General features: G+C 50.2%; 197 protein-coding genes and 1 other RNA gene (2 of these 198 running past the window's edge). 99 read left to right on the forward strand and 99 right to left on the reverse strand.

All coding sequences use genetic code 11. The features are described from left to right. The 3 genes in view from ACJJH9_RS00535 to ACJJH9_RS00545 are tightly spaced (at most 29 nt apart) and all read right to left on the reverse strand, a layout consistent with a single transcriptional unit that may run on beyond the window. Positions 1–35: the start of a stage II sporulation protein M gene (locus tag ACJJH9_RS00535; protein WP_444910737.1), read on the reverse strand. Its footprint begins 937 nt before the window's first position; the window shows 35 of its 972 coding nt (coding positions 1–35); its start codon is at positions 33–35; its stop codon lies beyond the left edge, outside the window. Between the two features lie 6 nt (positions 36–41). Beyond that, entirely contained in the window at positions 42–725 is a 684-nt protein-coding gene (locus tag ACJJH9_RS00540; protein WP_444903369.1) for an RDD family protein, read from the reverse strand. 29 nt (positions 726–754) lie between these two features. Then, positions 755–1,498, reverse strand: a complete 744-nt coding sequence (locus ACJJH9_RS00545) for a hypothetical protein (protein ID WP_444889146.1) — start codon at positions 1,496–1,498, stop codon at positions 755–757. 170 nt (positions 1,499–1,668) lie between these two features. On the opposite strand from ACJJH9_RS00545, the gene ACJJH9_RS00550 reads away from it, so the two are divergent. Together ACJJH9_RS00550 and ACJJH9_RS00555 are read left to right on the forward strand one after the other, a co-directional pair. Next, a complete protein-coding gene (locus tag ACJJH9_RS00550; protein ID WP_444923949.1) occupies positions 1,669–2,286 on the forward strand; it encodes a DUF2939 domain-containing protein in 618 nt (205 codons plus the stop codon). Between the two features lie 2 nt (positions 2,287–2,288). Beyond that, on the forward strand, positions 2,289–2,666 hold the full coding sequence (locus tag ACJJH9_RS00555) for a DUF2237 family protein (protein WP_252083689.1): 378 nt from the start codon (positions 2,289–2,291) through the stop codon (positions 2,664–2,666). Positions 2,667–2,749: 83 nt separating this feature from the next. Here ACJJH9_RS00555 and ACJJH9_RS00560 read toward each other — a convergent pair whose 3' ends face one another. The 13 genes from ACJJH9_RS00560 to ACJJH9_RS00620 all read right to left on the reverse strand — a co-directional run bounded on the left by ACJJH9_RS00560 (position 2,750) and on the right by ACJJH9_RS00620 (position 18,697). Beyond that, a complete protein-coding gene (locus ACJJH9_RS00560; protein WP_444923950.1) occupies positions 2,750–3,754 on the reverse strand; it encodes an AgmX/PglI C-terminal domain-containing protein in 1,005 nt (334 codons plus the stop codon). A 1-nt stretch (position 3,755) separates the two neighbouring features. Further along, positions 3,756–4,277 (reverse strand): ExbD/TolR family protein, encoded by a 522-nt coding sequence (locus ACJJH9_RS00565; RefSeq protein WP_444887456.1) that lies wholly within the window; start codon positions 4,275–4,277, stop codon positions 3,756–3,758. A 1-nt stretch (position 4,278) separates the two neighbouring features. Beyond that, the gene (locus tag ACJJH9_RS00570; RefSeq protein ID WP_252083687.1) at positions 4,279–4,806 is read right to left on the reverse strand and encodes an ExbD/TolR family protein; all 528 of its coding nucleotides are present in this window, start codon (positions 4,804–4,806) and stop codon (positions 4,279–4,281) included. An 11-nt stretch (positions 4,807–4,817) separates the two neighbouring features. After that, a complete protein-coding gene (locus ACJJH9_RS00575) occupies positions 4,818–5,486 on the reverse strand; it encodes a MotA/TolQ/ExbB proton channel family protein (RefSeq protein WP_252083686.1) in 669 nt (222 codons plus the stop codon). 236 nt (positions 5,487–5,722) lie between these two features. Continuing rightward, entirely contained in the window at positions 5,723–6,001 is a 279-nt protein-coding gene (locus tag ACJJH9_RS00580; protein WP_444923951.1) for a hypothetical protein, read from the reverse strand. Further along, on the reverse strand, positions 6,001–6,651 hold the full coding sequence (locus ACJJH9_RS00585) for a tetratricopeptide repeat protein (protein WP_444923952.1): 651 nt from the start codon (positions 6,649–6,651) through the stop codon (positions 6,001–6,003). The genes ACJJH9_RS00580 and ACJJH9_RS00585 overlap by 1 nt, the downstream gene beginning before the upstream one ends. Then, positions 6,638–9,505 (reverse strand): tetratricopeptide repeat protein, encoded by a 2,868-nt coding sequence (locus ACJJH9_RS00590; protein ID WP_444923953.1) that lies wholly within the window; start codon positions 9,503–9,505, stop codon positions 6,638–6,640. Before ACJJH9_RS00590 ends, ACJJH9_RS00585 begins: the two co-directional genes overlap by 14 nt. Then, positions 9,498–11,594: a hypothetical protein gene (locus tag ACJJH9_RS00595; protein ID WP_444923954.1), complete on the reverse strand. Its 2,097-nt coding sequence runs from the start codon at positions 11,592–11,594 to the stop codon at positions 9,498–9,500. The genes ACJJH9_RS00590 and ACJJH9_RS00595 overlap by 8 nt, the downstream gene beginning before the upstream one ends. Positions 11,595–11,600: 6 nt before the next feature. Then, positions 11,601–12,125 (reverse strand): AraC family transcriptional regulator, encoded by a 525-nt coding sequence (locus tag ACJJH9_RS00600; RefSeq protein ID WP_444923955.1) that lies wholly within the window; start codon positions 12,123–12,125, stop codon positions 11,601–11,603. 111 nt (positions 12,126–12,236) lie between these two features. Next, on the reverse strand, positions 12,237–13,238 hold the full coding sequence (locus tag ACJJH9_RS00605) for an FAD:protein FMN transferase (protein ID WP_444923956.1): 1,002 nt from the start codon (positions 13,236–13,238) through the stop codon (positions 12,237–12,239). Between the two features lie 12 nt (positions 13,239–13,250). Beyond that, positions 13,251–14,822 carry a general secretion pathway protein GspF gene (locus ACJJH9_RS00610; protein ID WP_252083679.1) on the reverse strand — a complete coding sequence of 524 codons (1,572 nt, stop codon included), beginning with the start codon at positions 14,820–14,822 and terminating at the stop codon, positions 13,251–13,253. Between the two features lie 159 nt (positions 14,823–14,981). After that, positions 14,982–17,465 carry a LamG domain-containing protein gene (locus ACJJH9_RS00615; RefSeq protein WP_444923957.1) on the reverse strand — a complete coding sequence of 828 codons (2,484 nt, stop codon included), beginning with the start codon at positions 17,463–17,465 and terminating at the stop codon, positions 14,982–14,984. A gap of 5 nt (positions 17,466–17,470) precedes the next feature. After that, on the reverse strand, positions 17,471–18,697 hold the full coding sequence (locus tag ACJJH9_RS00620; RefSeq protein WP_252083677.1) for a hypothetical protein: 1,227 nt from the start codon (positions 18,695–18,697) through the stop codon (positions 17,471–17,473). A 225-nt stretch (positions 18,698–18,922) separates the two neighbouring features. Between ACJJH9_RS00620 and ACJJH9_RS00625 the strand changes: the two genes are divergently transcribed. Genes ACJJH9_RS00625 through ACJJH9_RS00650 form a run of 6 tightly spaced genes read left to right on the forward strand, consistent with a single transcriptional unit; the run spans position 18,923 to position 24,937 of the window. Then, positions 18,923–21,538, forward strand: coding sequence for an HzsA-related protein (locus ACJJH9_RS00625; RefSeq protein WP_444923958.1), 2,616 nt, complete (start codon positions 18,923–18,925; stop codon positions 21,536–21,538). A 3-nt stretch (positions 21,539–21,541) separates the two neighbouring features. Continuing rightward, positions 21,542–22,432: an SH3 domain-containing protein gene (locus ACJJH9_RS00630; protein ID WP_444923959.1), complete on the forward strand. Its 891-nt coding sequence runs from the start codon at positions 21,542–21,544 to the stop codon at positions 22,430–22,432. Further along, positions 22,402–23,055, forward strand: coding sequence for an outer membrane beta-barrel domain-containing protein (locus ACJJH9_RS00635; RefSeq protein WP_252083674.1), 654 nt, complete (start codon positions 22,402–22,404; stop codon positions 23,053–23,055). Before ACJJH9_RS00630 ends, ACJJH9_RS00635 begins: the two co-directional genes overlap by 31 nt. 35 nt (positions 23,056–23,090) lie before the next feature. Next, positions 23,091–23,567, forward strand: coding sequence for a TlpA disulfide reductase family protein (locus ACJJH9_RS00640; RefSeq protein ID WP_444923960.1), 477 nt, complete (start codon positions 23,091–23,093; stop codon positions 23,565–23,567). Between the two features lie 4 nt (positions 23,568–23,571). Next, positions 23,572–23,790, forward strand: a complete 219-nt coding sequence (locus tag ACJJH9_RS00645) for a DUF4266 domain-containing protein (protein ID WP_020414172.1) — start codon at positions 23,572–23,574, stop codon at positions 23,788–23,790. Further along, positions 23,777–24,937 carry a DUF3570 domain-containing protein gene (locus ACJJH9_RS00650; protein ID WP_444923961.1) on the forward strand — a complete coding sequence of 387 codons (1,161 nt, stop codon included), beginning with the start codon at positions 23,777–23,779 and terminating at the stop codon, positions 24,935–24,937. Before ACJJH9_RS00645 ends, ACJJH9_RS00650 begins: the two co-directional genes overlap by 14 nt. A 76-nt stretch (positions 24,938–25,013) precedes the next feature. Here the strand turns inward: ACJJH9_RS00650 and ACJJH9_RS00655 are convergent, their stop codons facing one another. Together ACJJH9_RS00655 and ACJJH9_RS00660 are read right to left on the reverse strand one after the other, a co-directional pair. Further along, on the reverse strand, positions 25,014–25,331 hold the full coding sequence (locus ACJJH9_RS00655; RefSeq protein ID WP_444923962.1) for an antibiotic biosynthesis monooxygenase family protein: 318 nt from the start codon (positions 25,329–25,331) through the stop codon (positions 25,014–25,016). A gap of 4 nt (positions 25,332–25,335) precedes the next feature. Next, the gene (locus ACJJH9_RS00660; RefSeq protein WP_444910719.1) at positions 25,336–25,668 is read right to left on the reverse strand and encodes an NIPSNAP family protein; all 333 of its coding nucleotides are present in this window, start codon (positions 25,666–25,668) and stop codon (positions 25,336–25,338) included. An 86-nt stretch (positions 25,669–25,754) separates the two neighbouring features. Between ACJJH9_RS00660 and ACJJH9_RS00665 the strand changes: the two genes are divergently transcribed. The 6 genes from ACJJH9_RS00665 to ACJJH9_RS00690 all read left to right on the forward strand — a co-directional run bounded on the left by ACJJH9_RS00665 (position 25,755) and on the right by ACJJH9_RS00690 (position 32,501). After that, positions 25,755–26,441 (forward strand): ArsR/SmtB family transcription factor, encoded by a 687-nt coding sequence (locus ACJJH9_RS00665; RefSeq protein WP_444923963.1) that lies wholly within the window; start codon positions 25,755–25,757, stop codon positions 26,439–26,441. A 174-nt stretch (positions 26,442–26,615) separates the two neighbouring features. Next, the gene (locus ACJJH9_RS00670) at positions 26,616–27,239 is read left to right on the forward strand and encodes a GDSL-type esterase/lipase family protein (RefSeq protein WP_444923964.1); all 624 of its coding nucleotides are present in this window, start codon (positions 26,616–26,618) and stop codon (positions 27,237–27,239) included. Positions 27,240–27,380: 141 nt separating this feature from the next. Continuing rightward, complete coding sequence (locus ACJJH9_RS00675) at positions 27,381–28,772, forward strand: pyridoxal phosphate-dependent decarboxylase family protein (RefSeq protein WP_444923965.1); 1,392 nt, start codon at positions 27,381–27,383, stop codon at positions 28,770–28,772. Positions 28,773–28,956: 184 nt separating this feature from the next. Next, a complete protein-coding gene (locus tag ACJJH9_RS00680) occupies positions 28,957–29,298 on the forward strand; it encodes a hypothetical protein (RefSeq protein ID WP_444923966.1) in 342 nt (113 codons plus the stop codon). A 65-nt stretch (positions 29,299–29,363) separates the two neighbouring features. Continuing rightward, complete coding sequence (locus ACJJH9_RS00685) at positions 29,364–30,299, forward strand: alpha/beta fold hydrolase (RefSeq protein ID WP_444925196.1); 936 nt, start codon at positions 29,364–29,366, stop codon at positions 30,297–30,299. 306 nt (positions 30,300–30,605) lie between these two features. Then, positions 30,606–32,501: a VCBS domain-containing protein gene (locus ACJJH9_RS00690; protein WP_444923967.1), complete on the forward strand. Its 1,896-nt coding sequence runs from the start codon at positions 30,606–30,608 to the stop codon at positions 32,499–32,501. Between the two features lie 375 nt (positions 32,502–32,876). Here ACJJH9_RS00690 and ACJJH9_RS00695 read toward each other — a convergent pair whose 3' ends face one another. Then, complete coding sequence (locus tag ACJJH9_RS00695; RefSeq protein ID WP_444887439.1) at positions 32,877–33,653, reverse strand: DUF2884 family protein; 777 nt, start codon at positions 33,651–33,653, stop codon at positions 32,877–32,879. A gap of 197 nt (positions 33,654–33,850) precedes the next feature. Between ACJJH9_RS00695 and ACJJH9_RS00700 the strand changes: the two genes are divergently transcribed. Further along, positions 33,851–36,244 carry a zinc-dependent metalloprotease gene (locus ACJJH9_RS00700; protein WP_444923968.1) on the forward strand — a complete coding sequence of 798 codons (2,394 nt, stop codon included), beginning with the start codon at positions 33,851–33,853 and terminating at the stop codon, positions 36,242–36,244. A 66-nt stretch (positions 36,245–36,310) separates the two neighbouring features. Here ACJJH9_RS00700 and ACJJH9_RS00705 read toward each other — a convergent pair whose 3' ends face one another. Beyond that, complete coding sequence (locus tag ACJJH9_RS00705) at positions 36,311–37,114, reverse strand: transglutaminase domain-containing protein (RefSeq protein WP_444923969.1); 804 nt, start codon at positions 37,112–37,114, stop codon at positions 36,311–36,313. Positions 37,115–37,139: 25 nt separating this feature from the next. Continuing rightward, positions 37,140–37,370 carry a DUF350 domain-containing protein gene (locus tag ACJJH9_RS00710; RefSeq protein WP_252083660.1) on the reverse strand — a complete coding sequence of 77 codons (231 nt, stop codon included), beginning with the start codon at positions 37,368–37,370 and terminating at the stop codon, positions 37,140–37,142. Positions 37,371–37,494: 124 nt separating this feature from the next. On the opposite strand from ACJJH9_RS00710, the gene ACJJH9_RS00715 reads away from it, so the two are divergent. Beyond that, a complete protein-coding gene (locus ACJJH9_RS00715) occupies positions 37,495–38,382 on the forward strand; it encodes an SPFH domain-containing protein (protein WP_252083659.1) in 888 nt (295 codons plus the stop codon). A gap of 273 nt (positions 38,383–38,655) precedes the next feature. Here ACJJH9_RS00715 and ACJJH9_RS00720 read toward each other — a convergent pair whose 3' ends face one another. The 3 genes from ACJJH9_RS00720 to ACJJH9_RS00730 all read right to left on the reverse strand — a co-directional run bounded on the left by ACJJH9_RS00720 (position 38,656) and on the right by ACJJH9_RS00730 (position 44,029). Next, positions 38,656–40,158 (reverse strand): S8 family serine peptidase, encoded by a 1,503-nt coding sequence (locus tag ACJJH9_RS00720; RefSeq protein ID WP_444923970.1) that lies wholly within the window; start codon positions 40,156–40,158, stop codon positions 38,656–38,658. A gap of 320 nt (positions 40,159–40,478) precedes the next feature. Then, on the reverse strand, positions 40,479–43,298 hold the full coding sequence (locus ACJJH9_RS00725) for a M16 family metallopeptidase (RefSeq protein ID WP_444923971.1): 2,820 nt from the start codon (positions 43,296–43,298) through the stop codon (positions 40,479–40,481). 332 nt (positions 43,299–43,630) lie between these two features. Next, a complete protein-coding gene (locus tag ACJJH9_RS00730; RefSeq protein ID WP_252083656.1) occupies positions 43,631–44,029 on the reverse strand; it encodes a globin in 399 nt (132 codons plus the stop codon). A gap of 464 nt (positions 44,030–44,493) precedes the next feature. On the opposite strand from ACJJH9_RS00730, the gene ACJJH9_RS00735 reads away from it, so the two are divergent. The 3 genes from ACJJH9_RS00735 to ACJJH9_RS00745 all read left to right on the forward strand — a co-directional run bounded on the left by ACJJH9_RS00735 (position 44,494) and on the right by ACJJH9_RS00745 (position 47,910). Further along, a complete protein-coding gene (locus tag ACJJH9_RS00735) occupies positions 44,494–45,657 on the forward strand; it encodes a phosphoglycerate kinase (protein ID WP_444923972.1) in 1,164 nt (387 codons plus the stop codon). Positions 45,658–45,745: 88 nt separating this feature from the next. Next, complete coding sequence (gene fba, locus ACJJH9_RS00740) at positions 45,746–46,810, forward strand: class II fructose-bisphosphate aldolase (protein WP_252083654.1); 1,065 nt, start codon at positions 45,746–45,748, stop codon at positions 46,808–46,810. Positions 46,811–46,929: 119 nt separating this feature from the next. Next, positions 46,930–47,910, forward strand: coding sequence for an alpha/beta hydrolase (locus tag ACJJH9_RS00745; protein WP_252083653.1), 981 nt, complete (start codon positions 46,930–46,932; stop codon positions 47,908–47,910). 716 nt (positions 47,911–48,626) lie between these two features. Here ACJJH9_RS00745 and ACJJH9_RS00750 read toward each other — a convergent pair. Further along, positions 48,627–49,067: a DUF6326 family protein gene (locus tag ACJJH9_RS00750; protein ID WP_444923973.1), complete on the reverse strand. Its 441-nt coding sequence runs from the start codon at positions 49,065–49,067 to the stop codon at positions 48,627–48,629. Between the two features lie 545 nt (positions 49,068–49,612). Here ACJJH9_RS00750 and ACJJH9_RS00755 point away from each other — a divergent pair. Next, positions 49,613–49,993 carry a VOC family protein gene (locus ACJJH9_RS00755; RefSeq protein WP_444923974.1) on the forward strand — a complete coding sequence of 127 codons (381 nt, stop codon included), beginning with the start codon at positions 49,613–49,615 and terminating at the stop codon, positions 49,991–49,993. A gap of 108 nt (positions 49,994–50,101) precedes the next feature. Here ACJJH9_RS00755 and ACJJH9_RS00760 read toward each other — a convergent pair whose 3' ends face one another. From ACJJH9_RS00760 to serA, 6 genes are all read right to left on the reverse strand, one after another. After that, positions 50,102–50,551 (reverse strand): cupin domain-containing protein, encoded by a 450-nt coding sequence (locus ACJJH9_RS00760; RefSeq protein ID WP_252083650.1) that lies wholly within the window; start codon positions 50,549–50,551, stop codon positions 50,102–50,104. Positions 50,552–50,576: 25 nt separating this feature from the next. Continuing rightward, positions 50,577–51,728 carry an MBL fold metallo-hydrolase gene (locus ACJJH9_RS00765; RefSeq protein WP_444923975.1) on the reverse strand — a complete coding sequence of 384 codons (1,152 nt, stop codon included), beginning with the start codon at positions 51,726–51,728 and terminating at the stop codon, positions 50,577–50,579. 143 nt (positions 51,729–51,871) lie between these two features. After that, positions 51,872–52,654 carry a LytR/AlgR family response regulator transcription factor gene (locus tag ACJJH9_RS00770; RefSeq protein WP_444923976.1) on the reverse strand — a complete coding sequence of 261 codons (783 nt, stop codon included), beginning with the start codon at positions 52,652–52,654 and terminating at the stop codon, positions 51,872–51,874. Further along, a complete protein-coding gene (locus tag ACJJH9_RS00775; RefSeq protein ID WP_444923977.1) occupies positions 52,651–53,730 on the reverse strand; it encodes a sensor histidine kinase in 1,080 nt (359 codons plus the stop codon). Before ACJJH9_RS00775 ends, ACJJH9_RS00770 begins: the two co-directional genes overlap by 4 nt. A gap of 62 nt (positions 53,731–53,792) precedes the next feature. After that, positions 53,793–54,701, reverse strand: a complete 909-nt coding sequence (gene rarD, locus ACJJH9_RS00780; protein ID WP_444883034.1) for an EamA family transporter RarD — start codon at positions 54,699–54,701, stop codon at positions 53,793–53,795. A gap of 204 nt (positions 54,702–54,905) precedes the next feature. Beyond that, positions 54,906–56,153, reverse strand: a complete 1,248-nt coding sequence (gene serA, locus ACJJH9_RS00785; protein WP_444923978.1) for a phosphoglycerate dehydrogenase — start codon at positions 56,151–56,153, stop codon at positions 54,906–54,908. 150 nt (positions 56,154–56,303) lie between these two features. Here serA and ACJJH9_RS00790 point away from each other — a divergent pair, with 150 nt between their 5' ends. The 6 genes from ACJJH9_RS00790 to ACJJH9_RS00815 all read left to right on the forward strand — a co-directional run bounded on the left by ACJJH9_RS00790 (position 56,304) and on the right by ACJJH9_RS00815 (position 61,113). After that, positions 56,304–56,966, forward strand: coding sequence for a fumarylacetoacetate hydrolase family protein (locus tag ACJJH9_RS00790; protein WP_444923979.1), 663 nt, complete (start codon positions 56,304–56,306; stop codon positions 56,964–56,966). Positions 56,967–57,106: 140 nt separating this feature from the next. Continuing rightward, a complete protein-coding gene (locus ACJJH9_RS00795; RefSeq protein ID WP_444903336.1) occupies positions 57,107–58,615 on the forward strand; it encodes an aldehyde dehydrogenase in 1,509 nt (502 codons plus the stop codon). Positions 58,616–58,854: 239 nt separating this feature from the next. Beyond that, positions 58,855–59,253: a biotin/lipoyl attachment domain-containing protein gene (locus ACJJH9_RS00800; RefSeq protein ID WP_252083642.1), complete on the forward strand. Its 399-nt coding sequence runs from the start codon at positions 58,855–58,857 to the stop codon at positions 59,251–59,253. Between the two features lie 69 nt (positions 59,254–59,322). Beyond that, the gene (locus ACJJH9_RS00805) at positions 59,323–59,637 is read left to right on the forward strand and encodes a putative signal transducing protein (protein ID WP_252083641.1); all 315 of its coding nucleotides are present in this window, start codon (positions 59,323–59,325) and stop codon (positions 59,635–59,637) included. A 164-nt stretch (positions 59,638–59,801) separates the two neighbouring features. Next, positions 59,802–60,188, forward strand: a complete 387-nt coding sequence (locus ACJJH9_RS00810; protein WP_444899614.1) for a SpoIIAA family protein — start codon at positions 59,802–59,804, stop codon at positions 60,186–60,188. A 163-nt stretch (positions 60,189–60,351) separates the two neighbouring features. Next, a complete protein-coding gene (locus ACJJH9_RS00815) occupies positions 60,352–61,113 on the forward strand; it encodes a TerC family protein (protein ID WP_444889182.1) in 762 nt (253 codons plus the stop codon). Positions 61,114–61,191: 78 nt separating this feature from the next. Here ACJJH9_RS00815 and ACJJH9_RS00820 read toward each other — a convergent pair whose 3' ends face one another. Further along, on the reverse strand, positions 61,192–61,647 hold the full coding sequence (locus tag ACJJH9_RS00820; protein ID WP_444883029.1) for a phosphate-starvation-inducible PsiE family protein: 456 nt from the start codon (positions 61,645–61,647) through the stop codon (positions 61,192–61,194). A 76-nt stretch (positions 61,648–61,723) separates the two neighbouring features. Next, entirely contained in the window at positions 61,724–62,320 is a 597-nt protein-coding gene (locus tag ACJJH9_RS00825) for an esterase/lipase family protein (protein ID WP_252083637.1), read from the reverse strand. 267 nt (positions 62,321–62,587) lie between these two features. Here ACJJH9_RS00825 and ACJJH9_RS00830 point away from each other — a divergent pair, with 267 nt between their 5' ends. Next, on the forward strand, positions 62,588–63,535 hold the full coding sequence (locus tag ACJJH9_RS00830) for a DUF5996 family protein (protein ID WP_444899615.1): 948 nt from the start codon (positions 62,588–62,590) through the stop codon (positions 63,533–63,535). A gap of 250 nt (positions 63,536–63,785) precedes the next feature. Here the strand turns inward: ACJJH9_RS00830 and ACJJH9_RS00835 are convergent, their stop codons facing one another. The 7 genes from ACJJH9_RS00835 to ACJJH9_RS00865 form a co-directional block, all read right to left on the reverse strand. Then, the gene (locus ACJJH9_RS00835; RefSeq protein WP_444923980.1) at positions 63,786–64,610 is read right to left on the reverse strand and encodes a DUF5694 domain-containing protein; all 825 of its coding nucleotides are present in this window, start codon (positions 64,608–64,610) and stop codon (positions 63,786–63,788) included. 38 nt (positions 64,611–64,648) lie between these two features. After that, positions 64,649–65,476 (reverse strand): DUF5694 domain-containing protein, encoded by an 828-nt coding sequence (locus tag ACJJH9_RS00840; protein ID WP_444899617.1) that lies wholly within the window; start codon positions 65,474–65,476, stop codon positions 64,649–64,651. A 204-nt stretch (positions 65,477–65,680) separates the two neighbouring features. Continuing rightward, positions 65,681–66,142, reverse strand: a complete 462-nt coding sequence (locus ACJJH9_RS00845; protein ID WP_252083634.1) for a YccF domain-containing protein — start codon at positions 66,140–66,142, stop codon at positions 65,681–65,683. Positions 66,143–66,430: 288 nt separating this feature from the next. After that, positions 66,431–66,949 carry a nuclear transport factor 2 family protein gene (locus tag ACJJH9_RS00850; RefSeq protein ID WP_252083633.1) on the reverse strand — a complete coding sequence of 173 codons (519 nt, stop codon included), beginning with the start codon at positions 66,947–66,949 and terminating at the stop codon, positions 66,431–66,433. A 333-nt stretch (positions 66,950–67,282) separates the two neighbouring features. After that, a complete protein-coding gene (locus ACJJH9_RS00855) occupies positions 67,283–67,513 on the reverse strand; it encodes a hexameric tyrosine-coordinated heme protein (protein WP_152455425.1) in 231 nt (76 codons plus the stop codon). Positions 67,514–67,609: 96 nt separating this feature from the next. After that, the gene (locus ACJJH9_RS00860) at positions 67,610–67,987 is read right to left on the reverse strand and encodes a PH domain-containing protein (protein WP_444899619.1); all 378 of its coding nucleotides are present in this window, start codon (positions 67,985–67,987) and stop codon (positions 67,610–67,612) included. A gap of 165 nt (positions 67,988–68,152) precedes the next feature. Continuing rightward, positions 68,153–69,073: a LysR family transcriptional regulator gene (locus ACJJH9_RS00865; protein WP_252083631.1), complete on the reverse strand. Its 921-nt coding sequence runs from the start codon at positions 69,071–69,073 to the stop codon at positions 68,153–68,155. Between the two features lie 206 nt (positions 69,074–69,279). Here ACJJH9_RS00865 and ACJJH9_RS00870 point away from each other — a divergent pair, with 206 nt between their 5' ends. The 3 genes from ACJJH9_RS00870 (at position 69,280) to ACJJH9_RS00880 (ending at position 73,091) form a co-directional block, all read left to right on the forward strand. Beyond that, a complete protein-coding gene (locus ACJJH9_RS00870) occupies positions 69,280–70,725 on the forward strand; it encodes an NAD-dependent succinate-semialdehyde dehydrogenase (RefSeq protein WP_444899620.1) in 1,446 nt (481 codons plus the stop codon). A gap of 130 nt (positions 70,726–70,855) precedes the next feature. Next, positions 70,856–72,169 (forward strand): omega-aminotransferase AptA, encoded by a 1,314-nt coding sequence (aptA, locus tag ACJJH9_RS00875; RefSeq protein ID WP_252083630.1) that lies wholly within the window; start codon positions 70,856–70,858, stop codon positions 72,167–72,169. Positions 72,170–72,509: 340 nt separating this feature from the next. Then, on the forward strand, positions 72,510–73,091 hold the full coding sequence (locus tag ACJJH9_RS00880) for an HdeD family acid-resistance protein (protein ID WP_444899621.1): 582 nt from the start codon (positions 72,510–72,512) through the stop codon (positions 73,089–73,091). Between the two features lie 128 nt (positions 73,092–73,219). Here the strand turns inward: ACJJH9_RS00880 and ACJJH9_RS00885 are convergent, their stop codons facing one another. Together ACJJH9_RS00885 and ACJJH9_RS00890 are read right to left on the reverse strand one after the other, a co-directional pair. Next, complete coding sequence (locus ACJJH9_RS00885; RefSeq protein ID WP_444899622.1) at positions 73,220–75,955, reverse strand: M1 family metallopeptidase; 2,736 nt, start codon at positions 75,953–75,955, stop codon at positions 73,220–73,222. A 142-nt stretch (positions 75,956–76,097) separates the two neighbouring features. After that, entirely contained in the window at positions 76,098–77,648 is a 1,551-nt protein-coding gene (locus ACJJH9_RS00890) for a CocE/NonD family hydrolase (protein WP_444923981.1), read from the reverse strand. A 327-nt stretch (positions 77,649–77,975) separates the two neighbouring features. Here ACJJH9_RS00890 and ACJJH9_RS00895 point away from each other — a divergent pair, with 327 nt between their 5' ends. Together ACJJH9_RS00895 and ACJJH9_RS00900 are read left to right on the forward strand one after the other, a co-directional pair. Further along, entirely contained in the window at positions 77,976–79,478 is a 1,503-nt protein-coding gene (locus tag ACJJH9_RS00895) for a hypothetical protein (RefSeq protein WP_444883016.1), read from the forward strand. A 394-nt stretch (positions 79,479–79,872) separates the two neighbouring features. Continuing rightward, on the forward strand, positions 79,873–82,038 hold the full coding sequence (locus tag ACJJH9_RS00900; protein WP_444899623.1) for an MltF family protein: 2,166 nt from the start codon (positions 79,873–79,875) through the stop codon (positions 82,036–82,038). A 17-nt stretch (positions 82,039–82,055) separates the two neighbouring features. Here ACJJH9_RS00900 and ACJJH9_RS00905 read toward each other — a convergent pair whose 3' ends face one another. The 8 genes from ACJJH9_RS00905 to ACJJH9_RS00940 form a co-directional block, all read right to left on the reverse strand. Beyond that, a complete protein-coding gene (locus ACJJH9_RS00905) occupies positions 82,056–82,430 on the reverse strand; it encodes a RidA family protein (protein WP_444923982.1) in 375 nt (124 codons plus the stop codon). Between the two features lie 40 nt (positions 82,431–82,470). Continuing rightward, positions 82,471–83,523, reverse strand: a complete 1,053-nt coding sequence (locus tag ACJJH9_RS00910; RefSeq protein ID WP_444923983.1) for a Kelch repeat-containing protein — start codon at positions 83,521–83,523, stop codon at positions 82,471–82,473. Positions 83,524–83,562: 39 nt separating this feature from the next. After that, the gene (locus ACJJH9_RS00915; RefSeq protein ID WP_444923984.1) at positions 83,563–84,030 is read right to left on the reverse strand and encodes a GNAT family N-acetyltransferase; all 468 of its coding nucleotides are present in this window, start codon (positions 84,028–84,030) and stop codon (positions 83,563–83,565) included. 222 nt (positions 84,031–84,252) lie between these two features. After that, on the reverse strand, positions 84,253–86,946 hold the full coding sequence (gene pepN / locus ACJJH9_RS00920; RefSeq protein WP_444923985.1) for an aminopeptidase N: 2,694 nt from the start codon (positions 86,944–86,946) through the stop codon (positions 84,253–84,255). Between the two features lie 264 nt (positions 86,947–87,210). Continuing rightward, positions 87,211–88,551: an omega-aminotransferase AptA gene (gene aptA / locus ACJJH9_RS00925; protein WP_444923986.1), complete on the reverse strand. Its 1,341-nt coding sequence runs from the start codon at positions 88,549–88,551 to the stop codon at positions 87,211–87,213. Positions 88,552–88,886: 335 nt separating this feature from the next. After that, positions 88,887–89,450, reverse strand: coding sequence for a phosphoribosyltransferase (locus ACJJH9_RS00930; protein ID WP_252083610.1), 564 nt, complete (start codon positions 89,448–89,450; stop codon positions 88,887–88,889). An 11-nt stretch (positions 89,451–89,461) separates the two neighbouring features. Continuing rightward, positions 89,462–90,823: an NCS2 family permease gene (locus ACJJH9_RS00935; RefSeq protein WP_252083609.1), complete on the reverse strand. Its 1,362-nt coding sequence runs from the start codon at positions 90,821–90,823 to the stop codon at positions 89,462–89,464. A 1-nt stretch (position 90,824) separates the two neighbouring features. Further along, positions 90,825–91,610 carry an outer membrane protein OmpK gene (locus ACJJH9_RS00940; RefSeq protein WP_444887412.1) on the reverse strand — a complete coding sequence of 262 codons (786 nt, stop codon included), beginning with the start codon at positions 91,608–91,610 and terminating at the stop codon, positions 90,825–90,827. A gap of 937 nt (positions 91,611–92,547) precedes the next feature. On the opposite strand from ACJJH9_RS00940, the gene ACJJH9_RS00945 reads away from it, so the two are divergent. Then, positions 92,548–92,964: a VOC family protein gene (locus ACJJH9_RS00945; protein ID WP_444883008.1), complete on the forward strand. Its 417-nt coding sequence runs from the start codon at positions 92,548–92,550 to the stop codon at positions 92,962–92,964. A 241-nt stretch (positions 92,965–93,205) separates the two neighbouring features. Here ACJJH9_RS00945 and ACJJH9_RS00950 read toward each other — a convergent pair whose 3' ends face one another. From ACJJH9_RS00950 to ACJJH9_RS00970, 5 genes are all read right to left on the reverse strand, one after another. Next, on the reverse strand, positions 93,206–94,741 hold the full coding sequence (locus ACJJH9_RS00950) for a cryptochrome/photolyase family protein (protein WP_444923987.1): 1,536 nt from the start codon (positions 94,739–94,741) through the stop codon (positions 93,206–93,208). 481 nt (positions 94,742–95,222) lie between these two features. Next, the gene (locus ACJJH9_RS00955) at positions 95,223–96,416 is read right to left on the reverse strand and encodes a CaiB/BaiF CoA transferase family protein (RefSeq protein ID WP_444923988.1); all 1,194 of its coding nucleotides are present in this window, start codon (positions 96,414–96,416) and stop codon (positions 95,223–95,225) included. A gap of 242 nt (positions 96,417–96,658) precedes the next feature. After that, positions 96,659–97,807 carry an acyl-CoA dehydrogenase family protein gene (locus ACJJH9_RS00960; protein ID WP_444883005.1) on the reverse strand — a complete coding sequence of 383 codons (1,149 nt, stop codon included), beginning with the start codon at positions 97,805–97,807 and terminating at the stop codon, positions 96,659–96,661. A gap of 141 nt (positions 97,808–97,948) precedes the next feature. Beyond that, the gene (locus tag ACJJH9_RS00965) at positions 97,949–100,105 is read right to left on the reverse strand and encodes a 3-hydroxyacyl-CoA dehydrogenase NAD-binding domain-containing protein (RefSeq protein WP_444923989.1); all 2,157 of its coding nucleotides are present in this window, start codon (positions 100,103–100,105) and stop codon (positions 97,949–97,951) included. A 9-nt stretch (positions 100,106–100,114) separates the two neighbouring features. After that, positions 100,115–101,323 carry an acetyl-CoA C-acetyltransferase gene (locus ACJJH9_RS00970; RefSeq protein ID WP_444889201.1) on the reverse strand — a complete coding sequence of 403 codons (1,209 nt, stop codon included), beginning with the start codon at positions 101,321–101,323 and terminating at the stop codon, positions 100,115–100,117. A gap of 377 nt (positions 101,324–101,700) precedes the next feature. Between ACJJH9_RS00970 and ACJJH9_RS00975 the strand changes: the two genes are divergently transcribed. Then, entirely contained in the window at positions 101,701–102,942 is a 1,242-nt protein-coding gene (locus ACJJH9_RS00975; RefSeq protein ID WP_444883002.1) for an OmpA family protein, read from the forward strand. Positions 102,943–103,049: 107 nt separating this feature from the next. Here the strand turns inward: ACJJH9_RS00975 and ACJJH9_RS00980 are convergent, their stop codons facing one another. After that, positions 103,050–104,084, reverse strand: a complete 1,035-nt coding sequence (locus tag ACJJH9_RS00980) for an AraC family transcriptional regulator (protein ID WP_444887405.1) — start codon at positions 104,082–104,084, stop codon at positions 103,050–103,052. Between the two features lie 452 nt (positions 104,085–104,536). Here ACJJH9_RS00980 and ACJJH9_RS00985 point away from each other — a divergent pair, with 452 nt between their 5' ends. Next, positions 104,537–104,851 (forward strand): helix-turn-helix domain-containing protein, encoded by a 315-nt coding sequence (locus ACJJH9_RS00985; RefSeq protein WP_444883000.1) that lies wholly within the window; start codon positions 104,537–104,539, stop codon positions 104,849–104,851. A gap of 178 nt (positions 104,852–105,029) precedes the next feature. Here ACJJH9_RS00985 and ACJJH9_RS00990 read toward each other — a convergent pair whose 3' ends face one another. From ACJJH9_RS00990 to rpiA, 3 genes are all read right to left on the reverse strand, one after another. Beyond that, positions 105,030–105,410 (reverse strand): DUF4168 domain-containing protein, encoded by a 381-nt coding sequence (locus ACJJH9_RS00990; protein WP_252083599.1) that lies wholly within the window; start codon positions 105,408–105,410, stop codon positions 105,030–105,032. Positions 105,411–105,622: 212 nt separating this feature from the next. Next, positions 105,623–106,246: a transglycosylase SLT domain-containing protein gene (locus ACJJH9_RS00995; protein WP_444882999.1), complete on the reverse strand. Its 624-nt coding sequence runs from the start codon at positions 106,244–106,246 to the stop codon at positions 105,623–105,625. Between the two features lie 12 nt (positions 106,247–106,258). Continuing rightward, positions 106,259–106,933, reverse strand: a complete 675-nt coding sequence (gene rpiA, locus ACJJH9_RS01000) for a ribose-5-phosphate isomerase RpiA (RefSeq protein WP_444923990.1) — start codon at positions 106,931–106,933, stop codon at positions 106,259–106,261. Positions 106,934–107,149: 216 nt separating this feature from the next. Here rpiA and ilvA point away from each other — a divergent pair, with 216 nt between their 5' ends. Beyond that, the gene (gene ilvA, locus ACJJH9_RS01005) at positions 107,150–108,664 is read left to right on the forward strand and encodes a threonine ammonia-lyase, biosynthetic (protein WP_444923991.1); all 1,515 of its coding nucleotides are present in this window, start codon (positions 107,150–107,152) and stop codon (positions 108,662–108,664) included. Positions 108,665–108,909: 245 nt separating this feature from the next. After that, complete coding sequence (locus tag ACJJH9_RS01010) at positions 108,910–109,047, forward strand: hypothetical protein (RefSeq protein WP_252083595.1); 138 nt, start codon at positions 108,910–108,912, stop codon at positions 109,045–109,047. A gap of 171 nt (positions 109,048–109,218) precedes the next feature. Here the strand turns inward: ACJJH9_RS01010 and ACJJH9_RS01015 are convergent, their stop codons facing one another. The 4 genes from ACJJH9_RS01015 to ACJJH9_RS01030 form a co-directional block, all read right to left on the reverse strand. Continuing rightward, positions 109,219–109,797: a 5-formyltetrahydrofolate cyclo-ligase gene (locus tag ACJJH9_RS01015; protein WP_444923992.1), complete on the reverse strand. Its 579-nt coding sequence runs from the start codon at positions 109,795–109,797 to the stop codon at positions 109,219–109,221. 27 nt (positions 109,798–109,824) lie between these two features. Further along, positions 109,825–110,005, reverse strand: a non-coding RNA gene (gene ssrS, locus ACJJH9_RS01020) — 6S RNA. A gap of 72 nt (positions 110,006–110,077) precedes the next feature. Further along, positions 110,078–110,407, reverse strand: coding sequence for a cell division protein ZapA (locus ACJJH9_RS01025; protein ID WP_252083593.1), 330 nt, complete (start codon positions 110,405–110,407; stop codon positions 110,078–110,080). Further along, positions 110,407–110,610, reverse strand: coding sequence for a TIGR02449 family protein (locus tag ACJJH9_RS01030; protein WP_152455364.1), 204 nt, complete (start codon positions 110,608–110,610; stop codon positions 110,407–110,409). The genes ACJJH9_RS01025 and ACJJH9_RS01030 overlap by 1 nt, the downstream gene beginning before the upstream one ends. A 120-nt stretch (positions 110,611–110,730) precedes the next feature. Between ACJJH9_RS01030 and ACJJH9_RS01035 the strand changes: the two genes are divergently transcribed. The 9 genes from ACJJH9_RS01035 (at position 110,731) to gcvH (ending at position 122,059) form a co-directional block, all read left to right on the forward strand. After that, complete coding sequence (locus tag ACJJH9_RS01035; protein WP_444882995.1) at positions 110,731–111,372, forward strand: UPF0149 family protein; 642 nt, start codon at positions 110,731–110,733, stop codon at positions 111,370–111,372. Then, complete coding sequence (locus tag ACJJH9_RS01040; RefSeq protein ID WP_444923993.1) at positions 111,372–112,727, forward strand: aminopeptidase P N-terminal domain-containing protein; 1,356 nt, start codon at positions 111,372–111,374, stop codon at positions 112,725–112,727. The genes ACJJH9_RS01035 and ACJJH9_RS01040 overlap by 1 nt, the downstream gene beginning before the upstream one ends. Before the next feature lie 66 nt (positions 112,728–112,793). Further along, positions 112,794–114,035 carry an FAD-dependent monooxygenase gene (locus ACJJH9_RS01045; RefSeq protein ID WP_444923994.1) on the forward strand — a complete coding sequence of 414 codons (1,242 nt, stop codon included), beginning with the start codon at positions 112,794–112,796 and terminating at the stop codon, positions 114,033–114,035. A gap of 80 nt (positions 114,036–114,115) precedes the next feature. After that, entirely contained in the window at positions 114,116–115,354 is a 1,239-nt protein-coding gene (locus ACJJH9_RS01050; RefSeq protein WP_444899635.1) for a UbiH/UbiF/VisC/COQ6 family ubiquinone biosynthesis hydroxylase, read from the forward strand. A 136-nt stretch (positions 115,355–115,490) separates the two neighbouring features. Continuing rightward, on the forward strand, positions 115,491–116,456 hold the full coding sequence (locus tag ACJJH9_RS01055; protein WP_444923995.1) for a rhomboid family intramembrane serine protease: 966 nt from the start codon (positions 115,491–115,493) through the stop codon (positions 116,454–116,456). Positions 116,457–116,884: 428 nt separating this feature from the next. Further along, a complete protein-coding gene (locus ACJJH9_RS01060) occupies positions 116,885–118,936 on the forward strand; it encodes an alpha/beta hydrolase family protein (protein ID WP_444923996.1) in 2,052 nt (683 codons plus the stop codon). A 253-nt stretch (positions 118,937–119,189) separates the two neighbouring features. Further along, the gene (locus ACJJH9_RS01065; protein WP_252083587.1) at positions 119,190–120,314 is read left to right on the forward strand and encodes a CNNM domain-containing protein; all 1,125 of its coding nucleotides are present in this window, start codon (positions 119,190–119,192) and stop codon (positions 120,312–120,314) included. 202 nt (positions 120,315–120,516) lie between these two features. Further along, on the forward strand, positions 120,517–121,605 hold the full coding sequence (gene gcvT, locus ACJJH9_RS01070; protein WP_252083586.1) for a glycine cleavage system aminomethyltransferase GcvT: 1,089 nt from the start codon (positions 120,517–120,519) through the stop codon (positions 121,603–121,605). 67 nt (positions 121,606–121,672) lie between these two features. Continuing rightward, positions 121,673–122,059 carry a glycine cleavage system protein GcvH gene (gene gcvH, locus ACJJH9_RS01075; protein WP_252083585.1) on the forward strand — a complete coding sequence of 129 codons (387 nt, stop codon included), beginning with the start codon at positions 121,673–121,675 and terminating at the stop codon, positions 122,057–122,059. Between the two features lie 67 nt (positions 122,060–122,126). Here the strand turns inward: gcvH and ptsP are convergent, their stop codons facing one another. Together ptsP and ACJJH9_RS01085 are read right to left on the reverse strand one after the other, a co-directional pair. Next, positions 122,127–124,391 (reverse strand): phosphoenolpyruvate--protein phosphotransferase, encoded by a 2,265-nt coding sequence (gene ptsP / locus ACJJH9_RS01080; protein WP_444882988.1) that lies wholly within the window; start codon positions 124,389–124,391, stop codon positions 122,127–122,129. A gap of 88 nt (positions 124,392–124,479) precedes the next feature. Beyond that, complete coding sequence (locus ACJJH9_RS01085) at positions 124,480–124,986, reverse strand: RNA pyrophosphohydrolase (protein ID WP_252086035.1); 507 nt, start codon at positions 124,984–124,986, stop codon at positions 124,480–124,482. Positions 124,987–125,325: 339 nt separating this feature from the next. Here ACJJH9_RS01085 and ACJJH9_RS01090 point away from each other — a divergent pair, with 339 nt between their 5' ends. Then, complete coding sequence (locus ACJJH9_RS01090) at positions 125,326–125,991, forward strand: histidinol-phosphatase (protein ID WP_444882987.1); 666 nt, start codon at positions 125,326–125,328, stop codon at positions 125,989–125,991. A gap of 58 nt (positions 125,992–126,049) precedes the next feature. Further along, a complete protein-coding gene (locus ACJJH9_RS01095) occupies positions 126,050–127,231 on the forward strand; it encodes an imelysin family protein (RefSeq protein ID WP_444923997.1) in 1,182 nt (393 codons plus the stop codon). 54 nt (positions 127,232–127,285) lie between these two features. Here ACJJH9_RS01095 and mepK read toward each other — a convergent pair whose 3' ends face one another. From mepK to ACJJH9_RS01120, 5 genes are all read right to left on the reverse strand, one after another. After that, positions 127,286–127,819 (reverse strand): peptidoglycan L,D-endopeptidase MepK, encoded by a 534-nt coding sequence (gene mepK, locus ACJJH9_RS01100; RefSeq protein WP_252083581.1) that lies wholly within the window; start codon positions 127,817–127,819, stop codon positions 127,286–127,288. 319 nt (positions 127,820–128,138) lie between these two features. Then, a complete protein-coding gene (locus ACJJH9_RS01105; RefSeq protein ID WP_444923998.1) occupies positions 128,139–129,299 on the reverse strand; it encodes a L,D-transpeptidase family protein in 1,161 nt (386 codons plus the stop codon). 27 nt (positions 129,300–129,326) lie between these two features. Continuing rightward, complete coding sequence (locus tag ACJJH9_RS01110) at positions 129,327–130,565, reverse strand: L,D-transpeptidase family protein (RefSeq protein WP_444923999.1); 1,239 nt, start codon at positions 130,563–130,565, stop codon at positions 129,327–129,329. Between the two features lie 183 nt (positions 130,566–130,748). Continuing rightward, a complete protein-coding gene (locus ACJJH9_RS01115) occupies positions 130,749–132,704 on the reverse strand; it encodes a L,D-transpeptidase family protein (protein ID WP_444924000.1) in 1,956 nt (651 codons plus the stop codon). Positions 132,705–133,151: 447 nt separating this feature from the next. Beyond that, entirely contained in the window at positions 133,152–133,988 is an 837-nt protein-coding gene (locus ACJJH9_RS01120) for an NRDE family protein (RefSeq protein WP_444924001.1), read from the reverse strand. 95 nt (positions 133,989–134,083) lie between these two features. Here ACJJH9_RS01120 and lgt point away from each other — a divergent pair, with 95 nt between their 5' ends. The 10 genes from lgt (at position 134,084) to ACJJH9_RS01170 (ending at position 142,655) form a co-directional block, all read left to right on the forward strand. Further along, positions 134,084–134,932 carry a prolipoprotein diacylglyceryl transferase gene (lgt, locus tag ACJJH9_RS01125; RefSeq protein WP_444924002.1) on the forward strand — a complete coding sequence of 283 codons (849 nt, stop codon included), beginning with the start codon at positions 134,084–134,086 and terminating at the stop codon, positions 134,930–134,932. A 6-nt stretch (positions 134,933–134,938) separates the two neighbouring features. Beyond that, a complete protein-coding gene (locus ACJJH9_RS01130; RefSeq protein ID WP_444924003.1) occupies positions 134,939–135,772 on the forward strand; it encodes a thymidylate synthase in 834 nt (277 codons plus the stop codon). Between the two features lie 14 nt (positions 135,773–135,786). Next, positions 135,787–136,296, forward strand: coding sequence for a dihydrofolate reductase (locus tag ACJJH9_RS01135; protein ID WP_444924004.1), 510 nt, complete (start codon positions 135,787–135,789; stop codon positions 136,294–136,296). A gap of 287 nt (positions 136,297–136,583) precedes the next feature. Next, a complete protein-coding gene (locus ACJJH9_RS01140) occupies positions 136,584–137,366 on the forward strand; it encodes a DUF3450 domain-containing protein (protein ID WP_252083573.1) in 783 nt (260 codons plus the stop codon). Beyond that, the gene (locus tag ACJJH9_RS01145; protein ID WP_252083572.1) at positions 137,363–138,733 is read left to right on the forward strand and encodes a MotA/TolQ/ExbB proton channel family protein; all 1,371 of its coding nucleotides are present in this window, start codon (positions 137,363–137,365) and stop codon (positions 138,731–138,733) included. The genes ACJJH9_RS01140 and ACJJH9_RS01145 overlap by 4 nt, the downstream gene beginning before the upstream one ends. Positions 138,734–138,747: 14 nt before the next feature. After that, positions 138,748–139,275, forward strand: a complete 528-nt coding sequence (locus ACJJH9_RS01150) for a MotA/TolQ/ExbB proton channel family protein (RefSeq protein ID WP_152455321.1) — start codon at positions 138,748–138,750, stop codon at positions 139,273–139,275. A 115-nt stretch (positions 139,276–139,390) separates the two neighbouring features. Next, positions 139,391–139,792 carry an ExbD/TolR family protein gene (locus ACJJH9_RS01155; RefSeq protein ID WP_252083571.1) on the forward strand — a complete coding sequence of 134 codons (402 nt, stop codon included), beginning with the start codon at positions 139,391–139,393 and terminating at the stop codon, positions 139,790–139,792. A 5-nt stretch (positions 139,793–139,797) separates the two neighbouring features. Continuing rightward, a complete protein-coding gene (locus ACJJH9_RS01160; RefSeq protein ID WP_444924005.1) occupies positions 139,798–140,415 on the forward strand; it encodes an energy transducer TonB in 618 nt (205 codons plus the stop codon). A 12-nt stretch (positions 140,416–140,427) separates the two neighbouring features. Continuing rightward, a complete protein-coding gene (locus tag ACJJH9_RS01165) occupies positions 140,428–141,780 on the forward strand; it encodes a tetratricopeptide repeat protein (RefSeq protein ID WP_444924006.1) in 1,353 nt (450 codons plus the stop codon). Between the two features lie 224 nt (positions 141,781–142,004). Then, on the forward strand, positions 142,005–142,655 hold the full coding sequence (locus ACJJH9_RS01170) for an energy transducer TonB (protein WP_444924007.1): 651 nt from the start codon (positions 142,005–142,007) through the stop codon (positions 142,653–142,655). Between the two features lie 44 nt (positions 142,656–142,699). Here the strand turns inward: ACJJH9_RS01170 and ilvD are convergent, their stop codons facing one another. The 8 genes from ilvD to ACJJH9_RS01210 all read right to left on the reverse strand — a co-directional run bounded on the left by ilvD (position 142,700) and on the right by ACJJH9_RS01210 (position 153,382). Further along, positions 142,700–144,535: a dihydroxy-acid dehydratase gene (gene ilvD, locus ACJJH9_RS01175; RefSeq protein WP_444924008.1), complete on the reverse strand. Its 1,836-nt coding sequence runs from the start codon at positions 144,533–144,535 to the stop codon at positions 142,700–142,702. 126 nt (positions 144,536–144,661) lie between these two features. Next, on the reverse strand, positions 144,662–145,984 hold the full coding sequence (argA, locus tag ACJJH9_RS01180) for an amino-acid N-acetyltransferase (protein ID WP_444924009.1): 1,323 nt from the start codon (positions 145,982–145,984) through the stop codon (positions 144,662–144,664). Between the two features lie 82 nt (positions 145,985–146,066). Continuing rightward, positions 146,067–147,230 (reverse strand): acetylornithine deacetylase, encoded by a 1,164-nt coding sequence (gene argE / locus ACJJH9_RS01185; RefSeq protein WP_444924010.1) that lies wholly within the window; start codon positions 147,228–147,230, stop codon positions 146,067–146,069. Continuing rightward, positions 147,208–148,086 carry a carboxylate/amino acid/amine transporter gene (locus ACJJH9_RS01190; protein ID WP_444924011.1) on the reverse strand — a complete coding sequence of 293 codons (879 nt, stop codon included), beginning with the start codon at positions 148,084–148,086 and terminating at the stop codon, positions 147,208–147,210. The genes argE and ACJJH9_RS01190 overlap by 23 nt, the downstream gene beginning before the upstream one ends. Positions 148,087–148,388: 302 nt before the next feature. Further along, positions 148,389–149,390 carry an isocitrate lyase/PEP mutase family protein gene (locus ACJJH9_RS01195; RefSeq protein WP_444924012.1) on the reverse strand — a complete coding sequence of 334 codons (1,002 nt, stop codon included), beginning with the start codon at positions 149,388–149,390 and terminating at the stop codon, positions 148,389–148,391. Between the two features lie 129 nt (positions 149,391–149,519). Then, the gene (locus ACJJH9_RS01200; RefSeq protein WP_444924013.1) at positions 149,520–151,220 is read right to left on the reverse strand and encodes a thiamine pyrophosphate-binding protein; all 1,701 of its coding nucleotides are present in this window, start codon (positions 151,218–151,220) and stop codon (positions 149,520–149,522) included. 199 nt (positions 151,221–151,419) lie between these two features. Then, entirely contained in the window at positions 151,420–152,694 is a 1,275-nt protein-coding gene (locus tag ACJJH9_RS01205) for an inorganic phosphate transporter (protein ID WP_444924014.1), read from the reverse strand. Positions 152,695–152,704: 10 nt separating this feature from the next. Next, the gene (locus tag ACJJH9_RS01210; RefSeq protein WP_444887384.1) at positions 152,705–153,382 is read right to left on the reverse strand and encodes a TIGR00153 family protein; all 678 of its coding nucleotides are present in this window, start codon (positions 153,380–153,382) and stop codon (positions 152,705–152,707) included. A gap of 144 nt (positions 153,383–153,526) precedes the next feature. On the opposite strand from ACJJH9_RS01210, the gene tfpB reads away from it, so the two are divergent. The 4 genes from tfpB to ACJJH9_RS01230 all read left to right on the forward strand — a co-directional run bounded on the left by tfpB (position 153,527) and on the right by ACJJH9_RS01230 (position 160,907). After that, complete coding sequence (gene tfpB / locus ACJJH9_RS01215) at positions 153,527–155,302, forward strand: type IV pilus assembly ATPase TfpB (RefSeq protein ID WP_444924015.1); 1,776 nt, start codon at positions 153,527–153,529, stop codon at positions 155,300–155,302. A gap of 99 nt (positions 155,303–155,401) precedes the next feature. Further along, positions 155,402–158,245, forward strand: a complete 2,844-nt coding sequence (gene glnE / locus ACJJH9_RS01220) for a bifunctional [glutamate--ammonia ligase]-adenylyl-L-tyrosine phosphorylase/[glutamate--ammonia-ligase] adenylyltransferase (RefSeq protein ID WP_444924016.1) — start codon at positions 155,402–155,404, stop codon at positions 158,243–158,245. 59 nt (positions 158,246–158,304) lie between these two features. Next, the gene (locus tag ACJJH9_RS01225; protein WP_444899651.1) at positions 158,305–159,267 is read left to right on the forward strand and encodes a branched-chain amino acid transaminase; all 963 of its coding nucleotides are present in this window, start codon (positions 158,305–158,307) and stop codon (positions 159,265–159,267) included. Positions 159,268–159,533: 266 nt separating this feature from the next. Then, a complete protein-coding gene (locus tag ACJJH9_RS01230; RefSeq protein WP_444924017.1) occupies positions 159,534–160,907 on the forward strand; it encodes an O-antigen ligase family protein in 1,374 nt (457 codons plus the stop codon). 44 nt (positions 160,908–160,951) lie between these two features. On the opposite strand, the gene ACJJH9_RS01235 is transcribed toward ACJJH9_RS01230, so the two are convergent. After that, positions 160,952–162,283, reverse strand: coding sequence for a UDP-glucose dehydrogenase family protein (locus ACJJH9_RS01235; protein WP_444924018.1), 1,332 nt, complete (start codon positions 162,281–162,283; stop codon positions 160,952–160,954). 177 nt (positions 162,284–162,460) lie between these two features. Here ACJJH9_RS01235 and ACJJH9_RS01240 point away from each other — a divergent pair, with 177 nt between their 5' ends. After that, a complete protein-coding gene (locus ACJJH9_RS01240; RefSeq protein ID WP_444924019.1) occupies positions 162,461–163,351 on the forward strand; it encodes an ELM1/GtrOC1 family putative glycosyltransferase in 891 nt (296 codons plus the stop codon). Here ACJJH9_RS01240 and ACJJH9_RS01245 read toward each other — a convergent pair. Then, positions 163,348–164,013 carry a YrbL family protein gene (locus tag ACJJH9_RS01245; protein WP_444924020.1) on the reverse strand — a complete coding sequence of 222 codons (666 nt, stop codon included), beginning with the start codon at positions 164,011–164,013 and terminating at the stop codon, positions 163,348–163,350. The two genes, ACJJH9_RS01240 and ACJJH9_RS01245, sit on opposite strands and share 4 nt — an antisense overlap. Further along, positions 164,010–165,128, reverse strand: a complete 1,119-nt coding sequence (locus ACJJH9_RS01250; RefSeq protein WP_444925197.1) for a glycosyltransferase family 4 protein — start codon at positions 165,126–165,128, stop codon at positions 164,010–164,012. The genes ACJJH9_RS01245 and ACJJH9_RS01250 overlap by 4 nt, the downstream gene beginning before the upstream one ends. A gap of 174 nt (positions 165,129–165,302) precedes the next feature. Here ACJJH9_RS01250 and waaA point away from each other — a divergent pair, with 174 nt between their 5' ends. Continuing rightward, positions 165,303–166,601: a lipid IV(A) 3-deoxy-D-manno-octulosonic acid transferase gene (waaA, locus tag ACJJH9_RS01255; protein ID WP_444924021.1), complete on the forward strand. Its 1,299-nt coding sequence runs from the start codon at positions 165,303–165,305 to the stop codon at positions 166,599–166,601. 49 nt (positions 166,602–166,650) lie between these two features. Here the strand turns inward: waaA and ACJJH9_RS01260 are convergent, their stop codons facing one another. Next, complete coding sequence (locus ACJJH9_RS01260; protein WP_444924022.1) at positions 166,651–168,177, reverse strand: TolC family outer membrane protein; 1,527 nt, start codon at positions 168,175–168,177, stop codon at positions 166,651–166,653. A gap of 355 nt (positions 168,178–168,532) precedes the next feature. On the opposite strand from ACJJH9_RS01260, the gene ACJJH9_RS01265 reads away from it, so the two are divergent. From ACJJH9_RS01265 to ACJJH9_RS01280, 4 genes are read left to right on the forward strand one after another with little or no spacing between them, the layout of a single operon-like run. Then, positions 168,533–169,183 (forward strand): paraquat-inducible protein A, encoded by a 651-nt coding sequence (locus ACJJH9_RS01265; RefSeq protein ID WP_444924023.1) that lies wholly within the window; start codon positions 168,533–168,535, stop codon positions 169,181–169,183. Then, complete coding sequence (locus ACJJH9_RS01270; protein ID WP_444924024.1) at positions 169,180–169,860, forward strand: paraquat-inducible protein A; 681 nt, start codon at positions 169,180–169,182, stop codon at positions 169,858–169,860. The genes ACJJH9_RS01265 and ACJJH9_RS01270 overlap by 4 nt, the downstream gene beginning before the upstream one ends. After that, positions 169,853–172,237, forward strand: coding sequence for a PqiB family protein (locus ACJJH9_RS01275; protein ID WP_444882965.1), 2,385 nt, complete (start codon positions 169,853–169,855; stop codon positions 172,235–172,237). Before ACJJH9_RS01270 ends, ACJJH9_RS01275 begins: the two co-directional genes overlap by 8 nt. Before the next feature lie 21 nt (positions 172,238–172,258). Continuing rightward, positions 172,259–172,807, forward strand: a complete 549-nt coding sequence (locus ACJJH9_RS01280; protein WP_444924025.1) for a DUF4136 domain-containing protein — start codon at positions 172,259–172,261, stop codon at positions 172,805–172,807. A gap of 170 nt (positions 172,808–172,977) precedes the next feature. On the opposite strand, the gene ACJJH9_RS01285 is transcribed toward ACJJH9_RS01280, so the two are convergent. Both ACJJH9_RS01285 and ACJJH9_RS01290 read right to left on the reverse strand, forming a co-directional pair. Further along, on the reverse strand, positions 172,978–174,033 hold the full coding sequence (locus ACJJH9_RS01285) for a glycosyltransferase (RefSeq protein ID WP_444924026.1): 1,056 nt from the start codon (positions 174,031–174,033) through the stop codon (positions 172,978–172,980). Between the two features lie 38 nt (positions 174,034–174,071). After that, positions 174,072–175,112, reverse strand: coding sequence for a glycosyltransferase family protein (locus ACJJH9_RS01290; RefSeq protein WP_444887373.1), 1,041 nt, complete (start codon positions 175,110–175,112; stop codon positions 174,072–174,074). 116 nt (positions 175,113–175,228) lie between these two features. On the opposite strand from ACJJH9_RS01290, the gene ACJJH9_RS01295 reads away from it, so the two are divergent. The 9 genes from ACJJH9_RS01295 (at position 175,229) to ACJJH9_RS01335 (ending at position 183,013) form a co-directional block, all read left to right on the forward strand. After that, positions 175,229–175,927: an NUDIX domain-containing protein gene (locus tag ACJJH9_RS01295; protein WP_444882961.1), complete on the forward strand. Its 699-nt coding sequence runs from the start codon at positions 175,229–175,231 to the stop codon at positions 175,925–175,927. A gap of 85 nt (positions 175,928–176,012) precedes the next feature. Then, positions 176,013–176,534, forward strand: a complete 522-nt coding sequence (locus tag ACJJH9_RS01300) for a DUF1249 domain-containing protein (RefSeq protein WP_444924027.1) — start codon at positions 176,013–176,015, stop codon at positions 176,532–176,534. 41 nt (positions 176,535–176,575) lie between these two features. After that, positions 176,576–177,400: a phosphodiesterase gene (locus tag ACJJH9_RS01305; RefSeq protein ID WP_252083544.1), complete on the forward strand. Its 825-nt coding sequence runs from the start codon at positions 176,576–176,578 to the stop codon at positions 177,398–177,400. Between the two features lie 376 nt (positions 177,401–177,776). After that, entirely contained in the window at positions 177,777–178,427 is a 651-nt protein-coding gene (locus tag ACJJH9_RS01310; RefSeq protein WP_444924028.1) for a hypothetical protein, read from the forward strand. 74 nt (positions 178,428–178,501) lie between these two features. After that, positions 178,502–179,125, forward strand: coding sequence for a YqiA/YcfP family alpha/beta fold hydrolase (locus ACJJH9_RS01315; protein ID WP_444924029.1), 624 nt, complete (start codon positions 178,502–178,504; stop codon positions 179,123–179,125). Between the two features lie 12 nt (positions 179,126–179,137). Beyond that, positions 179,138–181,024 (forward strand): DNA topoisomerase IV subunit B, encoded by a 1,887-nt coding sequence (gene parE, locus ACJJH9_RS01320; protein WP_286036993.1) that lies wholly within the window; start codon positions 179,138–179,140, stop codon positions 181,022–181,024. 380 nt (positions 181,025–181,404) lie between these two features. Continuing rightward, positions 181,405–181,761: a hypothetical protein gene (locus tag ACJJH9_RS01325; protein ID WP_444924030.1), complete on the forward strand. Its 357-nt coding sequence runs from the start codon at positions 181,405–181,407 to the stop codon at positions 181,759–181,761. Positions 181,762–182,006: 245 nt separating this feature from the next. Next, positions 182,007–182,414, forward strand: coding sequence for an FAD-binding oxidoreductase (locus ACJJH9_RS01330; protein ID WP_444924031.1), 408 nt, complete (start codon positions 182,007–182,009; stop codon positions 182,412–182,414). Between the two features lie 125 nt (positions 182,415–182,539). Beyond that, positions 182,540–183,013, forward strand: a complete 474-nt coding sequence (locus ACJJH9_RS01335; RefSeq protein WP_444924032.1) for a hypothetical protein — start codon at positions 182,540–182,542, stop codon at positions 183,011–183,013. Between the two features lie 46 nt (positions 183,014–183,059). Here ACJJH9_RS01335 and ACJJH9_RS01340 read toward each other — a convergent pair whose 3' ends face one another. After that, a complete protein-coding gene (locus tag ACJJH9_RS01340; RefSeq protein WP_444924033.1) occupies positions 183,060–183,977 on the reverse strand; it encodes a LysR family transcriptional regulator in 918 nt (305 codons plus the stop codon). Between the two features lie 121 nt (positions 183,978–184,098). Here ACJJH9_RS01340 and ACJJH9_RS01345 point away from each other — a divergent pair, with 121 nt between their 5' ends. Then, positions 184,099–184,821 carry an SDR family oxidoreductase gene (locus ACJJH9_RS01345; RefSeq protein ID WP_444924034.1) on the forward strand — a complete coding sequence of 241 codons (723 nt, stop codon included), beginning with the start codon at positions 184,099–184,101 and terminating at the stop codon, positions 184,819–184,821. Between the two features lie 35 nt (positions 184,822–184,856). Here ACJJH9_RS01345 and mmsB read toward each other — a convergent pair whose 3' ends face one another. Together mmsB and ACJJH9_RS01355 are read right to left on the reverse strand one after the other, a co-directional pair. Beyond that, on the reverse strand, positions 184,857–185,756 hold the full coding sequence (gene mmsB / locus ACJJH9_RS01350) for a 3-hydroxyisobutyrate dehydrogenase (RefSeq protein WP_444924035.1): 900 nt from the start codon (positions 185,754–185,756) through the stop codon (positions 184,857–184,859). Positions 185,757–185,795: 39 nt separating this feature from the next. After that, the gene (locus ACJJH9_RS01355) at positions 185,796–187,307 is read right to left on the reverse strand and encodes a CoA-acylating methylmalonate-semialdehyde dehydrogenase (protein ID WP_444924036.1); all 1,512 of its coding nucleotides are present in this window, start codon (positions 187,305–187,307) and stop codon (positions 185,796–185,798) included. Positions 187,308–187,641: 334 nt separating this feature from the next. Between ACJJH9_RS01355 and ACJJH9_RS01360 the strand changes: the two genes are divergently transcribed. After that, positions 187,642–188,697 carry a hypothetical protein gene (locus ACJJH9_RS01360; protein ID WP_444882949.1) on the forward strand — a complete coding sequence of 352 codons (1,056 nt, stop codon included), beginning with the start codon at positions 187,642–187,644 and terminating at the stop codon, positions 188,695–188,697. A 95-nt stretch (positions 188,698–188,792) separates the two neighbouring features. Here the strand turns inward: ACJJH9_RS01360 and ACJJH9_RS01365 are convergent, their stop codons facing one another. Together ACJJH9_RS01365 and ACJJH9_RS01370 are read right to left on the reverse strand one after the other, a co-directional pair. Continuing rightward, the gene (locus ACJJH9_RS01365) at positions 188,793–189,797 is read right to left on the reverse strand and encodes an alpha/beta hydrolase (RefSeq protein ID WP_444924037.1); all 1,005 of its coding nucleotides are present in this window, start codon (positions 189,795–189,797) and stop codon (positions 188,793–188,795) included. A 384-nt stretch (positions 189,798–190,181) separates the two neighbouring features. Beyond that, positions 190,182–190,784: a GNAT family N-acetyltransferase gene (locus ACJJH9_RS01370; RefSeq protein WP_444882947.1), complete on the reverse strand. Its 603-nt coding sequence runs from the start codon at positions 190,782–190,784 to the stop codon at positions 190,182–190,184. A 446-nt stretch (positions 190,785–191,230) separates the two neighbouring features. Here ACJJH9_RS01370 and ACJJH9_RS01375 point away from each other — a divergent pair, with 446 nt between their 5' ends. Then, the gene (locus tag ACJJH9_RS01375; RefSeq protein ID WP_444924038.1) at positions 191,231–192,697 is read left to right on the forward strand and encodes a DEAD/DEAH box helicase; all 1,467 of its coding nucleotides are present in this window, start codon (positions 191,231–191,233) and stop codon (positions 192,695–192,697) included. A gap of 326 nt (positions 192,698–193,023) precedes the next feature. Further along, on the forward strand, positions 193,024–195,903 hold the full coding sequence (locus ACJJH9_RS01380; protein ID WP_444924039.1) for an FG-GAP repeat domain-containing protein: 2,880 nt from the start codon (positions 193,024–193,026) through the stop codon (positions 195,901–195,903). Between the two features lie 61 nt (positions 195,904–195,964). Here ACJJH9_RS01380 and ACJJH9_RS01385 read toward each other — a convergent pair whose 3' ends face one another. After that, the gene (locus tag ACJJH9_RS01385) at positions 195,965–197,266 is read right to left on the reverse strand and encodes an amidohydrolase (protein ID WP_444924040.1); all 1,302 of its coding nucleotides are present in this window, start codon (positions 197,264–197,266) and stop codon (positions 195,965–195,967) included. Between the two features lie 714 nt (positions 197,267–197,980). Between ACJJH9_RS01385 and ACJJH9_RS01390 the strand changes: the two genes are divergently transcribed. The 3 genes from ACJJH9_RS01390 to ACJJH9_RS01400 are packed head-to-tail and all read left to right on the forward strand — an operon-like array spanning position 197,981 to position 202,330. Next, positions 197,981–200,338 carry an efflux RND transporter permease subunit gene (locus ACJJH9_RS01390; RefSeq protein WP_444889240.1) on the forward strand — a complete coding sequence of 786 codons (2,358 nt, stop codon included), beginning with the start codon at positions 197,981–197,983 and terminating at the stop codon, positions 200,336–200,338. Continuing rightward, positions 200,319–201,134, forward strand: coding sequence for an outer membrane lipoprotein-sorting protein (locus tag ACJJH9_RS01395; protein ID WP_444924041.1), 816 nt, complete (start codon positions 200,319–200,321; stop codon positions 201,132–201,134). The genes ACJJH9_RS01390 and ACJJH9_RS01395 overlap by 20 nt, the downstream gene beginning before the upstream one ends. An 11-nt stretch (positions 201,135–201,145) precedes the next feature. Further along, entirely contained in the window at positions 201,146–202,330 is a 1,185-nt protein-coding gene (locus tag ACJJH9_RS01400) for a hypothetical protein (RefSeq protein ID WP_444924042.1), read from the forward strand. 69 nt (positions 202,331–202,399) lie between these two features. Here the strand turns inward: ACJJH9_RS01400 and ACJJH9_RS01405 are convergent, their stop codons facing one another. Further along, positions 202,400–202,993: a TetR/AcrR family transcriptional regulator gene (locus tag ACJJH9_RS01405; RefSeq protein ID WP_444924043.1), complete on the reverse strand. Its 594-nt coding sequence runs from the start codon at positions 202,991–202,993 to the stop codon at positions 202,400–202,402. Between the two features lie 352 nt (positions 202,994–203,345). Between ACJJH9_RS01405 and ACJJH9_RS01410 the strand changes: the two genes are divergently transcribed. The 6 genes from ACJJH9_RS01410 (at position 203,346) to ACJJH9_RS01435 (ending at position 210,780) form a co-directional block, all read left to right on the forward strand. Then, positions 203,346–203,642: a hypothetical protein gene (locus ACJJH9_RS01410; protein WP_413663518.1), complete on the forward strand. Its 297-nt coding sequence runs from the start codon at positions 203,346–203,348 to the stop codon at positions 203,640–203,642. A gap of 60 nt (positions 203,643–203,702) precedes the next feature. Then, positions 203,703–204,014 carry a cupin domain-containing protein gene (locus tag ACJJH9_RS01415; RefSeq protein WP_444911629.1) on the forward strand — a complete coding sequence of 104 codons (312 nt, stop codon included), beginning with the start codon at positions 203,703–203,705 and terminating at the stop codon, positions 204,012–204,014. A 410-nt stretch (positions 204,015–204,424) separates the two neighbouring features. After that, on the forward strand, positions 204,425–204,733 hold the full coding sequence (locus ACJJH9_RS01420; protein ID WP_444882937.1) for a DUF1272 domain-containing protein: 309 nt from the start codon (positions 204,425–204,427) through the stop codon (positions 204,731–204,733). A gap of 227 nt (positions 204,734–204,960) precedes the next feature. Next, complete coding sequence (gene glk, locus ACJJH9_RS01425; protein WP_444924044.1) at positions 204,961–205,923, forward strand: glucokinase; 963 nt, start codon at positions 204,961–204,963, stop codon at positions 205,921–205,923. A 314-nt stretch (positions 205,924–206,237) separates the two neighbouring features. Then, a complete protein-coding gene (locus tag ACJJH9_RS01430) occupies positions 206,238–209,102 on the forward strand; it encodes a TonB-dependent receptor (protein WP_444924045.1) in 2,865 nt (954 codons plus the stop codon). Between the two features lie 133 nt (positions 209,103–209,235). Beyond that, on the forward strand, positions 209,236–210,780 hold the full coding sequence (locus ACJJH9_RS01435; protein ID WP_444924046.1) for a tryptophan halogenase family protein: 1,545 nt from the start codon (positions 209,236–209,238) through the stop codon (positions 210,778–210,780). A 66-nt stretch (positions 210,781–210,846) separates the two neighbouring features. Here the strand turns inward: ACJJH9_RS01435 and ACJJH9_RS01440 are convergent, their stop codons facing one another. The 5 genes from ACJJH9_RS01440 to ACJJH9_RS01460 all read right to left on the reverse strand — a co-directional run bounded on the left by ACJJH9_RS01440 (position 210,847) and on the right by ACJJH9_RS01460 (position 218,712). Further along, positions 210,847–211,146, reverse strand: coding sequence for a hypothetical protein (locus ACJJH9_RS01440; protein ID WP_444924047.1), 300 nt, complete (start codon positions 211,144–211,146; stop codon positions 210,847–210,849). A 64-nt stretch (positions 211,147–211,210) separates the two neighbouring features. Next, the gene (locus ACJJH9_RS01445; protein WP_444924048.1) at positions 211,211–213,037 is read right to left on the reverse strand and encodes a VCBS domain-containing protein; all 1,827 of its coding nucleotides are present in this window, start codon (positions 213,035–213,037) and stop codon (positions 211,211–211,213) included. 312 nt (positions 213,038–213,349) lie between these two features. Further along, the gene (locus ACJJH9_RS01450; RefSeq protein WP_444924049.1) at positions 213,350–215,533 is read right to left on the reverse strand and encodes a hypothetical protein; all 2,184 of its coding nucleotides are present in this window, start codon (positions 215,531–215,533) and stop codon (positions 213,350–213,352) included. 3 nt (positions 215,534–215,536) lie between these two features. Further along, complete coding sequence (locus ACJJH9_RS01455; RefSeq protein WP_444924050.1) at positions 215,537–217,534, reverse strand: DUF3857 domain-containing transglutaminase family protein; 1,998 nt, start codon at positions 217,532–217,534, stop codon at positions 215,537–215,539. A 323-nt stretch (positions 217,535–217,857) separates the two neighbouring features. Further along, positions 217,858–218,712: a DUF3014 domain-containing protein gene (locus tag ACJJH9_RS01460; protein WP_444924051.1), complete on the reverse strand. Its 855-nt coding sequence runs from the start codon at positions 218,710–218,712 to the stop codon at positions 217,858–217,860. Between the two features lie 280 nt (positions 218,713–218,992). Here ACJJH9_RS01460 and ACJJH9_RS01465 point away from each other — a divergent pair, with 280 nt between their 5' ends. Next, positions 218,993–220,639 carry an alpha-amylase family glycosyl hydrolase gene (locus ACJJH9_RS01465; RefSeq protein ID WP_444924052.1) on the forward strand — a complete coding sequence of 549 codons (1,647 nt, stop codon included), beginning with the start codon at positions 218,993–218,995 and terminating at the stop codon, positions 220,637–220,639. Between the two features lie 79 nt (positions 220,640–220,718). On the opposite strand, the gene ACJJH9_RS01470 is transcribed toward ACJJH9_RS01465, so the two are convergent. Next, on the reverse strand, positions 220,719–221,561 hold the full coding sequence (locus ACJJH9_RS01470; protein ID WP_252083498.1) for a universal stress protein: 843 nt from the start codon (positions 221,559–221,561) through the stop codon (positions 220,719–220,721). Between the two features lie 315 nt (positions 221,562–221,876). On the opposite strand from ACJJH9_RS01470, the gene ACJJH9_RS01475 reads away from it, so the two are divergent. From ACJJH9_RS01475 to ACJJH9_RS01510, 8 genes are all read left to right on the forward strand, one after another. Then, positions 221,877–222,599 carry a thermostable hemolysin gene (locus ACJJH9_RS01475; RefSeq protein ID WP_444882927.1) on the forward strand — a complete coding sequence of 241 codons (723 nt, stop codon included), beginning with the start codon at positions 221,877–221,879 and terminating at the stop codon, positions 222,597–222,599. Next, positions 222,590–224,068, forward strand: a complete 1,479-nt coding sequence (locus tag ACJJH9_RS01480; protein ID WP_444924053.1) for an AMP-binding protein — start codon at positions 222,590–222,592, stop codon at positions 224,066–224,068. Before ACJJH9_RS01475 ends, ACJJH9_RS01480 begins: the two co-directional genes overlap by 10 nt. Next, positions 224,065–224,736, forward strand: coding sequence for an iron-containing redox enzyme family protein (locus tag ACJJH9_RS01485; protein WP_444924054.1), 672 nt, complete (start codon positions 224,065–224,067; stop codon positions 224,734–224,736). Before ACJJH9_RS01480 ends, ACJJH9_RS01485 begins: the two co-directional genes overlap by 4 nt. 1 nt (position 224,737) lies before the next feature. After that, on the forward strand, positions 224,738–225,583 hold the full coding sequence (locus ACJJH9_RS01490) for an SDR family oxidoreductase (RefSeq protein WP_444924055.1): 846 nt from the start codon (positions 224,738–224,740) through the stop codon (positions 225,581–225,583). A gap of 147 nt (positions 225,584–225,730) precedes the next feature. After that, on the forward strand, positions 225,731–226,399 hold the full coding sequence (locus tag ACJJH9_RS01495; RefSeq protein WP_444910642.1) for a response regulator: 669 nt from the start codon (positions 225,731–225,733) through the stop codon (positions 226,397–226,399). Next, complete coding sequence (locus tag ACJJH9_RS01500) at positions 226,396–227,739, forward strand: ATP-binding protein (protein WP_444924056.1); 1,344 nt, start codon at positions 226,396–226,398, stop codon at positions 227,737–227,739. Before ACJJH9_RS01495 ends, ACJJH9_RS01500 begins: the two co-directional genes overlap by 4 nt. Continuing rightward, positions 227,732–228,118, forward strand: coding sequence for a cupredoxin domain-containing protein (locus tag ACJJH9_RS01505; RefSeq protein ID WP_444882921.1), 387 nt, complete (start codon positions 227,732–227,734; stop codon positions 228,116–228,118). Before ACJJH9_RS01500 ends, ACJJH9_RS01505 begins: the two co-directional genes overlap by 8 nt. A 10-nt stretch (positions 228,119–228,128) precedes the next feature. Continuing rightward, positions 228,129–228,911 (forward strand): FTR1 family protein, encoded by a 783-nt coding sequence (locus tag ACJJH9_RS01510; RefSeq protein ID WP_444924057.1) that lies wholly within the window; start codon positions 228,129–228,131, stop codon positions 228,909–228,911. A 718-nt stretch (positions 228,912–229,629) separates the two neighbouring features. On the opposite strand, the gene ACJJH9_RS01515 is transcribed toward ACJJH9_RS01510, so the two are convergent. Beyond that, entirely contained in the window at positions 229,630–230,079 is a 450-nt protein-coding gene (locus ACJJH9_RS01515) for a GNAT family N-acetyltransferase (protein WP_444910638.1), read from the reverse strand. Between the two features lie 444 nt (positions 230,080–230,523). Continuing rightward, positions 230,524–230,686 carry the end of a hypothetical protein gene (locus ACJJH9_RS01520; RefSeq protein ID WP_444924058.1) on the reverse strand. It continues 347 nt past the right edge of the window, so the window shows 163 of its 510 coding nt (coding positions 348–510); the start codon falls outside the window, past its right edge; the stop codon is at positions 230,524–230,526.

Below are 230,686 nucleotides of genomic sequence, written 5' to 3' on the forward strand. Positions count from 1 at the left end.
TCGCGGTAGCGATTCTCAAAATCTCTCTGTCTCATAACCCCTCAGCCCCTGCCGCCCAATAACCAACTACCTACAGAGCGCAGGTATTCCAGTGCAGCGCTATCTCTCTTCTCGGTAACGGGTTCGAGCAAATTGGCCAGCTCTTGTTGGCGCGCTTCGCTCAGGTCTTCGTGGCGTTCCAGTAAACTGATCAGGGCCAGCTGGTCCTGTTGTTTGAAATTGCGCGGTGGTGGAAGAGGCGTTGTATCCGGCAGGGCTACAGGCACCTTGTCCTCGTCCTTGTAGATCACCAGGGTACCGGCGGCCAAGTCACCGAGACGCTGGAAGTGTCGCCCGAGGGTCATGGCAATAACGCCGGTGGCGTAAGCGAAAGGGAGAAAGTCGGCAAAGCGCAAAAGGTTGCGCACTATGGAAGCACCCCAGGAGATGGGGGTGAGATTGTCGTTGACTACCATCAGGCCGAAGGCCTTCTTACCCGGTGTCTGGCCGCCGCGCAGCACTTCGAAAAACACCGGGTAGAACCACTCCAGCAGGAAGGAGCAGACCAGCCAGATTCCTATACCGGCGGTTTCGGCAAAGGCCAAACCTATACCCAGAGCGGTCAGAATTAGGGTGCGGTAAAACACATCCACGGCAAAGGCGAGGATGCGCGGCACAGGCCCTGCAGCCCGTGCACGCAGATCGATACCCTCAGGGGTTTCGACGTTGTAGGTGGTATCCAGCAAGCTACCAATCCTGTTGAGTAATCAATAAATCAAGCTTTGCTAGAGCCGCCGAACACTTGGCGATAAGCGATACCGTAGGCCACGGACATCAATGGCAGAGCAAAAATCAAGCCGATTAAGAAAGCAAAGCTTCCTACCAAGTAAATAGCGATGAGTAGAATCAAGAAACCGAAGAAGGTGAACCAGTTGTGAGTAATTGCCTTGCGCGAGGCTTCCATAGCCTGCCAAGCCCCCATATTTTGATCGACAATTAGTGGCAGAGCCATAATGTAGGCAACCATTAGGTAAACGCCTGGAATGATAAAGAGGGTGTAGCCTATAGAGATCAGTATGTAGGTCAGAATAGATACGAGTCCCAGGGGGATGATTTTATCGAAGTAGGCAAACACTTCGGTCCCGGTCGCTTTTTCTCCTCGTGCAATCTTAATTCCCGTCATGGCCATACCTGCCATTAGAGGAGCACACAGCGCCACTAATGCAATAGGGCCTACAAGAGTCAAAAGTAGGAATGATCCAATATCAAAGGCGCCTAATAATGAGAGGCCAAAGAGCGAGAACAGTATGAACGCTAATGCAAAAACACCCACAAAATAGAGTATCAGGCCAATCCAGATGGTGCCGAGGTTGTTTAGTGAGAGTTTCCAGCCCTCGCTGATGGCATCGCCAATTGAAAAGGAATAATCTCCGGCAAGCCCCTTTTCAACAGAACCAAAGTCATTACTCTCTTCCCTGCCGGCCAATTCTGCCTGGGGGGCCTGATAAATATCACTCATCCTGTTTGATTTCCTTATTAAAAGTTAACGGATTGGGATGTGCAGAGCCTTGAAGACGAATATCGCACAGGCGCGTTGTGGGAACAATGCCACGCCAGTACAGCGGCAAATTAGGTGATGAATCTTTCTCAGCATAAAATTCCCCTTAGACGTAAAGAGGAAAGGTAATAATGAAGAAATTTCTATGGGCGGGGGCTGTGATAATAATGGTTATCACAGCTGGATATGTGGCACTGCCCTTTTATGCAATGGAACAGTTGCAGCGTGCGGCGCAAATGGCGGGTGCGCAAGAGCCAGAAAAAAGGCGAGAGAGTATCGATACGCTGGAACGCTACGTAGACTTTCCGGTATTACGTGACAATTTAAGAGTTCGTTTACAGGAACAGCTGCGCTCTTCTATAGGCAATTCAATTCCACAGGAATTTGATGAGCTACTAACCGCCGGTGCGAATTTTGTCATAGGGCCATTAATGCAACAGTTTGTAACCCCAGAGGGGGTCGCAGCCCTGTTGCGTGGCGGTGAGGACTTACAGGGGATGGAACGAAAGTTGTTTGGCCAGGACACAGCACCCCAGGCAGATTCCTATCCGCAGACCCGGCAAGATTCTGAAGAAAAGCCTGAGAGCAGTTGGAGACGTCTCAAATGGCGTTTTACCGATATTAACCACCTGAGTGCGGATTACGGGGAGGCCAACCGGGCAGAACTGCGGTTGATTATGCAGCGCAATGGGCTGCATTGGCAGCTGGTGGATATCGAATTACTCAATGGCACCGAGGGGGAAGGTTGATAATGGAGATGGATAGTTCGGTTAATGTGTTTGGCGATGCACTTATTCCCTGCAGCCTGGCACCAATGACCGGTTTTTTTCGCGACGGCTGCTGCAACACCTGCAAAGAGGATCAAGGCTCCCACACGGTTTGTGTGGAAGTAAATGATGAGTTCTTGGCATTTTCCCGCAGCCGTGGCAACGACCTGAGTACGCCGATTGAGGAGTACGGGTTTCCGGGGTTGGCTCCGGGAGATCGCTGGTGCCTGTGCGCCGCCCGCTGGTTGGAGGCCCAGCAGCAGGATAGGGCACCGAGAGTTTTTTTACAGCGTACCCATGTGAAAGCTCTGGAGATAGTACCTCTACAGCTACTGCGACAATACGCTGCAGATTTGAATTAATCAGTGCGGAAAAGAAATTGGCACAGCGAGCAAGCTGTAAAGGGTTGCTCCGCTATGCCAATGTCATTTATCCAAAACCCCAATCAGGATGGCAGGAAGTCGATGGAGTAATTGCGGGTTGTGGCTTTAACATCCGCAGAACCAAAGTTAATCATGCGGATCCTCGCCAGCAGCTTGCGCTCCAGGGCGGGGTTGTTCAGCTCACTCTCAATCAACTTGATGGACGAAATAGTGCCGTTTGCTTCAATCACCAGCTGCACGGTAATTTTACCCTGCAGGGTGGGATCACGGCGTAAGGCACGGTCATAGATCGCATTGATTGCCGCCTTGTTGGCCTCCATTATGCCGCGAATGGCATTGTCAGTTCGCGCCAACTTCTCACCTCTGACTCTCCTGGCCGCCTGCTTGGCGGAGCCTTTTGCCTGAGCCTGCTCAACCCGGGTGGTTTGTCGGCCCGCCAGTGATACGCCTCCGGTGTCAGTGCTGATACTTTCGGCCCGGACTCCACCGCTTGAAGTTTTGGATTTGTCGCTGATCATATTGCGCTGTGTTTGTGCGGCAGTGGCGTTACCGGCACTGAGCTGACCGCGGGTAACTTCACCCGTATCAAAACTCTCACGCATATCCAATAAATCGTCGGCCAGGGCATTGATGCCGCTGCTCGCCGCTTTTTCCCGCGCTTTTTGTATAGTGGCAACAGGGAGTGTCTCTACTTTACTGGGCTCGGGTTTCGGAGCCGGTTTCGGCTTTTCCTTCTCGACTTTTTTAGGTTCTGGTTTTTCTTTGGGTTTCTCTGCGTCAGGTTTTTTTTCCTCAGGCTTTGGTTTGGCCTTGGGTTTGGGCTTCGGCTTGGGGAGCTCCTTTTTCTCCAGGATAACCTTGGCCAGTTGTGGTGGCACTCGCTCTGCCTGTTCCCGGGTCAGCTCCGGCACTGGAGCAAAGGTAACGATGGAACCGCAAACGGCGAAGACAATAAGCCCTGCACGCAGGAACTTTATAAAGCGCTGGTCTTCCTGGTTGGAAGCAGACCAGGGCAACAGGGTTTCCTGTAGTTGCCAGGGGGCATAGCGGCTGGTTGCAGTGCTCATATCAGCTTTCCACCCCCGCGGGATCTATTGGTGCTGTCTGCTCAACAGCAAAAGAGATATCGCGGTAATCTGCCTGGGCGCAGGTCTGCATAATCTGTTTGAGCAACTCATAGGGAACCTGCTCGTCACCCATAATGGTGACCGAGCGTCCCCTTTGTTTTTGCTCGTCGCTGAGTTCACCGGCGCGTTCGGCGCGGTACTCCAGTTCCTTCAAGAGGGGCTCGATATTTTCCTTACCAGCGTCAATATCGTTAATGCCCACGATCATGCGATCACCAACGAATAATTGCTGATTATTGACCCTCACGACCGTAGTAACTTCCGGCTTTTGCTGAGAAGTGGACTTGGGTAGCTTGATAGTTTTGTCTGTTTGCAAAACCTGTACATCGCTAGTGGAGTTCACCAACAGGAAAAATACCAGAATGGTGAAAATGTCCATTAGAGAAACCAGATTGAGCTTCGATTGCTGTCGTTTCTGTCGCTGACGCCGCTCCTGTAATTTGGCGGCTGCGTTAAGCATCATTTTATTTCCCCACTACGGTTGTTTGCTGGGGGGCATCGCCCAGGGAAATCTGTGGGAACAACTCGGCATCGACGACTGATGCGGCAACTACTGCTCGATAGCTGCGTGCGGTATCCATAGCTGCCACCAGGGTTTTATAGGATGTACCTTTTTCCGAGAGAATGACCAAGTCGTCTTTCTCGATGGATTTTTCCCTTAAGTTACGCTTTATCTGCTGCAATATCAGGGAAACCGTTTCCATATCTGGTTCACCATCGGTATTCTCCACTCGCCTGACTAGTTGCCCGGCCGGGTAATTGATATCAACATGTGCGGTGCGTAATACCAGTTCCAACTGTCGATTTTCCTGTTCAGTTGCACTACTGCTTCCATCACTGATGCCAGGAAGATTGAGTTTTAAAACTGAAATATGGGAAAACACCATATTGAGCAGCAGTACAGGAACCAGGATAGTCATCAGGCTCATAAAAGAGGTGATGTCCAGCTCTGCTTCCTCATGTCCACGGCGACGAATATTTAATTTCAACATGGCGAGAGCCCTCAGGCATTCACTGCGCGCTGCTGTTCCGTTTTTTGTGGGCGGCCCATAGTCAACAGGTTTAGGAACTTTACTCCGGCCATCTGCAGGCTATCTACAATTTCATTGGTCTTGTTTTGTAGCATGGAATTAAATAGCAGAAGGGGAATTGCTGAGATAAGCCCGAATGCGGTGGTATTCATTGCTACGGAGATACTGGTAGACAACATAGTGGCTTTTTCCGCAGGGTCGGCAGCGGCTACAGCGGTGAACGCTGCGATAAGGCCCATAATGGTGCCTAACAAACCGAGTAGGGTAGCAATATTGGCCAGGGTAGCCAGGTAGTTGGTGCGCTTTTCCAGGCGCGGTACTGCTTCGAGGATGCCCTCTTCGATTGCCAATGCAATATTTTCCTCGCGCTTGGCGAATTGCAGAGTATTAATACCGGCGGCGGCAATGCGACCCATCGCAGCATCGTTGTCCCGGGCCAGTTGTAGTACATTTTGATAACTGCGTTTTTGCAGTAGCGGTAATACCTGCAGATAAGCGCGGCGATTGGCGCTCTTAGCGCGGGAAAGAAAAATCCAGCGTTCCACTACCATGGCGAGGCCGATAACCAGCACCAGGGCAATAGGGTACATAAAAGGGCCGCCAGTCTGGAAAAAGCGCAATAACGCCTGAGTAAATTCCATGATGAGTGTCTCCACAGAAGTAAGTGTTTAATTAGCGATATTTTTTTGCCAAACGGCCATTCCATGGTCATTGGGCATGATGATGAATATTGTGGAGTCGGATGAGGGCTCTACAATAAACTCCTGATAAGTGAAATACCTGCGGTGGCTTATCCCTGCTCCACTGGAGTACTGAGTTTCAGCAAAAAAGCACGATTACATTAGTTTGTGGTGCTTGATGAGTATTATTATTTTTTCTATTCATTTTTTTCTTCAACAACCGGCTTGGCACTGAGCAGTTGAATTTCCCGTTTGAATTCTGAGAGCTCCTGGTGCTTGAAAACGGTATTAAAATTTTGGGCCAGAGAACTATCAAGGCGCTGCAGGCTGTCGGCTTGCTTCCAAGGGATGATATACAGCACTTTGGGCTGTTCCTGACTACCGATTACCGTGGATTCCAGTGTGGTAATTTCATCCGCACGGGCGGTGAAGCAGGCGCATATTACGGACATTAGAATGATTAATTTATCTCGCATCAGAGTCTACGCTCCAGTTCCAATATCCAAGCGTCGAGTAATTTGTCTCCTTGTTCTCGACTGCTCTGGGCCAAACGGTATTGCTGTAATGCCTCTTCCGGCCTGTTTAGATAGAGGTCATAGAGAATACCCAGATTGCGGTGCGCATCGCTAAAGTCCGGCCAAAGGTTCAGCGCCTGCAGGTAGCACTGTTCGGCCTCTTCGAAACGGCCAGCGTCGCGTAGTAGTGCAGCCAACTGATTCCAGGCAAATACATTACCGTCATTGACCTCAATCGCCTTGCGAAAGCTATTTTCCGCATGCTCGGCCTGTTCACTTTTCTTCTGTACTATCCCGAGGTTTAGCCAGGGGCCAGAGAGTTCTGGCCAGCGTTCAATGACCTGCTTTAGCTGCTGCATTGCGGTTGAGCTATCTCCGTTGTTAAAGCTCTCGTGTGCCTGAGCCATAGCGACGCTGGCCTCTTTGGGAACCCGCTTGGCATCCGCCAAATAGGGGTTTTCGGTAATTACATGCTCAATTGAGGCGTCCTTCTGTTGAGCATTTTTACCAAGTGGAAGGCTGCCACAGGCGCTGAGTGTCGCCAGAATCAGTAGTGTTGCTGTGAAGCGAAAAATACCACTGGGGCAATTGCGCAAATCAATGCAGTGCATGGCTCCACTCCAGGGTTGCTTCCGGTTTTTTATAGCGTGCGGGTAACAATTCGCCGAGTGAGGCAAAACTACGTTTGACCCAGTCGTCGTAAATTCCATCACTGGTGCGCTGAATATTGGCCTGATGCAGCTCTATAGCCTTTTCCTCGAAGGGGAAGGCCTGTTCTTCCAGTAGGATTTCGTACTGCTCCAACTCAAGGTCATTCAGGTTATTGGGGCGTTGAGATTCCATCAGGTCACGGCTGAGCTGTCGATAAACTTCAGCTAAACGGAAATTGGCCTGGGTGGTGAATTCCGCAATTTCCAGCTCGAGAACCTTGCGATAATCGGCCACGGTGGTTTTCATCGCGCGCTTTTTATTGGCGAGACTGGTTTTTAGCGGCAAGTGCAATTTTAATGAAGCGAATTTTTCATAGCTCTGCTCTGCCAATGCGCTTTGGGAATAGGCGGATAGGTAGCGGCCCCGAGGGGATTTTTCTGAATTTTTTGCTAATTGCTGTAGCCAATAATTCTGTTTATTACGTTGATTGGTTTGCCCGTAGAGTTGCACTAACTGATATTGCGCTTCCAGACGTTGTTCAGCAGGCTTTGGCCAGAGCTTGTTGTAGTTACGGTAACTCTCAATGGCACCTTGATGCTCACCTGCTTTTTGCAAGCTTTCCGCCGCGAGGAATAAGGATTGGCGACGTACTTCTCGGTCGGGATCATTTTGTGCAAGTTGCAGTAATTCGCCGGCTGCAGCGGCAGGCATTTTCAAGGCTTCAAAAATAACTACCGCCTTGGCGGCGAGGGTAGGTGCCAGCTGATGTGCAGGATAGAAACTCCGGAAGTCTGCAAGTTCAGCACTGGCACGCTGCCACTGCTGTAATTCCATCAGGTAATTGATCGCGTCATACTGGGCGGTGGCTGCAATTTCGCTGCGTCCACTCTTCCTGATTCGCAGCAGGTGGTGCAACGCCTCCTCACTGGGAATCTCTCTGCCATCCTCGGTGAGTGCTGGTTGCGCAAGTGCCAACTCTGCCTGCCTATAGATGGAAAGTTGAAGTTGCTTGCGTGTGTCCTCGCGCAAATGGCTGTCCTTAGGCTGTATATTCAGCGCACGGGTATAGGCTTCTTCCGCAGCCATATAATCTTTCAATGAAAAGTGACTGTGAGCCAGGATCATCGCGATATTTAATTGCTGAGCCTTATTCGCTGGTGGCTGCCACTGATCTGCAGCTTGTGCGGCGGCAATAGCCTCGGCAAAACGTGACTGTTGTAGCAGCTTATCTGCGGCAGATAGTTGTACTGGTAAGGCCCTTTTATCCTGCGGCCAGCTCTGGGCAAATTTAAGGCTGGCCTCAATGTTGCGATCCAGCCACAGGATTTTTTGCTCGGCATCCTGCCCCGGTGTTTCTTTATGCACTTGTGCCGAGCTAAGAATGGCTGCATAACCAGCCTCCGCACCATGCTTCTTGTCTTGATATTCCCAGGCTACCTGGCTGTATGCGCGCCAGGCTCCAGCGTAGTCGCCAGCCTGCTCGAGACATTCGGCCATCAGGAAGACCATTGGTGGAGTGCGGGGGTCCTGTGGAAAAGTCTGTGAAAACTGCCGGTAGAGTTCCGCTGCCGCTAGGTAAGCTTTGCGAGACTGAGCTTTGAGCTGCTGTTTTTGTTTACTTTTATTAGCCGGTGCCTTGGTCGCTAACTGAGCAAGTTCCTGCGCGCGCGCGTGGTCAAATTGGGCTAACTCCTCAAGCCAGGGGCGCAGTGACTGTGCCAGGGCTTCGCGCTGACTTGTCTCTGCCTGCTGCCAATACTCACTGTGAATACCATAGCGCTGTACAAATTCCCGCTTGGTTGGAAGCACCTCATCGTGTAAGCCGCCATTTTGCAGTGTTTCAATAGCTTGCAAATGTAATGATGGCGCTTCAGTGCTATTGGGGTAGTGCTTAACAAAAGCCAGATAGGTATCCGCGCTGTTGCGGAATAACTCTTTTTCTCGATACCAATTGCCCAGAGCGCTGTACAGCAGGTGCTGATAACCTCGTGGTTTGCCATCGGGATTAAAGGACTCGATAGCTTCGGCACCGCCCAGGTAACTAAAATTCAGGGCCAGGCCACGAAGGCTATCCTCGCGCAGGCGCTTCTGGCCCAGAGGTAACTCTGCTTCGCTGGCACGCTGCTGCAGAATATCCAGAGACTCGAGAAATATCTCCGTGGAACGGCGATAATCGCTGGATTTAAACTCTGACCAGGCGAGCATATAGCGGGCATTATCGGAAAATGGACTTTCGCCCTTCTCCAGCAATGCGCGGAAGTCCCGTGCCGCTGCCGAATACTCCTTGCGATTGAAAGCCGCTTCGCCTCGGCGGAATAAAACCTCCCCCATAAACGGTGAGTCAGGCGCGCCCTGGGCGATGCGCTCCAGTGCTTGCAGCGCGCCTGGCATTTCGCCATCCATAGCACGAGCTCGCGCCAAACGATAGAGAATATAGTCGTCTCGAGGGCTCTCTTTGGCGAGTGTCTGGTAGTGCTGCACCGCACTGGCAAAACCGACTGAAACTTCCGGGTTATCCGCCTGATGTTGCTCCAGTCGCTCCATTTCCAGATCGGCCAGGCGCAAACGAATCTGTGCGCGAATCTGCGGGTCTGGCTGGCTGGCCAGTGCTTGTTGATAGCTCTGCACGAGAGTGGCGAGATCAACCGATATCAACTCAGGGTGAGCTGATACAGGTTCTTCAGTGGAAGCAGCCGTGGCCGTGGGCAGATCTGCAAGTGTCAGTGCGGACTGATTGCTGCAGGCGGTACTGATACAGCAGATAGCGGCAGTGAGCAGACGCAGGGAAAAGCTTCTGGAACCAAACCTATTCACTCTGCCCCCCTTCATTATCGGGCAATAGGGCTTCTGCGGTCTTTTCCTCAGTTATTTTCTCTACTGTGGCATTGCCTTTTTCGTGAGTATTTTTGCCATCTTGCGTTTCCACCTGAGTATTTTTCTCAGGGTTTTTTGGCGGAGGCTGGCTGGCGGCCTCTAGCATGGAGGCATCCTGTAAGCGCGCGATAGCGAGGCGGGTGTGGGCCTGGTAACTGTGAATCCGCGACTGCTCTCGCTCCAGCTCAGCAATAATATCCCGGCGTAGGGCAGCCTCAACCTTTGAAGCCGTTTTGGCTATGGCTGCTCGTTGGCCGGATAATTGCGCCGCAGTGCTAGCCAGTCGCTCTGTTAGCTGGGTCAATTGCGGTGCGCGGCCCACTTCTACAGAGGTTTTACCTAGTTGCTTCTCACCATCGCGTAAGCTGGATTCGAGTAGTTGCAGAGTTTTGCGCTGTTGCCACAAGCGGTGATGATACTGTTCGCTGGCTTGCCATAATAAAATGCCACGGGCTTTAGCCAGGGTCTCGCCCTGGTAGTCGGACCCCTTACCGTTACTGCGCATTAGTTGATAGCGTTGCTCAGCGCCCTGGAGTATCTCCAGCATCTCGAATATCTCACTGTTATTTCCACCCTCCCCGTTGCTGGTAGCTTCGAGCAGAGTCAGTGCGTCACGCTCCCCTTCTATTTGGGCCAGGGCATCGTTGAGATTGCGGTAGTGTTGCTTGGCGATTTGCAGTTGCTGGTCAAACTCTGCGCTCTGGTACTGCCCGATGATGCCGGAGCGCCTTTGGTGACGCTCTTCGATCAATGAATGCAATTGTGGAATTTTTTGTGACCAGTCATTGAGTACCCTATCCATCTGCTGCAGGTCGCGGAGCTCCGACAGGCGCAGTTGGAATTGATCGCTCTGTAAAATGGGTAAGAGAAAATGCTGGTTGTCCCGCAGTAAGGGTGCGGCTTGAGCCAGTTGTAGCCAGCCGTAGCGTTGTGACTGACTAAATTGGCTGGCATCCGCCAGCGGTTCTGAAGACAGCTTCCGCTGTAAGTGCTGCAGCTGCTGCAATGTGCTCTCGAAATATGTGGCTGCATCACTATAGGCGCTTAGGGCTTTATTGCGTTCAGCCTGCTTTTCATAGGCATAGGGCAGGGCGACCCTTGCCTCCCGTGCGGCGGGACTGTGTTGGTGTTCTGCCAATAAAAAACGCAGGGCATCTACCCCCTCCTGGTATTGCTCGCTGTTGATCGAAGACCAAGCGAGCCCGAGCAGAGCTTTGGTTGCCCAGGGAGTGTGCAGGCGCACTTGGGAAAATTCAGCTTGGGCCTGGGAAAACTGCTCTGACAATGCCATAGCGTAGCCAGCGCCGATATGCGCTTTGTCCGCGAGTATCAGGATATCCTCTGAGGGTTCATCCTGCTCAGTCGCCAGTGTGCTTGCGAAGCGATATTCCTCGGCGGCGGCAACTAACTCTCCTCTTCGGGCTAAGGCTGCGCCTAGATTGATATGCCCGAGTAGGCGCTCTGACAGCGACAGATCGGCTCTTTTAAGGAATTCCTGGGCTGTGGAGATTTCTTCACTGCGCAAGGCCAGGTTAAGGGGGAGGGTAGAGGAATCTATGGCTCCAGACTTTTCCAGATTTTTTGCCGCTAAGGAAAAGTCACCCTGCAAATAGTTCAGCTCTGCCAGTTTCAGCCAGGCTGCCTGGTGCAGTTTGGAATCTGTATCTTGGTTGCCGGTTTGAAGCTGTAGTTCGAAAAGTTCGGCAGCGCGCCGATGCAGACCAAAACTGAGGCTGATTCCCCCTTCGATCAATGCGGCACTGTCGCGGTGAACTTTAATTGAATCACGTTGCTTGGCGACAAGCAGGGTACTGAGGGCATCGAAATTATTGCCTTGAAAGTACTCATACAGGGTTGCCCCGTAGGACATATCCTGAGCTTGGCGATACTTTTTGTCTTCGGATTGCGTCTTTTCCTGAGGCGCTGTTCCTTCCGAGGTAACTTCGGTCTCGGTGCCATAAGCAGGCAAACTGGCACCTAGCAAAGCGACACTGAGGGATATTATGCGGGAGAGGGGCCGGTAGCTCATGGGTAATCAGGGCGTGGGCCATTGAATGAGTTCAAAGTCCGGCTGTTGTTTGCCGGTTTTATCTGAGATGCGTAATTCGATAACAACGGGCTCATCGGTCTTTTCCAACTCTAGAGTAGCGCCCCGCTTATACTCGCGTCCCTCTGGTCCAAGACCGGTAAAGAAAGCGGAAATGGTGTAGTTACCAGATTTCAGGTTGCTTTTGTGCAGGGGTTGGATACCACCGCGTACAAGGGCACTGCGTTGGTGATCGGTATACAGATGGCTGGCTGTGAGTTTATTGTCGATATGTAATTTCACAGCGTCCAACTGAAAATAGTGACCGATATCCACAGAAACATAAAAAGCCACTTGGCTTTGTGCCGGGTAGAGCAGGTCTTCTTCCAGGATTAATAAATCCCGGTTTAACTTAATAACATCACGCTTTAGATTTTCCAGCTTTTCAGCAGAAAAAGACTCTTGCTGAGCCTGAGACGCTGCGCCTGTGAAGAGGGCGAGTGAGAAAATAAACAACTGGAGAACGCGTCCCATGGAAGGCCTTTCGCTTGCTTTTGGCTTTATTGTGTAATGGGCGCAAATTATGTCAGGGGCGCAGCTATCTGGTGTGATCCCGTTGGCAAATTTTTTACGACGTTGTAACGATTATTGTAGATTTGCCAGTCCCTGACTGAAGAACAGACGTTTGTTACTGTCGATAACCACTGCTTCAAATTGGGGCAGGTGATCAATGAGTGCCAATCCTTTTTTCTTACCCAGCACAAATACACTGGTGGAAAGTGGATCGGTATCAAAACCCCTTGGGCCGATAATACTGACACTGATTAATTTATCGCTGTCTCCAACAGCTGTGTCTGCGGGCTTTCCGGTATTTGGATTGAAAATATGATGTATACGCTCTTGCTGTTCATCGATAAAAAAGCGCTCGTAGTCACCGGAAGTTGAAATGGCAATGTCGCTCAGGGGGATTACTGCGGCACTTTTGCTTTTTTCTCGCGGGTGACGAATGCCTACCAGCCAAGGTTCACCGCGTTTATCGCCTAGCATACGTGCATCGCCACCGGCGCTGACACTGGCACAGCAGACTTCAGCCTGTTCGAGAATTTGAATGGCTTTATCCACAGCATACCCTTTGGCAATTCCACCCAGGTCAATTTTTGTTTCGCTGTGACCAAAACGCAGGGTCTTGGACTTTTTATTCAAATGTAAGTGACGGTAGTTCAGCGCCTCAATTAGAGAGTCAGTAAGGGCGGAGTCTGCCTGTTTTCTGTTGCGGAAATCATAGTGTTTGCCGAGAGTAGCGTAGCTGATATCAAAGGCTCCATCGGTCAGGTGGCTGAACCAGAGGGACTTATCCACCAGAGAAAGCAGCTCATCGGAGATATTGACTGCGGTTTTGCCTGCTTCGCGATTAACGAGGGATAGCTCGCTTTCTGGTTTGTAAGGTGACAACTGGTTATCTAAGCGATGGAATTCCTTCATTACCTTTTCGATCAGGTATTCAGCCTCACTGGCATTCTCGTGCCAGAGCTGAAGATGGACTTCAGTGCCCATGATTGCACGCTCGGCGTAGTGCCACTCGGCCAATACTGGTGCCGCACAGAGGGCGGCACCACCTAACAGGAGAGATCGAATAAAACGCAACATCTCGGTATCACATTATCTTATAGGGGCAAAAGCGGTCATGCTGTCCCTGAGGGTAACGCTACCGAGACCGTGGTTGGGAAAGATTTTTTCAAAGTTATCTTGTTCACCATGCAAAGCCAGGTAATTCATGACTACCGTTTCTACCAGTAGATTAACGTTGTTGGCGGCGGGACTTGAAGACGTTTCCACGTCCCCGGAGGAACGCATATAACCCAGCTGCTGATGCCTTGCCTGCTCGTCGGCGCTGCCACCGAGTAATTGCGGACGCCCGGCAGGGTTGTATACCAGGAAGAAAGAAGCAGCGGTTTGCTGATTGTCTCCGGTCCACACACCCTTGCCACGACCTTCGACAGAGTCGTCGATCATTCCGTTGGAGAAAACCGAACCATCGCTGAAGACATAAATCATCAGTGGCTGGTTACGACGTGCAGCATACTCCAGGCAGGCGCCAATACAGCGACCAGCACGCAGGTCGCGCATCTCGCCGGTGGCGCGGTCGCCAGTATGGTAGTCGTAGCCGCCCATGGTGATAGTGCCGGCACCGGCATAGCCATTCACCACTAGTTTCATCGTTGAAGCGGTTTTGCGGAATTCTCCATCCCCACTCAGTTCAGCACTGGTAAAAATACCGGAGGGACCGACAATATCCGGGTCGGCTTCGGGGTTTAGATCGGCGGGATTACCGAAGCGGTCCGCCAGGTCGGCGCTCTTCATATAACCGCAGCGCACCATATCCTTGATAATCGCATCGGCTCCCACGCGAGTGTTTACCTTGCCGAGCTTGGCATCAGAAATACGGTACATGGATTCCATCACTGCAACCGTGTCTTCCTGGCTGAGCAGGCCCACCAGGTCGCCCACATCTACGAGGCCGGTAACATCAGAAGGCCTGTCCACTTTGGTTGGGCGAACTTCAGGGTTGATCATTGCCGACGGAGCCATGGAGTTACCACCGGAATCACTGGAGCGAGAGCCGATCAGGGCCAGTAGGGAACCATTGGCCCCGGCCTTGTTGATTCCGTACATGGGGTTGTGAGGATTGTTGCCGGTATCGTTTTCCGAGCGTGCCGGGATCACCGCACCGTTGGTAGCGGTAGCAGTGCCGGAGCTCACTTTTTCCAAGATACCGCGCAACATGCCGCTGTCGCTATGGAAAGCAAGGCCCAGGTCGGTGTTAACAAATCCTTCTCCGGCTGAGGGGATCATATCGCCCGGCAGCCCCTGTTTGTTGTAGCCGGCCGTACCGAGAAAATCCATCTGACCACCCTGTTTGCCTACCAATACATTGGAGCCAGCGATATTGGCTCCACCGGCGAGGTCGAAACAGATAAATGGAATTTTACCGGCGCCAAAAGCGCTAACATCACAGGGGCCGCCGTTACTCTTGCGCAGGTCTTCCAGGTCGGCAGACAGAGCTGCGTGGGCATTATGTGGGTTGGCAAACATACTGAATACAGAGCCACCTAATACTGTCGCCATGCCCGCGCGGAAGCCCTGGGCGAGAAAATCACGACGGGTTACCGGGCGGTGGTGATCCGGGTGGCGTAGGGGCTGGTCCAGCTCAAAATGTTTTTTCTTGCTCATAGTTTTTTGCGGATTTTTTATCCGATGTGCCGGTAAATTATTTTTTAAATTTTTAGCAGATTGTTGAAAATTTTCTTTCGACAATCTGGTCTAGGCTGTGATTAATCTTCCCAGGTACGGTGTTTAAAATCGTACCTGGGCGGCAGCCCGTTTTTTTATTCAGTGAATCAGGATCATAGCGCTGCCCATGGCGGCGGCGCATACGGCTTTGACCGTGGTCTCGGTGCGATCTGCTTCACAACCATTGCCACAGGCAGTCATGGTGTTGATCAGGCTGTTTAATTCTGCTTCTACGGTGCCCAGGTCTGGTGCACTAGACAGCTGCGAGTGGCTGCCGTCATGCCAGTTCATTTCGTGGCCCAATAGGCTTTCCATTAATGGATCAATCACCAGTGCTCGTTTACTAGCGCTGTCAAAAGCTGTATTGGCAGGAGCATTAAAATCAAAACCTGGGAAATAACTTCCGCGCGCATTGGAATCCACCAGGGTGCTGCAGTATTTCACGGCAAGTTGGGTGATACCCATTTGTTGTGCAGCCAGGAATCCGCTGATATCACTGGAGACAGGTAGCTGGCGCTTCACGGCTTCCCAGGTTTCCATCACATCCGGGTGGGCGCTGGAAATGCCGGTGGCGCGAGAGAGGCTGGCGTTAATCTGCTCGAAGCGGCGCAGGCCAATACGCGGTTGGGCCTCCAGGTCTGCTGGCTCCGGTGGTGCGGCAGGTGTGGGCTCTACACGAGTAAAGCTAGCGTTGCCGATACGCTCGAAAGTAAGGAAAAATTCATCTTCCAGGGGGCCTTTATCGAGGGTAATGATAGTGCCAAGCCTTGACAGCTGCTGGCCTTGCAGGGGCACATAACTATCATCGATTTCGGCGGATAATTTAGCCCAAGACTGGCCCACTTCCGCTTCGCGACCATTAATACCGATACGCATGCCTTCGATAGCGATACCTTTCGGATCGACACTTTCATCCAGGCTGATAAAGGTAGGTTCACTGAACAGGTAGGCATAGTTGTCGAACTGTTGAACGGTAAACATTACGTAGCTTTCGGCAATGCCGGTGTGTTCTTCAACTTTAAACAGCAGGAAGTATTTTTCTCCGACACCTACTTCATAGTTGGTGGCAACATCCTCGGCAGAGAGTGCGCGAGAGTGAATCGCCAGCATGCGGATAGAACCCTGCCAGCTATTTCCGTTACTTACTTCACTACCAACCGCTAGGGCAAAGGTGTCGTCCCATGTGCTCAAAAGCCCCGCTTCGCTGGGGTCCATTTCCCCAGTATCTGCGCCGTTTACAAAGAGTTTACGGCCGTTGATCGGGTCAAAGGTCGCGACCACGTGCTGCAAACTCGCCTGTACCAGCTGGTCTGCATCATCAGTCATCAGAGCTGGCATTCCATCCGCATCGGTACTGTCACTGCGGTTCTGGAATATGTAGCTGTACTGCGCCTGGCCTAGGGTGAGGTTGCGAATATCGTCACCGCCGGAATAGGTAACCAAACGTGCGGGACCTTCCTGGGTGACATTGGCTGGTGCAGCCCAAACCTCAATAGAGTATTCGCCGGTGGCAGTGAGAGTTTCGTATAACTTACGGCTGGTTGCCGTAGCGCCCTGGGCTTTACCACCTTTAAGCTGCAAACCCCAGGACTCAATCCACTCCACATCGCCTGAAAGCGCCAAATCAATAGCTGGATTTACCCCGGAAGTGTCATAAGCCGTAGTGCCACTACCGGTTTTAAATTCATATAGGGCGATTGCATTATTTTCTATACGGCCACCACTGCTGGCGACAATACCATCGGTGAGAAGCAGAGCCTTACTAAGGATCCAATTCGGATTGACTTCAGTAGGGGCAATGCTGTCGGCAAAGGCTTGGATAGCCGCCGTCATTTCCGCTGCGTTGCTGGAGCAGTTATCCCAGCAATTGTGAAATTCACTACCCAGGCGTACAGAGAAGCGTGAATCCGCAGGGGTATCCAGGTTCATTTTGCTTTTCGCCGCCTCGTAGGCGAGATCCACATCAGAGCTAGCAAAGTAGGGTTTTTGTGTGAGCGCGGCATCTTCGCTGTGGCAACTGGCACAGTAGTTACGCAATACTGGGTAAACGGTAGTGCCGAAGTTACTACTGGAGACAGGGAAGCTCTTGCTCGCGCCCACATCGCGTTCAATTGGGGCAGTTAGTGTGACTGTATTACTGAGACCGCCGCTGGCTCGAGCCCATTCTTCAATATAATTGGTAATAATTTCAGCGCAGGCATCGTCGCTGGAGAGCCAACAGTTGTGCCCGCCGCCCACCTTGGTTACCAGGCGTGACTCTTCCGGGAGGCTTAGGTTTACCAGTTCACGACCTTCATCGTAAGCTGCATTAATATCGTCACCGCGTACGAAATGGGGGCTCTGCGCGCCCTCTACGTGGCAACTACCACAGCGATTCTGTTCGGCCAGGTTATCCCAGATATAGCGCTTGTACTGTTTGACATCTTCAGTTTCCGGTGCTGGGCCTGAATAGCTGGTGCCGTTATTGGATTGGTTCGTATTTGGCTGCTCTTCTGTATCTTTGCCACTGCCGCCACTACAGGCGGCAAGGAATGCTGCTGTACATAAAAGGGTAGATATTTGCAGGTTCTTAAAAATTTTCATTGTTATTAATCTCCCGCGCAATAAACCGCAGTATCGGCGTATACCTGCTTCAGTTTGTAACCGGAGCTGCTGAAGTTGTTAGTGATGGCTTCTATACGTGCACGATCATTGGCATCTTCAGGATCACGCAAACACACCTGGCGAAATACTTTAGTGACTTGGCAGCTGGCGAAAGCACGACTGTTGGCCAACTCCTCACCGAGAGACTTTGCCCCATTACCGCTACCGGATAGGGCACTATTCCATCCAAGATGCAGGTTGGGGCCCTCACGCCAATAGTTGTCCCAGCGATCGTCGGGAAGCTGGTATCCGTGGGGAAAGTTTGCCGCATTAATGTGGTTTTTAGCTTTCACGCGACTGCCGGTTTCCGGATCTGTATCTCCTGCACCGTTATAGTCGAGTGCCCCGTTGTTGCCCTCTGGGTCATTGTCTGCATCGTAGACATAATCGTAATAGGCGAAGGCTTGGGCCATAGGGTCCATACCGCTGTGACAGCTGACGCAGTTGTTTTGAAATACCCGGCTATCCCCCCCTGGACTGCGACTGACATCCTGGCGAATTCGATCCGGTGAACGTGTGCTGTCTTGCACCTGCTCCATATCCCGGCACATATGGTTGAGCATGGTAAAACGGAACATGGCGCGGTTGGTGCCAGCACTAAAAAAGGCCTTTGCTGCGGCACGACTGGTAATCACACCGGCAGTAGCATCGGCCGGAAGCCCATTAAGGGAAGACTGACTTTGTCTGGTGAGATTTTCTTTCAGGGAATAACCACCAGCTTCCAGAGCTTCGTAGTGATTATTGTTGCTGGTACTGTAACTTGGCAGCCCGGAGACATTTCCGGTATACAGAATATTTGCTGACAGTAATTGGCGAAAATCCATATCGTCCCGGACCATACCAATAACGGTTGCGCTGTAATCATTTAACGGCGCAAACACATCCTGTTCCTCGTTAGTCCAAGGTGTGGCCAGGTTTTTCAGGGTCACATTGTAAAAGTCATCGTGTTGCATTGCCGTATAGGCAGCACTGGCAGGATCGCCATTGGCGATGTCCTCGGCCATATCCAGCAATACACTTTCAGAGGGAATTGTGCCGGTGATACGGCTGTGAATTTGCAGAGCCTGATCCTGAGGGGCCGCAAGGGCTGGGGCACTCCAAAGGCCGGCCCCGATTATTGCGCCTACCACTGTGAGCTGGATCACACGCGCTCGAGACGAATTATTTTTCATTGGTTTATTTTGTCGATGGGGTCAGTGGGGTATGTCAAGGCATACTAAAAGCGAATTTCAGGACTGTCAGAATGACTTTTAATATTTGCGTCCCAGTTGGCAAACTTTTTGTGCGCAACTTGCGAGAATTACCCTCGGCGGTAAAAACCGCACACAGAAATAATGAAGGGCCTTCTGCAAATATTACCGGCATGTTGCTGGTGCCTATGCTGGGTAGAAAAAATAATGAAATCTTTGCGTGCAGTGCCACTACTACTGTTGGTGGCTGCTTGTAGTGGTGGTGGCGGTTCCTCTAGTAGTGGGGAGCAGGCGGAAGATCCTGTAGTGGTGGATTACCCTATTGCCTTCGTGCGTCGCCAGCTTAATAAGGATGATGAAGGAGCCCTAGAGCAAGATAACCAATACCAGCCCCAGGATTTTTTCCCCGGTGCTGAACTGATTCTGAAAGATCGTGCTACAGCAAGTGCTGCAGAGACAGTAATTACCGCAGAAATTTTTACCGGTGATTACGATGTTAAAGATCTCAATACCTCCGCAGATGGACAGCGTTTGGTATTTGCGATGCGCGCACCAGAATTAGAAAATGTTGATGACGATGAACAGCCTACCTGGAATATTTGGTTATATGATCTTGAAACCAAAGAGCTGAAAAGAGTCATACAGTCCGATCTGATTGCGGAGGAAGGGCAGGATGTTGCCCCGGCATTTTTGCCAGATGGACGTATTGTATTTTCCTCTAGTCGCCAGCGTCGTGCCCGCGCTTTGTTATTGGATGATAATAAGCCACAGTTTTCTGCTCTGACAGATGATCAGGATGAGCCCGCTTTTGTTTTACATGTGATGGAGGCGGATGGCAGTGACATTCGTCAGATCTCCTTCAATCAGAGCCACGATCTCAATCCCACAGTATTGAATAATGGACGTATTCTGTTTAATCGTTGGGATAATGCCGCCGGTGTAGACCGTTTAAGCCTATATACCATTAAACCGGATGGTAGTGACTTGTCTTTTCATTATGGTTATCACAGTCAAGAGACCGGCACTGAAAATTCTACTGCCACTTTCTCCAGGCCGCGTGAGATGCCTGATGGCCGTTTACTGGTCAACCTACGTTCGCCTTCGGGAATAAGTTATGGCGGCGATCTGGTGGCCATTGATGGAATCAATTACAGCGAAGCCTATAGTGAAGCCGGCGGTGAGGGGGATCTGGTTGGTCAGGCCTCTATCGCCTTTGCTGAGGTCACAACTGATGGAACCCTCTCTCCCCATGGCACATTCTCCACAGCTTGGCCTTTCTACGATGGTACCAGCAGGTTGTTGGTATCTTGGAGTGAATGCCGCATTGTGGAGGAAGAGACGGAACTGCTACGTCCCTGCCCAGAAAATTTAGGGGAAGAAGAGGAACCGGTATTAGCTGATCCTCTTTACGGCCTGTGGATTTATGACTACGTGGCAGGTACTCAACTACCCATTATCGTCGCGGAAGAGGGTGAAATGATTTCCGAGGGGGTGACACTGGAGCCCCGCGCGGAGCCGGCTTATATTCCCGACCCAATTCCTGGAATAGACGTAGATGGCGATCTAGTGCAGGAATCTGTGGGCATTTTGGATATTCGTAGCGTCTACGATTTTGATGGTGAGGATATAGCGGGAATAGAAACTCTCGCTGATCCTGCTATGACTACTGCCGATGAGCGTCCCGCACGTTTTCTCCGTATTGTAAAAGCTGTAGCGATCCCAGATGACGACACCCTGGACTTTGACGGTTCGGCTTTTGGTCGCAATCGCAGTCAGGGTATGCGTGAAATCCTGGGCTATACGCCTATTCAACCGGATGGTTCGGTACGGGTCAAAATACCTGCCGATACTCCCTTTGCAATATCAGTGATAGATGCCGAGGGTAAGAGAATTTTTGAACAACACAATAACTGGTTACAGTTACGACCCGGTGAGGTACGCAGCTGTGTGGGCTGCCATACCAGTGAGAGTGAAGTGGCTCATGGTCGCGTTGATATGGAGCTGGAATCTGCCTGGAGTGGGTCTCCTACTTCAGCGGCGCCATTTGTAAATACCGAGCCTGCATTACTGGCGGAAATGGGTGAAACCATGGCGCAGTTATTGGCTCGGATTGTTGGAGAAGCTGGATTAAAAGGGGATATACACTTTTCTGATGTCTGGACCGATCCAGCAGTTCGCGTTAAAGACACTGATATTTCTCTGGCTTACGCTGATTTATTGACTGAAATCCCCGCTCCATTAGCCTGCCTGGATAATTGGGGGAGCAGTTGCCGCAGTGTTATTCATTACGAGCAGCATATTCAGCCAATCTGGGAACTGCCACGTCAAGTTGTGGATAATGCCGGTACGGTAATTAGTGATAATACCTGTACTGCCTGTCATTCACCAGTAGATGCCGCTGGTGCTACACGAGTTCCCGCCGCGCAGCTGGATCTGACCGCAAGCGCGTCTTCTGTGAACGATGCTTGGTTTACCTCCTATGCTGAACTACTAGTTGATAGCCCGATATTGGATCTTGTCGGTGGAATTTTAACTCCACGGCTGAGGCAGGAGACGGATAACCAGGGCAACCCGGTATTTGAAACTGATGAAGATGGTAACTTGATTCTCGATGCCAATGGAAATCCTATACCGGTGATGATCGTTGTAACTACTTCTTCTGTCATGGCTGAAACTGCTGCAGAAAGTGCTTTTTTTCCTATCTTTTCGACCGGTGGTGCGCATGCGGGACTCTTAAATCCGGCTGAACTACGTTTAATTGCAGAGTGGCTGGATATCGGTGCTCAGTACTATAACGATCCTTTTGCGGCACCGGCTGACTGATCCATGTCTATTTTAAAGAAATATCTTTTTATTTTCCTGCTGTTAGGAGCCAACTTCCTTTCTTCCTTTGTATTTGCAGAGGAAGTTGGCGAAACACAATCGATCGAGAGTCTGAAAGTCGGTGAATCTTCGGGAGATATCTCTGAGGAATTCCTCTCGGTAGAGGAAAAATCAAAAGCGGTAATTCCCACTGCGATTAATTTGGTCAGCAAGATACCGGATGACGCAGAGCAAGTTACCGTTGGTAATGCATTTATTAACATGTATCGAGGCCCTGGCCGCGGTTATCCGATTTTTCATGTGGCTGAATATGGTGAAAAAATTTGGCTGCTTAAACGCCGTACTGATTGGGTAAAGGTATTGACTGCGCACAATAAGACTGGCTGGGTACGAGTTGCGGATTTGCAAGACATTTATGGTGAGGAGGGTGAGCTGGTGCGGGTTTCCCTTCCCGATTTTAGAAATGTGCAGGCGGGTTTCTTTTATCTGGGCTTATCCTATGGCGATTTTGCCGGAGCTAATTCCTTGGCGACAAGAATCGGTTACCAATTTACCGCTAATTTAGCTACCGAATTGCGTGCTACTCAGGCTGTTGGTGAATTTTCAGATAGCCAGGTTTATCAAATGGCAATACTGCATCAGCCGTTCCCGCGTTGGCGATTATCCCCCTATTTTCTACTTGGTGCTGGTCTAAATATCACATCACCTAACGCAACCATTATTGCTACGGAAGATCGTCAGGACACAGTAATGCTGGCAGGCATAGGCATAAAAACGTATCTATCGCGCCGCTTTGCCATAAAAGCGGAATACACAAACCACTACCTGCTCACCTCGCGGGAAAATAATCAGGAGATAGTCGAGTGGAAACTTGGTTTCGACGTATATCTGTAGGCACTGCAACCCTATCCGCGCTGTTCAGTGCTCAGGCCTGTGTCGCCCAGCAAGGTGAAGACGTTATTGCAGATATTGTCGTTTCAGACTTGGAGCGTCGAGAGGTACGTGATGCACTGATCGACAGTGAAAATATTGAATTGGGCATCTTTGCCGGAGTGATCAATGTAGAAGACTTTGGATCTAATGCCCTCTATGGCACCTCTGTTTCCTACCATATTACTGAAGATATCTTTATGGAAGGCACCTATGCGCAAACTGAGTTGGGTGAATCCAGCTTTGAGCGTTTAAGTGGTGCTGCTCCTCTGTTGACCGATGAGCAAAGGGAACTTAGCTATTACAATTTCTCTCTGGGTTGGAATATTTTTCAAGGAGAGTACTTCATTTCAGATGATTGGGCATTCAATACAGATTTTTATCTGGTGAGCGGTGCCGGCAATACCTCTTTTGCAGATGAAGAGCATTTTACCTACAACTTTGGTGCTGGAGTGCGCTTGTTGGCTAATGATTGGTTGGCATTACGCTTCGATGTACGTGATCACGTATTTGAACATGAATTATTTGGTGAGGCACAATCCACTCATAATTTGTCTACCCAATTAGGTTTTACTGTATTTTTCTAGTTTTTTTAAAAGAATAGTTAATAAGGATTTTTAATATGTTACGACTCGTTGCTGCTTTTATATTACTAATATCGTCGATAGGTATTAGTGCCGCAGAACCCTCCCGAGATTTTACGCTGGCTTCTAACCAAGGCACCAACCTGCGCCTGGCGGAGCAGCGCGGTGAAGTAATTATGCTGAATTTCTGGGCATCTTGGTGTGGGCCATGCCGTCAGGAAATGCCTTTACTAGATCAGTTGCACGAGCGTTATTCCGCCGCTGGATTCCAGGTTTGGGGCGTAAACGTAGATGCACATCGATCTGATGCAGAGAAATTACTGGGAAAAATACCGGTGGACTTCCCCATCTTATTCGATAGCACCAGTGAGGTGAGCAAAATGTACGGTATTGATGCTATGCCGAGTACTGTTTTTATCGACAGAGATGGCAATGTTCGCCATATCCATAAAGGCTATCGCGATGGCGATGAGGCAGCTTATAAGAAAATCATTAAGGAATTAATCCGGGAGTAATAGAATGTTGCGCTACTTGTTGCCGCTGTTGGCGGTATCGCTATTCAGTGGCTGCACAGTAACGCCCTGGGTGGCTCCTTATGAGCGTCAATATCTGGCGGACCCGATTATGGGTTTTGAGAGAGATCCAGTCGCCGCCAGTTATATGAACCATGTTTATGAAGCCCGCGAAGCGGCCAGGGGAGCCGAAGGTGGTAGTGGAGGCGGATGTGGTTGTAACTAAGTTGTTACGTTATTTCTTTATAGTAGGGTTATTTTTGCCTACTTACGCTTTTGCTGCCGTGTTACCTGAGGAGCGAGCTGATAATCTGTACCATGCCTATAGTGGTGGAGGGGTGACCATTGATGGCCCTTCAGTGTTAATTCGTAAGAATATCGGCAACAATGTTTCCTTTTCCGCAAATTACTATGTAGATATGATTTCCGGGGCCTCTATTGATGTTGAGGCAACTGCAAGTGAATATACTGAACGGCGCGATCAGTACTCTCTCGGGGTGGATTATTTGGTGGATAAAACCACCATCAATTTAGGCTATACCAATAGCTCGGAGAGTGATTATGAGGCCCAAACAGTTGGCTTTGGCATTAGTCAAGGATTCTTTGGCGACCTAAGTACTATTGATCTGCGTGTCAGCTATGGTAGTGATGAAGTTTTTCGCAATGATGATGAGTATTTTTCTGATGAAGCCCAACATCGTCGCTATGGGGTGAGCTGGAATCAGATTCTTACACAAAAATTAATTGCTGAATTAAGCATAGAGACAGTTACCGATGAAGGTTATCTGAATAATCCTTATAGGACTGTACGTTTTCTTGATCCAACAGTTCCGCAGGGATTTAGTTATCAACCTGAGGACTATCCAAGGACCAGAAATAGTGATGCGGCAGCTATTAGATTAAAATATCGATTGCCTTACCGTGCATCAATAAAAGGTGAGTATCGCCGCTATGCGGATAGCTGGGGAATAACGGCGGATAATATCGAGTTTCGTTACACTCACCCGCTAGAAGAGCAGGATGAATGGATCTTTGAAGGTAAGATACGCTATTACCAGCAAACCAGTGCCGATTTTTATAGCGACTTGTTTCCCTATTCGAAAGCTACCAGTTTTCGAGCACGTGACAAAGAGTTGAGTAACTATACCACGCTAGCACTTGGTATAGGTGTATCTTATGAATTGCCACAACGCTGGTCCCTGCTTAATCGCAGGAATACTATAAACCTATATTGGGATCATATCCTGTTTGACTACGAGGATTTCCTCGATGTTACGGTGCATGGTGATAGTACGGCTATTACTCCGGGAAGTGAACCTGCCTATAGTTTCTCTGCGAATGTTATTCGTCTCTTCTGGACTGTGCGCATTTGATATTTTAAAACCCCCTCAATGGGAGAGTATGCTCCCCCATTGAGGATAGTGGTTGAATTTGGAAGAAAAGAGCCAATTACTGATCATCGGCTCGATGAATATCGTAATCCTTTATTACTGTGGCAATCCGTATCCGGTAGTGATCAAAGAAACTGACTCTACCCAATTTCTGAGCTTCCCGATGTTGGTTCTGGCGCTTCCAGGATTGTACGGCTTGCTCGTCCCGCCAAAAAGAAAGTGAGAGAAAGTTGTCTGGGTTGTTGAGGCTCTGGAATCTCTCCACCGAGATAAATCCATTTATATTTTTGAGATACTTTCTCAGTTCCCGGGCCTTGGAAAAGTAGACTTCTTTGCTGTCATTTTTAGGTTTAACTTCAAAAATTACCGCGATCACCAGTTTATCCTCCCCTCAAGCGTATATAAGTAGATGGAACTGCTGTAAGGAATGAGCGCTTTTCCTCCAGGATAAATTGTTGATTTTGAGCAAATAGAAAATTGTCATGGCCACCTTCCGATGATTTCAGTCGTATTCTATATTTCTCATAGCTCGCCAGACTATCGAAACTAATCAGGCCAAATGCACGGTTATTGGTGCCTTCATAGGGTAGAAAATAGCCTATTAGCTCTCCTCCACATTCAGGGATAATTTTGCCCCAGTTCTCCGCATACTGTCTAAATTCATCGAGCTGATAGGGATTAATACGATACTCGATAAAACAGGTGATCGTCATAGGTTTTGCCTCTGTTTGGAATTCATTGCATTCTATGACACTAATTTTTTTATGCTTCGATCTACAACGAACTATCTGGTGTGTCTATGGAGCCTGATATATCTCTGGTGGCGGGTTTGATTGGTGATAAGACTCGCTCGAAAATGCTAATGGCACTGATGGGTGGCAAAGCCCTGACGGCAACTGAGTTGGCCTGTGAAGCTGATATCAGTGCTCAGACAGCGAGTACGCATTTATCCAAACTCACCGAAGGGGGTTTACTGGTGGTGCGTAAACAAGGGCGTCATAAGTATTTTCAATTGCGCGATTATGAGGTAGCAGAGTTACTAGAGAAACTACTTAATATCGGTAGTGCTCCGGTGCAAGGAAGTATTGATACTGGTCCTAAAGACCCCGATGTTAGGAAAGCTCGAATTTGTTACGATCACCTGGCAGGAAGTCTCGGCGTAGCCCTATACGACTCTCTAATGGCAGAAAGTGTCATCATCGAAGAGTTTCAGAGTACGAAATTGACTGAAAGCGGCAAGAAATTTTTCCGTAATCTAGGTGTTGATATTGGTGGATTGAAAAATACTCGGCGTCCATTATGCAAGTCTTGTCTAGACTGGAGTGAGAGACGCAATCATCTGGCTGGCACCCTGGGTCAATGGATATTAGAGGATGCATTTCGAAAAAAATGGGCACGAAGGAGGGTGGATTCTCGTGTGATCGATTTCTCGAGCCTTGGGCTTAAGAAATTCTTGCATAACTATCGAATATCATTTGATTGTTGAATCTTGGTGCAGGCGGTAAGTGGGTATATTAACCGCCTGTTAAATGATAAATTTAATGCTATTTTGAATGGCGGCTCTTTAAGACCTTGTTTCATATATTGTCGGAGCTCTATTTTTTTATTGGTGATGACCTCTAGCGAATATATAAGTTTATTTACCTTATAGGTTATTCCTATGAATAGAAGAGTACCCAAAAAAATCGCTTTTATTGGTTCCAGTTCTATCTATGGTCGAGGTGATACCGAGTTGGGCGGTTTCGTGCAAAGGATTCGTTTCCGCTTCGAACCTTTGAATCCCAAAAACCTAGTCTACGCCCTGGGAATATTTGGTGAAAATGTTGTATCGCTTACTCAGCGGGTATCATTGGAACTTTCTGTGAGAAGGCCACATTTAATAGGGCTTTACCCCGGTTTTAATGATATTTGTCGCATTGGTGGAGCAGAAGCACAGAATACGGTAACTCTAGATTTTTTTCGTCAAGCGATGTTAGAGCTACTGCAAGCATCTAATTCGATTGCCCCCAGCTTTGTAATGACAGGTATTCCTTTCGATGAGCAGAGAACAACGCCTTACCGTAACAGTGATAGTTATTTCTTTCGTAAAGATGCACAGCTTTATAGTCAGGTGGTTAGAGAAGTTGCCTTTAATGAGGAGGTCCCTGTGCTGGATTTTGAAAGTTTATGGTGCGCACTTGAGATTATTCCACTGCTTTCTGAGGATGGTCTCCATGCTAACCCGGCTGGGCATCAGTTACTTTGTGAGCAAACCTGGGATTTTATTTCGAGAAATTATTTATAGAGCGTCTACTTTGATTAGATATGCGTTGAGGTTCTTTCAACGGTTTATATCTGATCGATATTTTTAATTTTTGTTGCGAAATTTCCATTGTCGCCTAAGAATGTTGAAGAAATTTGATAAAAGGAAGTATGAGGTGGATAGATGGGAAACAATAAAGTCACCAGTAATTTAGAATCGTTGAAAGCTCTATCTGAGGCAGCGCGGTGTGCTGAGGAGTATATTTCTGGTATTCGAGAACAAAGAGTCAGCCCATCATCTTTGGAGTTGGCTGAGTTGGAAAGATTAAACTCCTCCCTGCCTAACAAGGGACAGGATGCTCAGCAAGTGATTGCAGATCTCCATCATTACGCCTCCCCCGCCACTGTGGCGAGTACCGGGGGTCGCTTTTTTGGTTTGGTGGTTGGAGGTTCCACACCAGCGGCAATGGGGGCCTCTATTTTGAATGCGGCCTGGGATCAGGTAGCGGTACTCGAATCATCGGCACCATCGGCCATTTACTTGGAGCGAATAGCCGCCCAGTGGCTGCTGCAATTATTAGCGTTGCCAGAAGAAAGTAGTGTTGGATTTACCACTGGTTCCTCTATGGCAAACATGGTGTGTTTGGCTGCAGCGCGCAACCGTCAATATGAGAGAATGGATATTGATTTGGCGAGAACGGGGCTCGCCGGAGCCCCACCGCTGAGGATTGTCGTCTCTGCAGAATCACATGTCACAGTGCATAAAGCCCTTTCGATTCTCGGTATTGGCAAGAATCAATTGGTGGAGGCTCCTTGTGACAATCAGGGCCGTGTGCGGGTGGACACTTTTCCCGAGCTGGATGAAACCACCATCGTGTGCTTGCAGGCAGGTAACGTGAACTCTGGTCATTTCGACCCCTTTAAAGAAATTATCCCGATGGCCAGGGCGGCTGGGGCTTGGGTACATGTAGATGGCGCCTTTGGCTTGTGGGCGGCGGCATCACCCAAGCAGCGGCACCTGACTGCGGGAGTGGCGTTAGCGGACTCCTGGGCGGTGGATGGGCACAAATGGCTAAATACACCCTACGACTGTGGTGTTGCTATCTGTAGTGAAGCCCAGATGGTACATCGTGTTATGACTACTCAGGCGCCATATTTACAGGCTGGGGTTCAGGTGCCACCGAAGGATATGGTTCCCGAATTTTCCCGCCGTGCCCGAGGTGTTGAGGTCTGGGCGGCAATTCAGGAGATGGGCAGCGAGGGGGTGGCCGCTCTGGTGGAGCGGTGCTGTGGATTTGCCCGTCAGTTTGCTGATGGACTGGCCAAATTAGGCTTTGAAATTCTCAATGAGGTCGTGCTGAATCAGGTAGTGGCCAGTATCAATGATGAATCCGCTTTGCAACAGATTGTGCGTATAGTGCAGGAGGAGGGTGTGTGCTGGTTTGGTACAACTGTGTGGCAGGGTAGAGTGGCGTTACGTCTCAGTGTCTCGTCCTGGGCAACTTCGGCAGAGGATATTGCTTTGTCACTGGATTCTATTCGCCGAGCAATGGAGCAGGTGCTTGAGGCCAAGTGATTCTAATTCCCGCTTGGAGATCAACTTTTGGGCGTTGCCACTCTGTGCGGTGGCAATACTGACTAAGCGCTGTGCTCGTTTTCCCTAGAGGATTCAGAACTCCACTGCTGAATGCAGTCTATCCTTCTGGTTGGCCCATGAATTTTAAAGTGGGCTGAACTGAGAACATTGGCGCATGGAGCAGATGAGCGATTACCCAAGAGCACTGGAAATCACCTTCGATTCGGTGCGCAATGTTGGCTTGGCTGCAGCCTTGCTGGGGGCTGCAGCGGTGATTATTCAGGCTCCCTCTCTTGCATTTAATCTCAATTGGTTGGCCTATACCGAAGCGGCACTGCTGGCTGGCTTATCTGCAGTATTGCAGTTATTAAATCTTGGCGCCTGGTTTCTGTCTATGCGTCGTCTGGGCTATAACCGGTTTTGGCTTACCCTGGCCGGCGTCCTATTTATGATTTTATTGATGCACTTTTATGTGGCTGTTGCTTCGACCAGTCTTAAAGGGCTGACTTTCACTTCGATGAATTGATGCTTTATCAGATCACACCGATTTTATAGACAAGCAGCACGGGCCAGGGAGACCCTGTCGTGAGTATGACATTCTGGATTGTTTTAATACTTTTACTGATTTTTGTCTGGTTACTGGGGATCGCTTTTTTTAGCCCAAATCTGAACCGTAATGAATTGTCCAATTTTTCCTACAACCAGTTGGCTTTTGCCGATGGTTTCTCGGTGAATTATCGGGAAGTTGGCAGGGAGGGGCGTCCGTTGCTGTTGTGCTTTCACGGTGGTGGTGATTCCTTAGGGGGTTGGGGAGAGTGGGCAAAAGTTTTGGCTAGGGATTACCACCTGATATTGGTGGATCTCCCTGGCCATGGGCTCACAGATCCCTTGCCGGGGGGCACTTATACCCCCAAACACCTGGCGGATTTTATTGGGCGCTTCATTGAGGCAATGGGCTTAGAAAAGTTTGTGTTGGTTGGCCATTCCTTTGGAGGCAACGCAGTATTGCGATACCTGATTGAACATCCCGATGCTGCAGAGGCCGCCATCTTGATTGCACCGGGTGGTTACCAATGTGGCAAGGGGTTGGAAATGCCTCCAGCTATGGCACGATTTGTACTTAGTCACTGGGGGCGACGCCTTGTCTCTCATCTGGGTAGCCGTGGGTTGCTTAGAAGAATGTTAAAAGCACGGTTTTTCTACAACCCAGCAGCGCTGCCTGAAAAAATGGTGGAACGTATCTACCTCCTCTCCCGTTATAAAAAAAACCGGGGAACAGTTCTTAATTTGGTGGCTAATGCCACTGTAAATTTTCAACCACTTAACGGTCTTGAAAATATCAAGACTCCCACTCTGTTTATTTGGGGTGCGGATGACCACATTATTCCCTTGGAGGTGGGTCGCTACTTTTCAGGTAAAATATCTGGCAGTCAATTGATAACTTATGAAAATATTGGACATATGGTTCATGTTGAAAATGCAAAAGTCAGTGCCGATGATGCAATTAAATTTATCAAAAAATCGTAGGTATTTTTATAAGTTAAAGCCAACTAAAAAGTTCGGTGAATGCCTGATCCTTCGAATATAAATTTCCTTCAGTGCTTGCGGTTAATATTAAGGTGAGAAGTTTCCTTTTTTAATTGAAGTCAAGTCTTTATAAAGGTAAATGAATAAAAAATAATATTTTCGTTAATTATGCAGCTCTCAGCGTGATCAGATAATTGCTTGTTAGGCTGCTACAAAATATATGTCATGCTTCACAGAATGACGAAAATGCCCCTCTATAATTCGCCCCAATTTATTAAAAATTACAACTTGTTACTTGGGGCTAAAATGAATGATTCCTTCAAGCTAATAACGGCTATCTGTTTATCCGTTCTGTTGACTGCCTGCGGGGGCGGCGGAGGTGGTTCTGATAGCGAGAAAGATAATAATCCTGGGGCTATTGATAATAATGGCGGTGGCACCCCTGATCCTGATCCTGATCCTGATCCTGATCCTGATCCTGATCCTGATCCTGATCCTGATCCTGATCCTGATCCTGATCCTGATCCTGATCCTGATCCCGATCCCGATCCCGATCCCGATCCCGATACCATTAGTGGTGGTGAAGGTAGCGTTAGCGAGGATAATGAGACCTCTACCTCTGGTAAGTTGATTGACAGTGTTGATGCCGAGCAAACTTTTGAAAAGCTTACTGAATGGGGAAAGTACGGTCTGCTTGATGTTTCTCTTGATGGTACCTGGAGCTATACCCTGGATGCGGGCCTGGCTGACCCCTTGAGCGCTGATGAATTGGTAATTGATGAATTTATGATTGGTGTCGGAACAGGTGATGACATCACATTAATTACTATCCAGGTGACAGGTGCGGATGATGCTTACACTTTTAGCCCTGAAACCCCTCTAGCTACTTTGCTCGTGGGGAGCGGCGAAGATGCCAAGGGTACTTTGACAATCATAGATGTTGACGGCAATACCCCAGGGTTTAATGAGAGTATTATTGCTGGGAATTATGGTGATTTTAGGATTACCAATGTTGGTAATTGGGAATATATCCTTAATGACAAAGCACACAGTCTTAATGCTGGGGATGCGGACACTGATACCATCACTTTCACATTAACTGATGGTGCGGAACAATCCGTTGTTTTTTCTGTTGTTACAGTTGACCCTAGTGGCAATGGATCCTTTGAGTTCTCAGTGGAGCAGAAACGTGTAATGCTGGATACCCACAATGAATATCGTGAGAGATGTGCTAAAGGTGAGGCCGGTGAGGGGGATAATGCCCCCAAAAGCGCCGGTAATATGCAGACTCTTTTCTGGGATAATGCCTTGGCTAAAGTGGCGAAAGAAAGAGCATCAGCTTGTTACTTTGGTCACTTAAATGGAGCTGCTGGTATTCGAGAGGCTTTTGAGAAAGTTAAAGACGAAGTTTCTTTCGTTCTTCCTGTTGGTAATATTGCAATTGGAGAAAATGTTTCAATTTACATATCTAATCCACCAGCGTCGCAATATGATGCTGACCATTGGGGCGGATCAGTTAAATCCTGGTATGCTGAAAGCCACGCTTATGACTGGGATGCGATGCGATGTCACGATGACACCTGCGGGCATTGGGCCCAAGTATGTCATGGGGAAACTCGCTATGTAGGCTGTGCTGTGGCAGAGTGCGATAGTGTTATAGGCTCCAATAACCCTGCGTATAATGACGGCGCACATGTTTTAGTCTGTAATTATTTCCCTGCGTTGAATCAGGCTGAGATACCTTTCACTGATAACTATGGTTTTGATACTTGTAGAACCTGTATTAATTATGATATCCCTTTCTGTGTTGACAATATGTGTACCGGTGGAAAATCCACAAACTGGAATGCCTCGAAAAAGAAAGATAAGTATGTTGATCAATGTACCGATGGCTTAGGTAGGGATATAGTACCCTGTACTTTTGGTAACCATCCACCGCCCGCTCAAGTTACAGGGTTTAAATATATAGTTTCTGATAGGCAGGTAAAATTATCCTGGAATGAAACCATCAAAAATGGCGGCGTACTTCACTATAAGATCTTTCGTGGTGAGGAACTAATAGATAAAACTCGTCAATTATTCTATAGGGATTCTGATGTGGAGCAGGGTGTTAATTATCGATATAAAATTATAGCGGTAGACCATGCTGGTCAAGAAGGCTTGCCCGTTTATTTAGATGTACGTACTAATTCAAATTGGTAAAGAATAAAAAATATGCTTTGAGAGCGGGGAAGGAGCCAGGATATGGTGGATTTCAAGCTCTCAATGCATGGTTGCTTGTAAATTATACTGGACGAATATTATTTTTATATTTTAATAGTTCAATACTGAATAAAGACTTTATTAAAAGTTTTACAGGGTAAAAGTTACTTTGTTGCAGGGTATTATCTGATTGTTGCGTAAGAAAATATTTTTGATTTTAAAGAATGTTCAAGATAGATTTACCTGCAGATTATTTTTAAGTGCTTTATCATTAAGTGAGGATTAGTTTTCCTTTCTAAAACCAATCGATGGGATTTGTAAAAGATAAAAAAAGGCCGCATAGCGGCCAGGTTTGGGGGGATAAAAGAGGTAGAATTATTTTATTTTAACCAAGTCGTAATCACCCAATGCGGGCACTGTCAGGTGAATTTTTGATTCCAGTCGGTCGATGGATTGCAGGGAAGCACATAGCTGCTCCGCAGTGTGTTCAATTTGCTCAGCGCGTTGTTCCAGTAGTTCTTCCGCTTCCTCGGTAACACGCTCCTCAATACTCTGACCGCCAGTGAAGGCTGCCTTGAGTGCGTGCCAGGCAATAGTTCCTGCGGCATCCTTGGCTAAGCGTTCGATGCGGGGCTCAAATTCTTTGGAAATCGTCTCGTCGATAAAGTTACCAATCTCAGTATCGCCGAGATAGTAGATTTCTCCCTCGCGATTGAGACGGTCTTCGGTGCGCTGGATTAAATCTGCAGAGAACTGCTTAAGCTCCTGATTTTCTGGATGATCTGGCCCGGCCAGGGCGCTAATAGCAATAGATAAGCCATCCATAGCGATATCTACGGCCTCTAAAGTGACTAGCAAGGTATCACGGCCGGCTGCATGCAGTTTTTGACGATATTCCTGTAACAGCTCTTGTTGTTGATCATCCAGGGTGATCATGTCTCCATTTACTATTAGCTGTGCAGGTGAGTGAAAAGACACCAATTGCTGCTTATCGCTATCCTCGTGTATTTCGAAAAAATCGGACCCCACTTTTACGGTGTAATCCAGGGTGGACTCACAGTTGTCAGTATCGATATGAATGGACTCAAGTGCCATAACTTGGCTGGCTCCACCCAGGCTGATCAGGGCTGATATCGCAAGTGGCTTCCACATATTTATATCTCTGTATTGTACCTTTCCCATTGAGACGAGGTAGGGGCTGTGAATAGATGCAGAGAATAGGAAAAAAATTGTAGATTATTTTTTATACAGATCGGGACTTCTCTAAGTGCTACCCTAGGCCGCGGTTCAATGCGGTGATGGTGCTGCAGGGTATTGGCTCTAAATAATTAAGAATTGGGGGATGGCAAATGTCATTCAGCAGGCAGTTGATGGCTCTGTGCTTAGTGTTGTTAAGCACAGTGGCTCGGTCTGGGGATATCGCCGAGTACACGGCAGATATGCGCAAGTACAGTGGTTATCACGATTTCTATTGGGATGAAAACAGCGGTCGGGTGCTGTTGCAGATTAATGAGTTTGAGCGTGAACTGCTGCTTCTCACCGGTCTGGCCCAGGGGCTTGGATCGAACCCTGTGGGTCTGGACCGCAATCAGATAGGCGAGAGCCGTTTGGTTAAGTTCCAACGTGTGGGTAACAGGGTGCTAATGCACCAAGTGAACGCCAACTATCGCGCTGAATCAGAAAACCTGGCAGAACGCCGCGCGGTGGAGGAGGCTTTTGCCTCTTCTGTGCTCTGGGGTTTTGAAACTTTGGCACAGGAGGATGGCGTTGCCCTGGTGGACTTTACCCCCTTCCTTCTCAGCGATCAGCACGGTATTAGTGCTCGTTTGAAACAGGCGGAGCAAGGCAATTACTCTGTGGATAAGTCCAAGTCCGCAATCTACTTGCCCCGCACCAAAAATTTCCCCAAGAACAGTGAGTTTGAGGCTCAACTGACTTTTTCTGGTAGCAAGCCTGGTAAGTATTTGCGTGAAGTGGTGCCAACTCCCACTCTGGTTTCGCTGCGTCAGCATATCTCCCTAATAGAGCTTCCTGATAAACATTACCAGCCGCGAGCATTTCACAGCCGCAGCGGTTATTTCCCCTTCACTTTCCGTGATTACGCTACGGCAATTGACCAGCCTCTGGATCAGCGCCTTATCTACCGGCACCGCCTGGAGAAAAAACCGGGTAGTGATGAAGTGGTTGAGCCTATTGTTTATTACGTGGACTCCGGTGTGCCGGAGCCTGTACGCAGCGCGTTGGTAGAGGGGGCCAGCTGGTGGAACCAGGCTTTTACTGCAGCCGGTTATAAGGACGCCTTCCGCGTGGAAATCTTGCCGGAAGGTGTAGATCCGCTGGATGTGCGTTACAACGTAATCAATTGGGTACACCGCTCCACCCGCGGTTGGTCCTATGGATATTCTGTTTTTGACCCCCGTACCGGCGAGATTCTCAAGGGTAATGTAACTCTGGGCTCCCTGCGTGTACGCCAGGACTTTCTAATCGCCCAAGGGCTTTTGCAGCCCTATTCCGATATATCTGCTAATACCCAGGCCTTGCAGGCGATGGCGTTAGCTCGAATCCGTCAGCTGTCTGCTCACGAAGTGGGGCATACCCTGGGTCTTGCGCATAATTTTGCCGCGAGTGCCGTAGAGCGCGCTTCCGTGATGGATTATCCGGCGCCGCTGATTGCTCTGTTGGGCACCGAGCTGGATTTCTCTGAGGCATATGCCACTGGTATTGGTGATTGGGATAAGTTAGCAATTCGCTATGGCTACGGAAACGGCGGGGAGGAACAGTCCTATCTGGATAGCATCATCGAAGAAGCGGAGAAGCAAAAGCTACGCTTTATTTCTGACCCCGATTCCCGCGCGATAAACAATGCTCATGCAGCCTCTCATTTATGGGATAACGGCAGGGATCCCCTGGAAGAGTTCAGCCGTTTGACCGAGCTGCGCCGCCATGCTCTGGATAATTTCTCTCGCGCGGCAAATCCCAAATCCGCGCCTCGCTCTGACCTGGAGGAGACCCTGGTGCCAGTTTACTACGGGCATCGCTATCAGGCCGAAGCTGTGGGCAAGTTGATTGGTGGGCTGGATTACGATTACTTATATAACGGCGCTGAGCAGAATAGCTACACGCTAGTACCGGCTGAGCGCCAACAGCAAGCCATGGATGCGCTAGTTGAAACTCTGTCGCCAGAATTTCTGGCATTGTCAGAACAGGTTCTTCAGCTAATTCCCCCCAAATCCTATGGTTATGAACGTACCAGGGAGAGTTTCCCCTCTCACACCGGAGTCGCCTTCGACGCAGTGGCTTTGGCCGAAGCAGCAGCGGGTCACACCCTGTCGATCCTGATGGACCCACAGCGGGCGGCACGTATGGATCAGCAGAATGCACGTAGTAGTGAAATTCCTGCATTCGATAGTTTATTAGAGCGGCTTACCACGGGAGCTCTGGATAATGAACAGTATTCCGGTTTACACGCGTCAATTCACCAGCGTATCAACCATGTATACATCCAGAAGCTGATGCTGCTTGCTGGTGATCGCACTGCCGCTGAATCGATACGAGCCAAGGCACAATTACAGCTGGCCAAATTCCAATTGGCACTTGGGCAGAAAAAATTATTTGGTGAAGATTCGCAGGGATACAATGCCCATTATTATTTCCAAGCCAAACGCATTGAATCTTTCATGCGCGGTGAACTTGAAGTAAAAGCCGGGGACATTAAAGCGATGCCACCGGGTTCACCAATCTGAGTCTTGTCGCGTTTGAGATTAAGCCTGAGATCACCCGGAATAATTGCCGGGCGATCCCAGGCAAGATCAGCTGCGAATGAACTGAGATTTTTTTATCCAGTGACTGCCGCGATACTTTCTCGTAGAGGCGGAATTGCGTTTTGCCCAGAAGAAATGGCGATTAAACTGGAACTCTACTTCATAACCTTCTGCCAGGGCTGCAAATGGCATCGCTTGCCAGCTGGTCTGACGCCGTTTGCTGGTGGCTTCCAGTAGGTACTCCTGGCCATCCAATATGGCAACTACCCAGGCGTGTCCCTGGCCTTTGTGTGTCCCTAGTGCTACTCGCGCGTCCACGCCCAGCTCAATCAGCCAGTCGGCCAGTAAGATGGCATGATCTTCGCAGTCGCCGCGCTTTTGATAATAAGCCTGACGGGATGTCTGCCAGATATCGGAAAGTCCGGCATACTGCAGATGGTCGTACTGATACTCCTTTTGCATCGCCAAAGTATATAGCGGTACCCAAAGCTCGCGGGTTTGGAAAGGCTTGAAGCCCACCAGGTAGCTATTGGCAAAATGGTGCTGTTTATCCAGCCCTCTTGCAGTAGCTGTGACTGCCTCCAGCCCTTGCCAGTTCCAGATGGAAACCTGTGCGCTCTCCTCAAGAGAACGCTTGGCCACTACCTGTTGGATTGTTTCTTCCGGTAGTGGATAGCTGGTACCCACTACTCTTACCACCCCATTTTGGCGATCTATGGTATCAGCGTTAGTAGAACCATAGGCCCTACTTGCTGAATTGAGGGGCTGCTCCGACGAAGGTTTTAATTCAGGCTCTTGAATTGTATTGCGTAGAATTTCTGGCAGTGTTAACAGCACAGAGAAAATAAGCAAGGGGACAATCCCTTTATACACGTTTTTACCCTTTCAATCCGAAAGAAATAATGATGGCAACAAAAATCAGAATTGTGGACGCAAAGATAGAAACTGCGATATTGCCATTTTTCAATTCACCTTCGATGTCTACTGTACGTAGCAGTTTTTTGTCGATTGTTATTAAGGCGATTATTCCAATAAAAAGAGCCAAAACTGTGTAGATTAGGTTGATGCCGAGATTAAATAGTGTTGCGGTTATAAATTCTAATTGCATATTTTTTATTTCGATAAATCAGATTTAAATTTTTATCGATTGTAACATCTTTCACTTAATTTCTCTGTCTTGTTGTATGTGAGTAAATGCAATATCTTGTTTTTTTTATTGATTGGTGTTGAAAATGCGTTTTGTTTCAGTTGCGGGCCTGGCGGCTTCCCTTTTTATGTTGTCCGCTTGTGGTGAGCGGGTAGAAGTGCCGCCTGCACATGTTGGCAAGGTGTTAACGGAGAGTGGCTACAAGCCCGAAGTGGTACCGCCTTCCAAGTTTCGCTTGGATATGTGTATGTTTTATTGTGACAAATTGGTCACAATGACAATTGCAGACTTTGGTCATTTGGAAAAATTTAAAGTCTTTATGCCCAAAGATCAGCTTAATATGAGCTTTGATGTACGTATGACCGGTGCCATCAGTAGAGAGGCTATCGATAGTGTTTTCGATCGTATTCCGCCTGACAATGACAATATTTCGGTAAATCGCGTTTATGGTACTTATGCACAGCCGGTAATTAGAGATGTGGTACGCCGTGTTGTAGCCAAGTACTCCATCAATGAGATTGCTTCAAGCCGGGAGTCTCTGAGCCACGAGCTGTTTAATGAGGTATCCAAAGCCCTAAAAGGCACACCTATTGAAATTAAGCGTTTGGGACTGGCGGATATCCAATTTCCTAAGGTCATCACTCAGGCTAAAGAGCGTGCGGCCGAGCGACGTGAGCTCATAGAGCAGGAAAAGGCTCAATTTCAGATTCAGAAGATACAGATGGAGCGCGATTTGGAGAGGGAAAAAATGAATCGTGCCATTGCCCGTGAAAAAGCGATTGGACAGAAAGAGGTCAATGATTTGCTTGCCAAATCGGTGACGGATAAATATCTGGCTTATAGAACCTTGGAAGTCCTAGATAAAATGGCCGAGTCAAACAACAAGGTATTTTTGCCTGTAGAGGCATTGGGGACCATCGGCATGCAACACGCGGTTCTTAATGATCAAGTAAAGCAGGTGGCTGGTAAATAGTGTTTGCAGATAAAGGCTGGAAGCAACTTCTGGCCTTTTAGAACCTGGCGAGCAGATTTTTGTTGGGGAAATTGGATACTTATAAAATATTAAACATTATGTAAGTATTTAGAGCTTCTATTTCTGGAAAGCTATAGCTCAGAGCACACTTGGCTGTTCCCACAATAACAGGCCATATTATTTCAGCTGCTGACTGCTAATTCTAATCAGAGGATGAATCCTTCCCAAAGGGGGAGCAATAAGCTCCCCCCATCTGAGAAGGTTCGATCAGAATTACATGGAGCCGGTGCAACCATTGGCCGCCAGGTAATCAAATGCGGCTTTGGCTTGAACCAAGCCATAACCATAGGCATTGTCACGGCCTGCATCACCCAGATCCTCTGCGGTAGCATGCAGGGCTGTGCGAATTTCGCTGTTGCTACAGTTCGGGTAGTGGCTCCAAACCAGAGCAGCTACACCAGCAACATGTGGGGTCGCCATGGAGGTGCCATTAAAGTAGGCGTAATCCTGTGCTTCGGTCTCTATCGTTGCACTGGCCCCCAGCTGGGTTAATAAAGCGCTGCCATCCGCATCGGAAATACCCACGGAAGGAATATGAGTCTCCACGCCACCATGGGTACCGTAAAGCATTCCGGGTACGTTGTTATAGATGATCGCTCCAACACCACCACCGGCTTCACAGTTCAGAACTTTATCAGCAAAGCTGATATTGCCACGTTGAATTAAACAGATTTTACCTGCTGCGCTTACGCAGGCAGATTCAGCGGTACCACAATCTTCCAAGGCTCCGGTAATCGTCCCAATGGGAGTACCAGTCATAGCTGCGGCTTCGACTTCAGCCCCTGCTACTTCCAGGGTGGCTGCCTGGCCGCTGCCAGTGGGGATGGAGGACAATACCTGCACGCCAGGCCCAGCGAGTTCAACCTGATTGGTTTGCTGGGAGAAACCTGCGATGTTTTTGTTGCTGTCGATCGCTGCTACAGATACAACGGAGTTGTAAGAAGCAGGATAGTTATGACGGGTATTGCCATCATTACCAGCGGCGGCAATTGAGAGAATGCCGCGTTTATTGAGATTATCGAAACCGCGTCTCTCAAAGAAGCTGGCTCTGTCACCACCGAGGCTCATATTAATTACATTTGCACCATTCGCTGCACAATCTTCTGCAGCGGCAATCAGGGATGAAGAGTAAGCCCAGCCATCAGCACCAAATACTTTGACGATGTGCAGATTGATATTGCTGTTAGGCATTACCCCCACAACGCCAGCGTTATTATTCATGGCGGCAATAGTGCCGGCTACATGGGTACCATGGCCATTTTGATCTTCATACCAGTTGCCAGTGCCCTCTGGATCGTTGCTACCGGTAACGGCATTGCCTGACAGGTCTTCGTGGGCCAGGTCGTAACCGGAATCAATGATACATACGGTGCGGTTGCCAGCTTGTAAATCGCTGAGTTGGTCTGCCTGTACCATAGGGATACCGTAAGGTACTTCCTGAGACAGTGGATAACGTTTCAGATCCTCTTCAATAAAGGCGACATTGGGGTTCCTGCGTAGTGCCATTAATGCTTTTGCCGGCAGGTGTGCAGCCATAGCATTATGGTTGCGAACGTCAAGCGCTTTACGGCCGCCGTTTTGCTGAACTAGAGACCTGACGGACTCCCCCTTGCCTTCTTTGAATGTAACGATATAGCGCTTGTCTTCGGCAGTGGCAGATGCCGCTAGGCTTAATGCCAGGGCGCCGCTGGCAAATATCGAAAGGGCCTTTTTCATGAGTTACTCCTTAACAGATATTATTTTATTTTTGGGGAGAGGAAATCCTTACGGGAAGTAAATCCCGCCTTTCCCCGTCATGAAAAATAACAACCTTTTAGTTTTTGAGGAATCAAAAACGTGCTTTTTATTTAAAAAAATATATTTTTAATAGCTGGTTAAAAGTTGGCGGTTTTTTCATTGAAAGGTTTTCATTTGAAAACGTTTCTTTACGGCGGGTATAAAAATAAAAAATAATACTTAAGTATTTAAATTTGGTTTTAAAGGTGTGTGAATTAGAAGCCAGGCACACTTTTGTGTGCCTGGTCAGTATTAGGGGGCTAGTTCAGGGTTGTTTTTTCTATCGGATTGCCATTGGTGTCGAGTTCAATAATCTGACCAATGTTAAGTTCAAGAATACCGTTTTCTATTTTGCTTTTATCACCAACAATCACCCAGATAAACTGATCTGGCTTGATAGTGTCCTGGGCCAATTTGTGTATTGCCTGAAGGTTTACATTGCGGATTTTTTCTGCATAGCTATCCATATAATCCAGAGGGCGGTCATAAGTGATTATGCTCGAAACTGCACTGGAAACAGCTTTAATGGTTTCAAAGCTACCTGGTAACTCATTGACACTTTTATTTTTTACTTTTTGCAACTCCTCTTCCTGAGCTGGTTTGTTGCTGATATAACTGCGCAACTCAGTCTGCAGTTCTAGCAGGGATTCTCTGGTTTTATCTGTTTGTACCGGTGCATAGATCATTAATGGCTGCTGGCCTTTCGCTCCCGTTAAAAAGGAATAAGCCCCATAAGCCCAATGCTTATCTTCGCGCAGGTTCATATTTAGGCGAGCGGTGAATGTGCCGCCAAAAATATTATTCATCATATGCATCGCATCGCGCTCAGCAATCTTTTCGGAGGGCGCCAGCAAGCCGCCAATAATAATACTTTGTTCTGCGTCAGGCTTGTTAATTAGATAGACACTGGCTTTTTGAGGATGTGCTACTCGTGTAAGGTTTTTCTGGGGCAGGGGACTTTCTGGTGCGCTCCAATCGGCAAAATGCTGTTCCAATTTCTGTGTTAATACCTCGAGGGTGATATCACCAACAGCAACTAGGGTGGCATTGTCTGGGCGCAGCCAAGTTTTATGGTAGTCCACCAAGTCATCACGATTTAATGACCCTATAGAGGTCTCTGTACCGGAACCGGTAAATGGTACGCCGTAGGCATGGCCCTCTCCATAAAGTAATGGCGGTAAGCTGCGTAACGCCATTTGTACTGGGCGAGTTTTTTCTTGTTGAATAGCGGCGATCCAGCGCGCCCGTTTACGTTCAATTTCCTCTTCTGAGAAAGCCGGGTGCATAACAATGTCGGCGAATAGCGCTAGGGAATCATCTAAGTTGGTTTTCAAGGCATTGAGGCGCACGGTAGAAGTGTCGATGTCGGCTCCTGCGCCAATATGAGCACCCAGTATTTCTTCTCTCGCACTGATCTGCAGTGCATCCAGTTTGCTGGTGCCCTCTTTCAGCATGGACATCGCATAGCTGGATGTGCCCAATTTGTTGCCCTGATCTGCGGCATATCCGGCATCAAACTGCAGGCGTAGATCCACGACAGGTACAGAGTTTCGTTCAGCCAGGACTACTTTAAGTCCGTTAGAAAGCTCGGCTGTTTGTAGCTTGGGGAAGGGTACACTGGGGAAATTGCCCGTCTCAGGTAGTTTGCTGCGGTCAGCCCGGCTTTTGGTTGCTTTGTATTCGGGGAAGGGCAGAACTTCAAGATTGTAATCACCACTGGACAGCCATTTCTGTGCAGCTTCACGAACCTTTTGTGGGGTGATTTTTTGTTTCTCACTCAGTGCATCCAGATAGGCATTGGGGCTATTTTTATAGAGTTCGCCACGGGCAAGGAGTACCCCTTTACCGCTCCAGCCTCCGACTTGCTCGAGGCTGCGCACCATTGAGGCGTATTCGCTCATATTTACCCTGGCCAGCTCCTCCTCGGTTGGCCCTTCGGCAAGGAATTTCTCCAGCTCTTCCTCAATGGTGGCCTCCACCTTAGCAGGTGCTACACCGGGCTTGACGTCTGCGGTAATAGGGAAGATGGAGGAGAGTTCGAATTCATGCAGGCCAACGCTGATATTGGTGGCGATTTGGTCTTTATAAACCAGGCGCTTATACAGGCGTGAATTCTTGCCGTCACCGAGCACTGCTGCGGCCAGAGCAATAGCATTGGCGTCTTCGTGGGTGAGGTTGGGGGTATTCCAGACTTTATACAGGCGGGGCTGGGCTACGCGGTCGAACATTTGCTCGCGGCTGGATTGATCCCGTTTTGCAATCCAGGCCTTTTTCTTTATTAGGGGAGGGCCGGCGGGGATATCGCCAAAGTAGTGGCTCACTTTAGCCTTGGCCGTTTCCACGTCGATATCGCCAGCTAGGACCAATACGGTATTAGCTGCACCATAGTATTGTTTGAACCATTCATGCACATCCTCAAGGGTTGCGGCATTGAGGTCTTCCATCGAGCCAATGGTGGTCCAGGAGTAGGGATGATTGGCGGGAAAGATCGCTTTTTGCATACGCTCCCAAACTTTGCCGTAGGGTTGGTTTTGCCCTTGGCGCTTTTCATTCTGTACCACCCCGCGTTGCTCATCGAGCTTTTCCTGGGTAATCACTCCCAGTAAGTGGCCCATTCGATCGGATTCCATCCAAAGGGCCATGTCCAGTGCGTTGGTCGGTACAGTTTCAAAGTAATTGGTACGGTCTAGCCAGGTAGTGCCGTTCATTCCTGTGGCACCGGCCTGCTCAAAAGGTTTGAAATACTCATCGTTGTAATTTTCTGAGCCACTGAACATCAAGTGCTCAAATAAATGGGCAAAGCCTGTGCGCCCAGGTTTTTCATCCTTGGAACCAACGTGATACCAGACTCCCACGGAAACAATGGGAGCTTTGCGGTCTTCATGAACGATAACGCGCAGGCCATTCGGCAGGGTAAATTTCTCGAAATTGATGGAAAGCGGAGCTGTGGCACTTGCTGTGGAGGTTAATGCTGAGCTGAGAGAGTTTTGTTCGTGATTATTATTTTCTGGTGCTTTTCCGCAGGCAGATATAGCCAGAATCAGTGTCAGGGGTACACTGTACTTTCGTACAATTTTCATAGTATTTCCTTGTCGAATAATCCTAATAATCGGTATTGGGGGCGCTTTTGAGTGGTAGGCAATTAACGCTGAGTCTCTTATGAGTTTCTTATTATAAAATTTTTTCTGAAAACAGATTGGCTAATTGTTTGCTGCTTTCTCCATGAATACGACACTAGTTCATGGAGGAGTTACCTGTGCAATACGATCTAAAGAGCTAGTGGGCATGCTGTAGACCTATATTGATGCACGATGAATTGAGCTTTATTACTGAGTTCTTATAGCGGGCGAGGGAGCACCTGGCAAATACGCTGCTTTACGCGTAGGTAGCTCCCAATAAAAAGCCTAATGACTTAGTAGGCTTGGCGAATGATATCGATTCCTGGTGTGATGGCACGGTTCCATGCCGCTTCGATCTCAGGGGAGAACGCACTGTCATGTTGGCGTAGGGTGGCTATCAGGGCATCCAGCCACAGGCGGTACCATTCTGGGCGAATATTATAGCCAGTGCGGTCGTGGCTTTTACCCAGGGCGCGCAGTTTGGTGTCAGACATACCACGGGAGTAAAGCACTAATTGCATAATGCCGTTACGCAACAAATGCCGCTGGGCCTTCATATCTGTATTGGCAAATAGATTGCGAATATCCGCGGAGCTGCCCATAAAGCGATCGTAAAAGTCCTTAAAGAATTCCTCATTGTTGCAGCAGCGTCCGTAACTTTGAAAGACTATATCGCTGTCGGATTGTTCCATAGGTAAGAAATCTCCATATGTGCCCCGCCGCTACCGTGGTATACGCCGGGTCTTGTGTAGTAGTGCTTATTCGATGGGGTCGGCGATTCTAGCGGTGTGGCTTTTCAGCGAAAAGAACTTTTGCATCAATGGGTTACAGAGCAGAGAGGCAAGAGAACACGAGTCGTAAGGGTGAGGCTGGATCTCTCAAGCCATAGGTTCTAGTTGAGTCTTTCGTGCAGCTTCTCTGCCAAATACCTAGCTCGCGTATGGAGTTAGGAGTTTATATGAGCGCGGCTATAAGTTTGGCATTAGGTGCCTACAGGTGCTTCTGCCAAACAGGCTTAGAGTGAATTTCGATCTTTTCTGGCTCTGACATTAAAACTGCCATGTTTTTCCTTGTTTAACTGTCGGCAGTGGTGCGGCGCAGTTGATATACTCCGCGCCCACATTTTCAGTTAATCGAAGTAGAAGAGGATTGGCGAATGGCGGTCAAATTGATGACAGATCTGGAGCTTGCGGGTAAGCGCCTACTAATTCGCGAGGACCTGAATGTACCGGTGAAAGCTGGTCGGGTAACTTCTGACGCCCGTATTCGCGCGGCGCTTCCCACTATCCAGGCCGCCATTGATGCTGGTGCCAAAGTACTGCTGATGTCCCACTTGGGCCGTCCTACAGAGGGGGAGTATGCGGATGAATTCTCCCTGGCTCCGGTAGCTGCGCATTTAGGTGAACTACTCGGTCGAGAAGTGGCCCTGATCAAAGAGTGGCGCGATGGCGTCGAGCTGGCTGAGGGCGAGGTGGCGTTGCTGGAGAACGTACGCTTCAATGCCGGCGAGAAAAAAGACAGCGAAGAGCTGGCTAAAGCTTACGCGTCACTCTGCGATATTTTTGTAATGGATGCCTTTGGCACTGCGCACCGCGCCCAGGCTTCCACACACGGTGTGGCCAAGTTTGCTCCAGTCGCTTGCGCCGGTCCATTACTAGCAGCCGAACTGGATGCTCTGGAGAAGGCACTGGCTGAGCCAGCCCGTCCATTGGTTGCGATTGTGGGTGGTTCTAAAGTGTCTACCAAGCTCACTGTGTTGGAGAGTCTGGCGGATAAAGTAGACCAGCTGATTGTGGGTGGTGGTATCGCCAATACTTTCCTCGCCGCTAGCGGCAAGCCGGTGGGCAAGTCTCTCTGTGAGCACGACTTGGTGGATACCGCCAAGGGTTTGATGCAGAAGTGCGATATTCCTGTGCCCGTTGATGTTGTGACCGGTAAGGAATTCAGCGAAGCAGCTGTAGCGGAAACCAAGGCCGCCGATGCTGTGGCTGAAGACGATATGATTTTTGATATTGGTCCACAATCTTCTGCAATGCTGGCGGAGATTCTTAAGGGCGCGAAAACCATTATCTGGAATGGCCCTGTAGGCGTATTCGAATTCGATCAGTTTGGTGCTGGCACTGAGCATCTGTCTAAGGCCATTGCCGATAGTGATGCCTTTTCTATTGCCGGCGGTGGCGACACCCTTGCGGCTGTGGATAAATATGGTATTGCCGATAAGGTATCTTATATTTCCACGGGTGGTGGTGCCTTCTTGGAATATGTTGAAGGCAAGAAGCTGCCCGCGGTAGCCATCCTGGAGTCCCGCGGCGAAGACTGAGTACCCAATAATGCCCTCCTCTTAAATGTGGAAGGCAATAAAAGCAAAAAATTACAAATACGACGAGTAGACGAGAAAGGAATTTAATATGGCTCTTATCAGCCTACGCCAATTGCTGGACCACGCTGCCGAGCATGGTTACGGCGTACCGGCCTTCAACGTAAACAATTTGGAACAGATGCGCGCGATTATGGAGGCGGCCAAGGAAACCGACTCCCCAGTAATCGTACAGGCCTCCGCCGGTGCGCGTAAATACGCCGGTGCGCCCTTCCTGCGTCATCTGATCCTGGCCGCCATTGAGGAATTCCCGGAAATTCCAGTGGTAATGCACCAGGACCACGGCACCAGTCCGGCAGTGTGCCAGCGTTCTATCCAACTGGGTTTCAGCTCCGTGATGATGGACGGCTCCCTGCGTGAGGACGGCAAAACCCCGGCTTCCTACGAATACAACGTTGATGTTACTCAGCGCGCAGTAGATATGGCACACGCCTGTGGTGTTTCTGTTGAGGGTGAACTGGGTTGCCTGGGTTCCCTGGAAACCGGTATGGCCGGTGAAGAGGACGGTGTTGGTGCTGAGGGCAAGCTATCCCATGATCAGCTGCTGACCGACCCGGAAGAGGCTGCGGACTTTGTACAAAAAACTAAGGTGGATGCCCTGGCTATTGCCTGTGGTACCAGCCACGGTGCCTATAAATTTACCCGCCCGCCTACTGGTGACATCCTTGCTATTGACCGTATCAAGGAAATCCACGCGCGTATCCCAGGCACTCACCTGGTGATGCATGGTTCTTCCTCTGTGCCTCAGGAGTGGCTGGCGGTAATCAATGAGTTCGGTGGTGAAATCCCCGAAACTTACGGCGTGCCGGTAGAGCAGATTTGCGAAGGCATCAAGCACGGTGTACGTAAGGTCAATATTGATACTGACCTGCGTCTCGCCTCCACCGGCGCCACCCGTCGTTTCCTGGCCGAGAACCCGTCAGAATTTGATCCACGCAAATTCTACAAGGCTGCTATGCAAGCTATGAAGGAAATTTGTGTTGCGCGTTACGAAGCCTTCGGTACCGCCGGTCAGGCCAGCAAGATTCGTCCGCTCAGCCTCGATGCCATGAGTGAGCGTTATGCCGCTGGCGATTTGGAACCGCAAATCAAGTAAGCGCTTACTTATTTTGCAGTGAAGAAAGGCGGCCATTGTGTCCGCCTTTTTCATATTTAAGTCACCATTCACTCAGCCTGTCTCTTCCCACCCAGTGAAAATGCAGTACCATTGGTTCAATGGAAACCTTGCAAGACATCAACACCTACGAAAGTAGCCCGGTAATTCAGCGCCCGGACTACTCGGCATTGCGGCAAAAGCTGCCGCAGCTGGACTTTGCCAATGATACGGCACCGTTGCTGACTGAGATGCAAGACTACCGAAATTTTTACGACTTACATTTTCCTCTCTCCTATAAAACCGGTGTCGGCACTTTTACTGCGGCGGGCTTTGAGCTGGTGTCCCAATATTGGCTGGTTGAAAAACCACGCGGTACCTTGTTTATCTGCCATGGTTATTTCGATCACACCGGTATTTATGGACCAGCGATTCGTTTTGGCCTCGAGCGCAATCTCAATGTGGTGATTTTCGATTTTCCTGGTCACGGCCTCTCCAGCGGCGAGCGGGTGGCTATTCAGACTTTCCTGCAATACCGCCAGGTATTTGATCGTCTTTTATCGGTTGCCGAAGGGAAACTACCCAAGCCTTGGCACGCCCTGGGGCAAAGTACTGGTGGTGCCGCCTTATTAGCGCACTTGCAATACAGTCGTAAACAGCCACTAGATAAGGTTTTTCTGTTGGCTCCTCTGGTGCGCCCGGCCAATTGGCTTCTGGTGAAATGGAAGTACTATCTTGGACGCTTGTTTATTAGTGAACCCAGTCGAGAGTTCACGATTAATACCCACGATGCCGAATTCTCCCGGCGCCAGGCCCTGCGCGACCCCCTGCAATCCAGGGTAATTTCCATGTGTTGGCTTGGCGCCATGGTGGATTGGATCAAGACTTTTCCCAAAAGCGCACGCAATCCACGCAAGATCTTGGTGGTACAGGGCACCGGTGATGGCACGGTGGATTGGCGCTATGATATGCGCGCAATTCGCGATCGTTTTCCGCATTGCCACCGAGTATTAATTCGCGGTGCCCGTCACCAAATGATCAATGAAACCCAGCCCTATAGGCATCAGATACTGGCTGCTATGGATGACTGGTTAAATAGATAGGCTAAAAAGCCTCTCATTCCCCAATTTTATCTATGCTAATTTTCCACTGATTTTCTCATATTATTACATTGAGAGGCTTTATTGGGCTCGGTAATTCTATTGATTGAGACTTTCATCATATGTTTCATGTTTTCAAAGAGAGAGGGAGATTCTTACCAAAGGATTTCTCCGTTAATTAGGGAGGTGAACAAGGGTAAGAAAATGATTGAGGGAGGAAGTGTCGAGAGAGGCGAATTTCTTTCTCAAGTAATATGTACTTTATTTCAGCTCCTAAGGAAAAATCATAAGTATTTACAATCCTGTGGAATGCCAGCAGTCTACGGACACTATTCCATGGCTGAAAAATTATGATGGATTGTTGTTGGGAGCTTGTGTCTTAAACAGAAAGGCCCGTTGTAGGTGTATTTTAAGTCTGAAAAACTGAATGGGTTGTTAATTTTTAAAGAGTAAGTTTTTTGGAGTTTCACTAAAAAATTTAGTAAACCCTAAAATAGCTGAAGTGAAATATAAGGTTGAAGAAACTCCCTATTTTTGATAAAAACAACTGTATTGGTGATAGTTATAGTGCTTGTTGATGGCAGTTGTATGAAGGTTCTGCCTGCTTGACCTGGATCGATATTTTGGTCCAGGTCAAGCATGTTGAAATCAAGGTATAAAAATTTTGAGGTGGAATTATATTTTCTATCTTGCGTTCTTAGTAACTATTCTGCTTATTATCATGTCTCTTCTTGAGGCCACTGCCAAGCCAGCCAAATAATTACTAACTTAAGAGTGATTTCAATAAAGCCTAGATAAAAATAGAAGTACCATGATGATATGAGCATTGTGGCGCCCAAGAATATAATAAATATTGTGGCACAAATTATATTAAGCCATTGGCAAATCTTCGGCTTTAGCATTAATGTTAGTGCAACCATAATGCATGGTATTGATACTATTATCGCTACTGAAAGTAGTGAACCTTGAGTAACTGCACCGAATGGACCAAATCCCTCTATAATTCTCTCAATTTTTCCTATCTTGAATAGCCCAAAGAAATCTCCATATATATAACAAAATAATACTGATGCCCACAAAGCAGATATTTTAATTTTCACATTTACATAAAGTTCAGATAAACTGACTGTGGTTTTTCGTGTTTCTTTTTTGTTACTCATGATGTCCTCTAGACTTTATGTACGACTGCTTCTTTACTTGAGTTGGTTTCAATTCTTGGCATACTTTCTTTGAGTCATTTTGTTTTCCTAAAAAACGTTATTTGAGTCCTATACATAGAGCATTATCATGCAATAAGGAAATTATTAGATGGTGACATTAACATTGTGTTTTCAGATTAGCCCACATATTCTTCGTCTTCGCTTGCTCTATATGATTTTATTTTGCCTATAACAGCTGATATCGACTTTTCCCCTCTTGCATTTAATCTAAACTTCATCTTCTGATAGTTGATTAATATTTATCCTCTATGCCTCCTTTTGTTCGAGAGTTTATGTTTAGGCTATTAGTGTTGCTATCTGGAGATTGACGGAATGCTGAATGAGAGCGTTGAATGGCAGTATGCAGCGATAAAGTGTTGACCAATTTTTAGTCGGGGTAGATGATAGTCATACTGCAGAAGATGTGGAGTAAAAGGAATTCAGTTATTACTACCTAGATAACCTTACAGGTTGTCTTGTCATTTACTATTGAACAGGAGGGTGTAATGTTTAGTCATATCATGGTTGGTGCTAATGATGTTCAGCGGTCTAAGGTGTTTTATGATGCTGTTTTAGGTGCTCTGGGCTATGAGCCAGGTGTTATTGATGAAAAAGGTCGCTGCTTTTACTTCACTAAAACCGGTGTCTTTGCTATTTCCAAGCCTATTGATGGGGAAGTAGCTTCTCATGCCAATGGCGGTACTATAGGTTTTAGTGCAAAGAGTACTGAAGAAGCTAATGCTTGGCATCAAGCAGGTCTTGCTAATGGCGGGGTTGCTTGTGAAGATCCTCCTGGAATACGTGAGGGTGTAGCTGGCAAATTGTATATTGCCTATTTGCGTGATCCTGCAGGAAATAAAATTTGTGCCTTACATCGGGTGGGGTAAAGTTTCTGATTTGATAGAATCGCCAGCCTTAAGTGTGCTGGCGATTCTTGGTGCGCTAACGAGACAGGCTAATGTGAGTAGCCATTAAATTTTATTTTTTATGTTGCCTTAATTTATTTTTTCTTCTGGGTTTTTGAAAATGGTTGTTGGTTCCCCTTCAGGGCCAGAGTAGAAAAGAATGATGGTTACTGGTTCACTACCATCGTTGCGACCATAATGCCATTTATTGGTGACCTCAATAAAAGCTTTTCCCTCTCCGAGAGTTAGTGTTTCTTTTTGTCCAGGAAGAACAATAGTCAACGTGCCTTTCTCAATATACACACCGTTTAAAACAGGATGTTTGTGTACTGGCATTTGCTTTCCTGGGGGGATTTTTACGCGAACAATAGTTAGCTCTTGTTGACCCGGTTTCATTTCAGGGAGTTTATGCCCCTCCCAGTCTTTGCTTGAAGCCACTAATTTTTCGAACGTTACACCACCAATGTCTGCCTCTCCCTTAGCACTTAAGGGAAGTGTTAGGCAAGCAGATACAAGAATCATAGTTTGAAGAGACTTCATAAGGAATTTCCATATGATTTTCTGGTTAGAGTTTAGAGCCGCTATTTTCTGTTGATTGCTTATGTTGTATGTCTTGCTTATTTGTGGGTTTTTTACTTGCTTTATTGTTCTTGCTGTCTGATGGATACTCCACCCTACATTGTCCGCGTCCACTATCTGCAAGTGTTACTTTATCTAAGTCATCCATTACTCTAATAGGGCCCGAGTAATAGTTGCTCATGCCAGCAACAAATCCCTTTTTATCGGCTTCCGTTACCGGGGGGGGAATAAGATGAGTCAGGGCAACAGATTTTACTCCCGCTTTAGTTGCCATTTTGGCAATATCCAGCGTGTTGGAGTGATAATGAATGATTTGATCCGCTTTTTCATAGCGAAGTTGTGCCCTGCGATTGTTCCCAGTCTGCTTGAGTTTACTAATATATTGGGCGTAGCTGAGGGCTTCAGAAATTAATAAATCCGCGTCACGTTCAATATTTTCCAGGCCATCGAATACATGGGTATCTCCAGTGATAATGACTTTACAGGGGCCGAAACGTATCTCATAGCCAAATGCTGGAAATACGGGCTCATGATGCACGGCAAAGACAGATACCGTAGTGTTTCCATGGTGCCAGACTTCCTGGATAACTTCCGATTGATCTCCGGCAATGTTTATTAGGTGTGGAGTGGCCACAGCTAAAATGGGGTTGAGTATCCCTTGTCTGTTTGCTGATCTAAAGAGAATATCGGGCCCAAAACTCTTTCTGATCCCCTCCATAATGTTGAAAATACCGTAGGGACCATAAACGTTGATCGGTTTGCTGGCGCCTACAAACCAGGATTCATTAATCACCATTGCCAGACCACCAAAATGATCAGAGTGCCAGTGAGTAATAAATATAGGGTCCACTTGAGCCAAGTTAAGATCCAGCTGGCCGATACGCGCTGTCGTACCTTCACCCGCATCAACTAGGAATAATTTTCCACTACTGCGTATTGCTACACAGGCAGGATGGCGCAGCCATTGATAGGCCGGGTCCGGGGTTCCGGTGCCACAGAAGTAAATATGCATCTTGCCATCGTCTTCCACATAGGGAGGATAGTGACGAAGGGATTCAGGTTGTTTGGCTGTCGAATGAGAAGACAGAATTGAGAAGAGTAGAATGGCCAGGAAAAGTTTGGCGAAAACTTTCAGCATTTTTTTGCCAATCGTTGATCTTGGAGATAAACCAAGAGTAAGCCCGGATCTATAAAACTTCCATTTTGTTCATCCCTAGACTTCAGATCTTATCTTTTTAAGTTCTTTTCATTGCCGAGTTAAAAAACCAGTCTTTGCTTTGGTTACATTTGCTTAAATAAGTGCATATAGCGTCTACTGACAGGCAAAACTTCCTGGCAATATTTTAAATGTATTTGAGCTGTATCTCCGTCTCGGATGACATGTTGAATGGCTTTAAAGTTAACGACTACTGAGCGATGTACTTGTACGAAATGTTGTGGGTCCAGCTGGGCAGAAAGGTCTTTTAGAGGTGTTTTAATCAGTGCTTCAGATGTCTTCCCATGTGATTCACTCCAGGCTATTAGCGTATATTTTTCATCGGAACGTAAATAGTGGATATCCTCTACCGCGATTAAACGCAGGGTGTTTCCAATAGAGGCTTTAATCCAGCGCAAATAAGTGCTTGGTTGCGTCTTTTGAAACTGCTCGGTAATTTGTTCCAACGACTGAAGGCTGTTTTTTACTGAGCTTGTCATTTGCAGGCGTTCTTGCAGACGAGACACGGTGTTGGCTAGTCGGTCGTTTTCCACAGGCTTAACGAGATAATCCAGGGCTTCTTGCTGGAAGGCCTTCACGGCATATTGATCGTAGGCGGTAATAAAGACCAAATGGGCGCGGCGGCCAATTTCCTGTGCTGCCTCAACGCCGGAAATGCCCGGCATTTGGATATCGAGAAAGCAAATATCCGGCTGGTGGAGTTCAAATAACTCTATGGCTTCTCGGCCATTGCGCGCCTCCGCCACAACTTCCAATTCGGGCCATTGGGCGGCAAGTTTGCGAATAAGGGCTTGACGCAGTAGGGGCTCATCATCGGCGACCAGGGCGGTAGCAGTGCACAGTGTCATAGGTGTTGTTTCCTGGCGATAGGGTAGTGGATTTCTGCGAGCATTCCCCGAGGTTGTAGGGCCGATAATTCCAGCGAAGCCGTTTCCCCAAAAGTAAGGCGTAAACGTTCTCGCAATGTTGAAAGTCCTGTTCCTATTTCGCTGGTTTTACCTTGCATGCCCACCCCGGTATCTTGAACTTTTACTCTGCACATACCTTTATGTAGGAGTACACGTATTTTAATTTCACCGCCGCTTTCGCTGGGATCTATGCCGTGGCGAACGGCATTTTCAACAAGGGTCAATAAGGCCAAAGATGGGCAGGGGAGTGAGTGAACCTCTTCATCGGCATTGATAGAAAAATGCAGGCGATCGGGCATGCGCATTTTCATCAGGGACAGGTAAGCTTTGACCAGGGACAGTTCTTGGCCAAGAGTGCTTTGGCTTGAATCCAACTGTGGAATGGTTGCACGCAGATAGGTGATCAGGCTGTCCAGTAGTGCTGGTGCCTGTGGAGAGGCGGAATCCACCAGCTCGCGCACATTGGCGAGCGTATTAAAAAGGAAGTGTGGCGTTACCTGGGACTGTAACAATCGCAAGCGACTATCCAGTGCCTGCCGCTCCAGTGCGCCCCGCGTACGTTCAAATTGTCTGGCCTGCTCGCGTACTATTTCATCTCGCTGGCGCAATAGGGCGGACATGGCGATCCAGGGGGCAAACAATACACCGGTTACCATAATGGCAAGAAAGCCCAGGTGCTGGTCGTGGTTTTGCCAAAATGAGGGTCCACCTTCTTCTGCTGTGCCCATGTAGACGGTCAGTAAGGCCAAGGGTATGGATAGAGCTACCCCAACAACTTGAAGGGCCCAGCGCGGTAATGATTGCGGTAACTTTTGGGGCCAATGTTCCAGCAGTCTGTAAGACAGCAGCGCGGCCAGTGCGGAACTGCTGGTGCGCACCAGCAGTTCTGGATAAGTACCTTTCCAGTAAAGTCCTAGGAGCAGGGTCCAAGCCAGTATGGCGATTAGCACCGTAAGTAACTGCTGCCGGCCGGGAAGCGGCAACTTATCGATTGAAAGTCGAGGGGGTTGGTGCATGGCGGTACTTAATCCTTATCCGTAGCCGCCATTTTCACACACTGGGCTGGCGAAGCTTATCCTTAAAGTGAGGCCTTGCCCTGCAAATGGAGTTTGCGTCTTTGTGCCAGGGCATCCATTGAGTAGAGCGCTAGACCCATCCATACAAACATAAAGGTAGTGAGTTTGCCCTCGCTAAATGGCTCACCAAGCATTTGGGTGGCGACCACCAGCATTAGTGAGGGCCCGATGTACTGCAGGAATCCCACCGTGGATAAGTTCAGCCTGCGCGCAGCAATTGTGAATAACAGCAGTGGCACTAGGGTGACGGGGCCGGCCAATACCAACAGACTGTTTAGTTCCCAGCCGTTGTTCAATAAGTTACTGGTGGGGCTGGCGCTCCAAAGCAGGTAGATCAAGGCTACCGGCAACATATACAGAGTCTCTATGGCCAGCCCGGTAAGGCTTTCCACCGGCGCACGTTTGCGCGCAAGCCCATAGAGGGCGAAAGACCCAGCCAGGAATAGGGCGATGACCGGCACACGGCCGAACTGCCAGAGTTCGTGGACAATACCCATGGCGGCAAGCGCCACCGCCAACCATTGTAGGCGCCGCAATTTTTCTCCTAGGAATAAAACCCCCAGGACAATATTGATTAATGGGTTGATGTAGTAGCCGAGACTACTTTCCAGCAGATGGCCATTGTTAATAGCCCAAATAAATACCAGCCAGTTACCGCCAATCAGTGCGGTAGTAAGGGCCAACACCCGCATTTTCTTGTGGTCGCGCAGAGTGCGGATAAGATCGGGCAATTTGCCCAGCAGTAACATAATCAGCAGCGCCAGCGCGAAGGACCAGATACTGCGGTGGGCGAGGATCTCAGCTGCGGGAATGCCTTGTAGCTGATTAAAGTAAATTGGGGCCAGCCCCCAAATAAGGAAGGCGGCAACGCCGGCGAGAAAGCCGGTAGTGGCGGTATCGTTGTTGCGCAAGGGAACACCTGCTATGGAAAATGCGATGTTGGCTTGGGCCCGGTCACGCGAGAGGGTGCGTGTGGGACTGAACCAACAGAATAGGAGCTGCTATTGTAGAAGTGAGCGCCATGGTGGATCAATCCTTTTATCGATCAGCTGAGGGCGAAGAAAGACGGGTGGCAGAGGAGTCGCACACCCGTCCATAGAGGGCTTTCTAGGGAGCTAGAACAACACGCGGCAGCGCAGGGTGCCGGGGATATTCTTCAGTTTTTCCAGCGCCAGGTCCGAGTAAGCCGCATCCACATCAATCACCACATAACCCACTGTCTCGTTAGTCTGCAGGTACTGGGCAGAGATGTTGATGGCATTATCTGAGAACACCTGGTTAATGGCACTCAATACACCGGGGACATTTTTGTGGATATGCAGCAGGCGATGGGTACCGGCGTGTCCTGGCAGTGCCACCTCGGGGAAATTCACAGAGCTGGTGGTGGTACCGTTATCGGAGTAGTGCGCCAGTTTTTCCGCCACCTCGGTGCCAATATTTTCCTGGGCCTCCATGGTGGAACCGCCCACGTGGGGAGTCAGCAGGGCGTTGTCGATGCCACGCAGTGGGGAGAGAAATTCATCGTCATTGCCGCGAGGCTCTACCGGGAATACATCGATAGCGGCACCGGCCAGGTGCTTACTATTGAGGGCTTCTGCCAGGGCTTCAATATTCACCACGGTGCCACGGGAGGCGTTTAGCAGTATGGCGCCGGGCTTCATTTGTGCGATTTCTTCGGCACCCATCATCATTTTGGTCGAGGGCAGCTCGGGTACATGCAGGGAAACGACATCGGACTCGCGCAGTAACTCCTGCAAGGAGCCTACCTGGCTGGCGTTGCCCAACGGCAGCTTGGTGATGACATCATAAAATTTCACCCGCATACCGATGGCCTCAGCCATGACTGATACCTGCGAGCCAATAGCACCGTAACCGATAAGCCCCAGGGTTTTACCGCGGGCTTCGAAGGAGCCCACTGCGGATTTGAGCCAGCCACCGCGATGGCACACAGCATTTTTCTCTGGGATACCGCGCAGCATGAAGATGGTCTCGGCGATAATCAGCTCCGCCACGCTGCGGGTATTGGAATAAGGCGCGTTAAATACGGCAACACCGAGCTCAGTGGCCGCTTTCAGGTCCACTTGGTTGGTTCCGATACAGAAACAGCCAACGGCAACCAGTTTTGGGGCATTTTCTAGCACCTTGCGGGTCAGCTGGGTGCGGGAGCGAATACCGATAAAATGGGCATCCGCGATCTTCTCGATCAACTGATCTTCGGGCAGGGAAGTTTTTAGAAACTCTACGTTGGTGTAGCCACGGGAGGCCAACAGATCAATAGCCGACTGGTGTACACCTTCCAGCAGCAGGATGCGAATCTTGTCTTTTTGCAGGGACTTTCTTTGATCGGAATTGTGCGGAGCCATAAACTATCTCTTCACTGAGTGCGGGTAACGCGATGTAAAAAGTGCTTTGCCACTTCTAAGAGGTGCCGAAGTCAGGCGAAGGCGCGATCATAGCACATGCTGGTTATATCGCTTTATTCGAAATTCCTATCCTAACTATCTTATTTATTTATGTACCAACACCAATTTACCTGTGGCAGTGAAGTTCCTTACAAGCTAGGCAAGATTATCTGTGTGGGGCGCAACTATGCCGACCACGCCGCCGAGTTGAATAATCCGGTACCTGAGGAGCCGTTGCTGTTTATCAAACCGGCTACTGCGGCAGTAGAAATGGCCAAACCTATTCACCTGCCCACGGGACGTGGCAGCTGTCACTTCGAGGGTGAGTTGGCACTGCTGATCGGTAAGAAATTGACCGACGCCAATGCGACAGAAATTCCCCCGGCAATTGCTGGGCTGGGTCTCTCGCTGGATCTCACTTTGCGTGATTTGCAGTCACAATTGAAGCAAGCCGGGCACCCCTGGGAAAAGGCCAAGGGCTTTGATAATTCCTGCCCCCTTTCTTCTTTCGTCAAATTGGACTGGTTGCCGGATTGGGACAAGCTCAGCTATTCGCTGTGGCTAAACGGGGAGCAACGCCAGTGTGGTAAAACTGAGCATATGCTCACCCCGATACTCGATTTGGTGGCCTATATCAGCAGTTACTTTACTCTTGAACCCGGCGATGTGGTGCTGACTGGCACCCCAGCGGGCGTCGGTGAGCTGCATCACGGCGACAAGCTGATGATGCAGTTACAGGATGATTGGTTACAGGTGGAGACTGAGGTCGTGTAATTCTACTTAGGGGCCCTCCTCTTGGGGCCCCTTAATGTAATTGCCAAGCCACAATAAGCCGGATGCCGGCAACCCCTTTGATTTGTGATCACATTTTCGATATAACCTGAAAAAACTAACAGTCTCAGACGAGGTGTGCCATGAAAGAAGAAAATAATATCCCGCAAAACCTGCAGGAGTGGCAGGCTCTGGCGGCCTCACTCAAGATTGAAGGCCGAGCCTTTATCAATGGCGAGTATGTAGATGCTCTATCTGGGGAAACTCGTGCCACCTATAACCCCGCCAATGGTGAAGAGTTGGCGCAGATCGCCAGCTGCGGTCCACAGGATGCCGATCTGGCAGTCAATGTGGCACGCGAGACTTTTGAGTCCGGTGTTTGGTCGAAAATGCCGCCGATGCAGCGCAAAAAAATCCTGGTGCGATTTGCCGAACTGATTGAAGAACACTTAGTGGAAATTGCCCTGTTGGAGAGCCTGGATGCGGGTAAGCCCATTGGCGATACCATGGCCGTGGATGTTCCCGGGGCAGCCACCACTATTCGTTGGAGTGGTGAGGCCATCGACAAGATCTACGATGAAGTTGCTCCTACAGGCCCCGGTGAGCTTGGTCTGGTAACCCGCATGCCGCTGGGGGTGGTGGCGGCAATCGTGCCCTGGAATTTCCCATTGTCCACCACCGCTTGGAAGTTGGGGCCGGCGTTGGCCACTGGCAATAGTGTGATTCTGAAGCCGGCCTCCAATACCCCGCTGACAGCGATTAAATTGGCTGGTTTGGCCAAGAAAGCAGGTCTGCCCGATGGCGTACTGAATGTATTACCGGGACCAGGTAGTAGCTTGGGTAAGGCGCTGGGCCTGCATATGGATATCGACTGCCTCACCTTCACCGGTTCCACCGAAGTGGGCAAGACCCTCACCGAGTATTCCGGTCAGTCAAACTTGAAGCGTACTTTCCTGGAGTTGGGTGGAAAGAGCCCGAATATTGTCTTTGCTGATGCCGACTTGGATAAGGCCGCCGATGCAGCAGCATTGGCCATTTTCTATAACCAGGGGGAAACTTGTACTGCGGGTTCACGCCTGCTGGTAGAAAAGAGCATCGCCGATGAGTTTATTCAAAAGGTAAGCAAGGCTGCTGAGCGCTTTAAGCCCGGCCACCCACAAGATCCCAATACCGCAATGGGTGCGCTGATCGATCGCAGTCAGTTCGATACGGTTGAATTCTATGTGGCCAAGGGCCTGGAGCAGGGCGCGCAGCTGGTATGTGGTGGTCAGCCGGTGGATGAGGTGACTGGCGGTTACTATTATGAGCCGACCGTATTTCGCAATGTGACTGGCGAAATGACCATCGCCCGCGAAGAGATTTTCGGCCCGGTACTGTCGGTGATCGAATTTGAAACAGAGGAGGAGGCGCTCGCCATAGCCAATGATTCCATCTACGGGCTGGCGGCAGGTATCTGGACCAACAACTTGGGCCGCGCCCATCGGATGGCCCGCGATATCTATGCGGGCTCTGTGTGGGTCAATAACTACTTTGGCGGAGATATCACTGTCCCATTTGGTGGCTTTAAACAGTCGGGTAACGGCCGGGATAAGTCCCTGCACGCCTTGGATAAGTACTGTGAATTAAAATCCACCTGGATAGATCTCAGCTAGATTCACTCTTCCTGCATCTTAGTAGCATAAATTTACAAAAGGGCCACGAATAGTGGCCCTTTCTTTGCCTCGCTAGTTTATTTATCACCCCTTTTATTTTCCTGTCACCTAGCTATTCAATCTGGCGTGAATTATTTAGTCAGCTATACCTAAGTTATCGCCTTTTAAAAATGCCTTCGGCGACATGGCCCATAAACTGGGCTGGAGTCCGTGGAAAAACCAGCTTGAGGAGAATTGGCTTGAGAAAAATCTGCCTGTTTGTCGTTATCCTGGCTGTCAGCGGAATAACACCTCTACGGGCAGCGGAGGCCCCCAGGTTTGGAGAGATTGCGGGGCTAGTCAGTGTGGAGCGAATATATGCCCAGGCAATGCGCACCACACAGGTCCACAGTTTGATTGGCAATTGGATGGAAGTATTTGTCCGGCATGGCGATGCGGTGGAAAAGGGGCAACTTTTGGCGGTTTACAAAAGTACTAGGGGGAGGGCTGTGTTGGAATATATTGCCAGTCGTTCCGGGCGGGTACTTATTAATAGCCGGGCAGCACTGAATACCGTAGAAAGTGTTCTGGAAATCATCACGGTACCCCATGAAGAATATTGTCGACATGTAGATTGCACAGCTGCAACAGAGGAATAGAGCTTATCTATCGGGTTCATCTACTGGTTGTGAGTATTCTGGGGGTTCTGGAACAGGGCCTCTTACCTCATGAAACTCATTTATACCCATGAAAACCGCCTCCTGGTGGAGCTGGTTAAAAGTCGCCTGGAAGTTGCCGGTATAGCGGTCAAACTGAAAAATGAATTTGCCCAGGGTGCATCTGGAGAGCTGGCCCCGAACCAAGCTTGGGCGGAACTTTGGTTGGAGCGAGACCGAGATTATGAGCGGGCCTGTCAGCTATTACAGGATGCCGAAGCTGAACAGAGAGGCTGGACCTGCCCCAGCTGTGGTGAAGAGAACGGGGCGGCCTTTGACTATTGTTGGCAATGCGGAAAATCACGGCCGGTAGCCTGTGAAGAATAGCTATTTTCATGTGTCCAAATTGTATTCCTTCAAGCAGAAGTAATGTTCTTAGCCTGATAAAAATAAAGCATTAATTTTTGGCGCAACGACTTCTAAGTGTTTATTTAGAGTGTGTATTGAAAGCTAACTTATCCTGTGTAGAAAACGTCAGTTAAGGGTGACCTATGAGCGATCAACCTCACGGTGTTTCTATCGGTTTGGAGCAACAAGGCAATCACTTCTTTTTGACTCTGCGAGCTCGCGGAAAACTGACGCATGAGGATTACCAGACCATGGTACCCATGCTCAACTCGGCTATTGCCGGTGTAGAAAACCCCAAGATTGATTGTCTAATGGATGCCAAGGAGTTACAGGGTTGGGAGCCGCGCGCTGCTTGGGACGATTTAAAGTTAGGGTTATCTCATGGCCGTGAGTTTAATCGGATTGCGGTAATCTCTGAGAAGCGCTGGATGAAAATAGCTAGTAAAGTGGGGAGCTGGTTTATCAGCGGTGAGTATAAGGTATTTGATTCTGAAGATAAGGCCATGATCTGGTTGCGTCAAGGCGAATAGAGTAGCTTAATATGGCCTACTCCCTGACACTCTCTTCTGAACACTGAGTTAGTAGAGAAGTCAGGTGACTACAAAAGATAAAGTTTGGTGCTGACTGTGCCATATTGGCCTCCCCTAGTTACGGGAAGAGCATTTCAGAATAATTAATGGATAAGGAATTTTTATGTTCGAGTGGATAGCCAGCCCGGAAGCCTGGGTTGCTCTGGCTACATTGGCAGCGCTGGAAATAGTTCTCGGTATCGATAATATTATTTTTATTTCTATTCTCGTTGGACGCCTTCCGCCCCATCAGCGCGAACCGGCTCGTTTTATTGGCCTGACCCTCGCTATGGTAATGCGCCTAGCATTATTGTTTTCCATCGTCTGGATTATGGGGCTGGTAGAGCCACTGTTTAGTATTTTTTCAATGGAGATATCCGGCCGAGATATTATTTTAGTGGGAGGCGGCTTGTTCCTGATCGCTAAAGCCACACATGAAATACACAATAGCTTGGAGGGTGCTGAGACTGATTCGGCCTCACTGGGGACCGCCGGTTTTGGCATGGTGCTCCTGCAAATTGCCATTCTCGACATCGTATTTTCACTCGATTCTGTGATTACTGCCGTAGGTCTGGTAGATGAAATCTCCATTATGGCTGTCGCCATTGTCCTAGCAGTAATGGTTATGCTGGTAGCCGCTAAACCAATAGGTGACTTCGTCGATCGCCATCCAACGGTTAAAATTCTCGCGCTGGCATTTTTGATTATGGTTGGACTTACCCTGGTGGTAGAGGGCTTTGATGTGCATGTACCCAAGGGGTATATCTATTTTGCCATGGCATTCTCGATGGCAGTGGAGATGCTTAATTTGCGCCTACGTAGTAAGAAAGAGCGCAAAACAAAGCCGGTGCGGTTACATCATGCATTACGTGAGAATGATAACTAGTATATAGAGCTAGTCTTAATTGGGCGAATGGTGAATCAGCACTTCGCCCAATTTAAAGTTGCTAATATAGTGTAAAACTTAGTAATTACTTCTTTTGTTTTTCAGTATTAGGTAGGTTAATCCTAGTGCTAGAGTCGCAGCTGCCAGCCCGATTAATTCTCCCGCACTGACTTTATCCAGATCCAGAATTATAAACTTACGCGCAAGCGCCAGTATAGCAATTAAGACTACAACGGTAGTTTGAATAATACTCTGCTGCTTGGTTACCACATATTGCAGGGTGTGGCTGAACTCCAGTGCAATCAGTAAGGTAATAATCTCACCGAAAATAGTCTGGAATACTTTGTGATCAAGAGGATCTTTCATGCCGATCAATAGCATGGAGTATACAGAATAGGCAAGACGACTAATGGCGATAATAACAATTACAATAATGATAAAGGTGAGAAGTAGTGCAATAAAGCTTTCGAATTTACGGTAATAATTCTGGATGGCACTTTCTGGCTTGGCGGTCTCTTTATCTGAATTACTCATAGTTAATTGCCTGTGAAAGTAGGCTAGGCATATTAAGCATTTAGAATTTCTTAATGAGGCTATTCATAAAATATATTTACTCCATACCTGTTATGACTTCATTTTTCATCAATGAAATAACTTTAGTACTCATTGGCATTAATCTGTGTAAGATAACCGGAACCTCATAAGATACACCAATTCCCAGCTGGGCACTGCTGTGTGGCATTATGGTGATGTCGTATTTAGTCCAAATTGAGACAGGTTGGGTTTGTTCCAAGAGGTGTATTGACTTGTTTAAAGATTTTAAGAAGTCACTACCCACGCGTAGCTGTTTCCCTCCTTTATATGGCAGAAAATTTGCCCAATAGCTACCATGGTGTGGAGAGGCAATAGAGATAAATTTATGCACCTTATCAATACCGCTCATGGCTTGTAGGTAATAGCGCGCGACAATTCCCCCCATGCTAAATCCTATCAACGTACAAGTCTCCTCTCCCTTAAGTATATTCTCCATCTTTGCCATTAATTGAGCGGATAAATGCTCCATACCGTGCCAACCTGAGTTGTAACGCAAGTGAATGTAATGTGTGTTATAGCCTGCTTCAGAAAGTATACGTTGCATTTTTAACAGAGAGGTACCCCGGTCAAAAATCCCGGGGACTAATAGAACAGTATGGCTTTTGCGGCTCATGCGTGACAGGTATTCAGTTGTTTAGAGTTGGTATGTTTGGGGTAACGCGATTAACTTATTAGTTTCTCGACTGAAGAGTGTAGTTTGCAAGTCAAAGGCGTGGGAATTTGCTTGGTGACACTAATAATGTATTTATAAGTTATGTTGGCATGTAGAGAATCATTTGGTGTCGATAATGTTACTGTTGTGGATTTTTCCGAATGCTGCTTATTTTTTGCTGAGGCAGTAGTCTTTTATTTTATTTGTTGTGAGTGATCGGAGTGAAATATGAAGATGCCTTCAAATCGTTCTAAGAATTCAGATTGGCCTGAGCTTCACTTTCAAGATTGGTCAGACACTGTGGCCACATTACATCTGTGGACACAGATCATTGGTAAGATTCGCTTGGTTCAGACACCTTGGACAAATCACTCCTGGCATGTGCCTTTTTATATATCAGCAAGGGGATTGAATACCTCTCTGATCCCCTATGATGGAAGAGCTTTTTCTATTGAATTTGATCTTCTTGAGCATCAACTTTCAATATTGGTCAGTGATGGTGGCAGGCGTATCATACCGTTAACGCCAATGTGCGTTGCCGATTTCTATATGGCGGTTATAAATGTAATGAGGGATCTTGGTCTTTCAGTTGAAATCTATACCACACCTAGTGAGATTGCCAATGGTATCCCCTTTGAAGAGGATAGGAATCATTGTCATTATGACTCAAGGTTTGCAACCCGTTTTTGGCAGGCGCTAGTGCAAATAGATAGAGTTTTTAAAGAGTTTCGTTCCCGTTTTATAGGGAAATGCAGTCCTGTGCATTTTTTCTGGGGAAGTTTTGATTTAGCGGTTACACGTTTCTCTGGCAGAGAGGCACCTCTGCATCCTGGAGGCGTTCCAAATTTCCCTGACTGGGCTGCTCAAGAGGCATACTCTCATGAAGTCAGTAGTGCTGGGTTTTGGCCCGGCGGAGGAGGTTATAAAGATGCTGCATTTTATTCTTATACGTATCCTGCATCTGATAAATTTTCGGGTCAAGAGGTTAGTCCGGATTCTGCGTTTTATTCAAAGGAGCTGTCTGAATTTATCCTTCCTTATGATGAGGTGAGGAAGTCTACTGCACCAGATGAAACATTATTGGCTTTTCTGCAGAGTACCTATGAAGCTGCAGCGAGCACTGGAGGGTGGGACAGGAGTGCTCTAGAGAAAGAATTTATTCCAAAAGCTAGATAGAAATATTGATAGCAAAATCATAGGTATGATTATTAAGGTGGATGTAATCTTGTTTTTGTATGGTAATTCCTGAGCTGAAAATAAACTATCTTACACGTAGTTAGGGAGGGAAAACTAAAGTTAAAATTTCTTGTGTGTCTATTTTTTGCTAAGCTTGGATATCACACTATATGTAGTGTGATATCCAAGGGTATGGATTGGAATGAGTATTACTCTCAATTGTTAGTGATAAATAAGCTGGGTAGGAATTCTAGAGGTAATCATTAATATCCCAGGCCTCGCGCTGAAGATCAGTGGCCAGAAGTGTTTTCATAAGTGCGGTATGACCTGAACCCGCAATTGCGATAACCTTGGTTACTGGTTGAGCCTTAGCTTGGATGTTGGCATACATGCGAAAATTCCTATGCCACCAACTGACTGACGCATCTGCTCCTGAGAAACCTTCACCAGAATCAATATCATTTACCATAAGGTATAAATTCATATTTTTTCTGTCTCTCTCAAGAGAGTTATCAATTTGGAGCAACTGTCGTAAGGGGAGTGTTTTGTGCTGCTTACTAGCTAAAGTTCCAAAATCTGCTATTTGGGCATCAAACATTTTTTTTCTTACAGGCGCATTGGTACTCATATAGCTCATGAGTTTTTCCCCATTCCAGTGCACTTGATTTTCATCATAGCAAATAACACCATTCAGTTTCGCTTTGGCTGCAATGCGAAAACCCAGCTGTTGGTGCTCATTAACTTCGAGTTTATGTTTTCCACTCAGGTAAGATTGAAACTTTCTATCAATCTTTTCCTGTTTACTTGGGTCACACTCTAGCATCACATGGGTGGGGGATTCACCGGCTAGTTTCTCGGTTAATTGCTCCAAATAGGCTTGATTTTCTCGCGTTAGCACATCGATAACATTTAACTTTACTGTATCCCGGCCAGGGTTTGCAAAATGAAAGGTACCGAATAACATTACCTGGGCCTGCGGTACTTCAGGGCTGGATGATACTTCTTTTTCTGCAGCCCAACTTGAGCAAGAAGCCAGGGCTATGATACTGCTCAAGAGCTTTATAAGATTTCTCATTGTTCCCCTAATTCTCCATTTTTTATTTCTAATATTTTTTATAAGTATTCATTAACATCCCAAGCCCGGCGACTTTTATCAACCTCTAGAAGGGTCTTTAGGATAGCAGTATGACCTGAGCCACCGATAGCAATTACTTTAGTTCCCGGCTGGGCTTTGGCCTGTATATTAGCGTACATCCGGAAATTACGGTGCCACCAGCTGGCTGCTGCATCGGCTCCAATAAAACCTTTGCCCGCACCTATATCATTTCTTGATATATATAAATTCATATTATCATGTTCCTCTGTGGGAGCATTGTTAAATTTAAGTAGCTGGCTTAAAGATAAAGTACTATGTCTGTGAGACGTATCCTTGCCGATTTTCTCTATAAGTTTGTCATGAATTCTTTTTCTCTCCGGTGTTTCTTTAGCCATATAATTTCTTAGTTCAGCACCTTTCCAATGAACATTTCTTTCGTCATAACAAAGTACTTTATCCAGTCCCGCCTTTGCCGCTATACGAAACCCCAGCTGCTGATTCTCATTCACACTGAGATCGTGGTTGCCATTTTTATAGGAAGTGAATTTACGATTTATTGTTTTTTGACGTGTCGGCGGGCATTCAATTAATACATGGGTGGGCCCCTCATCTGCAAGCTTGCTAGTAAGTTGCTCCAAATAGCGCTGGTTATTGGGGGTCAGTACGTTGATTACCTCTGACTTTACTGAATCCAATCCAGGATTATGAAAATGAAAAACACCAAATAGCATTACTTGGGCTGCTGGTGTGTCCTGCTCTGGCATTATGGGTTTTTCAGTGGCGTAGCCAATAGAGTTGACAGCTAAAGCAAATGTACCAGCTAAAATTAAGGTAAGTTTTCTCATTGTTATACTCCCTGTGTTCATTAAAATGAGTGACGGTTGTTATGTCACTCACGGTAAGACGCTGTAGAATCACAGGGAGATGCAGTATTAATAAATTTATTGTCTGCTATTTAAATAAAGCTATCTGGTACTAATGGCTTAAAGGTTCATTGATCACCTTGTCTCATTGAAACCACTTATCAGAAAGGCCTTATTCTTAAGTGGCTAGATGTTTCCTCTCATTCTTGAAACTATCGTCTCAGCATTTTTCATCCTTGCAGCTTGGGCTACTTCTGTCACTACAATCGTTTTTCCAATTGGTGATAAGGATATGCCTGCAAGCTTTAAGTGTTGAATGGCGAAAGGGATACCAATGATGGTTACAAAGCAGGCAATAGCATGTACCAAATGACCAATCGCCAACCAAATTCCGGCAAATAGGAACCAGATGATATTGCCGATCAAGCCAAGTCCACTGGTCCCAATATCTTCGTTTAGGGTCAGCTCCTTGCGTGAAATAGCCTCACGTCCAAAGGGAAAGAATGAGAACTTGCCCATTACAAAGCAGGCCCTACCCCAGGGAATACCGATAATGCTGACAAAGGCGATTAGTGCAAAAAACCACCAGCAGAGGCCCATAAAGACTCCGCCAAGAATAAACCATAAGAAATTGCCCAGGGTTCGCACACTTACTTCCTCGAGAGTTATTGTGGGGACTTAATGCAGTTGCTGTTCAGGTACCAGGGCTAAAACCTTGCCAGGCGGCACCTAGAAAGGCGATATCTTCCCCCTTTTGATATGCCCATAGCACTCTGACGCGGTAGAGAGCTTCTATAGATGCATTAGGGCAAAAATATGAATGAAGCACAATGGCTGGCATAGAGTGGTCAATCTCACCGGCTGGCGAAAGAGAGGTGAGCGCACTAGAAGAAAGCCCAATACTGCTAAGGATTAACGTCTATTAGTTTTTATACTTTATGGGATGAGTTCGTTGGCTGGGGCATTGGCATTCAGTAGCCGCTCGCATTGACTCTTGCCAATAATTGGCAGTTGGTTATCCAAAAATCCCATTTGTTTAAGTACAGAGGCTTGATCCCAATAGATATGTTCTGAGCTGATCTTATCGCCGTCAAAGTCAATTACCGCAACATGGGGAACAGACAGTTTCCTTCCCGTGGCTTCGATACCTGGAGCGAACCAATCCATACGCAGGGAGTGTGTCAAATGCAGGATAAACTCATCGATAACTCTGTGTTTTCCTACTGTGCGAGTCAGTAGCTCCAGGCTAACATCGGCCGGCATCTGCGGTATAAAAATATCCCTATAGAAGTTCCTCAGGGGTTCCTTTCCGGTTGCACCTGTGTTTACCGGGACGTGAATTAAAACAGGGTTGTCGGTCATAGTGGCGATAGCAGCATCAGCATCCTTTAGCTCAAACTCGGCTGCTGTATGGGTTTCCCAGACCGTAACAAGTCGCTCTTCTTGCTCACTCATGTCTATAACCACTCCATATTCCAAAAGGAGATAGGTACCAATGGCAATGTGATCCACTCAATTGAGCCTTACCTTTATCGATATCTATGCGAATGTCTAGATCAAGGTTTCTCTGCCACGGGCATCCAAAAGAAAGAATAGTTGCAATATAGATTGAAAAATTGGGGATGCTGGTGTTTCTAGATGTTTATAGTGAATTCTGTTGAATATCAGCCTGGGAGATTGGTTTTATTTAGGTAAAGCTTGACTGGATATTTATGGTGAGGTAGGGGTAGAGGCGCTTTACAGAACTTTTGGCTAATTTTCAAATTCAATGTAAAGCGCTGAAATCTCTTAACCGCGCCAGTAGTTATTGGCGGCAGCTACTGTCTGAAAGTTGATGGCAACTACCTGGGATGAGGCGATCAAGCTATCTGCGTTTTCCTCGTAGGAAGCTCTCAACTTGCCTCTGACCTCATCCGAAGGTTGGGTGTATTTCACTCCCATTCTGGATAGTTTCATGGCCAATTCAAACCCTTGCTGTGCATTCTCGGTAATCAAACTTTCTAACCACATGTGTGACATGAACTTCCCTCTCTTGTGTATAAAATCTGTGGTGGCTTAAATATACCGACTTAACATTAAAAATGAAGGCCTAAATTGTGATGTCCTTCAATATTGTTAAGCCAGTACATACTTACTGATATATTGATTAAATTGGATAAGATCAAAAGACCCTTTGATTTCAAATTTGACCTTTCCCACCTCGCTGAGATACACCACGATTTCACAGTCCAGGTCAAAGGTGCCAGAGCTTTCTACAGAAAACGCCTGTATTTTACTGTAGGGCAGTGATGTGTAGTCGACCTTGGAGCCGGTAATTCCCTGGACGTTGGCTGCGATAATTCTTTTGTTGGTAAAAACCACCTGATCGCGAATGGTTTTGAACCCTGCGAAGATAGATTCACCTTCAATTAAAAATTTATTGAAATCATCTCTAGCCTCTGAGATATCAATAGGCTTCAGTTTGAATATGGGTGAATTTTCAAAGTCGATCATAAAGCTTCCATGTGATTCATTCTGACACGCAGTCATTGTATATATGCTGCATTTTTATAACAGTGCAAACCTTTGGGTTTATTGCCAGTCATTAATGGCTTATAGGTCTTTCATCTGGGAAGCAGTAACCTAGACCAATTTAGGCTAGTGTGGCTTTGCCGGTAGTTAGTTTTTAATTACTAAAGCCCGCAAAAATAGCTGCACAGCTGGGTGGTCTGCTGCATTCTTTTTAAAAGTTGCAGCATTCTGAATGCGGTAGTGAAAACGCTCGGCCAATAGCGGCTTCAGCTTGCCGCATGCCACATATTTTTGTGCGAGATAATCCGGTAGAAAGCCCACAAAACAGCCGGATAGAATCATCGCTAGCCTCGCGGCCATATGGTTAGCGGTGGAACGGTTGGGAAATAATCGGTAAAGGTGAGCCGCGCCAGAGAGCACGGCATGACTGGGGGCTGCCAGTTCCTGCTGGGTAAGTAATTCCTCGCTGACCTGATCCGCTTGGGCACATGGGTGTTGGGCGCCACAGTAGAGTGTGGATTGGTGGTGGAATAGCGGCTGGTATTCCAAGCCTGGTCGACGTGTGTGCAAGGGGTTAATCCCCACATCGGCGCGGCCGGCGAGTATCTCCAGCTCCAGTTCCTGGGGGGCGGCAAGTTGTACCTCCAGGTGTAGCTGGGGGGCCTGTTGGCGAAGGTGGGCAATGGTTGCCGGTAAATCCAGTTGTGGTATCTCCAGCACATCGTCTGGCATCACCAGACGCAGATTTCCGGTGAGGTGAGACTGAATGGCATTCACCTGGCTTTTAAAGGCCTCCAGATGGCCATCCAATTCGAGGATGGCCTCGAAGAGTGACTCCCCCTCAGGTGTCAGTTTGAAGTCGGCACGACCGCGGGAGCGCAGGCACAATTGCATACCCAGGCGGGCTTCCAGGTCGGAAATATGTACGCTAATGGTGGAGCGGCCGATATTGAGCGCTACCTCTGCAGGCGCCAGGCCACCGGCGCGCACCACTTCACGGAAAACGCGTAACAGGCGAAGGTCTATATCGCTGAGGCGCCCGCCCAAGGCGCTTTTTGTCTTGCCCATCTGCTGATTTATCCCGTGTTATTTGAGTTAGTTTGCCGTAGCTTAGGCACTGCCCGCGGAGTGGGGATTGGAGTGGACAAGCCACTTCACCCTTAAGTTTGATAAATATAAACTTTAGTTCGAAAAATACTACTATTCTCCCTGGGCTGCTGCGGCCAGAATCGCCGCAATACCATTAATAACAGTAAATTATCAGGAGTTTTCCGGTGGAACTGGCGAATCCAAACCTGTTGAAGTCTCAGAACTATATCGATGGAGAGTGGCGGGATGCTGCGGGCACCGCAGAGGTGCGCGATCCGGCCAATGGCGAAGTACTGGGCTTAGTGGCCGATGGTTCAGCGGAGGATGCAGAGGCGGCGGTAGCAGCTGCGAGCGCCGCATTCCCGGAGTGGAGCCGCCGCACCGCCGGCGAACGTGCCGCCATCCTCAAGCGCTGGTACCAGTTGATTATGGATAACAGCGATGATTTAGCGCGTCTCCTCACTTTCGAGCAGGGCAAGCCGCTGGCGGAGGCCAAGGGGGAAATTATTTATGGCGCCTCTTTTATCGAGTGGTTTGCTGAAGAGTGTCGCCGAGCCTACGGCCAGACGATCCCTACCCACAATCCGGCGATGCGCCTGAGCACCATCCGCCAGCCGGTGGGTGTGGTGACCTGCATCACCCCCTGGAACTTCCCCAACGCCATGATTACCCGTAAGGCGGCACCGGCGCTGGCAGCCGGCTGTACTGTGGTGATCAAGCCGGCACTAGAGACTCCACTGTCCGCATTGGCGTTGTGCCAGCTAGCAGAGGAAGCGGGTCTTCCCAAGGGCACCATCAATGTGGTGACCGGCAGTGACTCACCGGGCATCGGCAAGGTACTGACCCAGGACCCGCGCGTGGCCAAATTTACCTTCACCGGCTCCACCGCCGTGGGCAAGCTGCTGATGGCGCAGTGCGCCAGCACCGTGAAGAAGATGTCCATGGAACTAGGTGGCAATGCGCCTTTTATCGTATTCGACGATGCAGATATGGAGACGGCGGTGCAGGCCTGCGTGGCGACCAAATTCCGCAACGCTGGCCAGGTGTGTGTGGCCACCAATCGCATTTATGTGCACGAGTCGGTACACGATGAGTTTGTGGAAAAGCTGCGTGCCGAAGTGGCCGCACTGAAAATCGGCCATGGCTCCGAAGAAGGTGTCAGCATGGGGCCGATGATTTATCGTCGCGCGGTGGATCGGGTACAGGACCTAGTACAGGATGCGGTAGAAGCCGGGGCGAAAATCGAGATTGGCGGTGAGCAGCTGCCCAATGGAGAAAACTATTTCGCTCCCACCCTGCTGACCGATGTCACGGATGCTATGCGGGTGGCTCAGGAGGAGAACTTTGGTCCCATCGCCGCAGTACAGAAGTTTACCGATGAAGCCGATGTGATCCGCCGTGCTAACGATACCCCTTACGGTTTGGCTGCCTATGTGATGAGCGAGAACATTCGCCGCGCGAACCGTGTGGTGGAAGCGCTGGAATACGGCATGATTGCCTGTAACACCGGGGTATTCTCCACCACCGTAGCGCCTTTTGGCGGCAACAAAGAATCCGGTATTGGCCGCGAGGGCGGTGTCGAAGGCATGGCCGAATTCTACGAAACCAAATACTGCTGCTTCGGCGCCTGATTTTTAGTTTCGAACGGCAGTGCCGTGCGCTTGTCTGAGATTGCACAAGCGCCTGAAAAAATTCGTGGGAGTCGCTGGCTCCCCAACGTAAATATTTTGAAGTTTCAGGGAACTTGCGGAGATACAGTTTATGTCTGAAATGCCAACCAACGCTTTCTGGATGCCCTTTACCCCCAACCGCACCTTTAAATCTGCCCCGCGGATTGTTGAGCGCGCCGAGGGTATCTACCTCACCGAAAAAGGTGGTCGCCAGATTATTGATGCCACCGCCGGTCTCTGGTGCAGCAATGCCGGTCACGGCCGCACAGAAATTGCCGAAGCTATTTATCACCAAGCGAAAACCCTGGATTACAGCTCCATCTTCAATTTTGGTCACGAGTTGGGCTTTGAATACTCCGAGCGCTTGGTGAAGCACACTCCCGATGGCCTGGACCATGTATTTTTCGGTAACTCCGGTTCCGAGGCCGTAGAGACCGCGCTGAAAATTGCTCTGCAATACCAGCGTGCGCGTGGCAAGGGCACTCGCACCATGTTTATCGGTCGCGAAAAGGGCTACCACGGGGTGAACTTTGGCGGTATTTCCGTGGGCGGTATCGCTCCCAATTACCAGGGCTTTGGTCAGCCGGTGAAAGCGAACCATATGCGTCACACTCTGGATATTGAGCGCAACGCCTTTAGTCGCGGTTTGCCGGAGCATGGTATAGAGCTGGCGGAAGACCTGGAACGCCTAGTGGCTTTCCACGGTGCCGATCAAATTGCTGCGGTCATTGTCGAGCCGTTTGCCGGTGCTGGTGGTGTAGTACTGCCACCCAAAGGTTACCTGAAGCGCCTGCGCGAGATCTGTGACAAGCACGATCTGCTGCTGATTTTCGATGAGGTGATTTCCGGTTGGGGCCGCACCGGTTCCGCTTTCGCTTCTATCGAGTTCGATGTGACTCCAGATATGATCACCTCCGCGAAAGGTATTACCAATGCGGCGGTGCCTTTGAGTGCGGTGTTTGTAAAAGACGAAATTCATAACACTGTTATGAATGCAGCCGCCGAAGGTATGGTGGAATTTTTCCACGGTTACACCTATTCCGCACATCCAGTGGCCTGCGCTGCGGGTATGGCGACTCTGGATATTTACGAGCGCGAAGGTCTGCTCACGCGCGCGTCTGGTGAAATCGGGCAGCACTGGGAAAATGCCCTGCACAGCCTGGCGGATATGGACAATGTGATCGATGTGCGTAACTACGGCCTGGTTGGTGCTATCGAGCTACGTGCCCCTGAAAACCTCAAAGGTAAGTTCGGAGGCAAGGCTTCCCTTATGGCCTGGGAATCTGGGGTAATGGCGCGTGGTATCGGCGATGCTCTGTGTATGTCCCCACCGCTGATTATCGAAAAACACGAGATCGATGCGATTGTGGATAAACTGCGCGGTGTGATCGGCGAGTTGGCCTGACCCATACCCTCCGCCGGCAGCCTTAGGGCTGCCGGTTGTCTCCTTATCTGAATCCTTTTTTCTCCCGCTAAAACCCATCCATGCTAAGCACCCGCCCTCTAACTATTCGCTTGCCTGATTTTTACGTTCACAAGATTTCTGCGCCTATTTGTCGTTAAGGGCTACACTGAAATTAGCGGCCTGCGGCGCGATCATAGTCTTTGCAGAGTCGACTATTTGGTCGCGGCCGTGGGCCGCCGCTCCCTTATTTTTGCTGGTTCCAGGGAAAATATGTTCGGCTCTGCAAGGCTTCACAGCCTGGCGCTTCACTCAATGCTGATCTGTAACCCGGGGACTGCTTATGTCCACTGATACTTCTCCTATCCCCGCCGGCCCCATATTGAAGGTGCTCTCCGCCAACTGGTGGTTACTGCTGTTGCGCGGTGTTATCGCGGTAATCTTTGGTGTGCTGACATTTATCTGGCCGGGGTTGTCACTACTTACCCTGGTTTTGCTCTTTGGTATCTATGCCCTGCTCGATGGTATTTTTTCTTTGGTGGCGGCAGTTATGGGGCGGCATGCGAGCACTCCTCTTTGGTGGCTGATTGTGTCTGGCCTGATCAGCCTGGCTGCGGGTATTGTGACTTTTATGTTTCCCCAGGTAACCGCTTTGGTACTGGTGATTTTTATCGGTGCCTGGGCATTGGTGCGGGGAATATTTGAAATTGTTGGAGCGATCCGACTGCGCAAGGAAATCGACAACGAGTGGCTGTTGATTGCGATCGGTGTGCTCTCGGTAATTTTTGGTCTGGCAATATTGGTCAGCCCTGGAGCCGGAGCCCTGGCACTGGTATGGGTGATCGGGGCCTATGCTATTATCTTTGGTCTGCCCATGATCTGGCTGGCATTCCGCCTGCGCAAGCACAACAAAATCGAGAGCTGAAAAAAACTATCGAAGGGTACCGGTGCAATATTCGGGTGTCTGCACAGGTTATTGGTTGGAAGGTTTAGCGTGTACAGGGTGGGGAAATCTCCTCACCCTGTACGGGATAAATAACAAAAAATAGCGGTTTATTTATTTGCCAGCTCTACCGATTTTGGCAGAGCTTCCATCAGCGACTGGCCTTTTTCCTGCAATGCCATACACAACTGAATACGCTCTTCAGTCTGCGCCAGGCTGCGCTGGTAGCCGGGCGTCAGCTTGCCGTGCTGGGCGAATAGCTGCTGCAATTCATCCAATTGTTTTTTATCGCAGAAGGCATTGGCAAATGCGGGTGTATGGCGGCGGATCTGCGCGGGGATTTTATCCACAACCTGGACAAAATTATTGCGCAGCCAAGCCCAGTGTTGCTCCTGCACCAGCGGCTGCGCCAGGGCGTAGCGAATCATTGCAAAAGACTCCCGCGGACCCATCTGTTCGCTGAGTGCTAACTTTTGGATAGTCTCTATTTGCTTGGGGCTATTACTGCTGCCGATGGCATTGGCACTGGCGTTTTCAAAGCGTGGATCATCCAGCTCGGTGCGCACTTTAATCAGGTGTGTGAGGAAGTCCTCTCCGGCATCCTGGATAGCCACGGTCAGGGCGGCTTCGTACAGGTCGGAGTTCAATGCCTGGGGATCGCGCTCGGTGTTAAAGCCGGTAAAGGCTGTAGCCTTTTCCATTAACTGATTGCGGGTATCCGGGTCTTCTGCCACCAGTGCCATAAAACCGAGTAGGGCGCTGTGTAGCATTTGCTGGTCGGCATCTTCGCTGCTCGCGCTGTTGCTCAATAGTGGCAGATACAGGTTCTGGGCAAAGTTTAGGAAAGCCAAGCGCTCGGCATCGTCGAGATAATTATCGCGGTACTTACGCAGGTAGCGCAGAGGCATGGTAATTACCTGGCGCTTGTCTGCTTTCGCTGACTGGCGCACAACGTCGAGCAAGCGGGGAGCAGGTAGCTTACCGGCTTCGAAGGCAGCGAAGGCACTGTCGATAATTGAAAGTTGCTCCGTAGGGGCGAACTGGGTGAAGCGCTCGGTAAGGGCCTGCCACTGGGGCTCGGGCAGGTTCCAGCGGTAGTAGCCGCTGCCCTGTGCGTTGGGCATTACCCAGCTGGGGCAGCTGCCTGCAGCGAGTTCCAGGGTCTCTTCTTTACCGGTCAGTATCTGACACTGCTGGGTGCCGCTGTCGCTGCTAAAGCAGAAGGGGATACTCCACTGCTGTGCGGTTGTAGCAATAGGGGAGCCAAGGGGTTTGTAGCGGCTCTGGGTGACATGCAGTTTGGCTTGGGCCGGATTGCTGCAGTCCAGGGCCAGCTCCAGTTGCGGTACACCTTTTTGTTCGACAAAACTACGGAAAGTCTCTGTCAGTTCCGGGGTACTGGTTTCCTTCCCGATCACTTTGTAGAAAGAAGGGGAGTCTGCCTCACCACCGTTAAAAGCTTCCAGATAGCGGCCCAAGGCCGGACGGAATTTCTCCGCGCCGAAGTAGTTATCCACCATATTGATAACGCCCAGGCTCTTGGAATAGGTGATGGAGTCGTAGGCGTTGCGGATATTGTTGTTGTCGCTAACAGGCTCGCGAATGGCGCGGGTGCTGGCGAGGGAGTCCAACTGCATAGCGCCGATTGCGTAGGTGGCGGCGTTTAGGTCGTGGCCGCCCTCGGGTTCCATAATACGCAGGGCCAGTGGTTCGCCCCAGGTGGCGAAGCCCTCTTTTAGCCACAGGTCGTCCCACCAGGGGGGAGTCACCTGATTGCCAAACCACATATGCGCGATCTCATGGGCGTGTACCTCTACCAAAGCCAGGCGTGCGCCGGGAGCGGGGTTATCGCCCACCAGAATGCGCTGCTCGCGATAAGTGATGGCTGCAGACAACTCGGTGGCGCCACTGGGCCACTGCGGCGCGGCGATAATATCGAGCTTTTTAAAGGGGTAGGGGCGCTGCAGTTGATTCTCGAAAGTCTCCACCATTTTGGGGGTGATATCGAGGATGTAATTCATATCGCCACCGCGGCCCTGACGCGCAAAACCGCGCAGGGGAATCGGGTCCTTGCGGTACTTACTCGGTGGAATAGCTGCGCGCTCAACCACATCGAAGGGACCTACCGAGAGGGACAGCAGATAAGTGGACATGGGGGGAGTGGTGGCAAAAGTCACTCTCTCCATGCCGCCCGGCACGGTCTCGCGTTTTAATTCCGGCCCATTACTGATAGCGGCGTAGCCCTCGGGCACAGTGAGGCTGATGGAGAAGGGCGCCTTTAGGCCGGGTTCGTCGAAACCGGGCAGATATTTGCGCGCCTGGATGGACTCAGACTTGGCCAGGGCATAGGCATTGCCCTGCTCTTCCACTTTAAACAGGCCGGCTAGATTGCGATCGAAATCTGCGGCGTAATCCAGCTGCAGAGTGAAATTGCCCGCCGGCAGTTGTTCGGAGAATTCAACCGTAGCGACGCCGCTGTCGAGGACCTCGCGGTAGCTGGCTTGCACCTCACGCCCGTCTGCCAGTTGCGCAGTGGCTTTGGTTACCGACAGGTTCTTGCCGTGCAACCAGATATGGTTGCCGGCCTGGTCCAGCTGAATGTCGATAGCGACACGGCCACTGAAAGTATCTTTGCGAGGATCGAGAGTCAGGTCCAGGTGGTAGGCGCTGGGCTTTACTCCTTGGGGAAGCTTGCCCTCAGGCGCTTCTCTGATGTCCAGGGCTGTCATTTGAGCGCTGGATTCCTGGTCGATTTTCTGCGGGGCCTTTTCCGCCGGGTTACACCCGGCGACTGTTACTGATAACAGCGCCGCGCTCAGCAGGGCGAGCGGTATCTTCTTGTTCATAGAGCGATGGGGTACTTGGCCAAAAAAAGGCCATTGTACCGCTTTGGCGGAAAATTACGTGGGGCTGTGGGCGTTGAGATAGATCCAGGGGGAATGCCATGCCCGGCGATCAAGCGCTGGGCATGGTGATGGCTGTGAAAGTTTACAGGTGTGGGACAGTTAAACTGGAAACCTTGCTGCTGCTATAGGGCACAGTGATGGTGTAGTTGGTATCTTGTGGCTTCTTGTAAATAGGGCCTTGAGTATCAATAGCCATAACTACTCGGTGACCGGCAGGCACATCGTAGCTGGTGGTGAACAGTTCAACCTCCACTTTTTGCTTCTTACCTGGCTGTTCAGTGCGCACAGTAATTGGTGCGTGGGTGATCAGGCGGCCAAGGCCAAAGAAATTGACATCGTAGAGATGTACATTCATTTGAACCTCGCTCTTACTGGGCTCGATCCACATCTCTAGCTTTGGTGCGCCGCGGACTTTCAGGGTCTCAGACTGCCTTGGTGACTTGTATTCGATGGCATAGTAACCGTTGATTGCCATCATAGGAGCGTATACCGGAATGCCGAAACCTTCTAAGGCATCGGAAACCAATGGGATACCGGTACCAGCAAAGGTATCCCAGCCCCCGTGGAATTCATTACTCCAGTTCCAGCCATCATATTTACCGCTCTCCATACTGCCGCTATTGAACATGGTAAAGCGTGGTTGTAGATACCAGGTGGTGCTCTCTTGGGTTACTGGGTAGTCCTCATAGTGCTCCAGCTTGTTGCTGATACGCACGGTCATGTCCACTTTAGGTTCGCGGTTGATTCCGTTGTCTTTGCCCTTCAGGTGGTGATCGAACCAGCGGAAGCTGGTAGACCAAATGTGTCCATCGTTGCCAGAAAGTGTCTCGGTAATGGCGTGGGTACCAGGGTTTAGCATTAGCTTCTTGGGCCCCTCAAGTAGGGAGAAGAAGTCTGTCATGCTGTTGGGCTTGAAAAGATAATCGGCAAAGTTATTCGATACTAGTACTGCAGTGCCATTTTCATTTAGTTGATCGACATAGCTTATTGCCGAGCGTTTGGCGCCGAACTCTATAACTTGCTCCATGTTCTGGCCGCTGCGCAGGTCATCCCAGACTTGCTCAAGTTCAGCTTCTTTATCGAAGGCGGTAGTGACAAGTAAGCTACCCCAGACCAAGTTAACGGTTTCATTGGGGTAAAGCGCTTCAACTACATCGGCCCAGCCGGACAGCGCAGCAACCGCATCAATACGGGAGTCTTGCGCGGCGCTTAGTAGGGAAATACCGCCACCATAAGAAATACCAGCCATTCCCAGTTTGCCCACGGAGTAATTGGATTCGAGCCAATCAATCAGCACACCCACATCGGCAATGCTGTTCTCTCCGGCCACGTCCACCAGTCCACCGGAGTGGCCAAAGCCGCGGGTGGAGTAACTCAAAACCAGGTATCCATTTTCAGCCAGCTCCTTGGCCTGGAAGTGGTATTGGCGTTTTTCCAAGCCCCAGCTGTTGGTGAAGATCACGGTAGGGTAGCCCTCCGCTGGTGCCGGGGTTTCCGGCACAAACAGGTTGGCATCGAGTACCGTTCCGTCGAAAGAGGTAATATCCAGGTCGGAAATATATTCAGGGGCCGACCAGGCATGCGCTGACATCATAGCGCCGCCAAGCAGCGCCAGTAGTGGTGTAGTTTTCATTTTTTTCTCTCATCAAAGTAAATTATTTTTATTTTTTGACCATGATTAATACATTGGTCAGGAGCGCAATATATAGAACCCGGCCGCGTATTTGTATGCTGTTTGATTAAAAAATGAGACGCTTGTCTCGTAGTTTGTCGCTGCCCCCATTAGGTTTTTATATCGACTTTTTTAAATTCACTTTGTCCAGCTGGTCACATAAAAATCGCCTAAAAAGTTCATTTCTTATTCATGTTGATCTTTTTTTGATCAATAAAAACCGGTAATGTGTGCTTCTACGATTTGGCCACGGAGGGCTTCGGCAACAATGACTCGGTGGCCTGAACTATGGTTTCTCGCTCAGCTGTTTTCTTAGTACTTTTTTTCGTTTTCTCACTGTCTGCCAATGCTGCATCCCGCTACCTCGGCGAGGAGATCTGGTATCAGGTAGACAGTAAAAACTTTCGGGTTATTACCGATGGCGACCCCAAAGCGGTAAAAACCCTGGTGGCCGATCTGGAGCGCTATCGCGCCGTGGCCATAGAGCTGTTGGAGGTAGACCCCAGCGTCCCTAAGCTCACAATTTATGCAGCCGGGGACCGCAAAACCTATGCGGGTCTGGTTGGGGCTGAGTTGGCGGAGATGACCAACGGCCTGTTTGATACCTCCGCCGAGGGCAGTTATGCCCTGGTGAACCTGGATGGCCGCAGTGTAAAAAAACAGCTTAAGGCCCGTGAATTTCTTTTTCACGAATATACCCATTTCCTTAGCTATAACGGCAATACCACGCATTTCCCCTACTGGTATAGCGAGGGCTTTGCCGAATTTATGGCGACTATGTCCTTCCCTAAAAAGGGACGTTATGAACTGGGCGAAATTCCCCAGGAGCGCGCTCAGACTCTGATGTATGCCGGCTTGATGCCGCTCGACCGGCTGCTGCGTGCAACGGTGTACGATACCGACCCCGAGGAGAAAGCCGATATCTATGCCAGTGGTTGGTTGCTGTCCCACTGGTTAATGATGGAGGGCGATAAGGCGGAAGAATTTAAGCAGTTTGTCAAAGACTACAACGATGGTGCAGATCCGGTGAAATCACTGGAGAAAGCCCTGGGAATGTCGGTAAAAGAGCTTGAAAAAGTATATGTAGCCGCATTTGACTCAGGGGAATATGAGGTGGTCAGTGGGGATATCCCTGCTGATTTTAAAGAGGTAACACCTCGAGTGAAGCGCCTGCAAAAGCGGGAAGCGGTAAATGTACTGGCGAACTTTATTGCCCAGTCTGGTTACAACCTACAAGCCCTCGACGATCTTATTACCTATTCCTACCATACAGGGATCTACAGCACTGAGCTGGCTGCCATTAAGGCGAGTGCGGATCTGCGTATAGGGGATTTTCCGCAGGCCAGTCATTTGCTTGCCAGTGTGCCAAAAAAGGATCGCCGGCAACCCTGGTACCTGAGTGCCCACGCCTGGCTGACGGTGAATCAACAGGCCACGGTGCCCAACGATGCCCGCGATTTACGCAGCCTTAAAAAGGCCCGTGAAGAGTTCGACTACCTGGTGAATAAAGAGCCTCAGAATGCTTCTCACTGGTTTGGTCTGGCCATGGCTATGGAAATGTTGAGCTATCCCCGTGAGGAATATCTATCCAAGCTTGAAGAAGCTTATAAGCGCGCACCGCGGGAGCTCCATATTGCTCAGTGGCTGGCAGAAGAACTCTATCAACAGAAAAATGCGGAATACTTTGCCCGGGTGGCAAAGCCGCTGATGTTCGAACTCCCGGATGAGGAGGAGAACCGACAAATAAAAATGAGGTTGGCGGAGCTACAGGGCAAGCCTAAATCCAGCTAATAACAATAAGATGCTCACAGAATAATAGAGGGGCTGTCACTTGATGTAAGAGACAACCCATAGTCGCCAACGTATATTTGCCCGGCAATTTGGTTTGCCGGGCTTTTTTATTGAGGCTGCGGAAAACTGGTACGATTTGGCTTATTGTTACTGATGTTGGGTTTCTTCCTGATAAAGGGGGAGTACTACTTAACTACTAACATTATAACGATGACGCCTTACCCGGTGCTTTTTAACTATTGAAAGACATCGAACAGAAGTCAGAATTTGTTTTTAAATACCTTTAGACGCCGACGCCTTGCGGCGACAGTAATACTCTACGCCGCACTAATTCGCTAGTTAGTCAAAAAGTGGATGGATAACAATAACAATTTCGCTGAAATAAGGTTGAACTGTGCATAAAAAAATAGTCGCGATAACTTTTCTGATCGTCGCTCTTGTGTGTTCAGTAAGCTGTGAAAAGCGCTCTTCTCAACAAGTAGAATCACAGCAGGTTGAACCCCAACAGGTCGTCGCTGAACCCACTAAAGAACCTGAAATTGTTTTTGCGAACTACCCGGAACTCGGAGACCTACCCGCCTTACAGGAGCGAGGCATCTTGCGCTTACTTGCTCCCAGAGGCCCTGAGGAGGATGCCCTGCCGCGTTCTGGCTTGCCGCAGGGAGAGTGGCGGGAGCTTGCAGAGAAATTTGCCTACAGCCGCAACCTAAGGCCCCAGTGGGTTTATGTGGATAACTTTTCCGGTTTGGTCCCCGCTTTGGCAGAAGGCCGAGGTGATGTGATCGCCACTAATTTTTCCCGCACGGCCAAAAGACGCTCGCAGGTGGCGTTCACACGGCCGCTACAAACGGTGAATGAACTAGTAATTACGCTTCGCGATTTGAATAGCCCGCTACAGGAGGTAGCCGTTCGCCGTGGCAGTGCCTATGCCGAAACCTTGAGTGAAGATACAGATCAGGCCTATAAGGTCACGCTCCTGGATGGTGCGGTGGCAAACAGCGCATTGTTAGATGCTGTTGTCGCAGGTAAGTATCAGGCAACCGTGATGGACAGTAATTTGGCCGATGCGCTTTTGCCCGATTATCCGCAGCTCGCTGCCAGCGATCAGCTGGAATCCAGCAGAGATATTGCCTGGGCAGTTCGTCTCAATGCCATAGAGCTACGACGTGAGCTCAATGAATTCCTGACGGCAGAATTGGTATTGGCCGGGCAAAACTCCAATAAAATGATGCGGGATTGGGAGGGTATTTTAGCGGATGGCACACTGCGAGTACTGACCCGTAATCATCCAGCTTCTTACTTTATTTGGCGTGGGGAATTGATGGGGTTCGACTATGACCTGCTGAAAAAATTTGCTCGTGACCATAAGCTTCGCCTCAGTATGGTCGTGCCCGATGCGGATATGGATTTAGCAGATGCCCTGCAGGCAGGTATGGGCGATATGATCGCCTCGTCACTGACGATTACCGAGATGCGCCGTAAGCAGGGGCTCGTTTTTACACGCCCCTACCTTGAGGTGACTGAACAGCTGATTGCTCCAAGCAAAGATATCTCCCTGCAAGGTGATGTGCCCTTAGAGCAAATGCTGTCGGGAAAGATGGTGGCTGTAAACCCACAAACCAGCTACCGTGAGAGTCTCTCAGAGATGGTGGTATTGCAGCGGGAGCAGGGAATCGCCCCACTTCAGATATCTGAGCAGCTAGGCGCAACAACCGAATATTTAATCGATGCCGTTGCTCAGGGGTTATTTCCCTATACGATTGCAGATTCTCATCTGGTTGCGATCGAGAGCACTTATCGCGATGATTTTAGGGTGGTGGCTGAATTGCCCAGTGTCAGAGAAATAGCCTGGGCTGTGCGTGCTGATCAAAGCCAGCTGCTGGGAAAATTAAATAACTTTTTAAATAAACACAATCGCGATTTGTTTTTTAATGTTACTTACAATAAGTACTTTAAAGAGAAAAAGCGTATTCTTCGCCATCAGGAAAATCGCCTGCGCAGTAGTAGTGATTCACTTTCACCCTACGATCCTATAGTCCATAAATATACGGATAAAACGGATCGTGACTGGCGCATGGTGGTTGCTCAGATGTACCAAGAAAGCCAGTTCAATCCCCGCGCCCGTTCCTTTGCCGGGGCTCAAGGTCTGATGCAGGTGCTCCCGCGTACTGCTCGCCAATTAGGGGTTGATAATCTTTATGAGCCTGAGAATGGCATCCGTGCGGGAGTGTCCTATCTCGATTGGCTGGATCAACGCTTCCCACAGATGCTTTCGCAGGAGCAAAAAATATACTTTACTTTGGCTGCTTATAATGCCGGCCATGGCCATGTACGTGATGCTATAGCCCTTGCCCAGCGCATGGAATTAGATCCCAATCAATGGTTTGGCCATGTAGAACAGGCCATGCTGTTGTTATCCAAGCCTGAATACTATCGCCAGAGTCGATTTGGCTATGTACGGGGTCGGGAGCCGGTTAAGTATGTGCGGGAGATACGGGATAGATATATAGGCTATCTCGGTGTAGAGCGTAATGGGCCTCCTCGGGGAGGCGAATGGTGATTCTAGCCTTGATGGCCTTATAGCATAGCCGCTATTGCCTCAATCTCTAGTTTTAGGTCAGGATGAATCAGATTAGAAACTTCGACTAGTGAACAGGCTGGCAAGTTTCCGTCATAAAACTGAAATAACGCTTTGCGCAGGTTACTGGTCTGTTCGATGTCCTTTATGAAGATTGTTAACTTAATGAGATAAGATTTGTTCCGTCCCTCGTATTCCAGGATATTATCTATCTGAGAGAGTATCTCTTGGGCTTGCTCTAAAAATTCTTTTTTCTGAGAAGAGGTTCCCTGTGCGGTCAAGCCCGAAATGTAGAGCGTATTTTCATGGATAACAGAATGTACATAAGGGCCTTCTTGTGACGGTAGAAAGGGATATTCTCTTTTTTTAAGCATAATTAATCCAAGCTTATACGGAAAATTACAAATCTAGGGGTTATGGTTTCCAGTTCATTTTTATAGTCGACGCTAAGGTCTCTTGTGGACCAACTTTAGCGGCTCCGCCAATAATATAAATGGAATCGTTAATTGTAACAGCACCGTGTCCATGGCGAGCCATAGGGAGAGAGATTTCTTTTCTCCACTGATCACTAATTGGGTTGTATGACCAGATCGAGTTAAATGCAGAGCCTGTTTTCCAGTAACCGTTGGGGCCAAAGGCTTCTCCACCGGTAACTATTATCTTTCCCTTTAATGGTGTGGCAGTTAGCCCGGCAAGTGATTGGGGTAGCGGTCGTATTTTATTCCACTTGTCCAAACTGGGATCATAGACTTCCGCGTAGGAGAGATTCCTAGCCTTATCATTTCCATTGCTAGCTTGGCGCCCACCAATAGCATAGATTCTATTGTTTAATGTCGCACCTGCTGCGGAATTTCGGCTGATAGTCGCCGGAGCTGCTGTTTCCCAGTTGGCATTGTCTATCAATATATAATGATTTTTCGTATCGCTATTTTTAAGTTGGTCGTTAGGTGTTTTTCCACCGATAACATGGATGCCTTTTGATGTGTTGGCATAGATACTTTCGGCCATGGGAGCGGGTAAGCGGGGCCCAGAGGTCCAGATATCTTCACTGTTGGACAGCTTATAAACAGTAGCCTTGGCCTGCCAAGCATTGTTTTTTACTCCATTGAAACCTCCAATGCCATAAAGATATTTGGAGTTTGCAGCCATACCTAGATGGTGTATAGCTTCTGGAAGTGGTGGACCATCTCGCCAAGTTTTGGTTTGGGGTGAGAATATATAGGTGCGATCTGTAGGGGCTAGACCGTAAAATATGGAATTAGATGATGGAATAAAACCACCTGAAATATAGATTTCTCCAAAGAATACAGAGGGGTATATTTCCTGAATGGCTGTTTTTAAGTCTGGTAGTTTAATGAATCGTGGTTTATGGGCAGATTGCCATGTTCCAGCTTTCCCCTCCATTCCACCTAGTATAAATGGTGCCGCTCCGATAATTTTTAAAAAATCTCTTCTAGAGTAAGGCATATGTTTGTATCTTCCCTTAAATTAAATGGTAAAGCTTGCTTAGAGCCTAAGTTTTTTTGTAAGAAATAGACTGTGTGGATCCTCTCTATAGTTGGAAAATGGCCCGCAGGATTTAAAGCCATTTTGATAGTAAAGTGCTATTGCTGGAGCAAAATTTAACCTGTTACCAGTTTCAAGCTTTACCTCACTGTAACCCCGTCTTCTGGCTTCATTTATTATCTCCTGTAATACTGCTTTAGCGACACCTTTGCGTAGGAAAGATTGGCTGGTTTTCATTGACTTGATTTCTCCCAGAGTAGAGGAGACTTCCTTGAGGGCGCCACAGCCTGCTAGAACGCCATTGATCTTTGCGCTCCAGAAGGTGATTTTGGGATCAACTAACTCTTCTGGTTTGAGGGCGTGCACACTTTCAGGGGGGGAGTGCTGTTGCATTTCTTTTAGGTGCTGCGCCAATAACTCTACGACGGTACCATCTGATAGATCGTCTTTTTGAACCGCTATATACATAGAGATGCCTTTGTTATTTTAAGTATAGATACCATTGAGGTTTAATATATGCAGGTCTAAATTATGTTGGGTAGTAATTGCTTTCATTGATTTATAGGCATTTATCCATTGGAAGGCGAGTTCAATAAATAAGGGCCCATAGGCCCTTATTTATTCTTATAGTATTGATTCTTTTATTTTTTTGTGCACTCTACAGGACATCTATAAAAATAGAATCCGATGTTATCCTTTATTCTTGATGAGTAAAGCTTGCCCCATTTTGATGCATCGTTCACTGGTGTAGAGGTGATTTTTTAATGCTTTAACCAGTGTGGGCTTAAATTGAGGGTTTTCTTCAAGAATGGTGCTTATTTTTTGAGCGCCCTCATTTGAGCACATTAGGGGAAAAATATTGGTATAGCTACTGATTAGCTCTGAGGAATCCTCATTATTAATTTGCTCCAGTGCGTAAAGGATTTTTTCGCTGTTATTATTAAATAGGGAGATTTGTTCATCTTTAAATAGAGAGTAAGAGGCCTTGCGCAGTTCACTCAACTTGAAGTTATCCCTGTGCTGAATTAGGTTTTCTAGCCATTTTTGTTTGATTTCTGGTAAAGGTCTTACTACTTCGGCAGCAATGGCATTCAGTTTTGATCTGTCTGAGCTATCTTTGCTTAGTTCACGGACAATAGCTTGTTCATAATCAGAATATAAATAGCGATTTTGCAGGTGAATTAAATCCCAGCGCATATCCGGATCTAAGTTCAGTCCTTTAACTGAGAGTTCACCCATCAGTAATAGTTTGGCATTGTTGAGCGCACTGTTCGAATGAGCTATTTCGGTAAATAGCTCAAACCAAGTCTTTTGTTGATCGCTGCCTGCAGGTGCCTGCTGTAGCCGCTCCCACACAAAATCCTCCATAGTTTTTAGAATTTTACTACGGCGCTGTTGATCAATAGGAACTTGGTTTAGATAACTATGGACATAATTTAAATAGCGCGCATTGAGTCGAATAGCACTGATATCTTGTTCGACGACACCATTATTAATAACAAAACTGATGTATTCATCAAGGGGGAGCTTTGCATCATAGGCGCTGTCGAATAGGCTTTGCCACAGCATAAGACGGGTGAAAGGATTTTCAATGGCATGGAGGTATTGAGCCATATTTTTCAGTGTGATTGAGTCAAGAGTTACCTTGGCAAAAGCCCAATCTTCCTCGTTAGGATAGAGAATTTGAGGGCAGGATAACCCTTTAGCACTCTCTACTTTGGTTAATGCGTCGCTGTACCTTACCGACAGGGTGGCATAGCGTTTCATAATCCCCTCATCCATACGATAGAAACCGAGCTGAGTGCGTTGTTCGCGTAGCGTCGGGTAATCATCTGGAGCTGTCTGTGTCAGACTAAGGCCGGTAATCCGATCATTTTCACATTCGAAACTTGTTTCAATAGTGTTAAGACCGGCTTGATAAAGCCATTGTTGTTGCCATTCCTCCAGATTGATACTGGCGGCCTTGCCCAGATGATTAATAAAATCATCAAGTGTAGAATTTTTGTAAGAAAACTCTTTCAGGTAACTGCTAACGCCTTGACGAAATTTTTCTTTACCGAGGAAATAGGGTAATTGTTTGAGTATAGAGCCCCCTTTGCCGTAGGTAATACCATCAAAATTACTAAAAGCTTCTTCGGTATTTTTTACTGGTAGCTGGATGGCATGAGTGGTGGGCCTTTGATCGGAGTAATAAGCCCACTGTTTAGTACCAAGATAAAAATTTTCCCAGGCATTGGAAAATTCACTGTTCTCTGCTAAAGATAGGTTGGCCATATAAGTGGCAAAACTTTCATTTAGCCAAAGATCGTCCCACCAGTTCATGGTCACTAGATTGCCAAACCACTGATGTGCCAATTCGTGCGCAATAACATTGGCCAAGCGCATACGCTGGGCCTGGGTTTTTTCTCCACGAGATACGTAGGCATCATTAAAAGTGACTGCTCCCACATTTTCCATGGCGCCCGCATTGAAGTCGGGTACCAGGATCTGATCATACTTATTAAAGGGGTAATCTATTCCAAAATAGGGTTGGAAAAATGCAAAGGACTGCTTGGTGAAGGTAAACCAGTCTTCGGTTTTAACATATTGTGCCTGGCTCTGGCGGGCCATCAGGCGTAGAGGGATACCTTTGGCGTTATCCTCCCAAATATGGTAGGGCCCCGCGTGTAATGAGAATATGTAGGATGAGAACTTTGGAGTTTGTGGAAAAAACCAATGCTTTATTTCACCCTCGTGCTCTACTCTATGTTCCCGCTCCGTACTGATTACTACCCACTCTTTTGGCGCTGTGACATCTAGTGTATAGCGAGCTTTAAGGTTTGGTTGGTCAAAATGTGGGAAAAGGCGGTTGGCGTCATAGGGTTGAAAATCAGTATATAAATAGACTCTACCATCTACAGCGTCTTTAAATCGGTATAGACCCGACCCATTATTTGAATAAGGATGTCGATAATTTATTGTAATTGTATGTTTCTTATTGGGTAGCTGTGTATTATCAATACGAATAAAATGTCCATTGTAACTGAAAGGAGTCTTTTGGTTATCCACCTGTACAGTTTCAACAGTACCTCCAGAGAAATCGACAGTTAGAGGCTGTTGTAAGGGTTTGTTGAATTCAATTTCAGTTACAACTGTGCCGGAAAAACTGTCTCCGTTGCGATCAAGATGAATACTCAGTTGGTAATCTACCTCTGCAATTTGCTGTTTTCTCAGCTTTGCATATTTCTCAGATAGCCCCGCGATCTCCGCTCTTGTTACAGGTTTTGTTGTAGAAGTTTGTGCGGCTTCTGTACTACCTGGCTTTTGCTCACAGGCAGCGAACATGATACTGCACAAGAGAGTGGTAATAAGTCTTAATCTTTTAATCTTGGTTTGGTTGATCATGGTGGTCTCACCGATCGGTTAGTTGTTATTGCTGTGATTCTATATTGGTCCGCAATGTATGCACCGAGAATCTTACTATTGGTGCTATACAATAAATAGATGAAATGGCCCAAATAAAAAGCGGTTAAAGTGGGTTAGTCTTCAAAATTATATCCCATGTAGATTCGGGATTATTTTATTAACAGGGCATGAGTGTTAAGGGGTTGTTCTTATGGGGTGAATTGCTGTTTAGCAAGGGGGGAAGCCGCTAACAGAATAAAAACGCTATTGACCGTTAGCAACTTCAAGAACAGACTCAGCGAGGGCGTTTACCAGTCCATCAATCTCTTCACGGCGTGTAATAAATGGCATGCCCAATTGAATGGTGTCTCCGCTATAGCGAACATAAAAGCCTTTCTCCCACATCTTTAAGGCAATGCGGAATGGGTGTAATAAGGGCTCCCCAGGGGCTCTCTCAATCGTTAGCGCAGCGGCTAGGCCACAGTTGCGGATATCGTAAACCAGAGGCAAGTTGCTCAGCTGATGTATATATTCTTCCAGAAGATAGGCAAGCTCTGCTGAGTGCTTGAAAAGGTTATCTCTCTCTAGAAGTTCTAAGGTAGCAAGTGCTGCTGCACAGGCTACTGGGTGCGCTGAATAAGTGTATCCATGGGGTAGCTCCAACTGGTAGTCGGCTCCTCCTTGCTGCATAAACGTCTCATAGATCGTTTGCTGCACCACCGTGGCTCCCATGGGGATGATTCCGTTAGTGAGTTGCTTGGCGATGTTGATAATATCTGGAACTACGCCAAAAAGCTCTGCACCTGTGGCAGTGCCCAGTCTGCCAAATGCAGTGATTACTTCGTCAAAAATCAGTAGGATTTGGTGTTGCTCGCAAATATCCCTAAGTCGCTGTAGGTAGCCTTCTGGTGGGGGTAAAATACCGGCGGAGCCAGCCATTGGCTCAACGATGACAGCGGCAATATTGCTAGCATCGTGTAGCTCAATAATTTCTAATAGTGATTCGGCAAGGTGTGCCCCATATTCAGGCTGTCCGCGACTAAAGCGATTTTCCGGCAGTAGTGTATGGGGAAGGTGAGCGGTGGAGAGCGCCGGACCATAGATGGCTCGGTTGGCTCCGATGCCGCCGACACTAACTCCACCAAAATTCACTCCGTGATATCCCTTACTTCGACCAATCAGTTTGGTCTTGCTGGCCTGTCCTCTTTTGCGCCAATAGGCACGGGCAATCTTCAGCGAGGTCTCCACTGCTTCAGAGCCGGAATTGGTGAAAAATACCCGATTGAGGCCCTCCGGCATTAAGCGAGTGATTCGTTCCGCCAACTTGAAGGAGCCGGGGTGGCCAAACTGAAAGGAGGGGGCGAAGTCTAGAGTCTCCAACTGCTGGTTAATGGCTTTGGCGATTTCTTTTCGATTATGACCCGCGCCACAGGTCCACAGGCCTGAAAGGCCATCGAATATCTGGCGACCATCAGCGCTGGTGAAATAGCACCCATCAGCGGCTGTAATAATTCGTGGGTCTCGTTTGAACTGCCGGTTACCGGTGTAGGGCATCCAGTGTGCATCGAGTTGTGTTTGGCTGAGCCCTGCAAGTTTGTCGTTCATTTTTATTTTCCGACAATTGGGACAGTTATCTTAGACAATCTTTAAATAGTTCGTTGTTACCACTTGAAGCCCTAAAGATACATTGTGAATTTATTCAAGGCCCTCTTAATTCTGGACCAACTTTTCTATTTAATAAATTGCCTAAAACTAACTTTAGTTGCATAAGTGGGGGCTTTTGAGAAAGGTTTGAAGTATGGGGCTTGATTGTAGCTTGTCGGTTCTAGCGTAGTTTTTAGACCGGAAGAGGTGGAGCGAGAGGAGTCGTAAGGGTACTGACAACTCAACGATAAAGAAGGGGAAGTGCCGGGGACTTGAGTCCCCGGTAACAAAGAGGATCAGACTGCGGTAGCAATCCGGTCAACGTAAGGGGCGAGTTCAGGCTTGTTCTCCAGGATTTCTTCCCGGGTGAGGCCGTCGATCTCATGAGGGAATACCAGCCACTCTTCAGTCTTGTGGATAAAGTAATCCGGCTCGCGCTTCGCTTTGTTGTTTTTCGGCTTGTAGTAAGGCGTTGCAATACGAATCTCTGGCGTGTTCTTTTTACAGGCTGCGCGCAGGTCTTCAATTGTTTGTTCAATACTCAGGCCGGAATCGTGTACATCGTCAACGATCAGCAGGGAGTCGTGGGACTCAAGGCGCTTAATCAGGTAGTTCAGGCCATGCACTCGGACTTTCTTGTCGCGCTCGCCGATACCGAGGTAGGAGGAGGTTCGGATTGCGATATGGTCCGCATCCACACCCATCACATGAAGCAATTCTTGTACCGCGATACCTACCGGAGCGCCGCCACGCCATACACCAACGATGTAATTAGGGCGGAAGCCGCTCTGATAGATTTGTTCGGCAAGCGCGTAGGAATCAATCAGCAGTTGCTGTGCGCTGATAAAATGCTTTTTCATCTGTGTACCCCTCAGAAAAAGGCGAACTTGGCAATAAAGAGAGCCGCTAACACGTAGACACTGATGCTGACGTCTTTACTGCGCCCGCTCAGTGTTTTGATGACTGCGTAGGCAATAAAGCCCAGAGCAATACCGTGAGCGATAGAGAATGATAACGGCATCATTACTGCCGCAATCACCGCCGGAGCGGCTTCGGTGATGTCATCCCAGTCGATGGAAGACAGACCGGAGGTCATCAGGACGCCGACATACAGCAGAGCTCCGGCGGTCGCATAAGCGGGAATCATCCCGATCAGCGGGGAAAAGAAGGTTGCCAGCAAGAACAGACCAGCGCAGACCACTGCAGTCAGACCGGTGCGTCCGCCTGCGGTAATACCCGCGGTGCTCTCAACGTAACAAGTAGTGGTGGACGAACCCAGAACAGAACCGACTACAGAAGCGGAGCTGTCTGCCATCAGGGCTTTGCCCATGCCCGGCAACTTACCGTTTTCATCGAGAAGCTTGGCGCGGTCGGAGACACTCAGCAGAGTGCCGGCAGTATCGAACAGGTCTACGAACAGAAAGGCGAAGATTACACTGATCATACCCACTTCAAATGCCCCGGCGATATCCAGTTCGAGGTAGGTGGGCGCCAGGCTCGGTGGTGCGGAGACCAGGCCGGTGAACTCTACTTTACCAATAGCCAGTGCAATAACGGTAACTGCGAGAATGCCAATCATTACCGAGCCGAGCATACGGCGGTAGGACAAAGCCACAATAATAAAGAAGCCCAGAGCAGCCAGCATAGCTTCAACAGACTTAAGGTCCCCCAGGGTCACCAGGGTGGCGGGGCTGGCAACCACGATCCCTGAGCTCTTCAGGGCGATAATCGCCAGGAACAGTCCAATACCGGCTGCCAGGGACTGCCTCAGGGAGGTGGGAATACTGTCGATTATCCATTCCCGCAACTTAAAGATACTAAGCAGTAGGAACACTACCCCTGATATAAACACTGCACCCAGGGCAACCTGCCAGCTATAGCCCATTTCGCCCACCACTACATAGGCGAAGAAGGCGTTGAGGCCCATTCCCGGCGCCAGTGCGATGGGGTAGTTGGCGTACAGCCCCATAATTAGACAGCCGATCGCAGCAGCAAGACAGGTCGCCATAAACACGGCGCCCTTATCCATACCAGCCGCCGCCAGGATGTTGGGGTTTACAAAAATGATGTAAGCCATGGTCAGGAAAGTGGTTACACCGGCAATCACTTCCCGGCGAACATTTGTCTGACGCTCAGACAGCTTGAACAGCTTTTCCAATAAAGAGGCGTCGCCGCCCGCCTGGGGAATACCAGACCCTGGGGTCGCTGATGTTTGGATATCAGAGGGTTTCATATCAGAAGTGGTACTTTACTAGCAGGTTAACATTGCGCTCGTTGGAGTCGGTATTAAAGGTTCCATCTTTGAACCCAAATTTGTCATTCCAATGCACGTATTCAATACCGGCATACAGGGCTTTCGGCTCACCCCAGTTGGCGCCCACGTCCCATTTGAGCTGGGAAGTGAAATTCATACTTGGGTGTGTATTTTCTGCGGCGCTGGTCCAATCGATAAAACCGTCGTATACGAAGCTGGAGTCTCCCAGGGTAAATGGCATGGCCCAAACCAGGGTCAGCTGCTCGTTGCTGGCCTTGTCATCGTTATCGCGGCGGTAGGCGTTTACTTGGACAAAGGAAAAACCCGGAACTGCAAGGTCGAAACCGAGACCTGTCAGAACGTTGGTGAAATGCGGGCCTGTGGCTGTGAGGTGATCGGGGTCATCCATATTGCCCAGCTCTACAGTGGTTGCCACTAATACGTCGGTTACCGGCCCCCAAGCCAGTTCACGATCGCTGAGCTTCCCCAGGCTCAGACGAGGAGAAATTTCTGAATAGAGCTCCTTTGAACCATCTTCTGAATGCAGATAGTCGGCAAAGATAAACAGGTCTCCCCAGCTGTGGCCACTGGCGTGTTCAAAGGTCACTACAGAGCGCTCGGAATCATCGGTGGTCAGGCTGTAGTTCATTTCATAGTCGCGGCCATACAACAGGCTGAGGCTGTTATCGCTCCAAGTCATTTCTGCTTGGGCAGCTACAGACAACAGGCCGGAGGCCAGTAGTAGCAGGGGCTTGGTTGGTTTCATTGTATTACCTCTGTTACAGCGACAGGCGGAAACCGCACTGGCGGCCGACACTTGGGTCGGCAGTTGGTTAAAAAATAGTCGCGGAATATACCCGAGTTTACCGAGTGTTTTCCAGTATTTTTTTTCAGCAATAGCCTCTAGGTGAGTAGCCTTAAAGCAATGAAGTACTAATAAATTTTTAAAAATAAAAACTAAATACCTTTTAGCGGTTGGGTAAGCCTACAACCGGGAAAAAGGCCTATTGAAGGGCTGGCCTGATTTTTGGTTACCTTGAACCGGTACTTTAAATAAGGAAAGGTTGTGGACCAATACTTGCTGCCTGCAAATAGGGCGCCAGGCGCTACAGGGAGCACTAATAAGGTGCAAGAGTTTGTAAGGCAAAGCGTTGTGGAAAGACCTGAAGGGAACAGTATTAAGCGGAGCTGAGTACACCTTGTGCACGGGTCATCCTACTAGCATGCACCATTGAGGTGCATCGTGAAGATTCTATGTAAGGCTTTCTTTTAATAGTGGGCCCTGATGTAGGAGTGACCTACGAGTGACTTGTGAGTAACTTCGTTATTAATCAGAGTCAGTTCTTCCCAGCAACACATGTGTTAAAGTACTGCACTCAATTAGGAGGATATTTCAAGGCTTGCCGGTTAGTAGTGACCTGATTACGCCTTCTGTTGTTTTTTTGAGCACTTGGTGGGAGAGACTCACGAACCGCCCTATAAATAGGTGCAATATGTGTCTCTCGGGGCTCTGGCAGCTGCCTTGTTATCCGGATGTCATCTGGGAAGCCCTTGATCGGCCCTGGTGGCGTAAATAATAAATTGGGGTCGCTATACCCCGTATGTACCAATTGGTTGCTTGAGAAATCTATCCCCCAGGGTGTTGGCTTGTGATTTATGTCAATCAGCGGGATGAAGAAGAGCGGCCGGGAGTGGGAGGTTTTATGAAATCCAATTGCTTGCACCTTGCAATCCCCGCAGGGGACCTTGAGGTAGCCAAGAAATTTTACTGTGACGTTTTTGGCTGTAAAACTGGAAACAGCGAAGAAGGGCGTTGGGTAGATATCGATTTCTGGGGCAATGAACTTACTTTGCATCAGAGTGAAGAGAAGCTGCCGAACGTACGCCATAAGGTTGATATGGGAGCGGTAGCTGTTCCCCATTTCGGTATTCACCTGCCGGATGCTGAATTCCAAGCCCTGAAAGCTCGTATCGAAGCTGCTGGCCTGGAGTACTTGGATAAGCCATATCGTCGCTTCGTTGGCAGTGAGTACGAACAGGAAACCTTCTTTATCGAAGATCCGAACGGTAATGTGCTGGAAATGAAAACTATGGTGAACCCAGAGCTGATGTTTAAATAGCGCCATGGACCACAGTTAGCACATGTTGAGTTAGCCCGAGATACCATATGTATTGTCTTTTGTATTGTATCTTGGGTTAATTTAAATTTTTTACCTCCTATTATTTTTTTCCTTTCTTTTCCTGCCTTTATTGTTTCGTGTTTTTGAAAACCATTTTATAAGTGAAAGTGCTGCCTGCAGTGTTGATGGTTGCGAGGTTATTTTATTTAAGCCTCTTGGCTGGAGCAGACGAGTGAATTTTCTAATTGCAGCTTAAAGAATTTATGAGACTACTGGCTTGAGCTTGGATATCTTTTTTTTCCTTCGTTGTCAATTTATCTAAGAGGCTGAGCATCATAGACATTCTCGGGTTTTTCTTAAAATAATTGCGCTTTTCTAAGAGAAAATTCCAATAAAGACTATTGAAGGGACATGCATCTTCACCAACTCTCTTCTTTACATCGTATCGGCAGTTATCACAATAGTTGCTCATTTTATTGATATACGAGCCACTGCTTATATAAGGCTTTGTTGCGACCAGTCCGCCATCGGCATATTGACTCATACCGCGAGTGTTCGGTAACTCTACCCACTGAATAGCATCGATATATATCCCTAAATACCATGCATCTACTTGGTCTGGGTCGGTTTGTGTTAAAAGAGCAAAGTTACCAGTTATCATTAAACGCTGAATGTGGTGGGCATAGGCATGCTCAAGGCTGTTTTTGATAGCGCTTTTAAGGCAGTACATATCCGTTTGCGCTGTCCAATAGAAATTGGGCAGCGAATTATGATTTTGTAGTTTGTTGATCTTCGTATAGTTTGGCATCTCTTGCCAATAAATACCGCGCATATACTCCCGCCAGCCAAGAATTTGCCGGACAAACCCTTCTATTTGATTCATATGGATTTCCTTCTTGTTAGAATTCCAATGATCAATAGTGCGATTGATAACTTCACTGGGGGATAGTAATTTGCAGTTAAGAGAAAAACTCAGGCGGCTATGAAAAAGGTAGGCCTCGTTGGGGTCCATCGCATCCTGGTAATCGCCGAAGTGTGGTAAAAGATATTTACAAAAATGGTTAAGGACTTTGAGGCTATCTTCTCTACTTGTTGGCCAGGTAAAATGCTTGGCGTTAATAGAACCAATGGTTTTTATTTTTGCGGCTTGGATACGTTTAAGTGTTTTTTCCACATTCTTTCGAAATAGGTATTGTCGGGGAATTTGAGGGGCTTCACTCCATTTTTTTCGATTCCCTTTATCAAAATTCCACTGGTTTCCTTCAGGATCCCCCTTTTTATCGACAAGTATATTGTTTTCCCTGCGCATATGGCGATAGAAGCTTTCCATTAAGAAAGTTTTCTTTCCCTTAAAGAAATCCTTTAAGTAGTTTCTGGTGGTTAGAAAATGTTCTGTGTCATAGGCTTTATACTCTATCTGCAACTCTTGAACTATTGTATTTAGTTGCTCTTCAAGGCGATACTCATCAGGTAGTTGATATTCAAATCTCTGAATATCTAGCTGGGCAACTATTTGTCGAATATTTTCTTTAAGATTTTGTCGATTTTCTTTGCAGTCAATCTGATAGTAAATGACTTGATGACCATGTAATTTCAGCCACTCGGCAAACGTTTGCATGGATTCAAAAAAGGCAACCACCTTTTGAATATGATGAATGGCGTAATCTGTCTCCTGTCGTATCTCGGCAATATGGTAGAAAATATCTGGATTGCTTGATTTATACCAAGAGTGCTTATGGTTGAGCTGGTCGCCGAGTATTAATCGTAGCGTTTTCAAAAGGAAAGCCTTTTTGGAATACAGTTTTTGTCAAAAGGTTATATTTGGTTAAGAGTAAAGCTACTTGTATGCTTTTCAGGTTTCATAACTTCTAAAGTTTAGTAGTTCATCGCAGATTGAAGTTACGCTTTTACGCCAAAGTCATTGATTTTATGATTATAGTGTACTGTATGTGTTCACTGCTTAGGATTGTTATAGTTGCTTTATTTTGCCTATTGATTGACGCTATTTAAGTTAGAAATAGTATAGGGGGCATAAACCCTAAGAGTCCTTAAAGTTGACCGCTACCATTTACAATTGATCAAAACCTCAAAACCTCAAAACCTCAAAACCTCCGAAGGATGTAAATACGACTTGAATTGTAGGCTTAGCGGTTCTTCAGCGAATACCTTTCACTGCTTTACTTCAAATATCTCTTATGCATCTGAATGTTCGGGCGATTCTGGATCAAGTTATTCCTCTGGCAGTTTTTTGAGTTGGTCTAAACGATAACTTTTTGAGCAATTAGTCGGTCAATGTCCTCAGTGTTAAACCCTATTGAACTCAGTAGGGATCGGCTATCGGCACCCAGTTTGGAGCCTGCTTGGTGTTGTATATTTTTCTTTCCATTAAACTTGAAGGGCGTGTTGATCTGTAGGAGAGGGCTGTCACTTTTGGTCTTTGCGTTTACAACCATTTGCCGCTCTTTGAACAATTTACTTTCTGTTGCTTCACTAAAGTTGAGAACAGGCTCAACGCAGGCGTCGAGATCAGAGAAAATATTAATCCATTCACTCAGCTTATGTTGTTGTATAACCTCGGAGATATCTTGTTTCAAGCTCTCTTGCTGATCGCTCTCTAGTACCCGAACCATCCAATCCGGATGCCCAATTCCTTGAAAGAAAGCTTCGGCAAACTGAGGTTCAAGGCTACCAACGGATAGATAGCGGTCATCGGCTGTACGGTAATAATCATAGTAACTTCCACCGTTAAGCAGTTCCATTTCCACCTTAGGATCTCCACCATTTGCGAGAGCACTGGCTCCGCTTATGGCATTCAAAGCATAGGCACAGTCGGTCATACTGATATCGATATAGCTGCCGCTGCCTGTTTGTTGGCGGTGATACACGGCGGCAAGAATTGCCATGGCTGCATGGTGGGATCCACCGGCAATATCGGCAACTTGCATACCACTCAGATTGGGTCCGCTGCTCTGCCGACCGGAATAGCTGGCGAGCCCTGAGAGTGCAAGATAATTGATATCATGCCCAGCACGCATTTTAAGAGGGCCATCTTGTCCGTATCCGGTGATTGAGCAATAGATAATATCTGTGCGTATATCACTGAGGTCTTCATAGCCAAAACCAAGCTTATCCATGACTCCTGGGCGGAATTGTTCAATAACAATGTCGTATTCAGAGAGTAGTTTTTCAATAATTTTCTTTGCTTCATGGCTTTTTAAATCTAAAGCCAAAGATTTTTTGTTGCGATTAATTGTTGCATGAGCTGCGGAAACGGGATCTTCACTGTCGATCATAGGAGGAAGCCCCCTAAGCATATCCGGACGATTCGGTGACTCTATACGTAGAACCTCCGCACCCATGTCCGCTAATAACATAGTGGCGTATGGACCTGGAAGCAGGGTGGTGAAATCGAGTATACGTAGGCCTTGCAGGGGGGTGATAGATTTATTCATTACTTATTTTATAGATTATTATTTGGAGGTTTACGTAAAGGAATTTTCAGAAGTTAAACATGTAATTAATCTTTTGTATGACAAGTATGAACGAATTGTGTGGAAAAGTTATATTTATTAGTTAATGGCAAATAGAGATTGGTGTAGCTGAAATCGTAAATTGGATCGGCGATTAATTGTTCTCTTATTAATACAGTGGCAGGGTGAACCCGGCGATAGTGTAGACCGCCGGGTTATTGCACTTAGTTATCACGGAGAATTTCACGAGAAATAATGAGTTTCATTATTTCATTCGTTCCTGCATAAATACGTTGTACCCTGGCGTCAGCCCAGGAGCGGGCAATAGGATACTCCCACATATAGCCGAATCCACCATGGAGCTGAACACACTCATCCAGCATCTTACATTGGAAGTCGGTAGCGAGTAATTTGGCTTTTGCTGCAGTGGCTACATCAAGCTTTTTCTCGTAATGGAGTTCCAGGCAACGATCAACAAAGACTCTGAGGGCAGAGAGTTCACTGTCCAGTTCCGCCAGTTTGAACTGTGTATTTTGAAACGCGGCGATCGGTTTTCCAAAGGCTTTGCGGTCTCGTACATAGTCAATAGTCCACCCTAATGCCGCTTCTGCATTGGCAATGGCAAAAATAGCTACACTGAGTCTTTCCTGCGGTAATTCCTGCATTAGGTAGACAAAACCTTGGCCTTCAGCTCCCAGTAAATTCTCCTGGGGTACTCTGACATCATCAAAGAAAAGCTCGGAGGTATCCTGAGCTTTCATGCCGATTTTTTCCAGATTATTGCCTCTTTTGAATCCTTCCGATTTGGCATCAACCAATAACAGGCTTACTCCGGAAGCCCCTTCACTGGGGTCTGTTTTTGCAACAACGATAACCAGATCGGCGTGCTGGCCATTGGTTATAAATGTCTTGGAACCATTGAGTAGATAGTGATCGCCACGCTTGATTGCGGTTGTTTTTACTCCTTGCAGATCGGAACCCGCGCCGGGCTCCGTCATGGCGATGGCCGTTACAATTTCACCGCTGATACATTTAGGTAAGTACTCCTTTTTTTGCTCTTCACTGCCGTAATTAATAATGTAGGGTACGGCAATATTGGAGTGCAGCCCCCAGCCGATGCCAGAAAGACCTGCACGGGCGATTTCCTCATCGATAATAGAGTTATAGCCGTAGTCCAGCCCAAGGCCGCCGTAGGATTCGGAGATTTGAGGGCAGAGAAAGCCCATTTCACCGGCCTTATTCCAAAGAGCACGATCGACCTGCCCATCTTTCTCCCACTGACTGTGAAAGGGGATGGCCTCGTTTTCGAGGAACTTTCGCACGGTATCGCGAAAATGCTCGTGGTCTTCGTTGTAAACGGTTCTCGGTATCATTCTGAACTCCAACATTCGTTTTTATTATCTGGAATTGTAGACTCTTCGCATTTGTGCAATTGCGGGACTGCCCGGCCGTGGCAGCCCCGTTAATTCTGCTGAGTCTTCTCGCTCATCAGCGACTTCGTAGTCTTTATGTGACTAATGGGTATCCTTCAACTCCTCTCTGGACTCGGCGAGTGCTATTAATGTTTCCGGGGGAGAAAACCTGTCCCCGTAGGTTTCGGCAAGTTTTTGGGCGCGCTGTACAAAAGCTTCAACGCCATATTGGTTAATATATTGCAGGGCTCCGCCGGTCCAGGGAGGAAAACCAATACCAAAAATTGAGCCGATATTGGCCTCTCGCACGCTGCGTAGCACTTTTTCTTCGTAGCAGCGCAGTGTCTCTATGGCCATGATAAATAACAGGCGCTCCTTGATATCCTCAACGGGGGGTTGTTTGGCCGCTGGAAACTCTTGCTGCAGGCCTTGCCAAAGGTGTTTTTTACCCCCTTCTGGATAGCTGTAAAAACCGCCACCCGCCAACTTGCCGGCGCGGCCAAGTTCCAGCATATGATCAATTACAGATTCTGCAGGGTGTGTGGGGACACTTTTACCCTCCTTCTGCAGGTCGTTAATTGTCTGTTGGCGAATCTTTCCCATCAAGGTGAGAGAGACCTCATCACTCACAGCTAGAGGCCCTACTGGGAATCCGGCCAGGGATGCGGCATTTTCAATCGTGGCGGGATTTATCCCTTCGCCAAGCATGCCAATTCCCTCATTGGTAAAGCAGCCAAATACTCGAGAGGTGAAGAAGCCTCGGCTATCGTTAACAACAATCGGCGTCTTGCCGATTTGTAAAACGAAGGCGAAAGCCTGGGCCAAAGTCTCTTCACTGGTTTGCTTACCAAAGATGATTTCCACCAGCGGCATTTTGTCTGCCGGGGAGAAAAAATGCAGGCCGATAAAGTTATCTGGCCGAGCAGAGGCCTGAGCCAGGCCGGTAATTGGTAGTGTGGAGGTGTTGGAGGCGAAGACAGCACTGCTATCCAGTTGGGCTTCTGCCTCGCGGGTAACTTCGGCTTTTAACTCTCGGTCCTCGAACACTGCTTCAATGATCAGCTCACAACCGCTCAAGTTGGCGGCATTATCTGTTGGGTGAATATGAGACAGGATAGTCTGTACGTGTGCCTCGTCTGTTCGGCCGCGCTCCAGACGTTTTTGCAGTGCCTTTTCTGCATAGTTTTTACCTTTTAAGGCTGCCTCGGTGGAAATGTCTTTCAGCACAACCTCAATGCCCTTGCTGGCACAGGCATAGGCAATGCCGGCACCCATCATTCCGGCCCCGAGTATGCCGATCTTTTTGATAGCTGTGGTTTTCGATTCGCGTGCGGCTGGTGGGAGAGAGGTGCCGGCCTTCAGCGCGTTAAGAGCAAACCAGAAGGTGCCGATCATATTTTTTGCTACTTGACCGCAAGTGAGGTCGACAAAGTAACGCGATTCGATACGCGTGGCGGTGTCGAAATCCACTTGGGCGCCCTCGATAACCGTCGCCAGTATCGCTTCAGGAGCGGGCATACAGCCGTGGGTTTTCTTTTCCAGCATGGCGGGGGCAATCATCAACAGCTGGGCATTTTTAGGATTTTTGGCGTCACCGCCGGGCATACGGTAACCGGGCTGGTCCCAGGGCTGTAGGCTCTGTTGTTCACCGTTGCTGAGGATATGGTCCCGAGCCTTATTGAGCAGCTCTCCGGCATTTTGGGCTGTCTCATGGATTAAACCACTTGCCAATGCTTGCTTGGCTTTTACCTGCTTACCTTCCAGCAGGAAGGGCAGTGCATTTTGAATACCTAGCAAGCGGGGCATACGTACACAGCCTCCACCACCAGGCAGCAGCCCAAGGGTGACTTCCGGTAGCCCTATTTTTACTGAGTTCTCTTCCAAGGCGATCCTATGATGGCAGCTGAGGGCAATTTCCCAGCCGCCGCCGAGAGCGGCACCATTGATTGCCGCTACAACAGGTTTGCCCTGAGTTTCTAGCCAGCGCAAGTTTCCCTTAAGGGCCTCACAAGAGTTAAAAAACTCCTGAGCCTCACTTTTCTTTGCGGCATAGAGGGACTTGAGATCGCCGCCGGCGAAAAATGTTTTTTTAGTGGAGCGAACAATAATCCCCGCATAGTCCCACTGTTTTATCTCCTCCACCGCGGCCTGTAGTGAGTCTGTAAAATCCCGATCCATTACATTGGCGGAGGCATTGGGGTTGTCCATAATCAGGTGGACAATGTTATCGCTGTCTCTTTCCAAGCGTATAGATTTCATATTTTCCCCCTAGACTCTTTCGATAATAGTTGCCACGCCCATACCGCCACCTACACATAGAGTGACCAAGCCATAGCGCAACTGACGTTGCTCTAATTCATCAAGCACGGTGCCAATTAACATGGCACCAGTGGCGCCGAGAGGATGACCCATAGCGATAGCGCCGCCGTTGACATTGATCTTCTGCGGGTCAATATCCAATTCATGTTGGAAGCGCAGCACTACTGCAGCGAAGGCTTCGTTGACTTCGTACAGGTCTATGTCATGGGCGCTTAGGCCCGCAGCCCTGAGGGCTTTGCGAGCGGAGGGAGCGGGTCCAGTCAGCATGATGGTGGGCTCGGTGCCGACGACTGCGGCGGAGACGATACGTGCCCGGGGTGTCAGGCCCAGGTCTTTTCCGGCCTGCTCACTGCCGATAAGAATGGCGGCGGCGCCGTCCACAATGCCTGAGGAGTTTCCTGCGGTATGTACGTGTTCGATAGCTTCCACCTGGGGGTAGCGGGAAATCGCTACGCTATCGAAGCAGAGGTCGCCCATGGCGGTAAAAGATGGGGAGAGATTGGCAAGCCCCTCCATGGAGGTTTCTGGGCGCACCAACTGATCGCGATCGAGAAGTAACAGGCCGTTCTGGTCCCGCACGGGGATTACGGATTTGTTGAAGGCACCACGTTGCCAGGCACTTGCAGCCTTGCGCTGGGATTGCAGAGCAAAGTTATCCACATCTTCCCTGGAAAAGCCCCCCAGCGTGGCAATTAGGTCGGCTCCGATGCCCTGGGGCGCGAAGCCTGTTTCTATGGCGGTTTGTGGGTCCATAGCCCAGGCACCGCCGTCACTGCCCATGGGCACCCGCGACATAGACTCAACGCCACCGGCCACTACAAGCTGTTCCCAGCCAGAGCGGACCTTGGCGGCGGCTAAATTAACAGCTTCGGCACCGGAGGCACAAAAACGGTTTAAGGTGACGCCGCCAATATCCCAGTCCCAACCGGCACCGAGTGTGGCGACCTTGGCGATGTCAGCGCCCTGCTCACCGACAGGTGTTACGCACCCCATTACCACATCATCGACCCTGGTCGTATCCAGTTGGCTGCGCTGTTGCAATTCGCGCAGCAGGTTGGAGAGCAGGGTGATGGGTTTGACTTCGTGCAGCGCGCCGCTGGGTTTTCCTTTGCCACGCGGGGTGCGGATCGCATCGTAGATATAGGCTTCACTGGGCACGGTTATGGCCTCTTTATTTTTGATTGTGGGTACAACCATAGTTGTGTGGGGTTTCGGCGCAATGATGAAAGACGCCAGGGGGGGTGACGTGGTTGTCAGCTCAGGTAATTAATGCAGCGAATTTTTTTACTTTACTTATTCCAAATCAAACTAACTCGATGAGTGGTGTGCCGTACACTCAAATAAGGCGCTTTATTTTTTATTTTCGGCCAGCGAATAGCAGCCGATTAGATTGTATTTAAGCCGCAATAGCCCCACCGAAAAATTTAGTTGTGGGTTTTGGCTCACAGGAAAAAGCCTTTATCTGGGTTGATTCACCACCAACACCATTTAAAGAGTGGCTTTAGCTTGCGGTTGTCTGGCAGTGAGGATTGACTATGGCGGAGAATCTACTGGAACTGGCGGCGAGCCAACTGGGCACCTCGGGTATCGGTACCCTGGCATCTGCACTCAACCTTCCGGCAGAGAAAGGTCAGTCAGCACTGGATACTGGAATTGCATTTGTTCTTGCAGGCATGCTGAATAAAGCCAGTAGTAAAACTGGTATGGCTTACTTGTTCAATATGGTTACGGACACTGAAGTTGCGGATCTCCCCAGTGTTTTGCAGCAGTTTGCAGATAAGGCAAAGTTGGAAGCCTCACTGCCAGTCGGTGATGCCATGCTGCAAAAAGTATTTGGTACCCGGGTCGAAGAAGTGAGCAAAGTAGCCACTACAGAACTGCCGGGTAATGAAGGTGGCCACCTATTAAAGTTGGTGCTGCCACTGGTGATGGCCCTGCTAGGCGCTCAGGTAAAAGCCAACAAAATGGACGTCTCTGACTTGGCTTCATTTTTAATTGGTCAGAGAGAGTTTTTACGCAACAAGGTCCCTGATGCACTCCTGGATGCTCTTGATGTAAAAGGGTTTGATAATCTGGGGGCCGCCCTGGTTACCCATGGCCATGCCAAGCCTCAGGAACCTCGGGAACAAGCCCTGCATGGCCATGTGGAAAAGAAAAAGCCCGTAAGTTTTAGCAGCTGGTTTTTTCCGTTATTAGTGGTACTAATTGCCCTCTATGCCTTAAATATGTGCATGGACAAGGGTAGGCAGGAGGAAGCGGCAGGCCAGCCTTTTGAGACTCCACAGGAACAGGCTTTTATGGAAGCGCCCTCACAGCCTGCTGGCGATACTCCTCCCAATGAAAATAGCGCCCAGGCTCAGTTGGGCCCGGATAAATTCTCTAGTAACTTGCGGGATTACTTGAAGAGCTTTGATCGGGACCCGAACCAGGAATTTATTCTGCGAGTGAAGTTTGAAAAGGGCACTGCAAAAATTCTTGATCCCCAGTCCGCAGATATTGATGCACTTGCACAAATTATGCAGGAAAACCCACAGCTTACGGTTGCTATTGAAGGGCATGTACAGGGGGAGGGCAATGAAATTAAAGAGCAGGAAATTTCGCAAGAGAGAGCGGATGTTGTGCGGGAGCTGTTGCTGCAAAAGGGGATTGCGGCTAATCGTATGACGGCCACCGGTATGGGATCCGCTAAACCTGTGCAGGAAAGTGAGACAGGGCAAACAACACCGCAGCCGATGAACAATGAGCGTATTAGTGTACGAGTAGTTAATACCGAATAGATATTTTCACAATCTTGGCAAGCAAATAGCCCTACATTTCTGTGGGGCTATTTATTTTGTGAAGCGATAAAAAACGCCCATTAATGTTGGAAATTTAATACTGGCAATCAGCTGCGAAATTTCTCGCGGTAGGCGCCGGGGGCGAGGCCAGTCCATTTTTTAAATGCGCGATTGAAAGCACTGGGTTCAGAAAAGCCGAGTCGTTCGGCGATTTCTGCCACTGCGGTTTCCTGCTGTTTTAGCTGGTACACGGCCATATCACGGCGTACAGAGTCTTTGATGTCCTGCCAGCTGTTGCCCTCGTCTTTTAGGCGTCGGCGCAGCGTTTGTGGGGAGGTGAACAGGCGTGCAGCCACATCGTCGAGGGAGAGATTCTCAATACTGTTCTGTTGTTGCAGCATACGGCGTATACGACCGGTAAAGCTGTGGTCAGATTTATATTGGGTGAGCAGGCACTCCGGTGCTCTGGATAAAAAGTCTGCCAGTTGCTGCTCATCCCGCACCAGCGGCATTTGTAAATAGCGGGTATTAAAAACCAGGCAGGTTTCAGCCTGGTTGAAGTAATGCCGGCACGGGAACATATCGCAGTAGTCCTCATTGTAATCCGGTGGCGGGAAGGCCAATAACACCCGTTCGAGCAGAATGGTGCGATCGATCAGCCAACTGAAAAAGCGCAGCCAGATAACGGCAATGGACTCTACGAAAATCTGATTAGGCAACTGTTTTTCGTTGCTGTGATGAATGATCAGCCTGGCCTCTTCGCCATCCTCTACCAGTTTGATATGCAGGTCGTCGCTGACCATGCTGATAAAGCGTGCTGAGCGCAATAGAGCTCGCCGCAGGTTGGGGCAGCTGATGCAGGCGTGGCCCATCATGGCAAAAGTACCCGGTAGCCAGGGGCGGGCTAAAAACCCGCCTGACTCATCATTCAATAAATCCCACTCAAGGCGCAGTAGACTGGCCATCTGCTCACGGCCGATGCGGCTGTCGGAATCTTCAAGATGGGCGGGATCTATCCCACTGTCCCGCAGCAACTGTTGGCAATCCAGCCCCGCTGCCTGGGCGCCCACCAGCTGGGCGCGAACTACTGCGGCGAGGATACCTGGGTCCGCATCGCGGAGTTTGGGAGTCTCGCTTTCCACTGTCTCAGCCCTCAACGTGATCTTGTTTGCTGGGTGTAATTTTTACGTGCAAGCAGAGATTATGCGCAAAGCGAGCGTGAAAGTCAGGTTTATCCCCAGCGGGTGTAAGAAAAGGGCAACTCTGGCGAGCTGCACGGTAAAGGAGCGCTAATGAAAACTGTAGCTATTGCAGCTTTTTCCACGAAGTTAGACGTATGTTCATTGATTTATCGCCACCACTTATCAGATAGAGTGTAAGTGGTGGTAGCAATATCACTTTTCTTCGCTCTTTGCGTGAGGAGCAAGTCCTCCAGTATTTGGCTATGTTTTTCTCCTGGCGTAGGGAGTATAAATGGTCCAACAAACCCAATGATCAGCTTTTGGATAAAGCGTCTCGTAGGGTGGCTATAAATTAGACTAAAAAGTCAGATAAGATAAGAATAACCTAAACATGCCAATGAGGGAGTGGCCCGATGCCGTCAGCATCCGTCGAAAGCCAGCTGAATCCGACTATTTGTCGGCGTATGTTGATCGCCTATCTGATTGAACAGATTCCCCGCCCCAACAATCCAGCCCTGGAAGAGGCAACCGGGTGGCCGCGACGCACGGTTCAGGACATTATTGCCAAGGGGTTACCAGGCCACGGCACACAGGTGGAGTTTATTCAGGAGGGGGTGCGCCATAATGATGGCTATTACCGGCTTCACGACTGGGGCTCATTCGACCGCAATTGGGTAAAAAGCAACTTATCGGTGATCTGTCGGGTGCTGGGAGTCAGCATCGAATAGCCTTTTCTTCGTGGATACTCACCAATAAAGCATCTTATTTATTCTGAAAACCAGCTGACCGGAATTAGCACAAACACGCATGCACAATTGAAAAGTTGCGCCGACCAGTGGCCGGCGACGAAATCCAATTATTTGTTAATTGAGCAGATTGGCGGTGCAGTGAGTTATTGTGTCGGAATTACTGCGGTTTTTGGTTGTGTCCCTGTTGCAGTATTTTATTGACCTTTTCCAGTAGGGCAGGATTAGATTTAATACTGCTGGCAATTTCCTGATATTTACTCTTTGATAACCCTGCCTTTTCAATAGCTGCGACCATCTTGCCCTGCGCTTCCTTGTTGAGGGCTTCAGCCTCTTTGATATCTGCAGCGGCCTTGAGCTTGGGGGCATACTCCCGGCTCAACATCACGATTGAGCGATAGGCATCAGCAAACTGCTTGAGCTGAGGTTCACTGAAGGAGACTTTTGGGGCCTCGGCCTGTGAAGTTGCTGTCTGGGCGGTCGCAAAGGGCACTGTGAGCAACAAGGCGAAAAGAGCGAGATATTTAAAAGGGAATTTCATTGGGCACTCCTGAAAGTTGGGGGGCGCTTTTGCTTCTACAGAGCAATACCCAGTCACACTGCTCAAATGCCTGGGTGTTGCTGCGGAATCCATCGGTAATTGAAAGCGTTGGCAATCAACTCTGAGACATTAGTTTCAGGGTAGTCAGTTTCAGAGCGGCTGTGGCGCCATTCCCCGCCACCGCAGCAATTTTTATCGGCGGTGGCTCAAGGCTAAAACAGGCCGAGGAACTTCCTGCGTTTTGGCAGAGACTGCTCACAGCTGTTGAGTTGTTGCTGGTAGCGCTGCGCTTTTGCCGAAACCTTGTGGGAAACCTTCTTGAGCCAGGCTTTATTTTTAAAACTACGCCGATTAAAGCCGCCGTGTCCCTCGTGGTAAGCCAGGTAGAGGTGGTAAGCGTCGCGAGTGCGGATTTGGCAGCGGCGCGCGCTGGTATTGTTATACCAGCCAACAAAATCGATGGCGTCGCCAAAATCATCTCGATCGGCGCCATAGTTAAAGCTGGAGCGTTGATATCCGCGCCAAGTGTTGCCGAGTGCCTGGGCGTAGCCATAGGCATCTGAGGGCCGGGGACCGGGAATAAAGCCGAGGATCTTGGTGCGCGGGGGGCGCGCATCATGCACAAAGCGCGACTCTTGGTGCAGAATGGCCATCATAACGGCCACAGGTGATCCCCATTTCTCCTCGGCAGCCTTGGCTTCCCGGTACCAGCTCTTCTTCTCACGAAAAATAGAGCAGATATTATCGAGGTTGCTCGGCGGGCTTGTGGCACAGCCCGCGCTCAGTGTCACGGCACCCAACAGTGCCGCCAGCAGTTTCTTATTCTTGTGTCCCATAATGTCTCTAGATTATCCAGCGGTGATGGTTTTCACTCCAGAGCTGGTGCCGAGCAGCAGTACATCCGCTGGGCGCTTGGCAAAGATTCCGTTAGTGACAACGCCGGTGATATTGTTGATTGCGTCTTCCAGTTCCTTGGGTTGCTCAATCTTCAAGTTATACACATCCAAGATGGCATTGCCATTATCGGTAATCACACCCTGGCGATAGACCGGATCTCCTCCCAGCTTTACCAGCTCGCGGGCTACCAGCGAACGGGCCATGGGAATGACTTCCACCGGCAGGGGAAAGTCGCCCAAAGTCTCTACCCACTTACTGTCATCGGCAATACAAACAAATTCCTCAGCACAGGCGGCGACAATTTTCTCGCGGGTCAGGGCCGCACCGCCACCTTTGATCAGCTCCAGGGCGGGATTAGTCTCATCGGCACCATCCACATAAAACTGCATGCCATCCACGCTATTCAGTTCATAGACCGGGATACCGTGGGCCTTGAGTCTCTGTGCGGAAGCTTCAGAGCTGGCGACGGTGCCGTCAAATTGGCCTTTGATCTCTGCCAGGTAGTCGATAAAGAAATTGGCTGTGGAGCCGGTGCCAACGCCGACGATGGAATCGGCCTCCAGGCGCGGGGAGATATGGTCGATGGCGGCGCGAGCAGTAGCCTGCTTCAGTTCATCCTGGGTCATACGCTGGATAGTTTCCTGTGCAATTATTTCTGCTTTATCTATTTGTTTCGATAAAAAAAAGCGCAATAAATCTAAAAAAATGGCAATTATGCTGATCAAGGCTTAGACTGGCCTGCCGGTGTTGCGCTTGCGGCGGCTCCATGACCGCCCACTCCTGCTACTACGCTTGCCTGAGTCGCGCACAGAAATTAACCGCAACGGCAGTTGATACACGCCATGCCCAAGTCCTATATCAAGCGCATTTTAGACGCGCGCATTTACGATGTCGCCATTGAGACGCCTTTGGAGCCAATGCGCCAGTTGTCCCACCGTCTGGGAAACCGAATTTTGCTCAAGCGGGAAGACCTGCAGCCGGTTTTTTCCTTCAAGATTCGCGGCGCCTATAACAAGTTACTGCAACTGCCCCCGGAGCAACGTGCGCGCGGAGTAATTGCCGCCTCTGCGGGAAATCATGCCCAGGGGTTGGCAATGGGTGCCGCACAATTGGGGGTGCGCGCGACTATTGTGATGCCAAAGACCACCCCGCAAATTAAGGTCAGCGCCGTTCGTATGCGCGGTGCGGAGGTGGTGCTGTACGGGGATACTTTTGATGAGGCGGCCGGCCGTGCCCGCCAGCTGGTGAATGAACGCGACTTGGTATTTGTACATCCTTATGACGATCCGGATGTGATCGCCGGACAGGGCACCGTAGCCATGGAGTTATTGCGCCAGCATTCGGGTAATCTCGAGGCGGTTTTTATCCCGGTAGGCGGCGGCGGGCTTGCTGCGGGCATGGCGGCTTACATTAAATATGTGAGGCCGGAGACCCGTGTCTATGCCGTGGAGCCAGAGGAGGCGGCTTGTCTTAAAGCGGCCCTGAAGAGTGGTGAGCGTGTCCGCTTGCCGCAGGTAGGGTTGTTTGCCGATGGCGTTGCGGTGGCACAAATTGGCGAGGAGACCTTCCGTGTGTTGCGTGAAACAGTGGATGATGTGATCACGGTGAGTACCGATGAAATTTGCGCGGCGATCAAGGATATTTTTGAAGACACTCGCTCAATTGCCGAACCGGCCGGGGCAGTAGGCTTGGCCGGCTTAAAAAAATATGCAGAGCAGAGTGGTGGCCGCAATGTGGCTCTGGCGACGGTGTGTAGTGGCGCCAATATTAATTTTGACCGGCTGCGTTATATCAGTGAGCGCACAGAAATTGGTGAGAAACGCGAGGCGGTGCTGGCCGTGCGTATTGAAGAGCGACCGGGCAGCTACCTGCGCTTTTGTCGCGATCTTGGGGACCGTGCTATCACCGAGTTTAATTACCGTTATGCAGGCGATGGTGAGGCGCATATTTTTGTCGGCTTGCAGGTTTCTGCCGGCAGCGACCGCAGCCAGTTGGTAGAAGAGTTGGAGCGCAAAGGTTATAGCGTGACAGATCTCACCGATAATGAAATGGCCAAACTACATATCCGCCATTTAGTCGGTGGGAGAGTTCCGGGCTTGTGCCACGAGGTGGTCTACCGTTTTGAGTTTCCGGAGCGTCCCGGTGCGCTGCGGAAATTTCTCGAGCAATTAGCGGGCCGTTGGAATATCACTCTGTTTCACTACCGCAATCACGGTGCCGCTTACGGCCGGGTTCTAGCGGGTATGCAGGTTGAGCCCTCTGAGCGCGAGGAGTTATTGGATCTGTTGGAGCAACTGCAGTTTCCCTTTTGGGATGAAACTGAAAATCCCGCTTACAGCTTCTTTCTGGGTAGCTGATCCCAATTTGGGGGCATGGCGAGAAAGGTATCTCTTCACTTTCTTTTTGAGTAGACCAGGGTTTAAGTTTTGTCGAACCCCCTTGAGCAAAAATGCGACAAAAAACGCAGAAATTATTCAATAAACGGTTACTATTCCGACGATTGTTCAGTATCTTCTTTTGTCGTGGAACTTTTGCTATGGCTTAGGTCATAAGCGGGGTGAAACGCATATAACAAAAAAATTGATCGTACAGGATGGTCCCAATGAAAGCCGATGCGCTGACAATCGCCGTGGTTGTCTTTGTCGCGGGCGTTCTGCTGAGTACTAGTGGTTTGACCGAGGTATTTGCCTCGGAAAAAGAGCCGCCTGCTGCTCTGCAAGAGGGAGTGGTTACCCGTTAGGCTGATGCCGGGGGGGCGCTCTGCCCAAGCACAACAAAAAAGGCCGGATACCTATGGTGTCCGGCCTTTTTTGTTTGTGATTTTGCGCCTAGCTAGTTTTTTATAAGCCGGTTGAGTGCTCAAGAGCTTTAGCGTTATGTGATGTTTGTCAGAGAGTCCCCTGTTCATAAATTACCGGCAACGATAGATACGCTTCTCTGTCACCACCATATCGAGAGGAATATCCCAGTTATCCGTTGGCAGCTGATCCACACATTGCAATTGGTGGGCGGCGCCAATTAGCAGTGGCCCACTACCGGGCAGCAGTTGTTTGTGTTCAAAGGTACGATCATAAAAACCCGCGCCCATCCCCAGACGGGCGCCATTGGGATCGAAAGCCACCAGTGGTACCAGCACTAGGTCTAATATGCCTGCGGCCCGGCTGGGGCTTCGCACTGGCTCAGGAATATCGAAACGGTTTCGAAAAGGTAGCGGGCAGCCATTCCACTGCTTGAAGCCCAGGTGTGGGTGTGGTTCCACTGGTAGTATTGGCAGGTAGAAGCGCTTCTTGGGAAAGCGTTGCAATAGAGGGCGAACATCTAACTCACCATCCATTGGCCAGTAAATACCAATATGGAGGGCGCGCTTCATCTGCGGAATTCGGTTCAGCAAAGTGATGGCAGAGCGGCCATGCAGACGCTGTTGGTAGGCACTCAGCTGCCTCCGCCCCGCGCGCATACGCCGTCGCAGCTGCGTTTTATTTTCGCTCATGAATTGGGGGAGTATAGAAAAAGAAATGGAAACCCCGAGTGTGCGGCTGTAGACGGAGCCTTGAACCGTAAGGTTCAAGGTGGCAGTCTCCGGGGTACATAAGGCTTTCCGCTGCATGGCGGACCTGCACACCAGCACCCGCTGGAAACCACCAGGGTAAGATTATCGGCTCAAGGACATAGTCTGCTGGCCAACACCCCAGGGTATGTACTAATTATAACTTGTTGAAAGGGGGGCTGTTAACCGCAAATTGGGATGTTTTGCGGCACTGCTGGCAAAGTTATGACTGGGCCTCGCTTTCTGGGTCGGTATCCCCCAGGGCGTTTTGCATCTTATTTTGAAGCCGTTCCAGGATTTCTTTCTGTAGGGGAATACTGCTTAATTCCGCTTTCGCTTGGATAAGTTCGTGGGCAATATTGAGCGCGGCCATCACGGCAATACGCTCTACGCCAATAACGGTGCCGGTGGTTCGGATTCGAGACATGCGCTCATTAAGTAATTGAGCGGAAGCCTGTAGTCCCGCACGCTCGCCGTCGGCACAGGCAACGCGGTACTCTTTGCCGAGAATGGAAACGGTGACGGTTTCAGAAGTTAATGCAGAGTCTGCCATCAGGATTCTTGCGTAAGCCCTTTGAGACGATTAATCATGGCTTCAACCCGCGAACGGGCGGCCTCATTATTTTTAATTAAGCGCTGGCGTTCGCGCAGCCAGTCGGCTTCCTGCCGGCGCAGTTCACGATTGTCATTTGCCAGCTGTTGGCAGCGGGCGATCAGTGAATCCACGGTGCTTTCTAACGCTTGCAGCTTATCCATATTTCCTGCGTTTGAGGTCTACGTCTGAGTTCGCAACACGACAGACTGCGAGGGATTCCGCTACTATATTGCCGGCGAAATGGTGGGTCAATCGCTCCACCTGCGTGGACAATCACAAAATTGTCCTTAGAACCCCGATTCTCATGCCTGCTGCTGCCACCGCAGCGCATCGAATCCATCCCGATTAAGAAAAACTGTGCGGTAATCATGACTTCAGAAAACAACCGATTTGAGCAGCTCGCCAATGCCATTCTCTCCGCGGGTGGTCAGGTGGACCCGAGTGAGTTACACGGCTTTACCTGTGGCGTGTTGGCTGCTGGCGCCGAACCGGATAAAAAACGCTGGCAAAAAGAACTGGCGGAGTTACTCGACCTTGAGGCGGTACCCGCAGATCTGGATCGGGACTTATTGCAATTGGCGGAGGAAAGCCGCAAGCAGCTGGGTGGATCGGATTTCTCTTTTCAGCTGCTCCTCTGCGACGATGAAGATATTGTCAGCCGCACTCTGGCCCTGGGGCACTGGTGTGAGGGTTTTTTACACGGGTTTGGCATCGGTGGAGCAGAAGTAAAGATGCAGCCCACCAGTGAAGAGGCGCTCAAAGATATTGGAGCTATCTCCCAAGTGGATGCCGATCACGTTGAAGAGAGTGAAGAAGCTGAACAGCAATTAATTGAGTTGCAGGAGTATGTGCGGGTTGCGGTGCTCAACATATTTACCGAAGTGCGCGGCAGCCACTCCGGCAGCGGCCCCACCGTCCACTGATGAGCGGCAGCGAAAGCGCAAAAGATCCGCTGATTAGCGGGTCGGAATATGCCCTGCGACGCGCCCGGCTTATGGCGGGGTTGGCCCCGGATAGCCTGGCGATTATCTCATCGGCTGGGGAACAGCTGCGCTCCCGCGATACCTACTTTCCTTTTCGACAGGACAGCGACTTTCTCTACTTAACCGGATTCGATGAGCCGGAATCATTACTGGTGCTTCTACCCGGCCGCAGTCAGGGAGACACCCTGCTGTTTTGTCGCGAGCGCGATAAAGAAAAGGAACTTTGGGATGGGCCACGTCTGGGACCAGAACGCGCAGTAGCTCAATTTGGTCTTTCGGATGCTTTTCCCATCGGCGACCTCGACGATATTCTGCCCGGATTAATGGAAGGGCGAGAGCGTATTTACTTCCCTATGGGGCGCTATGCCCATTTGGATCGACGGCTGCGCGCTTATCTACAGGAGATACAGGAGGCGCCCTCCAGCAAGGGAGCTCCGGAAATGCTTGACCTGGATTATCAGTTGCGCGAGCTGCGTCTGCTCAAGAGCGAACGGGAATTGGATTTGATGGCCCGTGCAGGGGAAATTAGCGCTGCTGCACATCACTGCGCCATGGTGCGCTGCCAGCCGGGACTTTACGAATACCAGTTGGAGGCGGCTCTCTTACATAGCTTTATGGATGCTGGTGCCCGGGAAGCTGCCTACCCGACAATAGTCGGCAGCGGTCGCAATGCCCTGATTATGCACTATTGCAGCAATAAGGCACGGATGCGCGATGGCGACTTGGTATTGGTCGATGCGGGTTGTGAATACCGGGGGTACGTCGCCGATATTACCCGAACTTATCCGGTCAATGGCCGTTTTAGTGATGCGCAAAAAGCAGTGTATGAAATTGTCTTGGCGGCGCAGGCGGCAGCAATGGAGCAGGTTTGTGTCGGCAACCACTGGGATCAGCCTCATGGTGCCAGTGTTGAGGTAATCACACGCGGCTTGCTGGACTTGGGGCTGTTGCAAGGAGACTTTCGTGAACTGATAGATTCGGGTGCCTATCAGCGTTTTTATATGCACCGTGTTGGGCACTGGTTGGGTATGGATGTCCACGATGTGGGCGACTATCGGGTACAGGGCGTTTGGCGGCAGTTGGAAGCGGGCATGGCGATGACTATAGAGCCCGGTATTTATATTCCGGCAAACGATGATCGCATACCTCTGGAATTTCGCGGTATGGGGATTCGTATTGAAGACGATGTTGCGCTCACTGCCGAAGGTGTGAGGGTTTTGTCTGAGGGTGCTCCAAAAGCCGTGGCAGACATTGAGTACACCATGCGCCATGGGCGGGATTTACTGACCCGCTAATTTAATTTGAGATTTTATTATTCAGTGGGCATAGCTATTCAAACCACTGGGTAAGGGGAGGTTTCCATGAGTGAGCCGCTAAAGCGGGTAGATGTGGCCATTGTTGGTGGTGGTATGGCCGGTGCCAGTCTGGCACTGATGCTGGCACATTTCTGTCCTCACCTCATCGTCCAGTTATTGGAGCAGAGGTCTCTGCCCAATGCCTCAGCGAGTGTGCAATTGCCCAGCTTTGATACCCGCGCCACAGCGATTGCTGCCGGCAGTCTGCAGCTGTTTGAGCAGCTGGGTCTCTGGCCGGCACTGCGGGAGTACAGTGCTCCAATCAAACGTATCCAGGTGAGTGATCGCGGCCATGCCTTTGGCGCGGCCCTCTCTGCAGGCGCACAGAAGCAGGCCAGTTTTGCTGGAATGCTGGGAGCAGTCATCGAAAATGCGGCGCTGGGGCCCATCCTGCACAATGCTCTAAATGACACTGCGGTCAGGCTTATCTCCCCAGCTCGGGTAACTTCGGTGCAGATGGATAATGAGGGCGCTAACTTGCGTTGGTCAGCCGTGGATGGCGGTTCGGAACAGGTAACGAAATGTGACCTGTTGGTTGTTGCTGACGGTGTCGATTCACCGCTGTGCAAGCAGCAGGGCATGGAAATTGACACAGTAAAGTACCAACAGAGGGCGTTGGTCACTACTGTTGCTCTACAACGGGACCACGATGGCGTTGCCTATGAGCGCTTCACTGCATCCGGCCCCATGGCGCTGTTGCCTCTACCTCGTCGTGAGGGAGTACACCGCGCCGCTGTGGTTTGGGCCTGTGCCGAAGAGGAGGCCGACGTAGTTTGTGCGCTGCCAGAGCAGCAGCGCTTGCAACGCTTGCAACAGCAATTTGGGTGGCGAGCCGGTCGATTTATCAGAGCTGGGGCCCTACAAGGGTATCCTCTCAGTCTTTCTCTGGCTCGTGAGCAGTGGCGTCGCAACCTGGTTTTGTTGGGTAATTGTGCCCACTTCTTGCACCCGGTGGCGGGTCAGGGGTTTAACCTGACCCTGCGCGATTGTTATGCCCTGGCCCAGTCACTGGCGCGGTCGCAAGTGCAGAGTGGCGCAGTGGGGCAGCTGGAGTGGCTGGCGGCCTATGGGGAAAACCGAAGGCTCGACCAGCAGTTAACCGTAGGTTTCAGTGACCGAATCCCGGCATTGTTTTCCTCGGCTAACCCTTTCCAGCAAGTAGTACGCCAACTGGGGATGCTTGGCCTTACACTGGTACCGCCACTGCGGCAGCAGTTTGTCGGGCAGGCGGCAGGGTTTGGGCTTTAACCCCAAGCCAAAATGGCGGGGTTTCAAACGTTGCACCGCGATGGGCGTTAAATTTGGCACAACAGTGGAATTGGCTAGATATGAATAGACACCGTTTGGACTTTGCCATTGTCGGCGCGGGAATGGTGGGTATGGCTCAGGCAGCACTGCTCGCTGTGCGCCACCCAAATATGCGCTTGGCGCTGTTGGAGGCTTCTCCAGAGACCACTGTGCAGCAATCCGATAGCTACGAGCCGCGGGTTGTGGCGCTTACCCAGGCGTCACGTGAGTTGCTCGAAGAGGTTGGAGCCTGGGAGGATATCTCTGCGCAACGGGCCTGCCCCTACGTGGAGATGCGCGTTTGGGATGCTGATGGCACTGGCTCGGTGCGCTTTAACAGCCGCGATGTGCAATTGCCCAATCTGGGGCATATCGTCGAGAACAATATTATCGTCGCCGCTTTACGCGCGCGGCTAGAGGCCCTGCCCAATGTTGAGCTGGTTAACGGCTTCCGCTTGGAGAGCTGGTGGCGCGACTGTGGACTCTGGCATTTACAGCCGCGGGGCGAGCAGTCTGATGATGGGGTCGAAGGTTTGCGCGAGCAGGCTGAGATAGTGCAAACACGCCTGCTGATCGGCGCTGATGGCGCTCGTTCCAAGGTCCGTGATTTATTGCGCATCCGCTGCCAGGAAACCGATTACCACCAGACCGCTCTGGTCTGTGTAGCCCGCTGTGAGAAATCCCACCGACACACCGCCTGGCAACGCTTCATGCAAAGCGGCCCCTTGGCCTTCTTGCCGATGGCCGGCCTCGGAGACGACAACCACTGTGCCGTGGTTTGGTCGGCGGATGATTCTCTCGCGCGTGAATTACTGATGCTGGATGATCAGGCGTTTGCCCTCAATCTTGAAAAGGCCATTGAGAGCCGCCTCGGTAAAGTGGAATCCGTCAGTGAGCGTTTCTCTTTCCCCCTGCGCGCGCGCCATGCAGAGCGCTACCACGGACCCGGTGCGGTGCTGGTTGGGGATGCCGCTCACAGTATTCACCCACTTGCGGGGCAGGGGGTTAACCTGGGCTTCCAGGACGTACGCGTACTCACCGATGAAATAGATCGCGCTTTGTCACGCGGCCTGGAGCCGGCACATACCTCGGTATTGGCGCGCTATGAACGCCGCCGCCGTGGAGATAATGCCTCGACATTAAAGGCTATGAGCGCCTTTAAATCCCTGTTTGGTGCTGGAGATTTGCACTGGCGCTGGCTGCGTAATACCGGCTTGAGTATGGTGGACGCCAGTCCCATGCTAAAGAAGCGTATTATCTTGCGGGCTATGGCGGTTTAAATCGGATCTGTCTTAAATTACCCATCGGCCAGACCAAAGCTGGCCGATGGGTATATCAATAAAACCGTTAGAGCAGCCTGCCTGCCAGCTGATAATTTACCTCCGTAGCACAAGCCGGAATTAAGGGTTTCCCGAATTGAGTCAGTGGATTTTTGTTTACAGTTTCCCCCTCTCCAAGGATCTTGGTGCGCTGGCGCGGTTTATCCAGCGCCACCAGTTACCTTTGCGTATCACCGAGGAAAAAAATCAGCAGTTACTACTCTGCCCTGATGCTGGTTTGGCAGAAATGCTTAAGCCTCTACTGCAGCGTTGGGATTCTGGTGAGCTGGATCTCGATCAGGTACAAATGCAGAGGGCAGAGGAGCGAGAGCCTGGCAGTGAAGGGGGGCAAACCTCTGCGGCTGCAACTGACAGCCAGCCTGGAAATACAGGGGATAATCCCGGTAAAAAACACAGTGATGCGGTCTCTGTCCTGCCAAGTTTTCCGTTGGACAGGACTCCACTCAGCCTTTTATTAATTGCGCTGTGTTTTTTCGGCTGGTTTTTACAGGTTAATAATTTATCCAATGGCTTATTAATTTACCCCGATCCAAATGCTGCGGACTCTTTTTCACAATCCTCACTGGCCTGGCATTTGGAGCGGGGGCAATGGTGGAGAATATTCACGCCAGCAGTTGTGCACTTCTCCCTGCCCCATGCACTGTTTAATGCCTTGGGGATCTGGATTCTGGGCAGGCCAATAGAGGCCCGTGGTGGCAGTATTTTATTTGTTGTATTGGTGCTGCTCGGCGCCGCCGCCTCCAATCTGGCCCAGTATTTTTGGCAGCCTGGGATTCGTTTTGGCGGTATGTCTGGCGTCGTTTATGCCTTGGTCGGTTTCGCCTTGGTTTTACAGCGTTTTCAGCCTCTGTGGCGGGATATACCTGCAGGAATTCTCACTGTAGCCCTGGTGTGGCTGTTATTGTGCGCTCTGGGTGTTGTGACTCTATTAACTGGAGTTGGGGTAGCTAACGCCGCTCATATCGGTGGGTTACTCAGTGGCTTAATAATTGCTCTTGTGTACAGCGCATTAGGAGGTCCGCGAAGATTTGCCTCCGCGTAGATAGTTTAAATGTTGCGAGATGATAAGCCATTATCGCGTAGTGCGATCTCTTATGGTTATCGAAATGTCTTATAGGGATCGTTAATGTTTATCTGAATTCAGGCTCAGGATGGAAAAATTAACAAAAAGTACCCAATCTTTGTTCCAATGAATTGGTCTGATTCAACCTTTTTTTTCTTGTTGATTGAGACGAGCTGAGTGGCCTGAGAGCTGGTCGGAATAGTGGGCCAGTAGATAATTGCGTACTCTATCTTCCCCAGGGTGCGTTTGACATAAAAGGCATAAAATATCTCTCTGCATTGTTACTCAGCATTAGGCATGGACTGTTAATGTTGAGATTAAGAGTCGGTATTTTCTCTCTCGCCGCCTTGCCCTAAGCGTTCCCCATATACCTCCGAAAATATCAATAAATCCAGGAAGGAACTCTTATGAGATGTATTTTCGTACTGATATCCTCGCTTTTACTAACAATGGCTGCTGGAGCTGAAGAGGCTCAGCGCTTGTCAGCCGAAGTGCTTTGGAAAATAAAGCGCGTGGGCACTCCAGTGATTTCTCCCTCTGGTGATCAGGTAGTAGCCCCTGTGACAACTTTTGATCTTGAACAGGATAAGGGGGAAACCCGCTTGTGGTTGCTCTCTACTGATGGTGATATCCAGAGGCCATTAACGGCTGTTGGGCTCAGTGTTTCGGAGCCGGTATTTTCCCCAGATGGTAAACATTTGGCTTTTATTGGCAAACGAAGTGATGACGATATCAAGCAAATTTTGATATTGCCTATGGCTGCTCCCGGAGAGGCGGTGCGTTTGAGTGAGGTACCGACTGGTGTCTCATCGATAAAGTGGGTGGGGGACCACCTTTATTTTATCTCGCGTATTTGGCCGGATAAAGCGCCGGAAGAAATGGCTGGCCGAGTTAAGGAAGAAAAAGAGAAAAAGGTGTCTGCCTATGTCTGGAATGCATTGCCTTTTTCTTTTTGGGATAACTGGATAGATGAGCAGCGGCAGGCGCATGTATTCAGAATCCCAGCCAAAGGCGGTGCGGTAGAAAATCTGACTTTGAGGACGGGTTTAAAGCTTCCCAACTGGATCCAGGGGGCAGAAAGTTATGACGTATCGCCCGACGAGTCACACTTCGCTATTGTGGCCGATTCCAAGAAAAGTGGTACTCGCCCAGACTTCGATGTGTTCCTGCTGGAGCCCGGTTCCCCTAAAGCCAGAAATTTGACCTTGGCCAATGAGGCGCCAGACTTCAATCCAAAGTTTTCACCGGATGGCCGTTTGTTAGCCTTTAATCGCCAGCTGATATCGGGTTTTTATGGTGATACGCGCCGCCTGGTGGTACACAGGTTGCGCTCTAGGCAGAACACTGTTTTACATGAGGAATGGGATAGATCCACGGATGGTATGGTTTGGGCACCCAGTGGGGGTGGTCTCTATGCCGCAGTCGACGACCAGGGCACTCGGCGAATTTACTATCTGCCCGTCGGCAATGGCGACCCAAGATTAATCACCGATTCGACCGACTTTAGTAATTTGTCTGTTGCCAGTGATGGCACTCTGGTAGGTATTAACCAAAGCTTTCTCTATCCGCCAAGGGTGGTCAGTATTGATGCAAGAAATGGGGGAGTGGAGCGGCTGGATAGCTTTAATGATGATTTATTTGCCAATATCGATCTGGGAACTTACGAGTCGGTGACATTTACCGGAGCGGAAGGCGCCGATATACAGATGTGGGTGCATTATCCACCGGGCTTTGATCGTAATCAGAAGTATCCATTAATGCTGTTACTCCACGGTGGTCCACACAATGCCGTCACCGATACCTTTCATTTTCGCTGGAATGCGCAAACCTTTGCCTCTTGGGGCTATGTCACCGCTTGGTTTAATTTCCATGGCTCCTCCGGGTTTGGTCAGGCATTTGCAGATTCCATCAATCCAGACTGGCTCAGTCGGCCGTATACCGACACTATCGCTGCAGCCGATTGGTTTAAATCGCAGAGTTGGATAGACAAGGATCAATTAGTGGCAGCGGGAGGCAGTTACGGTGGCTATTTGGCGAGTATTCTATTGGGTCGCGAACATCCATTTAATGCCCTGGTAATTCATGCTCCGGTGTATAACCTCTACTCCATGCTGGCAGCAGATTATTCGGTACACGGGGTTCGCTTTGGCGAATATTGGCAGAGCCCGGAGATTTACCCCTCAATTTCACCGCATACTTATGCGGCTCAATTCAAGACGCCGAGCTTGGTTATTCACGGTCAAAACGATCTGAGAGTGCCGGTTGGCCAATCCTTCGAGTTGTTTCGCACTTTGCAAGAGCGCGGTGTTGAATCGCGCCTGATTTACTATCCCGATGAAAACCATTGGGTACTAAAACCGAATAATTCGTTGCACTGGTACGGACAGGTGCGTGAGTGGGTTGAGCGCTTTGCCGCACCTAATAGAGGCACCGAAGCCTCTGCCAGTGTAACGAAGTAAAGCTCGTTGGCAACTGGAGAGAGTTGGCTTTCTCTCCACTTGGTTTGTCCTGGAGCCTCTGTCGGTAACGGCATGAGGCTCCAGGTATACGCAATAAGTCCTGGATAAAACGCTTTTCTGGCCAATGCCTTACTCTCAAGGGAAGATTGGCCGGTTAAATTCATTTTTATTGCGGCTTTGATGCTTTCTGGGCTTGTTGTGTCACGGACAGTGCGCAAGAATTCAGCTCTAATTCTGCTGTAACCAGGGATATATGTTTCTCTTAATTACCTATATTTTTATCGCTCTCGGCTTTTCCTTTTTGTGCTCGATTGCCGAGTCGGTCATTCTCAGCGTCACCACGCCCTATGTGAGACTTCTTGAGAGGGAAGGGCACAAAGCGGGGCCTCTGTTGCGCAAGCTGAAAGGGGATATCAATGCGCCCCTGGCCGCGATCCTTACCCTGAACACTATTGCCCATACTGCTGGTGCCGCTGGTGCTGGTGCCCAGGCTGCAGCGGTTTTTGGCAACCAGTACCTGGGTATTGCCTCCGCAATCCTAACCTTGTTGATTCTGGTGTTCTCGGAAATTATTCCTAAAACCCTAGGGGCGGTTTACTGGCGTCAGCTGGCTCCATTTACTGCCTACGCGTTGCGCGGACTGGTGTGGTTGCTCTACCCCTTTGTGAAAATGTCCGAGTGGCTCACACGGGGCTTATCGCACGGACCCACCCTTACGGGCTTCAGCCGCGATGAGTTTGCGATTATGGCGGAGATCGGGGAGGCCGAGGGCCAGCTGGAGCAGCGTGAGTCCAGTATTCTGCGCAACCTGTTTTTTACCCTGCGCGACCATTCTGTACGCGAGGTGATGACGCCGCGCACTGTGGTATTTTCCCTGCCCGAGGACGCCACTCTGGCTGAGGTCTACGAGGAGGTGGAAAGGGGGCGCTTCTCCCGTATCCCGGTATATGAAAACCGCGATCAGGACTGTGTGGTGGGGTTTGTACTTAAACAGGAACTACTGCTCGCCTATGCCAAGGGTGAGGGCGAACGTAAATTGTCCGAGTTCCGCCGCGAAATGTTGATGCTGCCGGAAACCGCCACTATATATCAGGCCTTCCAGAAAATGCTGTCGCGCCGGGTGCAGATCAGTGCGGTATTGGATGAATACGGCAGCCTGGAAGGGGTGGTTACCCTTGAAGATCTTCTCGAGACTCTGCTCGGTGAAGAGATTGTCGATGAAGCGGATAAAACTCCGGATCGCCAGGAGCTGGCCAAGCGCCTGTGGCGCTGGCGCTCAAAGAGACACGGTCTCAAGGTGGATGAATCTGCGCAGCAGGAGCAGGATACTGAGGAGGCTGGTGAAGGTCGTGATGGCCGAGAGGGGCGCGATAGCTAATTTCTACATCTGATAGCTTGTGCTTTCCCTGCCGGTGGCCCCGACGGAATCTTTGACGGCCTCCGGCGGGCTCTACAGGTTTTGATTCCGATGGCTGCTAGGCTTCTGTGCAGATATGTCGCAGGCCATTGCCTGCTGGCAAGGTCTGTACCCAAGCCGCTAGAATACGCCGCTTCGGAACCTGACGGACTGAGATTTTAAAATGGGAAACAGAACGCCTCTGTATGACACACATGTCGCTATGGGCGGCAAAATAGTGGATTTCGGTGGATGGGATATGCCGCTGCACTACGGTTCGCAGCTGGATGAGCACAACAAGGTGCGCACCGATGCGGGAATGTTTGATGTCTCCCACATGACCGTGGTCGATGTCGATGGCGCTGACGCCCGCGACTACTTGCGCTACCTGCTGGCCAACGATGTGGCCAAGCTCGATGGCAATCCCGGCAAGGCACTTTACACCGGCATGCTGAATGAGAAGGGCGGCGTGATTGACGATCTGATCGTCTACCTGCGCGACCCCGGTTATCGCGTGGTGGTAAACTGCGCAACCCGCGAAAAAGACCTGGCTTGGATGAACAAGCAGGCGGAATCTTTTGAGGTCACTCTCACTGAGAGGCCTCAGTTGGCGATGATCGCCATCCAGGGCCCTAACGCTCTCAGCAAGACGAAAGAAGTTTTGGGCATCGACTGGACTGCGGCGATTGATGCGCTGAAAGTGTTCCAAAGCGTGGCCCGCGGCGAGTGGTTTGTGGCGCGTACCGGCTATACCGGTGAAGATGGCCTGGAAATCATGCTGCCCGGTGAAGATGCCAGTGGTTTCTGGCGTGCTTTGGCCGAGGCTGGCGTTGCCCCCTGTGGCTTGGGTGCGCGGGATACTTTGCGCCTCGAAGCGGGTATGAACCTGTATGGCCATGAAATGGATGAGGAAACCTCTCCACTGATCGCCAATATGTCCTGGACCGTCGCCTGGGCGCCGGAGAGCCGCAATTTTATCGGCCGCGCAGTGCTGGAAGAGGAAAAGGCTAAGGGCATCGAACACAAGCTGGTCGGGCTGGTTCTCGAGGAGCGCGGTGTTCTGCGTGGGGGCCAGTATGTGATGGTGGACGGTAGCGAAGAGCGCGGTATCATCACCAGCGGAACCTTCTCGCCGACCCTGGGTTACTCCATCGCCCTGGCGCGGGTGCCGGCCAGCGTCGGCGATACCGCCGAAGTGGAAATCCGCAAGAAACTGCAGCCGGTCAAGGTGGTTAAGCCCTGCTTTGTGCGCAACGGCAAATCGGTTATTTAAGCGCCGCACCACAGGTGTCAGCGCCATTCAGACAATATATACAGATGCTTAATCAAGGGATCACAGCATGAGCGAAATCCGCAATGAATTAAAATACCTCTCCAGCCACGAGTGGGCGCGATTGGAAGAGGATGGCACAGTTACTATCGGCATCAGTGACCATGCCCAGGACGCTCTGGGTGATGTGGTATATGTTGAAACCCCCGAAGTGGGCAGCACTCTGGCTGCCGGCGACGAGGCCGGTGTAGTTGAGTCTGTTAAGGCCGCTAGTGATATCTACTCTCCGGTATCCGGTGAGGTCGTAGAGGTGAATGAAACTCTGGAAGAGTCCCCGGAGACCGTGAACTCCTCTCCTTACGATGACGGTTGGTTTTTCCGTATCAAGCCCAGCGATGTGAAAGAGCTGGACAATATGCTGGATGCCGATACCTATCGCTCGGAGTCTGAGGACTAATTCCTCACGCTCACTGAGTGTAAAAACCGCTGCTATTGGCAGCGGTTTTTTTGTTTATAGATGGTGTTTATTCGGTACTTGCCGGGTGAAGGATGCCTTTCAGACCTATTTTATGTAGGAATGCGCCGACGGTGTGCTCGATTTCCTCAGCACAATCCATTTGGATCACTTGTTGCAGCAGTAACTTGGTATCTGCTTGGCGTACCGCGCGCAGAGTTGCCTTTACTCGCGGTAGATTGGTGGCGTTCATCGACAGCATGTCGTAGCCCATGGCCACCAACAATAGGGCACCCCCGGGTTCTCCTGCTAATTCTCCGCAGATGCCGACTCTGGTGCCTTCCGCGTGCGCGGTGCTGACAATCTCTTGCAGAGCACGCAACACTGCGGGGTGTAGGGCGTGGTAAATATTGGCAACGCGACTGTTATTGCGATCCACAGCCAGTAAGTACTGAGTCAGATCATTGCTGCCCACTGAGATGAAATCGGCGCGCTCAGCTAATTCGCGAATCTGATAGATCGCCGAGGGCACCTCCACCATGACCCCGAGCGGCGGCATCTCAATTTCATAATCTTCTTCCAGAAGTTCCCGGTAGGCTCGTTCGATCAGTTTGCGTGCGGCTTCGAGTTCATTGAGCCCACTGATCATGGGCAGCATGATACGCAGGTTGTTGAGCCCTTGGCTGGCCTTCATCATGGCGCGCACCTGCGCCAGGAAAATTTCCGGGTGGTCGAGGGTAACGCGAATGCCGCGCCACCCCAGGAATGGGTTGGTTTCTTCAATGGGAAAGTAGGCCAGTGCTTTGTCGCCGCCTACATCGAGGGTGCGCATGGTTACCGGCATGGGGGCAAAGGCTTCGAGTTGTTCCCGGTAGATTTCCCGCTGTTCCTCCTCGGAGGGAAAGCGGTCGCGCAGAAGGAAGGGGACCTCGGTGCGGAACAGGCCGACACCCTCGGCACCGCGCTCTAGGGAGCGAGTGACATCAGCCATCAGGCCGGTGTTGACCAGCAAGTGAACCCGGTGTCCATCGGCAGTTTCAGCAGGTAGTTCTGCCAGGTGATCCAGACTGTGGGCGAGCTGTTGCTCTTCGGCGACGATCTCGTCGTAACGGCGTTTGAGCTCTACGCCAGGATGAATGTGCAGGTCGCCACGGTAGCCATCCACCACCATATCCACATCGTCGATAGTTTCGTAGGGCAGGTCTTGCACGCCCATAATCGCCGGCAGCCCCATAGCGCGGGCAATGATGGCCATATGGCTGTTGGAGGAGCCTTTTACGGAAACAGCACCGATCAGCTTCTCCCGCGGCACTTCGGCCAGCACCGCGGCAGTGAGCTCTTCCCCAACCAGAATGGTGTTGTCTGGATAATCGCGCTCGCTCTGCTGTTGCTGGTGTAAGTGGGTGAGGACACGGGCTCCCAGGTCTCGCACGTCGGCGGCGCGGTCGCGGAAATAGGAATCGGACATGGCCTCAAAACGGCGCACGTGTTCGAGCATGACTTCGGCCCAGGCCCTGGGGGCGCTCAGCTGTTGTTGGATACGATCGCAAACCTCTACGGCGAGTGAGTCGTCGTCGAGCATACTGATATAGGCATCGAAAAGTGCGCGCTCTTCGCGGTTGAGTTCGTCTTTGAGGCGCTCTCCCACTTCGCGAATCTCCTCTCTGGCGGAGGTGAGCGCTTGCCGGAACAAAATCAATTCCTCTTCGATGTCCAGGCACAGGGAGTAGGGCACGGTGGCCAAGTTGGCCCTGGGGGTGACGATATGGGCACGACCTATGGCGACACCTGGCGAGGCGGGAATACCGGAGAAGTGGGTTTCCTGGCGCTGCCGGCGGATGGTAGCCAACATGCCAGTGGCTTCGGCGTGGGCAATCACCCCGGCAAGCTGGGCAGAGAGGGTGACGAGAAAAGCTTCTTCACCTTCATCGAAGCGTCGCTGCTCTTCCTGCTGGACAACTAGGACACCGAGCACTGCGCGGTGGTGGATTATCGGTGTGCCCAGGAAAGCGCTAAATCGCTCCTCACCGGTCGAGGGAAAATACTGGTAGGCGGGATGTGCCTCGGCCTTTTCTAGATTGATGGGCTCTTCGCGGGTGACCACATTACCAACCAGGCCCTCATCGGGTGCTAATTGCACCTGGCCCACGGCACTTGGTAGCAGGCCATCGGTGGCCATCAGGACATAGTTGCCGGTTTCTTTGTCGCGAAGGTAAACAGAGCAGACACGGGTGTGCATCACTTCGCGCACTCGCCGCACAATGATTTCAAGCACCGCCGGCAGGTCCCTGGCGGAGTTAACTTCCTGAACGATACTGCGCAAAGATCCGAGCAATGGCCTTTCCTCGCCAGTCAACGGAGAATGAATTAGGCCCAGGAGAGCCTGGGCTTGGTGGTGCTGGAGCGCAGCTAACGCTGCGGAGTTACTCGCCCCGCTCGCGCAACCAGCGCCTTTCCAGCTGAATTTGTTGTGGGGCCAGTTCGGCCAGCGCGCGCCGATAAACCTCGCGCTTGAAGGTCACCACTTTACTGAGTGGGTGCCAGTAGCTCACCCAGCGCCAGTGGTCAAATTCGGGCTTATAGCCGTTGTCGAAGCTGATGCAAGACTCTTCGGCTTCTAACTTCAGTAAGAACCACTTTTGTTTCTGGCCAATGCACAGGGGTTCAGAGCGCCGGCGGATCAGGCGCTGTGGCAGGCGATAGCGCAGCCAGCCGCGGGTGCAGGTGATAAGACTGACCTGATCGCGTGTAAGCCCTACTTCTTCGTATAGCTCCCTATATAGTGCCTGTTCGGGAGTTTCGCCCGGATTTATACCGCCCTGGGGAAATTGCCAGGCGTCCTTGCCACCTACCCGCCGAGCCCACAGTGCCTGACCGCGGGCATTCAGCACAATGATACCGACATTGGGGCGAAAGCCCTCTGAGTCTATATTGCTGCTGTTGTCGCCACCCTGTCCCCGGTTGCGATTGTTGCTACTGGGGTTGTCGCTGCGATTTGACTGCTTGGCAGGCTTACGGCGGTTTCTTCGCCCGGCAGGTGCCGGTTTGCCGTCGCCCAAAATACCGTCCTCAATACTTTTGTGTGCGGCCGTGCGCTGCACTTACTTGTCCCGCATTGTTCCACAGAGGTGGGTTTACAGCAATTCAGTGACGCAGTCCGTGTGATAGGGGCGAGTGCGCGGTAAAATCGACCGCCACTCTAGTGGTGGTTGCTTTACCCTGGCGGTGAAATAGCCTTTGCGAATCTATAGTTTACGGGGGAGTTGGCGATGCACTTGGCAATTTTTGATCTCGACAACACGCTGATCGGCGGAGACAGCGATCACGCCTGGGGTGAGTTTCTGGTGGAGCGCGAGCATGTGGATAGCGAACGCTATCGTTTGAGCAACGATCGCTTCTATCAGGACTACCAGCGGGGTGAGTTGGATATTTTTGCCTACCTGGAGTTTGCCTTGGAGCCGCTGTCACAAATTTCTCGGGGCCAACTGGAGAATCTGCAAAGTGAATTTATGCAGGAGGTGATCAGCGAGCTGTGGCTACCGGCAGCGCAAGAGCTAATCGGTGAACATCGTCGCAAGGGACACCACATCATGATTATTACCGCCACTAACCGCTTTGTGGTGGAGCCGATTGCCGCCCGCCTGGGGGTGGATACCCTGTTGGCGACTGAGCCTGAAGAGCACGAGGGCCACTTCACCGGCCGTGTCGTGGGAGAACCCTGCTATCAGGCTGGCAAGGTGTTGCGCCTGCGCCAATGGCTGGCGCAAAACCCTGAATACGCGGGTAGGGAGAAATGGTTCTACAGCGATTCCATCAACGATTTGCCTCTGCTCACGGAAGTGGAGCATCCGGTGGCGGTCGACCCAGATGCCCAACTGCGAGCAGAGGCGCAAGTGCGTGGATGGCCAATTATCAGCTTGCGCGATCAGGGCTAAATGGCGATTTTGGCCAAGAGAAAAGTGCGACCTTGGAAAACATGAAAAGAGGAAGTGAGTGAACGGATATTGCCTTCGGTCTCTGGCCACAGCCCTATTGCTGGGAGTACTGGTTATCGTAGTTGGCTGCGAACAGCGAACCTCTCAGCCTTTAAAGGAACAGAAGCGTGCCCCAGAGGCCCAACAGGTTGATGAAAAGGTAGCCTCGGATCTCTCGCTGGCAATCTGGCAGGCGGGACAGGCTCAGGTATTGCACGCTCATGCCTCCGTGGAAACGTTGCGGAGAGCTGTCGATGCCTTGCTTGCCCAGCCCGATGAGGAGCAATTGGAGGAGGCCAGGCTCGCCTGGCTGGATGCGCACCGCGAGTTCGCAGCAACTTTGCCCTATATCCAACTGGCTTTTTCGCCCTCGGACCTGCGCAGTCAAGGGCGCAAGCTCTTATTGGCACTCGATAGCTGGCCCGCCCAGCCCGGTTATCTGGATACTGTGCCGGGTTATTCCGATAGCGGCATCGTCAACGACACCGCTATCGAACTGACTTTGACAAACCTGCGCAAACAACATCGCCTCACTGCACACGAAGAGGCGAGCACCGGCTTTCACGCACTTGAGGTGATGCTCTGGGGCCCCACAAGTGAGCGCATGGCGGAAGACTTTGTGGCAGTCAGCGAAGGGGAGAGGCCGGAGGCTCTGGCGGCCAATCGTCGCCGTGAACTAACCAGTCTGATTGCCAAGGGGATTGAAGAAGATATGGCCGGGTTGGCACGTCGCTGGCCCACTTCGGCCAATAACCTATCCCGAGAATACCTAGCCCTAGGACCGATAGCGCGACTGCAGCAGATTCGCGCGGCACATACCCAGGTGATTGATGAGCAGCTTTTGCGCCGTCTCCCCGAGGGCTCGGAGAGTGATGTAGAAAGTGGCCGCGCGGCAGACTCGAAGCAGGCGCTACTGGCAATTATGGCGACCTTGCAGTCTAACTGGATCCCCTCCGGAGGTGGTGGTCTGGCCGAGGTGCTTCTTGACCGCCATCAGGTCAATGCTTTGCAGGAGGCCTTTTCAGATTTTGAGGCCCTATTGTTAAAGATGGAGGATCCATTCGAGTTGGCAGAGCTTGGGCAGCTGGCCAAAGCGCGCAAGTTGCTGGAGCGGATGGCAGGTTTGATGACCGGTACCACAGAGGTGCCAGTATCAGAGAAGGATGTGATGCCAGTGTCTTTACCGGCCGTTGAGGGCTAAAGGAAATAAAAAACCCCGGCAATAGCCGGGGTTTTTTGTGAGATGTCTATAAGCTTACCAGCGACGTACAGGGCCTGTGTCCACGTGCACGAAGTTACTCTTCGGATAGTAGCCGACACCACCTGCCTTTAGGTTCAGCGCCGCCTGCCTCAGTTTTGACAGGGGTACACCGGGCATGCGGATATCTAAGGCCATACCGCGGGTATGGTAGCTGCGCTTGGCCACGCCCCGACCCGCAGCGCGTAACTTCGCATTGGTCTTGGGCGAACGGTACCCGGAGATAATCTCGATGGTACCGGTGTAATTGAACTTTTCCTTCAGCTTATACACGATATCAAATAGTTTCGGGTCCATGCGGGTCACTTCGTTAGCTCGGTGGTCCCGCAGCAGCTTATTGAACTGTTTCAAACCACCGTTGCTGTAGTTTCCGTTGCTCCAGTAGGCGGCCTCCAGCTTCTCCCCTGTGTGCAGGTTGCGCATCTTCAGGGTGCGGGAGCTACCTACTTTCGCGAAAGTCGGTCCGGCGCTGACCGCCGCCGCAGTTGCGCAGGTCACTGCCAGGAATCGACGTCTGGATGGATTCTTCATAATTCCGCCTCGTCGTTAAATCTCTTCGGGGTGCCCTTGATTGAGCACATCCGGGTACGGCGGAAAATGTACAAAAAATAACCATTTGTTACAAATTGTGACCTGCTAATTAGGAAATATTTGAAGGCTTTCGTTGGTAAATTTTTTTACGGATGCTACTCCCTTTGCGTTCTCGTAGCTGCTGGCGGGGGAATTAGCATTAGAAACAGGAGACAGCGTTGTCATTCAGTGGGCAAGCTTAAAAAATCATTTTTTTTGCGACTATTTAGTTTTTTTCCTAAAGCAGGGGCACTTTTTGGGGGGCGCCTGGGGCATTGTCCTATTTATCCCTGTGATAAATATCCCGGCGGAATTGAGGGCGCCCTTCGGCGTCTATCCAAGCTGTCATATAAACGATAAAGAGTTTAGGGGCGGGTTTGATGGCTACTTTTAGAGGTTCGTCCCCGGTTGCAGCCTCGGCGATGCGGGTCCTGTCCCACCCCTGGGTTTCTAGCAGGTTATAGGCCAATTCCTCGGGTTGATGCAGGCGCACACAGCCGTGACTAAAAGCTCTATGGTGCTCTGTGAACAGGCTTTGCGCCTGGGTGTCGTGTAGGAATATGGCCTGCTTATTGGGAATAACGAACTTCACTTTACCTAGGGTGTTATCTGGCCCGCTGACCTGGCGCATGGTGGCGTGGCCACCTGCGGCCCTCTCCAAGCTCTCATCGGTGATCGGGGAAGTTTTGCCACCGCGATACTGGATGACCCGATAACCGCGGCGGTGCATGGCTGCAGGGTTGTGCCGTGCTTTGGGGAGTAACTCTGTGATGAGGATACTGCGCGGCACTGTCCAGGTGGGGTTGAATACCACACTGGTAATGCGGGTGTGTAAATTGGGTGTGCGGCTGCTGTTCTTGCCCACCACGGTTTTCATATCCAGCTTGATACGTCCATCTTCCACCAATTGCAGGCGGTAGTTGGGCACATTTACCAGCACATAGCGCCCTTCTTTCTGAGAGGGAAGCTTGTCCCAGCGCTGTGCATTTCTAACCATCTGTTCTGCTCTCTCGATGGGGGAAACCGACAGGGCCGTGAGGGTTTCTCCCTCGGCAACACCACTTGGCACCAAGCCGTGGCGGCGCTGGAAGCGCTCAAGTGCCGACTGCAATGCGCTGTCGAAGCGCATAGGGTCCTTCTGTGGAGAAGATATCGGGCCGGGTTGTCCACGATAATCGCCGTATAGTTCGAGCAGTTTGCGCAATTGCAGCACCCGCTCGTTCTTATCCCCGGCTTGCAGGGGGCCACCCTGGGGGATAGGGCGCCAATGTTTGGCTAGGTTTCTGTAATGCAGGGCTTCGCTGCGCAGCTGGTCTCCCATAAGGGCAATATCCCGAGCTGCAGCACCCTTGGAAGACTGGCCACCGCTTATTGAGGCGGCCGAGGCAATGGCCACTGTCAGGAGAGCAGCTAACCCTAGATGGCGGGGATACCAAGCCATAGTGAACTCCCACCAGATTGATGATACTCAGCCACGATTGGCTCCTTTTCCGGCTTTGTCCCGTTGATAGATATCCGGGCGGAACTGCAGTTGGCCGTTTTCATCCACCCAGGCAGTCCAGTAGGCGATGTATACCGGTAAAGGGTTTTTCAGCGCTACGCCATGGGTACGACCGCTCATCAGCGCTCGCTCAATGCGGGCGTTGTTCCAGCGATTTTGTTGGGCGAGCATCATGCGAGCAAATTTCAGGGGTTTTTCCAGGCGTATGCAGCCGTGGCTGAAAGCGCGCTGAGATTTCTTGAACAGGTGCTTGCTGTTGGTATCGTGCAGGTAAATGGCGTGACGGTTGGGTATCACAAATTTGACTCGTCCCAGCGCATTTCCCGGCCCTCCTTTTTGCTGCAGGGTTACCTGGCCCCGGCGCACAGCGGCGACATTTCCACGGGTGAAAGGTACCGCCCGGCCGCGATGGTTGATTAAGCGGTAGCCCTTGGCACTCAGCGCCGAGCTGCCCTTTGGCAGAAGCTCCCGTAAGGCGATATTGGGGGGGACTCGCCAAACTGGATTGAATTCCAGGCGTGTCATGCGCGTGGTCAACTGTGGGGTCTTGTGCTTGGGCTTGCCCACCACCACTTTCATACGGAATTGCTCGCGCTCGTCGTCGATCAAGCGCAAGTTGAACTCGGGAACATTAACGACGATATAACGGGGCCCTAAATCCTTTGGGAGGTTTTCCCAGCGTTTAATATTGGCTGCCAGAATCCGAACCAGCTTATCCGGGTTAGTGTTGAGGCGACTGCGGGTGCGCTCATCCACCAGGGCATCCCCTTTTAGGCCGTGGCGGCGCTGGAATCGGCGCACAGCCTCTTGGAGGGGCTTGTCGTAGACGTCACCTGTAAGTGTTTCTTTGGAGCCTTTGCTGGGAAAATCCCTGGGGCGGAAATCGCCGTATAGCATTAACAAGCTGCGCAACTGAGCTACTCTCGGTCCCCGGCTTCCCGGAGTGATTGGCTGTCCGCCATCCAGCGGTTGCCAATGATCCCCCTCGGCCAGTGCCTGGTAGCGAGCCAGCTCCTCACTGAGGAGAGTGAACTGTCTGCCATAGGGGGAAAAGGGATCTCTCCCTGGCACAGGCAGATCAAGGTCTGCCCCTGCGCTTGCCAAGGACGGGGAGCTATCAACCCCCAGCACAAGGGCCAATATAAAAGCCATGGTGCCACTGTGGATTGATTTGCTCTGCAAGGAGGAGAGATAGCCAGCACCCATAAGTCACCCCAGTAAGCGAAATCGGATCAGAGAGACTGATCACCCTGCTCACATTGGTAACTTGTGACTCTTGAGCCCTAAATAATTTTGAGGAATGGATCGGGGCTGTGCGCCGAGGAAAAAGACTATGGGGGGTTATTATTGGAGGCTAAGGGACGGCCCCGAAGGCCGCCCCATACTTGCTCAAAATTGATTGTCGCTCAAACCATCCTTGCGGTAGATATCGGGGCGAAAATTCAGCCGGCCCTTTCCGTCCACCCAGGCAGTCCAGTAGGTGATATAGACCTTAACCAAGCGGACTAAGTCGACCTCGGTGGTCTTCTCTCCGACAGTGAGCTGGTCGATGCGCCACTGGTCCCAGTCACCCTGAGGGCGAAGAAGGGCCTCAGCCAGGTGGCGGGGTTTTTCCAGGCGGATACAGCCGTGGCTGTAATCCCGGTCTGTGAGAGAGAAGAGAGTGCGGGCGCGAGTATCGTGCAGGTAAATATCGTGCTTGTTGGGAATTTCGAATTTCACACGCCCCAAAATATTTTCCTCTCCACCCATCTGGCGCATAAGGAAAGACCCAGCACCGGCGGCTGACAAGTTACTAGCGGTCAGCGGCAGGTGTTCCCCTCTGCCATTGACGACTCGATAACCCATATTCTCCATGCCCGCAGGGTTCTTGCGTGCCTTGGGCAGAATTTCATTCACCAGGATACTGCGTGGCACTGTCCAGGTGGGGTTGAATACCACCTTGCTGACCCGGGTGGTGATCTCGGGAGTAGCGTGTTTCTTCTTGCCCACGACCACATTCATGGCCAGTTTTACCCGGTTGTTCTCCACATACTGGAGACGGTACGCGGGTATATTCACCTGGATAAAGCGATCCCCAAGGCTGGCAGGAAGCTCTTCCCTGCGCAGGATATTCATCTCAACAATTTTTGCTCGCGCTGAGGGGGATAAGTTGAGTCGCTTGCGTGTGCCGCGGCCCACAATTCCGTCTGGCTTAAGGCCGTGGCGCTTCTGGAAGCGTAGTAGCGCTTCATGCAGGCCCCGGTCAAAGCGGTTGGGGTCTCCTCCGCCATAGCTATAGCGGCTCTGATAGTCCCCATAGAGGGTGAGCAATTCTCTCAGGTGGGCCACATGGGGGTGGCGAGCACCCATCGTCATTACCGGCCCCGGAGGTATCGGGCGCCAGCGGCCACTGTCGGAGATTCTGCGCAGGCGTTCCAGCTCGTTTCGCAGGGCATAGACGTCGCTACCGTAAGGCGTGTTTTCTTCGAAATAGGGCCCCTCACTGTTTTCTGAGCGAGCTGCCCCGGTTCTTTCCTGGGGATGACTATTGCGGCCCTGATTGTAGTAAACCCTGCTGCCGCCCCTGGTCGCTCCAGAGGAACCACTGTCACTGGAGGTGTTGTAGCGCGTGCGATAGCGGCGAGTGTCGGAAGGCCTTGAAGAGCTGCGTTGGTTGTCAGTGTTGTAGTCGCGGGAGTAGTAGCGACTGCGTGGTTTACTGCCGATCATGCGCGCCCGATCATAGCCGCGAAAGTACTTGCGTCCGCTGGGCTCGTTGGATGCCTGCTGTGGGGCATTGCCGAAGGCTACCATGCGAAATCCTTGGTGCTCCCGCAGAACCGGTGTAATTCCTCGGCGCGGACGGCTTTTGGGGGTGATTCTGTCGAGCTGGGTATCCTGTGCGTAAGAGACGAAGGCGTCTGTCAGCAGAATATCCAGTACAGCGGCCATTTGCAGGCGCTGGGGAGTGTCCCGCAAGGTGCGGTCGAAGTACCCCAGGTGGTAACGATAATCCACCATGCTGCTTGGGTTGCCAGAGCTGGCAGCTGTTAGCTGCTTGAGGAGATCATTGGCGCTGTCACTCAGGTTGTAATTATCAAACCACAGCAGACGATAATTAGTACGCTGGTAAATCCTGCGCACTGCCGCCGGGTTGAAAATGGGATCTTGGGCCGGCCATGCGTCTGGGTTTTCCTCCAGCCAATGCACCAAATGTGGGCGTACTGCACTTTCCGGCAATACTGGCACCGTTTTCTGGTTAGCGGAAAAGGCGTAATAGAGGATGGAGACACAGAGACTGCCTAGCACCAGCAGGGGCAGTAGTGATTTGCGTTTGCGCTGCTCTGGGTTGAAGTAAGACATGGTACCTCAGCGATACTGCAGGGGCCCGGTGTTGTCTTGTGGATAATGCCGGACGCCAGATCGTTCATACCTTCCGAACCTGTGGCGAGCCCATCCAGAGACTGTTAGGTGTCTAGCGTTGACTCGCACTTGTCATGCGTCCCGCGCGACTTCCTCTAATGTAAGACCACAATTGGCGTCACGCTTGCGCGAAACTCAACCAATCCCAGCCTGTGAAACTAAGTATGGCAATAAATGCGGAATTTGCTTGGCGTTTCTTTCCTCTGAGAATATGAGGCTTGGTAATCTGTGATGAAGGCACGCAAATCTTAGCCCTTACCGCGATATGGTTCTGTTATTGACAGAAATTTGTCTGCTATGGCTTCGGGGCTTGGGCGATTAGATACGGCCAATTTTTTTAATAAGCCCTAAAAACCCTACAGATTTCAGGGGCTTGGGACAAAGGATTCAGGGGATGGAAAAGTGGCGAATTGGCCCATATGGATTGCCCTGGGAAAAGCTCTGTTCCCATAACTGGGTCTGGCCATCCTGGTGAACTGCGATGAGGGTGCTGGCACGTGTGCCATAGCCTAGCTGAGTGTCGCTTAAATCTTGCCCGCCTGGCAGTTGATTCTTTCTATGGGATATTTGCACAAATATTGGCGACAGGGCGCGCTCCATTGACAAACTCACGCCGGTATCTGGCAGCTCCGCATCTGCAGCAGAGGCCCTGTCCTGCAGAAGGTTGAGGGCCGGTTCAATAAAGTTCTCCCGGCCAATGGCGCCTTCAATTTGCCGTGTAATTTGTGCCAGCCCCGCCTTGCCCTTTTCCACCTTGGGCCAGGGAGCATCGGGTGCGCCATTGGAGATACCGTGTACTCCGGCAGAGAAAGCGAAGGGCTTATGCCTATTGCCCGCGCAGTAGAGGGGGGGAGCTTTATCCAGTGCGAATAGCAGCGCATTAAAGCCCCGATAGCGCTGTCCTTCGAGTTCCCCTGCGAACTGTTCGGGGGAATCATCGCCGGTTAGGAATTTATAAGGAATTTCCCCGCGAGATAGGACATTTTCGGGCTCTGCCCTTCCGGGCTCGCGGATATTGGTCACTGCGGCCACCCGCCGCGCAGAGATCCCTGCCCAGGTTCCGCCAGCCTGCAGGTCGCGCCCAGCGACTATTTGCTCCCCCTTTTGCCCACTCTTCCAGGGTTCGGCGGGGGCACTCTCCCTGGCATAAAATTCATCCCTATTGGCGATAAGTAGCAGCGGGTAGTCGGGATGGCAACGGTAGGCAAACAACAGTAGACACATAGTGTTTTCCTGAAGGTGGGCTTTTAGCGCGCCTCTTTCGCTGGGGGGCGCTTTGCGACCATAATACGCTCTTCGCCAACAATCTCGATTCCCCCATGCTGACTTATCCAGAAATCAATCCGGTGGCCATTGCTATAGGCCCTCTAAAAGTACATTGGTACGGGCTGATGTACCTGTTCGGTTTCGTTGCTGCCTGGTGGTTGGCAATGCGGCGTAGCACTCGGCCCTGGTCTCCAGTTATTAAATCGGAAGTGGAGGACTTGATTCTCTACTGCGCTATCGGTGTGGTGGTCGGTGGGCGCCTCGGCTACATGTTCTTCTACAACTTGCCGCAGTTGATGGAGAATCCGCTCTCTCTGTTCAAAGTCTGGGAAGGGGGCATGAGTTTCCATGGTGGTCTGGTTGGCGTAATGTTAGCCACCGTCATTTATGCCCGAAAAATTGGCTCAACTTTCCCCGCGCTGATTGATTTTGTCGCCCCACTGGTACCTATCGGCCTGGGACTGGGGCGTCTGGGTAACTTTATCGGTCAGGAACTCTGGGGCCGCCCAACAGAGGGGCCCTGGGGAATGGTCTTTCCCAAGGACCCGGAACTGTTGGCCAGGCATCCGTCGCAGTTATACCAGGCCTTCCTGGAAGGGCTAGTGCTTTTCGCGGTGCTCTGGTGGTTCTCCAGCAAGCCGCGCCCGCGCCTCGCCGTTGGTGGTATGTTTGTGTTGCTCTACGGTATTTTCCGTTTCCTGGTGGAATTTGTCAGGGAGCCAGATGGTCATATCGGCTTCGACTTGTTCGGCTGGATGACTCGCGGCCAGCTTTTGAGTCTGCCGATGATTATTGCCGGTATCGCTCTATTGGTTTGGAGCTATCGTACCCAGCCGCTGCCCGAAGGGCGAGGCAAGGGTGGAAATAAAGAAAACCGTTCTCAAGTAAATGGCGGAGCCTAGTTAGAAATGAAGCAGTACCTCGATCTAATGCGCCATGTGCGCGAAAACGGCACAGTAAAAGGGGATCGTACCGGCACCGGCACCCTGAGCGTATTTGGCCACCAGATGCGCTTTAACTTGGCAGAGGGTTTCCCCTTAATCACTACAAAGAAGTGTCATTTGCGCTCCATCATTCACGAGCTGCTGTGGTTTTTGCAGGGAGACACCAACATTCGCTACCTGCAGGAAAACAAGGTGCGAATCTGGGATGAATGGGCTACCGAAGATGGGGATTTGGGGCCAGTTTACGGCCACCAGTGGCGCTCTTGGCCCACGCCTGGTGGTCGTAAAATTGACCAGGTGGAAGAGCTGGTACAGCAGTTGAAAACCCGTCCAGATTCCCGCCGTCTGATAATCAGTGCCTGGAATCCGGCGGACCTGCCCGATGAGGGCGTCTCCCCGGCGGAAAATGCCCGTGAAGGGCGCATGGCGCTCGCCCCTTGCCACGCCTTGTTCCAGTTTTATGTGGCGGATGGCAAGTTATCCTGCCAGTTGTACCAGCGCAGTGCGGATATCTTCCTTGGTGTGCCTTTCAATATTGCCTCCTACAGCTTGCTAACGTTGATGCTGGCCCAAGTGTGTAACCTTGAGCCAGGTGAGTTTATTCATACTTTTGGCGATGCCCACCTCTACTCCAATCATCTGGAGCAGGTTGATCTGCAGCTGCAACGGGAACCACACCCCCTACCGACAATGCACCTCAATCCGGATGTCAAAGACCTGTTCGCCTTCCGTTTCGAGGATTTCGATCTGCAGGATTACCAGGCGTATCCACATATTCCGGCTCCAGTTGCGGTTTGAATAGGAGAGACACTGTGGATACCCCGATTGCCTTAATCGCGGCTGTGGCCCGTAACGGTGCCATTGGCAGAGATAACGAGTTGCCCTGGCGTCTTTCTGGCGACCTGCAGTTCTTCAAGCGCACTACTATGGGCAAGCCTGTGGTGATGGGACGTAAGACCTTTGAGTCGATTGGCCGCCCGCTACCTGGACGTGTCAATATCGTGATTACCCGCAACCCTGATTGGCAGGCCGACGGTGTTGAGGTGGCAAGCACCTTGGAAGCCGCACTGGAACTTGGCGATAAGCACGCACAGGAAGCAGGGGCCAGCGAGCTGATGGTGATCGGCGGGGCACAGATTTATCGCCTCAGTATGCCCTATGCCGCGCGGCTCTATGTTACCGAAGTAGATGCTGAAGTGGCGGGAGATGCATTTTTCCCTGAAGTTAATGACTCATGGGTCGAAGTTGCACGAGAGTGTTACCCTGCTTGCGACAAGAATGAGTATAACTACGCATTAGTTCAGTACGACAGATTTAAATAAAAACAATTTGATTAAAAGTTGATCAATCTGTTAAATTCTGCGACAGCCAACACAGGGAATAGCGCCGTCAATGTGTGCAAGCGACCCGGTCTTGTTACCCGGTTGTTACTTTGCTACCCACGCGGGCCGATGCTGGCAATCGGCATTTGAATAATCAAATCGGCTGTTTACAATGTGCGGCTCTTAGCTGTCTTCTAACCAATGTTTTTAAAACAAAAGGACACCGCGTTGTGGCAGCTATCTCATCGCGACCATGTTGTGAAATATTGAACCCACTGGGGGGTCTAATGAAAACCAAGCGATTCATGGCTGTGGCGCTGACCACTGCGCTGTCTGCCGGCGCGCTCTACGGCAGCGTAGCCACTGCGGATACTCTCGATAACGTACTCGCCGTCGGCCAGCAGAAAACCACTGCGGCCCAGGCATCGCAAAAACGCATCGACAAGATTGCCGAAGAAACCAGCAGCCTGCTGCAGGACTTCAAGGTGGTCAATAAAGAAATCGATGGTCTGCGAGTGTACAACCGTCAGCTGGAAAAGCAGCTGGCCAACCAGCTCGAAGTGATCAATGAGCTGGACGAGTCCATTGCCAACGTTACTGTAATCGAACGTCAGATCCAGCCGCTGATTTTGCGTATGCTGGACGGCCTGGAGCAGTTCATCGAACTGGACGCACCGTTCAAGCTGGACGAGCGTATGGCCAACCTCGAAGGCGTTAAGAACAATATGGATCGTTCCGATATTACTGTTGCGGAGAAATTCCGCCAGGTACTGGAGCTGTACAATTTCGAAGCGGAATACGCGCGTAAGATCGACACTTACGGCGATACCCTGAACGTAAATGGCCAAGAGCGCCAGGTGAACGTGCTGCAGATCGGCCGTATCGCCCTGCTGGCTCAGACCACCGACTCCTCGATCTCCCTCGCCTATGACAAAGGCCAGAAAGCCTGGGTTGAGATCGATGCTGGCGAATACCGCCGCGCCCTCATGAACGGCCTTAAGATCGCCAAGAAGCAGGCCACTATCGATATCATGACTATGCCGATCGCGGCTCCGGAGGCAGCGCAATGAAATCCTCTATCGCCAAACGCGTACTAGTTGCAGCAGCGGCTGGCCTGATCAGCTTCTCTGCTGTCGCCCAGGAAAAAGCAGCTTCTCTCGATGACCTGCTGAAAATGGTTCAACAATCCAAGGTTGCTGAATCCAAAGAGCACAAGCAGCGTGAAGCTGAGTTCCGTCGCCAAAAGGCCAATCAGCAATCTTTGCTGAAAAAGGCTAAAGACACTCGCACTGCGGAAGAAAAGCGCTCTGCTGAACTGGAAAAGAAATACCAGGAGCAGGAAGTTGCTGTAGATCAGAAACGCCAGCAATTGGACGAGCGCCTGGGCTCTCTGAAAGAGCTGTTCGGCCATATGTCTTCCACTGCGGCAGATCTACGCTCGAACATTGGTTCCTCCCTGGTTTCCGCCCAATATCCCAACCGTACCGAATTTATCGACGGTCTGCTGGCCAAGATGAACAGTGCTACCAAGCTGCCGACAATCGAGGAAATCGAGCGTCTGTGGTTTGAAGTTCAACGTGAAACCCTGGAATCCGGCAAAGTAGTTAAGTTCAACGCTACCGTGATCAAGCCCAACGGTGAGCAAGCTCAACAGGAAGTTGTCCGTGTTGGTAACTTCAACCTGGTTTCCAACGGTAAATACCTGGAAATGAACGACGCCTACCAGCTGGCCGAGCTGATTCGCCAGCCAGATGCCAGCTTCCAGAAGATGGCGGAAGGCTTACAGGCCTCCACCGCTGGCTTCAGTGCTTTCGGTGTTGACCCGACTGGTCCTACCGGCGGCTCCTACCTGAAAGCCATGATCAACAGCCCCGATATCGTTGAGCGTTGGCACCAGGGTGACATCGTTGGTTACATCATTACTGCTGTTGGTGTATTCGCAATGCTGCTGGCTATCTTCCGCCTGATCGTACTGACTGGCGTGAGTGCCAAGGTAAATGCTCAGCTGCGTTCTTCTACCCCGAACACCAATAACCCGCTGGGCCGTGTACTGGCTGTTGCGGAAGAGAACAAAGGTGTCGACGGTGAGACTCTCGAGCTGAAGATGGAAGAGGCGGTCCTGAAAGAGCGTCCGGCCATCGAGTCCGGTCTCAACCTGCTGAAGATTATTGCCATGGTAGCTCCGCTGCTGGGTCTGTTGGGTACCGTTACCGGTATGATCGTAACCTTCCAGGCAATTACCATCTTTGGTGCTGGTGATCCTAAAGCAATGGCTGGTGGTATTTCTTCTGCCTTGATCACCACCGTTCTCGGTCTGTGTGTGGCTATCCCCACTGTACTGATGCACACCATTGTTAATGCTCGTGCCAAGCGCGTTCTGCATATTCTTGAAGAACAGAGCGCTGGTATCGTGGCGGAAAACGCCGAGCGTAAATAAGAGGAGGCGGCAACATGCACGCATTAATCGACGCATGGGCCGCCGTCAACGCCTTTATGGCGTCGGGCGGGCCAGTACTGTTCCTGATCGCCGGCCTGACCTTCTTTATGTGGACGCTGATTTTTGAACGTGTTTTCTACTTTAACAAAGCGTTAAAGAGTGACGTTCAGGGTGCGGTAGACCAGTGGGAAGAGCGCAGTGAGCGCAAATCCTGGGCCTCCCACCAGATCCGCTACGCGATGATCTCCCGGGTTTCCGAGAAGATTCAGGACAATATGGACATGATCCAGGCCTGTGTTGCCCTAGCGCCCCTGTTCGGGCTGCTGGGCACGGTTTGGGGCATGATCAACGTGTTCGATGTTCTCGCAATTACCGGTGGCGGTGACGCTAAGCAGATGGCCAGTGGTGTATCCATGGCAACTATCCCGACGATGGCGGGTATGGTTGCGGCCCTCTCCGGTGTGTTCGCCAACACCTACCTCGCCCGTAAGGCCGAGCGTGAGACCCAATTGTTGGAAGATCATCTGACCATGGATCACTAAGCACACATCAGCGAATAGGCCAGCTTATTTGCTGTGAAGGTTTAGCCAAGCCAGAAATTTTCGCCAGGGGCGCTCCCTGAGGGCCCCGACGAGAAAGTTCGCTAAGAGAGTTGCTATGAGCAAAAGACAAAATACGGCAGAAGAAGAAGCCGGCGCTATTGACCTCACGCCCATGCTGGACGTGGTGTTCATCATGCTGATCTTCTTTATCGTCACTGCGACCTTTATTAAGGAACCGGGTGCTGATGTTGTTAAGCCGGAAGCGACAACCGCAGAACTCAAAGCCACCTCTATTCTGGTAGCGATTAACGATAGTGATGAGATCTGGATTGCCAAAGAGAAAGTTGATGAGCGCCAGGTAAGAATTGTCCTGGAGCGCCTCTACTCGGAAAACCCGAAAGGGTGGTTGGTGATTCAGCCCGATAAGGAAGCGAGTATTGAAAAGATCGCCCTGATTGCGGAAGCAGCCAGGAAGATTGGTATCAAGAAAGTTTCGGTCGCGACAGAAAAGAGTTAACAGCTATGAATCCGGTAAGACTTCTTGGGGCAGGTACGCTGGCAGTAGCCACAACCTTTGGCCTCATCTTCACCATGCATCAGCTGATTCAGGCAAATATGGGCGCTCCAGAGGAAAAGGAGCAGTTCAAAGTTGCCGATGTGGTGATGCCTGAGCAGAAGATCGAAACACAATACGACACGACCAAACCGGTGAAACCGGAAGACCCCGAAACTCCGCCACCGGAAATGCCTGAGCCGGAGTTTGAGGAGCCGGACATTGATGGCGGTATCAGTATCTCTGCGCCCAAGGCGTCTGGCGGTGTTAAGCTGTCTGGGTTTAGCTTTGGTGAGGGTGATTACTTGCCCATCGTTAAGGTTCAGCCCCAGTATCCGCGCCGCGCCCTTCAGCGTGGCTTAGAAGGTTATGTAATCGTTGAGTATACGGTGACCACTAATGGTTCTGTGCGCGATCCGATTGTGATCGAAGCCTTTACCCTGAATGGCAAGCCTACCTCTGTTTTTAATAGAGCCGCGCTCAAGTCCGCCCTGAAGTATAAATACAAGCCGCGGGTAGTGGATGGCAAGCCGATCGAAGTTCCGAATGTGCGGACTAAGATCAGCTTTAATATGGCTAAGGACTAAGGAGGAAGCACTATGAAGTTGACAAGCATTAGCAGAAGTTTGTCCAAGCTCGCGCTGCGCACCTCAGTAGCATTACCCCTGGTTTTCGCACCAGCTCTCAGTGTTACCGTGCTCGAAGCTGTGGGTGTTTCCGCACCTTTTGCCTCAGCCCAGGCCCAGGAGCAAAAAAAGCCCAGCAACCAGAAGAGCCGTAAAGTACCAGCCATGCGCGAAGTAGCGTATAAAAAGTTGGAGAAAGCTCAGGAGGCTGCTGATGCAGAAGATTGGGCGGGTGCTTTGGTTGCGCTTCAAGAAATGGATGCGAGTAAGAAACGGTACAACGGCTATGAAATAGCGCAGATGTACAATTTCTTCGGTGTGGTTTATTACAGTACCGAACGCTATAAAGAGGCCATTCCCTACTTTAAGAAAGTGCTAAATCAGGGTGAAAAAAACCTGCCGGTCGCTCTTGAGGTGGGAACACTGTTTACCCTCGCCCAGCTTTACTTTGTTACCGAGGACTACAAGCAGGCGATTAACTACCTGAATAAGTGGTTTAAGGTCTCTGATCGTATTACGGCTGAGTCTTATGCATTGCGTGCCCAGGCCTACAACCAGGTTGGGAATCAAAACAAGGCACTTGCGGATATCAATATTTCGGTATCTATGTATGAGAAAGAAGGCAAGGTACCTAAAGAAGGATGGTACGGCCTGCAGCAATATATCTATTTCGAACGCAACGATTACAAGAAAGTTGCTGGCGTGCTGGAAAATTTGGTGCAGTACTATCCAAAGCCTGTGTACTTCAAGACTCTGGCTGCCATGTACGGCGAACTGAAGCGTGAAAAAGATCAGCTGCATATGATGGAAGCCGCTTATCTGGCAGGTGCGCTGGAGAAGGATCGGGACTTGTTGAATATGGGTTATCTCTTTATGGGGCACGAAATGCCTTATAAAGGTGCCAAGGTGATTGCCAAAGGTATCCAAGAAAAGAAGATCCCTCGTACAGCCAAGAACCTGGAAACGCTTGCTCAGGCGTATCAGATGGCTCAGGAGCTACAAAAAGCGATTCCCCAGCTGGAAGCTGCGGCTCAATTGTCTGATAAGGGTGAAATCTACTCGCGCCTGGCCGGGATCTACCTGGACCTGGACCAGAATGAGAAGGCCGTTTCCATGGGCAAAAAAGCTCTGGCAAAGGGCAAGATCAAGCGTGTAGACACTCTACATATTGTGTTAGGTATGGCCAATGCCAACCTGAAGCGCTATGACGCGGCAATAAAAAGTCTTAGAGAAGCCTCGAAAGATGAGCGCTCTGAGAAGTTTGCCAAGCAGTGGATGGAATTTGTCAAGGGTGAGCAGGAGAGGGAAAAGCAATTAGCAATTTAATCGCTTAGTTACTTTTCAATCCCAGAAAAGCCGTACAGAGATGTGCGGCTTTTTTTATGCCCCTGTTTCCTCTTTCTGTAATATTAAATGTTGCTATAACCTGTATTTACGAACTATTTGCATTTTTTCGTGAATTGGCTAATGATTAAAGTCAGCTGATCAGCTTTTTCCATTTCGGCATTCAGATGCCTTTTACGCACCCTAATAACAATAGGAGAGGTGTTATGGATAGAGCTTGCACGCCATTTTCCAGCCCCGATTTTTTCCCTACTCACCTGCTTGCCGGTTATGTTAAAGGCTTGGCCTACGCAGCCTTGATTACTCTCGGTTTGATTTTTGCAATGAGCCAGTTGATCTCCACAAATTTTGTGGAACCGGTGGCTAAGCCGTTACCGACGATTCAACCTATAGATATGACCGACAAGAAAGTGGTTACCCAGAAAGAGTATCAGGCTCCGCCGAGCCCTCAGGATATTCCGCCACCGCTTGAGCGTACTGAGACGATTAGAAAAGTGGAGACTATAAATACCATCCCAACGATTACTCCTCCGGTTACTGAAACTGGTAATAATCCAGCTATCGTATCGAGAGAGCCTGTGCCTGTTTATAAGGCTACACCGCGTTACCCGAGCACGGCTATGCGCAGAGGTATAGAAGGTTATGTAGTAGTGGAGTTTACGATAACCAAAACCGGTGCGGTGCGCGATGTGCGTGTTGTTGCTGGCTATGACAGCGCCGGCAATCCAACCAATGTATTTAATCGTTCGGCACAGGCTGCGGCAGAGCGGTTTAAATATCAGCCACAAGTGGAAGATGGCCACACCGTCGAGCGGTATGGTGTTCGCAATCGGATCACCTATAAACTTGCACAATAAAAAAACGGCCCGTTTGGGCCGTTTTATAATTTCTGTATATCTGCTTAATCAATTTCCCTTACCGCACCGCGATCGGCGCTGGTGGCGAGTAATGCATAGGCTTTTAGGGCCTTGCTGACTTTGCGGGGGCGCTCTTTTTGGGGTTTCCAGCCCTGCTGGCCGAGACTCTCCATTTCCTGGCGGCGATTCTCAAGCTCCTCTTCACTGAGGGCAATCTCAATTTTGCGCGCTGGTATATCGATTCGGATTGGATCGCCATCCTGTACCAGAGCGATATTCCCTCCAGATGCAGCCTCTGGAGAAACGTGGCCGATAGAGAGGCCAGAGGTGCCCCCGGAAAAACGACCATCGGTAATCAGGGCACAGTGTTCCCCAAGTCCCTTGGATTTTAGGTAGCTGGTGGGGTACAGCATTTCCTGCATACCGGGCCCGCCTTTAGGGCCCTCATAGCGAACAATTATCGCCTGGCCTTTCTGTACTTTACCTTCGAGAATATGGGCAACCGCCTCCTCCTGGCTCTCGACAACATGGGCCGGTCCCTCAAATTGCCACAGTATCTCGTCCACACCGGAGGTTTTTACTACACAGCCATTAGGGGCCAGGTTGCCGAATAAAACTGCCAGCCCGCCCTCAGCAGAATAAGCATGCTCGGCTGAGCGAATGCACCCTTGCTGACGATCGGCATCCAGAGTTGGCCAGCGGCAGGCCTGGCTAAATGCGGTCTGTGTGGGAATACCTGCGGGACCAGCCCGGTAGAAGTCATGCACCGATTGCTGGTCGGTGCGTGAGATATCCCATTGCCTAAGTGCATCCGCCAATGATCCTCCGTAGGCTGTGGGCAGGGAGGCATCAATTAACCCAGCAGATTCCAATTCGCCGAGAATCGCCATTACCCCACCGGCTCGGTGGACGTCCTCCACATGGTACTTCTCTGTGTTAGGTGCGACTTTGCACAGTTGCGGCACCTCGCGGGAGAGTCGATCGATATCCTGTAAGTTGAAGTCGATATCGCCCTCCTCGGCTGCGGCGAGTAGATGCAATATCGTGTTGGTCGAGCCGCCCATGGCGATATCGAGAGCCATGGCATTCATAAAGGCTGCGCGGTTGGCGATATTGCGAGGCAGGGCGCTCTCGTCATTTTCTTCGTAGTAACGCTTGGTCAGCGAGACGATTTCTCGTCCGGCGCGCAGGAACAATTCTTTGCGGTCAGCATGGGTGGCCAACAGGGTGCCGTTGCCTGGCAGTGAGAGGCCTAACGCCTCAGTCAGACAGTTCATGGAGTTGGCGGTGAACATGCCGGAGCAGGAACCGCAGGTTGGACAGGCAGAGCGCTCGTACTCCGCAACCTCTTCGTCAGAGGCTGTATCTGTGGCGGCGATCACCATGGCATCCACCAGATCGAGCTTGTGGTCGGCCAGTTTGGTCTTGCCAGCCTCCATTGGTCCGCCGGATACAAAAATAACCGGGATATTCAGGCGCAGGGCAGCCATCAGCATGCCCGGAGTGATCTTGTCACAGTTGGATATACATACCAGGGCATCAGCGCAGTGGGCGTTGACCATGTATTCCACCGAGTCGGCGATAATCTCACGGCTGGGCAGGCTGTAGAGCATGCCATCGTGGCCCATGGCGATACCATCGTCTACGGCGATGGTATTGAATTCCTTGGCGACACCGCCGGCTCGCTCGATCTCCCTTGCCACCAGCTGCCCCATATCTTTGAGGTGTACGTGCCCGGGTACAAACTGAGTGAATGAATTGGCGATGGCGATAATCGGCTTGTGGAAATCCGCATCGGTCATACCTGTGGCACGCCACAGGGCACGGGCGCCGGCCATATTGCGTCCGGCGGTGGAGGTACGGGAACGATATCTGGGCATGGTACAAGCATCCGGCTGTGTAAATTAGAGCGTCAGCTTAGCAAAAAAAGCCTATATCTGGGATGTTTTCGCGCAGTGTCGAGCCACTGCGCTGCTTACTAGGATAGGTATTGCGAGGGAAGAGAGTTAAGACGTACCGCCCTGGCCGAGCTGTTTGCGCAGAATGCGTGAATTGCGCTGGATGTTGTACAGGGATTTTCGTGAGGCAGGCAGATCACTCACCCCGACCTGATCAAACCCCTGTTCGATAAACCAGTGTTCGGTTTGGGTGGTGAGCACATAGAGCTCGCGGATATTGACCGCTCGGGCTTGGCGTTCGAGGTGGCGCATCAGCTTGGCGCCGCGCCCACCGCCACGAAAATCTGGGTGGCTTGCCACGCAGGCAATCTCAGCGGCAGAAGTATCGTCGCTGTCGTTTCCAATAGGGTAGAGAGCGGCACAGGCTACGGGTGTACCATCGACCTCCACCAGGGTGAAATGATCTATCTCGGCTTCGAGCTTTTCCCGTGAGCGTCTTACCAAAACGCCCTGCTTCTCCAGTGGTCGAATCAGGCCGAGAATCCCCCCCACATCGGTGATTCGCGCCCGGCGTACCACTTCATAACTATCCCGGTAGATCATGGTACCGGCGCCTTCACGGCGAAAAAGCTCCTGGATCAGAGAACCATTCTGGCAGTAACTGAGCAGGTGGACCCGGGCTATACCTGAATTGCAGGCCTGAATGGCACACTGCAGGGTTTTGCTCTGTATTCGGGTGGCGGATTGCTCGGCCTGCACAATACTGAGCTCGTTGATCGGATTACCATCAAGCATCAATTGCGCCGGCTCGCGGAACAGCACCAGTTTTTCGGCTCGCAGGACTCTAGCGGCCTCTGCGGCTAGGTCCAGGTAATTAATATTGAACAGTTCGCCGGTCAAAGAGGTCCCCAGGGGGGATAGTAACACCAGTGCGCCCTGGTCTAGTGCCTGTTCAATAGTGTTGACTTCCATACGCCTCACTGTGCCGGTCCAGCCCAGGTCGACACCATCCAGAACGCCGCATGGGCGTGCAGTAACCAGATTTCCAGAGATTACCTTCAGCGCTGAGCGCGCCATGGGGGAGTCGGGGAGCCCCTGGGAAAAGGCCGCTTCGATATCGAAGCGCAATCTGCCCACTGCGGCTTTTATCACTTCCAAGCTTTCCCGGTCGGTAACACGCTTGTTGCCGTGAAAACGGCCCTCAATGCCCCGCTCTTGCAGGGCGCGGTTGACTTGTGCACGGCAGCCATGCACCACTACCAGGCGGACTCCAAGGCTGGCGAGCAGCGCCAGATCGTGGACCAGGTTGCGAAAGTTGCTGTGTTCGAGCCCGTCGCCGGGAATGCCGACTACCAGAGTGCGACCGCGCAGGTCATTGATATAGGGCGCCGCATGGCGGAACCAATTGAGGGAGGCGTTCTCGTCGGTCACTAATACCTTTCCGTCTGTCGATGTATTTGCTTGTGTAAGGGGCGGATAAAAATTTAACTGAAGCCAGGCCGGCCTGAATGGTTTAGAGGCAGAAGCGTCCGATCAGATTGCGCAATATTTTTACCATCGGCTCTATACGATCGAGCTCCAGGTATTCATCCGGTTGGTGAGCCTGGTCTATATCACCGGCGCCAAGCACGATAGTGTCAATATTCATGCTCTTCAAGTAGGGGGCTTCAGTGCCGAAGGCGACACTCTGGGCGCTGTAACCGGTGAGCTTTTCTGCAACCTTGACCAACTCAGAATTAGGATCCTGTTCGAAGGGTTCGGTACCGGGAAACAGAGAAACCATATCGAAATGAATTCTACTGTTGTCGATACATGCCTGCAGCCTTGTATTTAACTCACGGCGCAATTCCTGCAGTGACATTCCGGGTAGTGGGCGTACGTCAAACTGTAACTCCGCATGGCCGCAAATTCGGTTGGGGTTGTCACCACCATGGAGACAGCCAAGGTTGAGGGTGGGTACGGGGACGACAAATCCGGGGTTATTGTACTTTTCCTGCCACTCCCCACGCAGACGTAATAACTCCCCAATAACCAAGTGCATGGCCTCCAGGGCATTGGCACCGAGGCTAGGATTGGAGGAGTGCCCCGATTGTCCTGTGATACGCACGGCCTCCATCATCACACCTTTGTGCATGCGAACCGGGCGCAAGCCAGTCGGCTCGCCAATTACCGCGTAGCGTCCTTGCGGGCGCCCTGCTTTGACCAATTCTCTGGCACCGGTCATTGAGGTCTCTTCATCGGCGGTGGCGAGAATGGTCAGGGGCTGGCGCAGAGGTTTATCGAGAAAGCTACGGGCAGCCTCAATGGCCAGGGGGAAAAAGCTTTTCATATCACTGGTGCCCAAGCCGTAGAGGCGATTGTCGCGCTCCTGCAGACTGAATGGGTCTGACTGCCAGCGCCCTTCATCGAATGGAACCGTGTCGGTGTGTCCGGAAAGGATCAGGCCGCCCTCTGCGCCCTCGCGTGCGCCCAGAGTGGCAATCAAGTTGGCTTTATTCGGGCTGCTTGGCAGGGGCATCAATTCCACAGCAAACCCTAGGGTTTCGAGCCAGTCCGCGAGTTTTTCCACCACTGGGCGGTTGCCCATATCCAACGCTGGATCGGTGGCACTGACACTGGGGCAGGCGATTAATTGCCGAAGTTGGGTCTTTAGCTCAGGTACTGCGATAGGCGCCATGGGAATTGTCCCCTATTTTGTTGCGTCGCTCGTTGAGGATAACCGCCAACGCGATCACGCATCCACCCAGAACCAGTCTGGGAATGTCCGCATCGCGATTCCAGATTAACAGGTTTACTAGTAGGCCGGCGGGCACCAGGGCATTGTTCATAGCTGCGAGCGTTGCTGCGGACACCTGCGTCGCGCCCTTATTCCAGAGGAAATAACCTAGGCCGGAGGCCACAAGGCCAAGCCACATTAGTATTCCCCAATGGGTTGTGGTTTGTGGGTATTTGGGCTCGCCCAAAATGGCCCATGCGCTTACCGTAATGATTGCCGCACCCAGGAAAAACCAGCCAAAAGTCTGCCTGGGGGGGAGTGATTGTTCCCGCTGCATAAATTGTTTGTAAGCAACCTGGCCAATGGCAAAGCACAGGTTGGCTCCCTGGACCACGGCAAAGCCTAACCAATAGTCGCCACTGGGGGAGTCCCAGCGGATAATGGCTGCCCCGCAGATTGCCAGCAGAGCGATGGCTAAATTCCACAGTGACAGGCGTCGCTCAATCAGATCATAGAGCAGTGCAATGTACAATGGGGTGAATATGGTGAACAGCAGCACCTCGGGCACACTCAATAGCAGGAATGACTGATAGTAGAAAAGATACATGGCTCCCAGCTGCACGGCGCCAATGGCCATTAGGATAATGGCGCTGCGGGCTCTGCAGCGTCGCCACTGCAGCAGGGGCAGAAATACCAGAGCAGCCAATAAAACCCGGGTCATTGCCGAGAAATAGCTATCGACCTGGCCGGCCAGGTAAACACCGATCAGGCTGAAAGAAAAGGCCCAGAGCAGGGTGACGAAGATTAGTAGTGGCATTTTCAAACTACTTAGCTAAATCGATATTTAAACGAAGTTTGGATAATGCATTATTTTTACATGATATTTGTCACAGTTGGTAACTGTGAGGGGTTATCAACCCGAGGTTAGCTGTCCTGAAAAATTACGGAGAATAAGCCGGAAGTTTCACGGTTCTTGAAATGTGGTGTGAATAGACCCATGGATGCTCTTAATGAGCATCCATGTCATCTTACCCCTTAAATCTGTGTAAATGATGATGTCTAATAGAGGGACAGGTGCGCACTGAGTATGGAGATAGTTTCTCTATAGAAATGGGCTCATTACTTGGTGAAGTATTGATTCCAGTATTGAGTTTGGTCTCTACCGATCATTTTTCCAAAACGGTCAAACCACTGATCGAGAGAGGCGCTTGGCAATGCATCTAAGGCATTTTCCCCTCGACAAATCGCACTGTAATATTTGACCAGATTATCATTTGAGGCCAGCAAGGCTCCCAGTGGATAAATGGCCATGTCAAACCCCATTTCATGAACTTGCTTTGGAGATTGATAGGGCGTGTCAGGGCTGCCTTCGACAATATTAGCCAGCACTAAAGAAGAAGTATCTTTCAACTCGCTGGCGATACTTCTTAGTTCTTGTTCATTTTCAGGGGCTTCAACAAATAAAATATCTGCCCCTGCCTCACTAAAAGCTTTTGCTTTGCTGATTGCTGATTTGGTTCCCTCAACGCCGACGGCATCGGTACGGGCAACAACTAGTAAGTCATCTTGTTCTTTCGCGTAAGCGATGGCTGGGTTTAGTCTGTATTTGATCATCTCCTCAGTAGAAATGATTTCTTTGCCCTTGCCCAAGGGGCCTGCCATATGGCCACAACTTTTGTTAATTCCAAATTGGTCTTCAATTTGTACGAATTGCGCGCCAAGTTTATGCATCTGGCGAACTGCCAAAATTACTGAAGAGGGTTCATTGCCATATCCAGTGTCGATATCTACTCCGATAGGGAAAGCTGGCCTTCCATTTTGAAGGCTTGCACACCAAGTTGCGGTTTCAACTATATGAGTTTGGTGCTCCATATCTCCACGTAATATATACCCCATATCGGCAAAGCCGAGATCTGCAGCACATAAAAAGCCAGAGCAGTAATAAATAAAGCCTCCAATAAAATCTGGAATTTCTCCTCTATCCTCTAGTGTGTAGATCAGTTCGTGCAGAATTCTGGCTTGACTACCATTGCCTACTCCGACAGCCAAAATCAAGCGATCATCACGGTTCTTAACCATTTGCTTGATTGATACGCGGCCAGCTTTAAATTCAGGGTTCATAGGATGGTTCCCAAAAGAATATGTTTGAGAGGTTTGTCAAATCTTCATCTTGAGGAAGTGTAGATGATTATTTGTCCTATGCTTTGCTGCTAATTTCGGTAACTTCACAGCAAGTTTTTGCAAAAACTCTTATAAGCTTCTGTTCGCTCGGCTATTGTTGCGTGCAACTTGGTTTCCCCAGCGCAGCAGGTTTACATTGCAGTCGTCGCGGTCGATGAGCACCTCAATCAGGCACAAACCATTGCGTTTCTTGGCCTCTGCAATGGCCTGATCTAGCTCTCCCTCGGTGCCGACCTTACACCCCCAAGCATCGCCTTCCCCGGCACTGAATGTCTCCACCAACTGGGCATATTTCCAGTTTTTTATAGTGTTGTAGGGGCCATCGTGTATCTCCACCTCAATGGTGTAGCCACCATTGTTGATCAGGAAAATAATCGGGTTAACCCCATAGCGAATCATGGTAGAGATTTCCTGGGCAGTGAGCTGGAAGGAGCCGTCGCCAATGCAGGAGATCAGGCGCCCTTTGCTCATTCCGAGGGCGTAGCCGAGGCTGGCTCCCACAGACCAGCCGATGCTTCCATATTGCATCTGAATCTCAAACTGTGCTCCCTCGGGCAATGAAAGCTCCATACCGTTAAACCAGGAATCTCCGGTCTCCACCAATAGGGTGCTTTTGCGGTCGAGGAGTTTTTGGATACGTGCGAACAATTGCTTGCTGCTGAGCGGTGTGTCGGGTTTACCGGGCTTGGGAATGTGTCTGGGACTGCTGACCCTGTGGTAGGCTTTTAGGGCCCCATCGTTTGTCCTCAGTTGCCCGACAAGGGCATCCAGCAGGTCTCTCATATGTACATTGCTGTAACAGGTCTCACCCAACTGAACGGATGTGGGGTGAACGAGGACAGCCTTTTCACTTTGAAAGCACAGTTGGTGTCCCGTCGTCGTATAGTCGGTGAATAGTGGGCCAGCAAATAGTAATGCATCCGCAGTATCTACGATCTCACTACAGCCTGGAGTACTTACCGGACCCCAGTAGATCCCCATAAAACTCCCTAGGCTTTCAGGAAGTAGGCCTTTGGCATCAGACATAGAGGCGAGCCCGTACTTGCAGCTGTGTGCCAGATCACACAGGGCTTTTTGTGCACTGGCTGCGCGCACCCTACTACCGGCGATTAAAACCGGGCGCTCGGCGGCATTAAAAAAATCGGCGATATGCTCCACGGCAGCGGCCAGAGAGTCGGGGTCGCTGGTAGGCCGCCGGGCAAAGCCACGGGGTATGGGGGCCGAGGTGGGAGCGTTGGCGACGTTGGCTGCGATCTCTATATACACCGGCTTGCGCCGCAACATAGCGGTATCGAGAGCGCGATCAATGGCGGCAGGTGCCAGTCTGGGGTGATGGATAATTACGGTTTCGGCGGTGACGTAGGAGTACATCTCCCGCTGATAGCTGTAATTCACTTCGCCCAAGGTGTGGTGCAGGTACTCCCACTCGGCTTCCGAGTTGGTATTTGGCCCCCCGGAAATAGCAATTAGCGGGAGATCCTCGGCATAGGCCCCGGCGACTGCATTGATCATGCTGAGCCCGCCGACAGAAAATGTCACCACAGCGGCGGCGGGTCCCTGGGTTGCCCGAGCGTAGCCGTCAGCGGCATAACCCGCATTTAATTCATTGCAGCAGCTGATCATCTGCAGCTCAGGTTCCTGTAACAGCTGATCGAGTAATACCAGATTGTAATCGCCGGGCAGGGCAAAATAGTGGCCGATCCCCACATCCTTCAAGCGCTGTGCGAGATAGGTGCCAACGGTCCAATGCTTTGTGTCATGTGTATTCATGTGGTGATATTCACTTCAGCCAGTGATAGCCACTAGGCAGGTAGGGCGACTGTTAGATCTGGGACAGTTTAGTTCAGTTTCTCAGGGGGCGATGAGGGGGGCTGCTGTTTGGGTCCTTGCACCGGGATAATTAAGAGTAAGTGGAAATAAAAAAGGGAAGCTGAGCTTCCCTTTTTTGACGGACAGTGCGTGACTGCAATTAGCCAAACAATCCCTTGAAGAAGTAGAAGAACAGGATCGCAATACCGGCGCCAGCGGGCAGGGTAACCACCCAGGAAGCGGCGATGGTGGTAATCATGCGCAGGTTCAGCGCACCGATACCGCGGGCCAGGCCAACACCCAGTACCGCGCCCACCAGAGTATGGGTGGTGGAGATGGGCAGGCCGGTGCCGGAGGCCATTACCACGGTAGCAGCGGCGCCGAGTTCTGCAGCAAAGCCGCGGCTGGGCGTTAGCTCGGTAATTTTACGGCCAATAGTCGCCATTACTTTAAAGCCATAGGTGGCGAGGCCCACCACAATACCCAGGCCCCCAAGTAACAGAATCCATGAAGGCATAGTTGCCTTGGCGGTTACCGCACCCATTTGGATGGTGTTGACTACCGCCGCCAGTGGACCAACGGCATTGGCCACGTCGTTGGAACCATGGGCGAAGGCCATGGCACAGGCGGTGAAAATCATCAGGATCGCGAAGACACGCTCCACATTGGCAAAGCGGTTCTCTGCTTCGATGGAGGTGTCACGCTTAATACGCTTGAGCATGGTGACGCCAACGCCTGCGACCAACAGACCCACAATCGCGGCAATCCCGGCGTCCTGCAGGAAACTGAGCTTGATATCTGCGTCTTTGAGAACGTGCTTCAGGCCCTTGGTCAGGGTCACCATGGCAATCATCCAGCCCACGGCGAACATATAAAAAGGGATGTAGCGCTTGGCGTTGGCAAATGGATCCTCGGTATCGAGGATCAGGCGTTGCACGCTGCGGAATAGCAGGAAGGAAATAGTACCTGCCAGCAGAGGGGAGACTACCCAGCTCGCTACAATGCTACCCACCTTGCCCCAGGCCACCGCATCGGGGGAGATACCCACTGCGGAGAAACCGACAATAGCGCCGACAATGGAGTGGGTGGTGGATACCGGCCAGCCGAGGATACTGGCCACCAGTAGCCAGGTGCCGGCGGCGAGCAGGGCGGACAACATGCCGTAGACGAGCAGCTCGGGCTGTGAGGCAAAGATATCAGAATCGATAATGCCTTTGCGGATCGTGGCGGTTACCTCACCACCGGCTAAATAGGCGCCTGCAAACTCGAAAATCATGGCGATGACAATCGCCTGTTTGATAGTCAGTGCTCGCGAGCCGACTGAAGTGCCCATGGCGTTGGCGACATCGTTGGCACCAACACCCCAGGCCATAAAAAAGCCCGCGACACAGGCCAATATCAACAGAATATGGCCATATTGACTAAGAATTTCCACGTTGAACCCCCTAACGTGCCAACAACAACTGCAAACGGTTACCCACGCTGTGGGCGCGATCGGCCAGTTCGCCGATCCATTCAATTACCCGGTAGAGGAACATCACATCCACCGGTGGTAGGTCTTTTTCAATAGTGAACAGCGAGGCGCGAATTTCGACTTCCAATTTATCCGACTTACGCTCCAGTTCATCCAGCTCTTCGGTCATACGCTTGGCGATGGTCACCTCGCGCCCGGCAAAGCCGCTCTCCAGCAACTCATCCAGTTCATTGATCGCGCGCAGGGCCTGGGCGGAAGTGGCCACGGCGCTCTCTACAAAAGTGGTCATCAGAGACTGCAGACTCTCAGGGACCTGCATTTTTCTACCGACCGCCAGCCCGGCAATATCCTGCGCTGTGTTGGCCACTTCGTCTTGGGCGTGCAGCAGCTCCAGCAGGTCGGAGCGGGAGACAGGCATAAACAGGCTGTCTGGCAGGTGCAGACGCAGGTCTCTCTTGATGTCATCGGCGCGATTCTCTGCTGCAGAGATACGCAATTGAATCTGCTCCGCTTCTTTCAGGTCGCCTTTGATGAGGGCGTCGAAGAAGGGGATCAGGTCGGCTGAAGCCTCGTGGGCCGTAGCCATATGCTTCTCGATCGGCTTGATCGGTGAGCGGCCAAACAAATTGGCAATATTCGACAGGGCCATGGTTAGCTCCATTGCTCAGGGTGCGAAACGGCGGCATGGTACCCCAATCGGAGCCACTTCGGTATTAGTGCGTTAACGATGCACTGTCGGCTTCGATTGATAGGGCTACAATGCGTCGTCATATGAGAATAAGGGGGCATGCCGATGACAGAGAGTAGAGCGGCGGACAGGTTGCTGGATTTGCGTGGATTACTGGAGGACCTCGTTGCCCAGGGCTACGTGAGCAGGCTGGATGCGAACCGTATTGTGGGTACTCCGCGCACTGCGGAGCAGGCACAGATGCATCCGCTCAGCTATATCGCCAGCTGCGATCTGGCCAGCCAGAAGAGCCCAGGCACTTTACTGGGCGACGAGCTACTCAGTGCCTGGCTGGCGGAGTGTGCAGACCACCCCCTCTATCATATCGACCCGCTCAAAGTGAATGTGAACGCGGTAACCGAGGTAATGAGTTTCCAGTTCGCCAAGCGCCACCAGATTTTGTGTGTCGAGGCTGGTGCAGAAGAGTTAACCGTTGCCACGGCCCAGCCTTTCACCCACGGTTGGGAGGAGCAGCTGGAACATACCAGTGGGCGTCGGGTGCGGCGGGTGGTGGCTGACCCTGCAGATATCAAGCGTTACTGTGTGGAGTTTTACTCCCTGGCGAATTCCATTTCCGGCGCCAGTGGACTGCAGGGTACCTCTGCGGCGAATAATTTTGAGCAGCTGCTGGAGTTGGGCAGCCTTAAAGACCCGGAGGCCAATGACCAGCATATCGTCAATATTGTCGACTGGTTGTTACAGCACGCTTTCGATCAGCGCGCCAGTGATATTCACATCGAGCCGCGGCGTCAGGTGGGGCGTATTCGTTTTCGTATCGATGGGGTGCTTCATCCGATCCATGAACTGCCCGATCAGGTCAATGCAGCGGTAACCAGTCGCCTAAAAATCCTTGGGCGTATGAATGTGGCGGAGAAGCGCAAACCCCAGGACGGCCGCATAAAAACCAAGCGGCCCGATGGCAGTGAGGTGGAACTGCGCCTCTCCACTCTGCCTACCGCCTTTGGCGAGAAGCTGGTGATGCGTATTTTCGATCCCGAGGTACTGGCGCGCTCCTACAGTGATCTGGGGCTCTCCGGCACTGATTTGGCCCGCTGGCAGACGATGCTGGCGCGGCCCAACGGCATTGTGCTGGTTACGGGTCCTACCGGCTCGGGTAAGACCACTACCCTATATACCGGCCTCAAGCAGCTCGCCACCAGTGCAGTGAATGTCTCCACCGTGGAAGATCCTATCGAGATGGTGGAGGAGAGTTTTAATCAGACTCAGGTCCACCATTCTATCGGCTTCGATTTTGCCGCGGGTATCCGTACTCTGATGCGCCAGGACCCGGATATCATCATGGTGGGGGAGATTCGCGATCTGGAAACCGCGCAGATGGCGGTACAGGCAGCGCTCACCGGCCACTTGGTAATCTCCACTCTACACACCAACGATGCTCCCACGGCGGTTACTCGTCTGTTGGATTTGGGATTGCCTCACTACCTGCTTAAGTCCACCATCCTCGGTGTTATGGCCCAGCGCCTGGTGCGGACTCTCTGTCCTTCGTGCAAACGTGAAGACACTATCAATGAGGCGGATTGGCATTCCCTGGTTCGCCCATGGAAAGCGCCTCTACCCGAAAAAGTGTATGCCCCCGAGGGCTGCCTTGAATGTCGTAACACTGGTTACAAGGGCCGCCAGGGGATCTATGAAATCCTACCGTTTAGCGAAGCGGTGCAGACCATTGTCACCCCCGATTGCGACCTACAACAGCTGCGTCGCCAGGCTATGCGTGAGGGTATGAACAGTCTGCGTCTGTCGGGGGCCAAGAAAGTGGCCGCTGGCCTGACTACGGTGGCGGAAGTATTGCGTGTGGCACCGCCGCCGGATATCGCTTTTTAATTGGGCCCAACTTTCCCAAGGTAGTTTGAGTTTAAAAATTGTGGGGCGGGAGTGCTGCCCCTGCAGAATTCCACATTTGGAAATAAGGATCGATTTCCCATGATTGATAGCGCCATCTGCCCCGAACCCCTGCGCCCGCAACTGCAGAGTCAGTGGCGAGACTGGCGCGAGGCGGCGGGCCCGGCATTGGCGGCTGAGGCAGAGGCGTTGCTACAAGATGAAGCGCTTAGGTTGGCACTGGCACGTAGTTTTATCGGTTCTGAATTCTTTTATCGACAGTGCTGCCGCCAACCGTATTTCCTTTTGGAACTACTGCGACAGGATGATCTGGGCCTGCAATTGCCTTGCTTTGATAGCGATGAAACTTTAGATCTGGCCCTGCGGCAGATGCGTAATCGAGCAACCGCCGAGGTTATTTTCCGCGATTTTGCCGGTCAGTGGGATATCCCCAAAGCCTGTCTGCGTCTCAGCGAGCTGGCAGAGCTCGCTATTAGCACGGCTTTGCAGTGGCACCACCGCCAGCTGGCACAGCGTTATGGTGAGCCCCGGGATAAAAGTGGGAGGGCTCAGTCTTTGGTGGTGCTGGGTATGGGTAAGCTGGGCGCGCGCGAGCTAAATCTCTCCTCGGATATCGATCTGATCTTCGCCTATCCCGACCCTGGGCATACCGATGGCGATCAATGTGTGGAAAACCAGAAGTTTTTCCAGCGTTTGGGCCAGCGTCTGATTAAATCCCTGGATGCCATCACGGCGGAGGGCTTCGTGTTTCGCGTGGATATGCGCTTGCGCCCTTACGGTGACAGCGGTCCATTGGTGAGCCATTTTGCCGCTCTGGAAGATTATTATCAGACCCAGGGGCGCGAGTGGGAGCGTTACGCCATGGTCAAGGCGCGTCCGGTGGCCGGCGATCAAAGCGTTGCCGCCGAGTTGATGGAGCTGTTGCGGCCATTCACTTACCGTCGCTATATTGATTTCAGTGCTATTGATGCCTTGCGCGAGATGAAAGCGCTGATTCAGCGACAGGTACGCGCCCGTGGGTTGATTGACAATATCAAGCTGGGGCGTGGAGGTATTCGCGAACTGGAGTTTATCGTGCAGGCTTTCCAGTTGATCCGCGGTGGACGTGTGCCGGCGTTGCGAGAGCGCAATTTGTTAACAATCCTGCCTTTGCTGGAAGCTGACGGCCATGTGGAACCTGGTGTCGCCGATGAGTTGGGCAACTGCTACCTGCTGCTGCGTCGGGTGGAGCACGCCTTGCAGGCTTATAAAGACCAGCAGACCCAAGCGCTGCCGCAGGACCCAGCAGAACGCGAGCGGCTCGCATTCGCCCTCGGTCGCGACAACTGGGATCAGTTGTCCAGGGAATTGGCTGCCGTTCGCAATGTGGTGGAGCGAGAGTTCGACACGGTTATTGCACCGCCGGAGGAGATTGCCGAGCCCCATGTGGCGGAAGAGTGGCAGGGATTGTGGAGTAGCTGTGGCGATGAGAGTAGTGAAGAGATCAATCTGCAGACCCTGGAGAATGCAGGTTTCAGTCCGGCGCCGGAGGCTCTGGAGTTACTGCGGGATCTCAATCACTCTCCAATGGTAGTGGCACTGCCAGCATCTTCGCGTGAGCGCCTGGATCACTTTATGCCCTTGTTGCTGGCCGCAGCCAGTTTGCAGGAAAGACCATTGTTGGTGCTCGGTCGGGTACTCCCCCTGGTGCGCTCAGTGTTGCGCCGCAGCGCTTACCTGGTGCTTATCAATGAGAACCCCCCAGTACTCAGCCAGCTGGTACAACTGTGCAGTGCCAGCCCACGAATCGCCGAGCAGCTGGCGCGTCACCCCATCCTGTTGGATGAACTACTGGATTCTCGCCGCCTGCTGGCACCGGCCACGGCTGAAGATATTGCCGATGAGCTTCGCCGCGAACTGTTGCGTGTCGATCCAGCAGATCTGGAGCTGCAGATGGAAACACTGCGCTATTTCAAGCAGAGCCAGAGTCTGCGTATTGCCGCTCAAGAGGTCAGCGGGGCATTACCGCTGATGAAGGTAAGCGACTCTCTCACCTGGCTGGCGGAAGGCATATTGCAGCAGTCACTCAGCCTAGCCTGGGCGCAAATGGTGGATAAATATGGACAGCCGGCCGGCGCCACAGCTGAAGATATGCACTTTGCCATTGTCGCCTACGGTAAACTTGGGGGGCTGGAATTATCCCACGGCTCCGATTTGGATATTGTTTTTGTGCACGATGCGGACCCCCAGCTTGCTACCGACGGCGCAACCAGTATCGACAATTTGCGCTTCTATACCCGCCTTGCGCAGCGCCTGATTCATATCCTGCAAACCCGTACCCTGAGCGGACCGCTGTATGAGGTGGATACCCGTTTGCGCCCTTCGGGCAATTCGGGCCTGTTGGTCACCTCTATGAAAGCCTTTGAAAAATACCAGCGCGAGAGTGCTTGGACCTGGGAGCATCAAGCGTTGGTGCGCGCCCGCCCGGTTGCGGGTAGCGAACAGCTCTGCAAGGACTTTGAGGCCCTGCGCCTGAAATTGCTTTGCGAGCCCAGAAATGAGGGGAAATTGCGCGAGGAAGTGGTTGGGATGCGCGATAAAATGCGCTCTCACCTGGATAAAAGCAATGATCAAAATTTCGACCTCAAGCACGGCCCGGGCGGTATTGTCGATATTGAATTTTTGGTTCAATATGCTGCTCTGGCCTGGGCGCAAACTGCGCCCTCGATCGTGCGATACACCGATAATATTCGCATTCTCGAAAGTCTGAATGACGCGGGCCTGATGCCGGCCAAACAGGTCGAGCATCTGATCGACGCCTACAAAGCCTACCGATCTGAAGGTCATCGCCTGGCACTACAACAACTGCCAGGGACAGTGAGCGATGACCGTTTCACAGCGGAAAGAAAGACCGTTCTAACAAACTGGCAGCAATTACTCGGTTAAAACCGGCTTGGTCCTGCTGCCCGATTAAACTGTTTTTCAGGATTAGTGGGAGTTGCCCTATGTCTTTTGCCGACCGTGATGGCGTTATCTGGTTTGACGGTGAGTTGGTTCCCTGGCGCGATGCGCGCGTGCACGTCCTAACCCATACCCTGCACTACGGCATGGGTGTTTTTGAGGGGGTGCGCGCTTATGAAACCGATCGCGGAGCCAGTATTTTTCGCCTGCAGGATCATACCCGTCGTTTATTTCGCTCAGCGAAGATCATGAATATCCCTATGCCCTATGAAGCGGATGAGCTGAATGAGGCTCAGCGTCTTGTAGTCAGGGAAAATAATCTCCAGCACGCCTATTTGCGCCCAATGGTGTTTTACGGCTCTGAGGGGATGGGGTTGCGTGCAGAGGGCCTTAGTACCCACGTAATCGTCGCCTCCTGGGAGTGGCCCAGCTATATGAGCCCAGAGGCATTGGAGCGTGGCATCAAGGTCAATACGTCCTCTTATACTCGTCACCATGTCAACATCAGCATGTGCAAGGCGAAGGCCAACGGTAATTACATCAACTCAATGCTGGCCCTGCAGGAGGCGATTCGCAACGGTTGCGAAGAGGCGTTATTGCTCGATCCAGAGGGCTATGTGGCCGAGGGCAGTGGGGAAAACTTTTTCATCGTCAGGGATGGGATTATTTATACCCCGGAGCTGACCTCCTGCCTGGATGGCATTACCCGGGATACGGTGATTGAGTTGGCGAGGGAGTGCGGTTACCGGTTGGTGGAGAAGCGTATTACACGCGATGAGGTTTATATCGCCGATGAGGCCTTTTTTACGGGTACCGCCGCAGAGGTGCTGCCTATCAGTATGCTCGATGGTCGCTCCATCGGCAGTGGTCGCCGCGGCCCAATCACCGGTCGCTTGCAGGGACTTTATTTTGATGTAGTGCATGGTCGCAGTACCGCGCACCGAGGTTGGCTGAGTGATGTAGATGACACCGGCCTTCATGACACAAGCCATATTGCTGTAGCCTAACTCACCAGATTTGGGCTAAGTTCAGATCCTCCCAATTTCAGGTGGAGGACACTTTAGAGTGCCTTCCCTGACCAGTCTCCAGGGGAAAGTAGTACCCTGCCTGTTGTTCTCGTAGAATGCTCAAGTAAATTATCCCTCTGTACTCAATAGGTGTCTGCCCATTGCAGACTTGGTGTGAATCGAAAACGTTGCATAGCGAATTCAATCTTTACCCCTGTTTAATGGGGTGTTGGTAAATAAGTCATTAAGGGCTGTGGGAGTTATTGGTGTTACCAATTAAAAACCTTGCGAAGGATTGGAAAGGCATTTTTGCTCAATTTTGGCAGCGCAATGAGCTGATCGATGTATCTACAAACTTACAAATGCTAGGAGGCGCTCTGCTGCTTTTATATGCAGCACTATTTCCTTTGGGGAGCGATTTTGCAGATACCGCTAAAACTCTATTTATTGTTCTTACTTTTTGGGTACTTTTTACCCGTGGAAGAAACTGGCTCAACTCACCAGTCGGATGGTTCTTCGCTGCTGCTTTATTAGTTCAGATGTTGTCCTGGGCTGGTATGTTAATGGCATACCCAGAATGGGCCGAGTCTTCCCCGAAATTTCACCGCCTGGGGCAGTGGTTTGTATTCGCTGCCATAGCCTGCTGGTTGGGCGGCAGTACTCGCAATACTTTAACTCTCTGGTTGACGGCACTACTTGCTCTGCTTTTGGCACCCTGGGTAGCGGGAGGGGGATTTGCTGAGTGGATAGATGGAGCTAGGGGGCAGCGAGTCGAATTTGGTTTCCATAATGCCCAGCATACCGCCATTCTTTTTGGTGTTGCACTGTTGGGCCTAGCCGTTTTCTCTCGTCGCTTATTTAGATATACAGGACTGTTTTCCATATCGAGCTTAGCCTGGGCCGTTGCTGTTGGTATATGTGCTCTGGCTGTGCTTTATTCACAGACTCGTGCGATTTGGTTTGCTTTAGCGGTATCTCTATTCACTCTCTTAATCGTTAGTGTGGTTATTGTTCTTCGCCAGCAGGGTAAGGGAGTTTGGTTGCACCTAATAGCTTGGGGGACGGTCATCGGTGTGGCCATGGTTGCCCTTTGGGTGAAAGTTGGGGATGTGGTGAGCAAGCGCCTCGGGCTCGAGAGTAACACCGTTGATGCTTTGCTTTCAGGTAATCTTGATTCGATTCCCTATTCTAGTATCGGTGTCAGGATCCATAGCTGGCATGCTGCGATGAATTGGATAGCTGAGCGCCCATTGCTTGGCTGGGGCGGTAAAGGTCGACGTCTCGTTATTCAAAATCTGCAAGGTATGCCATCGGAGTTCAAAAATACTATTGGGCACCTACACAATAGTTATCTTGATTTACTGGTGAACTATGGAGTTCTGGGCGCGTTGGTATGGGGAGTCCTCAATTGCTGGGTATTCATATTGGCTTATAAAAGCTGGCGCAGAGGTGTTTTACCTGGCGACTTCTTCTTATTTTATATCGGTTTTATGATTCTCTGGCTGATTGCGAATTGCTTTGAATCCTATCTTTTTTACTCCAGTGGCCATTTTATTTTTGGCATAGTGGTTGCTGGTATTGCTACCCATATTTTTCGCTGCAGGAGTGAATTTAGGCCTGAACCTGGCCGGAATCTCTAAGAGAGAACCTGAGGGGCTAAGCCCCTCAATGTCTTGTAGGGCACTTATACTTTCGGGCGTCCCACACAATAATAGTCCATGCCGCTCTCGGCCATGTGTTGGGGTTCATAGAGGTTACGGCCATCAAAAATAACCGGATTAGTTAACGCATTGGTAACGGCCTTAGCATCAATGGCCTTAAATTGCTGCCACTCGGTAGCGATAATCAGGGCATCTGCCCCAGATAACGCAACTTCCTTAGTGCCACAGAGTTGCATGTCTTCGCGCACACCGTATATCCGTTGGCACTCCTCCATTGCCTGAGGATCAAAGGCTTGAACCTTTGCCCCGAGCTGCCAGAGTTGTTCCATCAAGGTACGGCTGGGCGCTTCGCGCATGTCATCGGTATTGGGTTTAAAGGCAAGCCCCCACAAAGCAAAGGTTTTTCCTTTCAGGTCCTCGCCAAAATGCTCTGTGATTTTTTGTAGCAGGTAGCTTTTCTGGGTTTGGTTACGCTCCTCCACAGCATTCAAAATACCCGGGGATACCCCCATTTGAGTTGCTGTAGAAATTAATGCTTTCACATCTTTCGGAAAGCATGAACCACCATAACCGATACCTGCGTAGATAAATTGGTAGCCAATGCGGGGGTCAGAGCCAATACCCTGGCGTACCTGCTCGATGTCTGCGCCCACATTATCGGCGATTTGTGCCATCTCATTCATAAAACTGATTTTGGTGGCCAGCATGCAGTTAGCTGCGTATTTGGCCAGCTCCGCACTGCGAACATCCATGGTGATGATTTTTTCATGGTTTCGGTTAAATGGCGCATAGAGCTGACGCAGTGCATTCTCTGCGGAGGTGCTGCGAGTACCAATAATGATGCGATCTGGTCGCATGCAATCGCTCACTGCAGAGCCTTCTTTAAGGAATTCTGGGTTTGAAACGACGTCGAAAGGGATATCTTCGGCATTACGTGCAGCCAGTCGATCAGCAATGGCTTTACTCACTAAATCTGCAGTGCCCACGGGAACCGTAGACTTATTGACGATCACCTTGGTTTCGCTCATATAAATGGCGATAGATTCGGCCACTGCCAGCACATGGCTAAGGTCGGCTGAGCCGTCTTCGTCAGGAGGGGTTCCGACGGCGATAAAGATGACTTCCCCGTGCTCTACGCCCTGTGATGCATCAGTGCTGAAATTCAGCGTTCTATTTTTTAAGTTGCGCTCAATCAGCGGGGATAGGCCAGGTTCATAGATGGGGATGATCCCTTTTTTCAGATCTTCGACTTTCTTCTCATCGATATCAATGCACAAAATATTGTGGCCAACTTCAGCCAAAACTGCGGCCTGAACCAAGCCGACGTAACCGCTGCCAAATACCGTTACATTCATGAGTATCCCATTACCTGTCACTGGAGGGGCTGTGCCGCCCAAAAATATGCGCGCTAGTGTACCAGATATTGCCCCTAGGCCTTGGGGCGCAATTGGCATATCCCGTGCTCTTATATTCGCCGACAAGTGGGCAATAAGCTATGCTTGCGGCCTTTTACTGGCAGGGGTTCATTGGCTTTGCAGCTGAAGGTATGGCGTTTTCTCGATGGTAACCGGGCGCATGAGAAACAGAGTGCGGCGCTGGTTTGTGGCCTGGGTAAAAGTTTTGCTGGGCAGGTACAGAGTTTTGATATCCCTGCAGAGTTTAGCGCTTCGCGCATTTTCATGGGGCGGGCACAACAACTCGATCAGCTGCCGAAACCGGATTTCCTAATTGGAACCGGCCGCAAGAGCCGTATACCGATGTTGGCCGCGCGCTGCCGTTACGGTGGTCGCGCAGTGTCGATAAATCGTCCGCAGCTACCTTTTAGCTGGTTTGATTTTGCGATTGTGCCGGAGCACGATCGGCCACCACCTCTGGAGAACATTATCCTAAGCCAGGGTGCCTTAACGGAGCCTCTACCCGATATTGGTCCTCAGGCTGGGAAGGGGTTAATTTTGCTCGGTGGACCGAGTAAACACTATTCCTGGGATCTTCAGGCTATCCGGGCACAGATAAAGCCATTGATAAGACAACCTCTTGATTGGCAGATTTCCAATAGCCGCCGAACGCCAGGTGGTACATTGGAAGCCTTGTCCGAGGGCAAGGCCCGCTTTATAGATTGGCGCTCATGTCCTCCCGGTTGGATTCAGGAGCAGATGGCCACGACTGAGCAAATTTGGGTGAGCGAAGATAGTGTTTCCATGCTGTTTGAGTCCTTACAGAGCCGCGCGAGGGTGGGGGTAATTCGGGTTCCCGGCCGGGATAAGTCCAATAAGGTCCGAGCTGCGGTGCAGAGGTTGATCGATCAGGGGGTCGTCAGTGAACACCTGGAAGAAGTGTTAGCGCAGCCGCCTCGCCAGCCTCTGGATCAGTACCTTTTATGTGCCAGGGCACTATTGCGCCGTTGTGGACTATTGGCCAATTAGCCTTTCAGGCCGCGGGCTTCAAACTTTCGCCAGGGTATCTTCTTGTCGGAGACTTCCCATTCCACGCGCAACCACATACGTTGGATACGGCGGTGGATATAACGCCTGGCAAAGAAACTGGAAAATTTCGGTAGTGGCAGGAACGAGGCGCAGCCCAAGCCATCGATAAGGTAAATCTGCAAACGCCCGTTTTCTCGGCGTAAGACTAGGTTGTGCGCGATCAGGTTTTTGGTCAGTACACCGTACTCCAAGAGCCAGCTGGCAAACTCTTGTAGTGCAATACGCACCTCTTCATCCAGGCCGTGTTTGTTTAAATATTGGCGTAGGGTAGGTGCCGGAGTTCCGTTCTCATCTAAGATCATATCGGTCACTGCGGCGGGGCCGAGGCTGGTCTGCTGGATTCCATACCAGCGGGGTAGGTGCTGCCACAGTCCGGCGCGATCCCGTTGAAGGGCACTTTGGCTATAGCCCTCCTGCTCACGCAAGTTATCGTCAAAGCTATCCAGGCCGCGTCCACGCTTATACCAGGGGGCCCTATCTAATAGTATTTGAGTGCGCCCAGGGCGCATCACTTTGACGCACAAGTGAGGCTCCTGCGGATGCTGATAGCAAAAGCGATTGCCTCCACTGGCGAAGGGTTCACGATTGTTCAAATCTATCATGGCGCCATATTTCTCTTATTGTTGTTAAGCATAGTGCGATAGATTTCCATGGTGTGGGCGGCTTGTCGCTCTAAGGTAAAGGCTTCTGTGAGTTGGGGTCTTTCTTGAGGAGTGTCTAGTATCTCCAGGGTCTTCTTGAGGAGCATTTGCCTGTCCCCTTTATTGACCAGACCCTGTGGGAAGCAGGCCTGCAGGGATTCAGCCGGGCCGCCGATATCATAACCAATAATCGGTGTGCCTATTGCGGCGGCCTCGATAACGGTGCGACCAAATGGCTCCGGGCGTTGTGAGAGATTGAAAACCAAATCGGACTGCTTGTACCAGTAGCGAATATCAGAGCGATGCCCAACAAAGCTGACACGATCCCCTATCCCCAGATTTCGTACTTTTTCTTTTAGTTCTTCTTCGTAATGGGCTTTATTCGCTTCGCTGCCACCGAGGATTACTCCATGAATATGGGGGTCTAAGGGGGCGAGTTTAGCAATTAGCTCAATAAAATCTTCCTGACCTTTCCAGCGGGTCAAGCGTCCCGGCAATAACAACCAGCGTTTCCCTTGGAGCTGTGGAAACTCCAGACAAGTCCGCTCCACCCATTCAGCTGGGAGACAAATTTGTGGGTGAAACTCTTTGGTATCGACCCCGCGATAGACAATCTGAGGGGGCCTCTGTAGGTCATTAGGGTAGTTCTCCAGCAGGTAATCGTTTACGCACTGTGAGATAGCGATAACCTGCTCGGTTTTTGCCATGATCGCACTGTAGCGGTTGGTTGAGTAGAGCCCGTGCGCTGTGCTCAGCAGCCGGGGACGTTTGTCCACGGGCATTTTTTTCCAGGCCAGGTAAGTAAGCCAGGCGGGCACCCGGGAGCGAACGTGCAAGATATCTGCATTTAATTTCTGCAGCAGATTACGCAAAGGGCGCACTTGTAGCAGGCTGGTGAGGGACTTTTTATGGATTGGCAGGGTGATATGCTGTGAGCCTTCATGCTGTAGCTGCTCCACCATACGGCCGCCACTGGAAATGACAATGGATTCATGGCCGGCATGGACCAGTGCACGGGCAAAATCCAGGGTTCCCCGCTCAACTCCGCCCGAGTTTAAGGCGGGCAGTAGTTGCACAACTTTCAAGTGACCAGCTCCGAGTGACCAAGAAGAAAATGTTCTGCCAATGATATGATGGCCAGGTTTTGGCTTCCTGGCAGGGATCTCATTATATGCAGTGAAGCCTGAACCAGTACAGCTGGTGGTACGCCTTACCAGTATTTGTTTTCTCCCCGTGAAGCACTTTTGTCGATGCGAGTTCTGTATAACGTTATTTTTCGAGCGGCGATGCCACTTATTTTGCTGCGTCTTTGGTGGCGTGGCCGCAGCCAGCCCGAGTATCGGCTGCGCCTGGCTGAGCGCCTGGGGAAAGTGCCGAAGCGTCTTAGTTCTGCGCCTTTACTCTGGGTGCACTCAGTGTCTGTGGGGGAAACGCTGGCGGCGATACCGGTGATTACCCAGCTGGCGGCTCGCTACCCTCAGTGGCAGTGGCTGGTGACGACGAGCACCCCCACAGGTTCTGAGCGGGTGACTGAGGCGCTGCGCCCTATTCTTGGCGGCCGTTTACTGCATTACTACCTGCCTTACGACCTGCCAGAGTGTCTGACGCCATTCCTGCAGGCTTTGCGTCCGAATATGCTTGTCATTGTGGAAACTGAGTTGTGGCCGAATCTCCTGCACCTTTGCAGAAAGCGCAATATGCCGACGCTGCTGGCCAACGCGCGGCTCAGTGAGAAATCTGCGCGCGGCTATGGAAAGTTTCCAAGATTTATCCAATCGATGTTGGCAAATCTGGATAAGGTCGTCGCTCAGTATGATGTGGATGCTCAACGCTTTGTTAAGTTGGGCTTGCCAGCGCCGCGGGTGCTGGCCAGTGGCAATATCAAGTTCGATCTGGATATCGGTTTAGGATTGGTTAGTGAGGCCCAGGCCCTGGCTCACCAGTGGCGTGGGCCTGAGGGGCGCAAGGTGTGGCTGGCTGCCAGTACCCATGCCGGTGAGGATGAAATTATTCTGGATGCCTATCGGGCATTGCTAAAGACCAGTGAAAATTTACTGCTGGTGTTGGTTCCCCGGCACCCACAGCGCTTTGAAAGTGTTGCACGGCTCTGTCAGGAAAGGGGCTTCCAGGTGGTTAGGCGCAGTGAAGGGCGGGTGCCATCTGTCTGTGATCAAATACTCTTGGGGGATACGATGGGAGAGCTGCTGCGCTTCTTTGGCGCGAGTGATATGGCCTTTGTGGGTGGCAGCCTGGTTCCTGTTGGCGGACACAATATGATTGAGCCGGCAGCCTGGGGGGTCCCGGTGGTATGCGGGCCTTTCCTGCATAACTTTTCCACCGTTGCCCAATTGCTAAAGGATGCTGGCGGCATGGTGGTTGCCGAAGATGCAGCGAGCATAGCTGAACAGCTGGGTCTTTGGTTGAAAAATGATCGCCAACGTATGGCTGCAGGGCAGAATGCCAGAGTGGTGGCACAGGAAAATAGTGGCGCTTTACGACGTCTGCTGGATGAAATTGAGAGTCTGATGCCTGATTTGAAAGATCAGTGAGTGGCTCGGAGTCCACTCACTGATAGAGGTACTACTGATAAATATGCGCTTACTTAGAAGGCGCTGGTGTACCAGGAGGACTGGACTCGCCCACGCGGAATACATTGTGTGCCGGGTTCAGCATACTATCCAATTCTTGCAGATCCTTTGGTGACAACAGCCCCGCCACCAACTTGAGGTTCAGGCTGTTGATGATGTAGTCGTAGAGGGCGTTGGCATAATCCGTCTGAGACTGGAACAGGGTCCGTTGGGCCAATAACACATCGACGATATTACGTGTGCCCACCTCATAGCCGGCCTGGGTGGCATCTAGTGCACTCTTGGCGGAGACCACCGCCTGTTGCCGCGCCGCCACACGGGAAACATCGGTCACTACCGCACGGTGTAGGGTGCGGGTGGACTGGATGGTATTGCGCTCGGTCAGGTTGCGCAGATCCTGGGCCTGGAAGGACAGGTTGCGCGCCTCGCGGCGATTGGCGCTAATCAGGCCACCGGTGTAAATGGGAATATCTAAGGTAATCGAGGCGGTAGTATCGCGAAAATCTTGATCTCGTGGAAATACCGTAGATCGATTCCGCTCCCTAAAAGGTTCATCAAATAAAAATCTAGTTCTTTGATCACCTTCCGAGGTGAACTTATTGTACGAGACAGAACCTGTAAGCGTAGGCAGATGCTGGCTGGCGGCAGAGCGAGCATTGTAGCGGGCTGCCTCGGCATTTAGTCTTGCGGCTTTTAGGGTAAAGTTATTTGCCAGGGCAAAGTCGACCCAGTCGGCTCGATCTGCCGGTACTGGCGGCGCTACCTGAAAGCTCTCTATCAAAGGGGCTACCTCATCGTGATAGCCGCCGGTCAGTACCGAGAGGGCGTCAAAGGAAGAGAGTAAGTTATCCTGTTCCGTTAAGCGGCGGGCAACCGAGCTATCGAAAGCTGCTTGGGAATCATAAACGTCGGTGATTGCCGTCAGCCCCACCTCGAAACGCTGCTGGGTCTGTTCCAGCTGCTTAGCCAGAGCCTTTTCCTCAGAGACGGCCGCTTCCAGTACATCATAGGCACGCAATACATCGAAGTAGGCAGTCGCTACGCGGATCATCATATCCTGCTGGTTGGCGCTGTACTCTGCCGTAGCCTGTTCGGTTAGTTTCTTACCTTGCTGATAGCCAAACCAGGCGGGGGCATCAAATATCGCCTGGCTCAGGCTCGCATTATATGTTCTGTCGTCAAAAGTACCTGTATCCCGTTGGAGGAAATCGACCAATTCAAGATTGTTATCGTCGTTTTCATCAACAGGTTCTGAATTTCCAAATTGCCTGAACTCGTGATTTCTCGCCGCCTGGATTTGAGCATTCACCTGGGGCAACAAGGGCGCACGCAGCTGGTTTTTTGCCTCAATTCCAGCATGGTAGGCGGCGCGGTCTGCAGCGAGCTGGGGATCGTTATCCAGCGCCTGCATATAAATATCCCACAGGGTGTCGGCCTGGGCCTGCATGGCGCCGAAGCCCAGCAGGGTGGCGGCGATTAGTTTCTTCAGTGGACGCAACTGGCGGCCTTTTGGCGCTTTGCGGTTACTTCTTTTCATCTGTTTCAACTTCCTGTGGCGGGTGCGGTCTTCAAGCTTCTGTCAGTTCTCTGGAGCGGCACTCGAGTTTTGGTTCTCGGTGGGTTCCCTTGGCTCGCATGGTCCGATGTTGCTGCCAGTCTCCCCAATTAGCAGTCGCGAGAGTGTACCCGCGGCCAGTCTAAGCGTCGAGGCGACGCTTTCGGCTTTTTGGTATATCTTCGTTAAACCGACGCGAATGTGCGTTTACCGGTATCTGCCTGGCAGTATCAGGGCAGCATTGAATAGGGCAATGCCCCTACATTGCAATAGACGCGCCATGGAAGTATTTGGATGCGGCAAAAATTGTGCAGAATAAGGCAAGGACCTCTGGCACATGGATCAGCTGCGCATCAAAAAGCCAATACCTTGGCAGCGTGCCTGCCACGAGTGCGACCTGTTATTGACCGGCAGTGTGGCACCGCCCGGTCAAAAGCTGGTTTGTCCCCGGTGTCGCTGCACGTTGCACCGCAATAGCAATCACAGTGTCTATTACACTATTGCCCTGAGTCTCACCGGGCTGTTGTTATTTATTCCCTCTGCCAGCCTGCCATTACTCAAATTCTCAATTTTCTCTTTTGGTGCCGATAATACCCTATTGAACGGGGTTCACTCTCTCTACAAAGCAGGATTTATCTGGCTGGCGTCTCTGGTTTTATTTTGCAGCGTGCTGGCGCCCCTGGGCAAATTTCTGTTGTTGTTATTTATTTGTTGTGGCAGTGCCTGGAGGCTTTTGGATCGAGCGGTTGCCTTTGCCGTACGCTGGTATCAACACATCAAAGAGTGGGGCATGCTGGATGTCTATATGCTGGGTATTCTGGTGGCATTAATTAAATTGAGAGACCTGGGCAAAATGGATGTGGAGCCGGGACTCTACTGCTTTGGTGCCATGATGTTAGTGGCAAACCTCTCCTCTCTTAGTTTCGACCAAAATGCCATTTGGCAGCGAATTGCGCTGCGGCGTGTCCTGCGTGAGGCGGCCACATGAGTGCCCCGCAGAAAGCCCTCCAAAATGGAATGAGCAGCTGTTTGAGCTGTCATCAGCTGATTATTTTACCGGCCCGGGGAGGGCGTTGCCGCTGCCCTCGTTGTGGTGCGAGTGTTTATGGACGCATTGATGGCAGTTTGATACTTACCTGGGCACTGACAATCACCGGTGCCTTGTTGTTACTCCCAGCAAATATCCTGCCGATTATGAGTGTTGTTTACCTTGGCGCCGGTGAACCCAGCACAATTATCAGCGGTGTTATGCAACTGTATAACAGCGGTATGTGGGGCATCGCTCTCATTGTCTTTGTGGCCAGTATCGCCGTGCCGGTAATGAAACTATTGGGATTGGTACTGCTCTTGGTACAGATCCAATTGCGATTGCATTTTGTGCCCTCTCAAGCGATGAAAATATATCGAGTGGTTTCCGGAATCGGGCGTTGGTCGCTGCTGGACCTGTTTATGATTTCTATTCTGGCGGCGCTGGTGGACATGGGATTTATCGCCCGAGTGGAAGCAGGGCCGGGTAGTACCGCTTTTGCCTCGGTGGTGGTGGTCACCATGATGGCGGCGCGTTCTTTCGATCCGCGCCTAATATGGGATGCCCATGATGGCGACCTGTATGCAACCGCGGTAGAGCCGGAAACGGCTCACAGGAGTGCGGCGGAGAATGGCTGACAATACGCCAGTGGATAATGACACCATAGAACCCAGCGCCTATGAAGGACCTCAGCGGGGACAAGTGCGCCGGAGTCGCGGCCTGCCGCTTGTGTGGATATTGCCACTGGTAGCGGGTTTGATTGCCGCCTGGTTACTTTACCAGGATATGGCTGAGGGGGATGTGCACGCGAGCATCCTATTTCACTCCGGCGATGGTCTGGTGAAAGGCAAAACGGTGGTGAAATATTCCGGTGTGGATATCGGCATAGTGCAGGATGTGCGCCTGGTACCCAATGCCAAAGAATTAAATGGTGCCGACGGTGTTTTGGCTGAAGTCAGTCTTAACCGCAGTGCTGAGTACCTGTTGGTTGAAGGCACCGAGTTTTGGGTGGTGAAGCCGGAGCTCTCCATTACTGGTATCAGCGGATTGGAGACTTTGCTATCGGGTAATTACATTGCGGTGGAGTCCGGCAGTGGCAAGCGTAAGCGAGAGTTTGTCGCTCTGGATCGTCCACCGGCATTTATACGCGGCGACGGTTTACGCGTGGTACTGAAATCCCGCCGGCTCGGCTCCCTCAGCCGGGGCTCACCGGTGTACTACCGCCAGTTACGTGTGGGGCAGGTGGCCGATTACAGCCTCGATGAAAATGGTAGAGAAGTCAGCATAGAATTATTTATCCGACGCGAGTACGGCTATTTGGTGCATCGTGGCAGTCGCTTTTGGAACAGTTCCGGGATTTCGATTGAAGGAGGGATCAGCGGTATCAGTATCAACCTGGAATCTCTCGCTGCTCTTTTTGCCGGTGGTGTCAGTTTTTACACGCCAGAATCCCAGCGCCAGTCGCCACTGGCGGTCAATGGCACAGAATTTAAATTATATAAAAACTTCGCTGCCGCAGATGCGGGTATTGCTGTCACTTTAAATTTTGATCGTGGCGTTGATGTGACACCCGGTAGTACCAAGGTGTATTACCAGGGCATCAAAGTGGGTGAAGTCAGTCGCGCTAAAGCCAACAAGAGTATGAATGGAATGGAAGTACGTGTCCTGATGGACCCGGCGACCGATGACCTGCTCAGTGAAAATACTCGCTTCTGGTTGGCGCCGCCCACTTTTGATTTTAGCGGTGGCTTGAATGAATTAATTCAGGGTAACCGTATCGAGGTAGATCTGCGTCGGGGGAAGCGTTCTCAGCGCACTTTTTCCGCGCGGGCTTCGGCACCACAAATGGACCCTAGGGTCCCTGGACTGCATTTACGCCTCACTTCCCGCAACCCGGGCTCACTGCAGCGTGGTGCCCCCGTATATTTTCGCCGTATCGAAGTGGGCAAGGTACAGGGGATGGAATTGCGCAGAGATGGCGAAGGCGTAGAGGTGTATGTGGTGATTGAACCGCGCTATGCACACTTGGTTAGGCCTGGTGCCCGTTTTTGGAATATCAGCGGATTGCGTGCTAGTGCGAGCCTGAGCAGTGGCATCAAAATACAGGCGGATTCGTTGATGTCTTTGTTGCGTGGTGGTGTTGCTTTTGGCATCCGGGGTGGGGAGTACGAAAAGGGGGGACCTGCGCAAAATGGCGATCAGTTCCCTCTGTATCGCAGTCGCGAAGCGGCGATGGAAGAGGGCATTGAAATCAGTATTAATTTACCCAGCGCTGAGGGGCTTAAGGAAGGGGCTCCGCTGCGTTACAAAGGTGTGCAAATTGGCGAAATAACCCGCTTACGCCTCGGCAGGGATCTCGGTGAGGTTCAGGCACGAGCAAAGCTCTACCATCGCGGTGGCAATTTTGCCCGTGCCGGCACCCGTATCTGGGTGGTGTCCCCGCAAATTGGTATTAGTAAAGTCGCGCACCTGGACACACTGATTACCGGTCGTTACCTCGCCCTGGAGCCCGGCGGCGGGCCGCCGGAGACAGAGTTCTATGCCGAGCTTCAGGCTCCGAAGGAGGATCTTGCCGAAACTATGAGTCGACCCGGCCTGACGGTAATACTCGATGCAGCCAGGCGCGGTTCTCTGGTGGCCGGCAGCCCCGTTTATTATCGGCAGGTGCAAGTGGGGGAGGTTACTGGCTTTGAGCTGGGAGAGTGGGCGGACCGGGTATATATCTTTGTGCACATCGAGCCAGAATATCGCCCGTTGGTGCGTGAGCATACGGTTTTTTGGAACGCCAGTGGTGTGGATGTGAATTTTGGGCTGAAAAGTGGTCTTAATGTTAATACCGAGTCTGCTCAGGCTCTAATTAAAGGGGGCATTGCTTTCGCCACGCCCGAGCCGCCATTTATGGGGTTCGAAGTGGAATCCGGTAGCCACTTTCCACTCTACCCACGGGCGGAACCCAAGTGGTATAAGTGGAGCCCCAAAATAGAGCTTTATAATTATTCGGAACCGGTCAAATAAATAACAAGGTAAGGAGCATTTATGCGTTATATAACCATGGGATTAATGACTCTGCTGTTCTTGGCCGGGTGCCAGGAAATGCAAGTGGAGCGGGTGAGTACGGGGGCTCAACCGGTGACTTTTTCTACCTATAAATGGGGAGTGACGCCACTCAATGATGCGGATGCCTCAGCACAATTGGTAGAGCTAGATGAGGAAATGCGCAATACGGTGGCGGCGCAATTACAGCAGCGCGGCTATCGAGAGGTGGCCCAAGACCAGAATGCAGATATGGTCGTGGATTATCAGGTGGCTGTGGTAGATGAATTTTTTTCCGGCGATACACGAGACCCAAGCTGGGACAAGCAGTTTGATAGCAATGCACCCCAGGATGTCGTGGAGCTGCCGCCGCTCACCGATGCTCCGCTGGTGATTATGAGCGTGGGGATTGGTCGCCCCGACGGCGCGATAATTTGGGGGGGCAGAGCCAGTGAACTCCTGACTCGCCCAGACAGTATTGAGCAGCGTCAGCGTCTGATCTCACGGGGCGTGTATGAATTGTTGAGGGATTTGCCTCAGGCCTACCAGTAAACTGAAAAATTATCGGCTCTTTATAATCCCTCCAACTGACTCCTCATCGCCGGCCGTTGGCCGGCGAAACCCCCCAAATATCAGAAAACTACCAGTTACTATTTTTTACTGCCCGCACAGGCAGGGCTGCAAAAAATACTTTGAAGGCAGTCTGCAATTTTTGCTAAGGGCTAGGGGCGCCCACGTTGCATCAGGGTGTTGTAGAGCTCAATGTAGGAGTCCACGATAAACTGCTTCGAGTAGCCATTCGCATACACTTCCGCAGCATTCTCGATCAGGCTCTGGCGCAACTCTGGATTATCCAGCACGGAGCGGATGGCTTTGGCCAGGGCATCAGCATCATCGATAGGCGTGATCAGGCCGCTATGACCATCGCTGATGACTTCCCCAGGGCCTTGGGAATTGGTGGCGACAATGGGGCAGCGGTGTGCCCATGACTCCATCACAATTGAACCCAGCCCTTCGTGCCGTGACGGGCATACGAACAAATCTGCGGTGCGCATCAGGGTGGTAACGTCGTTGCGCCAACCGAGGAAGCGTACGCGTTGGTCCAGGCCGAGTTTATGGCATAGGGCTTTCAGGTTGGCCTCTTCGGGACCTGCGCCGGCGAGCCACAGGGTAGCATTGGGTATTTGCGCCAGAGAGTGCAGCAGGACATCAAAACCTTTGTTGATGTGCAGGCGGCCCGCAGCGAGGATGAGGGGCTTGTCTTCCGGCGTATCGAAACTGTTGCGTGGTAGTGGTTCTACCGGAGTTTCATCGGCAAAATTGGGGATATGAAAAATCCTCTCCCTGGGAATACCACCATCAACCATATGCTGGCAAATACCCTTGCTGATACCGATCCAATAATCCGCGTGCCGATAGTACTTCAGGTTGTAGTAATGGCCGAGCCGGCTGACCAGTAGATAGTTTTTTGAGTTGGGAGTGATAATAGTGGCACGTCCCATCCAAGTCATAACGATGTCCGGCTGCCAGTTATTCAGTGCCTCGCGATAAACTCTGCGGCCTAGAAAATCCAGTTTGCCACCAAACTTAAAACCCTCGGTTTCAACCCCATTGCTACGCAGCGCTTGTACACGGTGATCGTGGTTGCGGATAAAGGCTTTCTCATTAATCTCAGTGCGCGGGTTCAAACCGCTCACCAGGCGCACGAAAAAATTTTCCGCACCGCCGTGCTCGGCACCGGCGAGGACCTGTGCCACTCGAATTGGCTTGTTACTCATAAATCCAACGTATTCTGTGTAATTCTTCCGGTGGCCCGTTATTTCAGCGAGCCATTCAGGTTGATATCGCGGGCCCAGGCGTAGTCGTGACTAAAGGGTTGCAGGCTGGTGGCCTCAACAATGTATTGGGCGTAAAGCTTCGAGTTCATTTCGGTGTGGAAAAATTCCCGGGCTTTAGCTGCCCAAGCACGGCGCTTGGCATCGTCGCTATGGAATTCGCGGATTTTTTCCAACAGGTCCTGCTCATCAGAAAAGTAAACCACGCTCTCTGGGGGCAATAGTTCGTCGAAGTGCAGCTTGTCACTGGTGAATTGCAAAATACCATTACCGGCAAGCTGGGCCATTCGCGCAGAAGAGTACCAGTAATGGGTGTCTTGGCGATTAAAATTCAGTCCCATTTTAGTTTGCGCGAGTGCGCGATCGTAGTCTCGTCCCCATACTGGCGCTTCACCAAAGCTGCCGTAGGTTTTGAAGTTCAGTGAATCTCCCAGGGTATCCTTGAGATTTTTCACCATTTGCAAGCGCTTGGTGAAATCATTGCTGTTGCTACAAAACAGCAGATCAATAGACAGATCAGTGCGTTCGGCATTATTGAGGTTTTCGATAGAGGGTTCGACCGGGTTGGGCATATGGTAAACCCGGGCGTTAATGCCCTCAAAAATACTCAGCTCGCGACGGCCGGTAGAGACGAAGATGGCATCGGCCACTTCGGCGCGGTGTTTGATACGCTCAACATTGCTGGGCACGAACAGTGGATCGTTATTACAGTGTGCGATTAGGCAATTGGGCTGTTGTTGCTTGATCGCCTTCAGGGTGTCGTTACTGATCATGTCGCAGTGGCCGGCGATGATCAGGTCGGGCTCAAATGCTTCAACCGTTTCTAACAGGCGGCGATTGGCTTTGCTCACCCCCAGGTCGCGGATTCCGAAGGGCGCTTCGAAGGCTGCCACATCCCGGTCGCTGAACACCTGCGTATAGTGATCGTTTTTGATCAGGCCAAAAGTCAGTTTCTGCGCCCAGCTAACCCGCGTCTTACCGTAACGGCGCAGTTGCTGGTAGGCGATATTGAGCACTCTCATGGTGGTGCGGTCTCTAAAAAAATCCAGGAAGATATTACGTATGGCCGCTTGCTAGAGAGGCTGGTACGGTGGGCGCAGAGTATAACAGCTGCATCCCGCTCATATAGTGTTCGAGTATGCAGACCCCACTCGCGCAGAAGGTCAGCGAACTAATGTCAAAAATGAAGAGTCAAAAGGGGTTGTCCCCAGAGTTTTCCGCAGATTCTGTAGAAGTTGTTTCCAGGGAAACGGTTTATAAGGGATTTTTTTCCATGTTGCGGCTACGGCTGCGCCATCGCCTTTTTCGTGGTGGCTGGAGTGAAATCTTTACCCGGGAGCTGTTTGTACGCGGTCCGGCAGTAGGGGTATTGCTCTACGACCCTGAGCGAGACCTTGTTGCGCTTACCGAGCAGTTTCGTATTGGCGCCCTAGAGCGGCCGGCAGGCCCCTGGTGTCTGGAAGTGGTGGCCGGCATGGTGGAAGCCGGGGAAGACCTAAAAGATGTAGCTCGGCGTGAAGTATTGGAGGAAGCGGGGCTCAAAGTGCAGGAATTGCACTTTATCCACAGTTATATGCCCAGTGTTGGAGGGAGCTCTGAACGGCTACACCTGTACTGTGCGCTGGTGGACTTGAACTGTGCGGAAGGTTACTTTGGTTTGGAGCAGGAAAACGAAGATATCCGCTTGCGGGTGTTTTCCAGGGACTCGGTACTCGCCGCCATGGCGGGGGACTATGCTCCAGGAGAGAACCCTATCGATAATTCGGCCACCATTATTTGTATGCAGTGGCTGCAGTTGAACCGGGCAAAATTAACAAAACACAGGCCAACTGCCTGACGGTCACTTGCGTTGCGCAATGTTACCTGCGTATAGAGCAAACTGAGATCTGAGTCACGGCGGCCAATGAATTGGAGTGTTGATAATGGCTCTACTGGGAGAAGCGAAGGCGCGGCAGCAAAGGAAGTTGAAAATGTCGCCAAATGGCAACGCTAGGGCGGTGTATCGAGTCGATCTACCGTCTTATCATGCCGATTGTGACGCCAACTACCTGCGCTTGAGCAAATTGTTGCCTGAGCTTTCACAAAGAGCGCTTTGGCGCTACCAGTTGCCCGGCGGCACTCTGGTGTTGAGAGTAGTGGAGCGCTCTAGATATACCACAGAGGTGTCTCTGGCGGCGGAGGTAAATCTTAACGAGTGCCAATGGCTGGAACCTCCCGACTTGACTGTACGCCTCTACCACGATGCGTGTATGGCGGAGGTGATTAAAGCCAATGGTCGCGGGCCGGTGGGTGGTAAAGGAGTGGATACCGCCTATCCCAATCCCCGTATGCAGCGTGCAGATGAGAGACCCCAAGCCAATCGCTTCCTTGGTGAATGGTTGGAGTACTGTCTTGCAAATGGTCGTGCAGAATTTGAACTGGTGTTGGATGGCCAGAGATTTTAATTCTGCTGCAGAACACACGGATGTGAACACAAGGTGAGCAAGTGATTCGCGAGCACAACAAGTCGGATTCACCCCTGGGGGTGACTTCGCACCGTCTTATCCAGATCACAGATCCACATATCGGCAGCAGGCCCGATTATCAATTATTGGGTCTGGATACCGGCCACACCCTCGATGAAGTTTTGACCTCTCTCCAAAGCCGGCAGCCCCATGCCCGGGCTCTGGTCGCCACTGGTGATATCAGCGCCAATGGTTCTGAGGCTTCCTACTGCCGATTCTTAGAAAAGACCCGCATACTTTCCATGCCTTGGTACTGGCTGCCCGGCAATCACGATGTGAGTGCCCGCATGAAAAAACTGGCCCCCAACCGCTGTATCGATTTGGTCTCCTTGGGGGATTGGCGCCTGCTGCTGTTGGATACCAGTGTGACAGGGCAGATTTGTGGTGGCTTGGACAGCGCGAAACTGGAGCGCCTTCAGTTGCTCCTTTGGGAGACTCGCGATCACCCGGTGATTATTATGATGCATCACCAGCCGGTCCCTGTGGGGAGTAAGTGGATTGATGGCCATATGCTGCGCGAAGGCTGTGAGACATTTTTGCAAATAGTTGATCAGGCCCCCCAGGTAAAAGCCCTGGTTTGGGGGCATGTACACCAGCAGTTTGACAGCAACCGAGGCCATCTCGGTCTGCATGCCACTCCCTCTACTTCGGTACAGTTTACTCCCGGCAGTGGCCCCTTCGCTGTCGACGAAGAGATGCCCGGCTACCGCTGGTTTGAACTGTATAGCGATGGCTCCTACGAAACCGGTGTGGAGCGGGTGGCTATCTCCAAGTATTGTGTCGATCTCGCCTCATCCGGTTATTGATTTAAGTCAAACCGCTGCGAATTCGCAGCGGTACTTTCACTAAAGCTCTCAAGTCTTCCTCCTTGCTATTGGCTCCCCAGCGAAGAATGTAATGCTTTCGGAATAGGCGCAAACAGGTCACTGCCTATTTGGTAACAACCATTCCTATTTTGCGCGACCTGAGCACAATGTATTTTCCCCTATCCTCACCGTACAATGAGATTACCTGTATTGAGCGGTGATTTTTGAATATGGGAAAAGCGTGGTGAAAGGTGAGCCAATAAAGTATTCAAGTGTGGTTTTTAGAATTGCCGAGGTTTGAAGCCTAACGGCGATAGATAATGTGATTGGAGCCTCTCGCCGAATGGATATTTTTCGGAAATTCAGGAGCTTGTAAATGCAACAATTATTTTCTATACCTCTCCTCGCAATTTTATTATTGATTACGGCTTGTAGTCAGCAGTCCACTTTACAGGATCGTAGTGATGGTCTGGAAGCACGCCCCAGCCAGCTCGATGAAGTCGCGGCAGCTTTCGCCTTGGATCTCAGTGGTGCTAAGGTTTATATTGCACCGGTTCAAATTGACTACACCAAGCGATTCTCCTCCCTGCCTAGGCGTCAATATCGGGAAAAAGATTACGAGCTGGACCAAAGGGATCTACAGCGTTTGAATACACTGTTGGCGCAGAGCTTTAGTAATAAGCTGCTTAAACCGCGCAATGCCCAGCAAGTGTTGGAGCAGGCGGAAGCCGACTACACCCTATCCCTGTCACTGCAAGATTTTTCCCTGGCTGCACCGCTAGATCCATCTCCCTGGACTTGGCGTGTCTATACAGAGCAGAGCGCCTACGCACAGCTGGTAGGTACTTTGTACGATCGTAACGGCAGCGCAGTAATGCATTTTCGCGATCGGCGGGATATTGGTGAGAATCTCGGTTCCTCTGGGCCGGGTGGACGGCTGGAACGTTTCACCAGTGTTACCTTTTGGTCAGATATGCGTGTGGATATTCGCCGGGCTTTTGCTAGCTTGAACAGATCGCTGCTGTAATCGGTCCCTGAGAAGAGCAGGAACTGTGAGGAGGCCAACCCCATCGCTGCCGTGGGGCGCTATAATCCCCGACTATGCAAACACAAAATCTCAACGGAAGGCCGCTGCTGATCTATCTGCACGGCTTCCTTTCATCGCCTCAGTCTTTTAAATGCCAGCTGATGCGGGACCGGCTGGCTGCCAATCACCCACAGATCATTTTCTGTGCACCACAGGTCTCCCCCTATCCAGGAAATGCTCAGCAATCATTACTGCGGCTATTGGATGGCTTCTTTGACTCAGACAACTGCGGCCCAATAGGGTTGGTTGGTAGCTCTATGGGGGGATTCTGGTGTACCTACCTAGGCGAGCGCTACCATTTGCCAGCGGTGCTGATCAATCCGGCCGTTCGCCCGTCTCGCTTTATGCCGGCCTACGTCGGCCAGGTGTTACAACCCTACAGTGGTGAGTCGCAGGAGTATCGCCTAAGCGGTGCGGACGTTGATACCATGGCGCAATTGGAAGCAGAGATACCCAGTCCACTGCTGAGCCGCTATTGGCTTTTGGCACAGCGAGGCGATGAAACCCTCGATTATCGCGATGCAGAGTCTTTCTATCAGGGACAGCGTCAAACTGTCGAGGAGAGGGGCGATCACAGCTTTCAGGGCTTCGCGCGTTACTGCGATCCCATTGTCGAATTTCTATTTAACCAGCAGTAATTTATAACAATTATGGCCAATTATTCCGCCGAAGATATTGAGGTACTCACAGGGCTGGACCCAGTGCGAAAGCGCCCGGGCATGTACACAGATACCACCCGCCCCAACCACCTCGCCCAGGAAGTGATCGACAACAGTGTCGACGAAGCGCTTGCCGGGCACGCGAAAAAAATTGAAGTGGTATTGCACAAAGACCAATCGCTCTCGGTTAGCGATAACGGTCGCGGTATGCCGGTGGATATTCACCCGGAACAGGGGCGCCCTGGTGTTGAAGTGATTCTTTCCACCCTGCACGCTGGTGGTAAGTTCTCCAACAAAAATTACCAGTTTTCCGGTGGTCTACACGGTGTGGGTGTTTCTGTAGTAAACGCTCTTTCCAAAGTGTTGGAAGTGACCATACAGCGGGATGGTAAGGTGCACCGAATCGGTTTCAAAGATGGGGAAAAGGCCTCGGATCTTGAGGTTGTCGGTAATTGTGCAAAGCGCACCACAGGCACCAGTGTACGCTTTCTGCCCGACCCCAAGTATTTTGATTCCGCAAAATTCTCCGTGGTGCGACTGCGTCACCTACTGCGCGCCAAGGCGGTATTGTGCCCCGGCCTGACGGTCACTTTTATTAATGAGCAGGACGGTGAATCTGACGAGTGGTACTACGAGGACGGTCTCAAAGATTACCTCGCCGCTGCCAATCAAGGATGGGAAATATTGCCGGTCGAGCCCTTTGTGGGTAGCTTTGCCGCTTCTACCGAAGCGGCAGACTGGGCAGTGCAATGGCTGCCGGAGGGCGGTGAGATTACCGCCGAATCCTACGTTAACCTGATCCCCACCGCCCAGGGCGGTACCCACGTGAATGGGCTGCGCGCGGGCCTTCTGGATGCCATGCGTGAGTACTGCGAGATCCGCAATTTATTACCCCGTGGTATTAAGTTGGGCCCTGAGGATATCTGGGGGCAATGCTCTTACGTACTCTCCGCCAAACTGGCGGACCCGCAGTTCTCCGGGCAGACAAAAGAACGCCTCTCCTCCCGTGAGGCCACCGCGTTTATTTCTGGCGTGGCCAAGGATGCGTTCAGCCTGTGGCTGAACCAACATACGGAAGAGGGTGATAAGCTTGCCGAGTTGTGCATTGGTAATGCACAAAAACGCATGCGCTCAGCAAAAAAAGTCGCGCGCAAGAAAGTCACTCAGGGGCCCGCGCTGCCGGGCAAGTTGGCGGACTGTTCCAGTGCTGATACCTCCCGCTCCGAACTCTTTCTGGTGGAGGGGGACTCCGCTGGTGGTTCCGCCAAGCAGGCGCGGGATCGCGAGTTCCAGGCCATCATGCCGCTGCGCGGTAAAATCCTGAATACTTGGGAAGTGGACTCCGCTGAGATTCTCGCCAGCCAGGAAGTGCACGATATTGCCGTGGCGCTGGGTGTTGATCCAGGCAGTGATAACCTGGAAGGGCTGCGCTACAACAAAATCTGTATCCTCGCCGATGCCGACTCCGATGGCCTGCACATCGCCACACTACTTTGCGCCCTGTTCTTACGTCACTTCCGGCCGCTGGTAACTAACGGTCATGTCTATGTCGCCATGCCGCCACTGTTCCGTATAGACATCGGTAAAGATGTTTACTATGCGCTGGATGAATCGGAGAAGCAGGGTATCCTCGATCGTATAAGCGCAGAAAAGAAAAAGGGCAAAATACAGGTGACTCGCTTTAAAGGTCTGGGTGAAATGAACCCCATGCAGTTGCGTGAAACCACCATGGACCCCAATACCCGTCGCTTGGTGCAACTGTATATTGATGCCGGCGATGACAGCAATCAGCTTTTGGATATGCTCTTGGCTAAAAAGCGTGCCGGGGATCGCAAGCAGTGGCTGGAAAGTAAAGGAAATCTGGCTGAAGTGGGTTAATCTTTAGGTCCGCAAAATATCAATATATGTTGTTCTTCCACTTTTAAAGATAGCATGTACTTTGCGCATGGATGCCGAAGTGCATGTGCTCACTCCCAATAATTCCTCCCCTTACAAGAAATTTAAATAGTGATGCTGGCATTCTCTAGTAACGTTACTAGTAGGGGTGTTTTCTTTTCATGTATCTTTAAGAGAATATTTAATGTTTGATCTTTATTGTTGATGTCGGAGGTCAGATTAAAAATTTTGCTGTATATGAAAATCAGGATAAATTCAGTCAGGATGAATTTGCAGACCTATTAATTCCGGTTATAGATGACAATTAAACATCTACTTTATCCTTTGTTTATAACAGACTTGTTCTTTTGAAGGATGTGACAATGCTAAGCCTGCTAGTCACCAGAGTGATTTTTGTCATTAAAGAGCACCGCAGATTATTGGAACAGCCAGGCTCACCCACCGGGTGGCTGGTCGCTCAATGGGCCAAGATCATGGTGTTGTCACAGTTTTTCCTGGCGCCTTTCACTTTGCTCTTTGGGCGCTGGGAGGGGACGATGATTTTCTTGGCGCGTTTTTTGGCAATACATGTCGTTTATTATCTAGACAGAGTGATTCCCTATACCCGAGCTTTGTGGATTTGCCACCTGGTGACGTTCGGCCCACCTTTTATTTGGTTTAGCCTGAATTTTTCTGAGATATATAAGGGCTGGGGGCTTGGGCTTTTTATTTGTAATTGAATATATCATTATTGGCCTATGTCTTTACTTTGACCTGAGAGACTTGATTCTCTATCTATGTGGTCGTCCTTCCCCCTGTTATGTGCGAGATTTCAATCGAACTGGATACCTTCATATTAAAGATAAAAGGGTAGTGCAGCCGGTAACATTATTTTCAGTATTTTTTTGGTAGTTTGTCTTGCCTCTAGCAGATTGTTTATCTGAATATGAGTGTGATGAGAAAAGAATAGATCTAAAGATTATCTATGAAGTATTTTCCGTTGTTGTTTTTATTCTATGTCCTGCCCCTGTTCGCTGTAGAGATAGAGGATTTTCACTCTGATGGCTGTAGCGTCTTTCCTGATGGTACACTCGATCAAAGTGATTTATGGTTGGATTGCTGTTATGCCCATGATTTCGCTTACTGGAAGGGTGGAAGCTATGCACAGCGTGAAGAGGCTGATCGCAATTTGGAAATTTGTGTTGCCAAAACTGGGGAGAGGGAAATTGCGTTGTTGATGCTAGTAGGGGTTAGAGTTGGCGGGACGCCATTCTTGCCAACCTCAGTCCGTTGGGGCTATGGTTGGCCCTATTTGCGGGGTTATAAAGCCTTAACAGAAGAAGAGCTGGCTGCTATTGAACGGGTGGAAGGGCCTTTACCTGGGTCGCCCTAGATAGTCTAATAATATTTTTATTCAATGTATAAGATTAACTCTATGGTTTTTGCTCTCTCAAGAATACTGGGAACTATTGGTGATATGATCAATAATAAGGAGATTTCTTAAAAGGGATTTATAGAATGACTTATTTTCGCGGTGTTTTATGGTTCTGCATTACCCTGAATTTACTGGTCTTTACTTATCTGGCCTTTCTCTTGGGTTGGAATGTTGGACTTCTTGAAGTTTTACTGGGAATCATTCTTGCTAATTTTCCTTTGCCTTTTATGGTTCGCTGGTGTGAGCGTATGGCCAAGGATTTAAAGGGGTACTGGATCAACTTTATTCCCTATATAAGCCCCGTATTGGTAGGGTTTGGTGGTTCAGCGATCTATATTAATGCAGCGCTGAAAGGTGAAAAGGTATTTTGGCTTTATTTAACTGTGCCTATGGCACAGGCAACGGCTTTTTGGGTGCTCCTGGCACTGGTCTTTTGTATTTACCCGTTCATTAATACTGAAAGGCAAGAAGTGGTAGAACCTGAGTATAGTAGCTGCGTTGAAAGCCCCGCAGACATTTTGAAAAAAGAGCAGGAAAGGACGGATAAAATTGCTTAGTGTTTGTAAGCATTACTGTATATAGGTTCATATCTTTTATTGTTTATTAGTCTTCTGCTGGTTCCCTTTTCAGTAGCTGTCCATATTCTTTGGAAAAGTGGTCTTTTAGCCATTGCATCAGGCTACGTACGCGAACTAATTGATGGCGCAGCGGGGGGCAAACCATAGAGAGCTGAGTGGATTCTGACCACCCAGGCAAAATTTCCTGTAATTTACCTTTTTCGATATCTGCCTGGACGTAGATGTCTGCCAGGCGAGTTACACCAAGTCCTGTCAGTGCTGCAAGGTGCATCGCCCGGCCGCTAACCAGTTTGATACCCTGTTCCACCTCAATCTTATGCCTGGTCTTACCACGCGTTAGCACCCACTGGTCAACACTGCCGTAAATTAGGGGTACTTTCGAGAGGTCCATGGGCTTTAGAATTGGGCCACGCATTTTGATAAAATCCGGGCTCGCAACATAGCGGGTTTTGATACTGTGCAGTTTGCGTATTACGAGGGTGGAATCTGGCAGCTGCCCCATACGTATTACTAAATCGTAACGATCTTCAATGAGATCGACACGCACACTGGAAAAATCCAGCTGTATTTGTATTTCGGGATAAGTTTTCTGAAACTTAATGACTAGGGGGGCAATGATCTCCTCGCCGATAATCCCACCCACCGCATTGATACGAATTTTCCCCTTTATTTCCTCTTTGGCATGTGTTGCCCACTCTGCGGCACTATCTAGTTGCTGTATTGCCTGCTTGCATCGCTGGTAATAGCCTTCACCGACCTCAGTAAGCCGCAGCTTGCGGGTAGTGCGGTGTAACAGTTGAACACCCAGGGTGGACTCTAATTCGGAGACTTGTTGGCTGAGTGTAGCTTTGGAGAAACCTGTATGATCCGCAGCAGCAGTAAAACTGCCCCGCTCAGCCACAGCAATAAAGGCGCGTATGGCTCGCCAAGAGATATTGTTCATTAATTCCAAACAATGATTTCACATTAGTTGAGTTAATAGACCTAATTCTAAATTCTATACTGCCGATACAAAAGGGTTATCCCGTAGTCTTTAATCATTGATTGCAGAAGAGAGAGTCAGTATGTCTAAGCCATTGATTGTAATAACAGGTGCCAGCTCTGGAATTGGAGCATCAATAGCTCAGCATATGTCGGATGCCGGGCATCCGTTGTTGCTATTGGCGCGTCGTTTGGAAAAATTAGAAGCGATGAATTTACCGAACACCCTCTGCAGACAGGTCGATGTCACTGATCCTGCTGCGTTATCTGCAGCAATTCAGGAGGCTGAGACTCTTTATGGGCCTGTAGATTGTTTGGTGAACAATGCCGGTAAGATGTTGTTGGGGAACATAGAAACCCAGAGTGCTGAAGAGTGGCGGGAGATGTTTGATGTCAACGTGCTCGCCTTGATGAACTCCATGCAGGCTGTTTTGGCCGATATGAAGTCTCGTGGTCGCGGTACTATCCTCAATATCAGCTCGATTGCCGGCGTGAAGACATTTATCAATCATGCTGCCTATTGCGGAACCAAGTACGCAGTGTCGGCGATTAGCGAAACCGTGCGTGAAGAGGTTGCCGCAAGCGGAGTACGTATTATGGCCCTATGCCCTGGAGCTGTGGAGACAGAGCTACTGAGCCATACCACTTCTGAAGAGATTATCAGAGCTTACGAAGAGTGGAAGGCCTCCATAGGTGGTGCCATTAATGCAGAGGACATCGCTCGCACGGCGTTGTTTATGTACAGCCAGCCCCAGCATGTGAATATCCGCGAAGTGCAGATAGCCGCTACAGGCCAGGATCGATAGATGAGTTAGATCGGGAAAGAGGATGAACAATTTAGCTATTGGTCGGCCTCTTTCCTGAAAATTGTTTGGATACTGGAGAAATCCAGTTCTTCATTGCCCTTCAGACTGTGTAAGCCAAATAGATTTCTGGCCAGTGAGCCGAGCGGTGTGTAGCTTTTGCTATTGTCGGCGGCTTGCTGAGCGAGCCCCAGGTCCTTACACATCAACCCCACTTTAAAGCCTCCACGATACTGATTACTAGCGGGCACACTATCCATAACACCGGGATAAGGATTATAAGTTTGTAGGGACCAGTTGGCGCCAGAGCTTTTCGCCATGATTTCAGTTAGCACTTTGGGATCAAGGCCGTTATCCACACCCAATTGGAGTGCCTCGGCGGTACCAATCATATGAATAGCCAGCAACATATTGTTGCAGATCTTTGCCGTTTGCCCAGCTCCGGCAGGGCCTGCAAAAAAAACATTGGCCCCCATATGCTGTAGAACTGTTTTGGCTCGTTCTACATCCTCATGCTCACCGCCACACATAAAGCTGAGAGTTGCGGCAGCGGCCCCTTTGACTCCGCCAGAAACAGGAGCCTCTATTGCATGAAGGTCTTTATTTCGTGCGGCGTTAAGTAGGCGTTTTGAGCTGCTTGCTGAAATTGTGGAGCAATCAATAATTAAGGATTTCTCTTCGATAGCTTCCAGCAGATGATCTTTTTCAATATAAAGGCTTTCTACCGCAGCACTGCTGGGTAACATACTAATAACAAAATCTGCTCCCTTCACCGCTTCTGTTGCTGATGAACATTTTTCAACTCCCTGTTCTACAGATTTCTGAAGCAACTCCTCTACTGGATCGAAACCTCTTACACGGAATCCAGCTTTGATTAAGTTAAAAGCCATTGGGGCACCCATATGCCCCAGACCAAGGAAGGCTGTGATTTTATTCATGGCATTATCCAAAAAATTAAATTTTATTGGTATGTGCAGTTACTTTAACTGTATCGTCATATTTGCCTGTTCGGCATGTTCAATATCTGAATCGAACCAACGGGCTGTGATGGTTTTTGTTTCGGTATAAAAACGCACGGCCTGCTTACCATAGGCGTGGAGATCCCCATAAAATGAACTGCGCCAGCCAGTAAAGCTAAAGAAAGGTAGTGGAACCGGGATAGGCACATTGATTCCTACCTGGCCCACAAGAATTTCGTGCTGATATTTACGTGCCGCTGCACCGCTGGCAGTGAATATGGAAGTTCCATTGCCGTAAGGGCAGTCATTCACCATTTTTATTGCATCATCTAAGTGATCTACATTCACCAGACATAACACTGGCCCAAAAATTTCATCAGTGTAAATTGACATCTCGGTAGTAACATTGGCAAATAATGTAGGGCCAACCCAGTTACCATGGGGATATCCATCCACTGTAATTTTTGAACCATCCAGAAGGCAATCCGCCCCTTCTTTTTTGCCTGTCTCGATATAACCCAGCACACGTTCCTTTGCAGCAGGTGAAATTAAGGGGCCGTAGTCGGATTGTGGATTCTTCCAATGCCCGGGTGTTATCTTTGCCATCGCATCCTGTATTTCAGGAATCCAACTTTGCGCTTCACCCACTAATACCACAACCGAAATAGCCATACATCGCTGACCGGCAGCCCCTACAGAAGAGCCGATGATATTGTTAATAGTGGCATTTTTATTTGCATCCGGCATCACTACCATATGGTTTTTTGCCCCGGCAAAGGCCTGTACTCTTTTTAAATATTGAGTGCCTGTCTGATAGATATGGCGCCCAACTGGCACGGAACCGACAAAAGATATAGCTTTAATATCCGGATTTTTTAGTAAGAAATCTACCTGCTCGCGACCACCATGGATAACTTGTAGAACCCCTTTGGGTGCTCCTGCCTGCTCAAATAATTCAGCCAGTTTGCAAGGTGTAATGGGGTCTTGTTCAGAAGGTTTAAGAATAAAGGTATTGCCACAGGCAATCGCTAGCGGAAACATCCACAACGGTATCATTGCGGGAAAGTTGAATGGCGTAATACCGACGCAGACGCCAATGGGTTGAATATAGGAATAGCAATCTATAGCACTGGCAACGTTTTCAACGGTTTCCCCCATTAGCAGGGTAGCAATATTGGCGGCATGCTCAACCACCTCAATGCCTCGCCAAACATCCCCCTTGGCGTCTTCAAATGTTTTACCAGTTTCCTCTGCGAGAATCTCGGCCAGGGCTTCTTGGTGCTCTTTCAGGAGAGCTTGGTACTTGAGCATAATACGTGCTCTAGTAGGAACTGGGGTGTTCCGCCAAGAAATGAATCCCTGCTTGGCGGCGGTGATTGCCTGGAGTTGTTCGGCCTCAGTGGTATAGGGGGCTTGGGTTAAAACCTCACCTGTGGCGGGGTTTGTCACATCCAGCCACTCCTTGGTAGTGGACTGCACCCAGTCGCCATCAATGAATAGAGGAAGGCGTGAAGGGATGGATTTATTCATATTATTTGCCTTACCAGTAACCGGTGGGAAATTGCCAAACAGTTTAGGCGTTGCCTGAGTGAAAAAAGAGGTATTTTACGCCGCTTCTTGAGATGAAGAATATCGGCCTTGTTTTGTGGTGTATTTCGGGATGAATATCGATGAGAGTTTTAGCTGAGGAGCTTCCAGCTTTTGTTTGCAATATTGAATTTTTGTGCGCACCTTCTCAACCTGAAAAATAGCCTGCTTGTTTTCAAGCTTTGTCCGTAATCATGCTGTTAGTATGCCCTCTCTGTAGATTTGTAGTGAATTTGTGAGGTTTTCTATTCATTTAGTTTAAGAAAGAGGGTAAACGGTGTCTTATAGAAAAATATTTCAGGTATTCGTTTTATTTCTTTTTGGATCTTTCAGTTCCTTACTATCGGCAACCACTTTGGAGGATCTCCGGGCCCATACACCTACGTCAGATAAAACCTGGGCAGAACAATGGTTTTACAATATTGCTGTGCCGGATGTTGGATACTTCAAGATAAGTCTCCAAACCTATATTGCCCCTGATTTTGTTGCGCCCGCACCTAAAGCCTATATCCACTTGGCGTTTTCACCTAGAAGCGGTGTTGAGGTCAAATATGATATTTTCCGGGACGAAGTAATTTTGTCTAATCCAGATGGCTCTGATGGTTTTTATTACGAGGTTCCGGGGGTCGTTGTGGCAGATGAGGAGGGTCTTAGAGTAAGTCACTCAGACTTTAATTTTTCCATGCATTGGGCCGGGGAGCATCATCATTATTGGCATGGTTTAAATCCAGGTCAGACACCGTTCGGTATTATTCCAGAGCTGCCGGGAGTTGGAGGAAGATGGTTTCTCTATACAGTTGGGACTCCTATTGAATACAACTTTAGTGATGCAGGTCAGTCCCTAATAGGGCAGGGGTTTGCACAGCTGGATAAAGGATGGTATGACAAAGAATCCAGTGCCGGAATGATCTATTCAATGGGCCTGTCTGATGAACTTTACTATATGTTTACCGGAGCAAAACTGGGAGAGTCTAATTTTGAGATGTGGGCAGGCCGATATATTTCAGATGAGTATGATCTGATTTTTCACCCAGCATTTAATAATCTCTCCGTAAAAAGGGAGCTGGATGCTTGCGCCGGTCGTCTCAAAGTTGAGCTAAACAAAATAAAGTATAAGTTGATTATGGAGGCGCAAGCAGATATTAATAGCTTTTATCCACTTCTTTTTCCCTCGGTTATCATCTTTGGCGGTGAGCAAAGATATATGAAATCCATGCAGGCTAATATTAACTTCTCTTTGTATAAAAAGGGAAATTTGGTTGAGTCTGTCCAGATGCCTCAGGGGCTTCTAGAGTTTAGTGGCCCATTAGCTTGTGAAGATTTCTTCAACTGAAATGTGATATTTTTCAAGGAATAGCTAATTGTCTTTTTTAGCAAGGCCGAACTAGTGAGTTTCGCCTTGCTACTTCCTATACTAGGCCAGCAGGTTTAATGGTATTGAATAGTGATATTACTTGCCTTGGGAAGCCAATCCTGTAGAGCGCTATGCTCAATTTCCCCAATAACCGCCATACTCGGGTGATTTCTATCTTTCAGGAGCACTATTTTGATATGGTCCTGATGCAGGTTTTGAAAGTGATCATAGGGTGAAATTGGGTCAGTATTGGAAGCAAATAAAAGCACGGGTACAGGAGTGTTGGTTAGTAAAGGTTCAATTTGTGTTTCCAGTAGACTTATATTGGCTTCCTCTAGCGCCATTGACGCTCCTGTTTTTATTTCTTTTTCAGAGAATGCTCTACTAAGTAGGGGAAAATTCTCTTGGGCATAATTATAAACAGCCTGGTCAAATTCCAACATGGGGGCTTGTAATATTAGGCCGCTGATATCTTGTCGAGATTGAGTGATTCTCGCCGCAGTAAGGCTCCCCATGGAATTTCCAAGAAGATAAACGTTTTTGCTTTCTATCAGGTCTTTATGGATAAGCTCGTCAATTAGCCTGTTAATCACTTCGCTATCACCAACCCCATATTCCTTACGGCCTTCAGATTCACCATGGCCGAGTAGGTCTGGAATAACTACCTGAAATCCAAGGAGGCGAAAATATAATGCTGAGTGAAGCATGAATTCTTTTGAAATTCGGAATCCATGTAAAAGAATGATGGTCCCAGAATAATGTTTGTTTAGGGCTTCTTTATTTATAGATAGATTAACTTGGCTGGTTTGATTGCCAGAGTCAGTTTCTATGGAGTATTTAATTTTACCTTTTTCAAGGGGGGCAGCAGAGAAATAGCTAATACATAAGTTTCTTAGCTTGTCACAGTAATTATTTTTATGGAATCCCCATGATTTTATCTGCTCATTTGAAACTACGTGGTCGTAAGGGAAGCTTTTTGAGCTTGCAATATAATCTATGATGTTCACTGCGCAAGATGATATAAGTAAACAAATTGATATGGTCAGAAGCAGTTTTATTGATTGCATTTTTATAGGCATAAATTGTCACTAAAATCTAGTGTTAATCAAAAAAATAAAGTGCCATGAATTATGGTTGTATCAGTAGCGGCGCACTACATGTGGTTAGGCTAAATTGAATCAACTTTTGGCAATTGCTCATTTCTCTAAAATTTATGTAAGCAAAGTTTCACTTTTTCTTTGATTGCTTTAGGAGAGTTTAAAGCTTTTACAGCTGGCGTTGTGCCCGATCGGCTATGCCTGTAGTTAAATAGATCTATGAATATGCTGACCGGAAGGTCACCTATGGGTAAAGTTGATGAGGTAAGGGGAGGTTGTGAACTCGCAAAAGGAAATTGTTCGGCTTTTAGAGGATGGCGGCAGCCAAATAACCTTTGCTAACCGCCATGAATATTAAGAGTGTATTTAATTTAGGTTAATTCCGGCCTCCCTGGAGGCCGTATCAAAGCCGTTGGCTTGTCGGCCAGCCTGCAAATCGAGTGTATAAGTTAATAGGGTGTAGTCTTTCGGATCGGCTTTACAAATAAATCCCATCGAACGGGCAAATGTCTGCACGCGTTTGTTGTCGGCGGACTCAATGGAATAAATTCGCTGTAGGCCCTGTTCTTTTGCGCAGTCGATCAGGCGCTTTAACATTAATCGACCTAGCCCCAATCCCTGCCAATCATCGCGGACCACAACTGCGCACTCGCAGGCTAGCCCGTCTGCATCTACGGCGTAATGTGCGGTAGCAACGGCCCTTTGCGCATGGTCGCTGGTGCAGAGTGCAATAAAGGCCTCATGAACTTGATGGTCGTTATCGGTGAGTAGCTCAATCAGCTTTTGGCTGGCTTTACAGCTGCCGCCGATAAAGCGGTCTCGCCGGGTTTCTGGAGATAAGTCTTCTATCAGTTCTTTCTCCAGTTGGCTATCACTGCGGCAGATGGGGCGTATTGATACCCTGCGCCCATTACCGAGAGTAATTAGTTCTATCTGGTGCTCATTACTGACATTGCTATTTTCTGACATGGCTGTGAGTATCCCGGCAGCACCTGGCTGCATCATCTTTGGTTCGCAACGGGGGTTGGATATCACAAAGATAGACGCTCAAGTTGCGAACGTGGAACTATGTTACGCTCGCTTGGCCTGGGTCCCCAACAACCCCTTTGTCTATGCCTATGAAGAGCAGTTTTAGCCGAGAGAACTATACAGTCAGTTTCATTATGGTATAGTGCTGCAGCTGATTTTTCTCAGCTGCGTCATTTGTAGGCCGGTGATCTACCGGTATCCCCCCGTGAACTTTTCTAAATTCTTCCCGGAACCCTCTACTGAATGCCGCGCGCCGGCTGGCCGTTGAATTGACGGCTGTGTGCATCGAGCCTCACTTGCTCTGGATGCCAACTCCGATTTTTCTATTTGCTCCTTCGTGGTGCGAATGTGTTTGATTGCGCCCAGGGCGCAGTTTGAGGTTATTTATGTTGTTTGAAGATCTGGGCCTTGCCCAGGAGATTGCCCGTGCAGTTGCAGAGCAGGGCTATACTGAGCCCACGCCAATCCAGGCCCAGGCCATTCCGGCGGTAATGAAGGGCAGTGATATTATGGCTGCAGCCCAGACGGGCACGGGTAAGACCGCTGGTTTTACATTGCCGCTGTTGCACCGCTTAAGCCAGGGAGAGCGTGCCAGAAAAGGGCAGGTGCGCGCATTGGTACTCACCCCAACCCGCGAGCTGGCCGCACAGGTGTTTGATAATGTGCAGAGCTATAGCCAGTACCTGCCAATGCGTCATGCGGTAGTTTTTGGTGGCGTGAAGATCAATCCCCAGATTTCCCGACTGCGAGGCGGTGCCGATATTCTAGTAGCGACCCCTGGTCGTCTATTGGACCTGCACAATCAAGGGGCAATCCGCTTTGATCGCCTGGAAGTCTTGGTCTTAGATGAAGCAGACCGCATGTTGGATATGGGCTTTATCCATGACATTAAGAGAGTGCTGAGGATCTTACCGGCCAAGCGTCAGAATCTACTCTTCTCGGCAACCTTTTCTCCTGAGATTCGCCAGCTAGCCAAAGGTCTGGTGAAAGACCCGCTGGAGATTGATGTCAGCCCGCGAAACTCCACTACCAAAACAGTACGACAGAAGCTCCACCCTGTGGATAAGGCTCGAAAAACAAAACTGTTAAGTCACCTGATTCGAGAGAATGGCTGGCATCAAGCACTGGTATTTAGCCGTACCAAACATGGGGCCAATCGGCTGGTGAAACAGCTCGAAGGAGATGGCATCCTGGCAGCGGCTATTCACGGTAATAAGAGCCAAAATGCCAGAACTCGGGCTCTGGCGGATTTTAAAGCTGGCAAGGTGCAGATCCTCGTTGCGACAGACATTGCTGCACGGGGTATCGATATCGATCAATTACCCCAGGTGGTAAATTTTGACTTGCCCAATGTTCCTGAAGATTATGTTCACCGTATCGGTCGCACAGGACGTGCGGGCGCCCAGGGGCAAGCGGTGTCCCTTGTTAGTGCCGATGAAATTAAGCAGCTTCGCGATATCGAGCGCTTAATTGGTAAGCCAATTCCCCGCGAGGAAATCGAGGACTTTGAGCCAGATCATCAGTTGCCAGCCTCTGGCAACCCCAAGCGTGGCGGCCAGCAAAAACCTGGCGCCAGTAATCGCCCTGTAGGTTCCCGAAATAGTGAGGGCGGACGAGATGCTCGTGGCAATAGCGATGAGCGCCGTGGTAATCGCGGAAGTGGTCGCGGTAAACCAGAAGGACGTGGAACCGGTGGTCGCAATAGCAATGCCACCGCAGGTAAAGGAAGCAATGGAAATCGCTCCGGCGGTACTGGCAGGGCTCGCAGCGCTGAATCGGGTCGCAGTGATGGCCAAAAACCACAGAGAGCTCCGAGACGCCGCCCCAGTAGAGGGCGTTCGGAAAGCGCTTAGCATTTTGAGTTGTTGGTAATAAAAAAGCGGCCTAGGCCGCTTTTTTTGTCTTTATTCGCTTTCACTTTTTTACCTTTCGTTAGAGTTATTGAGCTAAAAAATTATTTATTTCGAGTGTGTATTATGGATAGTCTATTTTCTCTGTTTTTATTTTATATTGCACTGTAAGCAGTAAAGATAATCTACACCTGGTTTTGGAACCAGCGTCTGCTTCTCATTGTTTGTCCTTAATGTTTATTCCGAAGTTGATAACACTTCATATTCATAATCCTAGTTTGTGCTAAATTGCCCCCGCTTTTAAAGGCTAATTTACACAAGGAGATGTTGTGAAGCTTAAATCACTCACAAAATATTTTGCTCTTCCCTCTGTAACATTTCTACTTACAGGTACTGTGAGTGCTGAAATTCAATTTCAGCCCACAGAATTTCACTCGTATGGATCAAAAACAGAGGCCATCGCTATTGCTGATTTAAATAATGATGGACTTGATGATGTTGTACTAACTACATCGAGCAATTTTGATCCAGAAAATGACTTTAAGCTAAAAGTATTTCTACAGGACGAATTTGGTGGCCTGACTGAGTCTATTGATTACCCCCTTGCAGGTGGAGAGGCAAGTCTGCCTCAGTCTATTACCGTAGGTGATCTTGATAGCGATGGTTTGAAAGATGTTATTGTCGGAGTTGGTGGCGGCGTAACTGAGCTATACCTGCAAGATCCTGCGAACGGTTTAGTATATGCGGAATCCTTGGATAACTCCTATTCTGAGCGAGTCGCAATTGCCGACCTTGGCAATAATAATAAAGGAATCCTTGGAGTTAGTTGGGAAGAGAATGGTGCTGTAATAACCCATAAAGTAGGGGAGCCACCTACCTTTGTGAGTACCGCTAGCGATCTAGCTATTGAAAGTCCAGGGCAGGTGGCACTGGGTGACGTGGATGGAGATGGTATAACAGATATTTCTCTAATTGCTAACGGTTCCCCCCAAAGTAGGTTGGTTGTTCTAGCGCCGGATGATTCTTTGAGGTTGAATGAAATTATCAGTATTGAATTAGATGGAAATGCTGATGTCAATGATGATTTTAAAATAAAAGGAATCGCCATTGGCGACCTTAATAATGATGGCCGCAATGATATTTCAGTATCAATAGTTGGTGTGGGGCAGAATAATTCAAGAGTCGCTGTATATTACCAGGAAGAAGATAGCTTATTACAGCAACCTGAAACCCACAGTTTTGGAGGTCCTCCTGGAGAGCTTTTAATAGAAGATATTGATAATGATGGCCTTGCTGATTTAGTTGTCTTGCCGGCCAGTGGAGAGTTCTTAAGTATTTATCAGCAGCAAGATGATGGTACCTTGGCTTTGAGTAAACAAATTGCCATTCCTGGCGCAACTTATACTAGCCCCCAGAGTATGGCTAGTGGAGATATCAACGGGGATGGTATTGCGGATATCGTTGTTGCAAATCCGTTACAGGGATTGGTTATATTAAAAGGTGGTGCTGGGCATATCAACCAGCCACCCATGGCTATCGCTGGTGAAAATCAAACTGCTGAAGGTAATTCGGTGGTATTGCTCGATGGTACTCTGTCTTCAGATTCCGACGGCAGTATTGTGGCTTACCACTGGACACAGATTTCCGGTACTCCTGTTATCTTAGATGACTCTGGTAATGGTTTCGCTAGCTTTACCGCACCCTCCGAAATTACTGGAGTTGTACAGGAGTTAATTTTCGAGCTGGAAGTTGAGGATGATAAGGGTCTAAAGAATACTAGCAAAGTGGCGGTTAGTATTGGAACTAATTTGGCTCCTATAGTTTTGCTAGATCCAATAGCGTCAGTTGTTTCTGGTGAAGAGGTTAAATTATCTGCAAGCAGTTCTTATGACCTTGATGGCTCAGTTATTAACTATCATTGGCGACAGGTATCAGGCTTGCCAGTTGAACTGAAAAATCTTGATGATGGAACCGTTTCATTTGTCACCCCAGTATTTTCTGGGGATAAAAAATATTGGAGGATTTTTGAGTTTGAGATTGAGGTTGAAGATAATGGTGGTTTGAAGAGTAAATCAATAGTTCCTATCTTTGTTGAAAGCATCGTTTTAGCTGCCCCTTATATAATCTCGAGTTACCAATTCGTTGACCCAGGTGAGGAAGTCTTGCTTCAAGGGTGGGTTGGGGATAATGACGGCCATATTGTAGATTATCGCTGGCGTTCGCTCTCCGATATGGATATAGAATTGACAGCCCACGCCGACGGTAGCGCAAGCTTTATAGCACCCCAAATTCCTTGGGATGCAGAAATTACCCTGAAGTTTGAGCTTGAAGTCGAGGATAACGATGGCCTTACAGCCACGGGTTTATTTACTGTAATTGTTAAGCAGAATATGCCCCCAAATATTGGTGCTGGAACTATGAGAGTAGTTCAACCGAATACAAATGTGACTTTAGATGGTTCCTATTCAAATGATCCAGATGGATATATTGTGAGCCAACAATGGGAGCAAGTATCGGGTCCACCCGTTGAATTAGTAGACGATAATAATTTAATTGCCAAGTTTAAAGCTCCTGCAGAACCCGCTGTATTGTCATTTAAATTGAGTGTCACTGATGACAGAGGGGCGATAAGTCAAATGACCGTCAGCGTAGATGTTGAGTCAGCTCCCCCCAAAGTAATAAGCACTACTCAAGAAGTTGAGCCCGGTGAAAATGTCTTACTGGTTCCTGGCATTTCTTGGGATGTCCCTGGTGCGCATATTGTCGACTATCGCTGGAGTTCCCTCTCCGATAGGGGTATTGAATTGATAACTCACGCTGATGGTAGTGCGAGTTTTATAGCACCACAAAACTCGGGAAGTGAGTTTACTCTGGAGTTTGAGCTGGAGGTTGAAGATAACAATGGCCAAATAGTAACGAGTATATTTACGGTAATCGTAGAAGGAAATATTCCACCGTTTATGGTTGTTGCATATGGGGCTGTTGGCGGTGTTAAGACTAATACAATTTCGACCTTGAGCGGTGGGGCTTCAAGAGATCAGGATGGAACTATTGTGAGCCAGAAATGGGAGCAGGTATCTGGCCCTGCAGTTGAATTGATTGATGCGGACAAGCTGACTGCTTATTTTATGACACCAGCAGAGCCCGCCACTTTGTCTTTCAAATTCAGTATTACGGATGATGATGGAGCAACAACTGAAAAACTATAACCTTAGAGGTTGAGGAGTAGATAATATTAAAAGTGAGCCCCAAGAGGGGCTCTTTGTATAATTACTGTTTTTTATAGTTTGCCATATAATCCAAAGTTAACAGGGTCAGCGCTTCAGTACCCTTACGCAAAGCATCTTCATCCACATAGAAAAGCGGTGAGTGATTGCTTGGGGCTTGGCTGGCATCCTGATCTCTTGGAGTTACCCCCAGGAAATAGAATAAGCCTGGGATTTCATTAGCGTAGTAGGAGAAATCCTCAGCTCCAGTAATTTTCGGGATTTCGATTACGTTCTTTTCGCCAACAACAGACCTCAAAATAGGCAGGGCCATTTCTGTCAGCTCTGCATTATTTATTGTTACCGGATAGCCTTCCAGAATCTCCACATCCGCGCTTGCCCCGGAGCTTTCAGCAATTAACTCAGCAGTGGTTTTTAAGCGTTTGAAAATTTCTGCACGGTTATCCATATCAAAATTACGGATGGTGCCGTTCAGATAGACACTGTCGGGAATGATATTGTTGCGGACACCACCGTCAATACGTCCGAAGGAAACGACTGCGGGCTCTTTAGTGATATCGATCTGGCGGCTGACAATGGCTTGGGTGCCCATTACGACTTGTGCGGCGGCGACAATAGGGTCCACTCCACTCCAGGGGCGTGAACCATGGGTTTGGCGGCCGTTGATAGTAATACGGAACTCATCGGCAGCGGCCATAAGCGGGCCCGAGCGATAGCCGATGACACCGGTGGGTAGTGAGGAAGTGACATGCTGGCCAAAGGCCACGTCCGGCTTGTACTTCTTGAAAATGCCCTCTTTGAGCATTAGCTCTGCGCCACCTTCTTCATTGTCCGGTGCGCCTTCTTCTGCGGGCTGGAATATAAACAAGACGTTTCCAGCCAGCTCATCGCGAAGGCCTGTCAGGACCTCGGCAGTGCCCATCAGCATGGCCACATGGGTATCGTGGCCACAGGCATGCATAACGCCAACATCTTTACCTTGGTAAGTGGTTCTCGCTTTGGAAGCGAAGGGCACATCGGTTCTCTCGGTGACTGGCAGAGCGTCCATGTCCGCGCGCAAGGCAACAGTTGGTCCCGGTTTTCCGCCCCTCAAAAAGCCCACAAGGCCGGTATGGGCGATACCGGTTTCCACTTCAAGGCCCAGTGCACGTAAGTGTTTTTCAATATATTTGGCTGTTTCAAATTCGCGATTGCCCAGTTCTGGGTTCTGGTGCAGGTGGCGGCGCCACTCAATCACTTTGGACTCAGTGTTTTCCAGCAATTGCTGAGGCTTAGGGTCGCTTGCAGAAGCATGGGTAGCTAGCAGCGATGCACCGATTGCGATGGGCAGGAGCAGTTTTTTCACAGCACAATTCCTTCATTCTCATTATCGTCGGCCGATTCTACCCCAGATTTTGCGTAACCGACTCCCTCGAGCTGGCTTGCCTTTATATATTTTGAGTTTCCGCTGTTGACATGATGAACCGAGCGGTTCAAGATGTTCTGCATAGGTTGTGGAAAGAGCTATAACCACAGAACAATGAGGGTTGCAGGAGGCTCTCAAGGTTTTCACGAGACTGAGTGGCACAGAAAGTTATACTGATAGGTCATAGGTTGGAAATAATTAGAGATGTTTAACTTGTCGAGCCCTCTAATTATTTCTTAGAGGATAATTAACGGGTTAATTTATAGTGATAATAATAGGCAGGTTACGAATATATCTGTATGTCTCAGGCATATATAAATAATTATTATATTTATTGTTAGATTTACGACACTGTAAATTAGGTATTCTCTTAACTCGGTGGCTCTCTCGTGGTGGGGAAAGTTAAGCTTTGCCTGATTATTGGCTACCATTAATTACAAAGAAGTGGTTTTTATAGCGCCTAAAGCGATAACTCTTTATTGATGTCTCGGCCACATTTACGGTTTGGCTGATGGCATTAGTGTGACTTTTTATTAAATTTTGTAGCTGATCTTATATTGGCTACTACGGGATTCTGTGGCCGTAAGTAAATACCCATTTGCTTAGGCTGTTGATTAATTATTTTCTATAAAGTTGTTTGAAGGAGCTGATTTAATGTCATCCCCCCAATTACCCTCGAATTGGGTAAGCCGTTATGCGGATTGGCTTATTCGATATCGATGGCTGGTAGCCATTGGCGCACTACTGTTAGCCTTCTTTGCGGTAAGCGGAGCAAGATTTCTGGGTTTCAACAATGATTACCGGGCATTCTTTAGTGAAGCTAATCCTCAACTACAAGCTTATGAGCAAATCCAGCGCACTTACACCAAGAATGACAATATTCTGTTTGCGGTAGTGCCTAAAGACGGAAATGCCTTTTCCAATGATGCCCTGGCAGCCGTAGAGGAGATGACGGAGAAATCCTGGTTGTTACCTTATGCGCTGCGGGTGGATTCAATTACCAACTTCCAGCACACCATTGCCGAGGAAGATGATCTCCTGGTACAGGACTTGGTGGAAAATGCCAGCAATTTAGATGCAGAAACCCTGGCCTCTATCAAGGCTGTAGCGCTGGCAGATCCCACCTTGAAGGAGCGCCTGGTAAATAGTGATGGTTCCGTTACAGGGATAAATATCACCTTCCAGCTTCCACAAAAATCCATGCATGAAACCCCTGAAGCGGCTGAAGCTGCACAGGCATTGATGGAAGAGATTGAAGAAAAATACGATGTAGAGGTCTATGCGACCGGTATTATTTTACTGAGTAATGCATTTTTTGAGGCCTCTCAGTCAGATATGAGCACCTTAGTTCCGCTCATGTACCTGGTGATTATTGCAGTTGTATTTTTGTTGGTGCGGAGCTTCAGTGCGACTTTTGCAGCGCTGTTGGTTATCGTCTTCTCCATGGCCGCAGGCATGGGTTTGGCCGGTTTTATCGGTGTTAAATTGACACCGCCATCCGCTTCTGCGCCCACCATTATTATGACTCTCGCAGTGGCAGATTCGATACATATATTGGTGAGTCTGTTTGCTGCAATGCGCCGTGGACTCAGCAAGCACGATGCAATTAAAGAGAGCTTGCAGCTCAACATGGGGCCTGTGTTCTTAACTTCGATCACTACCGCCATTGGCTTTCTGTCGATGAACTTTTCCGATGCGCCTCCCTTCCACGATCTGGGTAATATTACCGCGATGGGTGTGATGGTGGCCTTCTTCTTATCGGTTACCTTACTGCCTGCATTGATGGCGATACTGCCGGCCAAAAGTCGCGCCAGTGAATCCAAAATTGGACGCTCCATGGATACTCTGGGAGATTTTGTGATTCGCCGTCAGCGCCCGATACTACTGGCGGGAGTCATTGTCTCGTTGGGATTATTGGCAATGATTCCAAACAATGAGATTAATGATGACTTTGTTGGTTACTTTGATGAGTCTGTGGAGTTTCGAACTGATTCAGATTATATCAATGACAACCTCTCTGGTATTTACCAGCTGATTTACTCGATCGAATCCGGTGACAACAATGGTGTTAGCAATCCGGAGTTTCTTGCCAATCTGGAGCGTTTCACTGAGTGGATGCAGGCCCAGCCTGGGGTGCGCCATGTCAATACCATTGGCGATACTTTCAAGCGCTTGAACAAAAATCTGCATGCTGACGATCCTGCCTACTACAGGTTGCCTGAAGAGCAGGAATTGGCAGCCCAGTATTTGTTACTGTACGAGCTGTCTCTCCCCTATGGCTTGGATTTAAATAATCAGCTGAATGTGGCTAAGTCGTCGACGCAGATTATTGTAACTCTCGATAATCTCAAGTCGAAAGAACTCAAAGTGGTAGCTGATGCCGGCAGTAATTGGCTGGAGAAAAACATTGGTGTAACTGCCTATGGCGTAGGTCCGGCGATCATGTTTGCCAATATTGCCGAGCGCAATATGGAGGGCATGTTGGTGGGCACTCTGGTTGCGCTGGTGTTAATTTCTGCACTGATTGGTATTGCCCTGCGCAGTGTCAAACTCGGTTTCTTAAGCTTAATTCCCAATTTGTTGCCGGCCGGCCTGGCATTTGGCCTCTGGGGTGCACTGGTAGCTGAAGTCAATGTGGCTGTCACTATGGTGACCGGTATGGCACTGGGTATTGTGGTAGATGATACAGTGCACTTCCTCAGTAAATACCTGCGCCAGCGCCGTGCAGGCTATAACGTGGAGGACGGACTGCGTTACGCCTTCTCTTCAGTGGGTGTAGCGATAGTTGTGACCTCAGTCATTCTGATTGCCGGATTTATGGTGTTGGCCCAGTCCTCCTTCGGTATGAATTCTTCCATGGCACTTCTGACCGCAATTTGCATTTTGATGGCCTTGCTGGCGGATTTCCTACTTCTTCCGATTCTCTTGATGAAGCTCGATGCCAAGGCATACGACCCCGCTATTACCCCTATTGAAAATAAGGAGCAAAACTATGCAACCCAGCCGCTCTAATAAACCGTTTTTGACACGGGCCCTAGCAGGTGCCCTGGCTCTGGCAGCTTTCTCTGTTTCTGCCAGTGAACTGGACCTGGCCGCAGAAAAAGGTCTGGAAATTGCCAAGGAGGCGGACCGCCGCGACTTGGGATTCGGTGATCTTAGCAACAGCCTTACAATGACCCTGCGCAATAAATATGGTGAGGAGAGTGTGCGGGCTATGCGCACAAAAACTCTGGAGCAGAAAAACGACGGTGATAAATCCCTGGTGATTTTTGACAACCCTCGGGATGTAAAGGGTACAGCATTTTTGTCCTTTACCCATAAAGTGGGCTCCGATGATCAGTGGCTCTATTTACCTGCTTTAAAGCGAGTAAAGCGTATTTCCTCCAGCAACAAGTCTGGCCCATTTATGGGTAGTGAATTCTCCTATGAAGATATCGCCTCACAGGAGGTGGAGAAGTACACCTACAAATATTTACGCAACGAGTCTTTCGATGGCCGCGATCACTTTGTTCTGGAGTTGGATCCGGTTGATCCTAAATCTGGTTATTCCATTCAACACCTTTGGGTTGATACAGAGGAGTACCGCGCATGGAGAACGGATTACTATGATCGAAAAGGGGACCTGATGAAGACCCTTACGATTTCCGACTACAACCAGTACGGCGATCAATACTGGCGAGCCAATAAAATGGAAATGGTTAATCACCAGACTGGTAAATCCACGGAGTTGTTGTACAGCGACTGGGTATTTGGCAATGGTTTTACCGATCGCGACTTCACCAAAAATAGTCTCTCCAGGGCAAAATAGGGATTGCGCCCATGGTTAACCGAAAAATACTCACTTTGTTGCCACTATTGGCGGCGCTGAGTCATGCGGCTGGAGCAGATGAGTTGAGCGGTTATGCGGGCCTGGAGGCCCGCGCATTCACCGCAGACCCTTTGGATTCAGCACAAAGTGATGCCGGTCTTTCTGCGTCTTTAAATCTCGAGTACTACCGGGATTTTGACGATGGAAGCCAGCGTGTTGTGGCCAGTGTCTTTGGGCGCTGGGATAGTGAGGATAACGATCGCAATCACGCGGATCTCGGCGAGCTTTACTGGTGGAAAGCTTACGATAATTTCGAGCTTTACGCCGGGGTGCGCAAAGTATTTTGGGGAGTTACTGAAACCGTGCATTTGGTGGATGTGATTAACCAGGATGATGCGTTGGAAAATATCGATGGTGAAGACAAGCTTGGCCAACCCATGATTAACCTCCTGATGGAGCGTGATTGGGGAACACTGGAGGTGTACGGTTTACTGGGTTTTCGCGAGCGTCAGTTTGCTGGCCGGGAAGGGCGATTGCGTGCGCCGCTGCCGGTGGATGAGGACGCTGCGGTCTATCAATCTGATCGGGAGGAGAAGCATATAGATTGGGCCTTGCGTTACAGCCATGTACTTGGAGATTGGGACCTGGGCCTCAGCCATTTTTCCGGCACTAATCGGGATCCATTATTATTGCTTACGGAAGATGGCTTGCTTGCGCCTTACTATGCACAGATCGATCAGACAGGTGTGGACATCCAAACTACCCGTGGAGATTGGTTGTGGAAGTTTGAAGCTATTTCATTTAAACCTCGCGGTGAAGGGCGCCAGACAGCGGCTGTCGGCGGTTTCGAATATACATTTTATGGTATTGGCGAAACGGTCTCAGATCTTGGGGTATTAATGGAGTATCAATTTGATGATCGTACCGGACCTTGGTCTACGGCTAGTCAAAATGACATTGCGATAGGGGCGCGATACGCTCTAAATAATACTCAGGATACGGAGCTTTTATTTGCCGTAAGTACCGATTTGGATAACGGTAGTCGTTTTTCCAATCTGGAACTGACCCACCGACTAAATGACCGCTGGTTAATGGAAGCGGAAGCGCGATTTTTCGGTAATGCCAATGAAGAAGACCCTACCTACAATTTGCGCAACGACGACTATTTTCAGTTGGAATTACGTCGCTATTTTTAAAAGTTAATTCTCACAGGAATACCCCCATTCCCACCCCAAAGAGGCAAGAAGTTTTGGGGTGGGCTTTTTTTAGGGAAGTGTATACTGGTCCAGAATTGTGGATAGCTGTTGGTAACTGTTTTTGCCTGCTGTGGTACTGCCCGTGCCTTTATTCAGAGCCACTACGCCTCGGCTTACCGCCATAACCATCGCGGCGAGGGCGGCACAATCGACACCGGCTTGCAATTGGCCATCGTCAATAGCCTTTTGCATACGGGTTTCGATCCGGTTCAGCATATCATTGGTACCCTTGGCTACCAGGTCAGCGAGAAACCCTTCACTGGCACCCACCTCCATTGCTGCCATAGTAGCGATACAGCCTTCAGGAGTTTCAGAACTCTCCATACCTGACTGAAGCATTTCCAGGAAGCCGCCCATAGCTGTGCGGAAGTCCGGGTGGTTCAAGGTATCCATAGCATCGCAGGCATATTGGGTGTGGAAATGTTTCAGGCAGCGGCCATACAACCCTTCCTTGCTTTGGAAGGTGTTGTAGATACTGGATTTATTCAGTCCCATGGCCGATTCAAGATCCGACAAGGAAGTTGCTTTGTAGCCTTTTTCCCAGAAAACGCGCATGGCCTTGTCTAGTACTTGTGACTCATCGAACTGCTTGCGCCCACTCATTTATCGTTACCAAACCTCAAAAAAATGATAGTGACACATCAACCTGGGGTGGGCAAGACGAGAGGGGGAGAGTCTCGAAATTATAGGGTTAAATAGGTTTTGGCATGAAAAGTCCAGCGGATTTACCGGTCCATGAATAGGTGGTCAGATTATTTTGTGCAAAGGCCTGGTGCTGACTAATGGGCCCCTTTTAACTGGTTGCTCAAAGTCTCTGCTTTAAGTGACCAGCTCGTCTTAACCTTTGCTTGCTGTGGCCCCGAGGTGGAGTCAGGGCTACCTGCGTGCGGTTCCTAAAAATAGATATTTAACCTATGATTTCGGCTGCGAATGAATAGAGAAGGATTAGGAAATTATGGGTATTTTTGATAAAGCCAAGGAACTCGGTGAAAGGGTCAATGAGTCCGTAACCGCTTTTAGCAGTGATGAAGTAATAGCCAATACCGTTATCAAAGCGGTTGAGAAACAGGAGAAGGTGAATGCCATTCTTAAAGCCAGGGGATGCAATTATCGTGTTGCGGACATCGATCTGGGGATGGGAATTCCACCAACGGTGACTTTTGGGGTGAGGCGAGTTGATGAGCTGGCAGAAAAAAAGGCTGATGAAAATGGCGTCATGACTTCCCCTGCGCCTGAAGAATCCGCCTTATAGTTACCGACTCTCTAAATGATGGTTCCGGAAATTTTATAAAGCGATATTGGAATAAACATTATGAAAATAGTGCGTAGCAGAGATTTTACCGGTAGTAAGCCCTGGGAATCGCAACTTATCGCAAATATGAACGGGATTACCACTAAACTTCATTGGACTAATAAACCTTATATTTGGCATATCAATGATGGTCAGGAAGTCTTCGCTGTTCTCGATGGTCATGTAGAAATGTTTTACAAAGTGGCAGGTAGAACCGAATCGGAACTTCTTGGACCTGGTGATATATTCCACGCTTCTGAGGGCACGGAACATGTAGCTCATCCTGTTGGTGAGGCTCGTATTCTGGTTGTGGAATCTGAGGGGAGTGTTTAGGTAAATCTTTTTATTTCTAAAAAAACACATTTTACCAAAAATTATTCTTGATTATGTGTGACTGTGATTAGTCCTTGCGATGTTAATTGCCTAGGTCGGGAAGCGAAAGATTAACTGCTGTGTATTCCGTTCCGCACGTATATGACGGATTATGACGACTTATTGTCATTTTCATACCATTATTTTTGCAAAATTTGCGATAACATTGGCGGTTTTCTTTGAGCGTTCTTATTTGTCCCGGTTGGGAAAGCAGTCTGTATTTTTTGCAAAAAAAGGGTGGTTTTTTCTTTGCCTGATATGACGAAATATGAATCACCTAAAAATTTCGTATTGGTAAATTTATCCACATAAACAGTAAGTAATGAAAACGATTATTGTCAAAAATTTCTAGCTAATAAAGGGAGTCTAGAATGCTGGAATTAAGACCGAATTGTGAGAGTTGCGATAAAGATCTCCCCCCTAATTCTGTAGAGGCGATGATTTGCACTTATGAGTGTACCTTTTGCAAGGCCTGTGTTGAGGAGATTTTGAGCAATGTCTGTCCCAATTGTGGAGGTGGATTTTGCCCTCGTCCGGTACGGCCGCAAGTGGCGAGACGCCAAGGGGTGGGGATTCAATTTCAGCCTGCATCGCAAAAGCGGGTTTTGAGTCGCTACAGTAAAGAGGAGATGCGAGATTTTGCTGCATCGCTGAAGGCGGTAGCCCCAGAGGCGCGCTAAAGATTTGCTTAAACTTAAATAAGCTCTTTCCTGTGACCAATCAAAAGCTTGCAGTCTAATTATTGTGGTTACTCGGTATTTTACTGCAAATATGTCAGAGGCTCTCTGGGTTAACCGGTTTCTTTTTGGGTTGAATGGTCCGGTAGGAATACTTTTGGGACTGGCAATATCTTCTCTGACACCGTAACTTATATTCCTTTTTTTTGGGGATCTGAACAGGGATAACTATGACGAGTATCGTAGCGGATATCGGCGGCACCAACGCCCGTTTTGCGATAGCCAAGCCAATTGCAGAGGGCTATCAGCTAGAGGGGCTGAAAGTAGTGGACTGCAAACGCTTTGAAGGATTTGATTCTGCGTTGCAGCATTGGCTCGATAGCCTCGATCAGCCCAGGCCAGAGAAAGTGTGTATTGCTGCTGCAGGCCCGCTGGAGAAGACTCCCTCTGGAAAGCGCGTTTATATGACCAACCTGGGCTGGAGCATTGATGCAAAGGCCCTGGCCGAGGAATTTCAGTTCCCCCATCTGGAGCTGATTAATGATTTTGCCGCGCTGGCTCAGTCACTACCGCGCCTGTCCAGTAGCGATTATACCGTGCTGAGGGATGTGCCTCGTCCACAGGGTGCGCCGATGGTAGTACTGGGTCCGGGAACCGGCCTTGGCGTGGCAGGCCTAGCCGAGGCAGATGGCCGCTATCATGTGCTTGCAGGCGAGGGTGGCCATGCCAACCTGACAGTATCCACTGAACGCGAACTGCAACTTCTACAGATCCTGATGAAGAGCCGGTGTCCGGTTTTTAATGAGTGGGTTCTTTCTGGCAGCGGATTGGTGAACCTTTACCGAGCCGTGTGTGAGTTAAATGGCCGTACTCCTGAGGCACTGACACCGCCGGATGTGAGCGCCCGTGGCCTGGATAATACCGATCCTATGTGTCGTGAAACCCTGCTGGATTTCCTCAATTTCCTTGGCAGTGCCGCGGGAGATGCTGCGCTGTATATGGGGGCTCGTGGTGGTGTTTTCCTGGGAGGGGGCATCCTGCCTCGGATCGCTGAGCTACTGCCAGAAAGTGAGTTCGAACAGCGCTTCCTTAACAAGGGTCGGGTTGCACCGTGGCTGGAAGCCGTGCCGGTATATGCCTTGAATGCTGGTTACCAAGCTCTAATCGGTGCTGCGGTGCAGTTAGAAGGCTGATTTGCCTATTTTGCCCCTGAAAAGAGGAGATCAACGATTTCGGGGGCGCTACAAAAATAGTTGAGAGGATACTCAGGACCCCCTTACCCCTGGCCTCCAGGAGGTTTCACAGTGTTGAAGCTATAAATCCCTTTTTCGCCTTTCCTGTCAGGTATCTTTTACGTTAACTCTATCGCGTACAATTAAGCGGCATAGCCGCGTGACAGCAGTCACAGTTTCTCCCACCTCCTCCCCCCTCAGGGGAGGATGTTATGGATTAGGGGCCGCCCTAGGATGCAGGGTCTCAACATAACGATAAGTCCAGGGAGAAGATGATGAGTCTATCCAATAAAGGTAAAGGGGTGCTCAGACCCACTTTGCTATCTGCTGCCATCGCGGCCTCCGTGTCCACCTCGGTTGGGGCCTATGCGCAGGAGCAGGAAACACTGGAAGAAGTAACAGTTACCGGTATTCGCACCAGCGTTTTGGACTCCGTTGAAGCCAAGCGCGCCGCCGATGTTGTGGCCGATGTGGTAGATGCGGGCGCTCTGTCATCTCTTCCCGACCAATCAATCGCCGATGCCTTGGGCCGCTTGCCCGGCGTAACCACCGTGCGATCCAACGGTCAGTCCTCACAGCTAAATATCCGCGGTATGAACGGCGACTTCCTGCAGACCACCCTGAATGGTCGTGAGCAGGCCTCTACCAGTGGATATACCGAAAGTACTCGCTGGATATCTTTTGACCAGTACCCAGCTGAGCTGATTAATCAGGCAGCGGTCTACAAGACTCCGAAAGCTTCTCATATCGAAGGTGGTGTAGCGGGCTCTGTAGAGCTGAAAACAGCCAATCCTCTCGACGCCGATAAAGAACACAACTTTAATGCCAATGTGCGTATGTCGTTTAACGACGCAGCAGACGATGTCGGTGCCGACGAATTCGGTGAGCGCGTCACGCTGTCGTACATGGGTAAATTTATGGATGACAAGGTGGGCGTAGTCCTGGGTTATTCCCACCTCGAACAGCCAAATAACTTTACCAAAGCGCGTGCAGGTGCTGACCAGCAGTTGGGTTATGATTCCACAGTTGATTACGATGGTGATGGTGTAACAGATGCTTTGCCACAAGCCTTTCAATGGCAAGCTGGAAATGGCTCGGATACCCGTAAAGGTTATTTAGCGAGTGTTGTTCTCCAACCTACTGATAACTTCAAAGCGCAGTTGGATTACTTTAAGTCTGACTTTGAGCGTAAGGATACTCGTCACGGTATTACTGTTGGCGGCCTATCTAAGATAAACACTTATACCCTATCCGATACCGAAGTAAATGGCGGTGTGGTTACCGATGGTACGGTAAGCATTACCGACCCAAAAACAGTTTACGATTCCAGCCCCTGGTTTGAATCCCGTTCTGAGGATCAATCCACCCAGGCGGACAGCGATAGTATTGGCTTGAATTTGGAGTGGAATTTGGGTGACCGCCACACCCTGGCCGTTGACTACTCCTACAGCAAGGGTACCAAGACGCGCAAGGACCGGATTGTGTCCATGCACGCTTACGACCTGACCTACGCTGACGACGGTAGCTTAGAGACCTGGGAGGAAGCTGCTGGTCAAAGCTTTGCCTATTCCCTTAATGGCGAAGGTATTCCCTCAGGCGTTTTCTCCGGTGTAGATTTCACCGATCTGGATACCATGCGTTTGTCGCGCTACGAAGAATACCCCCACGAGTACACCGATAAGGTTGAAGCCTTCAAGCTGGATTACAAGTTCGATTTAGAGTGGCGAGCCATTGCCTCTATTGAGGCAGGATTCCGTGTCTCTGAGCGCACATTTGACTCTGAGCGAGGGGCCTTCCTTTATGGTAGCCGCGATGGTCAATTCAATGACTACTGTGCGGACAACCTGTCCGATATAGACTGTGCCCCTCAGCGGCTTGATGGTTACGTAAGTGTTGAATCCTCTTTTGGACTTTCACAGCTTGTAGTCAACGATATGGATGCTTTGGCTTCCAGTATTTTTGGTGCTGGGAACTATGAAGGTAAGAAGGTGTTTAGCCGAGACTGGACATTTGTAGAGTCCGGCGCTGTTACCGAAGAGATCTTTGCCTATTACCTGATGGCCAATATCGATACACAGCTGGGTAGCATTCCGGTTACCGGTAACTTTGGTGTTCGAGTTGTTGAGACAGATGTTAAATCAAAAGGCATTCAACAAATTGGTGATGGGCTTGGTGTCGAAATTACCGATGATGTCGGTGTGACAAGCTCCAACTATGACTATGTTGAGTATGGTCCTGAATACACTGATACCCTGCCTTCGCTTAACTTAAATTTCGAGCTGACCGAGCAGGACTATATTCGCTTTGCAGCAGCTAAGGTTATGGGGCGCCCTCCAGTAGCCCAATTGAAGGGCGGTGCTGGTTCCTGGGTTAGCGTAAATGATAAGACTCGTGCAGAAGAGTATAACGTGTGGACCAAGGGCTCTCCCTACCTTGATCCTTTCCGTGCGAATCAAATTGATTTGGCTTACGAGCATTACTTCGAAGATGGTGGAGCGGTAACAGCGGCTTTATTCTGGAAAGATATTAAGAGCTTGGTAGAGAAGCAGAATATTTATCTAGATAGCCAAGCAGAGCGCAGTGCTTTGTTTGACTCTTTAGGAATAATTATTCCCGGTGGGCTGGAAGCGGGTGAGTTCCAGACTTACGTTAATAATGATAAAGGCGGTTATATTCGCGGTATCGAGCTGGCGGGAACCAAAACCTTTGACCAGCTGCCAGGGATTTTTTCCGGTTTGGGAATGACTGCCAGTTACTCTTACACAGAGAGTGAAACAGAAATTACTGGTGGAAACTTCTATGGTGAGACATTGCCATTGCCCGGGTTGTCCGAAAACGTGTGGAGTACCACAGTATTTTGGGATATTGGTAACTTCAGTAGTCACGTAAATGTGCGTTATCGAGATGAGTTTATCCTGAATATGCCGATACCGGGAGGTTCTACTCCGGCTTTAGCTGAGGCGTACACTACCGTTGATGCTCAGATATCCTATGCATTTGATAATGGTATTGATGTAATTTTCTCTGCGAGCAATCTCACTGACGAAGCGGATGTTAAATCCTACGGCGTCGATGGCACCCTTGGTGAATACAGTGAATTTGGGCGTCAGTTCTACCTCGGCTTGAACTACAGCTATTAAGCACTGCTGATTTTTCGGCGTAAAACCGGAAATGCAATAAGAAGACCGCCCGATGAGCCAAGCTTACCGGGCGTTTTTTTTGGAAACTGAAACGTCTACTTTTCGGTGTCGCGCGAAATAATTGAGAGTTTTCATGAATAATAAAAATAAGAAAGTAGTTATTCTTGGCGGGGGTACTGCTGGTTGGATAACCGCCAATCTGATGGCGACCCATTGGCAGGATAAAGGGTTTGAAATCACCCTGGTGGAGTCACCGGATATTGGGATTATCGGTGTGGGGGAGGGGTCAACTCCGCCGCTAAAAGGTTTTATGGAAACTATAGGGGTTAGCGAATCGGAGTGGATGCCTGCCTGTAACGCTACTTACAAAGTCGGAATTACTTTTAGGGATTGGTCGGTTAAGCCGGGCTTTACCGAATATGTTCACCCCTTTGTCGGCCAGCCTGACCAATTTACTATCCCGGTATTTTTTCATAATAGTTACTTGCGCAGGAAGGGCGTTGACTTGGAGGGGCACCCGGACCACTTCTTTCTGGCCACTGAGATGATTCGGCAAAAATTATCCCCGGTCGCGCCAGAAAACTTCCCTTTTGAAATTGCCTATGGCTACCATTTTGATTCTGGTTTATTGGGCCAGTTCCTGCGGCGTGTTGCCGAAAAAAAAGGGGTTCGCTATAAGGTGGCGACAGTGGCTGGCGCCATGCTCGATGCACAGGGGAATATTGATCACCTGAAAACTACTGATGGTGAGGTTCTCAAAGCGGATCTGTATGCGGACAGTTCCGGCTTCCGTGGAAATCTTATACAACAATCCCTGAAAGTTCCTTTTATCAGTAGCGCTGAGAGTCTGTTCAATGATTCTGCGGTTGTATTTGCTACAGACCAGGAAAGGGAGTATGCACCGCACACTATTTCTACTGCGATGAAATATGGCTGGGCCTGGAAAATCCCGCTGACTAATCGCAATGGCAACGGATATGTTTACAGCTCTCGCTTTGTCGACGATGACAAGGCAGAAACTGAATTTCGCGCTCACTTGGGGTTGTTGGACAGTGATGTCGAGGCGCGTAGATTAAAGTTCAAGGTTGGACGGGTTACTCAACACTGGGCCAAGAACTGCCTGGCGGTGGGGCTCTCCCAAGGCTTTATTGAGCCTTTGGAGGCAACGGCACTTGATATGGTTCAGGAAACCGTGGTGCGCTTTATAGAGGCCTATAACAATGGTGATCATACAGATAAGTATAGGGATGACTTTAATAATCGTATCAGCGCTCGTTTTGATGCGGTGCGGGACTATATCGTCTGTCACTACCGTATTAGTTCGAGAACAGATACGGATTATTGGATTGCCAATGGCACTAATGAAAAAATATCTCCCTCCCTGCGTTCAATCTTGATGTCCTGGATGGCAGGCAAGAATATTACTGATGAACTGCTGGACCAAAAACTAGATGTCTATTTCCCGAATGTATCCTGGAATTGCCTGTTGACTGGCAAGGGAATTTACCCGGGGCGGGAACAGTTGCGCCCAGGCAATAGCCTGGCAAATAAATATAAAATTGAAGATATTTTGGAGTTTAATCGGCGATGTGCATTGAATTTTAAATCGCACCAGGAAAGACTACAGGAATTACGAGATCAAAAAGAGTTTGTGTTTAGCTTATTTGGAAGTGGATAATGACGCCTAATGTATAGGTGGGAGTGAGCCGGATAGCTTATGGTGCCGATCCGGCTCTCAAGAGCTTTACTCTTCTACTCTTTCCTCTAATTTCTTGGTTTCTCTCAAGTGCAGCATACGCTTGCTATCTTGCTCACCACGGATTTTCACCCGATCACCAGATTTCATGCCCCTACGTTTTACCTCTTCGGCATCTATAAAGTAGTAGTTGCCAGTGGTCTCATCTTTTAAGCTGAAGCGACGCTCCACTTTTCCAGTTTTAAAGTCCTCAGAGATAATCTCTTGCAGGGTGCCAGTGACAACCTCCTCGGCTTGGGAGAAAACACTAAAAGTAATACCTAGGGCGAAAGTTAAAGCCTTATGCATGAAGGGTACCTTTGTATTGCAGTTGCTTTTGATATTTTCAATTCCAAAATCCTTTACAGGACTACTAATTGTTGTAACTAACAGATACTACAGCGGATTTATTTGACGTATTATTGGATTTATAAGTAATGGTCAGGCCTGCGCTGGTATCCTTAAAGGAGTCACCGACTTTCTCAAGTATTTTGACATAGGATGAATCTATATCATTCAAATAATGAATGGATACTGAATTATCATAGTAAGCTCTTGGATTTAGAGTGTTATGAGCAACATGATAATTTACATAGTAATATGCCTGCCCATTTTTGCTCCCATTACTTTGTACTTTTAACTGCTGGGGTAATGTTCCGGTAAGTTCTCCTGCAGTAAGTTCTATAGCTTGAATCTCTATATCTTGGGAACTGCCTGCTACTTGATTGATAGTAGTACTATAATCTGGGAATAGTTTGTACCAGCCCATGACCTCTCTGTGAGGACTGCCAAACAGACGGGATTTGGGCCAGTTACCCATAAATGAGCCCGCTGTACCATACTCATCCTCGGGTCTACCATCATTATTTTCGTCCAAGCCTGCGTGACCGAGTCCAATGTTATGACCTAGTTCGTGTCCCATTAGAGCTTGATCAGTACGTGCGGCAACTATACTCCAGGCCCCAAAAGACCAGTCTTCACCAACAGAGGCAATACCTGCACCGATTAAATTGGCATCCTCGGCTTCAGAGGGATAGATATATACCTGATGATCCCAATCACGGAGATTCAGTGGTTTGCCATTGTCATCTACTAAATTATCCTTGGCCCATTGTTGAGCCTTGTCTCTCCAGGTGAAGCCACCATCGGTGTACTCGCCTCCTTGGCTTTTGCGCGCCAAAACAGAGGCGATACTTAAAGTGCCGCCATTTTGCGAATCTGGAATATTATAAGTAATACAGTCTATAGAGCTTTCTTCTACACCATCCTGACCATAGCAGTAATGCGATAAACTTTTCTTCTCGATCCGATGTCTCTGAAATTTTAGCTGCCCCTGCGAGTTTTGTAGATAGACCTTATCGAGCGAGTCGGCCTTATTGAAGGTCATGTCTGCAATTTCAGAAACACCTGCTTCTCTAGTAGCGAGTGCATCAGAAAAGTTCATAAAAACAAAAACAATACTATTTTCTTTTGAGTTGACTGTAGCTATAGAAAAGTTCACAGAATGCTCTGTGTTATCACTCAATTTAAATTTGATGGTGTCTTCTCTGGTCTCCCCCGCCTTTAGATTTGTTGCGTTGTTATTTAGGGAATATAGCCAACTGCCATCGGTACTAAGAGTAAATTCACCATATTCCCCATTGATAGTTCCCGCCACAAATTTGGGAGTGTTACCATCCACATCTTCCAGTACTAAATTACCCGAGGCCCGTTCTTTATTATTGACGACTAATGTACTGAGTGGCAGGCTGGGGCTGAAAGAGTAAGGGTCGTCATACCCGGTAATCTGAATGTTAACTTTAGTGGTTTCACTACCACCACCAACACCAACACCCACTGTAAATGCATCTGTAACTTTCTCATTGGCATTTAAGGGATCGGCAAGTGCACTATCCAGAGTGTAAGTCCAGCTACCATTTTCCGATATGGTCAAGTTGCCATAGGTGCCTTTAAGATTAGCTTTTTCAAAAGATTGATTGCCATTGGCACTGTCAATCAGTTTACCACTAGTAGAGATACTGGTGTTTTCAATAACATTACCTTCACCACCTTCAATTTTGCCAATAGTGGTTCCAGTAGTAGTTCCAGAATTGTTGCTCCCACTGCTACTGGAGTCACTATTACTACCTCCTCCACCACCGCAGGCAGAAAGAAAGGCAGTTAAGCTGATTGTTGAAAATATTTTAAGCGATGTATTCATATTGCTCTCGAATCTTGATTGTAATTTTCGCAGGATTATAGGGCGGGTATTTTCTTATTCTGTGAATTCAGAGGAATATTTGAGGTTTCTTTGGGGGAGTATGATTTGGGCAAATACTAAATATTAATAGTGTGAATAAATTGCCTGTTACTCAGTGAAATATAATTCTGTTTTGAGCGTGTGACCACGCATTTAATTGGATTGCTGTGCAATAAACATGCAACATTTCTCTTGAGTGTCAACAATGTCCTAAAAAGGAGGAGAAGCGACCAAACTATATATGGCCGCTTTTTCTAGATGTGTTTTGGATGACTATTCTTCAGTAGATAAGAGACTTATTAACTCTGCGACTTCTATCTGATTGCAATATTGTGATTTCTGACACTTTTGCAAAGTCGTTTTTATGGTTTTGTTGCCACTTTGTTCTGTGGCCAATTTTAAATAATGCAGGGCCATTTTAAGGTCATAATTTGTGATCTCTCCCGCACTATATGCTTTGGCCAGTTTTAGGGAGGCGCCGGTATGCCCAAGCTCGGAAGCGCTTCGGTAATGACTTAGGGCTCGTTCACTGTTGGCGGCTACGCCTAGTCCTTTCTCATACATGCGCCCCTGATTATAGAAACCATACTTAGAGTTATGTTTAGAGGCGCGCTCAAACCATGCTAGTGCTTCAGCATAATTCAGCTGATCCGTATCTTGAGAAAGATATAAAAGCCCGAGGGCATTCATTGCATCGACAGAACCTGCTTCGGCGGCTTGCGTCAGGTAAGTCTTAGCCTGCTGTAGATCTTGGCCCACTCCCTGACCATTTTGGTAGAGTAAACCAAGATTGTAGCTGGCTCTTGTGGATCCCTGGCTTGCGGCATATTGGTAGATTTTAGCTGCGCGCTGGTAATCCTGTTTAACACCCACACCTAGAGCGGAGGCATAACCTAGGTTGGTTACACAATCGAGATTGTTTACTTTTGCACAGAGGGCATACCAGCCATAGGCACGATCGTGATCGGTTCGTACAATTTTTCCTCTGGAGTTGAATAGACCCATACGTAATTGTGCAGGCAAGTGCCAACGAAGGGCTGCTGCTTCGATGTCTTTCAGCGCAGAAAGTGCATCTTGTGGTTGTTGGTAGAGACCATTTTCTTTAATTTTTCCCCTTAGATATAAGGCTGCGGGAAAGCCGGCCTCTGCGGATTGTTGTAGAAAATACATGCCTTGATGGCTTTGATTTTCGTCTGCCACTTCAAGCAGGTACTTGCCATAGTAATACTGCGCTGGAGGATAGTTTTCTTTAGCCGCCTGGCTGATCAGGTTTGTGAAAATTTTCTGTTGCCCAGGCTTATCTTTTAGGTGGGTGCCCGCCTGCTCTAGTAGTGCCGGGGCATAGCCTTGCTTTGCGGAAAGCTGCAGGTAATGTGCTGCCAAGTCAGCTCTTGGCATATCGTATTGATCAGATGCTAATAGCAAGGCCATTGCGTACTCGGCTTCGCCCCGTTGTAGGGTTTCCGCTGCGCTTGCCAATAACTGGCTGGTCAACTCCGTGTCTACTTCTATTCCCAGGCCGATGGTAGTGATATAGGCAAGCATAATTTTGCCTTCCTGCAGCCCCAGGTCTGCGGCGGCAACAAAGAGTTGTGCGCATTCATCCACTGCGAACTTTGTACTGTTACCCTCAAGGCACAAATTACCAAGGCTGATATTGGCAGTGAGCGAGCCCATGCCAATGGCTTTCAAGTAGGTTTGTTCGGCCTGCTGGAAATTCCCTTCGGCTTCTTGAACCTGGCCTACAGCGTGTAGAGCAGAGTAGTCAGAATCTGCCAGAGGTAGCAGTATATTTTTATATAGGGCATCGGAGAGACCCGCGAATGGGTATTGGATATCGAGCAAGCGATGTAGAAAACGGTTATTGTCAAAATAAATTTTTCGGACTTTTCCGTTATTGGGGTCTCGTATATTGTAAACCCGGTATAGACCACTGCGACTCGCGGCAAATTCAAAATAGCTATCGAGTATTTCAAAACCGGAAATATTGAGTAGGTCTTCGGCATCGCCCCAGCTGGCCACTTCATAAGCGCTATAGTAAGTATCACCTCTGCGCGTTGACAGTATTCCTCTGGCAATAAAATTAAAAATATTTTGGTGGTAGCTGGCGAGTTCGTCATTACCAATGGACTCATAGCACTCTGTGGCACTCAGGTGCGGCAGCAGAGAAATACTATTGAGCTGGGTAACTTCTTGCCAATTTACCTCTGCACAGCTTTTTTGGCCTGTCTCTAGCGCAGTCATTTCTGCCTGGTAACGCCCCTGCGCTTCTAGTGAATTGAGAGATTGAGGAGACTTTAGGTACTCGCTCCAATAAATGGGGTATTGCACAGATTCGGGTGCGAGTACCACTTGTCGGGTCAAGTCCTGTAAGGGATCGACCGGTGTATGTATTGTTGATTGTGAGGCACAGGAGGCCAGCAGTAATAGAGTGAGAACAAAAAGCAGCTTCTTCATGGCTTACTTCCTGATCAAAGATTTAATCAGGTTTTTCATTTCCTGGCTCTTATTGCGATTGGAAGAAGCTTCCCCTTTGGCCCAGAATTTATATTGCAGCGCTCTGTCGAGCTTATTGAACTCGGCTAAATATTCAGGCACCTCCTGTGGCTCTACATGATCGACTTTGGATTTAAAGTTGTAGACCACCTGGAGGGCACTGTTCTCCAGTTTGGCGCTGCGAGTGAAGTTGAACCAGGAATTATCGATCGTGGTTATGCCCAATTCCTCCTGCCAGAGCAACTCCCCTTGAATATTCACCCTTGCACTCTGCTGAATATCCACGGGGTGTGTCAGGGCCAGCGGGCTCTGACGAATGGGGTGCTGAGGCTTGGATAAATAGGGTACCAAGGCGGAACCATACAGGGAAAATATCTTACGTGCGGAACTTATCTGGGCAAAGTCACCAATTTGATAGTGCTCGGATACCACTAGCTGGTTTTCCTGTAGGCTGTCTTTGTAGGTGATCTCGGGGCTGGTGTTCACTCCCGGATAATATCCGGCAATAAAATTGGTGTAGCTATTTTTGATTTGCTCTGTGTCTGCAGAGAGGAAGAACTGGCGCACCTGCTCTGCTTTACGATGAGAGAAGCGGGAGTTTACCTGGAGCTCCGCACGATTTTCTGCCGCATTGATATCGTATTGTTCTTCGATACGAGCACTTAGATTGGCAACACTTTCCGAGCTTGGGTTTACGGTTTTTAGCGCGTTAGTATGCTTTGCAATAGGGAGTGCCAATTCATAGTTGAAAAAGCCTTTGCTCTCTATATCAATCCCCTGGCCTGAAGCCGTGGCATCCACCCAGTATTCCCGGTCATTCAGTTCGATCAGGTTTATCACATGGTTAAAAGTCTCCGGGGAGGGAATATCCTTGCCGATATCCCGCCCGCGGGAGGAGGACACGAGGGCGGGATAGGATTGTACCCCCAAGTGGGCGAGCATACTGGTCAGCAGTAGGGCCTTATCTTTACAGTCCCCGTAGCGTTTCTCCAGAGTTTCCTGGGGTGTTCTGGGTTGGTGGGAATTGATACCCAGTTCAATGCCAAAATAGCGAATATCTTCCTGTACATACTCAATCGCCTTGCTGACTGCCGCCTCCAACCCCAGCTGCGCTCGCCAGTTATCCAGTTTGTTTTTTAATGACTCCGGTAGTGTGCGATCGATCTGATAAAGGTTCTGGGCCCAGTCATTAACCTGTCCCCAGTTGTCATAGCTGGAGTATTGGAAATAATTGAGCGGATCGTGCCAATATGGATATTCACTTTCCATCGGCACTCCGGCCACATCGCGCAGATCGATGGTATAGGTGTGATTGTCCTGCAGGTGACTTTGCTGGACAGAATATTCGCGCTTGTTAAATCGGTAATTGAGCTTCTTGTCGCTGCTAATTTTTACAAAACGACGATCTACTGCCTGGGGCCAGGAGAGGTACAAACGGCCAAAATCACTACGGGCAAAAATCGGGTTGCTGCCCTCAATGGTATAGGCGTAGCTGATAATATCGCCGGGGCGAATATCTTCCAGTATATACAGCGCGTTCCATTGTTCGGAGTAGAGTTTATTGGAGAGTTCCTGCTCAGACTGGAAAAGCTTGAAACCATCCTTTTGCAAGCGATCTAGATGCTCACCGTTACGCTGTACACTGATATCGTGCACCTGCAGCCTTTGGAAGGCCGGATAGAAACTGAAGTTCAGCTCGGCAATTTCACTGACCCCCTGCTGATTCAGGGGTTCGACCACGATCTGAAAGTAATACTGTTGCTCTTTTCCCCTGTGGCGAAGCTGGGAGTTGGATAGGTGCACCCGCACACTGCCTTGCGAGGGGCGTTTTGACTCTACTGGTTCTAATATTTCCACCCACTCGGGAGTAGTACTGAACAAGAGTTCTGGGGCTGCCTGTGCGAGTGAGGTGACAAGGATTAGTGCGGCGGCCAGCAGCTGGCCGGGGAAGCGATATTTCAAGGTGAGCCTCAATAGTTTTGCAATGGGCGCTAATAAGCCCTGATTAGGATACCGAGGGAGCTAAAGCTGAAATGCAGGTAATTACCGGTTGGCCCCAGCAAACCGGTAGCTCCTCCTGAGCTTCTCGAGCGCTGCCTGTAAATCTTGGAACAGCGCTGGGTGACGGTACTCCGTTAACCGCCAAGTGTGCCGGTAAATATACCCTATGCCCGAGACAGAATATATTGAGTAAGAGGTTGGTCTGTGTGGGGGTATAAACGACGAAGTGGAAGAGTCGGTATCACCGAGCCCTTCTCTGTAAAGGCCCGGTGATCTTTGAGAGATTATTGGGACTGTTCTGGCTGCTGAACCGGCATGGCCTCCAATTTTTGCCTCAGTTCCTTGAGTTTTTCCTTCACTCGCGCGGCATTATCCGGGCCCATGCGAATCATTAATTTTTGTACACCGGGCAGTTTTTCAAGCTTGGGATCGGCAAACTTAAAGTAGACCGATGGGCGCACCAGCTTGATAGGACCTTCAACTTCAGGGGCTGCCAGTACCTTATCGATGGCTTCAATCACCACCTGGTGAAAGGTTTTATTGCGCATGCCCAACTCGCCATAGGCCTGCGCCAAGCGCGGATACCAGTACTGGTAAAGGCCCACTGCGGTATCGGTATCTATTGAGGCGAACAGTCGCACAGGCTTATCGTAGCGACGGTAATTGTCCGGCGACAATTGGTAGCCCTCTATCGAGGAGCCGGTAACAACAATAGGGCCGCGTATGGTTTTCAGTGGGCGGTGCTTGTGGATCAGGTTTCCTCGCGCACCGGAGTTGACCGCAGCCACCCATTTGCGAATCACCTCATCGTTTACCAACCAGCGCGACAGGGCGTTGTCTGGGGCCAGGCTCATCAGGTCGTCATAAGCGGCCTTGTCGCTCTCATTGAGTGGAGGCGGTGGTTCCCTGCTGGGCTCTTCCACCGGAGCGGGTTCCTGAGGTTCAGGCGTGGTGGGCTGCTCCTGGGGTTGCTCCAGAGTTTCTGGCTCCGGGGTGCTTTGGGGTTCTTCAATAATTTTGGTAGGGGGAACTTCTTTCTTTTTTTCCTCGCCAGTCCACAGCCAATAGGCTGCCGCGGCGACGACGATCACCACAATAATTCCGATGATCCACCCATGCCTAGACTGTTGTTCCGACATTCCCTGCCTCCTTTTGCTGCTATCAGAATGTGACCCTTTGACCACGGCAAAGCCCTTCGGTTTCTCCGTGGTGTCTGGGTTTTACCTTACTCTCCGCCGCAGCCGGTCGCAAAGGGGATTTGCTTCGCTTTTTGCCTATTGCGAAAATCCTGTGCGTCTGCTGTTTGCGAAAGTGACGAAAACAAGTACTGGCTACGCCCCCACTTGGGAGGATGTAGGAATCCCATTGCCGATTAGAGTTGGCTGGTGAAAATGTGCGCGGCGAATAAGTGAGAGAGCAATGGTTAAATTTACCAGCTTATTAATAGGTCTGTTTCTGGGAGCTGTTCAGGCAGCGGCGGCCGAGGGGCCAATTGATCCCTTTTGGCGTAACGCTACCATCTATTTTATGTTGCCGGACCGCTTTTATAACGGCGATAAGGGCAATGACTTTCCCTACGGGCGCAAGGATGACGGGGCCCATCTGCGCGGATTCGCCGGTGGCGATCTGCGCGGGGTGATCGAAAAAATTAAGGCGGGCTATTTCAACGATCTGGGAGTAGATGCTATCTGGATGTCTCCGGTCATTGAGAATATCCACGGTCACAATGACTCTGACAAGCGCACCTATGCCTTCCACGGCTACTGGCCCAAAGACTGGACCGCAGTGGATGCCAACTTTGGCACTGAGGCCGAGTTAGCGGAGCTGATAGAGGCCGCGCATAAGCGCGGTATTCGTGTGTTACTTGATGTGATTCTCAACCACACCGGCCCGATAACCGCAAAGGACCCGGAGTGGCCCGCTAGCTGGTTGCGCAAAGGCACGCAGTGCGATTGGTCTGATTACGCCGGCAATGTGGAGTGCGCGATCCACGCCAACCTCACCGATATCCTTACCGAGAGCGATAAGCCCGTGGCACTGCCGCCGCAGCTTGTGGATAAGTGGCAGCGCGAGGGCCGCCTGCAGCAGGAGCTGAGCGAGCTGGATGCATTTTTCGCACGTACCGGCTATCCGCGCGCGCCCAAGTATTACCTGATCAAGTGGCTGACCGATTGGGTGCGGGAATACGGTGTGGATGGCTTTCGTGTGGATACGGTAAAACATGTCGAGCCCGAAGCTTGGGCAATTCTGAAAAAAGAGGCGGATCTGGCTCTGGCTGAGTGGAAAGCAAAACATCCACAGCAAAAACTCGATGATCGCGATTTCTTTATGCTGGGTGAGGTTTATCACTTTGGTGTGAATAATTATGGTCCCACCGTTGGCCGTGTTTACGATTACAGCGATCAACAAGTGGATTTTTACCAGTATGGTTTCGATAGTTTGATCAACTTCGATTTTGCCCAGGTGGCCGGCGAGCCCGCGGAGAAAATTTTCTCCAGTTATTCCAGCGCATTGAATTCTGGTGCGTTAAAGGACTTGGGGGTGCTCAATTATCTGGGCTCTCACGACGACCACCACTCCTTCGATCGCGAGCGCCAACAGACCCGCATTGCCGCCAGTAAACTGATGCTGGCACCGGGGGCGGTGCAAATTTATTACGGTGATGAGCTGGCGCGCCCCATGACCGATGCCCGCGCTTTTGGCGATGCGGCCATGCGCAGCCCCATGAATTGGGGTGACCTGAAAAAAGCTGAAACCCGTGCGCTGCTCACCCATTGGCAGAAGCTCGGTCAGTTCCGCCGCGCACACCCCGCCCTGGGCGCTGGTGTGCACAAGAAACTCGCCGATAAACCCTACACCTTTGCTCGCACTTTAGCCGGGGAGCAGCCGGTGGTGGTGGCAATGGAGCTGCCCCGTGGGGAGAAGCGTATTTCTGTAAAAGGTGTGTTTACCGATGGTACGGTGTTAACAGATTACTATTCCGGTGAGCTTGCAAAAGTTGAGGGTGGCAGTGTGACTTTTAATACCGATGGGGATCTGTTGCTGCTTTCAGCTAAATCAAAGTAGTCCTGGTTTTTAACCGGCTCGAGAAAGAAAAAGCCCAGCAAATGATTGCCGGGCTTTTCGCAGAAGTTTCGAAAGGAATTTACACTTCCGTGTTGGTGAACTGGTTGCACACCATCACATCCACGTCCAACTGGCCGATCACCCGCTCGGCGGTATTGCCGCGCAACAGCGAGCCGGTTTCACCGAACTGGTTGAGAGTGCCCATTACCACCAAATCCGCATCAACTTCTTTAGCCACCGCTTCCACTACATCGCTGGTATAGCCCTGCTTCACATGAATACGGTGCGTGGGTACGCCGGTTTTATCGGCGAGCTTGGCCAGTGCGCCGCGATCTGGGTAGCGCATGGAGTCCAGATAGGCATTTACCAGGTGCAGCTCGGCGCCGTAGTGGCCGGCAATATAGGTGGCGCGCTCACTGATCTGGCGGTTTAGCTGGCGCTGTTCCAGGGTCTTCGCCTGATAGTTGACGGTGGCCAGCACCACTTTGCGCTCGGCCTTGGCGCCGGGGCGAATCAGTACCACCGGGCAGCGTGCGGTTTTCAGCACTCGCCATTTGGATTCAGCGAAGGTAAAGCGGCGGCTGGATTTCTTGTGCACTGGCAGGTAGATCATTTCCGCATCGCAGCGCTTGGCCTCCTGCACAATGGCCGCCTGCCAGTCGCTGGACCAGCACACAGTAATCTCGCAGGAGAGACCGGCCTCGGAGATAGGTTCGCGGATCTGCTCGCGGAACCAGGATTCATCGCGGAATAGGTGGTCGTTCACTGCGCGGGTATCTACTGCTTCGCCATCCACCGCGACAAACACTGCCAAGCGGGGCTGGGGCTTGCGCCCGCGGGAAGTGGTCAGGGCGCGTTCCAGGGCCACATGTCTGTCATCGTTGGGGTCCACGACCACGAATACGGTGTTTTGCTGCTCCATCTTTCCTCCAGATCAATGGGTCTTTCTGGTCCCTGCCTTATGCAGTTGACTCCTGGGTCTAAGTTATCACGGAGAGGCTCTGGCGCGGGGAATTTGTCGTCTCAATACGAGGAAAAGCGCGCCAGATAGGCCTTGCTAGCGGCGCATGATGAAGTAAAGGAGAAAGTCCGTATTGAGCCAGATCAAGACCTGCCGCCGGTTTGGCAAGCACTGACTGGGGGAGGGATACATGGCGAGTTTTTCCAGCGTTTCTTAAGTTTGCCTTAATTTTGTCTCCGTAGACTCTCGCCGTGACACTCCCAAAGAGGGTTTTCAATGGCGCTACAAAGACATTATCAATACCTGGACCAGAGTGCGTTGCCCAAGCGCAGGCTGCGGCGGCGCAAACTGGATTTCGATCTGACCCGTATAGGGCAGGCAGGCCACAGCCGGGTGCAGGGATTTATCGCGCAGAAGTTTGCCGATACCTATGGTGCGCAGGTGAACCAGTTTGCCCCGCTATTGTTATCCGCCTGGCAGGAGAGCGCGTTCAGTAGTGCCCTCGGGCTACGCCGCGCCGATAGCGGATCTCTATTCCTGGAACAGTATCTCGACCATCCGGTGGAACAGGAGATTGCCGCCTTCAGTGGGGGCTCGGTAAAACGCACGGAGATTGTCGAAATCGGCAATTTGATCTCTACCAGCCGCGGTGGCAGCCAGATGCTGTTCCTAATGTTGTTTGAATTATTTGCCGCCGCCGGTGTGCATTGGGCCATTTATACCGCGACTGCGGAAGTGCGTGGCCTATTGCAGAAATTAGTGGGTCGGCAGACGGTTTTATGTGAAGCAGACGGCCGGCGTCTGGGGGATAACCTGGACGAGTGGGGTCGTTATTACGAGTCGGCCCCGGCGGTGACCGCCATCGATATGGTCGCCGAGCACCGCGCCCTGCTGGCAAATCCTCGCACCCGCGAGACTCTGCTGGCCTGTCGCCCTTCGGCACAGGCCATGTCGCCTGTGCTCACAACCTCGGCGGGAGGGGCCAATCTATGCAACTGATAGATCAAATTCGCCAGCAGGCTGTGAATCACCCCGAACAGCTGGCGCTGCGGGGCGAGGAGTGCACATTCAGCTATGGGCAGCTGCTGGCGGCCGCCGAGGAAATCGCCGAGGACCTGCAGGCGCGCGATATCCGCATACTGGGGCTCTACGCCGACAATGGTCCCAATTGGTTGTTGGTGGATCTGGCCTGCCAGATAGCGCAGATCACATTGGTACCGCTGCCAGTTTTCTTTTCCCAGCAGCAGCTGACACATACCCTGCGCGTGAGTGGCATGCAGGCCCTGTTGAGCGATAGCTGCGAACGCTTTACCGCGCTCGAAATGGTGGGGCAGGCGCGGGCTGAGTTGGCCGGTATGGCCCTGATCGATATCCATGCGGAAGCGACAGCGGCGCTGCCGGAACACACTGCCAAAATTACTTTTACCTCTGGCTCTACCGGCACGCCGCGCGGTGTCTGCCTGTCAGCCCGAACCCAGTTCACCACCGCCAATGTACTGGCACGGCAACTGCAGCCTCAGGGCAACCGTGTGCACCTGTGCCTGCTGCCTCTGGCCACCCTGCTGGAAAACGTGGCCGGGGCTTACAGTAGCTGGCTGCGTGGTGGTGAGGTGGTGGTGCCGACTACGGCGCGTCTGGGCCTCAGTGGCAGCTCGGGGCTGGATGTAGCCCAGCTGGCGAGCTGTATTGATGAGTATCGTCCCCACAGCGTGATCCTACTGCCGCAGATGCTGAAAGCGCTGCTGGAACACAGTGAGCGCAACGGCTGGCAGCCACCGAGCGCACTGCGCTTTGTCGCCGTGGGTGGCGGTAAGGTCTCGGACCGGCTGTTGTTGCAGGCGCGCAGTCTTGGCCTGCCGGTTTATGAAGGCTACGGCTTGTCCGAATGTGGCTCGGTGGTTGCGCTGAACGTGCCCGGCGCCGATCGCCCAGGCAGTGTGGGGAGGCCCTTGTCTCACTGTGATATCGCCATTCGCGATGGCGAGGTGATGGTGCGTGGTCCCCGCTACCTGGGTTACCTGGATAGTGCCGAGGGTGGTGAAAGCCAGTGGCTCGCCACCGGTGATTTGGGTGAGTTAGACGCAGAAGGGTTTCTGCACATCACCGGGCGCTGCAAGAACATCCTGATCAGCGCTTTTGGGCGCAATATCTCGCCGGAGTGGATTGAGAGCGAGGTACTTCTGGAGCCGATAGTGCAACAGTGCGTGGTGGTCGGCGACGCTCGTCCCCACTGTGCCGCCCTGATTTTTGCACGCCCCGGCAGCAGCCGTGAGCAGCTCGACAGCTGGTTGCAGGCGGTGAATCGCAAATTGCCGGATTACGCCCAGGTGCGCACCTGGACCGCACTGCCGGCGCCATTAACGTTTGCCGAAGGCCTGCTCACCGCCAATGGCCGCCCGCGCCGCGATCGTATCGCCGCGCAGTTCCAAAATTCTATCGATAGCCTTTATGGAGGTATCTCCTCATGAGTTTTTACAATCTTCTTGAACAGCAAACTGCCGACGCCCGCCAGTCTCTGATGGAGGTACCTTTTATCCAGCGCGCCGCACGGGGTGAGATTGCCTTGCAGGAATATGTGGCCTTCCTCACTCAGGCCTATCACCATGTCAAGCACACGGTGCCTCTGCTGATGGCCTGTGGTAGTCGCCTGACTCAGCAACAGGAATGGTTGCGCGAGGCGGTTGCGGAATATATCGAGGAGGAAACCGGTCACCAGGAGTGGGTGCTCAACGATATTGCCGCCTGTGGCGGCGATGCGGAAGCGGTGCGCAACGGCCGCCCCAACCTGAGTACCGAACTGATGGTGTCCTACGCCTATGACAATATCGCCCGCGGCAACCCTCTCAGCTTTTTCGGCATGGTGCATGTGCTTGAAGGCACCAGTACCGCCGTGGCCACTAAAGCCGCGCGCGCCATTCAGAAAACCCACGGACTGCCAAACAAAGCGTTCAGTTATCTGCTCTCTCACGGCGATCTGGATATTGGCCATGTGGACTTCTTCAAGGGGCTGATGAATCGTATCGATAATCCCGATGACCAGGCCGCGATCCTACACTGTTCGCGGGTTATGTACCGCCTGTATGGGGATATTTTCCGCGAACTGGACAACCCCTTTGACGTGCAGGAGGCCGCTTGATATGACAGTAAAAGAAACGCTCACGGTGCTGGTCACCGGCGCCAGCGGCGGAATTGGTGGTGCCATCAGTCGTCTGCTCGCCGAGCAGGGCCACCGGCTGCTACTGCAGGGGCGCAATGCCGCGCGCCTGCAGCAGGTAAAAGCGGAGCTACCTCACAGTGACCGGCACCAGGTGTTCGTAGCCGATCTGTGTGACGGGGTCGCTCGCGCCGAGCTGGTGCGCAGCTGCAAGCAATTACCGGCTGGTGTGGATGTGTTGATCAACAATGCCGGTATCGCATCCTTTTCCCTGCTCAGCGATATTGGTGACGCGGAACTTAGTCAACTGCTGCATACCAACCTGATCGCGCCCATGGCGCTGACCCGCGACCTGCTGCCAATACTGCAACGCAGCGAAGGCGCCGCGATTATTAATATCGGCTCGGCCTTTGGTCATATCGGTCATCCGGGCTTTGGGGCCTATGGTGCCAGTAAAGCGGGGCTGCACGGCTTTACTGAAACCCTGCGCCGGGAGTTGGCGGACAGTAAGGTACGTGTGCACTACCTGGCGCCCAGGGCGGTGGATACCCCTCTCAACAGTGACGTAGTCAACGACTTGAATCGGGCACTCGGTAATAAGTCCGACTCGCCACAATTTGTCGCCGCCCAATGTCTGCGTCTGCTCCAGAGTAAACACGGCCGCAGACGCTTTATCGGCTGGCCCGAACGCCTGTTTATCAAGGTCAATGCGCTCCTGCCCTCTCTGGTAGATAGCGCGCTGGCAAAGAAACTGCCCCTGGTTCGCCAATTTGCCCGCGGGGAAACTCCGCCAACAGTACAGGATAAGACGGCTCCCAGCGCGCTTTGAGCGCGCCGGCCTTTTCATTCAACAACCAATTCAACAACCGCTCCCGCGCCACCCACTGCCCCGGCAAAGGCACTATGCTCTGGCGGTGGGTGAGGCCGTTGCACCGCGCTCTCCTTACCTGTTTTCATTGCTGAAGAGTCCAGGCCAATGCGCATCCTGCTGATCGAAGATAACCAATCCCTGGCCGAGGGGATGGTCACCGCCCTGCAGAGAGGGGGCTATGCCGTTGATCACGCGGCCCGCGGCAGTGAGGGCATTGCTCTGGCACAGGCGGCGATACCGGATGTGATTATTCTCGATCTGGGCCTGCCCGACCTGGATGGTGTGGAGGTGTTGAAACGGTTGCGGGCAAAATCGATTCGCTCGCCGGTATTGATTCTCACCGCCCGCGATGATCTCCCTTCTAAAGTGCAGGGCCTGGATGCCGGTGCCGATGACTATCTGACCAAGCCCTTTGCGGTAGACGAGCTACTGGCGCGCCTGCGTGCTCTGGAAAGGCGCGGTGGCAGCGGTCTCAGTGCGGAAATCCTGATTGGCGATGTGGCCATTAATTTATCCAGCCATACCGTGGCTAGGGCTGGGCAGGAAATAAAACTGTCGCGACGGGAATTCAGCCTACTGCGTGCCTTGGCCGAGCGCCCGGGCCATATTCTCAGTCGCGAACAGCTGGAAGATAAGCTGTACAGCTGGGGCGAGGAGGTTTCCAGCAATACTGTGGATGTGCATATCCACAATTTACGCAAAAAAATCTATCCAGAGTTTATTCTGACCATTCGCGGCGTTGGCTACAAACTGGAAGCGGCTGGCGGCGCATGAAGTCTATCCGTATTTTTCTGCTGATCGCGTTGCTCAGCATCATCATGCTGGTCAATTTTGTCTCGGCGCTGCACGGCTACCGCGATACCATGGCGGAAGCGCAGCGTCTGTTTGACCGCCAATTAAGCGCCTCCGCCAGGTTATTGGCAGATATGCCGGTGGCAACAGGGGCCGAGCGGGTGGTGGCCCAGCCCGAGGCTATGGTGATGCAGGTGTGGTCTGAGGATAAGAAATTACTGGTGCGCTCCGCCGATGCCCCGAAGCAACCCCTCAGTGAATTTGCCGTTGGCTTTAAGGAAATAAATTTCTCGGGCTATCGTTGGCGCAGTCTCGCAGAATACTTTCCCGATAATGGCCACTGGATTATCGTTGCGGAGAGATCTGACCTGCGTTACCAACTGGCAGAAAAACTAGCGATTGCCGCAGTACTACCGATACTGTTGGGCCTACCGATTGCCGGGTTGCTGATTTGGTTTGTAGTGGGGCGCGGCCTTTCCAGTTTGCGCAAACTCGCCGAAGACCTGCACAGTAAACGCGCCGAAGACCTGACACCACTGTCAGAGGGGAGCCCACCACAGGAACTGCTCCCGGTGGTGCAATCCATTAATGCGTTACTCGCGCGCCTGCAGGCCTCTTTTGAGCGCGAGCGACGTTTTTCTGCCGATGCTGCCCACGAACTGCGCACGCCCATCGCCGCCATACAGGTACACGCGCATAATCTGGAGAGTGATTTTAAGGGGACAGGGCAAACAGTAATACCTCAGAGCCTGGTTAAGCTGGAAGATAGTGTTCAGCGTATGGCGCACCTGGTAGAGCAAATGCTGGATTTATTCCGCACTACACCGGAACACTACCCGGCGCGCTTTGAAATACTCAATCTTCATGCCTTGGCCCGAGAGGTATTGGCAGAGGAATACCCGATCTTTGCCCAGAGAAAGCAACAGGTGGAGCTACTGGGTGGTAGGGTATTTCTGCGTGGCGACCGCTTCGCACTGACTATTCTTTTAAAAAATCTCCTGCGTAATGCGGCGAAATACACTCCTGAGGAGGGTCATGTGCAAGTGAGTACCCGGTTAATCAGAGGGGATATTCTTCTACAAGTGGAGGATTCCGGGCCGGGGATTCCAGAGAAAGAGTACCCTAGGGTTTTTGAACGGTTCTACCGAGTGGGTGGCGACCGCCATCAGAGCACTGCCCCCGGTTGCGGATTGGGCCTTTCCATTGTGCAGCATATCGCACGCCTTCACGGAGCTTCAATCGAACTCGGCCAGTCACATTTTGGCCATGGGCTTTCAATAACCGTGCGTTTTAAAAAAGCAAAGGAGAGCAAGGATGCTTAGTTGCTTACAAGGGCGAAGAAAAAACTATAACAAGCAGAAAAAGAGTGGTGCCTTGGCTGCTGGCATTTGGATCTTGGTTTCAATTTTATTCAGTGCCTGCGCTCCAGATACCAATAAACCCACTGTGAAATTAGAAATCCACAACCATCTTTTTAACCCTTCAGAACTGATAGTACCCGCTGATACGGAGATTAAACTGGTGATCTACAATCGAGATGCCTCTCCAGAAGAATTTGAGAGTTACCAGCTCAACAGAAAAAAAGTGATCATGGGCAATAGCAAGGCAGTGCTATTTATTGGCCCTTTGCCCGCGGGAGAATATCTGTTTTTTGGTGAATTCCATCCCATAACGGCTCAGGGAAAAATTATCGCACAGTAGCGAAAGGCTTATGTTGTTAACCTCTGTAATGGTAGTACTGCGGGAAGTGTTGGAAGTGGCGCTGCTGCTCAGTGTGCTATTGGCGACTACCCGAATACTGGATCTTCGCGCCCGCTGGTTTTATATCGCGCTATTACTCGGTGGATTGGCTGCAATCGTCTATGGTGAAAACCTTGCGCGAGTCTCCCAGGCAATAAATGGTACAGGCCAGGAGCTGGTGAATGCCGGAATATTAATCATAATCTATATATTATTAATAATAGTCACCACCTTGTTGTTACTTAACTGGCGTAAGCAGCAATACCATTTATCCATCATACAGGGCACTATGCTACTGGCTGTCACACTCGCGATTATGCGAGAGGGGTCAGAAGTTTATGTTTACCTCACTTCCTTTTGGCTGCACCCACCACTCTTACCCTCTGTAATAATCGGTGCATTACTAGGTGCTGGTATCGGCTATAGCTTAGGTGCATTGCTTTATTATTTTTTATGTAGCCTGCCACCCAAATATACTTTGGGGATTTCCTGTATATTACTCATCATCTTGGCTGCCGGAATGATCCTACAGGCTGTGCAATTATTTATTCAAGCAAATTTACTGCCTGGGCAAGAGCCCCTTTGGGATAGCTCCCAACTATTAAGGGAGGACTCAATCCCCGGACAGCTACTCTTTGCTATAGCTGGTTACGAAGCAACACCAACCCCTCTGGAAGTAATGGTCTACGCAGGCAGTATTTTTCTTATGCTGTGCGTGCTTGGGGGTGTTTATTATAGGTGTTCCAGAGATTAACTAGTGGGCAGATAAGTTATTCCATGTGGGTTTATTTACGCCTTTTCTTATTGGGGGAATTCTCGTAAATATTGTCTTTCATTCTTATGGCCGAATCATCCGTGTTTTCAAATAACACATATTCGCGCAATCTTGCTTTGAGACAGAGTGTATTAAATTTTGCGGCTGGTGTGTGCTTAGTGTTCATAATATAGCTTGAAATATATAGGTCTTTTAGGCCCCATTTTAATCTACACATGGGCTTCCATTTTCATGGGATTAGTCCTCTCATGAACACTATCTCTCTATTAAAGTCTATTTTTGTCTGCACAGGGAAGAGCTGTCCCCTTAGGCCAATTAAGGTGGAGAGCCATATAGGAGATACACAGAGAACAACCCACTCAGGACCAAGATCCAGCGTGATATTAGCGATATATAAAGTTAGCAAGCTTAATCCTGCTAAAACAATAAAGATAACATAGCAAGAGTTTCTCTTAATAGTTACTGTGCCATCAGTGATGATACATTTTTTGGATAAATTCATGGTCTACTAACTACTAGAATTTAAAATATGAAGTCTTCTACATAGTGGTTTTATCGTATATTTTATAAATAAAAATATGTATCTGACACTGATAGGCTAGTCAGCATACCTTAACAGTTTATAAAATCATTAAGCAGTTTAACCTGCTAAATATGAACCCTGCCGCAATCTGAAATATATATCGAAGAAGTGCCCTTAAGTGTAATGGAGCTCCATAATCGTTTCATCGAACTCATCCTGATCTACGACTTTAAATCCAAAACGCTCGAAAAAAGGTTTCATGATGTCATGTCCCTCAACATAACAAATGGATATAGAATTAAAGCCTTCAAGTTTTTTTATTTCTGCTAATACGAGTTTCACTGCTTCTGAACCGTAGCCTTGACCTTGAAAGCTGATGTCAATCAATAATTGATCTATAAAAATTTCGTTTGGTTTACCATCCTCATGATTTGGGTAATATTGGATAAAGCCAATGGGCTTGTCTCCAAGATAAACGCCTCGATTGATATAATGATCATAAAACTTGGATGCGGCAATAGCTTCTGATGGAAGAGCTACATAGTTTTCCTGCTCTTTTTTGATGTCAAGGTCAATCATATCGACCCAGTTATCTCTTGTTATTTCTCGTAAGTTAATACTCAATGATATAAATCCTTTTTATATACAATGGGAAGATTAATGTTAATGTATAGAGGTGGAACACAGAGCAATGAGTGCCTTTGTTCTACATTATTATGGGTTTACTTGAATCACTAGCTGCCGTTCTATGGTCTAAATACTTTCTTAGGCACTTGGCTTTATTGAGAGCTTTGCTTCTCAACTCGTAGTTATCACAAGCATATACATCAATTTTTTGAACAGGTAATAAGCTTCGCGATAATTTCCTTGGCTTTCTTTTATCAGTGAAAGATTATAGATGGTTTCAGTCTTTGATTCAGAGATACAGTCATTTGTCTCATAAAATACATATGAGGCTACTATTATAAGTGGAGCCAAACAAATTAATACAAGAGTTCCATTCCTCATTATAATTTTCACCGCTGGTGCTGCCTGAGCAGTCCGAAATGCTGAGTATATAGCCTTAACCTAGGAGCTGCGATATTGTGTTGGTTTTTGTATGTTTGCCCTGTGCTCTACGAGTCTGGAAAATCGACCTCTCACATAAGTATTAAATATATCATCCAGGACGTTATCTATCTCCTTTAACCGTGATTTTTCAGGATATTCTTGAATAAGATCCAATAATTGG

This window comes from Microbulbifer mixtoriginis (SeqCode) (assembly GCF_052466715.1).

What these genes read in the sequence shown, in the direction of transcription:
- ACJJH9_RS00545 (WP_444889146.1), bottom strand. Translation starts at nt 1,498, where the DNA reads ATGAGTGATATTTATCAGGCCCCCCAGGCAGAATTGGCCGGCAGGGAA.
- ACJJH9_RS00550 (WP_444923949.1), top strand. Translation starts at nt 1,669, where the DNA reads ATGAAGAAATTTCTATGGGCGGGGGCTGTGATAATAATGGTTATCACA.
- ACJJH9_RS00555 (WP_252083689.1), top strand. Translation starts at nt 2,289, where the DNA reads ATGGAGATGGATAGTTCGGTTAATGTGTTTGGCGATGCACTTATTCCC.
- ACJJH9_RS00560 (WP_444923950.1), bottom strand. Translation starts at nt 3,754, where the DNA reads ATGAGCACTGCAACCAGCCGCTATGCCCCCTGGCAACTACAGGAAACC.
- ACJJH9_RS00565 (WP_444887456.1), bottom strand. Translation starts at nt 4,277, where the DNA reads ATGATGCTTAACGCAGCCGCCAAATTACAGGAGCGGCGTCAGCGACAG.
- ACJJH9_RS00570 (WP_252083687.1), bottom strand. Translation starts at nt 4,806, where the DNA reads ATGTTGAAATTAAATATTCGTCGCCGTGGACATGAGGAAGCAGAGCTG.
- ACJJH9_RS00575 (WP_252083686.1), bottom strand. Translation starts at nt 5,486, where the DNA reads ATGGAATTTACTCAGGCGTTATTGCGCTTTTTCCAGACTGGCGGCCCT.
- ACJJH9_RS00580 (WP_444923951.1), bottom strand. Translation starts at nt 6,001, where the DNA reads ATGCGAGATAAATTAATCATTCTAATGTCCGTAATATGCGCCTGCTTC.
- ACJJH9_RS00585 (WP_444923952.1), bottom strand. Translation starts at nt 6,651, where the DNA reads ATGCACTGCATTGATTTGCGCAATTGCCCCAGTGGTATTTTTCGCTTC.
- ACJJH9_RS00595 (WP_444923954.1), bottom strand. Translation starts at nt 11,594, where the DNA reads ATGAGCTACCGGCCCCTCTCCCGCATAATATCCCTCAGTGTCGCTTTG.
- ACJJH9_RS00600 (WP_444923955.1), bottom strand. Translation starts at nt 12,125, where the DNA reads ATGGGACGCGTTCTCCAGTTGTTTATTTTCTCACTCGCCCTCTTCACA.
- ACJJH9_RS00605 (WP_444923956.1), bottom strand. Translation starts at nt 13,238, where the DNA reads ATGTTGCGTTTTATTCGATCTCTCCTGTTAGGTGGTGCCGCCCTCTGT.
- ACJJH9_RS00610 (WP_252083679.1), bottom strand. Translation starts at nt 14,822, where the DNA reads ATGAGCAAGAAAAAACATTTTGAGCTGGACCAGCCCCTACGCCACCCG.
- ACJJH9_RS00615 (WP_444923957.1), bottom strand. Translation starts at nt 17,465, where the DNA reads ATGAAAATTTTTAAGAACCTGCAAATATCTACCCTTTTATGTACAGCA.
- ACJJH9_RS00620 (WP_252083677.1), bottom strand. Translation starts at nt 18,697, where the DNA reads ATGAAAAATAATTCGTCTCGAGCGCGTGTGATCCAGCTCACAGTGGTA.
- ACJJH9_RS00625 (WP_444923958.1), top strand. Translation starts at nt 18,923, where the DNA reads ATGAAATCTTTGCGTGCAGTGCCACTACTACTGTTGGTGGCTGCTTGT.
- ACJJH9_RS00630 (WP_444923959.1), top strand. Translation starts at nt 21,542, where the DNA reads ATGTCTATTTTAAAGAAATATCTTTTTATTTTCCTGCTGTTAGGAGCC.
- ACJJH9_RS00640 (WP_444923960.1), top strand. Translation starts at nt 23,091, where the DNA reads ATGTTACGACTCGTTGCTGCTTTTATATTACTAATATCGTCGATAGGT.
- ACJJH9_RS00645 (WP_020414172.1), top strand. Translation starts at nt 23,572, where the DNA reads ATGTTGCGCTACTTGTTGCCGCTGTTGGCGGTATCGCTATTCAGTGGC.
- ACJJH9_RS00660 (WP_444910719.1), bottom strand. Translation starts at nt 25,668, where the DNA reads ATGACGATCACCTGTTTTATCGAGTATCGTATTAATCCCTATCAGCTC.
- ACJJH9_RS00665 (WP_444923963.1), top strand. Translation starts at nt 25,755, where the DNA reads ATGGAGCCTGATATATCTCTGGTGGCGGGTTTGATTGGTGATAAGACT.
- ACJJH9_RS00670 (WP_444923964.1), top strand. Translation starts at nt 26,616, where the DNA reads ATGAATAGAAGAGTACCCAAAAAAATCGCTTTTATTGGTTCCAGTTCT.
- ACJJH9_RS00675 (WP_444923965.1), top strand. Translation starts at nt 27,381, where the DNA reads ATGGGAAACAATAAAGTCACCAGTAATTTAGAATCGTTGAAAGCTCTA.
- ACJJH9_RS00680 (WP_444923966.1), top strand. Translation starts at nt 28,957, where the DNA reads ATGAGCGATTACCCAAGAGCACTGGAAATCACCTTCGATTCGGTGCGC.
- ACJJH9_RS00685 (WP_444925196.1), top strand. Translation starts at nt 29,364, where the DNA reads ATGACATTCTGGATTGTTTTAATACTTTTACTGATTTTTGTCTGGTTA.
- ACJJH9_RS00690 (WP_444923967.1), top strand. Translation starts at nt 30,606, where the DNA reads ATGAATGATTCCTTCAAGCTAATAACGGCTATCTGTTTATCCGTTCTG.
- ACJJH9_RS00695 (WP_444887439.1), bottom strand. Translation starts at nt 33,653, where the DNA reads ATGTGGAAGCCACTTGCGATATCAGCCCTGATCAGCCTGGGTGGAGCC.
- ACJJH9_RS00700 (WP_444923968.1), top strand. Translation starts at nt 33,851, where the DNA reads ATGTCATTCAGCAGGCAGTTGATGGCTCTGTGCTTAGTGTTGTTAAGC.
- ACJJH9_RS00710 (WP_252083660.1), bottom strand. Translation starts at nt 37,370, where the DNA reads ATGCAATTAGAATTTATAACCGCAACACTATTTAATCTCGGCATCAAC.
- ACJJH9_RS00715 (WP_252083659.1), top strand. Translation starts at nt 37,495, where the DNA reads ATGCGTTTTGTTTCAGTTGCGGGCCTGGCGGCTTCCCTTTTTATGTTG.
- ACJJH9_RS00720 (WP_444923970.1), bottom strand. Translation starts at nt 40,158, where the DNA reads ATGAAAAAGGCCCTTTCGATATTTGCCAGCGGCGCCCTGGCATTAAGC.
- ACJJH9_RS00725 (WP_444923971.1), bottom strand. Translation starts at nt 43,298, where the DNA reads ATGAAAATTGTACGAAAGTACAGTGTACCCCTGACACTGATTCTGGCT.
- ACJJH9_RS00730 (WP_252083656.1), bottom strand. Translation starts at nt 44,029, where the DNA reads ATGGAACAATCCGACAGCGATATAGTCTTTCAAAGTTACGGACGCTGC.
- ACJJH9_RS00735 (WP_444923972.1), top strand. Translation starts at nt 44,494, where the DNA reads ATGGCGGTCAAATTGATGACAGATCTGGAGCTTGCGGGTAAGCGCCTA.
- fba (WP_252083654.1), top strand. Translation starts at nt 45,746, where the DNA reads ATGGCTCTTATCAGCCTACGCCAATTGCTGGACCACGCTGCCGAGCAT.
- ACJJH9_RS00745 (WP_252083653.1), top strand. Translation starts at nt 46,930, where the DNA reads ATGGAAACCTTGCAAGACATCAACACCTACGAAAGTAGCCCGGTAATT.
- ACJJH9_RS00750 (WP_444923973.1), bottom strand. Translation starts at nt 49,067, where the DNA reads ATGAGTAACAAAAAAGAAACACGAAAAACCACAGTCAGTTTATCTGAA.
- ACJJH9_RS00755 (WP_444923974.1), top strand. Translation starts at nt 49,613, where the DNA reads ATGTTTAGTCATATCATGGTTGGTGCTAATGATGTTCAGCGGTCTAAG.
- ACJJH9_RS00760 (WP_252083650.1), bottom strand. Translation starts at nt 50,551, where the DNA reads ATGAAGTCTCTTCAAACTATGATTCTTGTATCTGCTTGCCTAACACTT.
- ACJJH9_RS00765 (WP_444923975.1), bottom strand. Translation starts at nt 51,728, where the DNA reads ATGCTGAAAGTTTTCGCCAAACTTTTCCTGGCCATTCTACTCTTCTCA.
- ACJJH9_RS00770 (WP_444923976.1), bottom strand. Translation starts at nt 52,654, where the DNA reads ATGACACTGTGCACTGCTACCGCCCTGGTCGCCGATGATGAGCCCCTA.
- ACJJH9_RS00775 (WP_444923977.1), bottom strand. Translation starts at nt 53,730, where the DNA reads ATGCACCAACCCCCTCGACTTTCAATCGATAAGTTGCCGCTTCCCGGC.
- serA (WP_444923978.1), bottom strand. Translation starts at nt 56,153, where the DNA reads ATGGCTCCGCACAATTCCGATCAAAGAAAGTCCCTGCAAAAAGACAAG.
- ACJJH9_RS00790 (WP_444923979.1), top strand. Translation starts at nt 56,304, where the DNA reads ATGTACCAACACCAATTTACCTGTGGCAGTGAAGTTCCTTACAAGCTA.
- ACJJH9_RS00795 (WP_444903336.1), top strand. Translation starts at nt 57,107, where the DNA reads ATGAAAGAAGAAAATAATATCCCGCAAAACCTGCAGGAGTGGCAGGCT.
- ACJJH9_RS00805 (WP_252083641.1), top strand. Translation starts at nt 59,323, where the DNA reads ATGAAACTCATTTATACCCATGAAAACCGCCTCCTGGTGGAGCTGGTT.
- ACJJH9_RS00810 (WP_444899614.1), top strand. Translation starts at nt 59,802, where the DNA reads ATGAGCGATCAACCTCACGGTGTTTCTATCGGTTTGGAGCAACAAGGC.
- ACJJH9_RS00815 (WP_444889182.1), top strand. Translation starts at nt 60,352, where the DNA reads ATGTTCGAGTGGATAGCCAGCCCGGAAGCCTGGGTTGCTCTGGCTACA.
- ACJJH9_RS00820 (WP_444883029.1), bottom strand. Translation starts at nt 61,647, where the DNA reads ATGAGTAATTCAGATAAAGAGACCGCCAAGCCAGAAAGTGCCATCCAG.
- ACJJH9_RS00825 (WP_252083637.1), bottom strand. Translation starts at nt 62,320, where the DNA reads ATGAGCCGCAAAAGCCATACTGTTCTATTAGTCCCCGGGATTTTTGAC.
- ACJJH9_RS00830 (WP_444899615.1), top strand. Translation starts at nt 62,588, where the DNA reads ATGAAGATGCCTTCAAATCGTTCTAAGAATTCAGATTGGCCTGAGCTT.
- ACJJH9_RS00835 (WP_444923980.1), bottom strand. Translation starts at nt 64,610, where the DNA reads ATGAGAAATCTTATAAAGCTCTTGAGCAGTATCATAGCCCTGGCTTCT.
- ACJJH9_RS00840 (WP_444899617.1), bottom strand. Translation starts at nt 65,476, where the DNA reads ATGAGAAAACTTACCTTAATTTTAGCTGGTACATTTGCTTTAGCTGTC.
- ACJJH9_RS00850 (WP_252083633.1), bottom strand. Translation starts at nt 66,949, where the DNA reads ATGAGTGAGCAAGAAGAGCGACTTGTTACGGTCTGGGAAACCCATACA.
- ACJJH9_RS00855 (WP_152455425.1), bottom strand. Translation starts at nt 67,513, where the DNA reads ATGTCACACATGTGGTTAGAAAGTTTGATTACCGAGAATGCACAGCAA.
- ACJJH9_RS00860 (WP_444899619.1), bottom strand. Translation starts at nt 67,987, where the DNA reads ATGATCGACTTTGAAAATTCACCCATATTCAAACTGAAGCCTATTGAT.
- ACJJH9_RS00865 (WP_252083631.1), bottom strand. Translation starts at nt 69,073, where the DNA reads ATGGGCAAGACAAAAAGCGCCTTGGGCGGGCGCCTCAGCGATATAGAC.
- aptA (WP_252083630.1), top strand. Translation starts at nt 70,856, where the DNA reads ATGTCTGAAATGCCAACCAACGCTTTCTGGATGCCCTTTACCCCCAAC.
- ACJJH9_RS00880 (WP_444899621.1), top strand. Translation starts at nt 72,510, where the DNA reads ATGTCCACTGATACTTCTCCTATCCCCGCCGGCCCCATATTGAAGGTG.
- ACJJH9_RS00885 (WP_444899622.1), bottom strand. Translation starts at nt 75,955, where the DNA reads ATGAACAAGAAGATACCGCTCGCCCTGCTGAGCGCGGCGCTGTTATCA.
- ACJJH9_RS00890 (WP_444923981.1), bottom strand. Translation starts at nt 77,648, where the DNA reads ATGAAAACTACACCACTACTGGCGCTGCTTGGCGGCGCTATGATGTCA.
- ACJJH9_RS00895 (WP_444883016.1), top strand. Translation starts at nt 77,976, where the DNA reads ATGGTTTCTCGCTCAGCTGTTTTCTTAGTACTTTTTTTCGTTTTCTCA.
- ACJJH9_RS00905 (WP_444923982.1), bottom strand. Translation starts at nt 82,430, where the DNA reads ATGCTTAAAAAAAGAGAATATCCCTTTCTACCGTCACAAGAAGGCCCT.
- ACJJH9_RS00910 (WP_444923983.1), bottom strand. Translation starts at nt 83,523, where the DNA reads ATGCCTTACTCTAGAAGAGATTTTTTAAAAATTATCGGAGCGGCACCA.
- ACJJH9_RS00915 (WP_444923984.1), bottom strand. Translation starts at nt 84,030, where the DNA reads ATGTATATAGCGGTTCAAAAAGACGATCTATCAGATGGTACCGTCGTA.
- pepN (WP_444923985.1), bottom strand. Translation starts at nt 86,946, where the DNA reads ATGATCAACCAAACCAAGATTAAAAGATTAAGACTTATTACCACTCTC.
- aptA (WP_444923986.1), bottom strand. Translation starts at nt 88,551, where the DNA reads ATGAACGACAAACTTGCAGGGCTCAGCCAAACACAACTCGATGCACAC.
- ACJJH9_RS00930 (WP_252083610.1), bottom strand. Translation starts at nt 89,450, where the DNA reads ATGAAAAAGCATTTTATCAGCGCACAGCAACTGCTGATTGATTCCTAC.
- ACJJH9_RS00935 (WP_252083609.1), bottom strand. Translation starts at nt 90,823, where the DNA reads ATGAAACCCTCTGATATCCAAACATCAGCGACCCCAGGGTCTGGTATT.
- ACJJH9_RS00940 (WP_444887412.1), bottom strand. Translation starts at nt 91,610, where the DNA reads ATGAAACCAACCAAGCCCCTGCTACTACTGGCCTCCGGCCTGTTGTCT.
- ACJJH9_RS00945 (WP_444883008.1), top strand. Translation starts at nt 92,548, where the DNA reads ATGAAATCCAATTGCTTGCACCTTGCAATCCCCGCAGGGGACCTTGAG.
- ACJJH9_RS00955 (WP_444923988.1), bottom strand. Translation starts at nt 96,416, where the DNA reads ATGAATAAATCTATCACCCCCCTGCAAGGCCTACGTATACTCGATTTC.
- ACJJH9_RS00960 (WP_444883005.1), bottom strand. Translation starts at nt 97,807, where the DNA reads ATGATACCGAGAACCGTTTACAACGAAGACCACGAGCATTTTCGCGAT.
- ACJJH9_RS00965 (WP_444923989.1), bottom strand. Translation starts at nt 100,105, where the DNA reads ATGAAATCTATACGCTTGGAAAGAGACAGCGATAACATTGTCCACCTG.
- ACJJH9_RS00975 (WP_444883002.1), top strand. Translation starts at nt 101,701, where the DNA reads ATGGCGGAGAATCTACTGGAACTGGCGGCGAGCCAACTGGGCACCTCG.
- ACJJH9_RS00985 (WP_444883000.1), top strand. Translation starts at nt 104,537, where the DNA reads ATGCCGTCAGCATCCGTCGAAAGCCAGCTGAATCCGACTATTTGTCGG.
- ACJJH9_RS00990 (WP_252083599.1), bottom strand. Translation starts at nt 105,410, where the DNA reads ATGAAATTCCCTTTTAAATATCTCGCTCTTTTCGCCTTGTTGCTCACA.
- ACJJH9_RS00995 (WP_444882999.1), bottom strand. Translation starts at nt 106,246, where the DNA reads ATGGGACACAAGAATAAGAAACTGCTGGCGGCACTGTTGGGTGCCGTG.
- rpiA (WP_444923990.1), bottom strand. Translation starts at nt 106,933, where the DNA reads ATGACCCAGGATGAACTGAAGCAGGCTACTGCTCGCGCCGCCATCGAC.
- ilvA (WP_444923991.1), top strand. Translation starts at nt 107,150, where the DNA reads ATGCCCAAGTCCTATATCAAGCGCATTTTAGACGCGCGCATTTACGAT.
- ACJJH9_RS01010 (WP_252083595.1), top strand. Translation starts at nt 108,910, where the DNA reads ATGAAAGCCGATGCGCTGACAATCGCCGTGGTTGTCTTTGTCGCGGGC.
- ACJJH9_RS01015 (WP_444923992.1), bottom strand. Translation starts at nt 109,797, where the DNA reads ATGAGCGAAAATAAAACGCAGCTGCGACGGCGTATGCGCGCGGGGCGG.
- ACJJH9_RS01025 (WP_252083593.1), bottom strand. Translation starts at nt 110,407, where the DNA reads ATGGCAGACTCTGCATTAACTTCTGAAACCGTCACCGTTTCCATTCTC.
- ACJJH9_RS01030 (WP_152455364.1), bottom strand. Translation starts at nt 110,610, where the DNA reads ATGGATAAGCTGCAAGCGTTAGAAAGCACCGTGGATTCACTGATCGCC.
- ACJJH9_RS01040 (WP_444923993.1), top strand. Translation starts at nt 111,372, where the DNA reads ATGAGCGGCAGCGAAAGCGCAAAAGATCCGCTGATTAGCGGGTCGGAA.
- ACJJH9_RS01045 (WP_444923994.1), top strand. Translation starts at nt 112,794, where the DNA reads ATGAGTGAGCCGCTAAAGCGGGTAGATGTGGCCATTGTTGGTGGTGGT.
- ACJJH9_RS01050 (WP_444899635.1), top strand. Translation starts at nt 114,116, where the DNA reads ATGAATAGACACCGTTTGGACTTTGCCATTGTCGGCGCGGGAATGGTG.
- ACJJH9_RS01060 (WP_444923996.1), top strand. Translation starts at nt 116,885, where the DNA reads ATGAGATGTATTTTCGTACTGATATCCTCGCTTTTACTAACAATGGCT.
- ACJJH9_RS01065 (WP_252083587.1), top strand. Translation starts at nt 119,190, where the DNA reads ATGTTTCTCTTAATTACCTATATTTTTATCGCTCTCGGCTTTTCCTTT.
- gcvT (WP_252083586.1), top strand. Translation starts at nt 120,517, where the DNA reads ATGGGAAACAGAACGCCTCTGTATGACACACATGTCGCTATGGGCGGC.
- gcvH (WP_252083585.1), top strand. Translation starts at nt 121,673, where the DNA reads ATGAGCGAAATCCGCAATGAATTAAAATACCTCTCCAGCCACGAGTGG.
- ACJJH9_RS01090 (WP_444882987.1), top strand. Translation starts at nt 125,326, where the DNA reads ATGCACTTGGCAATTTTTGATCTCGACAACACGCTGATCGGCGGAGAC.
- mepK (WP_252083581.1), bottom strand. Translation starts at nt 127,819, where the DNA reads ATGAAGAATCCATCCAGACGTCGATTCCTGGCAGTGACCTGCGCAACT.
- ACJJH9_RS01105 (WP_444923998.1), bottom strand. Translation starts at nt 129,299, where the DNA reads ATGGCTTGGTATCCCCGCCATCTAGGGTTAGCTGCTCTCCTGACAGTG.
- ACJJH9_RS01110 (WP_444923999.1), bottom strand. Translation starts at nt 130,565, where the DNA reads ATGGGTGCTGGCTATCTCTCCTCCTTGCAGAGCAAATCAATCCACAGT.
- ACJJH9_RS01115 (WP_444924000.1), bottom strand. Translation starts at nt 132,704, where the DNA reads ATGTCTTACTTCAACCCAGAGCAGCGCAAACGCAAATCACTACTGCCC.
- ACJJH9_RS01120 (WP_444924001.1), bottom strand. Translation starts at nt 133,988, where the DNA reads ATGTGTCTACTGTTGTTTGCCTACCGTTGCCATCCCGACTACCCGCTG.
- lgt (WP_444924002.1), top strand. Translation starts at nt 134,084, where the DNA reads ATGCTGACTTATCCAGAAATCAATCCGGTGGCCATTGCTATAGGCCCT.
- ACJJH9_RS01130 (WP_444924003.1), top strand. Translation starts at nt 134,939, where the DNA reads ATGAAGCAGTACCTCGATCTAATGCGCCATGTGCGCGAAAACGGCACA.
- ACJJH9_RS01140 (WP_252083573.1), top strand. Translation starts at nt 136,584, where the DNA reads ATGAAAACCAAGCGATTCATGGCTGTGGCGCTGACCACTGCGCTGTCT.
- ACJJH9_RS01145 (WP_252083572.1), top strand. Translation starts at nt 137,363, where the DNA reads ATGAAATCCTCTATCGCCAAACGCGTACTAGTTGCAGCAGCGGCTGGC.
- ACJJH9_RS01150 (WP_152455321.1), top strand. Translation starts at nt 138,748, where the DNA reads ATGCACGCATTAATCGACGCATGGGCCGCCGTCAACGCCTTTATGGCG.
- ACJJH9_RS01155 (WP_252083571.1), top strand. Translation starts at nt 139,391, where the DNA reads ATGAGCAAAAGACAAAATACGGCAGAAGAAGAAGCCGGCGCTATTGAC.
- ACJJH9_RS01160 (WP_444924005.1), top strand. Translation starts at nt 139,798, where the DNA reads ATGAATCCGGTAAGACTTCTTGGGGCAGGTACGCTGGCAGTAGCCACA.
- ACJJH9_RS01165 (WP_444924006.1), top strand. Translation starts at nt 140,428, where the DNA reads ATGAAGTTGACAAGCATTAGCAGAAGTTTGTCCAAGCTCGCGCTGCGC.
- ACJJH9_RS01170 (WP_444924007.1), top strand. Translation starts at nt 142,005, where the DNA reads ATGGATAGAGCTTGCACGCCATTTTCCAGCCCCGATTTTTTCCCTACT.
- ilvD (WP_444924008.1), bottom strand. Translation starts at nt 144,535, where the DNA reads ATGCCCAGATATCGTTCCCGTACCTCCACCGCCGGACGCAATATGGCC.
- argE (WP_444924010.1), bottom strand. Translation starts at nt 147,230, where the DNA reads ATGGCGCCTATCGCAGTACCTGAGCTAAAGACCCAACTTCGGCAATTA.
- ACJJH9_RS01190 (WP_444924011.1), bottom strand. Translation starts at nt 148,086, where the DNA reads ATGCCACTACTAATCTTCGTCACCCTGCTCTGGGCCTTTTCTTTCAGC.
- ACJJH9_RS01195 (WP_444924012.1), bottom strand. Translation starts at nt 149,390, where the DNA reads ATGAACCCTGAATTTAAAGCTGGCCGCGTATCAATCAAGCAAATGGTT.
- ACJJH9_RS01200 (WP_444924013.1), bottom strand. Translation starts at nt 151,220, where the DNA reads ATGAATACACATGACACAAAGCATTGGACCGTTGGCACCTATCTCGCA.
- ACJJH9_RS01210 (WP_444887384.1), bottom strand. Translation starts at nt 153,382, where the DNA reads ATGGCCCTGTCGAATATTGCCAATTTGTTTGGCCGCTCACCGATCAAG.
- tfpB (WP_444924015.1), top strand. Translation starts at nt 153,527, where the DNA reads ATGACAGAGAGTAGAGCGGCGGACAGGTTGCTGGATTTGCGTGGATTA.
- glnE (WP_444924016.1), top strand. Translation starts at nt 155,402, where the DNA reads ATGATTGATAGCGCCATCTGCCCCGAACCCCTGCGCCCGCAACTGCAG.
- ACJJH9_RS01225 (WP_444899651.1), top strand. Translation starts at nt 158,305, where the DNA reads ATGTCTTTTGCCGACCGTGATGGCGTTATCTGGTTTGACGGTGAGTTG.
- ACJJH9_RS01235 (WP_444924018.1), bottom strand. Translation starts at nt 162,283, where the DNA reads ATGAATGTAACGGTATTTGGCAGCGGTTACGTCGGCTTGGTTCAGGCC.
- ACJJH9_RS01245 (WP_444924020.1), bottom strand. Translation starts at nt 164,013, where the DNA reads ATGATAGATTTGAACAATCGTGAACCCTTCGCCAGTGGAGGCAATCGC.
- waaA (WP_444924021.1), top strand. Translation starts at nt 165,303, where the DNA reads ATGCGAGTTCTGTATAACGTTATTTTTCGAGCGGCGATGCCACTTATT.
- ACJJH9_RS01260 (WP_444924022.1), bottom strand. Translation starts at nt 168,177, where the DNA reads ATGAAAAGAAGTAACCGCAAAGCGCCAAAAGGCCGCCAGTTGCGTCCA.
- ACJJH9_RS01265 (WP_444924023.1), top strand. Translation starts at nt 168,533, where the DNA reads ATGGATCAGCTGCGCATCAAAAAGCCAATACCTTGGCAGCGTGCCTGC.
- ACJJH9_RS01270 (WP_444924024.1), top strand. Translation starts at nt 169,180, where the DNA reads ATGAGTGCCCCGCAGAAAGCCCTCCAAAATGGAATGAGCAGCTGTTTG.
- ACJJH9_RS01275 (WP_444882965.1), top strand. Translation starts at nt 169,853, where the DNA reads ATGGCTGACAATACGCCAGTGGATAATGACACCATAGAACCCAGCGCC.
- ACJJH9_RS01280 (WP_444924025.1), top strand. Translation starts at nt 172,259, where the DNA reads ATGCGTTATATAACCATGGGATTAATGACTCTGCTGTTCTTGGCCGGG.
- ACJJH9_RS01285 (WP_444924026.1), bottom strand. Translation starts at nt 174,033, where the DNA reads ATGAGTAACAAGCCAATTCGAGTGGCACAGGTCCTCGCCGGTGCCGAG.
- ACJJH9_RS01290 (WP_444887373.1), bottom strand. Translation starts at nt 175,112, where the DNA reads ATGAGAGTGCTCAATATCGCCTACCAGCAACTGCGCCGTTACGGTAAG.
- ACJJH9_RS01295 (WP_444882961.1), top strand. Translation starts at nt 175,229, where the DNA reads ATGCAGACCCCACTCGCGCAGAAGGTCAGCGAACTAATGTCAAAAATG.
- ACJJH9_RS01300 (WP_444924027.1), top strand. Translation starts at nt 176,013, where the DNA reads ATGGCTCTACTGGGAGAAGCGAAGGCGCGGCAGCAAAGGAAGTTGAAA.
- ACJJH9_RS01310 (WP_444924028.1), top strand. Translation starts at nt 177,777, where the DNA reads ATGCAACAATTATTTTCTATACCTCTCCTCGCAATTTTATTATTGATT.
- ACJJH9_RS01315 (WP_444924029.1), top strand. Translation starts at nt 178,502, where the DNA reads ATGCAAACACAAAATCTCAACGGAAGGCCGCTGCTGATCTATCTGCAC.
- parE (WP_286036993.1), top strand. Translation starts at nt 179,138, where the DNA reads ATGGCCAATTATTCCGCCGAAGATATTGAGGTACTCACAGGGCTGGAC.
- ACJJH9_RS01325 (WP_444924030.1), top strand. Translation starts at nt 181,405, where the DNA reads ATGCTAAGCCTGCTAGTCACCAGAGTGATTTTTGTCATTAAAGAGCAC.
- ACJJH9_RS01330 (WP_444924031.1), top strand. Translation starts at nt 182,007, where the DNA reads ATGAAGTATTTTCCGTTGTTGTTTTTATTCTATGTCCTGCCCCTGTTC.
- ACJJH9_RS01335 (WP_444924032.1), top strand. Translation starts at nt 182,540, where the DNA reads ATGACTTATTTTCGCGGTGTTTTATGGTTCTGCATTACCCTGAATTTA.
- ACJJH9_RS01340 (WP_444924033.1), bottom strand. Translation starts at nt 183,977, where the DNA reads ATGAACAATATCTCTTGGCGAGCCATACGCGCCTTTATTGCTGTGGCT.
- ACJJH9_RS01345 (WP_444924034.1), top strand. Translation starts at nt 184,099, where the DNA reads ATGTCTAAGCCATTGATTGTAATAACAGGTGCCAGCTCTGGAATTGGA.
- mmsB (WP_444924035.1), bottom strand. Translation starts at nt 185,756, where the DNA reads ATGAATAAAATCACAGCCTTCCTTGGTCTGGGGCATATGGGTGCCCCA.
- ACJJH9_RS01355 (WP_444924036.1), bottom strand. Translation starts at nt 187,307, where the DNA reads ATGAATAAATCCATCCCTTCACGCCTTCCTCTATTCATTGATGGCGAC.
- ACJJH9_RS01365 (WP_444924037.1), bottom strand. Translation starts at nt 189,797, where the DNA reads ATGCCTATAAAAATGCAATCAATAAAACTGCTTCTGACCATATCAATT.
- ACJJH9_RS01370 (WP_444882947.1), bottom strand. Translation starts at nt 190,784, where the DNA reads ATGTCAGAAAATAGCAATGTCAGTAATGAGCACCAGATAGAACTAATT.
- ACJJH9_RS01375 (WP_444924038.1), top strand. Translation starts at nt 191,231, where the DNA reads ATGTTGTTTGAAGATCTGGGCCTTGCCCAGGAGATTGCCCGTGCAGTT.
- ACJJH9_RS01390 (WP_444889240.1), top strand. Translation starts at nt 197,981, where the DNA reads ATGTCATCCCCCCAATTACCCTCGAATTGGGTAAGCCGTTATGCGGAT.
- ACJJH9_RS01395 (WP_444924041.1), top strand. Translation starts at nt 200,319, where the DNA reads ATGCAACCCAGCCGCTCTAATAAACCGTTTTTGACACGGGCCCTAGCA.
- ACJJH9_RS01400 (WP_444924042.1), top strand. Translation starts at nt 201,146, where the DNA reads ATGGTTAACCGAAAAATACTCACTTTGTTGCCACTATTGGCGGCGCTG.
- ACJJH9_RS01405 (WP_444924043.1), bottom strand. Translation starts at nt 202,993, where the DNA reads ATGAGTGGGCGCAAGCAGTTCGATGAGTCACAAGTACTAGACAAGGCC.
- ACJJH9_RS01410 (WP_413663518.1), top strand. Translation starts at nt 203,346, where the DNA reads ATGGGTATTTTTGATAAAGCCAAGGAACTCGGTGAAAGGGTCAATGAG.
- ACJJH9_RS01415 (WP_444911629.1), top strand. Translation starts at nt 203,703, where the DNA reads ATGAAAATAGTGCGTAGCAGAGATTTTACCGGTAGTAAGCCCTGGGAA.
- ACJJH9_RS01420 (WP_444882937.1), top strand. Translation starts at nt 204,425, where the DNA reads ATGCTGGAATTAAGACCGAATTGTGAGAGTTGCGATAAAGATCTCCCC.
- glk (WP_444924044.1), top strand. Translation starts at nt 204,961, where the DNA reads ATGACGAGTATCGTAGCGGATATCGGCGGCACCAACGCCCGTTTTGCG.
- ACJJH9_RS01430 (WP_444924045.1), top strand. Translation starts at nt 206,238, where the DNA reads ATGAGTCTATCCAATAAAGGTAAAGGGGTGCTCAGACCCACTTTGCTA.
- ACJJH9_RS01435 (WP_444924046.1), top strand. Translation starts at nt 209,236, where the DNA reads ATGAATAATAAAAATAAGAAAGTAGTTATTCTTGGCGGGGGTACTGCT.
- ACJJH9_RS01440 (WP_444924047.1), bottom strand. Translation starts at nt 211,146, where the DNA reads ATGCATAAGGCTTTAACTTTCGCCCTAGGTATTACTTTTAGTGTTTTC.
- ACJJH9_RS01445 (WP_444924048.1), bottom strand. Translation starts at nt 213,037, where the DNA reads ATGAATACATCGCTTAAAATATTTTCAACAATCAGCTTAACTGCCTTT.
- ACJJH9_RS01450 (WP_444924049.1), bottom strand. Translation starts at nt 215,533, where the DNA reads ATGAAGAAGCTGCTTTTTGTTCTCACTCTATTACTGCTGGCCTCCTGT.
- ACJJH9_RS01460 (WP_444924051.1), bottom strand. Translation starts at nt 218,712, where the DNA reads ATGTCGGAACAACAGTCTAGGCATGGGTGGATCATCGGAATTATTGTG.
- ACJJH9_RS01465 (WP_444924052.1), top strand. Translation starts at nt 218,993, where the DNA reads ATGGTTAAATTTACCAGCTTATTAATAGGTCTGTTTCTGGGAGCTGTT.
- ACJJH9_RS01470 (WP_252083498.1), bottom strand. Translation starts at nt 221,561, where the DNA reads ATGGAGCAGCAAAACACCGTATTCGTGGTCGTGGACCCCAACGATGAC.
- ACJJH9_RS01475 (WP_444882927.1), top strand. Translation starts at nt 221,877, where the DNA reads ATGGCGCTACAAAGACATTATCAATACCTGGACCAGAGTGCGTTGCCC.
- ACJJH9_RS01480 (WP_444924053.1), top strand. Translation starts at nt 222,590, where the DNA reads ATGCAACTGATAGATCAAATTCGCCAGCAGGCTGTGAATCACCCCGAA.
- ACJJH9_RS01485 (WP_444924054.1), top strand. Translation starts at nt 224,065, where the DNA reads ATGAGTTTTTACAATCTTCTTGAACAGCAAACTGCCGACGCCCGCCAG.
- ACJJH9_RS01490 (WP_444924055.1), top strand. Translation starts at nt 224,738, where the DNA reads ATGACAGTAAAAGAAACGCTCACGGTGCTGGTCACCGGCGCCAGCGGC.
- ACJJH9_RS01495 (WP_444910642.1), top strand. Translation starts at nt 225,731, where the DNA reads ATGCGCATCCTGCTGATCGAAGATAACCAATCCCTGGCCGAGGGGATG.
- ACJJH9_RS01500 (WP_444924056.1), top strand. Translation starts at nt 226,396, where the DNA reads ATGAAGTCTATCCGTATTTTTCTGCTGATCGCGTTGCTCAGCATCATC.
- ACJJH9_RS01505 (WP_444882921.1), top strand. Translation starts at nt 227,732, where the DNA reads ATGCTTAGTTGCTTACAAGGGCGAAGAAAAAACTATAACAAGCAGAAA.
- ACJJH9_RS01510 (WP_444924057.1), top strand. Translation starts at nt 228,129, where the DNA reads ATGTTGTTAACCTCTGTAATGGTAGTACTGCGGGAAGTGTTGGAAGTG.